Origin of the sequence: Streptomyces cyanogenus, assembly GCF_017526105.1 — a bacterium.
Lineage (GTDB): Bacteria > Actinomycetota > Actinomycetes > Streptomycetales > Streptomycetaceae > Streptomyces > Streptomyces cyanogenus.
The window spans coordinates 8,480,997-8,711,682 of sequence record NZ_CP071839.1 but is presented as its reverse complement, the minus strand read 5'-3'; the positions used below and the strand labels follow the sequence as shown (position 1 = coordinate 8,711,682).

191 protein-coding genes and 29 pseudogenes (2 of these 220 only partly in view) are annotated in these 230,686 nt (G+C 68.4%); 106 read left to right on the top strand and 114 right to left on the bottom strand.

Annotated features, from left to right (window positions below; all coding sequences use genetic code 11):
• The 4 genes in view from S1361_RS38480 to S1361_RS38465 are tightly spaced (at most 3 nt apart) and all read right to left on the bottom strand, a layout consistent with a single transcriptional unit that may run on beyond the window.
• Positions 1 to 737 carry the 5' portion of a hypothetical protein gene (locus S1361_RS38480; protein ID WP_208029855.1) on the bottom strand. 316 nt of this gene lie to the left of the window's left edge, so 737 of the gene's 1,053 nt are visible here — the first part of the coding sequence; it begins with the start codon at positions 735 to 737; the stop codon falls past the left edge of the window.
• Between the two features lie 3 nt (positions 738 to 740).
• Positions 741 to 1,733 (bottom strand): hypothetical protein, encoded by a 993-nt coding sequence (locus S1361_RS38475; RefSeq protein WP_208029856.1) that lies wholly within the window; start codon positions 1,731 to 1,733, stop codon positions 741 to 743.
• A complete protein-coding gene (locus S1361_RS38470) occupies positions 1,730 to 3,043 on the bottom strand; it encodes a CHAT domain-containing protein (protein ID WP_208029857.1) in 1,314 nt (437 codons plus the stop codon). The genes S1361_RS38475 and S1361_RS38470 overlap by 4 nt, the downstream gene beginning before the upstream one ends.
• On the bottom strand, positions 3,043 to 5,043 hold the full coding sequence (locus S1361_RS38465; protein WP_208029858.1) for a hypothetical protein: 2,001 nt from the start codon (positions 5,041 to 5,043) through the stop codon (positions 3,043 to 3,045). The genes S1361_RS38470 and S1361_RS38465 overlap by 1 nt, the downstream gene beginning before the upstream one ends.
• A gap of 423 nt (positions 5,044 to 5,466) precedes the next feature.
• Between S1361_RS38465 and S1361_RS39765 the strand changes: the two are divergent.
• The 3 genes and pseudogenes from S1361_RS39765 to S1361_RS38455 all read left to right on the top strand — a co-directional run.
• Positions 5,467 to 5,712 (top strand): annotated as a pseudogene (locus S1361_RS39765) (hypothetical protein); the annotation flags it as partial.
• A 647-nt stretch (positions 5,713 to 6,359) separates the two neighbouring features.
• Positions 6,360 to 7,166: an outer membrane protein assembly factor BamB family protein gene (locus tag S1361_RS38460; protein WP_208029859.1), complete on the top strand. Its 807-nt coding sequence runs from the start codon at positions 6,360 to 6,362 to the stop codon at positions 7,164 to 7,166.
• A 327-nt stretch (positions 7,167 to 7,493) separates the two neighbouring features.
• Entirely contained in the window at positions 7,494 to 7,970 is a 477-nt protein-coding gene (locus S1361_RS38455) for a hypothetical protein (protein ID WP_243768971.1), read from the top strand.
• Between the two features lie 700 nt (positions 7,971 to 8,670).
• On the opposite strand, the gene S1361_RS38450 is transcribed toward S1361_RS38455, so the two are convergent.
• The 6 genes and pseudogenes from S1361_RS38450 to S1361_RS38430 all read right to left on the bottom strand — a co-directional run bounded on the left by S1361_RS38450 (position 8,671) and on the right by S1361_RS38430 (position 17,903).
• Entirely contained in the window at positions 8,671 to 9,216 is a 546-nt protein-coding gene (locus S1361_RS38450; RefSeq protein ID WP_208029861.1) for an SMI1/KNR4 family protein, read from the bottom strand.
• Complete coding sequence (locus S1361_RS38445; RefSeq protein ID WP_243768972.1) at positions 9,216 to 13,970, bottom strand: RHS repeat-associated core domain-containing protein; 4,755 nt, start codon at positions 13,968 to 13,970, stop codon at positions 9,216 to 9,218. The genes S1361_RS38450 and S1361_RS38445 overlap by 1 nt, the downstream gene beginning before the upstream one ends.
• A gap of 688 nt (positions 13,971 to 14,658) precedes the next feature.
• The gene (locus tag S1361_RS38440; RefSeq protein ID WP_208029862.1) at positions 14,659 to 16,143 is read right to left on the bottom strand and encodes a UvrD-helicase domain-containing protein; all 1,485 of its coding nucleotides are present in this window, start codon (positions 16,141 to 16,143) and stop codon (positions 14,659 to 14,661) included.
• A gap of 458 nt (positions 16,144 to 16,601) precedes the next feature.
• Positions 16,602 to 16,856, bottom strand: coding sequence for a hypothetical protein (locus tag S1361_RS40140; protein ID WP_341829376.1), 255 nt, complete (start codon positions 16,854 to 16,856; stop codon positions 16,602 to 16,604).
• A 219-nt stretch (positions 16,857 to 17,075) separates the two neighbouring features.
• A pseudogene (locus tag S1361_RS40135) lies at positions 17,076 to 17,465 on the bottom strand (DUF6083 domain-containing protein); the annotation flags it as partial.
• 174 nt (positions 17,466 to 17,639) lie between these two features.
• Positions 17,640 to 17,903, bottom strand: a complete 264-nt coding sequence (locus tag S1361_RS38430; protein ID WP_208029864.1) for a helix-turn-helix transcriptional regulator — start codon at positions 17,901 to 17,903, stop codon at positions 17,640 to 17,642.
• A gap of 981 nt (positions 17,904 to 18,884) precedes the next feature.
• On the opposite strand from S1361_RS38430, the gene S1361_RS39755 reads away from it, so the two are divergent.
• The 5 genes from S1361_RS39755 (at position 18,885) to S1361_RS38405 (ending at position 24,241) form a co-directional block, all read left to right on the top strand.
• Positions 18,885 to 19,127: a hypothetical protein gene (locus S1361_RS39755; RefSeq protein WP_243768974.1), complete on the top strand. Its 243-nt coding sequence runs from the start codon at positions 18,885 to 18,887 to the stop codon at positions 19,125 to 19,127.
• A gap of 115 nt (positions 19,128 to 19,242) precedes the next feature.
• Positions 19,243 to 19,881, top strand: coding sequence for a hypothetical protein (locus S1361_RS38420; protein WP_208029865.1), 639 nt, complete (start codon positions 19,243 to 19,245; stop codon positions 19,879 to 19,881).
• Positions 19,882 to 21,945: 2,064 nt separating this feature from the next.
• Positions 21,946 to 22,101 carry a hypothetical protein gene (locus S1361_RS38415; protein WP_208029866.1) on the top strand — a complete coding sequence of 52 codons (156 nt, stop codon included), beginning with the start codon at positions 21,946 to 21,948 and terminating at the stop codon, positions 22,099 to 22,101.
• Positions 22,102 to 22,390: 289 nt separating this feature from the next.
• Positions 22,391 to 23,221 carry a hypothetical protein gene (locus S1361_RS38410; protein WP_208029867.1) on the top strand — a complete coding sequence of 277 codons (831 nt, stop codon included), beginning with the start codon at positions 22,391 to 22,393 and terminating at the stop codon, positions 23,219 to 23,221.
• 207 nt (positions 23,222 to 23,428) lie between these two features.
• Positions 23,429 to 24,241, top strand: a complete 813-nt coding sequence (locus S1361_RS38405) for an SAM-dependent methyltransferase (RefSeq protein ID WP_243768984.1) — start codon at positions 23,429 to 23,431, stop codon at positions 24,239 to 24,241.
• Between the two features lie 16 nt (positions 24,242 to 24,257).
• On the opposite strand, the gene S1361_RS38400 is transcribed toward S1361_RS38405, so the two are convergent.
• The 6 genes from S1361_RS38400 to S1361_RS38375 all read right to left on the bottom strand — a co-directional run bounded on the left by S1361_RS38400 (position 24,258) and on the right by S1361_RS38375 (position 30,210).
• Positions 24,258 to 25,196 carry a helix-turn-helix domain-containing protein gene (locus S1361_RS38400; protein WP_208029869.1) on the bottom strand — a complete coding sequence of 313 codons (939 nt, stop codon included), beginning with the start codon at positions 25,194 to 25,196 and terminating at the stop codon, positions 24,258 to 24,260.
• A gap of 87 nt (positions 25,197 to 25,283) precedes the next feature.
• A complete protein-coding gene (locus S1361_RS38395) occupies positions 25,284 to 25,520 on the bottom strand; it encodes a DUF397 domain-containing protein (protein ID WP_208029870.1) in 237 nt (78 codons plus the stop codon).
• A gap of 416 nt (positions 25,521 to 25,936) precedes the next feature.
• Positions 25,937 to 26,584 (bottom strand): GNAT family N-acetyltransferase, encoded by a 648-nt coding sequence (locus tag S1361_RS38390; RefSeq protein WP_208029871.1) that lies wholly within the window; start codon positions 26,582 to 26,584, stop codon positions 25,937 to 25,939.
• A gap of 181 nt (positions 26,585 to 26,765) precedes the next feature.
• On the bottom strand, positions 26,766 to 27,497 hold the full coding sequence (locus S1361_RS38385; RefSeq protein ID WP_208029872.1) for a helix-turn-helix domain containing protein: 732 nt from the start codon (positions 27,495 to 27,497) through the stop codon (positions 26,766 to 26,768).
• On the bottom strand, positions 27,497 to 29,590 hold the full coding sequence (locus S1361_RS38380) for a coiled-coil domain-containing protein (protein ID WP_208029873.1): 2,094 nt from the start codon (positions 29,588 to 29,590) through the stop codon (positions 27,497 to 27,499). The genes S1361_RS38385 and S1361_RS38380 overlap by 1 nt, the downstream gene beginning before the upstream one ends.
• Before the next feature lie 23 nt (positions 29,591 to 29,613).
• Positions 29,614 to 30,210, bottom strand: coding sequence for a helix-turn-helix domain-containing protein (locus tag S1361_RS38375; protein WP_208029874.1), 597 nt, complete (start codon positions 30,208 to 30,210; stop codon positions 29,614 to 29,616).
• A 444-nt stretch (positions 30,211 to 30,654) separates the two neighbouring features.
• Between S1361_RS38375 and S1361_RS38370 the strand changes: the two genes are divergently transcribed.
• Positions 30,655 to 31,776 carry a three-Cys-motif partner protein TcmP gene (locus S1361_RS38370; protein WP_208029875.1) on the top strand — a complete coding sequence of 374 codons (1,122 nt, stop codon included), beginning with the start codon at positions 30,655 to 30,657 and terminating at the stop codon, positions 31,774 to 31,776.
• On the opposite strand, the gene S1361_RS38365 is transcribed toward S1361_RS38370, so the two are convergent.
• From S1361_RS38365 to tpg, 3 genes are all read right to left on the bottom strand, one after another.
• Positions 31,748 to 32,503: a DUF5131 family protein gene (locus tag S1361_RS38365; RefSeq protein WP_208029876.1), complete on the bottom strand. Its 756-nt coding sequence runs from the start codon at positions 32,501 to 32,503 to the stop codon at positions 31,748 to 31,750. The genes S1361_RS38370 and S1361_RS38365 overlap by 29 nt on opposite strands.
• A gap of 344 nt (positions 32,504 to 32,847) precedes the next feature.
• Positions 32,848 to 33,768: an HNH endonuclease family protein gene (locus S1361_RS38360; protein ID WP_208029877.1), complete on the bottom strand. Its 921-nt coding sequence runs from the start codon at positions 33,766 to 33,768 to the stop codon at positions 32,848 to 32,850.
• 330 nt (positions 33,769 to 34,098) lie between these two features.
• Positions 34,099 to 34,671 (bottom strand): telomere-protecting terminal protein Tpg, encoded by a 573-nt coding sequence (gene tpg, locus S1361_RS38355; protein WP_208029878.1) that lies wholly within the window; start codon positions 34,669 to 34,671, stop codon positions 34,099 to 34,101.
• A gap of 69 nt (positions 34,672 to 34,740) precedes the next feature.
• Between tpg and S1361_RS38350 the strand changes: the two genes are divergently transcribed.
• A complete protein-coding gene (locus tag S1361_RS38350; protein WP_208029879.1) occupies positions 34,741 to 35,808 on the top strand; it encodes a TniQ family protein in 1,068 nt (355 codons plus the stop codon).
• Positions 35,809 to 35,840: 32 nt separating this feature from the next.
• Here the strand turns inward: S1361_RS38350 and tap are convergent, their stop codons facing one another.
• Positions 35,841 to 37,901 (bottom strand): telomere-associated protein Tap, encoded by a 2,061-nt coding sequence (tap, locus tag S1361_RS38345; RefSeq protein ID WP_243768986.1) that lies wholly within the window; start codon positions 37,899 to 37,901, stop codon positions 35,841 to 35,843.
• A gap of 306 nt (positions 37,902 to 38,207) precedes the next feature.
• Between tap and S1361_RS38340 the strand changes: the two genes are divergently transcribed.
• Genes S1361_RS38340 through S1361_RS38330 form a run of 3 tightly spaced genes read left to right on the top strand, consistent with a single transcriptional unit; the run spans position 38,208 to position 42,414 of the window.
• Positions 38,208 to 38,966 carry a TnsA-like heteromeric transposase endonuclease subunit gene (locus S1361_RS38340; protein WP_208029880.1) on the top strand — a complete coding sequence of 253 codons (759 nt, stop codon included), beginning with the start codon at positions 38,208 to 38,210 and terminating at the stop codon, positions 38,964 to 38,966.
• Positions 38,963 to 41,335 carry a DDE-type integrase/transposase/recombinase gene (locus tag S1361_RS38335; protein WP_208029881.1) on the top strand — a complete coding sequence of 791 codons (2,373 nt, stop codon included), beginning with the start codon at positions 38,963 to 38,965 and terminating at the stop codon, positions 41,333 to 41,335. The genes S1361_RS38340 and S1361_RS38335 overlap by 4 nt, the downstream gene beginning before the upstream one ends.
• Positions 41,332 to 42,414: an AAA family ATPase gene (locus S1361_RS38330; RefSeq protein WP_208029882.1), complete on the top strand. Its 1,083-nt coding sequence runs from the start codon at positions 41,332 to 41,334 to the stop codon at positions 42,412 to 42,414. Before S1361_RS38335 ends, S1361_RS38330 begins: the two co-directional genes overlap by 4 nt.
• A gap of 120 nt (positions 42,415 to 42,534) precedes the next feature.
• Here S1361_RS38330 and S1361_RS38325 read toward each other — a convergent pair whose 3' ends face one another.
• Positions 42,535 to 43,560: a hypothetical protein gene (locus tag S1361_RS38325; RefSeq protein ID WP_208029883.1), complete on the bottom strand. Its 1,026-nt coding sequence runs from the start codon at positions 43,558 to 43,560 to the stop codon at positions 42,535 to 42,537.
• Positions 43,561 to 43,613: 53 nt separating this feature from the next.
• Here S1361_RS38325 and S1361_RS38320 point away from each other — a divergent pair, with 53 nt between their 5' ends.
• A complete protein-coding gene (locus S1361_RS38320; protein ID WP_208029884.1) occupies positions 43,614 to 43,778 on the top strand; it encodes a hypothetical protein in 165 nt (54 codons plus the stop codon).
• Positions 43,779 to 43,793: 15 nt separating this feature from the next.
• A pseudogene (locus S1361_RS38315) lies at positions 43,794 to 44,469 on the top strand (transposase); the annotation flags it as partial.
• Between the two features lie 9 nt (positions 44,470 to 44,478).
• Here S1361_RS38315 and S1361_RS38310 read toward each other — a convergent pair.
• From S1361_RS38310 to S1361_RS38295, 4 genes are all read right to left on the bottom strand, one after another.
• Positions 44,479 to 45,486, bottom strand: a complete 1,008-nt coding sequence (locus S1361_RS38310; protein ID WP_243768994.1) for a hypothetical protein — start codon at positions 45,484 to 45,486, stop codon at positions 44,479 to 44,481.
• Positions 45,483 to 46,052 carry a hypothetical protein gene (locus tag S1361_RS38305; protein WP_208029885.1) on the bottom strand — a complete coding sequence of 190 codons (570 nt, stop codon included), beginning with the start codon at positions 46,050 to 46,052 and terminating at the stop codon, positions 45,483 to 45,485. The genes S1361_RS38310 and S1361_RS38305 overlap by 4 nt, the downstream gene beginning before the upstream one ends.
• A 119-nt stretch (positions 46,053 to 46,171) precedes the next feature.
• The gene (locus S1361_RS38300) at positions 46,172 to 46,951 is read right to left on the bottom strand and encodes a hypothetical protein (RefSeq protein WP_208029886.1); all 780 of its coding nucleotides are present in this window, start codon (positions 46,949 to 46,951) and stop codon (positions 46,172 to 46,174) included.
• Between the two features lie 241 nt (positions 46,952 to 47,192).
• Entirely contained in the window at positions 47,193 to 51,533 is a 4,341-nt protein-coding gene (locus tag S1361_RS38295; protein ID WP_208029887.1) for a hypothetical protein, read from the bottom strand.
• Between the two features lie 360 nt (positions 51,534 to 51,893).
• On the opposite strand from S1361_RS38295, the gene S1361_RS38290 reads away from it, so the two are divergent.
• Both S1361_RS38290 and S1361_RS38285 read left to right on the top strand, forming a co-directional pair.
• Positions 51,894 to 52,868 carry a hypothetical protein gene (locus tag S1361_RS38290; protein WP_243768997.1) on the top strand — a complete coding sequence of 325 codons (975 nt, stop codon included), beginning with the start codon at positions 51,894 to 51,896 and terminating at the stop codon, positions 52,866 to 52,868.
• Positions 52,869 to 53,216: 348 nt separating this feature from the next.
• Positions 53,217 to 53,366 (top strand): hypothetical protein, encoded by a 150-nt coding sequence (locus tag S1361_RS38285; RefSeq protein ID WP_208036964.1) that lies wholly within the window; start codon positions 53,217 to 53,219, stop codon positions 53,364 to 53,366.
• A 1-nt stretch (position 53,367) separates the two neighbouring features.
• On the opposite strand, the pseudogene S1361_RS38280 reads toward S1361_RS38285, so the two are convergent.
• Positions 53,368 to 53,463, bottom strand: a pseudogene (locus tag S1361_RS38280) (IS5/IS1182 family transposase); the annotation flags it as partial.
• Positions 53,464 to 53,930: 467 nt separating this feature from the next.
• A complete protein-coding gene (locus S1361_RS38275; protein ID WP_208029888.1) occupies positions 53,931 to 57,206 on the bottom strand; it encodes a CHAT domain-containing protein in 3,276 nt (1,091 codons plus the stop codon).
• Between the two features lie 167 nt (positions 57,207 to 57,373).
• On the opposite strand from S1361_RS38275, the gene S1361_RS38270 reads away from it, so the two are divergent.
• Positions 57,374 to 57,733, top strand: coding sequence for a hypothetical protein (locus S1361_RS38270; RefSeq protein ID WP_208029889.1), 360 nt, complete (start codon positions 57,374 to 57,376; stop codon positions 57,731 to 57,733).
• A gap of 2 nt (positions 57,734 to 57,735) precedes the next feature.
• Positions 57,736 to 58,566 (top strand): hypothetical protein, encoded by an 831-nt coding sequence (locus S1361_RS38265; RefSeq protein ID WP_208029890.1) that lies wholly within the window; start codon positions 57,736 to 57,738, stop codon positions 58,564 to 58,566.
• Here S1361_RS38265 and S1361_RS38260 read toward each other — a convergent pair.
• The 4 genes from S1361_RS38260 to S1361_RS38245 form a co-directional block, all read right to left on the bottom strand.
• Entirely contained in the window at positions 58,498 to 58,827 is a 330-nt protein-coding gene (locus S1361_RS38260; RefSeq protein ID WP_208029891.1) for a hypothetical protein, read from the bottom strand. The genes S1361_RS38265 and S1361_RS38260 overlap by 69 nt on opposite strands.
• Before the next feature lie 811 nt (positions 58,828 to 59,638).
• The gene (locus tag S1361_RS38255; protein WP_243769474.1) at positions 59,639 to 61,303 is read right to left on the bottom strand and encodes an ADP-ribosylglycohydrolase family protein; all 1,665 of its coding nucleotides are present in this window, start codon (positions 61,301 to 61,303) and stop codon (positions 59,639 to 59,641) included.
• A 17-nt stretch (positions 61,304 to 61,320) separates the two neighbouring features.
• Positions 61,321 to 62,007 carry a DarT ssDNA thymidine ADP-ribosyltransferase family protein gene (locus tag S1361_RS38250; protein WP_208029893.1) on the bottom strand — a complete coding sequence of 229 codons (687 nt, stop codon included), beginning with the start codon at positions 62,005 to 62,007 and terminating at the stop codon, positions 61,321 to 61,323.
• A complete protein-coding gene (locus S1361_RS38245; protein WP_208029894.1) occupies positions 62,004 to 63,398 on the bottom strand; it encodes a 3'-5' exonuclease in 1,395 nt (464 codons plus the stop codon). Before S1361_RS38245 ends, S1361_RS38250 begins: the two co-directional genes overlap by 4 nt.
• Before the next feature lie 223 nt (positions 63,399 to 63,621).
• Here S1361_RS38245 and S1361_RS38240 point away from each other — a divergent pair, with 223 nt between their 5' ends.
• The 11 genes and pseudogenes from S1361_RS38240 to S1361_RS38200 all read left to right on the top strand — a co-directional run.
• A complete protein-coding gene (locus S1361_RS38240; RefSeq protein ID WP_208029895.1) occupies positions 63,622 to 64,392 on the top strand; it encodes a TnsA-like heteromeric transposase endonuclease subunit in 771 nt (256 codons plus the stop codon).
• A gap of 5 nt (positions 64,393 to 64,397) precedes the next feature.
• Positions 64,398 to 66,554 carry a Mu transposase C-terminal domain-containing protein gene (locus tag S1361_RS38235; RefSeq protein ID WP_243768999.1) on the top strand — a complete coding sequence of 719 codons (2,157 nt, stop codon included), beginning with the start codon at positions 64,398 to 64,400 and terminating at the stop codon, positions 66,552 to 66,554.
• A 116-nt stretch (positions 66,555 to 66,670) separates the two neighbouring features.
• Positions 66,671 to 67,657 carry a TniB family NTP-binding protein gene (locus S1361_RS38230; RefSeq protein WP_208029896.1) on the top strand — a complete coding sequence of 329 codons (987 nt, stop codon included), beginning with the start codon at positions 66,671 to 66,673 and terminating at the stop codon, positions 67,655 to 67,657.
• The gene (locus tag S1361_RS38225; RefSeq protein ID WP_208029897.1) at positions 67,654 to 68,610 is read left to right on the top strand and encodes a TniQ family protein; all 957 of its coding nucleotides are present in this window, start codon (positions 67,654 to 67,656) and stop codon (positions 68,608 to 68,610) included. Before S1361_RS38230 ends, S1361_RS38225 begins: the two co-directional genes overlap by 4 nt.
• 211 nt (positions 68,611 to 68,821) lie before the next feature.
• A complete protein-coding gene (locus tag S1361_RS38220; protein WP_208029898.1) occupies positions 68,822 to 69,016 on the top strand; it encodes a hypothetical protein in 195 nt (64 codons plus the stop codon).
• Positions 69,017 to 69,097: 81 nt separating this feature from the next.
• Complete coding sequence (locus S1361_RS38215) at positions 69,098 to 69,925, top strand: hypothetical protein (protein WP_208029899.1); 828 nt, start codon at positions 69,098 to 69,100, stop codon at positions 69,923 to 69,925.
• A 393-nt stretch (positions 69,926 to 70,318) separates the two neighbouring features.
• On the top strand, positions 70,319 to 72,340 hold the full coding sequence (locus tag S1361_RS38210; RefSeq protein ID WP_425086576.1) for a helicase associated domain-containing protein: 2,022 nt from the start codon (positions 70,319 to 70,321) through the stop codon (positions 72,338 to 72,340).
• Positions 72,341 to 72,365: 25 nt separating this feature from the next.
• The gene (locus tag S1361_RS40485) at positions 72,366 to 72,755 is read left to right on the top strand and encodes a helicase associated domain-containing protein (RefSeq protein ID WP_425086577.1); all 390 of its coding nucleotides are present in this window, start codon (positions 72,366 to 72,368) and stop codon (positions 72,753 to 72,755) included.
• 304 nt (positions 72,756 to 73,059) lie between these two features.
• On the top strand, positions 73,060 to 75,105 hold the full coding sequence (locus S1361_RS38205; RefSeq protein WP_208029900.1) for a PA14 domain-containing protein: 2,046 nt from the start codon (positions 73,060 to 73,062) through the stop codon (positions 75,103 to 75,105).
• Positions 75,105 to 75,368, top strand: a pseudogene (locus tag S1361_RS39750) (GNAT family N-acetyltransferase); the annotation flags it as partial. The gene S1361_RS38205 and the pseudogene S1361_RS39750, both read left to right, overlap by 1 nt.
• 154 nt (positions 75,369 to 75,522) lie before the next feature.
• Positions 75,523 to 75,989, top strand: a pseudogene (locus S1361_RS38200) (transposase); the annotation flags it as partial.
• Between the two features lie 5 nt (positions 75,990 to 75,994).
• Here S1361_RS38200 and S1361_RS38195 read toward each other — a convergent pair.
• Positions 75,995 to 76,579: a hypothetical protein gene (locus tag S1361_RS38195; protein WP_208029901.1), complete on the bottom strand. Its 585-nt coding sequence runs from the start codon at positions 76,577 to 76,579 to the stop codon at positions 75,995 to 75,997.
• 304 nt (positions 76,580 to 76,883) lie between these two features.
• Here S1361_RS38195 and S1361_RS39990 point away from each other — a divergent pair.
• Positions 76,884 to 77,064, top strand: a pseudogene (locus S1361_RS39990) (NF041680 family putative transposase); the annotation flags it as partial.
• A gap of 133 nt (positions 77,065 to 77,197) precedes the next feature.
• Here the strand turns inward: S1361_RS39990 and S1361_RS38190 are convergent.
• Positions 77,198 to 78,340 (bottom strand): hypothetical protein, encoded by a 1,143-nt coding sequence (locus S1361_RS38190; protein WP_208029902.1) that lies wholly within the window; start codon positions 78,338 to 78,340, stop codon positions 77,198 to 77,200.
• Between the two features lie 362 nt (positions 78,341 to 78,702).
• Between S1361_RS38190 and S1361_RS38185 the strand changes: the two genes are divergently transcribed.
• From S1361_RS38185 to S1361_RS38170, 3 genes are all read left to right on the top strand, one after another.
• On the top strand, positions 78,703 to 79,440 hold the full coding sequence (locus S1361_RS38185; protein ID WP_208029903.1) for an aminotransferase class I/II-fold pyridoxal phosphate-dependent enzyme: 738 nt from the start codon (positions 78,703 to 78,705) through the stop codon (positions 79,438 to 79,440).
• A 56-nt stretch (positions 79,441 to 79,496) separates the two neighbouring features.
• Positions 79,497 to 80,246 carry a maleylpyruvate isomerase family mycothiol-dependent enzyme gene (locus S1361_RS38180; protein ID WP_208029904.1) on the top strand — a complete coding sequence of 250 codons (750 nt, stop codon included), beginning with the start codon at positions 79,497 to 79,499 and terminating at the stop codon, positions 80,244 to 80,246.
• Between the two features lie 61 nt (positions 80,247 to 80,307).
• Positions 80,308 to 80,718 (top strand): SbcC/MukB-like Walker B domain-containing protein, encoded by a 411-nt coding sequence (locus tag S1361_RS38170; protein WP_279577646.1) that lies wholly within the window; start codon positions 80,308 to 80,310, stop codon positions 80,716 to 80,718.
• Positions 80,719 to 81,583: 865 nt separating this feature from the next.
• On the opposite strand, the gene S1361_RS38165 is transcribed toward S1361_RS38170, so the two are convergent.
• Positions 81,584 to 82,081, bottom strand: coding sequence for a hypothetical protein (locus tag S1361_RS38165; RefSeq protein ID WP_208036360.1), 498 nt, complete (start codon positions 82,079 to 82,081; stop codon positions 81,584 to 81,586).
• Complete coding sequence (locus tag S1361_RS38160) at positions 82,078 to 85,362, bottom strand: polymorphic toxin-type HINT domain-containing protein (RefSeq protein ID WP_208036359.1); 3,285 nt, start codon at positions 85,360 to 85,362, stop codon at positions 82,078 to 82,080. The genes S1361_RS38165 and S1361_RS38160 overlap by 4 nt, the downstream gene beginning before the upstream one ends.
• A gap of 633 nt (positions 85,363 to 85,995) precedes the next feature.
• Here S1361_RS38160 and S1361_RS38155 point away from each other — a divergent pair.
• From S1361_RS38155 to S1361_RS38145, 3 genes are all read left to right on the top strand, one after another.
• On the top strand, positions 85,996 to 86,406 hold the full coding sequence (locus tag S1361_RS38155; RefSeq protein WP_208036358.1) for a hypothetical protein: 411 nt from the start codon (positions 85,996 to 85,998) through the stop codon (positions 86,404 to 86,406).
• A gap of 178 nt (positions 86,407 to 86,584) precedes the next feature.
• Positions 86,585 to 86,764 carry a hypothetical protein gene (locus S1361_RS38150; RefSeq protein ID WP_208036357.1) on the top strand — a complete coding sequence of 60 codons (180 nt, stop codon included), beginning with the start codon at positions 86,585 to 86,587 and terminating at the stop codon, positions 86,762 to 86,764.
• A 238-nt stretch (positions 86,765 to 87,002) separates the two neighbouring features.
• Positions 87,003 to 87,167 carry a hypothetical protein gene (locus S1361_RS38145; RefSeq protein ID WP_208036356.1) on the top strand — a complete coding sequence of 55 codons (165 nt, stop codon included), beginning with the start codon at positions 87,003 to 87,005 and terminating at the stop codon, positions 87,165 to 87,167.
• Positions 87,168 to 87,997: 830 nt separating this feature from the next.
• Here S1361_RS38145 and S1361_RS38140 read toward each other — a convergent pair.
• Positions 87,998 to 89,077 carry a protein kinase family protein gene (locus tag S1361_RS38140; RefSeq protein ID WP_208036355.1) on the bottom strand — a complete coding sequence of 360 codons (1,080 nt, stop codon included), beginning with the start codon at positions 89,075 to 89,077 and terminating at the stop codon, positions 87,998 to 88,000.
• Between the two features lie 195 nt (positions 89,078 to 89,272).
• On the opposite strand from S1361_RS38140, the pseudogene S1361_RS38135 reads away from it, so the two are divergent.
• Positions 89,273 to 89,527 (top strand): annotated as a pseudogene (locus S1361_RS38135) (transposase family protein); the annotation flags it as partial.
• A 70-nt stretch (positions 89,528 to 89,597) separates the two neighbouring features.
• Here S1361_RS38135 and S1361_RS38130 read toward each other — a convergent pair.
• Positions 89,598 to 89,798, bottom strand: a complete 201-nt coding sequence (locus tag S1361_RS38130) for a hypothetical protein (RefSeq protein ID WP_208036354.1) — start codon at positions 89,796 to 89,798, stop codon at positions 89,598 to 89,600.
• A gap of 3 nt (positions 89,799 to 89,801) precedes the next feature.
• Positions 89,802 to 90,572, bottom strand: coding sequence for an NUDIX hydrolase (locus S1361_RS38125; protein WP_243769471.1), 771 nt, complete (start codon positions 90,570 to 90,572; stop codon positions 89,802 to 89,804).
• A gap of 670 nt (positions 90,573 to 91,242) precedes the next feature.
• On the opposite strand from S1361_RS38125, the gene S1361_RS38120 reads away from it, so the two are divergent.
• A complete protein-coding gene (locus S1361_RS38120; protein WP_208036353.1) occupies positions 91,243 to 91,833 on the top strand; it encodes a hypothetical protein in 591 nt (196 codons plus the stop codon).
• Between the two features lie 132 nt (positions 91,834 to 91,965).
• Here S1361_RS38120 and S1361_RS38115 read toward each other — a convergent pair whose 3' ends face one another.
• The gene (locus tag S1361_RS38115; protein ID WP_208036352.1) at positions 91,966 to 92,475 is read right to left on the bottom strand and encodes a hypothetical protein; all 510 of its coding nucleotides are present in this window, start codon (positions 92,473 to 92,475) and stop codon (positions 91,966 to 91,968) included.
• Between the two features lie 100 nt (positions 92,476 to 92,575).
• Here S1361_RS38115 and S1361_RS38110 point away from each other — a divergent pair.
• From S1361_RS38110 to S1361_RS38090, 5 genes and pseudogenes are all read left to right on the top strand, one after another.
• A pseudogene (locus S1361_RS38110) lies at positions 92,576 to 93,226 on the top strand (IS701 family transposase); the annotation flags it as partial.
• A gap of 228 nt (positions 93,227 to 93,454) precedes the next feature.
• A complete protein-coding gene (locus S1361_RS38105) occupies positions 93,455 to 94,390 on the top strand; it encodes a transposase family protein (protein WP_208036351.1) in 936 nt (311 codons plus the stop codon).
• Between the two features lie 264 nt (positions 94,391 to 94,654).
• Positions 94,655 to 94,873, top strand: a complete 219-nt coding sequence (locus S1361_RS38100; RefSeq protein WP_208036985.1) for a 3'-5' exonuclease family protein — start codon at positions 94,655 to 94,657, stop codon at positions 94,871 to 94,873.
• An 845-nt stretch (positions 94,874 to 95,718) separates the two neighbouring features.
• Complete coding sequence (locus tag S1361_RS38095; protein ID WP_208036350.1) at positions 95,719 to 96,918, top strand: hypothetical protein; 1,200 nt, start codon at positions 95,719 to 95,721, stop codon at positions 96,916 to 96,918.
• A 360-nt stretch (positions 96,919 to 97,278) separates the two neighbouring features.
• Entirely contained in the window at positions 97,279 to 97,791 is a 513-nt protein-coding gene (locus tag S1361_RS38090; RefSeq protein WP_208036349.1) for a hypothetical protein, read from the top strand.
• A 121-nt stretch (positions 97,792 to 97,912) separates the two neighbouring features.
• Here the strand turns inward: S1361_RS38090 and S1361_RS38085 are convergent.
• Both S1361_RS38085 and istA read right to left on the bottom strand, forming a co-directional pair.
• Positions 97,913 to 98,110, bottom strand: a pseudogene (locus S1361_RS38085) (DnaB-like helicase C-terminal domain-containing protein); the annotation flags it as partial.
• Positions 98,055 to 99,681: pseudogene (gene istA, locus S1361_RS40480) on the bottom strand (IS21 family transposase); the annotation flags it as partial. The pseudogenes S1361_RS38085 and istA, both read right to left, overlap by 56 nt.
• A gap of 775 nt (positions 99,682 to 100,456) precedes the next feature.
• Between istA and S1361_RS38075 the strand changes: the two are divergent.
• The 4 genes and pseudogenes from S1361_RS38075 (at position 100,457) to S1361_RS38060 (ending at position 103,254) form a co-directional block, all read left to right on the top strand.
• Positions 100,457 to 101,386, top strand: coding sequence for an AraC family transcriptional regulator (locus S1361_RS38075; RefSeq protein ID WP_243769468.1), 930 nt, complete (start codon positions 100,457 to 100,459; stop codon positions 101,384 to 101,386).
• A 190-nt stretch (positions 101,387 to 101,576) separates the two neighbouring features.
• Positions 101,577 to 102,173: a hypothetical protein gene (locus tag S1361_RS38070; RefSeq protein ID WP_208036347.1), complete on the top strand. Its 597-nt coding sequence runs from the start codon at positions 101,577 to 101,579 to the stop codon at positions 102,171 to 102,173.
• Between the two features lie 206 nt (positions 102,174 to 102,379).
• Positions 102,380 to 102,814, top strand: a pseudogene (locus S1361_RS38065) (transposase); the annotation flags it as partial.
• A gap of 5 nt (positions 102,815 to 102,819) precedes the next feature.
• On the top strand, positions 102,820 to 103,254 hold the full coding sequence (locus S1361_RS38060; protein WP_208036962.1) for a hypothetical protein: 435 nt from the start codon (positions 102,820 to 102,822) through the stop codon (positions 103,252 to 103,254).
• 147 nt (positions 103,255 to 103,401) lie between these two features.
• Here S1361_RS38060 and S1361_RS38055 read toward each other — a convergent pair whose 3' ends face one another.
• Together S1361_RS38055 and S1361_RS38050 are read right to left on the bottom strand one after the other, a co-directional pair.
• A complete protein-coding gene (locus tag S1361_RS38055; RefSeq protein ID WP_208036346.1) occupies positions 103,402 to 103,908 on the bottom strand; it encodes an NUDIX hydrolase in 507 nt (168 codons plus the stop codon).
• Positions 103,901 to 104,062 carry a hypothetical protein gene (locus S1361_RS38050; protein WP_208036345.1) on the bottom strand — a complete coding sequence of 54 codons (162 nt, stop codon included), beginning with the start codon at positions 104,060 to 104,062 and terminating at the stop codon, positions 103,901 to 103,903. Before S1361_RS38050 ends, S1361_RS38055 begins: the two co-directional genes overlap by 8 nt.
• A gap of 514 nt (positions 104,063 to 104,576) precedes the next feature.
• On the opposite strand from S1361_RS38050, the gene S1361_RS38045 reads away from it, so the two are divergent.
• Both S1361_RS38045 and S1361_RS38040 read left to right on the top strand, forming a co-directional pair.
• The gene (locus tag S1361_RS38045) at positions 104,577 to 105,818 is read left to right on the top strand and encodes an IS701 family transposase (RefSeq protein ID WP_208036344.1); all 1,242 of its coding nucleotides are present in this window, start codon (positions 104,577 to 104,579) and stop codon (positions 105,816 to 105,818) included.
• Positions 105,819 to 105,993: 175 nt separating this feature from the next.
• Positions 105,994 to 106,790 (top strand): annotated as a pseudogene (locus S1361_RS38040) (IS5 family transposase).
• A gap of 18 nt (positions 106,791 to 106,808) precedes the next feature.
• Here S1361_RS38040 and S1361_RS38035 read toward each other — a convergent pair.
• The 3 genes from S1361_RS38035 to S1361_RS40125 form a co-directional block, all read right to left on the bottom strand.
• Positions 106,809 to 107,075, bottom strand: a complete 267-nt coding sequence (locus S1361_RS38035; RefSeq protein WP_208036343.1) for a hypothetical protein — start codon at positions 107,073 to 107,075, stop codon at positions 106,809 to 106,811.
• A 56-nt stretch (positions 107,076 to 107,131) separates the two neighbouring features.
• Positions 107,132 to 107,488 carry a hypothetical protein gene (locus tag S1361_RS38030; protein WP_208036342.1) on the bottom strand — a complete coding sequence of 119 codons (357 nt, stop codon included), beginning with the start codon at positions 107,486 to 107,488 and terminating at the stop codon, positions 107,132 to 107,134.
• Between the two features lie 397 nt (positions 107,489 to 107,885).
• Positions 107,886 to 108,209, bottom strand: coding sequence for a hypothetical protein (locus S1361_RS40125; protein WP_208036341.1), 324 nt, complete (start codon positions 108,207 to 108,209; stop codon positions 107,886 to 107,888).
• A 3-nt stretch (positions 108,210 to 108,212) separates the two neighbouring features.
• On the opposite strand from S1361_RS40125, the gene S1361_RS38020 reads away from it, so the two are divergent.
• From S1361_RS38020 to S1361_RS38015, 3 genes and pseudogenes are all read left to right on the top strand, one after another.
• Entirely contained in the window at positions 108,213 to 108,959 is a 747-nt protein-coding gene (locus S1361_RS38020) for a hypothetical protein (RefSeq protein ID WP_243769467.1), read from the top strand.
• Between the two features lie 27 nt (positions 108,960 to 108,986).
• Positions 108,987 to 109,163 (top strand): annotated as a pseudogene (locus S1361_RS40475) (transposase); the annotation flags it as partial.
• A gap of 300 nt (positions 109,164 to 109,463) precedes the next feature.
• Entirely contained in the window at positions 109,464 to 109,910 is a 447-nt protein-coding gene (locus S1361_RS38015) for a hypothetical protein (protein ID WP_208036340.1), read from the top strand.
• 61 nt (positions 109,911 to 109,971) lie between these two features.
• On the opposite strand, the gene S1361_RS38010 is transcribed toward S1361_RS38015, so the two are convergent.
• Positions 109,972 to 110,448 carry a hypothetical protein gene (locus S1361_RS38010; protein ID WP_208036339.1) on the bottom strand — a complete coding sequence of 159 codons (477 nt, stop codon included), beginning with the start codon at positions 110,446 to 110,448 and terminating at the stop codon, positions 109,972 to 109,974.
• A 35-nt stretch (positions 110,449 to 110,483) separates the two neighbouring features.
• Here S1361_RS38010 and S1361_RS38005 point away from each other — a divergent pair, with 35 nt between their 5' ends.
• Complete coding sequence (locus S1361_RS38005) at positions 110,484 to 111,215, top strand: transposase (protein WP_208036338.1); 732 nt, start codon at positions 110,484 to 110,486, stop codon at positions 111,213 to 111,215.
• A 170-nt stretch (positions 111,216 to 111,385) separates the two neighbouring features.
• Here the strand turns inward: S1361_RS38005 and S1361_RS38000 are convergent, their stop codons facing one another.
• Together S1361_RS38000 and S1361_RS37995 are read right to left on the bottom strand one after the other, a co-directional pair.
• Positions 111,386 to 111,823, bottom strand: a complete 438-nt coding sequence (locus S1361_RS38000) for a hypothetical protein (protein WP_243769466.1) — start codon at positions 111,821 to 111,823, stop codon at positions 111,386 to 111,388.
• A 224-nt stretch (positions 111,824 to 112,047) separates the two neighbouring features.
• A complete protein-coding gene (locus S1361_RS37995) occupies positions 112,048 to 112,767 on the bottom strand; it encodes a TetR/AcrR family transcriptional regulator C-terminal domain-containing protein (RefSeq protein WP_208036337.1) in 720 nt (239 codons plus the stop codon).
• Between the two features lie 123 nt (positions 112,768 to 112,890).
• Between S1361_RS37995 and S1361_RS37990 the strand changes: the two genes are divergently transcribed.
• Positions 112,891 to 113,610 (top strand): DUF4386 domain-containing protein, encoded by a 720-nt coding sequence (locus S1361_RS37990; protein ID WP_208036336.1) that lies wholly within the window; start codon positions 112,891 to 112,893, stop codon positions 113,608 to 113,610.
• 193 nt (positions 113,611 to 113,803) lie between these two features.
• Here the strand turns inward: S1361_RS37990 and S1361_RS37985 are convergent.
• Both S1361_RS37985 and S1361_RS37980 read right to left on the bottom strand, forming a co-directional pair.
• Positions 113,804 to 114,174: pseudogene (locus S1361_RS37985) on the bottom strand (transposase); the annotation flags it as partial.
• A gap of 38 nt (positions 114,175 to 114,212) precedes the next feature.
• Positions 114,213 to 114,458: a hypothetical protein gene (locus tag S1361_RS37980; protein WP_208036335.1), complete on the bottom strand. Its 246-nt coding sequence runs from the start codon at positions 114,456 to 114,458 to the stop codon at positions 114,213 to 114,215.
• Positions 114,459 to 114,604: 146 nt separating this feature from the next.
• Between S1361_RS37980 and S1361_RS40120 the strand changes: the two are divergent.
• A pseudogene (locus S1361_RS40120) lies at positions 114,605 to 114,850 on the top strand (hypothetical protein); the annotation flags it as partial.
• A gap of 212 nt (positions 114,851 to 115,062) precedes the next feature.
• Positions 115,063 to 115,221, top strand: a complete 159-nt coding sequence (locus S1361_RS37975; RefSeq protein ID WP_208036334.1) for a hypothetical protein — start codon at positions 115,063 to 115,065, stop codon at positions 115,219 to 115,221.
• Positions 115,222 to 115,339: 118 nt separating this feature from the next.
• Here the strand turns inward: S1361_RS37975 and S1361_RS37970 are convergent, their stop codons facing one another.
• Together S1361_RS37970 and S1361_RS37965 are read right to left on the bottom strand one after the other, a co-directional pair.
• Entirely contained in the window at positions 115,340 to 116,560 is a 1,221-nt protein-coding gene (locus S1361_RS37970) for an alpha/beta hydrolase family protein (RefSeq protein ID WP_243769465.1), read from the bottom strand.
• A 624-nt stretch (positions 116,561 to 117,184) separates the two neighbouring features.
• On the bottom strand, positions 117,185 to 117,781 hold the full coding sequence (locus S1361_RS37965; protein WP_208036332.1) for a DUF2867 domain-containing protein: 597 nt from the start codon (positions 117,779 to 117,781) through the stop codon (positions 117,185 to 117,187).
• 103 nt (positions 117,782 to 117,884) lie between these two features.
• Here S1361_RS37965 and S1361_RS37960 point away from each other — a divergent pair, with 103 nt between their 5' ends.
• The gene (locus tag S1361_RS37960) at positions 117,885 to 118,442 is read left to right on the top strand and encodes a TetR/AcrR family transcriptional regulator (RefSeq protein WP_208036331.1); all 558 of its coding nucleotides are present in this window, start codon (positions 117,885 to 117,887) and stop codon (positions 118,440 to 118,442) included.
• A 114-nt stretch (positions 118,443 to 118,556) separates the two neighbouring features.
• Here S1361_RS37960 and S1361_RS39735 read toward each other — a convergent pair.
• The 3 genes and pseudogenes from S1361_RS39735 to S1361_RS37945 all read right to left on the bottom strand — a co-directional run.
• Positions 118,557 to 118,757 (bottom strand): annotated as a pseudogene (locus S1361_RS39735) (DUF402 domain-containing protein); the annotation flags it as partial.
• Positions 118,758 to 119,292: 535 nt separating this feature from the next.
• The gene (locus S1361_RS37950) at positions 119,293 to 119,589 is read right to left on the bottom strand and encodes a hypothetical protein (protein ID WP_208036330.1); all 297 of its coding nucleotides are present in this window, start codon (positions 119,587 to 119,589) and stop codon (positions 119,293 to 119,295) included.
• An 81-nt stretch (positions 119,590 to 119,670) separates the two neighbouring features.
• Positions 119,671 to 119,895 (bottom strand): hypothetical protein, encoded by a 225-nt coding sequence (locus S1361_RS37945; RefSeq protein ID WP_208036329.1) that lies wholly within the window; start codon positions 119,893 to 119,895, stop codon positions 119,671 to 119,673.
• Positions 119,896 to 120,169: 274 nt separating this feature from the next.
• Between S1361_RS37945 and S1361_RS37940 the strand changes: the two genes are divergently transcribed.
• Positions 120,170 to 120,886 (top strand): class I SAM-dependent methyltransferase, encoded by a 717-nt coding sequence (locus S1361_RS37940; protein ID WP_243769464.1) that lies wholly within the window; start codon positions 120,170 to 120,172, stop codon positions 120,884 to 120,886.
• A 110-nt stretch (positions 120,887 to 120,996) separates the two neighbouring features.
• On the opposite strand, the gene S1361_RS37935 is transcribed toward S1361_RS37940, so the two are convergent.
• On the bottom strand, positions 120,997 to 121,344 hold the full coding sequence (locus S1361_RS37935; protein ID WP_208036328.1) for a VOC family protein: 348 nt from the start codon (positions 121,342 to 121,344) through the stop codon (positions 120,997 to 120,999).
• 131 nt (positions 121,345 to 121,475) lie between these two features.
• Between S1361_RS37935 and S1361_RS37930 the strand changes: the two are divergent.
• Positions 121,476 to 121,667, top strand: a pseudogene (locus S1361_RS37930) (IS5/IS1182 family transposase); the annotation flags it as partial.
• A 305-nt stretch (positions 121,668 to 121,972) separates the two neighbouring features.
• Here S1361_RS37930 and S1361_RS37925 read toward each other — a convergent pair.
• Positions 121,973 to 122,314, bottom strand: coding sequence for a VOC family protein (locus S1361_RS37925; protein WP_208036327.1), 342 nt, complete (start codon positions 122,312 to 122,314; stop codon positions 121,973 to 121,975).
• A gap of 330 nt (positions 122,315 to 122,644) precedes the next feature.
• Between S1361_RS37925 and S1361_RS40115 the strand changes: the two genes are divergently transcribed.
• From S1361_RS40115 to S1361_RS37895, 6 genes are all read left to right on the top strand, one after another.
• Positions 122,645 to 122,857, top strand: a complete 213-nt coding sequence (locus S1361_RS40115) for a hypothetical protein (protein WP_341829364.1) — start codon at positions 122,645 to 122,647, stop codon at positions 122,855 to 122,857.
• 468 nt (positions 122,858 to 123,325) lie between these two features.
• On the top strand, positions 123,326 to 123,580 hold the full coding sequence (locus tag S1361_RS37915; RefSeq protein WP_208036326.1) for a hypothetical protein: 255 nt from the start codon (positions 123,326 to 123,328) through the stop codon (positions 123,578 to 123,580).
• A 100-nt stretch (positions 123,581 to 123,680) separates the two neighbouring features.
• A complete protein-coding gene (locus S1361_RS37910; protein ID WP_208036325.1) occupies positions 123,681 to 124,145 on the top strand; it encodes a hypothetical protein in 465 nt (154 codons plus the stop codon).
• Between the two features lie 18 nt (positions 124,146 to 124,163).
• Positions 124,164 to 126,563 carry a CHAT domain-containing protein gene (locus tag S1361_RS37905; RefSeq protein WP_208036324.1) on the top strand — a complete coding sequence of 800 codons (2,400 nt, stop codon included), beginning with the start codon at positions 124,164 to 124,166 and terminating at the stop codon, positions 126,561 to 126,563.
• 1 nt (position 126,564) lies between these two features.
• The gene (locus S1361_RS37900; RefSeq protein WP_208036323.1) at positions 126,565 to 126,945 is read left to right on the top strand and encodes a hypothetical protein; all 381 of its coding nucleotides are present in this window, start codon (positions 126,565 to 126,567) and stop codon (positions 126,943 to 126,945) included.
• A 532-nt stretch (positions 126,946 to 127,477) separates the two neighbouring features.
• Positions 127,478 to 128,266 (top strand): ATP-grasp domain-containing protein, encoded by a 789-nt coding sequence (locus S1361_RS37895; protein WP_243769586.1) that lies wholly within the window; start codon positions 127,478 to 127,480, stop codon positions 128,264 to 128,266.
• A 91-nt stretch (positions 128,267 to 128,357) separates the two neighbouring features.
• Here the strand turns inward: S1361_RS37895 and S1361_RS37890 are convergent, their stop codons facing one another.
• Positions 128,358 to 130,910 carry a tetratricopeptide repeat protein gene (locus tag S1361_RS37890; RefSeq protein ID WP_208036321.1) on the bottom strand — a complete coding sequence of 851 codons (2,553 nt, stop codon included), beginning with the start codon at positions 130,908 to 130,910 and terminating at the stop codon, positions 128,358 to 128,360.
• 380 nt (positions 130,911 to 131,290) lie between these two features.
• Here S1361_RS37890 and S1361_RS37885 point away from each other — a divergent pair, with 380 nt between their 5' ends.
• Entirely contained in the window at positions 131,291 to 131,476 is a 186-nt protein-coding gene (locus S1361_RS37885) for a hypothetical protein (protein WP_243769589.1), read from the top strand.
• On the opposite strand, the pseudogene S1361_RS39730 reads toward S1361_RS37885, so the two are convergent.
• A pseudogene (locus S1361_RS39730) lies at positions 131,419 to 131,571 on the bottom strand (tyrosine-type recombinase/integrase); the annotation flags it as partial. The gene S1361_RS37885 and the pseudogene S1361_RS39730 sit on opposite strands and share 58 nt — an antisense overlap.
• Positions 131,572 to 131,658: 87 nt before the next feature.
• Here S1361_RS39730 and S1361_RS37880 point away from each other — a divergent pair.
• Together S1361_RS37880 and S1361_RS37875 are read left to right on the top strand one after the other, a co-directional pair.
• Positions 131,659 to 132,327 carry a phosphotransferase gene (locus S1361_RS37880; protein WP_208036320.1) on the top strand — a complete coding sequence of 223 codons (669 nt, stop codon included), beginning with the start codon at positions 131,659 to 131,661 and terminating at the stop codon, positions 132,325 to 132,327.
• Between the two features lie 160 nt (positions 132,328 to 132,487).
• Positions 132,488 to 132,661 (top strand): annotated as a pseudogene (locus tag S1361_RS37875) (transposase); the annotation flags it as partial.
• A 674-nt stretch (positions 132,662 to 133,335) separates the two neighbouring features.
• On the opposite strand, the gene S1361_RS37870 reads toward S1361_RS37875, so the two are convergent.
• The 3 genes from S1361_RS37870 to S1361_RS37860 form a co-directional block, all read right to left on the bottom strand.
• Positions 133,336 to 134,076, bottom strand: a complete 741-nt coding sequence (locus S1361_RS37870; protein WP_208036319.1) for a hypothetical protein — start codon at positions 134,074 to 134,076, stop codon at positions 133,336 to 133,338.
• Between the two features lie 374 nt (positions 134,077 to 134,450).
• Positions 134,451 to 136,301: a hypothetical protein gene (locus S1361_RS37865; protein WP_208036318.1), complete on the bottom strand. Its 1,851-nt coding sequence runs from the start codon at positions 136,299 to 136,301 to the stop codon at positions 134,451 to 134,453.
• Positions 136,301 to 136,561 carry a hypothetical protein gene (locus tag S1361_RS37860; RefSeq protein WP_243769462.1) on the bottom strand — a complete coding sequence of 87 codons (261 nt, stop codon included), beginning with the start codon at positions 136,559 to 136,561 and terminating at the stop codon, positions 136,301 to 136,303. The genes S1361_RS37865 and S1361_RS37860 overlap by 1 nt, the downstream gene beginning before the upstream one ends.
• A gap of 2,174 nt (positions 136,562 to 138,735) precedes the next feature.
• Here S1361_RS37860 and S1361_RS37855 point away from each other — a divergent pair.
• Positions 138,736 to 139,401, top strand: a complete 666-nt coding sequence (locus S1361_RS37855; RefSeq protein ID WP_208036316.1) for a response regulator transcription factor — start codon at positions 138,736 to 138,738, stop codon at positions 139,399 to 139,401.
• 6 nt (positions 139,402 to 139,407) lie between these two features.
• Here S1361_RS37855 and S1361_RS37850 read toward each other — a convergent pair whose 3' ends face one another.
• From S1361_RS37850 to S1361_RS37840, 3 genes are all read right to left on the bottom strand, one after another.
• Entirely contained in the window at positions 139,408 to 140,637 is a 1,230-nt protein-coding gene (locus S1361_RS37850; RefSeq protein ID WP_208036315.1) for a sensor histidine kinase, read from the bottom strand.
• A 145-nt stretch (positions 140,638 to 140,782) separates the two neighbouring features.
• On the bottom strand, positions 140,783 to 142,153 hold the full coding sequence (locus S1361_RS37845) for an FtsX-like permease family protein (protein WP_208036314.1): 1,371 nt from the start codon (positions 142,151 to 142,153) through the stop codon (positions 140,783 to 140,785).
• On the bottom strand, positions 142,150 to 142,911 hold the full coding sequence (locus tag S1361_RS37840) for an ABC transporter ATP-binding protein (RefSeq protein WP_208036313.1): 762 nt from the start codon (positions 142,909 to 142,911) through the stop codon (positions 142,150 to 142,152). The genes S1361_RS37845 and S1361_RS37840 overlap by 4 nt, the downstream gene beginning before the upstream one ends.
• A 245-nt stretch (positions 142,912 to 143,156) precedes the next feature.
• Between S1361_RS37840 and S1361_RS37835 the strand changes: the two genes are divergently transcribed.
• The 3 genes from S1361_RS37835 to S1361_RS37825 all read left to right on the top strand — a co-directional run bounded on the left by S1361_RS37835 (position 143,157) and on the right by S1361_RS37825 (position 144,642).
• Complete coding sequence (locus S1361_RS37835) at positions 143,157 to 143,315, top strand: hypothetical protein (RefSeq protein ID WP_243769461.1); 159 nt, start codon at positions 143,157 to 143,159, stop codon at positions 143,313 to 143,315.
• A gap of 18 nt (positions 143,316 to 143,333) precedes the next feature.
• Positions 143,334 to 143,768: an NUDIX domain-containing protein gene (locus S1361_RS37830; RefSeq protein ID WP_208036312.1), complete on the top strand. Its 435-nt coding sequence runs from the start codon at positions 143,334 to 143,336 to the stop codon at positions 143,766 to 143,768.
• A gap of 145 nt (positions 143,769 to 143,913) precedes the next feature.
• Entirely contained in the window at positions 143,914 to 144,642 is a 729-nt protein-coding gene (locus S1361_RS37825; protein WP_208036311.1) for a DUF2625 domain-containing protein, read from the top strand.
• A gap of 15 nt (positions 144,643 to 144,657) precedes the next feature.
• Here the strand turns inward: S1361_RS37825 and S1361_RS37820 are convergent.
• From S1361_RS37820 to S1361_RS37795, 6 genes and pseudogenes are all read right to left on the bottom strand, one after another.
• A pseudogene (locus S1361_RS37820) lies at positions 144,658 to 145,118 on the bottom strand (transposase); the annotation flags it as partial.
• Positions 145,119 to 145,475: 357 nt separating this feature from the next.
• The gene (locus tag S1361_RS37815) at positions 145,476 to 145,793 is read right to left on the bottom strand and encodes a hypothetical protein (RefSeq protein ID WP_243769585.1); all 318 of its coding nucleotides are present in this window, start codon (positions 145,791 to 145,793) and stop codon (positions 145,476 to 145,478) included.
• 394 nt (positions 145,794 to 146,187) lie between these two features.
• Positions 146,188 to 146,793: a chorismate mutase gene (locus S1361_RS37810; protein ID WP_208036309.1), complete on the bottom strand. Its 606-nt coding sequence runs from the start codon at positions 146,791 to 146,793 to the stop codon at positions 146,188 to 146,190.
• Between the two features lie 757 nt (positions 146,794 to 147,550).
• Positions 147,551 to 147,850, bottom strand: a pseudogene (locus S1361_RS37805) (helix-turn-helix domain-containing protein); the annotation flags it as partial.
• 165 nt (positions 147,851 to 148,015) lie between these two features.
• Positions 148,016 to 151,876: an nSTAND1 domain-containing NTPase gene (locus S1361_RS37800; RefSeq protein ID WP_208036308.1), complete on the bottom strand. Its 3,861-nt coding sequence runs from the start codon at positions 151,874 to 151,876 to the stop codon at positions 148,016 to 148,018.
• 1,039 nt (positions 151,877 to 152,915) lie between these two features.
• The gene (locus S1361_RS37795; RefSeq protein WP_208036307.1) at positions 152,916 to 153,572 is read right to left on the bottom strand and encodes a TetR/AcrR family transcriptional regulator; all 657 of its coding nucleotides are present in this window, start codon (positions 153,570 to 153,572) and stop codon (positions 152,916 to 152,918) included.
• Positions 153,573 to 153,648: 76 nt separating this feature from the next.
• Here S1361_RS37795 and S1361_RS37790 point away from each other — a divergent pair, with 76 nt between their 5' ends.
• From S1361_RS37790 to S1361_RS37780, 3 genes are read left to right on the top strand one after another with little or no spacing between them, the layout of a single operon-like run.
• Complete coding sequence (locus tag S1361_RS37790) at positions 153,649 to 154,341, top strand: NAD(P)-dependent oxidoreductase (protein ID WP_208036306.1); 693 nt, start codon at positions 153,649 to 153,651, stop codon at positions 154,339 to 154,341.
• Positions 154,342 to 154,346: 5 nt separating this feature from the next.
• Positions 154,347 to 154,742, top strand: coding sequence for a pyridoxamine 5'-phosphate oxidase family protein (locus tag S1361_RS37785; RefSeq protein ID WP_243769460.1), 396 nt, complete (start codon positions 154,347 to 154,349; stop codon positions 154,740 to 154,742).
• Positions 154,743 to 154,774: 32 nt separating this feature from the next.
• The gene (locus S1361_RS37780) at positions 154,775 to 155,647 is read left to right on the top strand and encodes a haloalkane dehalogenase (RefSeq protein WP_208036304.1); all 873 of its coding nucleotides are present in this window, start codon (positions 154,775 to 154,777) and stop codon (positions 155,645 to 155,647) included.
• Positions 155,648 to 155,925: 278 nt separating this feature from the next.
• On the opposite strand, the gene S1361_RS40470 is transcribed toward S1361_RS37780, so the two are convergent.
• Complete coding sequence (locus tag S1361_RS40470) at positions 155,926 to 156,090, bottom strand: ATP-binding protein (protein WP_425088129.1); 165 nt, start codon at positions 156,088 to 156,090, stop codon at positions 155,926 to 155,928.
• A gap of 276 nt (positions 156,091 to 156,366) precedes the next feature.
• On the opposite strand from S1361_RS40470, the gene S1361_RS39710 reads away from it, so the two are divergent.
• Positions 156,367 to 156,663, top strand: coding sequence for a hypothetical protein (locus S1361_RS39710; RefSeq protein WP_243769588.1), 297 nt, complete (start codon positions 156,367 to 156,369; stop codon positions 156,661 to 156,663).
• Between the two features lie 20 nt (positions 156,664 to 156,683).
• Here S1361_RS39710 and S1361_RS37765 read toward each other — a convergent pair whose 3' ends face one another.
• Both S1361_RS37765 and S1361_RS37760 read right to left on the bottom strand, forming a co-directional pair.
• A complete protein-coding gene (locus S1361_RS37765) occupies positions 156,684 to 157,328 on the bottom strand; it encodes an NADPH-dependent F420 reductase (RefSeq protein WP_208036302.1) in 645 nt (214 codons plus the stop codon).
• Between the two features lie 48 nt (positions 157,329 to 157,376).
• A complete protein-coding gene (locus tag S1361_RS37760; RefSeq protein ID WP_208036301.1) occupies positions 157,377 to 158,189 on the bottom strand; it encodes an inositol monophosphatase family protein in 813 nt (270 codons plus the stop codon).
• A gap of 114 nt (positions 158,190 to 158,303) precedes the next feature.
• Between S1361_RS37760 and S1361_RS37755 the strand changes: the two genes are divergently transcribed.
• A complete protein-coding gene (locus tag S1361_RS37755; RefSeq protein ID WP_208036300.1) occupies positions 158,304 to 159,248 on the top strand; it encodes a LysR family transcriptional regulator in 945 nt (314 codons plus the stop codon).
• Between the two features lie 175 nt (positions 159,249 to 159,423).
• Here the strand turns inward: S1361_RS37755 and S1361_RS37750 are convergent, their stop codons facing one another.
• From S1361_RS37750 to mscL, 3 genes are all read right to left on the bottom strand, one after another.
• Positions 159,424 to 159,696, bottom strand: a complete 273-nt coding sequence (locus S1361_RS37750) for a TIGR02391 family protein (protein WP_208036299.1) — start codon at positions 159,694 to 159,696, stop codon at positions 159,424 to 159,426.
• 90 nt (positions 159,697 to 159,786) lie between these two features.
• Positions 159,787 to 160,134, bottom strand: a complete 348-nt coding sequence (locus tag S1361_RS39705; RefSeq protein WP_243769458.1) for a hypothetical protein — start codon at positions 160,132 to 160,134, stop codon at positions 159,787 to 159,789.
• A 216-nt stretch (positions 160,135 to 160,350) separates the two neighbouring features.
• Positions 160,351 to 160,794 carry a large conductance mechanosensitive channel protein MscL gene (mscL, locus tag S1361_RS37740; protein ID WP_208036298.1) on the bottom strand — a complete coding sequence of 148 codons (444 nt, stop codon included), beginning with the start codon at positions 160,792 to 160,794 and terminating at the stop codon, positions 160,351 to 160,353.
• Positions 160,795 to 161,148: 354 nt separating this feature from the next.
• On the opposite strand from mscL, the gene S1361_RS37735 reads away from it, so the two are divergent.
• The 3 genes from S1361_RS37735 to S1361_RS40110 all read left to right on the top strand — a co-directional run bounded on the left by S1361_RS37735 (position 161,149) and on the right by S1361_RS40110 (position 163,207).
• Positions 161,149 to 161,484: a suppressor of fused domain protein gene (locus S1361_RS37735; protein WP_208036297.1), complete on the top strand. Its 336-nt coding sequence runs from the start codon at positions 161,149 to 161,151 to the stop codon at positions 161,482 to 161,484.
• Between the two features lie 245 nt (positions 161,485 to 161,729).
• Positions 161,730 to 162,617, top strand: coding sequence for a KPN_02809 family neutral zinc metallopeptidase (gene ypfJ / locus S1361_RS37730; RefSeq protein ID WP_208036296.1), 888 nt, complete (start codon positions 161,730 to 161,732; stop codon positions 162,615 to 162,617).
• An 8-nt stretch (positions 162,618 to 162,625) separates the two neighbouring features.
• Positions 162,626 to 163,207, top strand: a complete 582-nt coding sequence (locus tag S1361_RS40110) for a hypothetical protein (protein ID WP_341829363.1) — start codon at positions 162,626 to 162,628, stop codon at positions 163,205 to 163,207.
• 925 nt (positions 163,208 to 164,132) lie between these two features.
• Here the strand turns inward: S1361_RS40110 and S1361_RS37720 are convergent.
• The 4 genes from S1361_RS37720 to S1361_RS37705 form a co-directional block, all read right to left on the bottom strand.
• Positions 164,133 to 165,335: a glycoside hydrolase family 64 protein gene (locus tag S1361_RS37720; RefSeq protein ID WP_208036295.1), complete on the bottom strand. Its 1,203-nt coding sequence runs from the start codon at positions 165,333 to 165,335 to the stop codon at positions 164,133 to 164,135.
• A gap of 87 nt (positions 165,336 to 165,422) precedes the next feature.
• Positions 165,423 to 166,700, bottom strand: coding sequence for a glycoside hydrolase family 16 protein (locus tag S1361_RS37715; protein ID WP_208036294.1), 1,278 nt, complete (start codon positions 166,698 to 166,700; stop codon positions 165,423 to 165,425).
• Between the two features lie 440 nt (positions 166,701 to 167,140).
• Positions 167,141 to 167,488 carry a hypothetical protein gene (locus tag S1361_RS37710; RefSeq protein WP_243769457.1) on the bottom strand — a complete coding sequence of 116 codons (348 nt, stop codon included), beginning with the start codon at positions 167,486 to 167,488 and terminating at the stop codon, positions 167,141 to 167,143.
• Positions 167,451 to 168,092, bottom strand: coding sequence for an MMPL family transporter (locus S1361_RS37705; RefSeq protein WP_208036293.1), 642 nt, complete (start codon positions 168,090 to 168,092; stop codon positions 167,451 to 167,453). Before S1361_RS37705 ends, S1361_RS37710 begins: the two co-directional genes overlap by 38 nt.
• A gap of 125 nt (positions 168,093 to 168,217) precedes the next feature.
• On the opposite strand from S1361_RS37705, the gene S1361_RS37700 reads away from it, so the two are divergent.
• Positions 168,218 to 168,754: an AfsR/SARP family transcriptional regulator gene (locus S1361_RS37700; protein ID WP_208036292.1), complete on the top strand. Its 537-nt coding sequence runs from the start codon at positions 168,218 to 168,220 to the stop codon at positions 168,752 to 168,754.
• A gap of 1,210 nt (positions 168,755 to 169,964) precedes the next feature.
• Here S1361_RS37700 and S1361_RS37695 read toward each other — a convergent pair.
• A complete protein-coding gene (locus S1361_RS37695; protein ID WP_208036291.1) occupies positions 169,965 to 171,167 on the bottom strand; it encodes a heparin lyase I family protein in 1,203 nt (400 codons plus the stop codon).
• Between the two features lie 307 nt (positions 171,168 to 171,474).
• On the opposite strand from S1361_RS37695, the gene S1361_RS37690 reads away from it, so the two are divergent.
• Positions 171,475 to 174,249: an AAA family ATPase gene (locus tag S1361_RS37690; RefSeq protein WP_243769456.1), complete on the top strand. Its 2,775-nt coding sequence runs from the start codon at positions 171,475 to 171,477 to the stop codon at positions 174,247 to 174,249.
• A 770-nt stretch (positions 174,250 to 175,019) separates the two neighbouring features.
• On the opposite strand, the gene S1361_RS37685 is transcribed toward S1361_RS37690, so the two are convergent.
• Positions 175,020 to 175,613, bottom strand: a complete 594-nt coding sequence (locus tag S1361_RS37685) for a CGNR zinc finger domain-containing protein (protein ID WP_208036290.1) — start codon at positions 175,611 to 175,613, stop codon at positions 175,020 to 175,022.
• Positions 175,614 to 175,698: 85 nt separating this feature from the next.
• On the opposite strand from S1361_RS37685, the gene S1361_RS37680 reads away from it, so the two are divergent.
• Complete coding sequence (locus tag S1361_RS37680) at positions 175,699 to 176,490, top strand: MBL fold metallo-hydrolase (RefSeq protein ID WP_208036289.1); 792 nt, start codon at positions 175,699 to 175,701, stop codon at positions 176,488 to 176,490.
• A gap of 399 nt (positions 176,491 to 176,889) precedes the next feature.
• Here the strand turns inward: S1361_RS37680 and S1361_RS37675 are convergent.
• Positions 176,890 to 177,015, bottom strand: a pseudogene (locus S1361_RS37675) (inorganic phosphate transporter); the annotation flags it as partial.
• A 246-nt stretch (positions 177,016 to 177,261) separates the two neighbouring features.
• Between S1361_RS37675 and S1361_RS37670 the strand changes: the two are divergent.
• Entirely contained in the window at positions 177,262 to 178,077 is an 816-nt protein-coding gene (locus tag S1361_RS37670; RefSeq protein ID WP_208036288.1) for an SAM-dependent methyltransferase, read from the top strand.
• Positions 178,078 to 178,402: 325 nt separating this feature from the next.
• Here the strand turns inward: S1361_RS37670 and S1361_RS37665 are convergent, their stop codons facing one another.
• Positions 178,403 to 178,927 (bottom strand): hypothetical protein, encoded by a 525-nt coding sequence (locus S1361_RS37665; RefSeq protein ID WP_243769455.1) that lies wholly within the window; start codon positions 178,925 to 178,927, stop codon positions 178,403 to 178,405.
• Positions 178,928 to 179,387: 460 nt separating this feature from the next.
• On the opposite strand from S1361_RS37665, the gene S1361_RS37660 reads away from it, so the two are divergent.
• Positions 179,388 to 180,341 (top strand): alpha/beta fold hydrolase, encoded by a 954-nt coding sequence (locus S1361_RS37660; protein WP_208036286.1) that lies wholly within the window; start codon positions 179,388 to 179,390, stop codon positions 180,339 to 180,341.
• A 122-nt stretch (positions 180,342 to 180,463) separates the two neighbouring features.
• Here S1361_RS37660 and S1361_RS39695 read toward each other — a convergent pair.
• The 5 genes and pseudogenes from S1361_RS39695 to S1361_RS37640 all read right to left on the bottom strand — a co-directional run.
• Positions 180,464 to 180,658 (bottom strand): annotated as a pseudogene (locus S1361_RS39695) (RidA family protein); the annotation flags it as partial.
• Between the two features lie 87 nt (positions 180,659 to 180,745).
• On the bottom strand, positions 180,746 to 181,279 hold the full coding sequence (locus S1361_RS37655) for an HXXEE domain-containing protein (protein ID WP_208036285.1): 534 nt from the start codon (positions 181,277 to 181,279) through the stop codon (positions 180,746 to 180,748).
• 470 nt (positions 181,280 to 181,749) lie between these two features.
• Positions 181,750 to 182,661 carry a transporter substrate-binding domain-containing protein gene (locus S1361_RS37650; RefSeq protein ID WP_243769454.1) on the bottom strand — a complete coding sequence of 304 codons (912 nt, stop codon included), beginning with the start codon at positions 182,659 to 182,661 and terminating at the stop codon, positions 181,750 to 181,752.
• Positions 182,662 to 182,670: 9 nt separating this feature from the next.
• Positions 182,671 to 183,411 carry a hypothetical protein gene (locus S1361_RS37645; RefSeq protein ID WP_208036284.1) on the bottom strand — a complete coding sequence of 247 codons (741 nt, stop codon included), beginning with the start codon at positions 183,409 to 183,411 and terminating at the stop codon, positions 182,671 to 182,673.
• Complete coding sequence (locus S1361_RS37640) at positions 183,408 to 183,845, bottom strand: hypothetical protein (RefSeq protein WP_208036283.1); 438 nt, start codon at positions 183,843 to 183,845, stop codon at positions 183,408 to 183,410. Before S1361_RS37640 ends, S1361_RS37645 begins: the two co-directional genes overlap by 4 nt.
• Positions 183,846 to 184,381: 536 nt before the next feature.
• On the opposite strand from S1361_RS37640, the gene S1361_RS37635 reads away from it, so the two are divergent.
• Positions 184,382 to 185,146, top strand: a complete 765-nt coding sequence (locus S1361_RS37635) for a hypothetical protein (RefSeq protein ID WP_208036282.1) — start codon at positions 184,382 to 184,384, stop codon at positions 185,144 to 185,146.
• Positions 185,147 to 185,385: 239 nt separating this feature from the next.
• Positions 185,386 to 186,114, top strand: coding sequence for an SDR family oxidoreductase (locus tag S1361_RS37630; protein ID WP_208036281.1), 729 nt, complete (start codon positions 185,386 to 185,388; stop codon positions 186,112 to 186,114).
• A gap of 686 nt (positions 186,115 to 186,800) precedes the next feature.
• On the opposite strand, the gene S1361_RS37625 is transcribed toward S1361_RS37630, so the two are convergent.
• The 4 genes and pseudogenes from S1361_RS37625 to S1361_RS39685 form a co-directional block, all read right to left on the bottom strand.
• The gene (locus S1361_RS37625) at positions 186,801 to 190,484 is read right to left on the bottom strand and encodes a trypsin-like peptidase domain-containing protein (protein ID WP_279577645.1); all 3,684 of its coding nucleotides are present in this window, start codon (positions 190,482 to 190,484) and stop codon (positions 186,801 to 186,803) included.
• Positions 190,469 to 190,831 (bottom strand): CU044_2847 family protein, encoded by a 363-nt coding sequence (locus S1361_RS37620; RefSeq protein WP_208036279.1) that lies wholly within the window; start codon positions 190,829 to 190,831, stop codon positions 190,469 to 190,471. Before S1361_RS37620 ends, S1361_RS37625 begins: the two co-directional genes overlap by 16 nt.
• A gap of 1,767 nt (positions 190,832 to 192,598) precedes the next feature.
• Positions 192,599 to 192,721 (bottom strand): annotated as a pseudogene (locus tag S1361_RS37615) (IS5/IS1182 family transposase); the annotation flags it as partial.
• Between the two features lie 127 nt (positions 192,722 to 192,848).
• A pseudogene (locus S1361_RS39685) lies at positions 192,849 to 192,982 on the bottom strand (IS701 family transposase); the annotation flags it as partial.
• A 158-nt stretch (positions 192,983 to 193,140) separates the two neighbouring features.
• Here S1361_RS39685 and S1361_RS37610 point away from each other — a divergent pair.
• The 3 genes and pseudogenes from S1361_RS37610 to S1361_RS37605 form a co-directional block, all read left to right on the top strand.
• A pseudogene (locus S1361_RS37610) lies at positions 193,141 to 193,382 on the top strand (IS5/IS1182 family transposase); the annotation flags it as partial.
• Between the two features lie 24 nt (positions 193,383 to 193,406).
• A pseudogene (locus tag S1361_RS40465) lies at positions 193,407 to 193,530 on the top strand (IS701 family transposase); the annotation flags it as partial.
• Between the two features lie 848 nt (positions 193,531 to 194,378).
• Positions 194,379 to 194,585 carry a hypothetical protein gene (locus S1361_RS37605; protein WP_208036278.1) on the top strand — a complete coding sequence of 69 codons (207 nt, stop codon included), beginning with the start codon at positions 194,379 to 194,381 and terminating at the stop codon, positions 194,583 to 194,585.
• A 1,382-nt stretch (positions 194,586 to 195,967) separates the two neighbouring features.
• Here the strand turns inward: S1361_RS37605 and S1361_RS37600 are convergent.
• Positions 195,968 to 196,672, bottom strand: a complete 705-nt coding sequence (locus tag S1361_RS37600) for a TetR/AcrR family transcriptional regulator (RefSeq protein ID WP_208036277.1) — start codon at positions 196,670 to 196,672, stop codon at positions 195,968 to 195,970.
• Positions 196,673 to 196,800: 128 nt separating this feature from the next.
• On the opposite strand from S1361_RS37600, the gene S1361_RS37595 reads away from it, so the two are divergent.
• On the top strand, positions 196,801 to 198,024 hold the full coding sequence (locus tag S1361_RS37595; RefSeq protein ID WP_208036276.1) for a saccharopine dehydrogenase family protein: 1,224 nt from the start codon (positions 196,801 to 196,803) through the stop codon (positions 198,022 to 198,024).
• Here the strand turns inward: S1361_RS37595 and S1361_RS37590 are convergent.
• Positions 197,995 to 198,240 (bottom strand): hypothetical protein, encoded by a 246-nt coding sequence (locus S1361_RS37590; protein ID WP_208036984.1) that lies wholly within the window; start codon positions 198,238 to 198,240, stop codon positions 197,995 to 197,997. The genes S1361_RS37595 and S1361_RS37590 overlap by 30 nt on opposite strands.
• Here S1361_RS37590 and S1361_RS37585 point away from each other — a divergent pair.
• The 3 genes and pseudogenes from S1361_RS37585 to S1361_RS37575 all read left to right on the top strand — a co-directional run.
• Positions 198,169 to 198,437, top strand: a pseudogene (locus tag S1361_RS37585) (IS5 family transposase); the annotation flags it as partial. The gene S1361_RS37590 and the pseudogene S1361_RS37585 overlap by 72 nt on opposite strands.
• Positions 198,438 to 198,714: 277 nt before the next feature.
• Positions 198,715 to 199,056, top strand: coding sequence for a CU044_2847 family protein (locus S1361_RS37580; RefSeq protein WP_208036275.1), 342 nt, complete (start codon positions 198,715 to 198,717; stop codon positions 199,054 to 199,056).
• Between the two features lie 38 nt (positions 199,057 to 199,094).
• Positions 199,095 to 203,255: an nSTAND1 domain-containing NTPase gene (locus tag S1361_RS37575; RefSeq protein WP_208036274.1), complete on the top strand. Its 4,161-nt coding sequence runs from the start codon at positions 199,095 to 199,097 to the stop codon at positions 203,253 to 203,255.
• Between the two features lie 230 nt (positions 203,256 to 203,485).
• Here S1361_RS37575 and S1361_RS39675 read toward each other — a convergent pair whose 3' ends face one another.
• Positions 203,486 to 203,695: a hypothetical protein gene (locus S1361_RS39675; protein WP_243769453.1), complete on the bottom strand. Its 210-nt coding sequence runs from the start codon at positions 203,693 to 203,695 to the stop codon at positions 203,486 to 203,488.
• 319 nt (positions 203,696 to 204,014) lie between these two features.
• The gene (locus S1361_RS37565) at positions 204,015 to 205,091 is read right to left on the bottom strand and encodes an AfsR/SARP family transcriptional regulator (protein WP_208036958.1); all 1,077 of its coding nucleotides are present in this window, start codon (positions 205,089 to 205,091) and stop codon (positions 204,015 to 204,017) included.
• Between the two features lie 184 nt (positions 205,092 to 205,275).
• On the opposite strand from S1361_RS37565, the gene S1361_RS37560 reads away from it, so the two are divergent.
• Positions 205,276 to 207,582, top strand: coding sequence for a helix-turn-helix domain-containing protein (locus tag S1361_RS37560; protein WP_208036273.1), 2,307 nt, complete (start codon positions 205,276 to 205,278; stop codon positions 207,580 to 207,582).
• Between the two features lie 185 nt (positions 207,583 to 207,767).
• Here the strand turns inward: S1361_RS37560 and S1361_RS37555 are convergent, their stop codons facing one another.
• The 3 genes from S1361_RS37555 to S1361_RS37545 are packed head-to-tail and all read right to left on the bottom strand — an operon-like array spanning position 207,768 to position 211,073.
• Entirely contained in the window at positions 207,768 to 208,757 is a 990-nt protein-coding gene (locus tag S1361_RS37555; protein ID WP_243769452.1) for an LGFP repeat-containing protein, read from the bottom strand.
• A 31-nt stretch (positions 208,758 to 208,788) separates the two neighbouring features.
• Positions 208,789 to 209,829: an LGFP repeat-containing protein gene (locus S1361_RS37550; RefSeq protein WP_208036271.1), complete on the bottom strand. Its 1,041-nt coding sequence runs from the start codon at positions 209,827 to 209,829 to the stop codon at positions 208,789 to 208,791.
• A 53-nt stretch (positions 209,830 to 209,882) separates the two neighbouring features.
• A complete protein-coding gene (locus S1361_RS37545; protein WP_208036270.1) occupies positions 209,883 to 211,073 on the bottom strand; it encodes a DUF4185 domain-containing protein in 1,191 nt (396 codons plus the stop codon).
• Positions 211,074 to 211,618: 545 nt separating this feature from the next.
• Between S1361_RS37545 and S1361_RS37540 the strand changes: the two genes are divergently transcribed.
• From S1361_RS37540 to S1361_RS37530, 3 genes are all read left to right on the top strand, one after another.
• A complete protein-coding gene (locus S1361_RS37540; protein WP_208036269.1) occupies positions 211,619 to 214,063 on the top strand; it encodes a penicillin acylase family protein in 2,445 nt (814 codons plus the stop codon).
• A 163-nt stretch (positions 214,064 to 214,226) separates the two neighbouring features.
• Positions 214,227 to 215,264 (top strand): alpha/beta hydrolase, encoded by a 1,038-nt coding sequence (locus S1361_RS37535; RefSeq protein ID WP_425088127.1) that lies wholly within the window; start codon positions 214,227 to 214,229, stop codon positions 215,262 to 215,264.
• 724 nt (positions 215,265 to 215,988) lie between these two features.
• Positions 215,989 to 216,525 carry a GNAT family N-acetyltransferase gene (locus S1361_RS37530; RefSeq protein ID WP_208036267.1) on the top strand — a complete coding sequence of 179 codons (537 nt, stop codon included), beginning with the start codon at positions 215,989 to 215,991 and terminating at the stop codon, positions 216,523 to 216,525.
• 338 nt (positions 216,526 to 216,863) lie between these two features.
• On the opposite strand, the gene S1361_RS37525 is transcribed toward S1361_RS37530, so the two are convergent.
• Complete coding sequence (locus tag S1361_RS37525; RefSeq protein ID WP_208036266.1) at positions 216,864 to 217,136, bottom strand: hypothetical protein; 273 nt, start codon at positions 217,134 to 217,136, stop codon at positions 216,864 to 216,866.
• Positions 217,137 to 217,235: 99 nt separating this feature from the next.
• Between S1361_RS37525 and S1361_RS37520 the strand changes: the two genes are divergently transcribed.
• The 6 genes from S1361_RS37520 (at position 217,236) to S1361_RS37495 (ending at position 221,041) form a co-directional block, all read left to right on the top strand.
• Complete coding sequence (locus S1361_RS37520; protein WP_208036265.1) at positions 217,236 to 217,718, top strand: LppU/SCO3897 family protein; 483 nt, start codon at positions 217,236 to 217,238, stop codon at positions 217,716 to 217,718.
• A gap of 89 nt (positions 217,719 to 217,807) precedes the next feature.
• Complete coding sequence (locus S1361_RS37515; protein ID WP_208036983.1) at positions 217,808 to 218,044, top strand: hypothetical protein; 237 nt, start codon at positions 217,808 to 217,810, stop codon at positions 218,042 to 218,044.
• A gap of 648 nt (positions 218,045 to 218,692) precedes the next feature.
• Positions 218,693 to 219,316 (top strand): RNA polymerase sigma factor, encoded by a 624-nt coding sequence (locus tag S1361_RS37510; protein ID WP_208036264.1) that lies wholly within the window; start codon positions 218,693 to 218,695, stop codon positions 219,314 to 219,316.
• Positions 219,313 to 219,693 (top strand): hypothetical protein, encoded by a 381-nt coding sequence (locus S1361_RS37505; RefSeq protein ID WP_208036263.1) that lies wholly within the window; start codon positions 219,313 to 219,315, stop codon positions 219,691 to 219,693. Before S1361_RS37510 ends, S1361_RS37505 begins: the two co-directional genes overlap by 4 nt.
• Before the next feature lie 323 nt (positions 219,694 to 220,016).
• Complete coding sequence (locus S1361_RS37500) at positions 220,017 to 220,697, top strand: hypothetical protein (protein WP_208036262.1); 681 nt, start codon at positions 220,017 to 220,019, stop codon at positions 220,695 to 220,697.
• A 131-nt stretch (positions 220,698 to 220,828) separates the two neighbouring features.
• Positions 220,829 to 221,041, top strand: coding sequence for a hypothetical protein (locus tag S1361_RS37495; protein WP_208036261.1), 213 nt, complete (start codon positions 220,829 to 220,831; stop codon positions 221,039 to 221,041).
• 26 nt (positions 221,042 to 221,067) lie between these two features.
• Here the strand turns inward: S1361_RS37495 and S1361_RS37490 are convergent, their stop codons facing one another.
• The 9 genes from S1361_RS37490 to S1361_RS37450 are packed head-to-tail and all read right to left on the bottom strand — an operon-like array spanning position 221,068 to position 228,373.
• Positions 221,068 to 221,523 carry an HIT family protein gene (locus S1361_RS37490; protein ID WP_243769451.1) on the bottom strand — a complete coding sequence of 152 codons (456 nt, stop codon included), beginning with the start codon at positions 221,521 to 221,523 and terminating at the stop codon, positions 221,068 to 221,070.
• Between the two features lies 1 nt (position 221,524).
• Complete coding sequence (locus S1361_RS37485) at positions 221,525 to 222,229, bottom strand: copper homeostasis protein CutC (RefSeq protein WP_208036260.1); 705 nt, start codon at positions 222,227 to 222,229, stop codon at positions 221,525 to 221,527.
• A gap of 3 nt (positions 222,230 to 222,232) precedes the next feature.
• Positions 222,233 to 222,901 carry an HAD family hydrolase gene (locus S1361_RS37480; RefSeq protein WP_208036259.1) on the bottom strand — a complete coding sequence of 223 codons (669 nt, stop codon included), beginning with the start codon at positions 222,899 to 222,901 and terminating at the stop codon, positions 222,233 to 222,235.
• A gap of 32 nt (positions 222,902 to 222,933) precedes the next feature.
• Complete coding sequence (locus S1361_RS37475) at positions 222,934 to 224,034, bottom strand: glycosyltransferase family 4 protein (RefSeq protein WP_208036258.1); 1,101 nt, start codon at positions 224,032 to 224,034, stop codon at positions 222,934 to 222,936.
• On the bottom strand, positions 224,031 to 224,558 hold the full coding sequence (locus S1361_RS37470; RefSeq protein ID WP_208036257.1) for a dCTP deaminase: 528 nt from the start codon (positions 224,556 to 224,558) through the stop codon (positions 224,031 to 224,033). The genes S1361_RS37475 and S1361_RS37470 overlap by 4 nt, the downstream gene beginning before the upstream one ends.
• Positions 224,555 to 225,085, bottom strand: coding sequence for a dCTP deaminase (gene dcd, locus S1361_RS37465; RefSeq protein WP_208036256.1), 531 nt, complete (start codon positions 225,083 to 225,085; stop codon positions 224,555 to 224,557). The genes S1361_RS37470 and dcd overlap by 4 nt, the downstream gene beginning before the upstream one ends.
• A complete protein-coding gene (locus S1361_RS37460; RefSeq protein ID WP_208036255.1) occupies positions 225,082 to 226,059 on the bottom strand; it encodes a diiron oxygenase in 978 nt (325 codons plus the stop codon). Before S1361_RS37460 ends, dcd begins: the two co-directional genes overlap by 4 nt.
• Before the next feature lie 29 nt (positions 226,060 to 226,088).
• Entirely contained in the window at positions 226,089 to 227,129 is a 1,041-nt protein-coding gene (locus S1361_RS37455; protein WP_243769584.1) for a methyltransferase, read from the bottom strand.
• 2 nt (positions 227,130 to 227,131) lie between these two features.
• The gene (locus tag S1361_RS37450) at positions 227,132 to 228,373 is read right to left on the bottom strand and encodes a cytochrome P450 family protein (protein WP_208036253.1); all 1,242 of its coding nucleotides are present in this window, start codon (positions 228,371 to 228,373) and stop codon (positions 227,132 to 227,134) included.
• A 202-nt stretch (positions 228,374 to 228,575) separates the two neighbouring features.
• On the opposite strand from S1361_RS37450, the gene S1361_RS37445 reads away from it, so the two are divergent.
• On the top strand, positions 228,576 to 229,343 hold the full coding sequence (locus S1361_RS37445) for a LuxR C-terminal-related transcriptional regulator (protein ID WP_341829362.1): 768 nt from the start codon (positions 228,576 to 228,578) through the stop codon (positions 229,341 to 229,343).
• Positions 229,344 to 229,400: 57 nt separating this feature from the next.
• Here the strand turns inward: S1361_RS37445 and S1361_RS37440 are convergent, their stop codons facing one another.
• Positions 229,401 to 230,573, bottom strand: a complete 1,173-nt coding sequence (locus S1361_RS37440) for an NAD(P)/FAD-dependent oxidoreductase (RefSeq protein WP_208036251.1) — start codon at positions 230,571 to 230,573, stop codon at positions 229,401 to 229,403.
• A gap of 43 nt (positions 230,574 to 230,616) precedes the next feature.
• Positions 230,617 to 230,686, bottom strand: partial view of a SagB/ThcOx family dehydrogenase gene (locus S1361_RS37435; protein ID WP_208036250.1) — the 3' portion only. 1,499 nt of this gene lie beyond the right edge of the window; the window shows 70 of its 1,569 coding nt (coding positions 1,500–1,569); its start codon lies beyond the right edge, outside the window; it ends in the stop codon at positions 230,617 to 230,619.

Genomic DNA, 230,686 nt, shown 5'->3' with positions numbered 1-230,686 from the left:
TCCCGAAGCGCCGGATTAGAGTCAACATCGACACGTAGAAAATCCTGGCGCAGTGCCGCGGCAACAAGGGCTGCGTGCCGCATCGCAGGCGAGTGGCGCAGAGAGACCCACGCCATCGTTCTGCGCCTCCGGTGAGCGCGGAGGAGGCTGCGCTCAACGCGGTAGTACCCGTAGTCCAGCTGCGCCAGGCACTTGACGCGCTCAGGGATGTCTTGGCCGTAGGCGCGGCCGCATTTGATCACCTGCCGAGCAACGTCGTGTATCAGCTGATCACGTACAGGCGTTCCCCCGAATCGGGTCCGGGCCAGGAGCCACAGTAAGACAACACCCAGTCCCCCAATGGTCAGCGCAGGCGTCAGATCGGTCAGATGGACCGGCCAGGAGAAGCGCCCGTGCCTTAAGATGTAGGGGTTCGCCTTCCACCAGACGCCGATCAAGGTGATACCAGACACCGCGAATGGTGCGAAGGCTCGCGCCACGTCCTCCGGCTCCCGGACCGTCGCTCTGATGAATGGGACATCAACATCGCCGAGACGCAGTCGCTCGACGGCCCGGTCGAAGTTGGCGATGTACTCTGCGGCGCTTGCCCTCGCCCGTTCCTCAGCAGCTCTTACATTTGGATCGTTCAGATCATCGAAAAACAATGTTCCCCCTTGGTCTGGCTTGCAGGCTGCATGGAGCTCCAGCTCTGGCGCTCTCTCATGCGCCCCGGCCCCTTTTGCGGTGTCCCGGTCCACCCATCACCGTGCCTGGTTGGCCAGTGAGAGCAGGAGGTGGGCTGATTCGGGGTGGAAGTAGTCGGAGTGCGCTCCCTCGATGCGGGCGGGCGATGCGCGGTAGCGGTGGGAGGCGTCCACGTTGAGCAGGCGGGCGGAGGGGAAGGTGTAGGCGTCGCCGGTGTCTTGGAGGCGGAGTGTGTGCAGGTGGCTTTCCGGTGCTGTGGCGCCGGCGTAGCCGATGCCCTCCTTGCCCTCTTCCGTGGCGCGGTGCCAGCGCCCCAGGGCCCGGTCGTGGGGGCTGAAGGTCATGGCGACGGGGGCGTTGAGGACGTTGTCCTCGAGCAGGCGGCTGTAGGGCGCTTCAGCGAAGGAGTCGTGGGGCAGCGCCATCTGGAAGGTGGTGAAGCTGTCCAGGGTCCAGGGGTACTGGTCGCTGCGGTAGTTCCAGGTGAGTGTGCGGGGGCTGTGGGGCAGTTTGGTGCTGGCCTGCGCGATGGCGTGGGCCAGGAACCGGCCGCCGAAGGAGTGGCCCACGGCGTGCAGGTACTGGCCGCCGGCGGTCTTGAGCCGCGGCGGGCCGGGGGCGGGGGTGCGGCGGTGCTGGTTGTAGTAGCCGAGGATGGCAGCCAGGACGCGGGCGGCTTGCCCGGGGTGGGACATGGCGGCGGCCCGGTCGCGGATGGTGCGGTAGCCCTTAGGCGTGGGCAGGCTGCGCGAGGGCCACCGGATGGCTACGTACCGGGGCCGGAAGGGGGTCAGGCAGGGGTAGTGGTGGGGCTGGTTGTCGATGAGGTCGCCGATGAGCGCGGCCAGGCGCTGGGCTGCATCGGCTGCGTCGTCGGGCTTGGTCCGCCAGCCGTGGACGTAGAGGAAGACGTCGGTGGTGGCGGGGTCAAGGCGCAGGTGCCGTTCGATATGGGCGGGGACCTCGTCGGCGTCGAGCGGGGTGCCGGTGCGGGGGTGGATGAGTTTGCCGTCGCGGTCGAGGTCGAGGTGGGTGATGCGCTGGCTCATGGTCTCTTTTGCTGGTCGGGTGTTGCGAGGTGAGTGTCGATGCCCCGCAGCAGGGTGAAAATCAGTCCGAGAGGGCTGGCGTGTTTGATGAGGAACTCGCGGGTGAGTTCTCTGGCGATGTGGGCGATCCGGGCGCCGGTGAATGCTTCTTGGAAGAAGCGGTGGGTGTAGAGGCCGGCGAAATCCATGGGCACTTCGAGTTGCGGGCCTACGAGGCAGCCGACCCCGAGTTGGAAGAGGGGCCTGCCGAGCCCTTCGTGGATGTGGGTGGCCGTGCGTCCGCCTTCGCACACCATCATGAAGCAGAGGGGCTCTGGAAGGGGTTTCTTGCGTTCCTCGCGCCAGAAGTCCAGGTCGGAGCTGCAGATGGGGTCGTCGTCGCTGAGGGTGACCTGGGCGGGGATCATGCCTTGGTCGTCGAAGCGTTCGGCTGTGCCGTGCGCGCCGAACAGGAGGATCTCCTCGGCGGTGGCAGGGTCGCAAAACGCGTCGGCTACGTCCTGCTTGCAGCTGCGGGTTGCGTAGTCGGTGTGCTCGTCGATGACGGCGTGGACCGGGGCCAGGGGTCCGGCGGGGTGTTCAGGGTTGATCAGCCGCAGGTCGAGTTGCAGTCCGGTGCGTAACCGGCGCTGCGGGCTTCCGATGCGCTGGCGGGTCGAAGCCCTGCCGGCGGTGGGCAGGACGTGTTCGATCAGGTGGGTGTAGCCCAGGAAGCCCGACCAGTCCCATGAGGCGTTCGCTGCGGAGATCCGCGTGTCGGGGTCGGCGCAGACGTAGAGCATGCTCCAGGGGACGAAGAAGTCGTCGGATATGACGGTGATGGTCTGAGGCCTGTTGCGCAGGGCGTGCTCCAGGCGCTCTCCGAGCCGACGCAAGTCGTCGTCACCGTTGCAGAAGATGCGTTTGAAGAGCTTGTTGCCGTGTCGGGCCAGAGCGAGGCCCTGCTTGCTGAGGTAGGTGCGCGCGCGGTCTTCCCCGAAGTCGACGACAGGCGATCCTTCGAAGGTGAACGCCTCCTGCCCTGGCGGCTGGTGCTGGATGACGTCCTTGGACCAGCCACGCAGCAGCTCTGAGGTGGCGGCGGCGATGTCTTCCCTGCTGCGGTGGATGGCCCCTTCCATGCTCAGGCTGCCGTCGCGTTGGAACTCGGTGCCGTGGGCGAGCACGGTGTACTGGCCGGCACTGTTGGTGCTGATGTGTAGGAAGATGCTGCGATCGGCGATCTTGTGCGGCTCGGGCGTGGCAGAGGTGTCCTCATCGAGGCCTGCGTGCACGAGCGTGAGGTCGAGATTGATGTTGAGCTGGTCCATTACGAGAGCGCTGCGTTCTCCGGTGCGGCCGCGGGCAAAACGGTGGTCAGTTCCTGCAGGAGAGCCCCGTCACCGCGGCGCATCACGCTGAGCTGGACTTTCACAGGCGTGCCGGTGCGGGGTGTCAGACGGATGCACTGCGTGGGGGTGCCGGCATCACGGTCGACACGGGTGTAGAACAGCCGCGGCTCGACAGCGGCGTCATCGGCCGACACCACAACCGTCAGGTCGAGCGGGTCGTCACCGCAGACGGGCACAGTGCCGGGCTGGTGGGACTGGTAATCGAAGGCAAGAAGAATCTCGCGGCCCGCTGCCGCGGGATAGGTTCCCCCCACCACCCTCAGCCGAGCCGAGGACTTCGCCTCAGGAGGCGGAGAGGAGGCAGGGGGGACCGCAGGAGGCGGAACGAGCCCCGCAAACGGGTCCGAGGGCACATCCCCCACACCAGCGGGGTTCACAGACAGCAGCCACTGGGCCACACTCGCGTCAGCAGACGGTTCGCGCAGGCTCCCCAGCAGCGTCTGCCAGGCGGCAAGCGGGCCGGATCCGGGCAGGTACCGGATCTCCGCCTCGGGGAAGGAGAACCTCCATGGCCGCGGCCAGTGGCCAGTCCCAGGAAGGGAATACAGCAAGTCGCCCCAGCCCTGCTCGTCAGTCAGGGCGGAGCCCTGGGCAGTCAGCGCCAGCGGGTCGGGGCCGGACGCAGCAGGGGAAGTCGCCCACGTGATGGCCAGGCGGCTGGCCCCCGCGGCAGGCGCCCAGCCGCAGGCCTGTGCAACCGCAGCCAAGCGGTCGGCAACGGCCGTCTGCGTATGCGACTGGTAGGCATCGATCAGCAAGGTGACGCGTTCTGCGCGCGAGGTGCGCAGCATCTCCACCAGTTCGCTGACCGAAACGGACTGCTCCTCCGCCAAGGCGACCATCACGTCGAGGGAGTCGCGCTCGGAGAAGACACGCGCAGCGCCGGAGAGGTACACCAGGACCAGGTTCTGCCCCTGCGAGGCCAGCTCGCTGATCTTGCTGCGCAGTTCCTGCCGGGTCACCGATCCGACCACGGTGGTGGTGTCGCGGGTGAAGCCCCATCCACTGGCCAGCAGCCGCTCGTAAAGCCACACGGCGTTCTTGTAAGGGGAAGTGTCCTGCTCCCGGGCACCCCACAGCGCCATCCCGCACACCAGTGCGTAGCGCCGCGTGTCGGCGGGCACGAGCCGGCCCAGCGCCCGTCGCACGAGCCGGTCTGCCCGCCTGCGCTGTGGGGCGGGGTCGGAGGCCTGGGCCAGGAAGCTGCGGAAGGCACCGGCATTGCCCAGGCACGGCGGCGGATAGCCGCTGCGCTCGAGCTCCTGAACCAGCCACTCGTGGGCGGCCTGAAGCTTCAGGGGCGTCATCGACTCCGCAGCTCTCAGCAGGAGGTGCGCCAACACCTGCGTGAAGACCGAGGTATCCCGGCTGTTGGCCGCGAATCCCGTCGCCGTCCGCCCCAGGCCGGCCCACACCGCCACCCCTGGGCGGCCCATCGACGTGACCACCTCGGACACATCCACGTCGCTCCGCCCGCCTGCCGTGCTCTGCCCTGCCCCTAAGCAGGCATCCAGGATCAGCAGGCGGTCCCATCGCTCGTCCACGCGTGGCGACATCGACTCGATGAGCAGGTCTGCGGGCATCCAGGTACTCAGATCGTCCACGCGCGAATGCGGCAAGGCCAGACACACGCCGTCCTCCGGCGTGATTGCAGCGTGCCCCGTCCAGTAGACGACGAGGGACGGCTGCTCCTGGGCCACCGCCGCAACCTCATCCAGCACCTGCGAGGCATCACCGGGCTCCAGGACCCGGCAGGCCCGCGGCGCCATCGACGAGGCGTCATCGTGGTGATGCTGGGAGGCCGTCAGCGCCTCTCGCAACTGCGCAACGTTGTGCGCCGTGCCCGCCGGCAGCTCGAGCGCCGCATCCTCATACGAACTGACACCCACTAACAGGTGCCGCACCGCTGTAGCCGTCATAGCCCCCCGATTCCGCCATGCCAGTACTGCCCAGAGTAACGAGATCACTACACGCCGCGTGGGCTACTGACGGGTACTCACCCGGTACGCCATCGGAATGCCCCTCTTAGCCGTAACCACGCAGCAGCAGCCCCCCGCCTCACCCTCCAGCCGCCCAGTCTCACCCAGGTTCGCCGGCCCCGGCGGTAACTTCCGACAGGTCTTGACCAGGCTGACTCACACATAGGATCCGCAGGCCCGGAACCCTCGTGTGAGGCTCCGCATCGGCCGGTGTCTCATAATCCGCGCCAGCAGCCGACCACGGCACGCCAAGCGGCCGCACGCCCCCGACGAACACCGCTGGAACTCGAGCCGGTCCTACCGATCGGGCGGTAAGCGAGATCGTCGCCACTGCTTGCTTGCCGCATTGAAACCGACAAGGCGAGCCTGCACGACGCCGAGTACGACCACCTGGTCTCACTGCAGCTGGGCGGAGACCCGAACGACCCACGCAACCCCTGGGTGGAACCGCCGAGCCCCGGCCACAGGCCGGGCGCCAACCCGAACAACGACAAGGACAAAGTCGAAACCCGCCTGCACACAGCCATCTGCAACGGACGGGTCACCCTCACAGCAGCCCAGCACGCCATTGCCTCAGACTGGGTGACCGCTGAAAACGACTCGGTCTGAAGTAACAGCCACGCCCCAGCTGCAGAACCGCACGCGCCGACGCCTGGCCGTCCAGGAGCCGCACTCTCCCGGCCTTACCGCAGGATGCCTGGAGGTACCGCACACCAGCTGGCGCGTCTGCCTCATCGTACGGACGGATTAGGCCGGTGAGCACGCGTGACAGCCGGGCCATGGTGGCGCTAACTGGTCCACCTCACCGAGTTGACCGGCCTGGACCGGAGGGCAAACCTCCGCGCCCAGGTGCTGGGACCAGGCTCGCCGATACCCCACCTGTTGATCTCGCCGCTGCGGAGCGAGGGTATCGATGCGTTCCTGCACAGCCCGCTACCGTTCTTGCCAGGGTGCGGGGGCGACATTGGCGCGTGGTGAGGCGGGGAGGAGTGCGCTCAGACGGCCTGACGGGTCCTGCGGCGGGGTATGGCGAGTGCGGTGCCTCCACCGGCGGCGATCAGTGCGGAAGCCACGCCCGCAACCGCGCGGACACGCTGGTGTAGAGGCCGGGGCCCTGCGAGCACGGCGCCCTCAAGCACGCCCAGGGCACGGACCTGCCCGGCCCCCTGCAGCGAGAGCTGCAGGCAGCCCTCGCCCGCCATGCACGTGGCGCCTGAAGAGGTGGCCGTGGGGTCGGCTTACAGGGGGGGACGCCCGTGCCCGCCCATAGCGCGATCGAGGTCGTGGCGGCCGACGCGGACTCTGTACGGCTGACTTGGCGGCATGTGGTGGAGCTGCCCAAGGAATTCGCGGACTCCGCAGAGTCCTCGTTCAAGACCGCTGTGATGGGCGTCGACGGTACGACCGCCGTGGTGAGCGTGAAAGACGGAGACCAGGTGGGTGTCGTGGCGATCGACCTCGCCGCGGGCAAGGCGGTCTGGGGGGACCCGCACCTCAAACCAGTGGAGGTCGCCGCCGGTCGGGTCATCGGCCTGAGGTCGACGGGCTCCTGGTCACCTGAGAGTCTCCAGGCGCGGGCCGTACGGGACGGCTCTACGGCTTGGTCGAAGGCGACAGAATCCGGGACCGCTGTGGCCGCCGGGCCCGGACTGCTCCTGGTGCAGGGGCTGAAGGCAAAGCCCTTCGGTAACGTCACCGCCGTCGTGCCCGCCTCCGGCAAGGAGTTGGGCTTCAAGGTCCCGTCGGGCCACGGCGTTCCAGCTCAGTGCCGGTTCGACCAGCAGTCTGTTGTGGTCTGCGCGAGTGGTGACTCGGAGGCCTTCGCAATGGACTCGCATACCGGGAAGATGCTGTGGGCACTGCCGGACAGCTCGGGGCGGGTGGCGCCCCAGGTGACCGGTGCCTGGCACGGGATGGTCTACGGCCAGACGGAGCAAAACGGTCCCGTGGTCCTGGACGCCCGTACCGGCAAGGACAAGGTGACCTCACCTGGCGCGGCACCGTACTGGACCGACGGCCGTTACGCCGTCACCGACAAGGCGATCGTCCCGGTCCAGGGCTGACCTCCGCTTCATTCCCGGTCACGTCACCGCACGAGGATGCGCCCTGATCTCTTGTCGAGGTCGGGTGCTGCGTGTGCTGCTCCACGGCCCCGCCCACGTCCGCCGCTCGGACTCGTCACACCCAGTCGGCTTCGCTCATCGGCGGCCCGCCCCGGATGATCCCTGATGCCTCCGCCAGCGTCAGGTACTTCCTGGGAGTGGTGGGTGCAGGGGATAGCCTCGGCACCCGATCTCACGATTCGCGGGCACCGTGATCGGTCCGTCTGCACATCAACGGACACGAATATGGGCCGGTCAAACGTAGGGACGGGGTGAATGAGCGCAAGTGTGGAGCGCGAGCGCTGGGAGCTGCGAGCGGAAGGCGGCGTGGGACCGCTGCGGTTCGGGATGTCGCCGGCAGAGGTCGCCAAGGCACTGCTGGTCTCCGAGCCGGAGGCACGGGTTGGCGGCCCGTACGGGCAGGAAGACTTCCCGGACGGCGTGAAGGCGTTTTACGACGTGGGCAAGCTTGCATGCGTTGCGCTGGATGCAGTCGCCGGCCCGCAGGTCTTCCTGGCAGACTTCCCGCTGGCAGGAAGCGATCCGGCGCAGGGTCACCAGTTCCTCCTGCACCACGCAGCCGAGCACGGGAACTGGGTGCTTTACACCCCTGACGCATCGCTCTCCTTGACCGATCTCGGAATCCTCCTGCGTGAGCAGCGGGTCGGGGAAACGCTCCTGACACGCCCGCTCTTCGTGAAGGAAGAGTGGCTAGAGTCGGAGTACTACCGCGACCACCTGCCGCTGGAAGGTGTCCAAGGCTGAGCGCTCGACGGCGCAGGGGTTGAGAATGCGGCTGAGAGCCACACGTGCCCAGTGTGCCCCTGAAATTTCTGGCCTCGGGCAATGCAGTGCCGGGCAGGGCCCCCTACTGCAGGGGGCAGGCTCACCCGAAAGTGAGTAACAACCAGCGGTGTCGTGCCACTGCCGACGCGCGACCGCCCCGTTTCTCAACCGGGCAGGAACCGGGCGGCGGCGCGTAGGGGGCATCCAAGGCGCGGATCATGACGATCACCCTGCGTGCCAGAACTGTGGCAGGGATCCGACGATCTGAGGGCAAAAGGCGGCGTCCGCGGTGCTCGACGTGTCGATCGCGGCTGGGCGGAAGCGGCCCCGGTGGCTGCCCGAACTCGAACTCGGCCTACCGCCGGCTGACGTTACGAACCGCGCTTGAGGGGTGCCGCGGACACCCCACAGCGACGCCGCAGCCGGGTCGGCTACCTGCCCTTGGGGGCCAACGACCGCCTCACCAGAGCGCCAAGTGCAGCCCGTCGTGGCCGCGAACACGATGGCCGCCAGCGCTGTCCCCATACCGGCGTCGGCCGCCACCTTGAGGCCGTACTGGAGCAGCCGGGACCACCCTCCGGAACTACTCCCACAACCTGTCCGGCACCAACCGCTCCACCATCGCCATCACACCCGCCAGCTTAGTGATCAAGCCAGTTGAGACGATCTCTTATGCCGTCTATCCGTTGGCGAAGATCTCTTCGTTGGTTTCGAAGACGTGCTCATCCAGGGGCATGTCGGGGAAGTACTCGGACTCGATCTCTCCCGTCATCAGCCCCAGCAAGAAGGAGGTGCAGGGGCCAGCGTGCCGCTCCCATTCGGGGCCGCGGCCTTCGTTGATCAGGATGGGCCAGTTCTCGGGTTTCTGGCCGGGGGTGGACAAGAAGTAGAGGACTTCACCGCCCTCGTCCTCGTAGGCCCACGGGATGAGACGGGCTCCTTCCTGGTCCAGTTCGGCGGGGCGGGGCTCGCCACGGTCCCACAGAAGCTGCAGGGACTCGCGGCACTGAGCGTCCATGGCGATCAGGTCGTAGCGCGGGCGCGGGCAACCGGGCTCCAGCAGCCAGACGTTCTCGTCGAACAGGCCGCCACCGTAGGTGTCGACGAGTTCCTTGTAGTCCTGCGGCAGCTCAGTACCCAGTTGTTCCTCCACGGCAGCCCAGTCCTTGGGGGCCACTTCGGGGGGCGGCAGCAGCTCGGTCAGGCGGGTGAGGGAGGGGTTCATCAGCGTTCCTCGGGTCGGGGTTCGTTCAGGATAGTGACCGCATTGGTCGGGGAGCTGGAGCCCAGCGGAGTGAACTGGAATCCGCGGTTGCCATGTGCCTCGATGGTGACGCCGACGGGCACGACATCGGTCGGGTCGTTGGTGCGGTAGATCGGCGTGACGTTGTACGTGATCGTCTCGCCTCGGTCGACAGCCGCGCGTACGTCGTTCTCGACCTGCCGCATGACCGGGCTGTTGGCGTAGGCGTGCATGGCGACGAAGTTGCGGGGGTCCCGGTTCGATCCGCCGAGCTGGGCGCCGAGCAGGTGACCTTTGTTCCAAGCACCGCCCTTTTTATAGCCGGGTACGTTGACGCGCGGACGGGTTTTTCCGCCCATCATGTCGGGTTCGAGCGTGGCACGGACGCCGGTCGCGCGGTTGCCGGGGCCCAGCGGACCGTACTGGACACGGCCGCCCCAGGTGACCTCGTTCTCGTCGCACTTGGCAAGTCCGAGTGGGTCGAGTTCGGACTGCGGGTTGGTTACGTAGGTGACCGGGTTCGGGCCCGGTCCGAGACCGAGCGGGTCGGGACTCGTGTAGCGGGCGGTTTCGGGGTCGTAGTGCCGGAAGTAGTTGTAGTGCAGTCCGGTTTCGGGGTCGGCGTACTGTCCGGGGAAGCGCAGCGGGGTGTAGGCCGTGGCATCGGTGTTCCACGCTGTGGTGCCCCATGCCGTGGTCCTGGTGCGCCAGGCCACCGTGCTCTCATCGATGAGTTCGGTGGGCGAGCCTGCCAGGTCGGTGACGATGGCGAAGAAGCGGGCGTCGACCTCTTCCTGGGACAGCATCTTGCGCTCGTACTGGGCCAGGGGTCGGTAGCCGTCGTATTCCCAGGTCAGCACCGTTCCGGTGACTGCGTCTGTTTGCTCTGCCAGCCGGGTGCCGTCCCAGCTGAAGAGGATTTCCTCGGCGATGGTGCCGTCCTGGCCTAGGCGGTACTTGGCGGTGCGGCGCCCGAGGGCGTCGTAGCGGTAGTGCCAGACGGTGCCGTCAGGGGTGGTGCAGGAGGTGAGCCGATTTTCCGCATCCCAGGAGTACCGCCAGGTGTCGGGCTTGCGGGACAGGCGCTTGCGGGTCCGTTCGATGAGGCGGCCCGCACGGTCGTAGCGGTAGGTGATACGTCCTGCGGACAGCAGCCGGGTTCCTGTGACGGCGCGGTCTCCGGCGGCCTCGGGGGCGCCTACTGCATTCGTCCAGGTGGCATGCATCTGGTTGCCCGCCGGATCGTAGCGGTAGATCTCGGTGATGCCGCCTCGGGTGACAACGGACAGGGGACGGCCCAGGGGGTCGAGTTCGTAGCTGAGACTGCGGCCGGAGCCGCGGTCGGTGACTGAGGTGAGATGGCCGTCGGGGCGATAGGTGTATTCCCGCTCGTGCGCGCGCTGTCCACCCAAGCTCAGGGTCTGGCTGGTCAGGCGGCCCACCTCGTCCCAGGACGAGGCAAGCAGAGCCTGCTCGCCCCAGGTCCGCCGTGTCTCCCGGCCCAGCAGGTCGCGCTCGAAGGCCAGCCGGTGCACGTCGGCGACCGTGAGGCCGGTGCAGTTGCCGACCGCGTCCCAAGACGTGTCGGTGACCGCACCGGTGGGGGTGGTGCGACGCGTGCGTCGTCCGAGCGTGTCGTAGCGGTACCGCGTCGTGCGCCCGTCGACCGTCTCAGCCACCATCCGCCCGACCGCGTCGTACTCCAACGCGACCCGCGAGGTGGCGGATACGGCCGCGGTGAGACGTCCGGCCTGGTCGTAGGTGTATTCGGTGCGCGCTCCGTCGGCTTCTTTGGCGCGCAGATCGCCGGCCGCGTCGTACTCGAAGGCAAACGACGCTCCCGTAGGGGTGCGCCGCGCCGTCAGCTGGCCGGCGGCGTCGTAGGTGCTCGATGTGGTGCGGCCGTCGAAGTCCGTCTCCGCAACCAGGGCGCCGCGCTCGTCGTAGCGGTAGGTCCAGGTAAGCCCGGCGGGGTCGGTGACGGTGGTCAGCCGCATCTCGGTGTCGTGAGCGAACGTGTAGACGGCACCGTCCGGCGTGGTGCGGGTGCGCAGCAGGTCGAAGGGACCGTAGGTGAATTCGCTGCGACCACCCGCCTGGTCGGTGTAGGCGAGGCAATTGTGCTCGCCGTCCCAGCTCCAGCTCTCGCGGGTGCCGTCGGCTGCGATTCTCTCCACCAGGCGGTGCTCCGCGTCCCAGCGCAGGCTGGTCGTGGCGCCGAGCGGGTCAGTGAGGAGAATGGGGCGGCCAAATGCATCCCGTTGGCATGTGGTGCGGGCACCGCGGCTGTCCTCGACGGCGACCAGCAGTCCTGCTGGGTCCGCTTCGATCTGTACCCTCGCGCCGAGCGCGTCGGTCAGTGTCGCCGGGGCGCCCGTCGGATGGTGTGTGAAGCGGGTGACCGAGCCGTCGGGTCCGGTGACGCTGATGCGGTTGCCCCGCTCGTCGAAATCCTGCCGGATCCGAGTGCCGTCCGGCCCGGTCCATTGGATGGGCAGGTGGAGGTCGTTGTATGCAGTGTGGCTGACCGTGCCGTCGGCCGTGATGGTGGCCACCAAGTCACCCGCGTCGTCCCACTCCCACTGTGTGGTGCGTCCCAGCGCGTCGGTACGGGAGCGCAGACGGTCGCGCCGGTCCCACTCCTGGGTGACCGTCGCACCGAGTGGGTCGGTCACTGAGATGATCTGTCCGTACCGGTTGGCGCGGTAGACAGTGGCGTGGCCCAAGGAGTCGGTGTAGGTGGCGGTGGTTACACCGTTGTTGTCCGCACCGGTATAGGTGATGGTGGAGTTGAGGATGCCATCGGTACCTCGGGTGGCGATCACCCGCCCCTGCTCGTCGTACTCGTAGGTGAACGTGGTGTCGTTGGAATCGCGCCACCCGGTGACGCGGTGCGTTTGGTCGTAGGTCAGGTACAGCGGCGCATCGACCGCGTTGCGCACCTCGGTCAGGTCCCCGCCTGTCTCGTCGTAGCCGAACACGCGTAGCGTGACTGGGCTGCCTTCGGCGACAGCGTGGAGGGCCGTGACACGTATTCGGTCACCGACGGTGCGGGTAGTGACCTGGAGCCGGTAACCGCCGGAGTGAGTGACTGAGTGCGGGGCATCGTCCTCGCCGCGGTCGATGCCGATGACGTTGTGGTTGCGGTCCCTTATCTCTGTCAGCCACCAGGTGCCGCCTCCCGTGGCGGCCGGCTCGAAGTGGCGGGTCAGCCCAGTGTAGGGATCTTCCACGGTCAGGACATAAGAGGTTCCGCGCGTGACATACGTCAGAGGCAGTGGGACACCGGCGATGGGAAGGACGCGGTCACCGGGCAGGTCCGGGCGGCGAGGATAGACCAGAACCGAGCCGTCTTCGCGGTACCACCAGACACCGCCTGCGTCCGGGTGGTCTGCCAGCCGCTCGTCCAAGGTAGACGCCCAGGACGGGCCGAAGAAGCGCCCCGCATCGTAGCCGCTGAGATGAGTACGGCGCAGGGTCAGCGGCAGTACACCCGGCAGGTCCACGTCGGTGTAGGCCAGCATCATCTGGCCGCTCGCCATATCGATCGGATCCCCGCACCACTCCCTGCTGTTCAGGGCATGCGACTGTTTGAAGAGCTTCGCGTCATCGATCTTCAGGCCGTGGTCGGGCTTACTGCCGGACGCAGGGGTGCCACCGTGGCCGTGCGAGCTGCCGACGCCGCCGCCCTTGTTGACCTGGATGCTGTCGGCCTTGTTGCCGACGTCGATGTCGTTGTGCTTGTGCAGGCGGGAGGTGGCCCTGACTCGGTCCGGGACGGTCTCCGTGATGTGCTTGGTGATCTTCTTGAGGGCCTTCTCGGAGCCCTCGAGCGCGCCGTGGAGCACACTGTCGAAGGTCTTCGTGAACGGGTCACGGCCCTTGCTGTGGCCGAACACGCTCTTGGCTCGGCGCAACGGATTGGACGAGGCGAGATGCAGCTCGTTTCCGTGACGGGATACCTTTCCAGCCCCGTCCTCGAACTCGGCGTGATCGATGCGGGTCCGCTTCTGCGGACCACCGCCCCCGCCAGAACCGCCGGCCGAGGCGAGCTGCATTCCCCCGTGCCCACCCTTGCCGCCGTGCCCTGCGCTTCCGGCGTCGCTCGGCATGGAAAACGCGCCCTCGGCCAACTCGAGGACCATATCCTCGACCATCGCCTCCAGCTTGGCGTTGACCGGTTCGGTGACCTTCGCGATCACCTCATCGACGACCCGGTCCACCGCCTCGTCGATGATCCGCTTGACGGCCTGGCGCATCGCTGTGATCTCGGCTGCGCCCAGAACTGCGGACAGACCGCCGGTCACCCAGGCGAGACCGATGGATAGGCCCACCGACCCAGCCATGACGGCCAGTTCGGCCTCGGCCTTGGTCTTCATCCCGAAGATGATGTCCGCGAGGACATCGCAGGCATCAGCGAACAACCGTGCAAGTTCCGGGAGTTTTTCCAGGTGGCTCGCCTTCACCTGGTGCCAGTGCTTCTCGAACGCATCGACCGCCCAGCCCTCGGATGAGGACAGGATCCGTGAGACCGCCGCGTGCGCGTCCCCACCGTGTCCCTCGAACGTATCCGCGAACTCGCGCATGGCGTCGGCCATGTCACGGTAGTCGTCCTCGTCAACATTCGGGAAGTTGATCCCGATGAAGTCCAGGACTTCGTCCAGCCAGCCCGGGATCGTGTAACCCATCCCCGTTTTCCTCCCCGTTGCTCTGCACCTGCACGCGAAAGCCGACATCTGCGGTCGCGGTCGAAAACCCTAGTAGGTGGCGCCGACACCCGCCGAGGCACCTGCTGACAGCGGCCGGCACAACGGGGGGATCGCCTCGGCTTGCCTCGCCCGAAGGAGAGTTGAGCGTTCGGCTGGGGGTGTCGTGTCGGATGAGCTGTGAGAACGGTTGGAACGGCTGCAGGCACAGCGAAAGGCGGCGCTTCCAAATCCGGAGCAGGGCCAACTCCCCCGCCCTTCCCACAAGCCCATGGACTTGGCCTAACGGGGCGCAGACTCCGCCCGCCGCATGATCAAGTACGGCCCCTCGCCAATGCCGCCATCTCACTGATCGCCGCCGGGGCACATCCTCGGGATCCCGTGTCTCACGAAGTCAGCGTCGTGCTGACCGCCCGTCGGCCCAGCGGGAAGTGCGCTGCCCGCACCGCGTCCCGGGGCGGCGCGCGTGGCACGGCCCGGTACACCCGGTGACCGTCGTCGCGGCGCCGGCGGGCGTGGCGGTGTCGACCGATGTCCTCAATCGCGGCCGGCGCCGAGTCGTGCTCTTGGCAGGAGGCGTGTGCTGTTCGACGGCCAATAGCTCCGCCTTGCTCAGCTTCTGTAGTTCTCCTTGCCGCCGGCACCGCCGCTGCGCGCCCAGCCTCCCCGGCTGTGCCTTCCGAGCAGATGTCTTTGCCTTCTGCACGTCTCTCTGACTTCACGCGTCTGAGGCACGTGCCCAGACGGCTTCGTGCTCCGGCAGCTCATGGACCCAGGACAGGCCACCGATGTCGAGGCGCTGGCGGGTGCGGGTGACGGCGACGTAGGCAAGGCGGGCCTCACTGTCGTCGATGGTTCTGACTGCGGCTTCTTTGGGTCGGTCGTGCTGATCAGCCCGGGTGCGTGGGGCGAAGTCATCGGCGATTTTTACGCGTGGCCATTGGCGTCCCTTGGCTTTGTGGGCAGTGGAGACGGTGATGTCGGCGTGGCGTTCGTGGGCGAGTTGGGCCACTGCGGTCAGGATGGCGTCGGTTCCATGAGTGTCGACAAGGTCGACCAGTGGTTGCAGGTCGCGTCCTGCCGGATCATGGGTGGCGTAGTCCTGAAGGTCTCCCCAGGAGGGGAACAAGAGCAGTTCGGGGTGGTGAGTGCGTCGTCCGTCCTTCAGGTCGCGGGCGGCCTGAGCAAGGGCTTTGAGGCTGTCACCTCCTCCGGACAGGCCAACGCGGTATCCGTCCGCCATGAGTTGCATGACCTGGGCCATGGCGCCGACGTTGGTGCGGCACAGGATGACGTCCGGGCTGGGGACGGGGCCGATCTCGGTGGTCACGGTGGGGGTGCCGGTAAGCCGGAGAGGAGCCTCGGCCAGGTCGAGCCAGCGGTTGGCTTCTTCTGCGAGGTGAGGTCCGAAGCGGAAGGACTGCGACAGGGTCAGCTGAGTGCCGTTGAAGCTGGTCATGACGTCCTTGGCACCGCGCCATTGGTAGATGGCCTGCGCAGAGTCTCCGACCATGACGAGCTGAGCGTGGTCGCGTTGGGTGAGGAAGATTTCCTCCACGACGGGGTTGGTGTCCTGGGCTTCGTCCAGGAGCAGGTAGTCAGCGTCGACTCTCGGCTGGGTGAGTGCCCAGATCTTTAGGTAGTGGTCGTGTTCGAAGCGGACGCAGCCGTCGTCGGAGTTCTGCAGGTCCGCCCAGGCTTTACGAGCGACTGGGACGACATGGGTAGCAAGTTCGTGGTGCATGTCTTTGTCTTCCAGACCGCGCAGTTTCGGTACATGGTGGCGGGTGATGGTCTCGTCGGCGGTGTGGCAGAAGCGGGTGACGGTGCGCAGGAGTGCGTTGGACAGAGCGCGTTGGGAGATGTCGCGTTCGCCGACGCGGATGGCTTTGGTGAGGCCGAGGGCTTGGCCGGTCTGCCACGCGGGGCGGCGTGGGGCGTTCAGGCGGCTGGTGTAGCGATGGCCGATGGCGGCGTAGGCAAGTGCGTGGGCGGTTTTGCACTGGACGGTGCGTGGGAAGCGTGTGGTGGCTTCTTGGGCGATGGCCCGGTTGTAGCCGAGGTAGCGGCCTCGGCGCGGGGTTGAGCGGGCGAGCATTTCCAGCAGGGTGGTCTTGCCGGTGCCGGCTCCGGCTTGCAGGGCCAGGTCATGGCCGGCGCGGAAGGCGTCCAGGGCGGCGGTCTGTTCGTCGGTGGGTTTCATCGCAGAAGGTCCTTGGAGGGCTGGGCGGGAGTGCGGCCGGCGGCGCAGGTGTGGGGTGGGCGTGGGTGAGCATTTGGCGGACGGTGTGGGGAAAACGGTCGCCTGCTCGGCAGAGGCGCCTGCCAAGGCCCGGCGTACCGGCTCCATGAAGCGTTGAAGGGTCAGGCTTGGGGCAGAGCGTGGTCGGTGAGGCGTGCCGGGACGGCGGTGGGAGCGCTACGTGGAACAGCACGTTGTGTTCGGTATCCGAGTGGGAATGGTGACCGCGTCGATGCGCAGTCTGTCGCCGCGTCGGCGGCGGGTCCAGCGAATGGCCCGGCTGCCCAGCGCTTTGACGAGTGCCATAAGCGGGTGGGCGTCTTGGTTGGCTGCCAGTGTCATCTGCGACGCGCGATGTCGGTCCCGGCTTGGTGCAGTGTGTGGGTAAGGGGGCTCGGCGGTGCCGGGTGCGGCTTCCGTCACCTTGGGCGGGGATAGTGCCGCTCGGGCGGGGGCAGCTCGGTGTTGATGTGTTCGGCGTGCAGTAGGGGGTCGAAGGGCTGCCAGCCAGCCAGGGCCAGGTCGGCTGCTGTGGTCGCGGTGGCGTGGGTGGTGCAGCGTTGGGCGCGCCAGCGCAGTTGTTCTGCGTAGGGCAGGTGGCTCAGGTCGTAGACCACCATGCTGCTGTCGGGGAGGGTGAGTTGCCCGTGGGTGGGCTGGGTGGGCAGCAGCATCCAGCGCCCTCGGACAGCGGCGAGGAGGGAGTGTGTGCAGCGGCCTCGTTGGCGGGTCTGAGCGACACAGCGGATGCTCTCGAGGGGGCCTTCGGCCAGGTAATTGACGAGGAGGATCCGGACGACAGGCCGGGTGGGTCGCTTCTCGTTTCCGCCCGGGGCCGCAGGGGCTGGCGAGGAGGGTGCTGGGGTGAAAGCGCCGACGTTGATCATGCGTCGGGAACGCAGGCTGAGCTCGCGACGCAGTGATGCGAGACGGGCGCTTGTGCCTTGGGAGTGTGTGGGCTGTTGAGGGCAGAGGACGGCGTGCGGGATGCGGCACCATCCGCTGCCGTCGTCGTGGGGGTAGGCGACGCCGCTGCTGAGATGCCAGTGGCAGTCCGCGGAGACGTCAGGGGTGGCCACTTCTGCGGGATGCAGGGCGATGGGTCGGCCGTCGGAGCGCGGGTACCAGTCGATGCGGTTGCCGCAGTGGCGGCAGCGGCCGGTTTGCCCCGCGCGGAGAAGGCGGCTCGCGCTGTTTGCGGCGATTTGCAGAGAGCGGCGGGGAGGCAGGTAGCGGGGGCTGCCGTCCCAGTGACGTTCTCGGTGGGGGCTGTGGGGGCGCATGGCGGCGAGGGTGCCAGGTAGCGCGCCGGTCGGTAGGGGCGGCTTTCGTCGATGTCATGCGATCAGCCCAGCCGGCGGGTACGCGTGACCGGTGCGTCGCTCTGTCGTTCGATGCCCTCTCGCCTATGTGAGTGATTCTCTCGGGCGGTGGAAGCAGTCCGCGGCCGTGCCGGGTCAAGGCTGTGCGGCGCCGGGGGCCGAGTGGCCGTCACACAAGGAGACGAGGAAGCGCTCGATGGGGACGCCGAAGGCATGAGCGAGGGCGTGCCAGGTGGTGACACTGCCGGTGGTGCGGCCGTGTTCAAGGTCGATGAGGGTTCGCCGGGCCAGGCCGCTGCGTTCGGCCAGCTCGTCGAAGGTCCATCCGCGCTCGCCCCGCAGCCGTGCAAGTTCGACTCGCAGGGCGGTGAGGTTGGGGTCGGGCGGGAAGATCGTCATCCCACCATCCGACGGTGCAGGACTCTGCCCTGTCAGTGCAGACTTCTGCACTATTTCCGCGGCGGGTGGTAGTGCAGAGTTCTGCACTACCGTCCGTTCCGGCACGCCCGCCAGCAGGCGGTTTGGCTCTGCGGCACGGACAGACAGGAGGACAGCCGACTGATGAGGCTCGTCGGAGTCGCAGCACGACGGATCTGGACGGTGGAACTGCGTTCACGGGCAGGCCGGCCCGACCTCGTGTGCGCGCACTGCACCGCGCCTGCGTCTCGGTTCGAGGCTGCGTCTGCCCGGTCCGCCGCCTTGGCCCATCTGGCCCGTCATGCGCGGGCGGATGTGCTGCCGGAGCATCTGCGTACCTGCCAGTGCGGGATGCGGGAGTGCCGGTGGCATCCCCGCCATCGAGGCTGTGCCGGTCCGGTGTTACTTGTCCTCACGTGCGACCCGAGCGGCCGTACCTGGCGCCTGGCCGACACTTGTGCTGCGTGCGCGGCGGTGACACACCACAGCGCCGTCGTCCCGGAAACACGGTTCGGTAGGCCACAAGCCTGCGCACCGTCCGCACCTACCCCCGGTGCTCTCCTCGGCGGATCTGAAGAGCGAACGCGAGTCAGGGAGACACTCACCTACCTCGCCACTGCCCTGCCGCGGTTCACATCACCGGCCGCACGCCTGCTCGCTGTGCAGTGCGCTCTGCGCGCCGACAGCCGCGGGTATGTCCGTCTACCCGCAGGCCTGTTGCGCAGCATGCGTCTATGCGGACGCAGGGAGGTGTGGGAGGAGCTGGCCCACGGACTGTGGCTTCGGCCGCCTGATCTGAGGGCCACACCGGTGTCGGTGCGCCTTCTTGATGCCACCGTGCGAGAACAGGTCCCGGGCCGGCCCGCACGGTGTCGGGCCGCCCATTGGGCTCTGCATCCGGCTCCTCCATCCCTTCCTGTCGCCGCTCCTGCCGCGCTTCACCTGAGCGCTCTCGTTCTTGCCGTGCACACCAGCAAGGGCACCGCGCACACCGATATGGCGGCGCTGACCCGACTGGGAGGGCACACGCCTCAGCAGACTGCGGAACTCCTCGACCGGCTGGTCGCCCTCCACGCACTGACGGCCTGGCACCACGACCGGGCCAGCAACGAGGTGTTCTGGCGGCTGCCGTCGCATGACCACCGTACCGGTGGCATGGCAGGACTGACAGCGAGCAGCGGCGCCCGCCAGACATACGTCTCATAGCGGCGAAGGGTATGGCGCCCGTATCATCGCCTCTCCCCCGGTCGATCGGAAATGGCCTTCTGGCTCGATTCTTCTCCACCGGAATCTGACGGAGCGGGCAGTAGAGGAGCACGAGATGTCCGAAGGCACTGTGAATGGCACGGAGTTGACGTCGCAGTACTTCAACCAGGTGACTGGCGACCTCGAACGCAACACCAAGGAACAGGAACGCATCACGGCGGAGATCGCCGCGTTGCAGCAGCAGTTGGCTGCCCTGCAGCACGACCACACGGTTCTCGAAGCCATGCGGCAGGCGCTCGGGGCACCGGCCGGCGGCGCAGACGGAATCCCTGCACCGGTTGTCTCGGCCGTTCCTTCGCCCCGAAAGAAGGCTTCTGCTGCCTCCGGCGGACGTCGGCAGGCCCGCAAGGGTGCGGCTGCGCCTCCCAAGAACGTGAAGCGGCCGCGCAAGAAGGCGGCAGCCGGAGAGCCGGCCGTCAAGTCGGCGCGGCCCTCCCTGGTCACGCTCATCGACCAGCACCTGGCCGGTCAGAGCGAGCCGCGTTCAGCGGCGGAGATTGCCGCCGCGCTCAGCCAGGGGCACCCCAACCGGGACATTCAGACGAAGGTTGTGCGCACCACTTTGGAAAATCTCGTGGCCCGCAGCAGGGTTCAGCGCACCAAGCAGGGCAGTGCCGTCTTCTACACCGGCCTTGGCGCGACAGAGCCGTCTGCATTGCGTGAGGCCGAGGCGCCGTCCGGCGCTGTCGAATGACGGCCAGCATAGCGCTTTGCCGTCGATGGCCGCTTTGCATGGTCTTCGGAGTTCCGCGTAATCGCCCCTTTCCTCGAGCGCTGCGTCTGCCGCCTGACAGTGTCTGAGGGGCAAGGTCGGGCAAGGGTTGGGTGCTGCTGTCGCCTGTGGATTGCCGCTTCGCCTGCGGCGGTGTCAGGACGCGGGCCCAGCGACCTCTTCAATCATGTGGAGGACGCGTGCACTGGAGATGTCATCGAGGGAGACGGTCTGCGGCCAGGCCTGGTCGTGGGCTGTGTCTGCGCACGGGACCGGAGGGCAGCCGTTACTGCGTATCTGCTGTTTGAGGTAGCGGCCGAAGGCCCACGCATCCTGCGCTGCGGAAAACCGCCAGCGAGCTAGTGGGCGCCATGCGCGACGGGTGGGGTGCAGATGACGTCGACCGGTCTGAGTCACCCCCCAGCCTAGGGTGCGGGAGTCGTCGTGGACCACGAGGTAGAAGTCGCCGGGTTCTACAGGGCTGATGCCCTGTTGCGCGCAGACCGGGCAACCTTGATGGTGGCCGGGCAGGGCTTCGGGAACAGGCGCCGAGTCGCTGTCACAGGTAATGCACCGGCTCTTCCAGGGCGCATCAGCCCGTCCGGGGTAGGGGTCGAGCGGGGAGAGGCCCTGGGAAAGCATGCAGGCGACGGCTTGCTCCTCGTCGAGGCCGCCGCGGGTGGGGAACTGAGTGGCACGGCATGCCCAGCACTGGTGTCCGTGCACGCGGACAAAGGCGAGTGTCGGGGTGCTGTGATGGCCGCAGTTGACGCATCTGACAAGCCAGGGGCGTAGTTGCTGGCCGGGATAGGGGGTCAGCGGTTCAAGACCTGCTGCCAACATGGTCGCAGTGGCTGTGGCGGCGCTTAGGCTGCGGCCTCCGCAGTTACTACACCGGGCCCGTCCGTTGCGGACGTGTGTGAGGCGTTTGGTCTTGACGGCGGCGCACTGGGCGCACCGCGACCGCCAGGCCTTGGCTGCTCCTGGGTAGGGTTCCAGTGGCAACCAGCCGTGTTGTTCCATTGTGGCTGCGGCCTTGGTGCCGTCCAGCATGAGCTTGTCGGCGAGTTTACGCGAGCGGCACTTGCCCCGGCAGACGCCGGTGCCCTTGTTGACGACGTCGTTGTACCGCGGGGCGTTGACCTGGCCGCAGTGCAGGCACTCGCACCGCCAGGGGAGTTGTGTCCCGGGGAAGGCTTCGAGGGGACGCGCACCGCGTGCCAGGAACTCTCGGACGGCTTCGGGCTCTGTGATTCTGCGTGGTGGCATGCACTCCCCCGGTTGGTGCTAGCTGCCCTTGAGGGCCGACGCGTCGTCGTCCGCCCGTTCAGTGCTGTCCCATTGTGGCGATCGCTGCCCGTAGGTGTGCCAGTTCGGCTCGAATGCATCAGAACGAGGGTTGTGGGCTCCTGATTTGCGTCGGGGGTACGCGGCCGCGTGGATCCGAGGTGTGCGACGCTCGGAGCTGGGAGTTACCCGGGGCAACCAGAGTCCGGCGTCACGGATGGACGTGTCACGGAGCCTCCATTTTTTGCATCTGCACGTGCAGATGAACGGAGGGACATCCTCCGGTCCATGCGATGTCACTCGACCGAGGGAACAGGGGTGAGGTCTTGATGACGGCTGATCCGGAACACCTCGTGTGCCTGAAGTCCAGCATTGATCGATTATTTTCATGAACTGCACGATCGATTACATAAATGAGCGGTTAGCGACCGCCTTCAGGGCAGGGCCGGACTGCTTTTCTTGAGAGCGGAGAATCGACCCACCGAACGGGTTTCTTGACAGCTTCGTTTCCCATCTCGGGAACCCGGCGGACTGATAAGTTGCCGTGACGAAGGGGAGGATGAACGGGTATCTTCCTGTACCGGCCACCCGCATACGGGCGGGCCCTGGTGGTGGTGCAACACCTCCAGGGCCCTGGCGCGGACAACCACAAGAAAGGTCGCTAACCATATGATTGTCCGTCTTTACGGGGTGCTGCAGTGCGCGTCCCCGCGACGCGAAAATACCATTTCGCGCCCTCGTATTCCAGGAAACGCCTGCGTGAGCGCCCTGGAGGTGTACCTGCGGCTGTACGTCGTCATCGTGATCATCGTGGTCACAGCGCCGGTTCGGGACTGGGGTGTGGAGTGGCAGATGTGGGCGGCCATCGGTCTGACGGCTTGCTTGCACGTCCGCTACCTGCGTCTGCGGTTCTGACGCCGCCTGCGTGAGCCCCCGGCTCCGGGTTTTACGCACCGTGCTTGCGGCGCGGACCTCCGGGTCTGCGCCGCAAGCACTGCCCGGGTATCCGACGTCATTGCACAGGAGCAGAGCGATCAGCATGCGGACGCCAGTTCAACGTAAGCACTGCGGTTTTTGCGGGCGCCCTCTCGACCTGCGGGAGGGCCGCGGGCGGCGGCGGGACTACTGCGACCCCGTCTGCCGCAGCCGGGCCCGGCGGGTCAGGGCCGCCCAGCGGGATCTGCCCCTGTCCATCCCCAGCGGGATGCGTGCGGCACGCGATCTGTCGGCCCTGGCCGGACGGCTTGTTACGGCGGAGCGGCTGCGGCTGCCGCTGCGCGCTCGGTTCGATCTCGTCGAGCATCTCCTGCGGCAGGCCGAGCGGTTCGCGGCTGCGGCGGTGCATGAAGCCCGGCAGTCCGGCACCGGCTGGGATGAGGTGGCAGCCGCTGCCGGCACGACAGCGGCGCAGGCCAGGGCACAGTGGGACGAGGCAGCCCTCAGGGCGCTGTTCCCCGCACTGCCGTCGTGTGATCGCAGAAGGGCACAGCAGCGCCTTGCGGACGCGCTGGCGTTTTTGCAGGTGAGCTCGGGCGTGCTGGTCGATGAGGCCGCGGAGCGAGCGGGGGTTTCCCTGCCTTATCTTGCTCAGGTGCTGGAGGGCAGCTGTCTGCCCGCCTGGCCGGAGGTGTTTACGCTGGCGAGTGTGTTCGGCGGCCGGCCCGAGGATCTGCGGGTGCTGTGGGAGAGCGCATCCGGCTCGGTGCGGCCTGCGGGCCTGCCGGTCGAGGGGGCAGCCGGCTATCTGGCCGCCGCGCTGCGCGGCTTGTACGTGTCGGCTGGCTCTCCCGGGCTGCCTCAGCTCAGCACGCAGGCGCTGTTGCCGCCTGAGTGTCTCGACCGGGTGCTGGTCGGCCAGCACGCTCCGCCATGGCCGGCCACCGCGCGCCTGGTGCGCGCTCTGAGCGGGCGGGTCGAGGACTTCCAGCCGTTGTGGCAGGCAGCGTGCCAGGCGGCCGTCGACCTGCACGGGTCTGCCTCCAGCAGGTATCTGGGGTGTGCCGGGTGCCGGGGCACCACGCTGGACGCGTCCTGAGTGCGGCAGCCGGACTGGTGATCATTGCCTGGAAGCGGTCGGCATGTCCTTGAGCCGTCCGGTGCGCTCCAGGGTGCACCGGCGCATTTTCTGGTCTGCGCGTCAGCCAATTTCGTTCCATCCGGTGTTTACCTGCCTCGCGCTTGGATGCCATCATCTGCCCCCCTACCATGGGTGATTCACCGAGACAGACACCTGGGGGCGTACGTGGCGTTAGTGACGGGAAAACCAGAAAACGCCGGTATTGACGTGAGCACGCCAAGCGTGGCGCGGATGTACGACTGGCTCCTGGGCGGTGTGGAGAACTATGCCGCCGACCGGCGGGAGTGCGAGAAGCTTCTTCAGATCGCACCGAGCAGCAAGCTGCTGGCGCGCAACAACCGCGCTTTTCTGCAAAGAGTGGTCAGAGTGCTGGCACAGGACTACGGAATCCGCCAGTTCATCGATCACGGATCGGGACTGCCCACACAAGACAACGTCCACCAGATCGCACAGCGGACCGACCCGCAGGCCCGGGTCGTCTACATCGACAATGACCCCAGCGTCCTCGCGCATGGCCGCGCCGCCCTGGAGGAGAACGACAACACCCTCGTCCTCAATGCCGACATGCGCCACACCGACCACATCATGCGGCATCCCGAGGTGCGGCAGCTGATCGACTTCACTCAGCCCGTCGCTGCCCTGTTCGTGTCCGTACTGCATTGCCTGCCCGACGAGGACCGTCCCGGTGAACTGGTGCGCCGTGTGGCCGAGTACCTGGCACCCGGCAGTTTCCTGGTGGTCTGCCAGCTCGTCAGCCACCGCGCCGACGTGCGCCGGCAGGTCACCGAACTGATGCAAGCCGCCACACGCGGCCACTGGGGCCGTGTGCGGGAACAACACGAAGTCCGGGCCTTCTTCGGCGATTGGGACATCCTCGAACCGGGGCTGGTCGATGTCACACAGTGGCACTCCGGCGACGGTGTGGCCCGCTCCCAGGGCGAGGAATGGGCGGAGTGGGGCGGCGTCGCCCGGCTGTGATGAGTCCGGATTCGGTCTACGGCGCGAGGTCGCCAGCGAGGGCCGCGTAGCGGTCTCGCGCCGCCATCAACCGATCACGGCTGTCCCTCATCCGCTCCGAGACCTTGAGAAGGTTGAGGAGCACGTGCCGGTACTGCTCGACTTCAGCGGCCCGGCTGAGATACATCGCGCTGTCGATGAGTTCGACATAAACCAGCTCGGACGGCCCCCCATCGCCGAACGTCAGATGCGTGATGGGGTAACTGGGGGCAACGCTGGCGCTGCGCTCGAACGGGACGATCCTGATGTTGATTCCGTCGCGCTCGGAGAGCTCGATGAGGTGGTCGAGCTGCTCGCACATCACGGAGGCCCCGCCCACCGGCCGTAGCAGGATGGCCTCTTCGAGCATCGCGACAACGCTGGGACGGCGGGCGGTCCAAAGGATCCGCTGGCGGTCGCAGCGCAGGTCGACCCGCCGCTTGATCTCCTCAGGGCTGGCGCCCGGCAGGCCGTTGGAGACGAGGGCACGCATGTAGCCGGGCGTCTGCAGCAGTCCGGGGACGACGTGGTTTTCATAGCAGGTGATTCGGGTGGCTCCGGCTTCGAGTCCGATCAGGCGCTTGAGCCAGTTGGGAGTGACATCACCGTACTTCTGCCACCAGACGTTGTCCTTGGCCTGCTGCAACAGTCCCTCGATCTCGTGGGACTGCTCACTTGAGAGCTGGTAGAAGGCAACCAGGTCCCTGACGTCCCGGTCCCGCGGCGGGCTCTCTCCCCGTTCCAGACGGCTGACTTTGGACACCGATCCGCGAATCACCGCAGCGGCGTCGCGCAACGTCAGATTGCGTTCCGTGCGGGCCTGCCGCAACGCCTCACCGAGCAGACGAGCCGCGATCTCCGGCCGGGCGCTGTGCCCCGCGATCGGTACGACGGCAGGCTCAGTGCTTGCTTCCCGCGCCGCAGAACCGTCGGACATGCACGCCCCCCTGCGAGACAGCCTTTGACCCAGGGGTCAGTTTTGCAGACTTGGACTCTGCATGTCCGACGGTTGCCGTCAGAGCACTCAGCCGGTCAGACGGTCGAACTCGCCTGCCTTCACGCCCGCCAGGAACGCGTCCATCTCCTCGGCCGTGTACACCAGCGCCGGCCCCTGCGGATCCCGCGAGTTACGCATGACCGCCCCTCCGCCGGGCAGAGCCGCCACTTCGACGCAGTTACCGCCCTGTGCACTGCTGAGACTGCTCTTGAACCATGTCACACCCAGGATTTCGTGGGCTGGCACTCCGTTGCGGTACTGCACTGCTGTCACCTTCCCGTCTCGGTCGACGTCTTCTCCCACCGAGCGAGCGCCCGAAGGCCCCGCCCACGGGCCGCTGCATTGCCGAACCGTGGGAAGTGCAATCCCATATGCAATTGCATGGGGGGTGGGTTGGGAGGATCGTAGCCGCCTTGGCGGTTGTGCGGTGTCCCCCGAAAGTGGGCTTCGGGCGCGCGCCTTCCACCCCTGCGAGCAGCGGCAACGTTTCAGCGCGCAGGCGCACCTGAACAACTCGGCTCATCGAGGCGTACGCAGTGATCTTGCGTGGCCGGCGGTGAAAACGATCGAGCCCGCAAGTGGACAGAGGTGTAGGGCGGGCGGCCGCGTCACTGCCCACAAGCCGTGGCAGTGGGCTTGTGCCGCACAGAGACAGGCGGCGGACCGCGAAGCCTGTGTGCTCAGGCGTGCTCGACGATAAGCATCGTGTCAGTTCCCCTGGCATGGCGGCGAACTGATTCCCGGGATTGGAGCGCTTCGACGGCGAGTTGGTAACCGTTGGATCCATCGTCGCAGGAGGTGAATCCGTCGCGGCGCGTGCGGATGACAACGGGTTCGCCCTGGCCTGCGACGGTGTAACCGCGGCCGCGATACCAGCGCATGACTGGGAAGGCGCCGATGCGGACCTTGGCGAGAGCCAGGCGGGTGCCTTCAGCGCGTGCTGCGTGCTCGGTTTTCTCCAGCAGAGCCGTACCGATGCCGTGCCTGCGGTACGGCTCCGCGACGGCGAGAAGCTCGATCTCCACGAGCGCATGGACCAGGCTTTTGCGCTGAGTCGGCGGATGTTCCTGGAGCCAGCGGATGGGCGGAGTGGCATACAGCATCCCGGTGATCGTTTCTCCGGTCCTGGCGATGCGGCACTGGCCTTGGCCGTAGGGCAGCGGCACACGGCCGCCGTGCTCGTCGATGGCCGCAGCCAAAGGCAGAGGCATCGGGGCGTTGCGGAGATCGCCGCTGAGCGCAAGGGCTCCCAGGGCTGCTGCGGCTCGGCCGTCTCCTCGAACGGCGAGGGCGATCGAGGCGGGGCCTCCAGGGGCGTGTCCGGTCATAGCCGCACCCTACGACGGGCGTCGAGGCCCCTCACCTGGCGCGGAGGTGAGTTTGCCTGAGTGCTGCAGTCTTCTGTCCGCGACAGGGTGCCGCCTGCTCGGATTCCGGCTGCCTTCGTATGGTCCCCGGCTGAGCTGGGCGGGGGCTGGCTAGGGGCGTTGCGGTCAGCGGGGTCCGGGATCATCTGGAGGCTGACGGCTGCCAGGTACGGATTTCGAGGTGGAGGATGCGCGCGTCCGGCTGGATGCGACCGGTCTCGGCCAGCCACTGGTGGATGGCTGTCGTGACGTCACCGCCCGCGGCATCGACTCGGCGGGCGAAGTCGGCCGCCTCGAAGCCGCCGGTCTGGGCGGAGCCGTAGGAGCGTTCCTCGGTGTGGTCGGCGCGTTGGATGACGCCACGGCGGACACCGGGTGAGTCGACGCGGCTCCCGGACGGGTGCAGGTAGCCGGTTTTGGCGAGGCGGACGGTGAACGCCAGGCGCAGACCGCGGCGGGCGGCTTCGGCGATCAGGGGGCGCAGGCGGGCGGAGCCGGAGGCGATGGCCTGTGCGCCGACGCGGCCGGTCCCCGTGCCGGTCGGAGTGATCAGAACGGCCTTGGTACGCACCCGGGCACGGGTACCGGAGGCTGTGGTGCGGCGGGTGATGCGGCGGCCGGCAATGGCGGCGAGCTCGGGCAGGTCGGTGATGCCTGCAGTCTCGACCGCTGCGAGGACTTCGCGGAGAGCCGGGACGAAGGCAGCGCCTTTGCCTTTGGTGTAGAACTGCGAGACCAGGGACGGATCGCGGTTGATGATCCGTGCGATGTCTCGTTTGGTGAAGCCGGCCCTCTGGAGCCGGTCGGCGAGCTGCGCGGCCTCGTTCGGCTGCCGCTGGTCTGGGCGTCGGTGTCGGCGTGAGCGGGGCGGCATCAGGCCTCCTGGGCGCTGCGGGCGAGGTGGGCACGTCCGGCGTCACGCAGAGCGAGGAGTTCGTCCTCGGTGGTGGGGGCGGGCATGGGGCCGGTGAGGTGGCCGCGCAGGAGGTAGTCGCCGGGCTGGTGATGGTAGGGCCAGTTCTGGGGCTCGGTGAGGTAGAGGGCGTCGGTACGGAAAGCGACGACGGTGCCAGGCGGGGTATGGAGGGCACCGGCATGGGTGTTGTCGTCGCGGTGGCGTTGGGTGAGCAGGGCGGCGCGGGCGCCCGACCAGATGGCGGCTGCCCATTCGGGATGGGCGTTGGGGTCGCGGGCGAAGCCGGTGGGCTTTTGCCAGGTGATGTGTTCGTCGTCGAAGGCGATGATTTCGGCGTCCGCGGGCACGTCACGTTCCATGCTGCGGGGGGTGGTGCCGGTGACCATGCGGGGGCGCTGGGCGAAGGCGCCGATGCCGTAGAGCAGGATGGAACGTACGGCTCGGGAGGCGAGGTGCGCGGCCCTCGCCTGCTGGGGGTCGCCGTGGAATTGGGCCTGGGCGGAGAGGTTGGTCCAGGTCTCTTTGAGTTTCTTGGCCCAGTCGTCGAGAGGTTTGCCGTCCTCCCACAGGATGCCGTCGAGGATGTCGATCTTCCACGGCTGGATGGGGTTGGTCAGGGCGGTGTGGATCTCGGGGCCGCCGGCCCAGGTGGTGAAGGTGGTTCCAGGTGTGGCCGGGTAGTGCCAGGCGCGGTCGCCGGGGGCGGGGGCGGGCAGCAGGCCGACGTGGTTCCAGGTGTCGGGGACGGTCACGCGGACCTGCCAGTGCCCGCACCCGTACAGGGCGCGCATCTGTTCCTTCTCCGACCAGGCGGCGAAGGTGGCGGCGGTGATGCGGCGGGGGGTGCCGACCGGGGACTTCCAGGTGTGCTTGGCGTAGGCGAAGGTGCGGTCGTACTCGACGAGCCGGGGCAGCTCGTCGGGGACGCGGGGCGGGGTGATGAGTTCGTTACGGCCCTGGCCCGCGGTGGCGTGCAGCAGGCCACGCAGTTCCTCGGACAGGACGGGGAAGCCGTCCGCGTATTGGCCGCGTTGGGGGATGGTGCGGGTCCAGAGGTCGCGGCCGGTCTGGGAGGGCGAGCCCATGATCACTGCGTCGGGCCAGTGGCGGCGCAGAGCCTGCCACAGCAGGACGAAGGCGTCGCGGATGGTGGCGGGGTCGTCTCCGTCGGCGTCGAACCACTCCCCCACCGAGCGGATCTCCACATGCTGCTCGCCGTTCTCGCGCTGGTAGCGGCCTACGGGGTTGCGGGCGTGGACGAAGTGCCCGGCCAGGCGGTCGCGGCCGCGGCCAGTGTCGGTACGCCAGCCCGGGATGGGGGCGTTCAGCCAGGCGGCGACGGCATCACGCAGATAGGGGTAGCGGTCGGCGTCGCAGTGCCAGGGGTCGCCAGCGGTGATGTAGATCCGCTCCACGCCTTCGGGGATGGTGTGGAAGACGGCGGTGAGGATGTCGGCAGCCGTGGCGTTGCCGAGGTCGAGATGGTGGGTCTGCTGGCGGTGGACCAGGACGCCGGTGCTGGCGTCCAGGAAGACGGTCGAGCGGGCCTGCTGGGTGAAGTTCGGCCGGGTGGATGCCAGGCCGGACGTGTGGGCGAGCCAGGTGTCTCCGGCGCCGCCCCCGGGAATCGAGGGCAGGGTGCGCGGCTCCTGCTCGGGGGACGGGATCCCGGCAGCCGCGATGGGCTCGGCTGCGGGGGGCGTCATCACGGTGGGCGGCTGAGTCTTCGAGGAGGTGGCCGACCCGGCGGTGGGCGCCACGGTCTGCTCGGCCTGCGCGGGCTGCCCGGGCTGCCCGGGCTGCGGCGCAGCGTCCGCTGCGGCGGTCAGGCTGTCGGGGGCCAGGGCGGGCGCCAAGGCCACGACGTCGGCGACGCTCAGCCCGGCGGCGGGGGCGATCCGGTCTGCCTTGGCCTTGTCGTAGGAGGCCAGCCGGGTGATCCGCTGGTCCCGGTCCGCCTCGAGCTTGGTCAGTTCCGCCCGGGCCTTCTTGATCGTGTCCCGCACGGTGCGCAGCTCTGTGAGAGCGGCGCTGTAGCTCTGTGCGTCCATGAGGCTTCCTTATGGGGGGCGGTTCAGCCGGTGGTGTGGGTGGTGATGTAGGCGATCGCCCCGCCGGAGTCGGAGGGCAAGCGGGTGCCCAGCAGCAACTCGGCAAGGTGCTGGTCGCCGTCCGTGCGGGAGGTGAGAGTGATGCGGGGTGCGGCCAGGTCGGTGACGTAGCCGGCCAGACGGGCCTGGGAGAAGGTGTGGCGGCCGGTTGAACTCTTTTCCCATGCCTGCAGGCCGGTCAGGACGGCGACGACGTAGCCCGACAGGGTCACGGGTAGCACTCCCCCGGCGGCGACGCTGACCGGGTCGCAGCGCCACCAGCCGCGCAGGGCCTTGAGCAGGTCGTCGGGGGTGAGGGTGGCGGCGAAGCCGATCCAGGGCCGGTCGGGCTCGGGGGCCGGGCGGGCTGCGTCGACACGTAGCACGGCGATCTCCGTGGCGTCCAATTGTTCCAGCGGGGCGCGTCGGCGGGTGGCGAGGGCTTGGACCGTGTCCAGGGGGATCATGACGCGTACGCCACGGCGGGACAGGCCTGGCAGCAGGCGGGCGCGCACGAGGCGGCGGAAGGTGGTGATCGCACAGCCGAGTTCGTCTGCCGCCTGCCCGGTTGTCAGCAGCATGCCAGCCTCCCCTCTGCAAGCGGACTCTGTTATCTGATCGGGGACTCACTCTAGTGCGGCGACTAAAAGCGCGTCAAAGGCGCAGCAAATGAGACGATCAGCGCCCCACAGCACCGCGCCTGCCTTCGGCCGCCAGTCCCGAGATGGCCTTCAGTGGCCGGGTTCGGAGTGCGCCTTACGGACTGCCCAACGATGAGATCCACAGGATTGGACTGTGACCAGTCCGCTCCGCTTGGGACTGATTCCGTGACGGGGCCCAATCGGCCGCCCCCTTCCCTGGGCAGATCCCATCGTCGACGTCCTACAAACGCTGAACGTCCGGCTCTCTCAGGGGCCGATACGCGGTCTTTACGTTGAACGTTGTTGCGCCCACCATCTGGTACTAGGGGATGCGGCTGGCACGTGCCAGCCGCCGGCTGCGGCGATCCTGGACAGGGGGCACGGATGGGCGTGTTATGGAAACTGGAGCCAGCGACCGCAGCCAAGCACCGGTTGTACCAGCGGTACCTGGACGCCTGGTGGCCGATCTTGCTGCAGACCTCCCAGAGCAACGGATACTCCCGGCCCCGGGTCACGCTCCTGGACGCGTTCGCCGGGCCGGGGCGCTATGAGAACGGCGAGCCGGGCTCGCCTGTGTTCATCCTGGACCGCCTGCTGCACCATGACGCGGCCGATCGTATGCACCTCAGCCCGCGGCGGGTGCATTTGATATTCATCGAGAAGGACCGGGCGCGCCACGAGCACCTGATGACAGAACTCGTCTCCTGTTTCGGGCCGCTCAGGGATCTGCCGGTCCGGGTGGAGGTGCGGCGCGGCGACGCAGGTCGCGACAGCCTCGCTCTCCTCGACGAGCTCGGAGCGTGGGGCCAGCCGATCCTGGGGATCTTCGACAGCTGGGGCAGCGTGAACGTACCGCTGCATGTGATGTCCCGCATCGCTCGCAACCGGTCCAGCGAAGTCATCACCACTTTCGGGCCCAACTGGTTCAGCCGCCGCGAGGATCTGAACGCCGGCATCCTCGACGCGGTCTTCGGTGGCCGCGGCTTCTGGAGCCCTGCTGCGGACGAACTGCGCCCCGACGAGAAGTGGCGCGTGTGGTTGCGCACCTACCGGGATGCGCTGCGCCGGGCCGGCTTCGGTTACCAGTTGCAGTTCGAACTCGTTCCGCGTACTGGGCAGCCCCTCTATCTCGTCTTCGGCACCGGCAGCACCGCAGGCCTGAGGGCGATGAAGGACGCCATGTGGAAGGTCGACGAGCTTGATGGCGAAAGCTTCCGCGACCCACGCACCCGAGGCGCCAAGGCAGACGGGCAGCTCGACCTGTTCCAGGCCGCAGGTCTGATCGACGACGAGCTGGCCGAACTGGTCGCTCAGCGGTTGAGTGCCGGGGCCACAACGGTGGAGGCCATCGGCGAGTGGCTGCTGGCGGAGACCGCCCGCTGGATGCCGAAGCATGCTTTGCAGGCGGCTCGGCAGATGCGGCAGGACGGCGTGGTGACCGTCCAGTCGCCGGGCAAGCTCACGACCAAGAGCCGGATCAGCCTGCAGGCGCAGGTTCGAGCATAGGCATCTGGTCCCAGGTCCGACCCTGAAGGTGCCGACCAGACGCCTTGGGGGTCCGGCCTCCCCACTGTTTGAAGAAGAAGGCCACGTCGGCTTGGAGGCAGGCGTCCCGGATTCCTGTGACCCATTCCTGTTCCACGGGGCGGAAGCGGGGACCTGACTCGCCTCCGGCGATAACCCAGTGAATGCCCGCCAGGTCCAGTCCGTCCAGAGGACCGAGCAACGGCTCGCACGATAGGAAACGCACCGTGGCCGGGACCTGCCGCAGGTCGTCGACACGGGACAGTTCCTTGGCGCTCTCCACGGACACACCCATCCACAGGTTGGCCGGCCACTGTAGTCGGTCGGCGACCTGACGCAGTCGGCGTGCTCGCTTCGTGAGCACTTGATAAGTGTGTTGTGGAGTCTGCTCGATGACCTCGAAGACCTGCCGGACATAATCCAGCGGTACGCGGGCGTGGAAGAGATCCGACATCGAGTTCACAAACACTGTGCGCGGCGCCTTCCAGCCCAATGGGACCCGCAGCGCGTCCGGGTGCACGGTCAGGCCGAAGCCGGGGCCGGAGGTACGGGGGTCACCGTCGTTCTGGTACTTCGCCGATCCCATGGCCTTGAGCCGCTTCGCCAGCGTCAGCGCGTAGCAGTTGTCGCAGCCGTCCGAGACCCGGTCGCAGCCCGTCGTGGGGTTCCACGTCGCTTCGGTCCACTCGATCGGACTGCGGTCACTCACCCGTCGGCTCCCCATCCTCCTGCGGTCACGGCCGCCCGCAGGCCCGGTGTGCAGCCTGTGGTGTGTTCAACGAGCGATCAGGCCGCCAGACATCGGCATCCAACCATCCGTCGCTGCAGGCTGTCACAGGTTCTCAAAAATAGAACATGGGCACTATTTTTGCGAGGTGTGCGTGCCGTCAACGACCTATTCGCCTTTGTGACTGAGCACGATGGTTGGCCGTTGGGCACGCTAGTTGGCGGCCGAACGCGACAGCTGGCGCGCAGTCGCGTCTAGATACCGCTGTTCGCTGTGACTGTGACAGCACCGTGGCAGCGGAGCCTGTGGCTCTGGTTGCCAGCGTGCTACGAGACGTGGAGGTCCTGCTCCCAGTTGACGATGGTGCACTCGCCCGCAGACAGGTCGGCCGGATCGTCCGTGAGGTCCCAGACAGCCACGATGGAGAAGGTGCCGCTGACTACAGCGTCGCCTTGCAGCTCGTCCGTCCCGTCACCGTCGGAGCTGCTACGTACCAAGGACGCTGAGAGGCTGCCCTCAAAGGTGCCATTGAAGGTGAACTCGATCTCGCCGGCGAAGCGGCTGAAGTCGAGGGAGTCGACGTCAAGCGTGATGAAGTCATCGGTGGGCGGCCCCGCGGTGATCGGGTCGCTCGATTCGGCGCCCTCGAATCCGGCGGTTACCCGGTTGTGAATCTCGTCGATTAGCTGCACAACCGGGGCTTGGAGCGTGTCGGCCAGTTCTGTCTCGCAGACCTCTTCCAGCAACGACACCGCGGAACGCCCCCGGCGGTCCAGGGTTACGTCAACGCGCTGGTATCTTCCCGTGTCTTCGCAGACCGCCACCTCCACCTCGCGGAAGGATTGGTAGTCACCGAGTCCCGGATCCATCATTGCCAGGATCTGAACGACGGCGGGAGCGTGGTCCAGGAACTCCTGTCGTAGGCCCGGATCGCTAAGATCCGCCGTGGCGGCTTCCAGCAGATGTGCGGCTACTTTGCCGGACAGCCCGAACCTCTGTACGTGAGCGATGACCTTGGCCCGGTGCTTCTCTGCCGTCTTCAGACGGGTCACCACGATTGGGGCGTCGTAGGTGTCGTTGCTCTTATTCTCCGCCCCGTTGCACGGAGTGCAGATGGGCGCGAGGTTCTTCGGATCGTGGATGTCAAAATCGTGCGGCAGGCCGTAAGTGCGCTTGAGTTCGCGCATTCGGGGTTCGCTGACGTCCTTGGGGATGATGTGGTCGATCTGGACGAAGCCGAACTCCACCGGCTTTGAACACCAGTAGCACTTCGAGCCCCACACCTCCCATAGGGCCAGGCGCAGCTCCTTGTTGGGGCCTCCCTTTCTGTACCGGACATTGCGGACTGCTATGCGAACCATGGTGCCCCCCGGGCCGCTTGTTGCACGTACGTCCTTTCTACCTCAGGTGCTGAGGATGCGCCGACCAGTCCGCCAGAACCGGGCGAGCCGGCCTGCACTTCAGGTCCCCGCGCCTCCGAATGCGGATATGGGCACTGGCGAGCAGCGCGTGAGGGCAACCGGGATCAACCACCTGCTCCCCGGGTCATTGCGGGGCACGGGAGGAGCGGGACGATCTCAGTAGTAGAACTCCAGGAAGTCGATGCGGTCGAGGCTCACGCTCTCGCGGGGGTGTGCGGGCCGGCCGCGGTGGAAGTAGCAGATGCTGAGGGCGTCGTTGAGGATGGCTTGCAGTTCTGATTCCGGTGCTCCGATGCGCCGGGCGGTGAACAGGCGTTCCGGATAGGGGGCGTCCAGGTGCAGGCTCAGGAAGCGCAGGCGGGGGTCGTCGCTTGATCCGGCTGTTGCGGTGAATCCCAGCCATGCGCGGAAGCTGAGTGTCATCTGGCCGCCGTTGGCGAGGATGGTGGCGTGGGCGCGGCGGCGGACGCGGGGCTGCCACATCCGGACGATTTCGCGTTCCACCGCGTAATGCAGCGGGTGGTCTTCCGGTACCTGCTGTGCGCCGAGCAGGGCGTCGAAGTAGGAGGGAGTCGTCTGGAGCCGACGGGCCAGGGCAGCAGGTTCGTAGTGCTTGAGGAGATAGGTGAGCCGGGCTCGCATGGAGTGGGGCGGGTTGCGGGTCCAGTGCCGGGAGTCGGCCCGGTCGAGGGCTTCCTGGACGGTGTCGGCGCTCAGCCTCAGGGGCACGGCGGGCAGCTTTCGTGGTGGGTGGCTTGTTTGTGTGGCGCCGGCGGCGGGGGTTGTGACGATCGCTTTATGAGGATCGAGAATCCGCTCGCGCGGCTGCCGGGACGTGTGGTGATGGTGCGGGGCGAGACGGTCGCGTCGTATCTGTGGCGGCTTGCGGTGCGCAATGGGATGGCCTTCGAGGAGCTGGCTCAGTACATCGGTGCGCCGAGGACCATCCGGGCGGTTGATCCGGGTGTTGAGGAGGTGCGTCTGGGGCCTGTGGCGCGTCAGCGTCTGGCGGAGGTTAGCGGACGGTCCTTGCCGCATCTGGAACGGGCGTTGGTGTCGCTCGGCGACAGCGGTATCGGTCCCCGGGCCCGCCACCAGGTGAAGGTGGAAGCCTGGCCGGAGAGCTGGATGCCGGTGCAGGCCTGTGGGTTGTGCGCGGCTGGGCTCGGTGAGCGTCCGGTGTGGCGGGTGCCTGGTGGGCAGTGGGCGGTGTGTGTGCGGCACGGACGGTGGACGGCTGTGGGTCGGGGGCAGTTCCAGGTCGGCCTGGGGCGGTTGCCGGAGGTGGTGGAGGCGCACGTGCGGCGGGTGGGTCTGGAGCGTCGTACGGGTCTGTACGCGCGGGCTCTGCTGGCGGATGCGCAGCAGGTGGCGGTGTATTGGTGGCAGTGCCGTCAGATGGCCTGGCGTGGGGTGTGGCGGGCGCGGCAGGAGGTTTTGGGGGTGGATCGTTCGGCGCTGTGGGCTGTTCCCCTGGTGGTGTATCCGGAGGCGGTCGTCGTGGCGGAGGCGATGGCCGTGCGGGAGCGGCAGCGGGCGGTGGGGCGCAGTTTCGCGGGCGGTCCTGCGGGGTGGTCGACGGGGCGGTGGGTTCAGTGGGTGGGTGAACGGCTGGGGATGGGTGAGGAAATGGCTGCCGGGGGGCATCGGGGGCTGGAGGCGTGGCTGATGTCGCACCGCAATACGGTGCCGGTCGTCGAGCGTGTGGCGCGGCAGGAGGCGCGGGCGCATCCCCGGAGTGTGCCGTTGGCGTTGTTGGAGCCGCATCGTGTGGTTCCGGTGCATGGTCCGCTGGAGGAGGCGTCGTGTCTTCCGTGGCGTTTGGGAGCGCGGATGACGAGCATGCCGTGGCGGCCGGCACAGTAGGTGTGGGGCAGGTGGCATCGGCGCGGGAGAGGTCAGGCGTCGGGGGTGGCTTTGATGTAGCGGGCGGGGTTGAGGCCTTGGGTGTGCTGGTGCTGGTACCAGGCCATGGTCTGGACGCCTTCTTCTTTGACGAAGCCGGGGTTGACGCCTAAGCACAGCAGTCCCTTGATGCCGGTCTGGTCGGGGCCGGCGGGGACGACGTCGAGGGCGGTCGGCTGGTGGGCGGGGTAGATGACGCAGTCCGAGAGGACGGCAAGCGGGCTGCGGCCGGTCTCGGTGAGCATTCTGCGCATTTTGCGGTGCAGGGTGACGCGGGTGCGTGAGATGACGGCGGCGCGGATGTCGGGGCGCCAGGTGGGCTGGTTGAGTGCGGGCCAGCGTGTGTAGGGGGCGGCGGGGGGACGGGGGCCTTCGCGGAGTTTTCCGAGGCCGCCTTTTCCTGTGGCTTTGATGGCTGCGAGCAGGGCGAGCAGGGCGGGGTCGGCCGTCGAAAGTTTTTTCATGGCGGCCAGGTAGTTGCCCTGGGGGATGTCCTTGTGCACGCCGAGGTCGGCCATGGTGGCGAGGTAGGCGTCTCTCAGCCGCGTGTACCAGGGGTCCAGGTACGGGCCGTGATCGTCGCGGACGTAGGCCTCGATGGGCCGGACCTCTATGTTGAGTTCTTTGGCGTAGGCGAGGGTGATGGTCGTGTACCAGGCGGGCCTGGTCGGGGCCTGGCCGGTGGCGGTGAAGGGCGAGGGCAGGCGCGGGTCGTGCGGGGCGTGGCTGAGGTCGCAGTACCAGGCGCCGGGAGTCTTCTCGTCGAAGGCGGGTGTCGTGACATGGCGGGGCGGGGCGTTGCGGCCGACGGACAGCCTGGATGCGGCGACGATAAAGGCCATGTTGGTGTCGAGTCCGACGACGTGCGGGAAGTCGGCTGTCTCCTGCTGGTCGGGCGGGCGGCTCCAGTCCCAGGCTTCCTCCTCCATGGCCTGCTCCGGCGGGCGGCCTTGAGCCAGGGGGTGGGCGTCGGGGGCTTCTGGGGGCGCGGGCTCGAACGGCTTGTGCAGGGCGCCGGGGTTGGGCCCGGACACCCATTTGAGGGTGGCCGGGTCGTAAGTCGCTTTGGTGGGGGGCCGCAGGGCCGTCATGAGTCTGACGCCGCAGACCGCGGTGGAGCCGCTGGGGGTCAGGAGTCGGGCAGCGTAGGTGCCCAGCAGCCGTGCCAGGTCTGATGGCGGCAGCGGTGGGAGACTCCACCCGTCCTGGGACAGGGCTCCCCAGGCCATAACGGCAACGTGTACCGAGGCGCGCTTGTTGTTCACGACCGGCCGGTAGATCCCCGCCCACGGGCCGAAGCCGCGGCGGGTGAGGAGAAAGCCTGCCTGCTCCAACTGCGTCAGGACGGGATGGCCGGTGGGAAGGCGCAGGGCGGTTCGGTCCTCGAGGTGGGTGGGCAGGTGCAGTGCGGCCATGGCTGCGGGGGTCAGGACGATGAGCGGGTCACTGTCCTTGCCGTGGGGGGACAGGCTTTCCTGGTGCAGACCGCTGCGCAGCGTCCACTCCAGCAGGCCGACGAGGTCGTCCGCGTCCAGGGGCAGCTGGGTGCCGTTGGTGAAGTGGGCGACCAGGAGGTTGTCGTGGTCGATGACGGCCAGCGGTCCTGTGGGCGTGACGGGGGGTTCGCTGGCCACTGACGGGCGTGGTGATGCTTCGGCGGATGCGGGGAAAAGCGTCGGCTGCTGCGGCCCGGCGGGCGGTGCTGGCGGTGCGGGCGGTGTGGGTGCGGGTGCTGCGGGTGCTGCGGTGCTCTCGCCGGGGACGGGCTTGTCGTCCCGTTTCGGTTTCTCCAGGTGCTTGAGGCCCTTGAGGAGCCGCGCGTAGGCCGTGCGACGGATACCGAGCGGTTCCCGCTTCCCGGCCTCCCATGCCTCGACGTCCTGAGCCTGGCAGACGAGGGTGTCCGCTACCTGTGCAGGGGACAGGCCCGCGGCCTCGCGCAGCCGGGTCCGTTCGCGGGGCGGCGGCAGGGGGGTGCGCCGGGCTGCCAGGTCGGCGAGGAGCCCGTCCACGCGGGCGTGGAGGTCGGAGGTGTCGGGGTGGTCTTCTCGCACGCAGCCGAATCTGGCAGGCCGGCGGCGTGCGCCGTCGGCATCCGGTCATCGTGGATCTTGTGGCGGCGGGTGCGGCCCTGGACAGAGCGGGCATGCGGCTGGCGTGGGGCCGTCCAGGTCAGTGGTCTGCAGGGGGAGGTGAGGGTGGTAATGGTCTCGCCCTGCGGGGCGTCATGCCGGTCGTCGACGGGGCGGCCGACGGCTTTGAGGATGACGGCATTTAACCCTTTGCCTTCCCCCCTGCACTACAGTCAACCCGCCCTGCAGTTACTGAAGTTGCAGGGGCCAGACGGATGCGGGAGCACGATGGCTGAGGCGTTGACGGTGGTCCACCGCCTTGAGGACGGCAGCAGGAGCATCACCGTCCCCGTCGCCCGGGCTAGCTCGGTCGCGCTCTCTCGCACTGGCGAGGTCTGGCGTCCGGCGCATCATCCTGCTCAGCGCAGCATCGCCACCTGGTGGTGGGCCGCCACGACCGGCAGGCACGTGGGCTGCCGGTCCATGAACGTGCTGGCCGTGGCCATGCTCTTGGATTTCACTCCCGCGGTGACGGAGTTCACCGCCTGGTCCGCGAAGATCAAGTGGCGTGAGCGGGGCCGTGAACGCAGCCTCGTGCCGGACTTCTTCGCACGCACGGACCAGGGAACGACCCTGGTGATCGCCTGCCCGCCGGCAAGCGGTCCCAGTCCCCGGTGGCAGGGGCAGCAGCAGGTGCTGCGCCAGGCGTGCCGGGAGGCGGGCTGGGAGCTGGGGATGCCGCGGGTCCCGGCTCCGATGGCTCTGGCGAACCTGCGGTGGGTGTCGCGCTACCGGCATCCGCGGTACGGCGACCGGGAGGTCGAGCAGGCGCTGATGTCTGCCTTCCGGGCTCCTCGCCCGCTGGAGGAGGGGATCAGGGCCACGGGTCTGCCGCGGCTGTCGACGCTGCCGCGGCTGTACCACCTGCTGTGGCGGCAGAGGTTGACGTTGGAGTGGAACCGAGCGATGGGGCCGGACAGCGTGATCGGCGTGTCGGGCCGTGTGCCGCCGGCGATGCGTCGCCCCGTAGAGACGGAGGCCGTGTGACCGGGATGCTCACGCCGCGGCCACAGCCCGCCGGGGTCGCGCCGCGGGGCATCGTGGCGCCGGGTGACCGGGTGCGGTGGATGGGCGACCGGTACACGGTGACGGCCCTGTCGGGCACGACGGTGCACCTGGCGCCCGCACCAGGCAGCACGGCACCGCCGGTCGCGTTGGTGATCCAGCTCCTGGCTGCGGCAGCGGACTTCGCCGTACTCGACCAGACGGGCGCGCCCACGTCGGACGGACCGTTGCCGACCTGGTCGATGCTGGAGGGCATCAGTGCTGACAGCGCCCGGGACGCGAGGATCTGGCGTCGTCACGTCATCGAGGTCGAGACCGGTCTGCTGCCGGACATGCCCGAAGGCAGCACGCCCCGCGAAGGCTACGACCCGGCCCGGTTCACTCTGATCGAGCGATACCAGCGCAAGGCCGCAGAGCTGAGCGCAGTGCTGGACTGGTCGGTGTCCTGGAAGACGGTCCAGCGCAAACGGCTGGCCTTCCTCAAGGAGGACATCTGGGGGCTGGTCGACAAGAGGTCCACGCGGAAGAGCACGCTGCACGGGCGTACGGATCCGCGGGTGGTGGACCTGCTGCTGGCCCTGCACGAACGCCAGGCCCGGGAGCAGGCCGCCACGGACGCACGCACCCTGTTCAAAAGCCTGCGGCGCGCCGCGAGTGCCGCACCCGGCCCCCGGATGAAGGTGCCGGCCGATCCCACCCTGTACGCGCTGCTCAAGCGGCTGGGCATCGACGCGATGCAGCTGCGGGACCCCACCCGGCGCCGCAAGGACCGGCTCAACCGACCCGCACCGCCGTTCGGGGTGACCACCGCCACGGCCCCCGGCGAACTGGTCCAGGTCGACTCCACAGCCCTGGACGTGAAAGTACTCGGGGACGACGGCCGGCCCACCCAGGTGGAGCTGACAGCAGCCATCGATGTCTTCACGCGCAGCATCATCGCCGCTGTGCTGCGACCCAAGACCGCAGGCCGGCGCCGGACCCGGCAGCAGACCCGGGCGCTGCTCAGCACAAACACCACCGCGGGCCGTGCCACCAAAGCCGTGGACGCCTCTCTCCTGCTGGCCCTCTGCATGATGCCCGCGCCGATGCGGCCGGGCTTCGATCCGGCGGCCTCCGCAGCCCGCTCCGACCTGCCCTATGAGGAACTGCTTGAAGTCGACGCGCGGATGGAACACGCCGCGGCCCGTCCGGTGATCATGCCGGAGACCATCGTGATCGACCACGGCACGGTCTTCGCCGGTCAGACCTTCTTCGACGCCTGCTCCTTCCTCGGGATCACCGTCCGCCCGGCCCGCAGGCGCACCCCGACGGACAAGGCGATCGTCGAGCGGACCTTCGAGTCGATCAAGTCGGGCTTCAGCCAGCACATCAACTCCTACACCGGGCGGGACTTCAGCCGCCGAGGTAAGGAGACCCCTCTGGAGCGGCTGTGGACGCTGCAGGAACTGGACGACCTGCTGCAAGAGTGGATCGCGGTTGGCTGGCAGACGCGGCCGCACGACGAGCTGCGCAGCCCCTACGAGCCGAACCTGCCGCCGCTGACACCGAATCAGATGTACGCCGCAGGCGTGCAGGCGGCGGGCTATATTCCGATCCCCCTGGGCTTCAACGACTACCTGGAGCTGCTGCCCACCGCCTGGGTCGGGGTGCGCGACGACGGTATCCGCTTCAAGAACCGCACCTACGACAACTACAAGGGAGAGCTCGGCGAGGGGATCCGCAATGCACCGTCGGGGCTGAAAGGCAAGAAACGCGACGGATGGGAGCTGCGCTACAACCCCAACACCCCGGAGCAGGTGTGGCTGCGTGACCACCGCTCCGGCGAGTGGATCACAGCGGTCTTCAAGTACCAGCACCTGATCGGCGCCCCGTGGACCCAGCATCTGTGGGACACGGCCACCGCGGAACACATGGCACGCGGCGGCCGGCACACCGACGACGAGAACATCGCCCAGGTCCTGGCCGAGTTGCTGGAGCGGGCCGGACAGGGCCCGGACGAACCCGGCACGGTGCACGTGCCCGACGGGTACGGGCCGGTGCCCGGCTACGGGACCGTGCCTGCACCGGCCGACGGCGCGAGGGAATTCGACCCCTTTGCCGGGGCGGACGCGCTCGACCTGTCGGCGCTGGGCCCGCTGACCGTGCTGGAAGTGGACCAGCCGAGCCTGTACGCCCCGCCCCCGCTCACGGGCGGGCCGGACCCTAGGTCGGCCCCTTCCGGCGGCACAGACGCCGAAGCGCGCCCGCCCCTCGCGGGCCTGGGTGACCTCGATGACAGCCTCGACAGCACCGCGCGTCTCTTGCTGGACCTGCCCGCCGAGACCGACCCTCCTCAGGAGACGACCCGATGACACCGCCGGTACAGGCCCTGAGCGACGACATCCCCGCCCTCGTCCCGGACGACGACATCCGCCTGCTCGTCGACTCCCCCGCCCCCACGCCGGTGTTTGCCGCACCCCGCCCGTTGTGGCTAGACACGCTGAGCAACTGGCGTACCTTCGCCGCATTGGACCGCACCCGCCCGGACCTGGCCGACAGTCCGCCGCCCGACGCGAAGGTCAGCGACAACGACCTGCGGCTGCGCTATCACGCCCTGATGCCGACCGTGGTCACCCCCGCCATCGGGCGCGCGCTGGTCGTCGTCCACCAGCACCTGCTGTCCAACCGGGAACGCACCCACGGCAAACCCGGCGTCATCATCGAAGGCCCCCGCGGCACCGGCAAGACCGAAATCCTGCAGTACATCGGCCGCTACTACGAAAACAAGATCGCCCGGCTGTACGAGCCGGACGAGAACCGGGTACCGGTGATCGCACTCCGGGTCCCTCCCCTGACTCGCGGCGGCCGACGGAACTGGGCCACCTCCTTCGCCTCCTTCCTCGGCCTCAAACACGACGGCGGAACCGACCCCACCCGCTCGGTCTGCCATGTAATGCGCAACAGCTCCACCCTGCTGGTCCTCGTCGACGGTATCGAGCAACTGCGGGCCGGCGCGGATGCCGAGGAGTCGCTCGCCTACCTGGAAGAAATCAGTGAGAAGACCGGCGCCACCTTCGTCTTCGCCGGCCGTGCCGCCCGCTCCATCGTCGATCCCCTGACCCGTGACCGCGAGACCGCCCTGGCCGACCACGAGGAGATCTGGGGCGACTACGCCAGCCTACGGACCAGCCGAATCGGCTACGACGACGAAGGCCGCAAGCTGTTCGCGAAAATCGTCCGCGAATTCGACAAACGCCTGTGCCTGCACCACCATCAGCCGGACGACCTGACCAACCTCCACGAATACCTACACCGACGCAGCAAAGGCTACATGCGGGCCCTGTCCCAGCTCGTCAGCCAAGGCGCGCAGAAGGCGATCTGGGAGAAAAAGGAACGCATCACGCAGGACCTGCTGGAGACCCTGGCCATCGGCCGCAGCAACATCATCTGACACCCCGCCAGGAATTCTGCAGGGAGCGAATGTGCGCCGGACGCTGGTCCTCTTGCAAAGAGGCCGTCCGCCGGATCCTGCAGTAGGCAGGCCGATCATCTGGAGGCGCCCAGGTGTTCCTCAGCGCATGTTCGCTGCCTCGTCGATTACCCAGACCGCCTTGCGAACCTTCTGTTCAAGATCCTCGAACGCGTCCTCAAGAGCCGCGAGCTCTGCGAACAGCGCGTGCTTGTCCTCCATGCCCTCCATCGCAGTGGCCCTCTCGATCCAGGACCGGACATCCTTCATGGTGAGCGGATACTTCCGGCTCCGGAGCGCCTGCTTGTCGAAGATCGCCTCCAGATCGTCGTCCTCGATCTGCATACTCCGAATGCCGTCGCCCGGGATCGCGCCGCCGGAGGTGTTCTCCTCAATGTAGGCAAGTCCCGACTCAAGGTCATCAAGACGTCCGAGAAGATGGTCAACCAGCGCGGTCCTCACCGCCCTTAGGTCCAGGCCCACTTCCTCTCGCAGCTGCTTCGCGACCCGCTGGGGAAGTTCGAAGGGGTTCTGGCGGTCGGAAGAAGTGCCGTCCTGGAAGCGTGCCAGCTCGGGGCCGGGTGAGTCGTCCCCTATCAGCATGCCCAGTTCGTAGTGATCGAGGACGGTACATGCGGCGTCGAAGTAGATCAAGACGGCGGGACGAATGACTTCGACTCGGTGCTGGTCACGGTGGTAGGTCTCATTCCGGTAGTCGTGCAACTTCTTCAGCACCGGCGCGAGGTCTTCGGGGAGCTTCTTCTTCCCGACCAGGAAGTCGATCCTCTTGCCGAACTCGGTGGTCTTCTTCCGCTGCGTCGTCGAGGTCACGATCTTCTCGAGCCTTTGGATATCCGCGCGGAGCTCGTCGTCGCTCGGCCCTGATGCACCGAACTTGCGGTTCAAAGGCTTGTCGCTCTTGCGCATCGCTTCTAGCCGGCGGAGCTGCTGGAGCCGGTCGAAGTCGAAACGCTCGGCGTCGAAGACGGCCTCGGCCATGCGGTGCATGATCAGTTCAACGGCGCTGTCCAGCAGAATATGGGCCAGCCGCAGCTGCGGGACCCGTCCGACCTCGATGAGGCGCTTAACCTCTTCAAATTGCACGATGACCAGTTCGAGGCGCTTCATCGCCGTGTGCCTTCCGTGTTCTGCTCAGCTCCGAGCCGGGACCCTTCACGGTAGTGAGCGGGCCGTGCGGCAAGCACCTGAGTTTCCGCGGCACCGCGCCGACCACGGAGACGGCGACCGCGACCGAAACGCGGCCGCAGAAGAACGTCGCCAAACTCAAGAAGCGGGTCGCCGGCCTGACGGCGGAGAACACCGCCTTGAAGGACCAGGTCACCTAGCTCGCACTCCCGCTCATTGCCACCCGTGGGGGTGACCGCCGCTGCAAGCTCCCGCCTCACCAGCGTGCTCTCGTCGGTTGGGTCTACCTTCGCAGGCACGACGCGCTCGCGCAGATCGCCGCCGGCTTCGGTATATCCGTCGACACTGCCCACGCCTACGTCACCGCCGTCGTCGGCATCTATCCCGCCGGGCGCCCGAGCTGCTGCGGGTCCTGCGGGAAACGGATCCCGTTCACGTCCTGCTCGACGGAACGCTCGCCGAGTGACCAGGCCGGTGACAGCCGGGCCGACTTCTCCCAGAAGCACCGGCGCCACGGCGTGAACGTGCAGGTCGTTGCCGACCTGCGGGCAAGCAGCTGTGGATCTTGCCCGCACTGCCCGGCCGCACGACTTGACCGCGGCCCGCACCTACCGCATCACCCGAATCTGCGAACGCCAGGGCGTACCCGTCCTCGCCGACCGCGCCTACATCGGGGCCAGCTCCTGGGTAACCACGCCGATCAGACGGCTCCCGCACCAGGACCTCACCGCGACCCACCGGACGATCAACCGGGCCCTGTCAGCGGCAAGAGCGCCGGTCGAACGCAGCGTCGCGAGACTGAAGGCCTGGCGCGTCTTCCGCAGAGCCCGCTGCAGCCCTCACCGCATGACAGTCATCGCCGCTGCCGTCCGCACCCTGGAGCGTCAACGCTGGAAACGTTCAGTCAAATCCACTGCAGGGGTGGAGGCACCGGTAGCAGCAGATGTCTCTGCCGGACGGGTCCTCTCCCAGGCACTGCAGGAGGGCATCGCGACTCATCTCGACCTTGAGGAAGCGGGCTAGGGGGTCTCTGGGCCGGGAGACCAGACTCACTTCGTGGATGTGCAGCTCGGACATAACGGGCCGCGGAAAGGCGGAAACGGTCTCACCGTCGGTGTGTGGACAGCTGATCTGGCCACACGCGTTGCATGTTCCGTGAGCATCATGCCGCACGGTGGCCTCGTACTGGGTGTCGAGCAGATGCTGACAGGTTTCGATGTCCTGTGCGCAGAGGGAACAGTTTCGGGTAGAGGTGAAGCCGGCAGACATGCCCCATCTGCTGTGCATGAGCGTGAGCCGGCATACATCCCAGTAGGTGTCGTCGGAGTACTCGATGTTGCAGCCGAACAGTCCGCCTACGAGGGCTGCGACGTGGTGAACGTGTCGGTGGGCGAGTTCGGAAAGCTCGCTGTCCTCGAGGAAGTTGTAGGCGTCGACAGCACGGGCCAGCGAGGTGCGTGCCGCCGCTTCCAGGTCGTGCCACGGGTAGGTGGGCTGGCGCGTGTCATGCGGTAGGTGCAGAGAACGCACCATCGCCGTGTACTGGTAGTGGCTCCACCGGTCGGAGGTGGGTGGACCGGCAGACCAGGAAGACGGCAGGGTACGTACTTCGATGTTGGCTCGCAGTTGGCGTCGGGCCCGCGACCACACGTGGATAAGGAAGTCCCGTTGTGCGTTCATCATCCACAGTCCGCGGCGGTGGAGTTCCTCTGTCGTCGACGCCCAGGACGGAAGGTGGGCCAGCGACAGGCCCCAGGTGAGAGAGATGCTGCGACAGAACTGTCCGTACAGGCGCATGGATTCCCGCAGGGCCGCCACGCCATCCTTGTGCATCATGGCCTGGCGCACAGGGCCCGATGCCGGGGGCAGAGGGACCCCGGTGCGGATGACGAGGCCGGAGACTCTCATCCGGTGGTGTCCTCCGGAGCGACATCGTTCGGGTCTGCCGGGGGAAGCTCGGCACGGGCCGGGTCGGACACGGCCGCTTGGATGAGGGTCTCGATGTCTGCCAGCCGGCTGGTGATCTCTAGACCGCGGATGGCCGTCTCGTTCTCGGTCCGGACGATCTCAGCGATCTTGACCGTCACACGCGCCTCGTCGACCTCCTCATCAGGGCAACTGGGCCCCAATGAGGAGCGCGCCCGCTGCCAGGCAGTCAGAACGATGCTCTTAACCAGATCGGTGGTGAGGGTGGTGACCACAGCGAGGCCGATGGTGGCCACCACCTCGGTGGCCCCGTACTCACTGAGATAGCGGCGGTCTTCTCGCGCGCATGCGAAGTCGATGTCCACGCCAAGGTGTCGCAGTGTTTTGATCAATCCGGCAACATCGTCCCGGTAGAGGGCCATACCGTCGATGCTTGAGTCGGGGAGCAGAAACACGCGGTCGCCCGTTGGGGCAGTCAGCACCGTCGCGGGCAGGTGTGCCGCTGAGATGTCCCAGCGTGTCAAAGCACCGGTGATCTCTTCGGCCATCAGCAGGAGCCCTCTCGTGACTAAGTGTCGTGCGCGTGCAGAAGCCTATAGCGGGGCGGGGCTACTGCTGCCTTCATGCTGGCATCGCATCCTGCCGCTACCGTTTGTGTCTCAGCTCATCACCGTGGAATCTCGCCCTCGATGATGGCCGTGATCTTGTCGCTGAAGAGCTGAACCCAGTTGTCCTGTTCAGGCCCGTACAGCGGGTGACGCACGTGGGGGACACCATGGCGGCAGAGGTCTCGCAGATCGACCGCTGTGACGTCGTCGCCGTACTGGAGCCACTCGTCCACGGTTGCCCATCCAAGGTCATCGAAGACGGACTCGCCCAGGCGCTCTTCGTACCCGCGGTCGCTGGGTATCAAGGCCCACGCCAGGGGCCGGAAGTAGACCTCGGAGAACACGTTGTAGTGCAGCCTGCGCCCCAGCACCCGGTAGTTGTTGAACATGCTGGCCAGGCGTGTCCACCTCAGGGGATACAGGGCCATGCGCAGCGAGGCCCCGTCGGGCAGCGCGATGTGATCGCGCCGCTCGCGAAGGTCGACAGCGAGACCCGGGAACATCACCCGTAACTGAGGAGTGGTGGCGAACATCCCGATCAGGATCGACCGGGCGACCCGGCCTGGGGCGACCCGCACGGGCGGCGCTGGGTCAGCCTGCGGAAGGTGCAGGAGCGTGCGCGCGCGCTGGTAGGTGTCCAGTGCCTTGGCGAAGTCGCCATAAGCGCTGTCGTAGTTCAATCCGGCGAGACTGTTGCAGTCGCCACAAAGGCCGCGCATCCACATGCCGCCCGCAGCGAGCCGACCGAGGCTGCGTGCGTTGTTGTGGACCCGCACGGTTGCGCTGGTCACCCTGCCCCGGTTGCCGGCCACTTGAGGCGGCACATGCGCCTTCGTCATCTCCCTTACCTCGCCGCAGAGACCGCACGGGCGAAGGCCCGGTGTGCGCAGATCAACCCCCAGGGTGCCGGGAGGTCGCTTGTCAGACATCCAAAAGAGCGTAATGGGCCCTCACGTCCGGTCGCTGGCCTTTATGAACGCCCGAGCGGGACTGGGCCGGCGCGCTGCGCGTGCACAGTCCTGATGCCTGCGCACCGGCCGCGGCCCTTCCCTGCCAGGGCCTCCTGCTGATGCGAACGGCTTAAGAGGCGCATGGCCGGAGGCTCCCCTTGCAGGGAGCGTGCCTTCTGGACAGGAAGACGATTGTCAGTCTGATCGGACGGTGAGCGCTGGCCGGATCTGCGGCGCCTCCAGGGTAGTGATCGTTCACGGTCCGGGCTGCAGGCAGGCCCAGGCGCCTACGCTGGCTCATTCGCCGTTTTGCGCCAGTCGCTGTCTTCACCAGGCAGTCGGCAGTCCAGTACATGCGCAGCGGCCAACAGCACTCGTTACTGGTCAGTTGGCGTATCTGTTCGTGTTGCTCGCGGCGGACGTCGTCGATGTCGTGGTTGGTCGCGGGGCAGCTGCGTTTCTTGGTGTTCCAGCGGGTGCAGTGGAAATAGCCGACGAGGAGCAGACCGGCGGTGTCGGGTTCGCTGAGGTAGGCGCGCAGTTGGGTGCGGGCGGTCGTGGGCAGTTCAGGGTTCCAGCATCCTTTGGCTTCGATGATGACTCTGAGGGTGTGCTGGCCGGTGTCGGCGAGCGCGGGGGCTTCGATCTGTATGTCGGTGCGCAGGCCGGGCAGGCCGTCGCGTCGTACCTGGACTTCCCGGTTGACGACGACGCGGTGGCCGCCGATGTCGCGGCGGAGGAAGGAGGCGACGGCGTCGCTGAGGTCGTCTTCCCAGCAGGGCCAGCACTGGGTGGCGGAGGTGAAGCGGTGCTGGTTGCGGTTCCAGAGGGTGACGGCCGTTCCGTTGTAGCCCTGCAGGTCTTCCTCCAGGACGGCCAGGGATTCACGGACCAGGTCGAGAAGTTGGCGTGCGTCGCGGACGAGACGTGTTTGGTGGTCGGTGGCGAGCCGGATCAGCTGTTCTGGTTTGAGGGGCCGGACGCTGTGGTCTGCTGCTGTGCGGGCGGTGTCGCGGGCGAGCATGCGCAGTTGCCACACCTGCGGATATGCCTGAGCGAGCCGGTGCAGGGCGGCTGCCGCCCGGTGGGTACCGCAGGAGGCAAGGCTGAGCGGCAGGTGGCGCAGCAGGTCGACGAGGCGGTCTTCTTCCTGGATGAAGCCGCTGCGCAAGGGCCGTTGCAGGCGTTCGACGCCGACGTTCTCCAGCAGGAGGGTGTAGAGGTCGGCAAGAGCGTCTTCGTCAAGGTGGTCGAAGGGCGAGCTGTCGGGCCCGGTCGTCAGGCCAGCCAGGAGGTCGCCGTACTCCTTGAGGACCGCGGGATCGCCCAGGCCGCGGCGCAGGGCTGGCCAGTGGTCAGGAAGGACGTTGTGGCGTAGCAGCGTGCGGGCGGCGAACAGCCATCGTTGCCGTGGTGGCGAGCCGGGCTCGTACACGCCCGGGTCGGTGCCCAGGGCGTGTATCAGGTGGCCGAGGGCGTCCGGGTCGTTGGCTGCGTCAAGTTCGTCCATGACGGTCCACCACTGCTCGGGGCTGCGGTCGCGGTGCAGAGCCCAGGTGTGCAGGAGGGGTCTGAGACCCAGGGAGGGGTCTTGTCCCAGGGCGCGGGCCAGGTCGCGGAGGAGCTGGTCTGAGGTGTGGTTGAGGGCGTCCAGCAGCAGCGGGGGCATCTGGTTTCCGGCGCGCGGAACGCACAGCCGAAGCCAGGTCTGCTGGATGTCGCGTTCGTCGGCCCCGTAGACGGTGGTGCAGGCGAGGGCGATGGCCCAGCCAGCCCAGTGCGCGGGGTCGGCGTGCAGCGCTTGCGGGTTGTCGACGAGGGCGAAGGCGGTGAGTTCGGCAGTCGGCGAGCGGGTGGTTGTGCCTAGCCGGAAGTGGGCAGCGGTCAGCGGGGGGAGTTCGGTCAGGAGGTGCATGGCCGCATCGTCAAGGCGCCTGGCAGTGCCGGTGGCGGCGGCAGGGCGTGAAGGCGCCTGGGCGGCGAGGGTGAGGAGGCCCGTCATTTGCCGCGCTGAGGGTGAGCCGTCGGGTGTGCGCCGCAGGCAGCGCAGCAGCTGGTTCCATGCGGTCAGGACGCTGGGGCCGCGGGCGGCTAGGACCTCGTCGAGGGCCGTGTCCATGGCAGCCGGGTCGAAGCGGCTTTGCTGCCGTTGTGCTTCGACGTGTGCAGTGCGTTCTTGCTGGTTGTGCCGGTAGGTGTCCCAGAACGTGGTGACGGCGGCGAGTGTGGGGTGGGCGCGACGCGCGACGTCGGCACGTGCCGTGCTCTTGGGGTCTTCAGGAGGTTCGAACCGGACAGCCTGCCGCGCGCGGTCCGGGCTGATAGCAGTCAGCTCGTCCCAGTGCTCCATCCAGTACAGCAGGTCCGTGGAGGGCAGGAACGCCCCGCCGGGGATGGCTGACAGCAGAAGATAGAAGGGGTCGTCATCGCCGTGCTGGAGGAGATGGCGGGCGAGAAGGCGGCGAGTATGGGGACAGCCGTCCAGTGCCTGGGCCAGTTCCTCAAGGGCGGTTTGCAGGGCTGAACTGTGCAGGAGGTCCTCGTGTCCGGCCAGGCCGAGCAGCCCTTCCCCGATGAGGGGCACCAGGTTGAGGGCGGGGGTGTCCTCGTTGAGAGTGACCGCGCGGGTCAGTACGGCCAAGGCCAGGCTGGGGCTGGCGTCCTGGGTGGCTCCCGCCTTCAGGGCGTGCCCGGCCCATCCGGCTGCTTCAACGATGATGGATGTGTCGAGTTGTGCCGAAGCCTCGCGGCGCAGGAAGAAGGCTGCTCCCACGTAGGCGGGGTCCGGGTCGCGAATGCGATCGAGGTAGTCGGTCACGGTCAGGTGGCCGGGGTAGAGGTGGCGCAGTGCCGCCGCAATCACCTCGGGCGAGGCGTCCTGGGACAGGCCTGCGATCCGGGTGAGAGCGTCCGGGGTGGGCTCGGTAACACCGGCCAGGGCCGCGGTGCGCACGCCCGTGCCGTGGCGGGCGTCTTCGGCCACTGCCAGCAAGTCGTCGGCCAGCTCGGGACACGGGCAGGCCCGGGCGATACTCAAAGCCGCATACAGCAGATGGTCCGCGCCACCTTCCTGCAAGCGGGGACGCAACTGGTCAGCCAAGCCGGTGTGGTTGAGGCGGTGCAGCAGGCTGTGGTCAAGGCTTACCGTGTCATCCCGTTCCAGCAGGGCAAACAGCGCGTCGACCGTGCGCTCCCGTGCGGTGTCGGCAAGAGTGGGCAGGTCAGCCAGGAGCAGGACGAGGGGGTCGTCGCGCAGCATGTCGGCGAAGAGCGTGGCGTCGCTGGTGGCGCGCCAGGCGGCGACTTCCTGGTGGGCGGGGATGATGTGGCGGGCCTCGCCATCGCCGATCCACAGCAGCTGGCGCTGCGGGTGCGGCGGCAGGTTACGCATGCGCAGGAAGTGCGCAGCAAGGAATTCGCGGTAGCTGTCGTGGGCGAATACCCAGCGCAGGTCGCCGGTCGGGACCAGCAGGCTTGACTCGGTCACCTGGCGCAGGTTCCACAAGGTGCACGGGACGCGGCCGCCCAGGTGCCCGGGTTCGTCGGAGTCGTCGAGGCGTGACAGCCGCAGGTCTGCCGACGTGGCCGAGTCGTCGGTGACGGGGGCATCAGTCACGGCGGTGAACGGGCCGAACTGCATCGTGGCGGCCAGCCGGGCCGCGACGGCCAGCAGGTGTTCAGGGGATGCCTGAGCCTGCAGCTGCCGCGGGTCGGTCGAGCGACGCTCTTCAGCGCACAGGCGCAGACACGCCCCGAGGTAGGCGTCGTGCACCGTTGCCGGCAGGCGAGCGTCGTCGGCATAGCTGTCAAGGAGCTGCAGCAGGGTGACCGGATGGGTGGCCAGCGCGATCAGACCCTTCTGCTGGATCGACCCGAGGAGAGCGTCGGTGTCCGCCACACCGACCGCCTTGGCCGCGACGGCTACGTCGTCCCGGCCAAGTGGGGCCAGACCCATGATCTTTATCTGGTCGGGTTGCCAGCGTGTGCGCAGGGCCTCTTCGAGTCGCCCGGGCCAGCGTGCGCTGCGACAGGTGATCCGCAAGCGAAGCCTCTCGCGGTCCCGGTCGGACACATCTTCGAGCGCCTCCTCTAGGAGCTGGTCCAGCTGAGGAAGGTCGTTGAGGCCTTCGTCCAGGCCGTCGAGGAGAACGTGCCACTCCCCCGAACCCGCGGGAGGTGTCAAAGCTGCCTGCAGGCGCCTCTGCGCCAGCCGGGTCGTGGTGCACTGTTTCAGCTCCAGCCAGGCGGCATGCAGACCGTCGGCCAGCAGAGCATCGTGTTCCTGGCGGAGAGCGTACGTCTTGCCCATGCCGCGTTCGCCGCGCAGGACGATGACCGCCGTGGCCCGCTCCTGGGCCAGCAGCACACCGGCCTCGGCGCCGCTGGGCGCCCATCCATAGCGGCCCTGAGCGGGCGGCTCGTCCAACACGAACACCCGCCGTTGCCAGGGAAACTGATGCTGTCGCGTCAACGTGCTCTCCTGACGGGTGGGGCCAACTGGCTGGTGCCAGCCTAGAACTCAGATGGCTGGCCGAACCCGGTTCTGGAATGCGGCCTCGCGGGCTCCGGCGGCAGAGGACAACGCCCGAGGGACGTCTTCTGTCACCGTGCGCAGGGCCGGCCGTGGGACATTTCCCGGAACTCGGCCCCTTGGGCCCCTGCCGACACAGTGAGGTGGTTAGGCGAGCACGTTCCCGGTGGCGGCGGTGAGGTCCTCGCTGCGGCGCCGCTTAGGTGATACCACGCTGCCCACGCTGTGTGATGGCGCCCATCACCGTTTCGTCCACGCGGCGCTGGTGGTCCGCCTGCCAGGCAGTGAGAGGCTGCTGCCATGCCTATGCAGCCTTTCGCAGCCGACTGGGATCGCGGCGCCATACATCAGGCCGAGCAGTGGAATTGGCTCGCGGTCGAAATAACCGAGATTCGGCGATGCGCCGAGGCCGGCGATCAGGCCCACGACCGCCTCGCCCTCATCCTCCTCGACCACCTGGTTGAGGTGGTCATCGGCCGCGAGGTCAACGCCCGGCTGGCCCTCCAGGTCGCTGACAGCGTCATCGAGGAGATGCGCCGGTTCCGTGACAGCGGTGGACAGCTCACCGAGGAGCTGAGCCGGCTTGTCGACGAGCACGTGGGACCGGATCGCCGCAAGGCTATGGACGACCACCTGCACGAAAGAACCAAGTTCCTGAAGCAGAAGGGCGTGCTGACAGCCTCGGAGCGTGAAGTTCTTGACCGGCTGCACCAGTACCGCAATGCGGCATACCACCGGGACACGCTGGAACCGGATCTGATCTCAGATCTTGTACTCGCCTACAGGGTTCTGGCCGACGAACTTGTCGGCCGGCACCGACCGATCGCCTGGCCCCTAGCATCCTCGGACCCCACTCCTGTCGTGACGCCGCAGCAGCTTCGGAGTCAACTCACCGAAGGGGTCGATGTCGATGTCAAAGCGATGGCTCACCGGTTTCACGGTCACGCGGTGAAGCGGGTGCAGGCCGTCATCGCGGCCGTGGCCACCGCGCAGCAATTGCTGGGTGTCAACAGCTCCGGAGAACCGGATCCCTCCCTCCCCGATGACGACATGGCCCGCATGCTGACCGGACTCAACGACGTTTCCAAGCACCTGCCGTCCTGGGCGAAACAGGCAGAGGGATTGAAGTCCAAGACGTCGTCACTCACCGGGCTGATGATTCCGTTTATCAACCTGGACCGAGCCCTGAACCGTATCGAACCGTCCGTCAGGCGCCTCGAAATGATCTTGGACGACTGGGAGCAGCAACGGATCGATGAACTCCGCGGCAAGTAATTGCGCCCCGATCAGACCAGCGCGCAGGGCCGTCATCTCGGTGCGAACAATCCGGCTGGCCCCTCCCCCCGTAGTTACCGCGCCGAGTTCCGAAGGCCGCCCGGGCACCGGCGCCACCGTTTTGACGCACCTCCTGCGATCACAGCCAAACATTCTTACGTCATGCTCGACGCCGAATGACTGTCGGCTGGGCGTGCTAGAACGTGGACGGCCGGCACGGCCGCCCCGGACGCCACACTGGCCCCAGCGCACAGGCATTGCCTCAAGGAGTCGGCACTGGAAGCACGTGCAGCGCAGCAGGATGAAAACACGGTCGCCCAGTTCACGGCCCGCTACCCTCAGCCCGCCATGACCCCTGTAGAGTTCGAAGAGTTCGCAGTGGAGCTGCTGCGCTCGGTACAACCCGCAGGCCCAGACTTCACGGTGCCGTCGCACGAGTCGGTGCGGGGCATGGATGGCGACTACGATCCACCGCGCCCTACCAAAGCGACGCTGTGACGTCGGACCCTCTGCGTGGTCGGCCGACGACTCCGGCCACTGCCGGGATCTTGTTCAGCAGGGGCAGGAGCTGGGTGACGTCGTTGCGGTTGCCGCCAGCTTCTTCAGCGCCGTTCCGCAGCACCATCTCTCCCTACCGAGCACGGTTGAGAGGGCAACGATGGTCACCAGTCGCTGGGCTGTGAAAGGACGGTAGGGTTGGGTTTTCCAATAGGTTCAGGGGGCGGAAATTTACCCGTCCTTGTTGCACACCGGTGGCAGCACAGCAGTGGCAAATCTTCATATTTCTGATGGTAGAAGACTTCGCCGGTTTCACAGTCAAGAAACTTACTGATCATAAATCTGGCATCATCTGGCGGGATCCCTAGCTCCATCAGGACGCCGGTCAGCCACTTTCCTCCTCCGCGGAGGCAGAGGAGTGTGTCAGTCGGGTTCCGACAGATGGTGCATGTCGGTTGTTGTTGCATGGTCGACCCCATAAGAATTGCTGCTTGTTGATTATCTGGGCTACTTTCAGTGTGCGTGTCAGCCTCCAAGGACTGCAGTTATCGGAAAAGCAGCCGGTTAAGGTCCTGTGTGAATGTAGGAAGCCCACAGAGTGGGTACGCGGGGTGCCTTGTCTCTGGCGCGACGTACAGCGCTGCTGAGTGCTCGCGCTGCGCTGGAGGCTCCCGTTGCGTCGGGTTCTGCAGCGGAGTGAAGGGTCGTGTAGACGTCGCGGGTTATGTCCCTGGCAGTTCTGACGCCTATGGGCCAAAGCGTTCCGATGACGTGGGTGTAGCCGATGAGTTGGAAGGCGGACGCAATGTGGATGGCTTCGTCGGCGAGTGTGGGGTGTCCGTGCTGCGTGCTGCATGCGGACAGGAAGGCGAGCTCAGCGTCCTCGATGTGGAGTTGGGACAGCTTGAGGACGGACAGGTTTCCATCGTGCAGGGAGAGGTTGCTTTCTGAGGGGCTGTTGAGGTCGCTCCATCCGTGGCAGGCGAAATGCGCCCAAACGTGTCCGGGAAGGGTGTACAGAACGTGGTCGACGGTGGCCTCCGAGCCCACGAGGGGGTCGGTTTTGCCGGGATAGTGCCGGGTGAGGACGTTGACGGCCTCTTCGGCTTCAGGCAGGTCCGGCTGTCCTGGTGTGTGTGGCATGGCGACGACCAAGTGCGGCATGTCCGGGTCTGTCGGCTGTTTCGCCCGCGCGCGGCTCAGAGTCCGTAGCGTGGGGGTGTAGGAGGAGACCGCCCGGTCCATGACGGTAGGTGGGACAGCCTCGCCCAGGCGGCTGTGATGGCCGGCCGCGTGGAGTGGGAGGAAGTTGAGCGGGCCTGTCGGGGACCACCAGATGCGAGGCCACGACTGGTCTGGCGTAGGTGATGCGGTCAGGCCGAGGTCGGTGAGGACAGGCTCGGCGAGGACGTCCCAGAGCCAGCCGAGAACACTCTCCACGCGTTCCTCGGCGTCCGAGCGTTCTTCCACATCCGCTTTCGCGTCCTGGGCTGTGTCGACTGCGCGTACGAAGTTTTCAACCTGCGTGGCGACGGTCTCCCTGGTGAGGGCTGGCAGTGGTACTACGCGGATCTCGTCCGAGGTCAGGGTGATCGCGTCGGATCGGTAGTCACTGACGTTGACGGTGATGACCGTGCCCGCTTGGGCGACAGTGCGCAGAGCGTCGAATCCTTGTGGCAGCAGGAAGTTCTGCAGTTCGGGTTCTGGGCGGCTGCGGATCTCCTCCATGAGGAGGTCCCACCGGAGGGCGGTCCTGTGGCGTCGGTCCACTGCACCGTGCGCCTCAGCGAGCGATTCGGACGCGGGCGGCGAACCGGCGTGGAGGTCTGACTCGAGTTCTTGGCGCAGGAGCTCGTACTGTGCGGCTAGCTCAGGTGCTCGGTCGCGGAGTTCGGTCGATTCGCTGCGGGTCTCAAGGGCCTGCGAGATCAGCACCCCGCGTCCCCGCTCGAGCAGGTCCAAGGCTCGTTCTGGGTTGTTTGCCTGCAGCGCGGCTGCGGCGGCGTCGGATACGAGGCCGGGGAATTGGGAGAGTTGATGTTCTTGGTCGCTGCGCCAGAGATAGCGTGCAGCGACACGGGGTAGCAGGTTGACTGCTGTCGACAGTCCTTGGGCCGCCTCCTCCCAATGGTTGGCCCTGGCCTCAAGGTCTCCCCATTTGCGGGCAGCTGACAAGCGGATGTGAGGCGGGGCGATGCTCATGTGCGTCGCCTCTCGGAAGGCTGCAGTGGCCTGATCGCCTGCGGTCGTGTCTCCTGGCAGGCTGTGCTGCTGCTGTGCGTATAGTGCGGTGCCGAGGTTGGTGAGGAACTTTGCGCGGTCTGGGTGGCGCCCAGGTGTTACCTCAGTCGCCTCCCGTTCAAGCCGCACCGCCTCCGCCAGAGCGTGTGTGTCACCGGTGCGCTGGTAGATCGTCCCCAGGACGCTGCCGAGTTGGGACAGCACCATGCCGCGGTGAGGGCTCTGGTCCGGGGTCCGTGCAGCGGCTTCGCTCAGGACGGTGGACGCCTCCAGGAGGGGGGCTAGGTCGCTGGTCTGTTCATGCTGGGCCATGAGCGCGCTGCCCAGGTTGACCAGAAGACCCGGCTTGCGGGGGTCATCGTGGAGGACGGTGTCGACGGCCGCCCGACCTGCCTCGATCGCTTCCTCAATGGTCGCCTCGTGTGGCACACGCCGGTAGCGCACGACGAGGGCATGATTGAGGTTGGTCAGGAACCCTGGCTTCGCAGGATCGCCCGGGTGCGCTACTTGTACGGCTTCTCGCAACTTGCCGATCGCATCGTCCAGCGAGCTCAGGTCGCCCGTCGAGTCGTAACGCACGCGCAGTGCGATACCCACAGCGGACAGGGTGGCCGCCCGTCCCTTGTGTCCAAGTGGCGTCCGTTCGACTGCCTCCCGGTACAGCCCGATGGCCTCCTCCAGGGCTGCCAACTGTCCGGTTCGCTTGTAAGACACGAGCAGGGCGTTGGCAAGGCTCCCGAGGGATGACCAACGGTCGGAGTGACCAGCGGGGGTGCCCTCAAGTGCTTCCCGGCCAAGGTCGATGGCCTCCCGCAGCGCTTTTTGGTCATCCACACGTTCGTACCGTGCTTGAAGCGAGCCGCTGAGAGCGAATCCGAAGCCGGGCCGGTCCACGGTGGAGCTCTTCGCGACAGCGTCGCGAAGCAGGGTTATGGACTCGTCGAGCACGGCCATGTCGTCCACCCGTTCGTGCCAGGCGTGTAGAGCCTGACCGAGGCGGAATTCGTAGAGGGCTATTGTGGGGTCATCCGCGCCCGTGGACATGCCAGCTTCCAAGGACTGCCTGCCGATACGCACGGCTTCCGCGAGCGTATCCAGATCTCCGGTGCGGATGTGCAGGTCCACCAGGCCAGTGCCCAGCGTGGACAGATAGCCGGCGATACGGGGGTCGAGGTCCGACGTGAAGTCGACGGCACGCCGCAACAAGGCAATCGCTTCTTCGATCGCCTGGCGGTCACGGGTGTCGGCCGCTTCCAGGAGATCGACCGCCTGGTTGTGCCAGGTTGTTACTTCATCAAGGAAATCTCCGACCTGGTTCGGCACGATCGTTGGAACCAGTCGGTAGACGGGGCTCAGGTACCGGACGGCAGACTTGAACTCTTCTCGTCCCTGCATCTCTTGGAGGGCTACATATCTGTCCCAGTGGAGCAGACCCACCGCACACAGCACTTCCCAGTCGGCCGTCGGATGCGTACGACTGTCCAACAAGGCCGCAGCCTCGGCGTCGGCAGCCTGTCCCACGACGGTCCGCAGGTCGCCCGTCGCCTTGAACTCCTTGAGCCGTTCCATCACCGCGGCCAGCACAGTCTCCCGTGTCATACCCTCCTCCACGGGTCGCGAGACGGGGTCAAGCATTCTATTAATGATTGGATGAATCCTCAATTATCGCGACATGAGGTGCATTCCGCGTACATAGTTCATATCGTAGTTGCGTGCGAGTCCTGCCGCATCCCCTCCCCCGCTCTCGATCCTCTGGGGTGGCTGAGATGACCGATCCCCGCAAAGACACCGCATGGCTCTGCGAGCAACTCCCCGCGCTGCGCCGTCTCGCCGCGAAAAAAGGGACCGTACAGACCCAGCAGCAACTGGAGGCGATCGTCGAGACGGCCCGCCAGGGCGGGGGATTCAAGGAGCCCCTCATAAGTCTGGCGCTAAGCCTGGGCGTCGCCGTCGACGATCTAATGGCATATCAGACGAGCTTCATACCTCCCACACCTCCCCCTCGTGTCAGGTATGTCTGCCCCGTAAGGATCTGCGCCCGCGAATGGTGTCCCGAGCCAAGCAAGAAGATTCCGTCCTGCGAGATCGGAGACCAGCAACTCCGCGCTGAACGTGAACTGGATTGACCATGCAGGAGTTCCTCGGTGAACTGGGCCGGAGGTTGGCCGAGAAGTGGTTCTCCCTTCTTGTGCTGCCCGGCCTGCTGTTTCTCGCTTCCGTCGCGGCTGCCGTAGTCGTCGGCCAGGAGCACTGGAACGACTGGTCGTATCTCATCCAGCGCAGCAGCAACTACGCCGCAGACCTCGACAAGCAGCCTGCGGTGACCCTGATCCTGGCCGCAGTAGGAGTGCTGCTTGCCTCAGCAGTCGTCGGCCTGGCAGCCGGCGCTCTCGCGGGCTGGGTGCAGCGCTTGTGGCTGGGAAACTGGCCCCGTCCGTTTCGCCCCTTGGCTGCGCGCCTCACCGAACGGCTGCAAAAGCGGTGGATGAACTGCGAGGACCACATCGCCCGGAACCGGATCTCACTGGCCAAGCCTGACCGGCCGACATGGATGGGAAACTCGATCGGGGCAGTCAGAACTCGGGTGGAAATCGCCTACGACCTGCACCTCGCCGAAACGTGGCCCCACCTATGGCTGATCATGCCCGAGGCGTCCCGGAACGAGGTGGAGCAGGTCCGCTCAGAGTTCAACGACGCGGCGCGACTCGGTGCATGGGGACTGCTGTACTTCGCGCTCGGAGCTATCTGGTGGCCCTCCTTTCTCATCGGGCTGGCCACGAGCTTGACCAGTTGGCGGCGCGGCCGGACTGCTATTGACGGTTTTTCAAAGCTGACGGAGGCAGCCGTCGACATTTACGGCCCTCACCTGGCAAGCATTTTGGGCTTCGGGTCAGGCGATGTCCCGCTCGATCCGAAAATCGGGATGCTCATCACCCTGCTGGCACGCAAAAACACATAAGCACCTGCTGGCATACCCGCGGTCGGGCACGTCCTCGAGCACCTCGTCCAGGATCTGATCCAGATGGGGAAGATCGTTAAGGCGTCCGTCCAGGCCGTCAATAAGGACATGCCGCTCCCCGACCCCACAGGAGGTGTCAAGCTGCCTGCGGGCGCCTGCGCTAACCGGGTCGCGGTGCACCGCTTCAGCCAGCCAGGTGGCATGCAGACCATCGGCCAGCAGAGCATTGCGTTCCTGGCGCAGAGCGTACGTCTCGCCCATGCCGCGCTCGCCGTGGAGAACGATGACCCGCGGTGCCCCGCTCCTGGGCCAGCAGCACACCGACCTAGGCATCGCTGGTCGGCCGACCATAGCCCTGCACGGCGGCTCATCCAGCACGAACACCCGCCACTGTTAGGGGAAACCAACCAACAGCGCCAGCAGGACGGTCGTGTGGCCAGCCATCTCCCGCCTCTGGAACGCCGGCTTCGGGGGCAGGAGGCACACCCGCTGTGGGCTCGTGGAGCGACACTCCCCCCTCACATCAAGATCTACTTCTTCGCACCTCAGGGACCTCAGCCCCAAGAAATTATCCATGCAGTTGAGACATTCTTGACAGGGATACGGCACCCCAGGCCACACGCTTGTCACCGGTAGCCACAAGAGCCCTTCTATCCCGTCAGAGCAGCCCAACCAGACAAACGACTCAATCTCAATTTCTGTGCGTGCAGTTGAGATGTCACAGGTCGCAGCAGTAGACATGCCTCAACTATGCGAATAACCGACAGCCCACACCCTGCAAGAACTCACCGCCCTGGACCCGTGGTGGAACCCACCCTGGCCCTGCACCTGGCAACGGAACTACCACCAGTACCGCACCCTCGCCGCCGCAGGCGGGCCCGCCCCATCCGAACTCGACCGCTGGGCCCGCAAACAGACCAACCTGTGGCACCAACTCCACCCCCACCAACAGACACTGCTGACAGCCATCGGCCCACACACGCCCCATTCCCGATAGACGTCAAGGCCAGGAAGCACCATGGCATCCAGCAGCAAGGCGTCCCGTACTGACGGGTGCACCACGGGCAAGCTGCTATTGATCGCCTTGATGGTAGGCGCGGGCAAGGAGCCCAGCGAACGCAGCAGCCCGCTCTACGCTGTATCGGCCGCCTCGGATCTGCTGGAGCAGTGCACGGCCTACCTGGTCGGGGGCAAAGCCGTTTCTCGCCAGCTCTTGAACGATCTCTTCAATGGGCGGGGGTGCGTGCCTATGGGCGCGTTCGCTCACGGCAGCGGGCGCAGTTCCGGAGAGGTGAGGCCTTTGATCGGCGGATACAGCAGTCTGCAATGGAGCTTCGAAGAGAAGTTGTTGTTCTCTCGGAGCATCCCCAGCAGGTTGGCTCCGCGGTTGTCTCACATCGCCCGGGAGCAGGTTCTCATCCAGAGGCCTGAGATCTTGCCTGGCACGGACCAAGACCCTCTGGCCGAAGGGCAAGGTGCCCCACACGTATGTGGCCTGGTTGCTCGCCGTCGGTGTGTCCGTAGGGGTAAGAGGCCCCAGACCGGCCAGTGCCGGTCCCATAGCCGTGTGGCCTACAAGGTCGAGTGTGGCCTTGGGGGGGCTCCAACGGAGCAGATCTGGGTAGGCGAAGGTGCTGGCTTCGCGCCCTTGGGAAATGTCCCACATGCGGCGTGCCTCGGAGTCGATTACCTGCACATCTTGCACTGCGCCAGGTGGAGGGCCTGCTGTGACGGCACCTAGGAGCGCGCCAGCCATGGTGGCGATGGTGTCGGTGTCCGAGCCGAGAGTGTTCACGGCGAGGAGCAGGCCGGCTTCGGGTGAGTCGGCATAAGCATGGGCGAGCACCGCTGCAAGCAGGGTGGTGACCGTGCCTGATCCGCGAGTCGCGTCGTTGAAGCCGCCCCACTGCTCCACCAGAGCAGCGTAGGTCTCTGCGGTCAGGGGTGCTGTGGGGTCGAAGGTTTCGAGTGCTGCGCGGCATTCGTTGGCGACGGTGACTGCGGCTGAGCGGAAGTCGATGCCTGCGGCATCAGTCCACGTGGGTAGCCACAGGTACGCGAGTTCGTCGTCTTTTGCGATGACGTCCGGTACCTGCTCCAGCCAGTCGATTGCGGGGCGCCACTGCTTGGGGCCGGGAAGTTCGTTGGTGTCCAGGGCGTGGGCCAGCAGGATGGCGTGCAGGACGGCGCCGAGGATGCCTCGGGGGTGGCCGTGGGTACTGACGGCGTTTCGTACGACGTCGCGGGTGATGTGGTCCCAGTTGGTGAGGTCCCGTGCGGACCAGACGTGGGGTTGGATGCGCATGGCGGCACCATTGCCGCCGATGTCGACGTAGCGGGCGGCTTTGGTGGCGAAGATGTTCTGTGACCACTTGGCTTCGACCCGCATCAAGCCGGTGGCTGCCGCTTTGGTCCCGCGGCCGGCTCCGAGTGCGTAGGCCTGCCATGCGACGACTTCGATCTTCGCGAATGCCTCGGCGTCGAATTCTCCGTCTCCGCGAATGGCACGTGAAGTGGCCAGGCGTAGCTGGGTGTCGTCGGAGTACGCGCCTGCCGGTAGGGGCATGTCGCGTCCGTAGCGTCCTCCGATGCGCCTTTTCCAGGGGACGGTGGTGGTGACGTCATCGCGCCCGATGCGGCGTCGCACGCCAGCGGTGTCGGTCAGTTCGGTGATGAAGCCGAGTGCGTCTCCGTACGCCGCCCACTGGGCTGAGGCGCGTACTGCCTCCCATTGCATGGCGCTCACCGTAGTCCTTACCTGCCGAACGTGACCGGGTCGACAATGATGTCGACCTCATCATGTCCGCTGACACTGACAATGGCCTCAGCCTTCGCTGCGTCCTCGTCAGTGAGGACGTAGATGCGCTGCAGGTGTCGTGTGGAGACGGCCTGCGGGTAGAGCACCTCGGCTTGCGGGTTCGTGGGAAGGTGAGGCTCGCGGTTGCCGCGTGGCGGCGTGCTCTTACCGAATCCGTAGGGGACTCGCTCGGCGAAGAGAGCTTCGGCTCCAGGAAGTCCCTCCACGGGGGTGATGCCCTCGTATCCCATGTTGCTTGGGGAGAACAGCACGCCTGGGTGCGTCATGATGACGGGATCGAAGCTGAGGACTGCCCAGAACAGGTCTTCGTTCGCCCACCACTCTTGGCTGCTGGTGCGCAGAAAGCTGTGGTTGGGTTCGCTGATGCTGAGGTTCACGTACCGCCAGTATTTCGGGTCCTCGCGGCGCCACTTGGTGTTCTCGTGGTAGATGCTCTCCAGATACTCGTCCTCGGACAGAAGTGCCCGTGCCTTGCATTCTCGCTGCAGGAGTATGCCTAGCAAGCCGCGATTTGTGGTGAAATGCACCACTTCGCTGATCTTGCGTTCCTGGATGAGCGCGTTGATGCCCTCAGCCTGTCCTTCACCATCCGGTATGGCCGGGATCGACTCTGCCGCGGTCATACGGCTTTCACCTCGTAGGTGTCCGGGTCCATGCAGGCGATGAGGTCGCTGGCCTCGGAGGGCTTGTAGGTGATGGTCAGCGTCTTGCGGGCGCGTCCGGCGGACATGGCCAGCAGGCGCAGGTGAGCGTCTCGCTCGCTGTCACCTGGCTCGGTGGCGTGCGGCATGACTTCGCTGTTGAGTCCGACGATGATGACGTGGTCGAACTCCAGCCCCTTGGCGGAGTGCATGGTCGACAGGGCAACGTTCACCGGTCCCGTCGGCCACTCGGCGTTCCGGGTGAGTTCGACGTAGGCCAGTCCGGCGGAGTTAAGACGGTTCTTGACCTCGCCGAACCAGCCCTTGGCGTGAAGGATGGCGACGGACTCGTCGTTGTCGGGTCCCAGGTCGTTGAGGAACTGCACCACATGATCCATCTGCTGGGTGAAGGTGCCCTGGACCAGCAGAGGCTTGTCGCCCTCCTCCTTGCAAGAGGTGAGGTCAGGGATCGCGGCGTCGTCCGTTGTCTCCACGTCCTTGAGCAGCGGAGCGGCGAAGGCGGCGATCTGCCGGGTGTTGCGGAAGTTCTTCGACAGCAGCTTGCTGTTGTGCGAGCCCACGCTCAGGCCGACCTCGCTCCAAGTGAAGCGCTGAGGGTAGATGCGCTGAGCAGCGTCGAGGACGAAGGTCAGCGTGTGCTCGTCAGTGAGGTGGTTGAGTACGGCCCGGACCTGGTTGGCGGAGAAGTCCTGAGCCTCGTCGACCACCACCACGTGGTAGGGGTCGTCGGCGCGCTTGGCCGCCATGGCGTTCGCCAGGTCGGACCAGTCCCAGGCCTGCTGCTGCTTCTTCCACTCCTGGAAGGGATAGATCACCTCCTCCAGCAGCCGGCGGCGCAACGGGGTCGGCATCCGCGGGGAGCGGCCGCGGCCCTGACGTTCGCACTCGATGTACTCGGCCAGGTGGTCGGGCGTGAAGCGGCCCAGGACATAGTCCACTTCAGAGCGTACGAAGTCGGCGGACAACGGCAGAGGAGCGGCCAGAGCATCCAGCTTCCGGTTGCGCTCGTGGTCCTGGAGGATCCGCTCGTAGGCCACACGGTCGGTGGCCCACTTCGCGAAGGTGGAGATCGTCAGCTCGACGTCATTGCCCTTGAGCTGCTCCTGGGTGAGTTCCTCGATGTAACCGCGCAGCGTGCGGTTGTACGTGAGGACCAGTACGCGGACGGGGCCGCTGATGAAGCCGTCGCGGCGGCGACGCTGCCAAAAGCCGACGGTGAACTTCAGCCGGTACAAGGCCGTAGTGGTCTTGCCGCTACCGGCGGCACCCCGTACGACGAACACCCCCGGCTTGTGGTTGTTGATCACCGTGAGCTGCTCGCTCGTCGGCTGCGTCGGCCTGAGCACCTTCATCCGCGCGGTCCCTCCCCAAGACTGCTCCCCCAACCTGAGGCCATGTTAGAAGCGGCTCCACACAGGCCGGTTGAAGATCCGACAAGCAGTCTGTCGCAGGATTGCAGATAGCGACACACCGGTCACCCATTCGGGTGATGGCTGCTGAGGTGCCCCTCCGTCAGAGGCGGCAGGCACTTGGCTGTCCGGCGTGGAGCAGCACGCTGTCAACGGGTGGGGCGGGATGGACGTCGAAGCGGCATTCGCCACCGCTGCCGGGCAGGCAACGCAGCTGCCGTGGGATCGGGCGACGTCGGTGCGGTTCGAGGATCTGGCGCCGGTATCCGCGTTTCCGGTCGTTCCGGGCCGCCGGTGGGGGCCCGGCTGGTGGTGGTCGGCGACCACCGGACGGCACGTGGTGCACGGTTCGGCAGCGATGCGCACCCAGCTGATGGTCCTGGACCGGGACCCGGACGTGACCGGCCTGTCCGCACGTCCGGTACGGCTGCTGTGGTGTGATCCCGACGGGCGGGTGCGCTCGTGGGTGCCTCAGTTGTTCGCCCGGTACGCCGACGGCACCGGCCTGCTCGCGGACTGCCCCTCCAGCCCGACCGCCGGTGGAGACAGGGCGCAGCGGGCGCGGATGGTCCTGGAGGCGGCGTGCGTGCGCGTGGGCTGGTCGTATCGGCGCCTTGAGCCGCCTCCAGCGGTGGTGGCGGCGAACCTGCGATGGCTGGCCGGCTACCGCCACCCCCGTTATCAGGGCCCGCCCGGGCTGCAGGCCGCGCTGGCCGAAGCGTTCGCCGCGCCGCGGCCCCTAGCCGACGGCGTAGCCGTGGTGGGCGATTCCTTGCAGGTCCTACCGGCCGCCTATCACGCGCTGTGGTGCGGGCATCTGACGACGCCTCTCGATGAGCCGCTGCACGAGCGGGCGCTGACCTGGTCAGACGCAGAACGTGGGGAGGGCGTCGAGAGGCGGCTGAGCAACGTCGGCGGCGATCCGGAGAGAGGTTGAGCCCCGTGGGCGGCACACACGGTAAGAGCCGGCGGCCGGTGGTGGAGGTCGGCGCGCACGTCGTCTACCGGGCGCAGACCTGGCAGGTCGCTGCGTTGCAGGGCCAGCAGGTCTACCTGTTGCAGGAGGACGGCGCGGAAATGAGCCTGCTGCTCGGGCGGTTGTTCGCCGATCCGGGCTTCGAAGTGGTGGGCGCGCAGGCGCCGGACACGGTCCCGCGATGGGGGCTGTTCGAGACCGTTCCGTTGGCGGCCCAGCAGCGGGCGCTGGCGTGGCTGCCCCACATTCGGGAGGTCGAAACCGGGTGGCCGCACCCTGAAGGCAGCCGCGAAGGGCAGGCGATGCGGCCGGAGTACGACCCGGAGCGGTGGACCCTGGCGCAGCGGGATGCGGCCAAGGCGAAGGAGCTGACCGCGCTCGGCTTCACCCGGGTGACCCGCACGACGGTCGAGCGGATGCGGCACGTCTACCGCAAGCAGGGCTTGTGGGGGCTGGTCGACAAGCGCACGGTGCCGACACGCGGCCGTCATCCGACGGGGTATGCCGACGAGCGGGTCGTGGCCGCGGTGCTGGAAGCGCTGCGGCGTCAGCGAGGCCGGTCGAAGGGGACGGTGAAGGGACTGCAGGTGCTGGTCGGGCAGATCCTGGAGGACACGCACGGGCGCGGGGTGGTGGAGATGCCGTCGCGGTCGTCGTTCTACCGGCTGGTGAGTGTGCTGGCCGACCCGGCCGAGCGTCCGGGACGTCCCGCACGCACCGCTACCGCACCCGCCCGCACCTCGTCGGCGCCGGTGGTGCTGCGGCCCGGGGAACAGGTACAGATCGACACCACCCGCCTGGACATCATGGCCGTCCTGGAGGACGGCAGCCTGGGGCGGCCGGAGCTGACCATTGCCGTCGACGTCGCCACGCGCTCCATCCTGGCCGCGGTTCTGCGCCCGCACAGCACCAAAGCCGTCGATGCAGCCCTGCTGCTGGCGGAAATGGCCGTCCCCCATCCTGCCCGGCCCGCCTGGTCCAAGTCGCTGCATCTGTCGCGGGCCGAGGTGCCCTACGAGCGGATGCTGTCGCTGGACGAGCGGCTGGAGGGCGCGGCCGCCCGCCCGGTGGTCGTGCCCGAGACGATCGTCGTCGACCGCGGCAAGATCTACCTCTCGCAGGGCTTCGTCGCCGCCTGCGAGACGCTCGGGGTGAGCGTGCAGCCCGCGCCACCCCGCCGTCCGCAGGCCAAGGCCGTGGTGGAGCGGACCTTCGGCGCGATCAACGACCTGTTCTGCCAGCACGTCGCCGGCCACACCGGCTCCAACCCCCTGCGGCGTGGCAAGGACGTGACCGCCGAGGCGCGGTGGACGATCCCGCAGTTGCAGGACCTCCTCGACGAATGGATCACCTGCGGCTGGCAGAACCGGCCCCACGACGGACTGCGCCACCCCGTCCTGCCCAAGTCCGCCCTCACACCGAACCAGATGTGGGCTGCGCTCATCACCATCAGCGGCTACGTACCCGTCCCGCTGACCGGGGCCGACTACCTCGAACTGCTGCCGGTGCGGTGGCAGCCCATCACCGAACGCGGCATCCGCCTCGACTACCGCACCTACAACCACGACATCCTCGACGCCCACCGCGGCCAGCGCTCCGATGTCGCCAGCAAAGACGGCAAGTGGGAGGTCCACCACAACCCCCACGACGCCCGCCAGATCTGGGTCCGCCTCACCGACGGAAAACTCCACGAAATCCCGTGGATCCACCGCGACCACGTCCACCAGCCCTTCAACGACGCCCTCTGGCGCTACATCCAGACCGAGGTCGAACAACGCGGAGACCGCGAGACACACGAAGCCGACCTCGCCGACGCCCTCGACCAGCTCCTGCGCCGCACCCGCAGCCCCGCCGGGACCGAGCACAACACCCGCCGCCGCAGAACCCCCCGCTCCGGAAGTACGGCAGCACAGCTGCCCGATCTGCCAGGCCAGCGGCGCCCCCTCGACACGGAAACCACACCGGCCCCGGCCCCCGACTGGAGCGAGAGCCTGGACGACCTCATCGGCATCGAGGCGGCGGCCGAGACCGACACGAGCGAGCCGGAGGGCGCGGGCGTGCGGCCGGCCGAGGCAGGCGGATACGGGCTGTGGGACGCCGAAGCAGAGGCCGAACAATGGTGAACGCCTCCCCGGGCACGAACGATGCAGCGGCCGGCGGGTCCCCGTCGGCAGCGGACCGGCCTCCCGGTGCCGCGGCAAGCGCCGACGGCGACGCCCCTGATGCGCAGCAGCAGTCGGTGACCACCTGGGACGGTTTCCAGGCCTTCGCCACCACACCTATGGCAGCCCCTCCCCCACCCGGCGCGCCGCCCCGCAGCCTCGCCGAGCGCCTCGCCTACCACTCGCGGTTCGTCACCGTGCGCACCCCGGCCATCGACACCCTGGCCAAGAACGTGCGCACCCTGATGATCCTCGGCCGCCACCAGACGGTCACCGCACGGCCGTCCCTGATCGTCACCGGACCCGCCGGCGCCGGGAAAACCACCGCCCTGCTCCAGGTCGGACGCGCCTGCCACCTCGCCCACACCCGACGCCACGGCCCCACAGCAGCAGCGGGGCAGGTGCCCGTCGCCTACGTCCTGGTTCCGCCCGCCGCCAGCGCCAAGACCCTAGCCACCGAGTTCGCCCGCTACCTCGGTATCCCCGTCGCCGCCGGCATGTCGCAGGCCCAGATCACCAACTCTGTCTGCCACACCTACACCACCGCAGGCGTCCAGCTAGTGATGATCGACGAGGTCCACCGGCTCAACCCCCGCACCACCAGCGGCGCCCAGACCGCGGACCTGCTCAAAGACCTCACCGAACGCATAGGTGCCACCTTCGTCTACGCCGGCATCGACGTCACCACCACACCCCTGTTCACCGGGGTCCGAGGCGCCCAGCTCGCCGGACGCGCCTCCCTCATCGACTGCGCCGCCTTCCCCGCCCGCCTCGGCGACAGCGAACCCTTCCGCGACCTCGTCAAAGCCATGGAGAGCGCACTCGACCTGCGCCACCACCGGCCCGGAACCCTCCCCCAACTGGCCCCCTACCTGCACGAGCGAACCGCCGGCCGCATCGGCAGCCTCGCCCGCCTCATCCGCCAGGCCGCCATCACCGCCCTCATCGACGGCACCGAACGCATCACCAAAACCACCCTCGAAGCCATCCGCCTGGACCACCTCGCCGAACAGCACTACCGCCCCCACCACCGGCCCCGAAACCGCAGTACCAGCACCCCGTGACCCGGTCAGACGTCACGGCCTGGGATACGGCCGCAGCCGTCCCCGCGCAGCGCAGTGTCGTCACCGCAGGGACATGGCTGCAGATCCCGTCAGCCGCGCCGGGCGTGCTCCGCGTACGGCCGCTGACCGGCGAAGCGACCGCCTCCTATGTGCAACGGCTCGCCGCTGCCTATCGGCTGACGCTGCCCCAGCTCCTCGACGGCGCCGGCATCACTCTCCACGGCCACGGCACCCTGCCGGCAGCCGAACTCCACCTCAATCACAACGCGGCCCGGCACCTCACTGTCCTGACCCGCACCCCGCTCCCCCACCTGACGCACACCCTGCCCCGCCTCGCCCCCAATAACGACGCCCACAGCACCAAGGCCGCCGCGCACTGGAAACGGCTCAAGGCCGGGCAGCAGCCCGTCCGCGCCTGCACCCTGTGCACCCGCCACCGCAGCCACGGCATCACCGACACCGCCTGGGTTCGCCGGCCGCCGCACCGGCTGGTGTGCCCTCGGCACCACCAAGCCGCCCCCGACCCACGACTCACGACCACCATCCGCACCTGGGTCGTGCCCGAACTCGCTGCCGCCCACCACGCCCACCAGCGCCTCCTACGACACCCCCGCGCCGCCACCACCTGGACCACAGCGCACGCCATCACCACACGCTGGTACGACCACGAAAAGCACCTCAACTACCGCTGGCACCGGCGCCTGAACCAGCTATGCGAGGCCAACCCCCACCTGACCAGTACAGGCAGCGCCTCCCCCGCACTCCTGACCCGCGACTTGGTGATCTATCCGGAAACCGTTGCCCTCGCCCGCGCACTCGCCACCCTGCCGAACCGGCCACATCGCACCACCAACGACGCCCTCATCCTCATCGCCTGCCGGCTCGGCCTCGCCCGCCTGACCCCCAACGCGAACGACCCACTCCGCGCCTTCCTCACCTACACACGCCACTGACCAGCGCAAATGGTGTGCGCACCCAGCCAAAGACATACATGCCCCAAGGAAGGCGGGGCGGACCTTCAGCACGAGGGCTCCGGCAGCAATGCCCGATGGGACTGCAGGTCCGCTGCTCGAACCAGGGAGCCGACATCGAACACTTACCCTAAACGTTGTCCTGGGTTTCTGAGGTACAATTCCTGGACGACGTAAAGGGAAAGAGGTACAGTTGGCCAAGGAAGAACGGGACCTGGCGAAGAGAGCCGAAGAGCAGGGCTTCGAGGTCAGGCGCACGAGCAAGGGCCACTACATGGTCACGAAGGACGGCGAGCGGATAACGACCATCTCCGGCACATCGTCTGACCCTCGCGCCCTGAAGAACGCGAAGGCTCAGCTCAAGAGAGCCGGGTTCATCGACAAGTAGCAAGCCACGAGAAGGTCCGCCGGGAGGCACCCCCGGCGGACCGCAACACCCCAGAGAACTCAGAGAGGAGTTGTCACAACTATGCCTCAGGCGTGGAGCATCGAAGTCGAGTTGGGCGTACGCGACGTCAGCGACGACACCGTCGACGAACTGCACGAGCACCTGGCCGACTGCAGCCCCGCCGTCGGCACCGCCCCCAGCGAAAACCTCTCGGTACGGATCTTCATCGAAGCCGGCACCGCGCGGCAGGCCGTGGACACAGCACTCAAGGAAGTCACCGCTGCGGCCAAGCAGACCGGAATCAACCACACGGTGGTCGGCATCGAACTGGTCACCGAGGAGGAACTGGACCGCAGGCTCGAGGAACCTTCTGTGCCCGAACTGGTCGGAGTCTCCGAGATCGCCGCCATGTTCGGCGTCGGCAGGCAGCGCGCTGCCCAGGTCGTACAGCGTGAGGACTTCCCGCCCGCCGTGGCTCACCTCAAGGCTGGTCCGGTGTTCGTGAAGTGGCAGGTCGAAGCTTTCGAGAAGCGGTGGGACCGCCGCGGCGGAAGGCCTCCCAAGCCGATCGAACTCACGGAACTGGATCGCGAGGTGCTGACCGCGCTGAACGCTACACACCGCGAAGCCGAAGACTCAGGGCCTGCGACTGGAAAGCCGGTGCGAGAAGGCACAATCCAGGAGCACAATCGCGCAGGCGAAGCCCTTACAGGTTGGGCATTCGCCGCTCTCAGGCCCGGAAGGCTGTGCGCAGCGTTCCCCGCCAGCAACCGGTCGGCCAGAGCCGCGATTACACGGCTGGCAAAGGCACGACTGGTGTCCGTGGAAACAGAATCGACACGCGACGACGAAGTCGTGGTCGAACTCGAACTGACAACCAAAGGCGAGCGGGTAGCCGCCACCCAGTAGTACCCATCCCTTGAACGTCGTCAGGAAGGCCCCCGCAAACGCGGGGGCCTTCCGCCGTAATGCCGACCAACCAGACCCGCACCAGGCCGGCCTGCAACACCAAGCCCACCGCCGACTCACGCGCTCGTCATCACCGCATCAGCGCAACCAATAGGCGCACCCATAGACGCACCACTACATCCGCAGGAAACCCAAGATCATTCCCATACAACTACAGGACTCCAGGCCAGCGACCAGAACAACCAAACCGCACACGCCGCCAAGCCACGCCCATCACTCCCGGACCGGACCGCTCTCCTGGCTCCAAATCCCAACCAAAGGACGGAACATCAGACCATAGCTACCGAGCTCCCTCAAGATCACTGCTCCGTCACAGTGGGTGCGTGAGAGCTGTTGTCCAGCTCGCGGGAGAGAGTGGATCGGATGGCTGTGGCAGAACTTCGTCCTCATCAGCGTGAAGCGGTGGACGGGGTTCTCCGGGCGCTCGAATTGCCTGCAAGATCTACTGTGCCCGAGCGGGGTCTGCGGACTCAGGTGGTCATGGCGACCGGATCGGGCAAGACCCTCGTCGCCGTGCGCAGCGCGGAGGAGCTGCAGGCGGGTCGAGTGCTGGTGCTCGTACCGTCGCTGGACCTCCTCGCGCAAACCGAGGCCGCCTGGCGCGAGGGCGGGCGTACGGGACCGATGATCGGAGTCTCGTCCCTGCAGGGGCCGGAGGCGTCCTTCCCGAACACCACGGACGTGGACGAGCTGGTCTCCTGGGTCCGCCCGCTCGACAAGGTCACCGTGTTCGCTACCTACGCCTCACTCGGGCTTGGCACACTCGAGCGCGCGCACACCGCGGGTCTCGCGGGGTGGGACCTGATCGTCGTGGATGAAGCCCACCGGACTTCCGGGCGGATCGGGAAGCCGTGGGCGGTCGTCCACGACAACACCCGCATCCCCGCCCTGCGTCGGCTGTACATGACCGCCACCCCGAGGTTGTGGCAGCTGGAGGATGACTCCGAGACCGCGCCGGGCGTGCCGGGCGAGCTGGTGGCGAGCATGGAAGACGACCCACAGGGGCCGTTCGGGGCTCGCTGCTACACCCTGACGCTCTCGGAGGCGATCGACCGGGGAATCTGTGCCCCTTACCAGGTGGTGTGCGTGGATATCACGGACACCCACCTCCAGGCCGCCCAGCTCCTGGGCGCGGACGCACGGTCCGAGCAGGTGCGCGGGGCGCGGCTCGCGGCCCTGCAGACCGCGCTGGTAAAGGCCTCGGCCGAGGAAGGCTTCCGCAGGACGCTGGTCTTTCACCACCAGGTAAAGGAGGCCGAAGCGTTCGCGGCCGGCCTCCCTCACGTCGCCGACCGGCTGCACGCGGCCGACGCTGAGCTGTACCCGCGCACCGTGTGGGCGGACTGGCTGTGCGGCGACCATAAGCCGGGCCACCGGCGTCGAGTGCTCGGTGAGTTCGCGGCCGGGATCGCCAGGGACGGCACGGTCGTGGAGAAGAGCTTCCTGAGCTCGGTGCGGGTGCTCGGCGAGGGCGTCGACACCCGACACTGCGACTCCGTGTATTTCGCGGACGTCCGCGGCTCCATGCCCGACCTCGTCCAAGCCGTCGGGCGGGCGCTGCGGATGCAGCCCGGTGAGGGGAAGGTCGCCTCGCTGGTGGTGCCGGTCCTGCTCGGGCCCGGGGAGACGGTCGACAACATGCTGACCTCGCGGGCCTTCGGTGGCTTGGCCAAGCTGCTGGAAGCGCTCAGGGCACACGACGCCAGGGGCGTGGAGGCTCTGGCGCAGCCCCAGGCGCCAAGCCGTGTCAGGGGCGTACAGAGCCGCAGCGGGGTGGAAGAGGAGGGAGCAGGCAGCGACCGAAGCGACCGGCTCTCGGTGCCGGCCCGCGCACTGCTGAAGTTCAGCACGCCCCGTGATCCGGCGCAGCTTGCGGCGTTCATCAACCTGCGTGTCCTCAACCCCGAACACGCTCACTGGCGACGCGGCATCGAAGCCGCCGTCCTCTACCACCGGCTCCACGGCGACCTGCGCGTGCCGTTCACCTACCGCGTGCCCGGACGCCACGAGAAGGAGGCGGAAGCCGAGGGGTGGCCGGCCACGCTCGCCGGGTTCCCCCTTGGGCAATGGATCGCCGACGCCAGGCGCGTCTACGCCCGCGGCGACATGGACGCCGACCGCATTGTCCAGCTGGAGAAGCTCGGCATGATCTGGAGCCACTTCGACGTCGCATGGGAGGAAGGTCTCGCGGCCGCGCGCGGGTGGGCAACGGAAGCGGGCCATCTCCTGGCGCCGCTGGTCGCTACCTACAAGGGGTACCGGGTGGGGCTGTTTCTGAAGAACGCCAGGGCCGCCGCCCGCAAGGCCGCCGAGATCCTTCCACCTCGTCCGGCAGCACCTGCAGACCGGCGGTGAGCTGCCGACGGAGCCGGGCGTCGTCGTGCACCAGGGCGAGGATCTGGGACGGTGGGTACGCTCGGTCCGCCTCGGCTGGGACAAGCTCACAGGCGTACAGCAGTGGCTGTGCGAGCAGGTCCTCGGGATCGAACCCGCCACCGAGGAGGAGAAACCGGCGCCGCGGCGCAGCCAGGCCGACAAATGGGCTCTCAATCTTGCCGCCGCCACCCAGTACTACCAACGCGAGGGGCACCTGCGGGTCCCGCGCAAACACATCGAAACGATCGGCGGGGAGAACGGGGGTAGCGAAGAGGGCCGGGAGGGACTCCGGGTCCGGCTCGGTGCATGGATCAGCAACCAACGGAGCAGGGCCGCCACGCTGTCCCCGGAACGGATCGAGCAGCTCTCCGCCATCGGCATGCGCTGGACGTAGGCTCCGTGACGGGGGACGGAGTATGTACGCGATCCGTACGCTCACATCACGCAATCCGTACGGTGCGAGGCTGGCACCGAGCCCGGGGTCTGGAGTGAAGACACAGGTCAGCCGCCGCGCTGCAGCGAGCGCAACGGCCGCCGCACGCTCGTCTGCCGCTGCCGAAACTAGAAAAAGCGCGTCACCCGGGGGCAACCAAGATCGCTCCACAGGAGTCACACATGCACCACCAGCGTCAACTGGTGACGGGTGACGGCTGGGGTCACCCGTTGGACGTCGCTCTGGAAGGCCCGCGCTCCCTGTGATGACTCGTACCCGACTGACCACGGTGGCCGCGACGGCCGCCCTCACTGGCGGCCTGATCACCGCCGCCCCGGCGTCCGCGGCCGTCACCTGCGCCTCTCCCCTGTGGAAGGCCCAGTACTTCGGCAACACCACCTTCAGCGGTACACCGAAGCTGACCGCCTGCGACTCCGCCGTCTCCGAGAACTACGGGGACGGCGACCCGAGCGGTGTCACGCTGCCCAAGGACAACTTCTCCGTCCGCTGGTCCGTCACCCGGGACTTCGGCTCCGGCGGCCCCTTCCGGCTCTCCGGCAGCACACAGGACGGCATACGCGTCTACGTGGACGGGGTGCGGAAGATCGACCTGTGGAAGAACGTCTCCACCACCGTCGGCAAGACCGTCGACCTGACCGTTGCGGCCGGCAAGCACACCATCCGCGTGGACTACGCCGCCTGGACCGGCCGCGCCGAGGTCCGGTTCACGTACACCCCGCGCACCGACGCCATCGTGGACAAGGTCAAGCCGCTCGCTCCCACCGGCCTCACGGCGGCATACAGCCGGGACACCGCCAAGACCACGCTGCGCTGGAGCGCGAACAAGGAGATGGACCTCGCCGGTTACCGCGTGTACCGCCGGCTGAGCACCACCCAGTGGGCCAAGGTCAGCGGCTCGTCACCGCTCACCTCCCCGTCCTTCGTCGACGCGCCGCCCGCCACCGGCCAGACCTTCCTGTACGAGGTCCGCGCCGTCGACAAGGCGGGCCACGAGTCCACCGGCAGCGCCGACGTCACCGCTGTCACCGTGGACCGTACCGGGCCGGCGGCGCCGGCCGATCTCACGGCGGTCGGTGACGCCTGGTGGACCAACCTGACCTGGCACGGGAACGCCGACGCCAAGACCTACGAGGTGTACGCCGCGCCCTCGGCCACCGGCCCGTTCGAACTGCTGGGCACCACGGCCGCGACGTCGTACCGCACTTACGCGCCCGTGAACACCACCCGGTACTACCGCGTCCGCGCCCTCGACGCGCTTGACAACCCCTCGGCGTACGCCACCGTCACCGGTGACGGCGTCGACCGGACCCCGCCCAAACCCCCGACCTCACTCGGTTCCATCGCCGAGGTCGGCTACACCGACGTGTACTGGAAGCAGCCCGACGGCTTCGACGAGGACTTCTCCAACGGCGGGAGCTACCACGTCTACCGCTCGCCCGGAAAGACCCTCGACCCGGCCGCGCTCACGCGCGTGACCTGCGATCGCGATGATAGCGACGAGACCTCCACCGGTGGTCTCTGCCACGACGTCGACATGCCGGCGGGCGCGTTCGTGACGTACGCGGTCGCGGCGGTGGACCCGGCCGGGAACGAGTCGGCGCTCTCCGCCCCGGTCGTCGTCCGCACCGGCGATCGCGTCGCGCCCGCCCCGGTCACCGGTCTGAAGGCCACCCCACGTGCCGACGGCGTGTTGCTGAGCTGGTCGGCGTCGACCGAGGAAGACGTCGACCGCTACCTGGCTTGGATCGGCACCCGGCAGGCCGACGGCACGGTCAAGTGGCTCGGTTACGGCTGTGGGGAGGGCACGAGCGATCCGCTCGCGGTCCTGTGCGGCGACCTGCCCGACGGAGAGACGCACGTGTACGCGGTCGTCGCCAGGGACCGCTGGAACAACGCGCTGTCCCCGAGCGACCCGAAGGCCGCGGTCGTCGAGGCTACCGAGCTGGATGTGCGGCCCTCGGTGGCGGTGACGCAGGACTGGAACCTCGGCACCCTGGGCCACGCCACCGTGATCGGCGGACCGGACGAGGACGGGCCGTCCATTAATTGGCAGTGTGACAAGGCCGCCGAGTGCGACACCGTCGCGGGCTACCGGATCAGCAGGTGGGACACGGCCACGCGGACCTACCAGCCGCTGCACACCGGACTGCTCCCTGCTCAGACGCGCGCCTACACCGACACCGAGGCTGCGCGCGGTGGCACGTACTTCTACACGCTGGAGGCGGTGCGCGCCGACGGCAGTGTCGCGGGCACGTACGGGTGGAACTGCGTCTTCCAGGACCGCGTGTAGATCTGCTGCCGGTACCCGAACCCGCCCACCCCGAGCTGACGTGCGCGTGGACGACGACGAACTGCTGGGGGCGTACGCGGACATCAACTCGCGCGCCTACGGGTTCCCGCTGGAGGACGGGCGGGACGCACTCGCCGGGTCCGCGCTGTGGAAGAACGCAGTGTTCGCGTACCTGGGGCTGCGCGATGGCGTCCCCCGTGACCTGCGCCGCCTGCGTCGAGGCGGACGGGCGGCTCTTCGTCGTGCTCGTCACCACCGATCCGGCGACGGCGGCGGCGTCAGCGGACCCGTGTCCAGCGTGTCCTGCCAACGGGCGCGTACGGTTCCACGAGCGAGGCGGGAATGCCGACATCGAGGAAAGGGTCCACGGCATCGCGCCCCCTTATCTCAACTCACCCCGCAGATCCACCTTGCTGCCGGCCCCTGGCCTTCGTCCTCACCGCCGTACAGGCCGGGGACGCGCCCGCTTTCGCCGAGGTGATGGCTCGCCTACGCGTTGCCCGGCCCCGTGGACGGCCCCGCACCAGACCGGACGTGGTCCTCGCCGACAAGGCGTATCCGTCACGCGCCATCCGCAAACACCTGCGCCAACGAGGCACCCGCGTCCCGGCGGACCAGCAAGGCCACCGGCTGCCGCGGGGCAGTCGGGTCGGCAGACCCCTGCCTTCGACCGTGCGGCCTACAAGCAGCGCAACACCGTTGAGCGGTGCATCAACCGCCTCAAACAGTGGCGAGGCATCGCCACCCGCTACGAGAAGACCGCGACGATATACCTGGCTGGACTCCACACCGCGGGGATCTTCTTCTGGTCGCACGATGATCCAGACAGAGATGGCGCAAGGGGCAGCGGGCAAGCGGGGCCTGGCCCAGCTCGCTCTCCCTAGCACAGCTACGCCTCGTCGAAGTACAACGGCGACAGCCTGGCTCCCCGCTCCGAATCGTCTACGTCAGGCGGCGTGACGTGGGCGAGGTCACCGTCGATCGGGATGTCGAACTTCCGGCCGATCTCAGCGATAGCAACTCCAACCCGGCCGCGCAGCATACCCAGCGCCTGAAGCCCATACGCCCATTGGACCCGATCCCGATCCCTGGCCCACCGGATCGGATCCCGACCGTTAGGCGGGACATCCGGGAATGTTCTGTCGGTCAATCTGCGTGCTGACTCCACATCGGTCAGCCACTGCCTCACAGCGGCGCGCATCGCGCGTACTTGCTCCCGCAGTTCCTCGGACTCGCACCGCTCGACCTGTTCGTTCAGATAGGTACGCAGCGCCTCGATGGATCCCCAGGACCCATTTTCCTCTTCGAGATCATAAGGCGCATGGAGCACCCGGTGGTCCTCCAAGCGGAGCAGGATCGATCTTGCCCGCTCGCGCTCACTCTGGCTGAACTCCACGCTGGCGCTCTGCCCGAAGAACGAGAAGCTGATCGTCCGTAACCGACCGCGCCAGCGCCAGCGCCACTGCTTGAACATCCCCACCTCCAGCTCTGCCAGCAAGAGCCAGCATTTCGCACTCCCAGTGGAGAGACCAGGCCGACCCTGTTGGCCGGGGGTTGAGCAATCAGTCTCCGCTCGGGTAGCGGAGCACCCGCACGTACGCACGATGATCCGAACGAAACCGCCTAGCCGCCCCGCCGACGCGGTCAGCTCGCCAACATGGCCTGGAGGTCGCTCAGCTACAGCTCGTTCGTGCCACGGTCCGCCGCCTTACTCTGCGTCCAGGCAACGATCGCCGGGTGCGCATCCTCGTACTGGGCGCCACACGCAGACCGGCTCCCCGGCCAGTGCACCTGAACCGTCTCGTCCCGGGCCTGGCCGACCGCCGGGTTCGAAGAACCGCCGCCCGGCCACCCGTCATGACGTGGGCAGAGCCGTCGCCACCGGCGAGGCATACAGCCGCCCCGCCCCACCACAAGAAGGGCACCAAACCCCGTCGCACCAAGGAGCGGCAAACTTGACGGCCTGGGCCATGTGCAGCGGGCACGGGGCCGATGGATTTCACGGGGTACGTCGGTGGATCTCAGCTCAGTGATCATCGCTGTGGCAGGCGTCGCAGGAACCCTGGGAGGAGCGCTACTCACCCAGCGCGGCTCAGAACGAGCGAAGCGCCTGGAAATAGAGCTCGTTCGAGACCATGAGGAGGTCCGCGAGAACCGTTCTCTGCGGCGCACCTGCTACGTGGAACTCAACCGGGATGCTCGGCAGTTCACCACCGCACTCAACCGCCACCTGCACGTCATGAGGGAACGCGGCGTGGAGGAGGCCGACAGTGACGCACTCGAGGGGGCGAAGAACGCGCATCGCGATCGATATTCCGAAGCACAGATGATCGCCCCAGAAGAAGTACTCAGGCGAGCGAGTGTCGTCAACCAAGCCCTGAACAAGGTCTACGGCCAGGTCAAACGCCTCGAACGCGGTGCCCCCGAACCAGGCGAAACGATGGAGACCGCGGCACAGGCTCAGTACGAGGTCTGGGAGATGCTCCGAGCTATGAGAACCGCTATGCGCGATGACCTCGGTGTATCGCATGAAGATTGAGGGCTGACACGTTTGCGTCGACCAGCTCCCGGAGGATCTGCAGTACCGCCGCGATCTCCGTTCCGGGCGAGGAACACCGCCGGGCAGGGGTGCGAGCTGTAGGCGAGTAAGGTGCCTGTTCGGCCTTCTGGACTCCAGGATGCGGTCCATAGCCTGTTCGGTGACGTGCCGGGCCTTGCGTACCAGGCTGATCTGCTGGGCCGCCTGGCTGGCATCGAAAAGGGCCCCGCTTTCCCGGGCAAGATCGGAGAACGGGGCCCTGAGCGGTGGTGCGGGAGCACTCAGCCGACGGCGATGCGGGTCTTCCACCAGGAGCTTGGCCCGATAATCTCGGTCCCCGAGCCGGTCATGGCGTCCTGGCCGCCGGCGTAGAAGCGGACCGTGCCGTCGGAGCGGACCGTCCACACGTCGGGGATTGCCGTCGCCGTTGGCGTCCGGGGCGCCAAGGACGTGCGGTATGGCGGCGGTGAGCCAGCCGGTGCCAGTCCAGTAAATGTCGGTGCCGCCGGAGGAGTTCGCGGCCGATACCAGCGAGGTGAGGTCGGTACCGCCACCGGAAGCGGCGATTGCCTTGCGCGGCAGCAGCCTGCCCGAGGCGTCGCTGCGGTAGACGAGATCGGCCACCTTGTCGCCGGAGACGTCTTGGGCGAGGACGATGTCGCGCTCTTTCCACGCCGAGCCGGACAGGCGGAGCAAGATCAACTACCCGGGAGACGTTTGGCGCGCCGCCGTGGCGAGCGGGATCATCATCGCCCGCACCGCCCGCGACTCAGCCACAGCCGGGAGATGAGGCCGAACCGATGCATCAGGCCGGTAAAGGTGGGCATTGCACGCGAGCGGCACGGCGGCGCAGCCGATGCCCGACCCGGACTCGTCGCCCTCCCGGGCCGCCGTGGAGGCGCTGGACGCCGCGACGCCATCCGGGCCGCGATGCCGTCCCCGCCGATCTCCGGCGCGGCGGCCGACCGGATTGCCGGAGCGCTCGGCACCCCGAGCGCGATCGGCGAGAAGGCGAACGTGACAGCATTCGTGGTGCGGCGGGTCTGCGGGCGGTTCCCGTGCCGGTCGACGAGCACGGCATCGACGTACGCGCGCTGACCGCAACCGACGCCCGCGCGGTCGTCCTCACCCCCGCCCACCAGTGGCCGACCGGCGTCGTCCTCGCCCCGGAGCGCCGGCTGGCCCTGGTGGGGTGGGCCAGGGACCGCGACGCGATCCTCATCGAGGACGACTACGACGCCGAGTTCCGCTACGACCGGGAACCCGTCGGCGCGCTCCAGGGCCTGGCCCCCGACCAGGTCGTCTCCCTGGGCACCGTCAGCAAGTCCCTCGCCCCCGCCCTGCGCATCGGCTGGACCCTCTGCCCGCCCGACCTGGCCGGACCGCTCACCTGGCACAAGCACCGCAGCGACCGCGGCACCCCCACGCTGGAACCAGCTCGCCCTGGCCGGGCTGATCGAGTCGGGCGCTTCGACCGCCATCTGCGCCGTATGCGCGCCCGCTACGCGGCCCGCCGCACCGCCCTGCCCGGCGCGCTCGCCGAACACGCCCCTGGGCAGCCGGTCACCGGCCTCGCCGCCGGCTTCCACGCCGTCGCCCACCTGCCCAACGGCGCCGACGAACAGCACGTCGTCGCCGCCCGCGCCCGTTCCGTCGGCCTGTACGGCATGAGCGCCTGCCGCGCCTCGCCCGCCACCGCGCCCGCACAGCTCGTCCTCGGCTTCGGCAACGTCGGCGAGCGGGCGATCAGCGAGGGCATCGCGGCCGTCGGCCCGCTGCCGGGCCGAAGCCCGTGAAGACCGGGAAGCGGCACGCCGCGTGAGTCGAGCAGCACGCCGTAGAGTGCCGGGCCGTGACCGACACGCCCGAACTCGACCGCGCCGACATCGCCCAACTCCTCGACGACGTACGCAACTCCGCCCATCGCCTCCGCGCCGGCCTCGACGGGCTGACCGATCCGCAGGCCCGCGAGCCGTCCGCGCTTCCCGGCTGGAGCCGCGGTCACGTCCTCACCCACCTCGCCCGCAGCGCCGACGCCTACCGGTGGCTGCTGACCCTGGCCCGCACCGGCACCGAGCCCGGGCCGCGGGCCGACGCCGCCGCCCTGGACCGGGCGCTGCGCGAGGGCGCGGGGCGCGACGCCGCGTACCTCGTCACCGATCTGCACCGCAGCCTGGACCGGCTGTTCGACACGGCGGCGGCCATGCCCGGCGACCGCTGGGCCACGCCGGTCACCGCCCTCGCGGGCTGGCGGCACCCCGCCTGGTACACCCTGCACCGGGCCCACCGCGAACTCGAGACCCACCACGTCGACCTGAACCTCGGCCACACCGCCGCCGACTGGCCCGCCGGCTACGTCACCCGGACCCTCGACGAGACGATCGCCGCCCTGACCGCACGGTCCTTTCCCGTCGCCCGTATCGAGGCGACCGACCTCGGCCGCTCCTGGACCCTCGCCGACGCCGGACCCACCGCCGCCGGCCCCGGCCACGCGCTCCTCGCCTGGCTCACCGGCCGCGGCCCGGACGCCGTCGTCCGCTCGGACCGTCCGCTGCCCGCCCCGCCGCCGTGGCCGCAGCCGCCGGTGCCCGGCTGGGGCTGACCGCTCACAGCGGGGGCTGGGCCGGGGCCGGTCCCAGGGTGGTCGTGCCGGGGGCGGTGCGGTGGCCCAGGCCGGTGCGGTAGGCGTCCAGGGCGGCCTCCACGCGGCCCGTGCGGCACAGGAGGTCGCCCAGGAGGCGGCAGAGACCTTCCAGGCCTCCCTCGCCCTGTCCCTCGCCCTGATGGAAATGCACAGCCGCAGCGGAACCCGTCTGGAGAGCCTCTTCCTCGACGAAGGCTTCGGCACCCTGGACACCGCCGCCCTCGACAGCGCCCTGCAGGTCCTGCGCTCCCAGGTCGGCCCCGACAAGCTGCTGGCCGTCATCAGCCACCTGCGCCCCGTCGCCGAGACTGTCAACGACGTCCTATGGGTGGAGAAGGACCACCGCGGCTCCCGGGCCCGCTGGTTCACCGCGGCCGAGCGCGACTCCCTAGTCCGCGACGACCTGCACAACCTGACGGACCCGGCATGACCTCAGACGCTCACAGCGGCCGGTCGAACACTCAACGCCCCAGGACGCCAGGCCGGTGCCCGAGGCCCAGATTCCGCAAGTGGTCGACGAGGACCGGGGCGCGGCTCGGAAGCCAGCCCCAAGACTTCACACATTTCCGCCGTCATCAGCTTGCGGAAGGAGGAGGAGCCGGGGGCGGCTGGGTTCGGGGACGATGTCAGCGGACCTCAACCAGCATGCCGGTTGGGTGCACATCCGGGACGCCGCGCGCATGCTGGCCTGGGAACTGACCGGTACGGTGCCGTCGACGCTCGGCGGGTGGCTGCGCCGAGTCCGGTTGCCGACGGGCCACAGCCGACCGCGCGGCCCGGACGACTTTCTTCGACCCACTGTGGGACACCGCCGAACGGCGGCGCCGCTGGGCGGGTCAAAGGCGCATCTGCACCGCCAAGCCCTCTGCCTCGCCTCCTACGACCAGGAGCAGGACGCGGCCGGGGAACGCACCGGCTCCACCACCGGCACGGTGTGCTCGCCCGGCACGGCTGGTCTTCGAACTGGCCGGGGTGTGATCGACTGCCAGGGCGCCGACCTGGCCGGCGTGGGGCGCGACAGATTCGGAGCGAGCCAGGGCGAATCCCATCGCAGTCCGACTCCGCCTCCAGCGCCAGGCCATCGGCACCCTCGGCAATGCCTCGACCCGACCAACGCCCCGACGGCCCACCCACCGCAGCAGTCGTCCGCTGACGTTGCCGTCACCCCATGCCGAAGCCCCGCCAGGACGCACCTGACGGGGCTTCGAGTTTTGCAGACCTCTGAACTCAAGCAGGGCGGAATTGCGGAAAACGCAAGGCTCGACCCATTTTCGCCAACGGCGGCTACTCGCTAATCAAGGCAACATGCCGCCGTAACTTTCAGTGAAGCTACGAGAAACTTCCCGGATTTCGGGATCGCTACTCTCGGCAGCTTTGCCAAGCACGGCACCCAGAGCGTCCCATGCTTCAACCTCGGCCAGCATGTCAGCCAGTCTGAGATAGTCTTCGGTCTCACCCTCAGACAGGCACTCCAGCACTACCCGCGCGAATTGCGATGGATCAATTTCTTTCCGGGCTGCCCGGATAGCCTCGCTGGCGGGCAGCGTCCACCCGGTCGACAAGGAAAGGTCAACCAGTAGATTGAGTAGCTTCGGAACCTCTTCAGGGAAGAGGCGGAGGAAATCCAGAGCGGCAGATCGATCCCACGCCGAACTGCTTGAAAGCGCCTTCGCCAGCAAGTCTACACGTGAGGGCAACTGGTTCACCTCGGCGCGGCATCGAGCGACCTCTTGCTCAGCTGCCACCAAGGCACGCCATTCCGCTATCTCCAGGGCACCTCTTTCTGTACTCACAGCTTCTTCCCTATGTTCTGCCAATTCATCCCTTGGATGAGTCCTACATAATCATCGAACGACATGCGACGCGTTGGGTAGATGGTGTGGTGCCCAAGCGCGCGCGGACCTCCGACCTCTCTTCCGTCGGCGATAACGCCCAACCCGTCAGGAAGAGGGCCCGTAGGGGTACGAACCTGCCCCTTCAGGCCGATACGCCTGGCGTTCTCCACCGAGTCAAACGTCGAGAGTCCCTGCACATCCAGAGATTTCAGTTGTTCAGCAGTAGGCCCATTGACGAAGCCATTTGCATCCACATCGATATCTTTCCCTGGGCGAACCCTCGGCCCACCCACCGTGTACAGAGGGCAACTGCTGTTGTGAACGAGGATCGGCGCGTCGCCCGCCAGCACATAGTACGTGTGGAGGTCGCTGACGGTGAGGTTGTACATGTCCGCGGAGCCGGCGCGCACCTTCACGGCGGTGATCCGTACGTGCCTGTCGGTAGCGGTGTTGAGCGTGTGCCCGGGCTTGAGCTTGCCAGCCTCTACCCAGGTGTGGGTGGTGTCGTCCCAGAAGGGGTGCAGGGAGGTGGTGCGGAGCGTCCGGATCTTCCCGTCGAGGTCCTGTACCTGTACGTCGATCAAGTCGTCGTCATGATTGACGAACGCGGCCGTGACCTTGCGTGAGCCCTTGTGCTTTCCGCTTGCGGGGTCTCCGCTCTCGACCCGGTCGCCCGGCTTCACCTTGTTGATGGGCTTGGATGTGCCGTCGGTGAGGAGGACGAGGGTGTCGGGGTCGAAACTGCACGGGCCGCCTTCAGTTCGCGCGCCTCGCCGGGCCCCACGGCCGGCCACCCGGCCGGCTTGACCGTTACCTCCAAACAGTCCTGCTTCCGCCCCGGCTGCCATCAAATCGGTGGGGTTGAACCAGTCCTTCCCGCAGTCCCAATCGCTGTCGCAGGAGTACATTTTCGCCTTGATCCGGTCGTATTCGGCGAGACCGTCTCCCACCGCGCAGTCGTAGCGGTGGGGCCCACACTGGTATTCGATCCGGTGGCGGAATCTTTTGGCGACTTCTTCGAGATGAGGGTTGTCGGCCGGGAAGTAGACGCCCGGGTAGAGCTTGACGTGCCACTCACCGTGCATCTTCACCATGTTGTTCGAGTCGCCATTGGCCGCAGCAGGCAGCGGGCCCGGGTATCCCGCCCCGCTGGACCTGGGACCGCCTACTCCGCCGGCTCCCGGTGGCGCCTTCGTGATGGTTCCGCTGTCACCGCCCACCACATTTCCCCGAGGCACGCCGATACCGCACTGGTCGGGGTGGCAGAGGCCGGTGGGGTCGCTCAGCGTGGCGGGGTTGTTATTGGCATAGGCGTAGGCGTTCAGACTTTGTGGGTCGGCCGGGGCCATGATCGGGTCGACGCTGATGAATCGGCCGGTCGCCGGGTCGTATTCGCGGGCGCCGAGGTGGGTGAGGCCGGTGTCTTTGGTGTCGTCGGTGCCTCCGACGAAGCCCTTGGTGCCGGGCCAGTCGGTCGGCTTGGTTCCTCGGTTGCCGCCGAAGGGCAGGGTGCGGCGTTGGGTGAGTTTCTGTGTGTCTGATGCGATGGCGAGTTGGGCGGTGCCGTGGTGGTCGGCGAGGGTGAAGGAGATGGTGCCGTCGTTCTGCTGGACGGCCTGGTTGCCGCCGCCCAGGTCGAAGTAGCGGGTGGCCTTGGCGGTGGTGCTGCCCTTGGGCAGGGTGATTTCTGTGGCGCCGAGATAGAGGGTGGTCTCTGTGGGTGTGCGGGATATGAGCCGGTTCCCGTCCGGGTCGTACAGGTACTCGGTGGTCTTGCCTGCGGCGGTCACCTTGGCGAGGTGGCCCTCCGGGTCCCAGGTGAGGTTCTGGCCGTCCCCGTTGAGGGTGCGGGTGGTGGTGTTGCCGGCTTCGTCGTACGTGAAGCTGTCCTGGACGGTGCTGGTGGGACCAGTCGTCGTCACCGAGGACAGCGCGTGCGGCAGGGCCTTGCCGGGTTCGGGGTAGGCGTAGGTCCGCTTGGTGTCCTTGGAGGAGTCGCCCGCGAGGTCATGCAGGGTCTCCGTGCGACGGTTGCCGGTCAGGTCGTAAGTGTATGACTGCCAGTACGGCGCGGGGCCGCCCAGGACGCTGCCGCTGGGAGCGGTGGCGCAGGTGGTGGTGTTCTGGGCCCAGGCTTCGGTCAGGCGGCGCAGGTAGTCGTAGGTGAAGCACTGGTTGTCGGTGCCGTCGCGGGAGACGTCCGACACGGACCGGACGTTGCCCGTCTCGTCGTAGTGGTAGGTGTTGCTCTGGTCGACGCCGGCGATGTTCTCACGGTCCACGCGGGAGGTGGCCAGGCGCTGGGTGCCCCATTCGTAGGTGTTAGTGGCCCAGGTCTTCTTGCCGCCGTTGTTGGACAGTTCGTACTGGAGGGGCTTGCCGGTGAAGCTGTAGCTGGGGGTCGCCTTGATGCCCTGGCTGCCGTCGAGGACGGTGGGGCGCAGGGTGGCGTCGTCGTAGGTGTAGGCGACGGTTGCCGCGGGCAGGGCGCCGGCTTTGGGGTAGCCGATGCCGGCTGTGAGCCCCGATGCCTTGTATGACGTTGTCGAGAGGTAGGTGCCGGCCAGTTCCTTTTCTGCGGCCGGGATGGTGATCGAGGTGCGCAGCGGCCGGTAGAGGTTGTCGTAGGCGACAACCTTGCTGGTGTAGGCGTTGGTGCCGTCGTAGCGGGTGGATTCGACGAGCTGGCCCTTTGCGTTGGTGACGGTGTCGTACACCCACTTGGCACGCAGGGTGCCGGTGGAGGACTTCTCTCTTACCTCGGTCTTGCGGCCGAGGTTGTCGTAGCCGTACCACAGGCTCGGCGTGTCCGGGCGGTTGTCGTCGGGGGTGTCGGGGCGGGCGTCGTCGGTGGTGGTCAGCTGGCCGCGGTCGTCGTAGGTGCTGAGGGTGGTGCCCTTGTCGGGGTCGGTCGTTTTGATCTGGCGGCCGAGCAAGTCGTAGGTGTATGTCCAGTTGTTGCCGGCGGGGTCGGTGACCTTCTTCAGTTCGCCGCGGGGTGTGTAGTCGTAGGTGGTGGTGTCGTAGGCGGCGTCGATGTTGCGGGCGTGGAGCTGGCGCAGTGCCGTGGTGTGGCCTCGTGCGTCGATGAGGGTGGTGGTGGCGGTGCCGCCCTCGGGTGGGATCACGGTGGTGCGGTCGCCGTAGGCGATCTGTCCCTCGGCTTGCATGGCGCGGATCGGGGTGGCGTCCGAGGTGTCGGCCCCGTCTTCGGCGACGACACCGACGAGCCCTGCCACGCCTCGACCTTCGCCGACTCCCCCAATCGCAGGTCGACACCCGGCAGTACGTCCGGATGCGGTACGGCTCAAGCAACACCACACCGTGCTTGCGCTCGCACACCCGAAGCGCCTCCCAGACCCTGACCGCGCAGAACGTCAGCCTGAAAGCCGGGAGCGTGGCCACCAGCCGATCAACGAACACCAGCTGATGACGGGCGCCGGCGCCGCGGTGAACGGCACGTTCTCCGCGAACCGCAGGGACGCCGCGGCCCACCAGAGGCGGCCCCGGATGGCGGGGCGATCCAGAGACGGCATGGCTCCCCCACCGGCCCGGGTCCGTATGCCCGTCATAGGGTCGATTCCAGTCACAACCCTGTTGCCTGGCCGAATCCAGTGCCATGCTGTGACCGCGGTGATCCTCTTCCTCCCCCAGGCTGAGGCCCCCGCCCCATGGCCCCGCCCGTGTGCTGTCACCTGGGCGGGGCCGCGCCGTCCCTCCCCGCCTCCCCACGGGAGGGCCGACGGCTGCGCAGACCAGGAAGGCGAGGGGCTTCGGTACCTGCACCCGCCGGGCCCGCCTGGTGATCACTGAGGCAGACCGGCTTCGGTTGCATGGCGGGGGACGTCCCCACACGTGGGACACGGGAGCGGGTGTTCGGCGAGAACGATCAACGCGTGACGTACTTCTCTGCTCAGCTGAAAGAGCCGGCGGCTGGCCTGCCCGCCTTCATAGGCGGACAGACGGAAGAGCTGGACGGCCTGTTCGTCGCGGACATCGGCGAACGCGTCCGGGAGCCCAGCGTGCAGTTCGAAATCCCGTTTGCCGGTCGCCGCGTCAGCTACCGTCCTCAAAGGCAGAGCATCGAACTGTGCGGCCGGCACAGAGGCGTCGATGGCGACGGCATGGGCGGCCAGGGCTGCGAAGATCTCTATCAGCCGCTCGCCCACCGCAGTGTCTATGCCCCAAGTCCGCAGGTTCTCGTGCCGGTCAGCCTGCCGCCCTGGCTCCTGGTCCACCAGCGGCAGCAGGACACGACCCAGGTGAGCGCAGCGACGCCATAGCGTGTCGGGATCCGAGGTCACAGTGGTTCCTCTCTCCGGCGAGTGGAACACCCGCAGCCGAGCGCCAACTGACCTACACAGCCTTCCAAGGCTCCCCTACGCGTAGGGCACGTACAAGACGGGACTGTTCGCTGTGCCCGAGCCGTGGGACCCGCCCGAACTCACGAGAGTCCCCACCGTGCTGGTGCGCCAGGCCACCTTCGGGTCACCGGGGCGGTTCACACAGGTTGCTGCTGCGGTCGACGACCGCTACGGCGGCGCACACTTGGACTGCCGCGCGGTCCCAGCGCTCGGCCTAGTCCTGAACGCCGTGGTGCTGTGGACCGCGAAGTACATCCACGCCGTCCTTGCCCAGTGAGCTGGTCCTCCGTCCCGTCCCGGTATGCCCGGTGGATGGTGCCGCGTGCGGTGGCCCAGGTCCCCGCGCGAGCGTGTGGCGGGGCTCCTGCATGGAGCTGCCGGTTCATCTGCCAGCTGCTCAACCACCAAGTGTGAGGCTTGGAACCCAACGTGAGCGACCGTCAGCGCCACCCGATACATTCGCTCCGATCCAACTGAGCGGCTCCGATCGGAGCCACCTGACCCGGAGGGGGAGCGTGAGCAGCGAGCGCGAGGACGAGATAGCCCGGGGAGTGGCCCACGGGATGGCCGAGCATTACCGGCGCCAGGCCGACCAGCAGAGCCGACAGTTGCTCAGCTGCGCCCTGCTCTTCATCATCGTGGGCGGCGGACTGATCGCGTACATGTGCTGGAAGACCTGACAGCGCTCAGGAACGGCAGAGAAGGGGACGGTGTGACGGCCCTCGACCCGGAGTAGGCGGCAGCATGAGCGGATGCGGCCGCGCGAAGTCACGGCGCATGGCGGAGGCCCTGGCGGTGCGGCCCGCCGTGCTGCCCGACGGCCGGTCTCCGGCGCCCCAGACCCTCGGCTATCTCCTCATCGAGGTCCGCAGGGCTGGCGCGGCGTCGATCGCGCCACCAGCCTCCCCCAGTGCGGCAAGGCGCTGCGACTTCCAAGGCAGGGCCGGCACTTGTACTGCTCAGTCTGCGGGCAGGAGACCGCCGACTGCACCGCCTGCGGCAACGTCCGACGCGTGGGCTTCCGGAACCGCAAGGGCCTACCGCGCTGCAAGATGTGTCCCGGCGAGGACGACCGTGATCCGGTCACGATTGCCCATGAGTTGATCGCCGAGATCACGCAGGGCACCGACCGCGACGTGACGGCTGTAGCTCTCCGCAGGTCGGCACCCACCCGTACCCACTATCGGCAGCGGCGAATCCTGCGCACGGCCATACGGCACTCCCTGACAGCACGAGCACGTCTGCATCCGCTGCCCGATGCTGCACGTCACCCGTCCCCAGATGCTGACCCGTCTCGACGAACTTGAGAAGGACCTCCTCTCACGCCGCGACCGTGCGGAACTGAGGGATGCGCCAGTGAGGTGGAAGGACTCGACCTCAACCTCACCCCCGTCCTCCTCCACTCTGAGCGCGAGAAAACCCAGGCATGGCACGCCGACCCGCTGTCGGCCTTGGACCCACACCGCGCCGGGTGAGGGAGAACCCGTGAGGCACGACTGCGGGGCACATTTCACTCCGATGCTGACGCTCTGGCAAGGGCCTGCCGGACCTCGGCTGCGGGGAAGGGAGTGCGCTTTGTCTCCGTAACAAGTCGATGGGCAAAGTCGTCCATGACGACGGCGTGCGGGGCATGGCGATCAAGGATCGCCATGATCCCGGGAGGAACGCCGTCGGGGCGGCGGCCTGCGATCCATTCACGCAGGAAAGTCCCGAGTTCCGTGTCACCGCGCACGGCGGCGGGCAGGTGGTGGCGCAGCAGATGCCACGGTGCGTAGCAGCGGTCATACACGAGGTGGTCGGCAAGGAAGGCGGTTTCCTGAGCCGAGAGCTCGAAGTAGCGGCTGAGAGCGAGCCCGAAGTCCGCGAAGTACACCTGTTGACCGTCGGTCAGCAGGTTGGCGAAGTGCGCGTCAAAGTGCACCAACCCGCGTGAACTCATGAACTCGGTCCCCTGCACCAGCGCGTCTTCCACCCACAGATAGGTGGAGTCGCCTCCCGGCTCCGTGCTAGCCGCGTGACGGGGCGCGCTGAGCCAGGCTGCGAGTGTCTGAGGCACGTGCTCCAGGAAGAGCACCAGGCTGAGGGAGGATCTTCCGATGGCTTCCAGCCGATGACGTACAGCAGGCGATCCCTCCCAATGCGCGACGGCTCCCTCGACGCCTCCGAACTCATCGGCGAAGTCGGCCGGAGGCCGGTCCGGCAGAACCCGCCAGTGGTACATGAGCGGGAAACCGGCAAATTCGTCCCTCAGAACCCACGCGGTGGTCATGACGTGCGCGGCTAGCTCGCGCCAGGCCCCGAACCCCGCCGACCCCACCCCGTACTGGTAGTAGAGAGGGAGCTCGAACAGGTTGGCGGTCGAGCGCACGTGTTCCGGCCGCAACTCGATGTCCGTCAGCGGGATCCGCTTGACGAAGACAGGTATCCCTGCGACCTCCATCTCGACCCGTCTGCCACCGATGCCCGAGCCCAGTGCCGGCGCGGCAGCCACCGCATCGCCGAGCCTGCGGTCGCTGAGTAACGAGAGCTGTGCTCCTACGGCCGCATAGGCGGATACACGTGCGGCGGGTAGTGGCTCGGTCTCATCCATCGTGGCTCCTGCCTGACATCACGCTGCCGCTGTCGATCATGCCAGGCGTCGCAACGCGACTCCCGAAGTTGCCGTCAACGGCTCCCCAAGAAGCCGAGACAGCCAACATCGTCCGCCACGGCCTCCCGGCTCGTCCGGGAGGCCTCCAAGTGTCAGCAACCGACGAACTGTCCCCTCAACCGCGTCAGCAGCCCCGCCAACCTACGATGCGGACACACCTACGCCCAGCTGGCCACCGGGTTCGGCATCAGCCTCAGCACCGTCTACCGGTACGTGAGTGAGGCCGTCGAACTGCTGGCCGCTCTCGCTCCCGACCTCGCCGAAGCGGTACGCGCCGCCTCCCGCAAAGCCTTCATGATCCTGGCCGGAACCCTCCTGCCGATCCACCGTATCGCTGCTGACCAACCCTTCTACTCCGGCAAACACAAGAACCACGGCATGAACGTGCAATGCTCCTGCATGGCGGCCGAAGTCAGCCCTATCCTGTGACCGGCGATCCGGACCCCGCCGAAACCCGCTCCTACAGGTTGATCTGCTGGATGCGGTAGGCCTCCGTAAGGGGCAGGCCCGGGAATCGCCGCGACAGCAGCCGGGCAGGAACACCGGTTCGCGCAGCGTCGGCCAGCTCCCGGGCCAGCCCCGCTAAGACCTCCTCGTCCACCTCCAGGCGGCCGGCCATCTGTCCGGCCGGATGGTTGTTGGCGCTTGCGGGACTGGCCATCTGCTACCTCCGTATGCCAGCCTGATCGGTCGTGCCGTCCGCGGCATGGCGCGCGGCCAGCACCGGTAGGAAGTCGGCGCAGCGGCCACCGAGTCCCGCGACGTCGGCGTCCGATCTGATGAACGCGATGCGGTCCAGTTCCGGCGTTTGGCCCTGGGCGCTCTCGGCGGAGACAAGCCGCGTGTACTGCTCGGCGAGCGTGTCGGCCGGGCACGTGGGAGCGCGGAAGTGCACGCCGACGTTGCCCATGTCGCCGCGGGTCAGCGTCCACAGCTCCAAATCCTCGGAGGGGACTTCGTGCCCGACTTCCTCCGCGAGCTCCAGTGCGGCGTGCCGGCGCAGGCTCTCCACGTCCAGGGTGGCGCCAGCCTCGGGCGGCTCGATCGTCCCGCCGGGCAGCTGCCAGCGCCCGGAATGCGCAGTGGACGACGCCATACGCCCCACCAGCAACCTGCCGTCATCCGTGGACTGCGCAACGGACACGAACACCGACGGGGCGGACACGGCGTGGACCGGATCCAGCCGCAGGACGTACAGGCGGTAGGTCGCCCGGTACCAGGTCAGCAGCAAGGTCTCGGAGTCCTTCCACTCCAGTCCCGCGCACACCACGGTGGGCCCGTCGAAAAGTGACGGGTTCACAGCGACGGCCTCTTCCCACCTCCGCTTCATGGCCGCCGTCTGGGCATTGGTCAGCCGGGGCGGATCCGTCTCCGCCAGGAGCAGGCGGCGGACATTGGAAAGCTCAACTGCGGGCGAATGCGGTTGGTCGGGCAACGAAACCTCCTGGTGAGTGCCCTAGGCGGGTGACGCTGATCAGAAACGCCATCCTGGCGCGACCCCGGCCACGGGCCCCAGACCGTACCTACTGCCGCCAGGCTTATCGGAACAGATGCTGTGCCGCTGGGAACACAACCCCAAAGAGTGGCCCGGGCAGGACTACACGATGATGTTGTGCCGCGCCTACCGGGCCACACCCGAACAACTCGGGCTGCACGAGGTTGCGCGTGTACGGCAGTTGTCGAGGTGGAGCGCGGAGCTGATCGGATACGGTCACCACGACGCTGGCGTCACCGCATCCGGTCGGCAGGAAGGGGCGGATCCGATGACCACCGACGCGGGGCGCTCCCCTCGGTCAGAGAGTCCCTCCAGCTCGCGCTCCTGGCAGAACCCGAGGGCAGCCCGCTGGTCGACGAACTCGCCGAAGCGCAGCCGACCACTACCACCTGAACTACAGCAAGCACCCGTACCGGTCCTGTTCAAGGAGGTCCGCGCAGCCCGCAACTTACTGGCCCAGCTGCTTCCTCCCGGCACGGATAGCACCGAGCTGCACCGCCAGGTCGGCCGGCTGTCGGGACTGCTGGGCAACCTGGCTTTCCACACCTGGACGACCTGGCCGGCGCACGCACCCACCTGGGCACCGCCCTGTCATACGCCAACCGGTGCGGTGATACGGCGCTGGCGGCGTGGGCTTACGGGGCGCAGAGCATGGTGGCCCGCCACACCTCGCGGCGCGGCCGCGGCCCCCGCCGGCCTGATCCGTGCCCAGCTCCACGCCTGGGCGCTGCTGCCCACCCTCGCCCAGCAGGGCCGCGACCGGGAGGCGACTGCTGCCCTCGACGTGGCCGTGAACGAAATCGAGGCCGACCCGGCCGGTCAGGCCCCGGACCGTTTCGGCTTCGACGAAGCCGAACTCGCCCTGCATCAGGCCGAAGCGCACCTCACGCTGGACCGCACCGACCAGGCCCGCGCCGAGGCCGCCGCGGCCGCCTGCACAGCCGGCACCCCCGGATGGGCCGCCGCCACCCTCGTCCTCGCCCAGGCCGAGGCCTCCGACCAACCGTCCGACGCCGCTCAGCGCGCCCTGGACATCCTCGACCGGGTACCGCCGAGCCGCCTACGCGCCACCGCCCGCACCCGGCTGCAGCGGCTAGAGGGCCTGCTCGCCGCCCACCCCGCCGAATACGTGGCCGATCTCTGCGAACGCCTGCGCACCCTGCCGCCTCCTGTGGACGCGTCCGGCGCCGCATCCGCGTGACGCCGTTGTTGGACATGGCCTGGCTACGGCGCGGGGGGGCAGAGGGCGGTCCGGGGTCATTCGTCGTCTTCCCCGGAACCGTCGTCGCTGTTGTTTATCGCGTCGTAGAAGGCCTCGTCGTCGTACTCGACGCTACTGGGGCTCGAAGAGGTCGTCGTCTGGGTCGATGCCTTCGGATGACCGCATCACCTTGACCAAGGACTGTTCTGCGTCGGCGAGTAGGTCGGGGTTGTCCAGCCAGATGCCGAACTCAAGACCCAGCCGTGAGCTTTCGGTTCCGTTGGTGCTGCCCAGCCACAGCCGTTTGGGTGTGAAGCCGGTGACGTCGGCGACGCCGACAGGCGATCCGTTCTCGTCGTGCCACCAAAGGTGTCCCAGGAGGAACATCTTGGCGTGGATGAGGGGCACGGGACGGCCTCCGGTCTTGCGGAACCCGAACGAGCGGATGCTCGGGACACGCAGTCCCTCTGTCCGGGGCGAGTAGGGGCCGATCACCGGGGGCGGGCCGTCGTAGCGGGAGACCAGCTCGGTCATCTCGGCGAAGACGTCGGCGGGGAAGCCGTTGCCCTGCTGCGCGTACTGCTTGAGCCGCTCGAACTTCTCCCTGCCCCGCTTCTTCAGCTCCTGCTTCGTGACGACCACGCACGCTGACGGGAATTGGTCGATCGCGCTCAGGAGAGCCGGGTCGTCCAGCCAGGGCACACATACAAGGACTGCGGGTCCGAGGGACCGGTACTGCCTCTTTGCGACCAAGGGCGAGTTGGCCCGCGCAATGATCCTGCGAGCCCTGGCCTCACCTCTGCCGATCGCCTGGGTGACGGGCGACTGTGCCTACGGACAGGAATGGCGCATGCGCCGCACCCTGGAAGAAGCCGGTGTCGGCTACGTCCTGGCCGTGCCGAAGTCCCAGCAACTGCACGCTCCCCTCGGCCGTATCGACCAGGCCATCGCCGATGCCCCCGACGAGGCATGGGAACGCCACTCCTGCGGCGACGGCGCCAAAGGCCCGCGCCTTTACGACGGGGCCGCCGAACGCCTGCCGACGATCGGTGTCTTCGACGGCGGCCGGCCCACCACGAGCGATGGGTACTGGGCCGCCGCAGCCTGGCCCGCCCATGCGAGATCGCCTACTACCTCGCCTACGCCCCCAACGGCACCAGCGTTGCCGACCTGATCCGGATCGCCGGCTCGCGCTGGGCGATCGAAGAAGCCTTCCAGGCCGCAAAGAACGAATGCGGTCTCGACCAGTACGAGGTCCGCCGCTACCGGGCTGGTATCGCCACATCACCCTGGCCATGCTCGCCACGCTTTTCTGTCCGTCGTCGCGGCATCGACCACCGAAAGGGGGGCCGCAGAAACGACCCCACCAGCACCATCCGCTTCACGGTGGTAGAGATCCGCAGACTCCTGGACACTCTCCTGCCACGGCCCACACCCCGCCTCGGAGCAGCCATCCACGCCCTGAACTGGTCCCTCTGGCGCAGACAACACCAAGCGAGCGCCCGCCGCTGCCACTACCGAAGAAGAACCAGCTCAGGCAACGATTTCTGACTGGAGTACTAACGAGCTCGTGCACGGTAGGCGGTGAGGCGTCGAGCTTCTGATCGTCGATCATGGTCGTGTGGTGGGGAACGCGTGTCGTGCAGCGATCATCAGCGACCGGAGGATCACAGGCCTGTCGGCTGACGTGATTGCTGAAATCGTCGCTGAAGTCGGGCCGTTGTGGCACGAGCGACACCAGGCCAAGCTCGCGTCCAGGCCGCGGAAGCTGGCTGTGGGCGCGGGTGTGAAGCACCGGTTGGTGTTCGTCGACCGGCTCCTGGCGACGCTCGTGCATCTGCGCCATGCCGTCACGCATGACGTGCTGGCCTGCTGGTTCGGTGTGGATCGCTCCACCATCACCGGTGCCATCGGCGAGGTGCGGCCACTGCTGGCCCAGCGAGGGTGCACCATCAGCCCCGGTGTGCGGCTGCGGACCCTGGCCGAGGTCGTCGAACACCTCGGAACCAGCGGGAAGACCGGCATCATCGACGGAACCGAGATCCGCGTCAGGCGCCCGGCCGCCGGTCGCAAGGACCGGGACAAGTTCATCTCCGGCAAGAGCAAGCAGAACGCGGTCAAGACCATGGTCGTCACGGACGGCGACGGCCGCGTCCTCTTCTGCAGCCCGGCTCAGCACGGTAGCTGCGCAGACATCACCCATGCACGCCAGTTAGGACTGGTCAGGCTCCTGGATGGCGGGCCCGCACTGGAGATCCTCGCGGATGCCGGCTACCAGGGTCTGGGCGCCCAGACCGGTGGACGCGTGGTGACGCCACCGCACCGCAAGTTCAAGAAAAGCGCCCCGGACTGGTACGAGGAGATGCACGAGCGGCAACGCAAGGCCCACTCCTCCCGACGCATCCGCGTCGAGCACGGCATCGCGCATTTGAAGAACTGGCGAGCACTGGCCCGCCACCTCGGCCGCCGCGAACACATGAGCGACACCGTCCAAGCCATAGCCGCCCTGCTGTCCCACCAACAGACCGCCGGCCTGACCCCAGCACGAACAACGTGAAGCGCCAAGCTCCCGACGAGGCCCACGACGCCTCACCGCCTACCGTGCACGAGCTCGTTAGCCCCCTTGGTTCGGACAACCACGTCTCCTACCGGCTTTACGCAGCCCGGCACCTGCAGCGGGTGCCAAGCCCGGGCAATCACGCCGGGCCAGTCCCCCGAAACGACGACCGAGCCGTCGACCGGAAGCCGGCGGCGGTTCCGGGGCCGGCGACACCATGGCCGCGCTGACGACGATCCGCGCTTCGCCTCGACAACATTCGTGGTGATCGACTTCGAGGGCCTCACGCCGATAGGACGGCCCGCCGAGCCGATCGAGGTCGCGGCGCTGGCGCTGCGCCCCCGGGATGGCCGACTGGTGGAAACCGGCAGGTTCGAGGATCTGATGCGACCGCCTGCCGACGTGCCCGTGACCGTGCGGGACGTCCAGCTCAAGGGCATCACCCAGCGAATGCTCACCTCGGCTGCCCCCCTGCTGAGGTGATGGCGCAGCTCAACGCGCGCCTGACTGCGCCGCCGTACCGACTGGTCGCCCAGCACGCCCCCACAGAAGCCGGAATCATCGCCCACCAGGCAGAGCACTGTCCCGTACTCGCCGCGACGCCGCTGCTGGACACGTTGCGCCTGGCCAAGGCCGTCGTGCCCGGGCTTGAGGGGCCAGCGCTCACCGCATCGGGGGCCGCGGCGACCTGGGCGGCGTGCGCGGGCCCTCGAGACCCGGCTCGACAAGATCCGAGAGGCCCGGGTCGAGAAGGTGCGCGTCACCGAACGGTGGATTGCCGAGACCTTCGGCCTGAAGCCGGACCTGGCCGCGCGTCCCTGAGGGACAGCCGTACCCCCTCCCCCCGCACCGCTGCCGGCTGCTGATTCCATTCCCGTCAGCCGGACCGACCACCGAATCACCAGGGCCCCGGCCCCCACGCAGCAGTGGGAGCCGGGGCATCGTCGTGTTCATCGCTGTCGTCGTGCAGTCTCGCCACAGCACAAGGTTGTCCGAACCCCGCTCGAGCGGCCTGCCCCGGCACTCATTCGTCCGCGGGCTGCAGCTGTGAGAGCAGGAGGCTGCCCGAACCGGGCCGCAATGGCTGTTACGGCTTTAGCGCAGGATGAGTGGGCCGACCGGTGGAATGTGTGTGGTGATCCCGGCCGAATGTGTGTACTGATTGCGTGGATCACATCGCATGGTGATTGGATTCCGGCGTATCGCCAGGAGGTGATCACGTGAAGACTTGCTCAGGGCCCGACCCAGAAGGCCGCACCGGCTCGCACGTGATGGTGCGAAGACACCTGACGAGATGCCTCTTCTCGCGGGCGGAAATGGCATGGGTTGTGCTGGTCCTGCTCCTGACGGCGCTGCCCGTGGGCTGGTGTGGATTCAAGGACTTCAGGGAGGCTTTGACTTTCGCGGGGTGCGTCACCGGAGCGGCCCTCATGTTGGCGGCTCTCATCATGCTCGTCGGTGTCGCCGCGGTCGTGGACTGCTGGGCCCGCGGGCCGATTTCCAACTTTGGAGTGTTCGCGCTGATCAGTACCGGCGTGGCGTTGTTGACTAACTTCTTGCTCGTGTTACAGACATGGAATGACGGCGAGAAAGTCGTCTACAAAGTGCTGTCCATTGTTCTCAGCGTAGCTTCGCTATCCACTGTCATCCTGGTGTGGCGAAGACTGGATGAGATCCCCACTCCGAGGCGGGTGGCTGCGGCACTCATTGTCTCCACGCTCGTAGCGGTCGCCAATTTTAGCTACCAGTACCTTTTCCAGCCGTACCGGCGCGAGGCCACCCCTCTCGTGCAGTTGAACGTGGGCAAGGCGGTGTTCAGTGCGGACCACAGTGTGTTTTCCGTGCCGGTCGACATCAAGCTCGTGAATCACAGCGATATGGGCTTCTACGTGCTGGGCGCCGAGTTCCATGCCATGGGAGAGGACGTGACGGTGAGCCGGACGGACCTGGCCACCTCGAGGTGGCGAAAGGATGCCGAGGACTGGGCTAGATACCCGGAGAAGCACCCGCTCACCCGCAGGGAGGTCTACCAGCCGGGCAAGCTGGTGGTGGCGCAGCCGTGGATGCCCCCCGGTAGTTGGGTCGAGGCGAACGACGAGTCGCGCACGCGGACCGTTGTCCAGCTTCCCAGTGACACGAATTTCGACAAGTTGACATTCTACGCCTCTTTGAGTCTGGCGCGTAAAGACCGGCTCGTTATGGAGCAATTTGGAAGCCCCAGGTATTCCTGGCGGGGCGTCGCTGTCCCTGGTTGGGTGAAGAGAGACAACGACGCCATCATCCAAACGGCCGAGATGCAAGAAAACAATGCGATCGATCAATTTACGAGATTCCGGCGCCGCGTCACTACCTATTGGCGCTTTGGCTCGCATGGTGTAGACGTGGCGCCGGTCATCGTGCCGGCGGGTGAAGAAGGCCGGGAATTCTCCGAGAAGACGAACCGCGAGGTACGGAGCCGCTACGGTCTGCTTGACGTCTTGGCGGGCCCGGTCGAAGAGACGCTCGACGAGATCAAGCCCCTGCGCTGACCAGCCCCTCCAGCTACATCACCAGGGTGAGAGCCGTTCACGCGATCCCAGGAGTATGAGTCCCCTATGCAGAGCCGTGCTTCCTGCACGGCCCGGCACAGCGTCTCGACGTCGAACATCTCCTGGACGAGTGGATGCCCCGCGGAGCGGCACAGGCCGATGAGGTCGCGTCCGTGATGTGCTCCCCGGGCGTGCGGGGATGGTCCCCTCCCCCGAGCCGGACAGCACGACGACCTGCGACTGCTCCCCGCGCGTGCGGGGATGGGCACGGGCAGACCCTCTAGGCCACCCGCACCGCCCCGCCCCCCAACTCCCGCGCGTGCAAAGCCGCGTCAGTGCGGATGGCGATAGGGTCCGGGCATGTCAGACGCGATAGCGACCGCGATCACTGCGGCGGCGGGCCTCGGCGGAGCGCTTCTCGGCTCGGTACTCCCGCAACGCTTCAACGCCCGTGAACGCGCCGCCGAGGCCGAAATCGCCGACCGGAGAAGGTCCTTCGAGGAGCGGCGAGAGGCATACACGGCCATGAACCGTGCCTCAGAGCAATTTCACACGCTCCTCAAGGACGCCCTGCACCGCATCCGTGACGGCGTCTATGCCGAGGAGGACCGTACCCGTCTTGAGGATTCCCGCAGGGAGTACCGCGACCGCTACGCGGCAGCCCAAATGATCGTCCCCTTGCGGATCATGGAGGCCTCGCGAGAACTCAACAAGGTGCTCGCTGAGATCGACGTGGCGGCCAAGCGCATTGACCGTGGCCTCGCGTGTGACGGCGAGAGTGCAGAGCACCTACTCGTCGAGGTAAAGCAGGCGGAGCCCCGGCTGGTAGCGATGCGGACACTGATGAGGGAAGACCTGGGGATCCGGGACTAGAGATCGTCTTCAAGGTTCAGATCCAGCGAAGGATTGAGGCGATGGTGACGGCGGCCTGGGAGGACTCGCGGGTCTTGTCGTAGCGGGTGGCCAGGCCGCGCCATTGCTTGAGGCGGTTGAAGAGCAGGCGCATGCCGATCTCGTTGCGGTCTGCTTCAAGGGAGAACACGGCGCTGGGTATGGCGTGTTTGATGCTGGCGCAGCGGACGAAGTCGAGGACAAGGGTGGACTTTCCCATGGCGGGGCGGGCGGCAATGACGATGAGCTGGCCGGGGTGGAGTCCGCCGGTGAGGGAGTCCAGGTCGGTGTTGGTCGTAGGCCGCGACCGATGGCAGCGGCCGGGTGTCCGGCGGCAGGTGGGCCAGGCGACGCTCGGTCAGGAACGTCACCGCAGCCTGGCCGGGCTCCGGCTCGGCCGCGGGAACTGGTGTGTCGTCGGCTTCGGCCGCCTTGCGGGCCTCCAGTGCGACGGCATCCGAGGTCAGCGCCCCGGCCCGCAGTGCAGCGGCAAGCCCGGCCACCAGGTGCTCGTGGTGAAGGTGCCGGCCCAGCAGCAGGACCTCGATCAGGGCCCGGGTGCCGTCACGGTCGCCGTGGGCCTTGCAGGCTGCCGCCCACCACGCGTCGTGGACCGGGGTGAACTTGCCTGCCGAGCGGGCCTGCTCCAGCGCGGTCGCGCCGGGGAACGCACCGGGCTTGCGGACCAGCGCCTCCAGGTAGTGGTCCAACTCCAGCCTGACCTGGCCCTTGGCGATCAACCGTTCGTGCCGGGCGACCTCCGTGCGTCCGTCGTAGACCACGACCTCGGAGGCGTGCAGCATCACCCTCACGGTGCGGCCGATCAGTTTCACCGGAACCGAGTAGCGGTTCGTGCGGACGCTGACCTGCGCGTATCGGTCCACCCGCAGGCTGAACAGCCGTCCCGTCTCGAACGGCTCGTCCGGCAACGGTTGCAGTAGCGGACGCTCGGCAGCGAAGTACTCGCCGATCGTCCGGGGCCGGGAGCGGATGCGGCGTTCGTCGTCCTCGTCGTCCCACCGCTCGACCATCGCGTTCAGTTCGGCCAGCGAGCCGACTTCCGGGACGGGGACCAGGTGGTTTCTCTTGAACCAGCCGATCTGACCTTCAACCCCGCCCTTCTCGTGGGCGCCTTCAAGTCCGGGGGCGGCAGTACAAACTTTCAATGCCGTAGTGCGAACGGAACGCGGTCCACCGTTCGTTCTCCACCCTCGCCCTGGACAAACCCAGAACGCGAGCAACTGCGGCCCGCAAGTTGTCGTAACGGACCTTGCCGGTCGGCACCCCGCCCAGCACGCTGAGAGCGTGGACGTGGCCTTCGAAGAACGCCTCCTGCCCGCAGGACGCGAAGATGCGGTGCACGGCCTTGCCGGAGTAGGACAGGCGCATCGCGAACAGGTAGACCTTGACCTGCTCGCCGGCCAGACGGATCGTCACGTCCCCGAAGTCGACCTCCGTTTCGGCCCCCGGCACATGGGTTTGCGGGATGAACGCGTTCAACGGCCCCCGGCCCGCCTCGATCCGTATCTGAGGGCGGCGGTCGGCGACGTAAGCCCGCACCATGGGATAGGTCACCTCCACCGCACCGTGCTCGTCGACCAGGCGGTCGAAGATCCGCTTGACGGTGTGACGCTGCTTGCGCGGAGCATCCAGATCCGCCCGCAGCATCTGGTCGATGACCGGCTTGAACGCATCCAGCCGCGTCTTGCGGGGCGGCAACGGCTTGCGAGGTTCGGGCCAGACCGAAGCCATGGCTGCCCTCACCGTCCGGAAGCCGACTCCGTACTTGCGCTGCAAGGCCCGGTTCGAGACCCCCGCCCGGGCATCACGGCGAATCGCCGCGTACAGATCGACCTTGGACTTCGGTGGCACAGGCGCCACCCCCTCACCGCGGAGAGCACTCCGATCCTCCCACCGCAAGCACCCAAGTGGTGTCAAAAATCGGCGATATCACTCTTCACCGACACCGGGCGCTGTCGCTCCCGATCGACAACCGGTGTCAGGACTCGCTGATAAAGCCAGCCGGCGCCTTCGACGCCTACGGCGTGCTCGTCCTCCTCCCGAAGTCAGGATGGAGTTACCCGGACCGGGAGAGCGCCACGGCGCAGGTGTCTCGGTGAGATCAACGTCTTTCCCGACGCCGACTGCAGGACCGCGGTCCCCGGGCCCGAAGGCGAAGCGAAGGGCGATCCTGACTTCGCAGGTCGGGGAGTTGGTGTGCGCCTGCGGTGATGTACTCGCGCCGGTCAGAGGTGTGATCCTCTTCGCGAGATCGTCTGTCACCGGTGGATTTCGGTGTTCGTGAGGACGAGAAGGGCCCGCAGGAGGGTGGTGACGTGCCGGGCGGTCATACGGATCTTGGTCGGGAAGCGCCAGGACTTCAGGTCCGCGAAGCCGTGCTCGACGGCAGCGCGCTCGCGGTTGAGCAGGCGGTTCGCTTGGACGACCAGGCCGAGGGGGCCAAATCAGGCCGAATGGAGCGAGACTCTTTGCTGCTTCTTTGCCTCTGGGCATGCTGGTGGCGTGCCGGGCCGGCCAGGTCCCGGTTTTCATCCACGCTGCGACGGGGGCAGAAGCGGTGATCGAAACAGTGTTCAGTACCGAGGACTTACCGGGGGCCGACCGGGTCGACGCATGGCGGGAGAAGTTGTCCCAGATACACGCACCCGTAGACCTGGTCTGTCGTCCCGACTCCGACTTCCGCGCGCAGCAGCGCGTCGTCCAACTGGGGAGCGCGCTCGTGTGGTCCTCGGTCTGGTCGCCCCAGACCATCAGGCGGACACCGCGGCTCATCCGCCAATCCGACCCCGAGATCATCCACCTCTCGCTGATCACCAAGGGCACCGTGGGTTTCCGCATGGGCGGCCCGGACGCCCTGTACGGCCCTTACGAGTTCCGTACCAACGACTCCTCCCGCCCCTGGGAGATCCTCTTGGGCCCTCAGGGGGAAGGCGTGGACGCCGTGAGCGTCGACGTGCCCCGAGCGCGCCTGCCCCTGTCCTCGGACGATCTCAACCAGGTGATCGGTCACCGGATGACAGGACAGGAGGGCGTCGGGGCCCTGCTGACGGCCTTCGTCGCCACCTTGGTGGACAACCCGCGTTCGTACGCCGCCGCCGACGCACCCCGGCTGGAGACGGTCCTGCTCGACCTGCTCGCGGCCGTGTTCGCGAACGCGCTCGACGCCATCGACCGCCTCCCCGCCGAATCCCGGAGGCGGACCCTGACCCTGCGCATCCAGGCGTTCATCCGCGACCACCTGCACGACCCCGACCTGACGCCGACCGCCATTGCCGCCGCGCACCACATCTCGACCAGCTATCTCCACCGGCTGTTTCAGGACCGCGAGACCACGGTGTCCGGCTGGATCCGCCACCTGCGTCTGGAGCGTGCCCGCGAGCAGCTCGCCGATCCCGCCAGGAGCGACGTCCCGGTGCATCTCGTCGCCGTGCGCGCGGGCTTCGAGCACCATCCGGTCTTCACACGCGCGTTCCGCTCGGCCTACGGCCTGTCGCCCCGCGACTACCGCCGCCGTGCCCTGCTCCAGGAGATCGGCGACGGACCTGCAGCCGACTGAGCGCGGACGGATCGTCAAACAACCGTGGACTGGGCGTCAACATGTCAGCGATCGCAACCCAGAAGATGACATCAGCCGCCTGAGACCAGGCGGAACTGAGGTCCCATCACGGACTACCCGGGAAGGCATCGAAGATCGCACTCTCTGAGATGGGCAATGGACAAGAGCGAACAACAAGGAGGAGTAGGCAGTGAGGAACAGCCTGGCCGCGGCGGCTGCCACAGTGGGGATGACCGCATCGTTGCTGACTCTCATGCCGGCGACCGCAGCGAACGCGGGGCCGCTGATCTGCGACCCGGGAAGTCACAGTGTGGACTGGGTCACCACAAGTCGGACCCGGGTGCTCACCCACAAGGTGAAGGGGTACGAGAAGGAGTACACGGGCGGTAGCCGCACGATCACGAAGACTCTCGAGCACTCAAAGACGCTGACGTCCGGGCGGAGCGTCGACTCAGGGGCTTCCGGAGGGTTCGGAGTGAAGGGGATCCTGATCAGCTTGGATGCACACGTCAACGGCAGCTACGCGCACGAGAAGGGCCACACTACGACGCGAAGCGTCAGTGTCTCCGACACACTGACGAAGAAGGGCCGGTACTTCTTCTACCTAGGCAGACTCAAGGCTTCGGGGTATTGGGTCGGGTACCGGTGCGACGGCGGTACCAAGTGGATCGAGCAGGCCCACGGCCGGGCGAGAAGCTACGGTGCCGCGATAGACGGCGCCGTGCGTTGTGGCGAGCGGGTGAGCAAGAAGAGCATGGCCGACCTGGTGCAAAAGAAGTACTGCTGACCGAAGTCGCCGGTTGCCACGGCCGCCCCCGCCTAGAGCTCACGAGCCTGAGGAGTGGCGGCTCAATGGGATGGGTGGAGCAAGGGGCGCGGAACGATGGCTTCCTCAACTACGCGCCATGACATCGCCACGGTAGTGCGACACCCGAGAGTTCGCCTGAGCCCCGCTGAGTCCTTGCCGCTGCGGCCAGGGTGATGTCACCAACGGCCTGCCCCAAGTCCGCACAGCCCGGAGCAACGAAGGCAATGCAGGAGATTTACAACGCCGAGTCCCGCACTCACGCCGAGAAGGCGATCGAGGCGTTCGCGAAGACCTACGGCGCCAAGTTCCCCAAGGCCGTCGCGAAGATCACCGAGCACCGGGACGAACTGCTCGCGTTCTACGACTTCCCGGCCGAGCACTGGATCCACCTGCGGACCACCAACCCCATCGAGTCGACCTTCTCCACGGTCAAGCTCCGCACCAAGGTCACCCGAGACGCCGGCAGCCCGGCGGCCGCGCTCGCGATGGTGTTCAAACTGGTCGAGTCCGCCCAGGCGCGGTGGCGCGCGATCACCGGAGCCCACCTGGTCCCCCTGGTCCGCGCCGGTGCACGCTTCGAGAACGGCATCCTGCTCGAGCGGTCCGAGGTGGCGGCGTGAAGGACATGCTCGCGGCGCTTGACGAGTTGACCGACCGCGATCCGAACCGTCGGGACGTTGCCGCTGCAGTCCTCGGGGACCTCCTGCGCGGCACCGCGCTCGACACGGACACCGCCTGCCTGGTCGTCGGACGCCTGGTCAGCCTGGCCGTCAACGAACCGGAAACCAAGGTCCGCGAGTCCGCCCTGAACTCGATCAGCGAGGCCTTCAACCACCACCGCCTGCCCCTGCACCTCGTCGAACTGCTGGCGACCGCCATGCCGACGATGGAACACGAGCTCCTCGAATACGCCCTCTACGTCCTCGGCGCCACCCACGACCCGCGGGCCCGGCCGCTGATCGAGCCGTTCCTCCACCACCCCGACCCACAGGTGCGCGAAGATGCCCGGCTCGCAGCAGCCGACATCACCGCGCCGGAAGGCCCCATCCACAACTCTTGACTATTGCTCCCTCGACGCGGTGCCAACGTCAAGCTGCACAGCATCAACCGCACCCCCACCGACGGCCGGCCACACCTGGTCGACCTCGGCATGCCCGTCTTCACCGACACTCCACCCTGACCGAGGGGCATGCACTTCAGGTGGCCCTCAGTGATGCCAGGGAAGTTGAATCGGATCATCAAAGGCTTGCCCAGCCACAAGCTCGGCCGTCAACTTGGCTAGGCCGAAGGGATAAAGCGTCTCATTAGTGGCTGCCAGGTCAGTGATGGGCCACCAGCGGTGCCCAGCGTGGTATTTGCGCTCGTTCGCCTCCTGGCCAGTCACATCGACCTGGTGGCTTGTGACACGAAGTTGGAAGAAGACGTCCCGGAAGACGCCCTCAGCCCATCCGACATCTGCATATCCGGAGGTTTCCGCTACTGCTGATCCCAGGGACTCTGGTTCCACGGACAGTCCAATCTCTTCGCGAAGCTCGCGGGCTGCCGCCTGTGCCAGAGTCTCCCCGTCTTCGACACCGCCGCCGGGCGTGCACCATCCGTGACCGCTCGAGGGAGCATCTGGGTCGACATGGAACTTCAGCAAGAGCAGGCGGTCTAGCTCGTCGATCAACAGAACCCGAGCGGATTCGCGGCGATAACTTCCCTGATCAGACATGCCAGCAGCGTACCCGCGACGACACCAGCAGACAGTCGAGTTTCGCGCCACGGGCAGGTCTCTTCCCTAGTCCGGAAAGGGCATCCGGACTCACCAACTCCTTGCCCGCGAACTGCGCGCCCGCGGCCACCAGGTCGACGTCGAACACCTCCACGTCCATCTCCCGCGCGTCCTCAAAGCGGCCGACACCAGCACCGGAGCGAGCGCATGGCCACCACCGGCCTGTACGACCTCATGACCACGGAGGCGATGACTGCACCAGTTCCGGACGTCAGGCGAGGACCGGTGGAGAACGGCTTCATCGTCTACCGCGGCCCACCAGTGAGGCTGCACACCCTATCGAGTGGACGCTCGGCGTCGTCGATCGGTACTCGGTACCGCTCACGACGGACGTGCCGATAATGCGGCAGTGAGCTGGCCCTGCACGGCGGCAGCGGGCTTGACAATAACGTCGCCCTGCATCGACTCGAACTGCGAGGCACTGGTCGGACTCGACGACGGCCGGCGTACCTGGTCGGCGCCCGCACAGTTCGCCGCGTTGCGGCGCCGACTCGAAGATGCGCCGCGGCGCCGAAACCTGTCAAAACGCGGGTCCGGCAGCAGGCTTACTACTCCAGCAGCGGTTCGTGTCCTGAGCTGGCAGTTGTCGTTGTGCTGGTATGGAGGGGATGGCTGAAGGCTCGGTATGGGCTGCTGAGTTGGATTCGGTCTTCGCGCGGGTGGCGGAGAGGTTCGGCAGGGCGGATCTGCGGTGGCGGATGCGAGACTACGTCCGTGGACTGCTGGGGCGGGCGACGCGCAAGAACGGCTGGCAGCTCGCGGAATGGGCTGGGCACCGCACCCCGGACGGTTTCCAGCGGCTGCTGAACAGCAGTGTCTGGGACGCGGACGCTCTGCGTGACGATGTCCGCGAGTACGTCGCGGAACGGCTGGGGCCGGACGGAGTGCTGATCATCGACGACACCGGGTTCGTCAAGAAGGGCACCACCTCGGCCGGTGTCGGCCGGCAGTACACCGGCACCTCCGGAAAGATCGACAACTGCCAGATCGGGGTGTTCGCTGCCTACGCCACCGACGTGGGCCGGGCTCTGGTCGACCGGGAGCTCTACCTGCCCAAGTCCTGGACATCCGACCGTGAGCGGTGCCGGGCCGCCAAGATCCCTGACGAACGGCCGTTCGCGACGAAGGGCGAGCTGGCCCGGGACATCGTCCGCCGCTGCCTGGCCGCCGGCCTTCCCGCCGCCTGGGTTACCGCGGACGAGGCCTATGGACAGGACTGGCACTTCCGCCGCCTGCTCGAGCAGCTCGGCGTCGACTACGTGGTGGCGGTGCCCAAGTCCCAGCAGATCAAGTCCCTGGCCGGGATCTGGCGCATCGACCAGCTCATCGAGGATGCTCCTGCTGATGCCTGGCAGCGGCTGTCCTGCGGCAAAGGGGCGAAGGGCCAGCGAGTCTACGACTGGGCCGCGGCCAAACTGCCTGCCAACTTCATCTTCGATCCCGACCCGCCGACCCATCACCGCTGGGTGATGGCCCGGCGCAGCCTGTCAAACCCCGGGGAGATCGCCTACTACCTGGCCTACGCACCCGCCGGCATCGAGATCTCCGACCTGGCCAGCATCGCCGGCAGCCGCTGGGCGATCGAGGAGTGCTTCCAGGCAGCGAAGAACGAGTGCGGCCTGGACGAGTACGAGGTCCGTCGATACGTGGGCTGGTACCGGCACATCACACTCGCCATGCTCGCCCACGCAGTCCTGACCGCACTTGCAGCCCAGGCCGACAACGACGCAAAGGGGGCTGCAGAAACGCATCAGCCCTCATCCCACTCACCGTGGCGGAGATCCGGCGGCTCCTGGACGCTCTCCTGCCCCGCCCCCGAGCCATCCACGACCCCGTCACCCACGCACTGACATGGTCGGCCTGGAGAAGACGCCGTAAGGCCATCGCCCGCCACTGCCACTACCAAACACGCAGCTCAGGACACGAACCGCTGCTGGAGTATTACAGCGGCTAACAGAATGAGGTGAGGTGGTGCCGTGGACCGTGTCTGTGCGGCCGATTGGGCCGTTGCCAGTGCATGGGGGCATCACCGGGATCGTGTCGGATGAGTTGTGGGAGCGGATCGAGCCGCTGTTGCCGAGGAGGGAGCGCCGGTTCCGGTACCCGGGCCGAAAACCGCTGCCGGACCGGCAGGTGCTGTGCGGGATCTTGTAAGTGCTGCACACGGCCATCCAGTGGGAGTACCTCCCCAAGGAACTGGGGTTCGGCTCGGGCATGACGTGCTGGCGCCGACTGCGGGACTGGAACGAGTCCGGCGTCTGGCAGCGACTGCACGAGGTGCTCCTGGCTGAGCTGAACGCAGCCAGGAAGCTCGACTGGTCCCGCTGCGTGGTCGACTCCTCGCACGTCGGAGCGCTGAATGGGGGCTCGCGACGGGCCCGTCGCCGGTCGACCGGGGCCGAGCCGGCTCCAAACATCACCTGATCACCGACCGACACGGCACACCACTCGCCGTCATCCTGACCGGCGGCAACCGCAACGACGTCACCCAGCTCCTGCCCCTGCTGGACGCCGTCCCGCCCATCCGAGGCCGGGTCGGCCGGCCCGGCCGCAGAGCAGTTGCGTTTCTACGCGCGGCTACGACCACGACCGCTACCGCAAGCGGGTCCGCGCCCGCGGCATCATGCCCGCCATCGCACGGCGCAGCACCGGACACGGCTCCGGGCTCGGCGCCTACCAGTGAGTGGCCGAGCGGACCTTTGCCTGGCTCCACGGCTTCGGCCGACTGCGTGCGCTGGGAACGACGAGCAGACATCCACGAAGCATTCCTCAAACTTGCCTGCTGTCTGATCACCCACCGACAACTCAAGCCATTCTATTAGCCGTTGTAAGAGCAGGGGTCAAAGCTCCATGACGATTCCCCACACCAGCGCGGCAGCGCTTACGAAGGGGGCCAGCAGCATCACGAAGAAAGCGGAGCTGGACAGCTGGGCCGGATTCCGTTGCCCGGCCTCCCGCCACTGCCCGTTGCTCCAGGCCACGGCTACGAAGAGGACGATCATCAACCAGTAGGGGCCACCATGCCGGAACAGCTGTACCGCACCAGCCGCCAGGCAGAGGAACGAGAACCCAGCGATGTAGGCGGGTTTGATGCCGTAAAGGGTCAATTATCCTACCTCTCTTGTTGTTCTTTAGTGTGGTTGTGCTGAAACGGCGCAACCACTCAGGGGCCGCCGTAACCGCCCGAGTTGTCTTCGGGATCCTCCGTCGCGCACAGGGAGGGCACCAGGCGCTGCGCCAGTGCGTCTCCGGAAATCCGCGTCTTGGTCACACTGCCATCTTCGGCCACGGTCAGCGCCGCATAGAAGGCCATGGCGATCCAGTCGCCGGGATGGTGGTGGAAGAGCTCTACGGTGTCGTGCGGATACTCCGTGCGCAGCCAGGCGAACGCCTCTTCGTACTTCCCGGCGCCGGGGTCGCTGATCACCACCGTGAGCCGGCCGGGCTCCCCCCGCCACACCCGGATGTGCGCACCGCCCACCGCATCGAGGCCCTGCCATGGGTCATCGTCGCGGTTCAACTCTGGGAAACTGCCTTCGCCGGTCCACCCGGGATCCCTTCCCTGCGTGACGACGCTCCGCCCCACTATCTCAGGCGGGCGCTGTCGGAGGGGAGCTTCAGGCACTGCCGAATGCGGCGTGAGATACAGCGGGCCCAGCTGACGACTGGCCAGCCAGTGAGCTCTTTCAGCGTGGCCACTGATCGGGTGACGGGATCGATGCCCACAACGCACGAGGCTCCGGTGCCGTTGGGGGAGGTGTTCGAAGTCTCAACACTGAGGCACACAATCTCGATCGCCGCTGGTCAACACACCCTCAGATGGGGTAAGGTGCGCAGCACCTCTAAGGCCCGCAGGGCATAGAAACGTCGTGCGATCGCCCTCGATGGCTTTCGATGCCTGGGCGTGCGCAGCACCTCTAAAGCCCACAGGGCATAGAAACAGCCCGGAGTCGATGGGGACGTAGAACGCCTTGCGCTGCGTGCGCAGCACCTCTAAAGCCCGCAGGGCATAGAAAACCGAGGTAGTCGGCCGACTCGGCCACCCAGGGAACGTCACGTTCGCGCCCGGCGGAGTGGTGGTTGCCGTACTCGTCGGCGGCGTTCTTGTACTCGTGGCCGTAGATCAGGTGGCGACTGGTGCGGCCGCAGGCATCGGGCTCGGGATCCGGGCAGCAGCCGTGGCGCAGCCCGAGCACCTCGCCCGGGCGCATCCCGGTGAGGTAGGCGATGACGATGAACACGCCGTGACAAGCAGCCGGATCAGTCCCGGCGTCTCGGCGAAGTCGCATTCCCATCTCCCGGCTGGGCGCGGAACTGCGCACCCAGTCCCAGTTGGAAGTCCAGGTCACCGAGGGCCAGCGGACGACCGGCTCTTCTGGCGGCGGCGCACCTTCCTCGGCACCGCGACCGACGAGTCCGGCTACCTCGACTGGACCGCCGACCCGGCTCCGCTGATCCGCTTCGTCATCAGCTACGTCTGCTCCCGCAGCCAGATCACGCGCCAGTACCAGAGGGTTCTCGACGCTCTGCGCGGGCGCGGCCTTGACGCGGAGCTGGCGCACGCCGACGGCGGCGGCTTCCAGATCCGCATCGGGCTGTCGGACCTGACGTACCTGCTGATCGGCGCCGACGAAACCCTTCCTCCCCGGCTGGAGCATGTACAGTGCTGGCACGTCGAGCACTACGGCCCCGAAATCCGCATCGCCGTGGTGTACGACTCGATGCCGCACAACCGCCCCCGGGGCGCCAGACTCGGCGGCGCCCACGTGGACGTGATGGCCGACCATGTCGCCCGGTACGTCGCCAGCGTCATGGCCCGCTACGGCGGCCGTCACCCGCTGGGCGCGCCGGTCCGCCTCCAGCAGGACGCCACCTCCCCCGCCACCGTCGCGTGGCTGCTGGAGGAGCTGGTCCGGCTCCCGCGCCACCACGGCGAGCTGACCAACGACGGCGGTGCGCTGAGGGGGAAGGCTTCTCGGCGATCGTCCTGAAGACTGAGGGGGTGGGCCCCGTCCGACGAACAATGGGAACGCGACCGCCACGGCCACTCATCCGACCGCATCACCGTCGAACACACCCTCGCCGACCACAAACGCTGGAAGCAACTGACCCGCTGGACCCATCGCCGCGACCGCCTGCCCGACCCCTACCACGCCATCGCCAGCCTCGTCTCAGACCGCACGGCCAACGTCTGAAGACGGTCGTGAGTAAGGCAAACACCCCTCACCCGATATCAGGCACCAACTCGTTAGGGTCACCGACAAAATCCGTCTACCTCGGTTTTGCGGTCTCTGATCGTGACGATCCCGTGTCGGTGTCGCCGGGACTCGCTGAGCGCTCCGGTTCTGCCGGAAGCGGCAAACGGGTCATCCCGCGTCCCATTGGGCCCTGAGTGGCGGATCCTGCGGTGTGTCGCTCCTGCCCGCCTGACCGCGGAGTCAACATTCAAGAAGGGGCGTTCGCGAGGCGCCTCGCATGTGAGCCAGGAGGTTGGCATGAACCAGTGGGTTACCTTGCCACCGGAGCCGGGTGAAGAGGTGCTATGTGTGAAGAGAGGGTCAGCCGCGATTCCAGGAACTGAGCTCGCGCTACAGGGTGGTCTCCTCATTCTCACCAACCAGCGCATCTATATCGGACCGTGGGACACCCGTCTGGTAGGTGATCTGCTTACGAAGATAGCTGGCAAGCTGGGGCCAGCGGGGGCGGCCAAGGCAATGGATCTGGTTGCGGGGTGGGCGAATAGGGCCCGGGCTGTGTCGTTGCGGGAGATTCTCTCGGTGGCACCGTTCCGGAAGAGTTCGCTTCGAATCACGACCCGCGACGGCAAGCATCGTGACTTCGTGATCGCAGCGACGATGCGGTCACCCATCTGGTCGCGGAACAACGCCCCGCACCGCGACGAGATGCTGGCCGCGATCCGTCAGGCGGTTACCAGCTCCTAGCTGGCGGGCTTGGCATCTGCTAAGGGCTGTCCCGTAAAAGATCTCCGGGGTCGGCAGTGTGCTACCCCATGACCGCGCGGGCCGCGTCCAGAAACGCCAGCCGGTTGTCCTCCAAGTAGTCCCGCACGCTCTCGCCGTCAGGCAAGCCTTCCCACACCGTCCGGTTGAGGTCGAGGAAGTACCCGCGTGCCGCGTCGTGCACGGGCAGGGGGAACTGGATGCGGATGAGCCGCTCCGCAACCCACAGCCTGTTCATGACATCCCGGGTCGTGAGGAACCAGGCGTCGGTGCGCTCCCACTCGGAAGGCCGACTGAAGGCGCAGCGTTCGGCCTCGGCCCCCACCTCGATGAACCGCTCCAGCAGCGCGAGCCGTTCCCCGCGCCGGGCCTCCGACAAGGCGATCTGTTGCCGTTGCTGTTCTGCGCGTTCCGCCGAGAGTTGAGTCCTGTGCTGAACGAGGTAGGACAACACGCCGCCGAGGACAACGCCGCCCAGCGATATGAGTGACACCCAGACCTGACCTGCCATGACGGTCATCGTGCCATGCCGCCGATCTTTGAGACGATCTGGCTGTGGCTGGTGTGATCACGGCGTCGGAGCCGTCCTGGATAGCCCCGTTCACCGGGCTGAGCCGACGTCAGTTCGGCAAGCTGATCACCGCGTTACGACGCGAGGGCGCGGACCCGGTTCGCAAGGGCCGGCCGTGGAGCCTGCCGCTGGAAGACCGGGTGCTGCTGGCCGCCGCGTACTGGCGCACGAACCTGAACCTGCGGCAGCTTGCGCCGCTCTTCGGCATCCCGAAGTCGGCGGCCGACCGCATCATCGACCACCTCGGGCCGTCACTCGCGATCCAGCCGCACACGAGGTCCCGCAAAGACACCGTGCTGATCGTGGATGGAACCCTGGTGCCCACCCGTGACCACACGGTCGCCGAGCAGTCGAAGAACTACAGGTACTCGACCAACCACCAGGTCGTTATCGATGCCGACACCCGGCTCGTGGTCGTCGTCGGCCGGCCGGTGCCCGGCAACCGCAACGACTGCAAGGCGTGGGAGCTGTCCGGCGCGAAGGACGCCGTCGGCCGCACCACGGTCATCGCAGACGGCGGCTACCGGGGCACCGGCCTGGTCCTTCCGCACCGTCGCGAGCGCGGCCAAGCCGAACTCCCCGACTGGAAAGAGGAACACAACGCCTCTCACCGCAAGGTCCGCGCCCGCGTCGAGCACGTCTTCGCCCGGATGAAGAGCTGGAAGATCCTCCGCGACTGCCGCCTGAAAGGTGACGGCGCTCACCTGGCCGGGTAACCGAGAAACGGGCTGATCAACCAGCACACCGTAGACGTTTGCTGGACAGCCCTTAGGCAGCGCGGCGAGAAGGCACCGGCCGACGCGTAACCGCCGAGCGGCGCCCTGTCGCACAGGTAGTCGAAGGGTTCTCAGCTCTGCAGCGGCAGATCGGTGGTGTAGTCCACCGATCAGATGACGTTCCCCGTGGTCACCCGTTCCGGCTTCCGGGTCTTCGCGTGGCAGTACAAACGCAGGCGCACCCATCGGACCTGGCGCAGCAGCGGCTCCAAGGGGAGCGGGGGTTCGTCCTCCGGCCATGCATCGCTGACCTCGCCGGAAGCGATGACGGCGAGGTGAAGGCTGTCGGTCTCGGCCCGGAGGCTCATCTCCTCCGCGGGCTCCCATGCGCCACTCGTCTCAGGGGCCGGCTGGCCGTCATGCACTTGAATGGTGAGCTGCAAGGGCCCGGTGTCGGTGGTGGTCAGGACTACGGCGCTGGCATCGCCGGCGGGACCGCACCGCCAGCCATAGGGCATCTCGTCCGGGTAGTCGTCGCGCTCGGTGAAGCCGATGAAGTATCTGCTTTCGCCGAGGTCGACGGTGAACTCTGCTTGGCGGACCAGCATGGACAGCCCCTGATCTACACAGCGGAGGTGCCCCTTCCCGAGGCAGTTGGAAAGGAGCACCATCGGTCTAACGCATGATGGTGCGGTAGTTCAGACGATCACGAAGAAGGGGTCGTGATCCATGCATAGGACGCACGGCGCCGGTTGGTGATAGTCCCGCCTTGACTGTCGTTCTCCGTACTAGGCGGCCTACTGCCGCCGGGACGCCGACGGCCACCCGCAAGCTACCCGGCGGTGCGGGTGCCCGGCCTGCGCTCGGCGGAGTTCCAGCCCTGCCGGTGGAGCCGTTCGAAGCCGTCCAGGAGGACGTCCAGGGCGAACTCGAACTCGAACTGGTCGTCGCAGCCACTGCCCACGGCCGACTGCCCGTCGTGGTACCCGGCCGTGGCGACCTCGATGATGTGGGGGTACCGTGCGGCCAGTTGGCCGAACATTGCCGCCCGCGCCTCCGGGTCGGCCGGTGGCAGCGGCGTGGGGAACACCTCCTGGGTGAACCCCCATATGCGGCTCCCGAGAGCGTGCATGACGTGGTGGGTGAGGTCGACGGAGAAGCCGCCGGCCCGGAACGTTCCCATCAGCGAGTCCATGTACTCCAGCACGACGGGCGGGGCGTGCGTGCGCGACTCGATCACCTGGGATGCCCAGCGGTGGCGCAGCAGCGCCTGCCGGGCCGAGAGGATCCTCTGCCGGATCGCGCGCTTCCAGTCCGCGCCCGGCGCCGGCGGGTCGATCTCGCCGACGATGACCTCGACCATGCCGTCGAGCAGCTCCTCCTTGTTCGCCACGTGCTTGTAGAGCGCCATGGGCACCACTCCCAGCCGTTCGGCCAGGTTGCGCATGCTCAGCGCCTCGATGCCGAGGCCGTCGGCGAGAGCCACCGCGGCGCGCAGAACCCGCTCCCGGTCCAACGGCACGCGGCGAGGGGCCGTGGCGGACTCGGTCATGCCGCCCACCGCCGAGGTCCCAGAAGTCCTCGATTCTTCCCACTTGACATGTGTACAGCGTACACCTAGCGTGCGGAGCAGTCAGGTGTACGCCGTACGCCTCTGGTTCAGGAGGGGTCTCTCATGACTTCCGACCGAAGGGCCGCCATGGTCGGCGGCCTCCTCTACCTCGTCACCCACGTCACCTCCGTCGCCGCGCTCGTTCTGTACGAGCCGGTGCTCAAACACACCGACTACGTCGTCGGTCCGGGGTCCGACACCGGGGTGCTGGTCGGAGTGCTTCTCGAGGTGATCCTGGCGCTCGCCGTCGTCGGGACGGCGGTCGCGCTGTTTCCCGTCGTCAAGCGGCACAACGAGGGCGCCGCGCTGGGTTATGTGGGCCTGCGTACTCTCGAAGCCGGGGTCATCGCCGTCGGCGTCGTCCCCCTACTCGCGCTCGTCACGCTGCGGCACGACCTGGCCGGAACGGCCGACTCCGACGCGACCACGCTCGCAAGCGCCCTCGTGGCCTTCCACAACTGGACGTTCCTGGTCGGTCCCAGCTTCGTCTGCGGAACCAACACGGTGCTGATTGCCTACCCGCTGTACCACTCAGGCCTGGTGCCCCGCTTCATACCCGTGTTGGGGCTGGCCGGCGGCCCGCTGGTCTTCGCCTCGGGCGCCGCTCAGATGTTCGGCGTCTACGAACAGTTCTCGGTGTGGGCGGCCCTCGCCGCCATCCCGGTGTTCGCCTGGGAGATCTGCCTCGCTCTGTACCTGATCCTCAAGGGCTTCCGGCCCTCGGTCGCGGCCGGGCCCGCCGCGGTGCCGTCCGGGGCCAGCGCCTATCCCGCGGCCGTGTGACCCGGCCGCCTACTGCGACAGGGGTGACGGTGACGTGGGCGGCGTCGAGTAGCCCGCCGGCCCCAGCCAGGGCGGTGTAGTGGCCGGTGCGGCAGGTCAAGACTAGCGACCCAGCCTCGCGGCCCTCCTGATAGGCGTTCAGGGCTGTCAGCGCGGTGTTCGCGCGGAGGGCATGGGGGTCGGGGCTGCCATTAGGATTCGGGCCTGTCAGCTCCCCCTTTTCAAAGCCCGCATGTTCACGGAGTCGATCGCACAGCGGGACCAGTCCAGCTCGCCGCGGGCACCGAGTTCGTCGAGGACCAGGCGGTGGAGCTTCGCCCACACCCGGGCCTTCGACCACTCCGCGAAGCGCCGGTGAGCCGTCGCTCCAGACGGCCCCAACGAGGCGGACGGCAGCTGCTGCCGTGTGCAGCCCGATGTCGCCACGAACACGATCGCGGCCAGCACCTCTCGGTCACCGTGCCGACGCCGGCCTCCGCCCTGTGGACGGATCGGCGCCTCCGGCACCACCCTCTGGAACAGTTCCCACAGCTCATCCGGCACCAGCCGCTCAACGATCCGCAGCCCAGCAGGTTATCGAACGCACCAATTGAGATGGCCTGTTAGAGGCCGAGGCCGATCCCGCCGTCGCCCTGGTAGCTGGGGCCCGGGGGGTCGTCGTCGTCCGTGAACGCCACGAGCAGACTGATGATCGGCGCCATGAGCAGGATCTGAAAGAGGGGATATGCCCAGATCAGGTGATCGCGGAAAACCAGCAGGCTCACGGGTATCTCGAGGGCGACCGCCACAACGGCGATCAGAAGGCCGATGACACGCCTCCTGTCCAGACGGGTGCGTCCGCTTCCCATGGTGTCCCCCTTCGCTCGTGGCTGGTCCAACGCCCAAGGGGTAATACCCGGGGCGACACCGTGGAACGCCCGCTGGCGGGACGCGGGGCTGGTGACCGAGTCGCACGAGCGGTTGCGCGAGACCGTCCGCCTGGCTGAGGGCCGCAATGACGAGCCGAGTACGGCGGTCGTGTGCGTCACACTTCCGAGACGACTTCTTCGACTGCCTGACCGCCCGCGGGACGCGCTGTTCGAGCTGGCCGATGCGCTGCGCGGACGGGCCGGTGACTGCGCCCGTGGACCTGACGTTGGTGGCCGAACATCGGCGCGAACACGGCGCGATGTACGACGCGTTGAACAACGGGAACGTCGAAGTGCCGCGACTGCGACAAGTGCTAGTGCTTCGCCCTGTTGGCGAGGGCTGGGCCATCAATACAGAGTGCACCGCAGGGAGTTGATCGCGCAGGGCCGGGATGCTGATGTGTATGCCCTGGATGAGTCCAGGGTGCTCCGGCGATACCGGCACGGGGGCCCACCGGTCTGGAGTCACACCTGACGACGCACCTTGCGGCATGTGTGTATCCGGTGCCGCGGGTGTACGAGATCACCGACACCGACATGGTTCTTGAGCGGGCCGGATGAGATCGAGGCTGTGCTGCAGCGGCACCGGGACGTAGGCCCAGCCCTGGTGACCGCGACGGCCGCGACGGACGCCGACAAGCAGCTGGTGGCGTATGTCCGACCGGCCGACGGCGCCCAGCCCGACGAGGCGGAGCTCCGGTGAAGAGAAACACCAACCGCACACCGGGAAGACAGGGAAAGCCGGGAAAAGAGGAACTGCCCGCCACTCACCCCCCGCAGCCGTTCCACGCCCCGCAATCAGGCACACGGCACGTGGCAGGTCACACCCCCCGTAGAGTCTCCTGCAGCCAGTCGAAGACGACCTCGCCATGCTGCCGCGGCGCCATGGGCGAGCAGTGCAGCTGCGCACCGGTCGCTGCGGTGAGCTTCACGTACTTCTTCGGGGCCGTCAGCTTGTCGAACATCCGGCGTGGCTGACCCGGGTAGAACTGCTCGAAGTCGTAGTCGAGGACCAGCGTGGGGGCTTTGATACGGCCCACGACGTTCGTGATGTCGAGGGACGCAATGAGCCTGGCCGGGGTGTAGAAATCGGTGAACAGCCTGCCCTGGCGGGCGGCAAGCATCGCCGGCACGGAGAAGGGCTCGAAGCGCTTTTTCACCGTCGCGGCCTGTGCAGGCGACAGCTGTGGGGCGACCTCCTTGTTCCAGACGTCGTTGGTCTCCTGCCTGCTCGGAGTGAGAACCTTTTGCAGCTCCCCGAAACCCGACCACGGATTCAGACAGCCGGGCATCGCCACCAGCGCGGCGATGCGCTGCTCGAAGGCCGCGGCCCGCGGGGCCAGGTCGCCCCCCATACTCAAGCCGGTGAGGGCGATTTTGCCGGCGTCCACGTCGGAACGGGCGGTCAGCCAGTCGACAAGCGGCGTGACCACGGTCTCCCAGCGTGGGGTGAACACCACCTGGTCCACGAAGATCAGCTGCCCCTGCCCCGGACCGTCATAGACGAGGGCGTTCCAGTCCCGGCTCAGTGCGGCACGCACGCCGTACGTCCACATGTCGACGTTCTGCCCGTCGCTGCCGTTGGTCAGGATCACGGTAGGACGGCGGCGGCCCGAGGCGTCGGGTCGGAACAACCACACGGGCAGCGGGGTCGTTCCGTACGGAACCTGCGCTGTCACCGGCGCCGGATCGCACAGCCCGCAGAACGTATCCCACGCGCCGCGGCACGCCTTGTACAGCTGCTCCTCGCTGCCCGGGTCGTCGCAGCCCAGGACGAAGAAGAGCGCCTGGGAGTAGTACTGCGACGCCCTCAACGCCCGAAAGCGTCTGGTCTCCCGGTCGGGTTCGGCTCCCTGGGGTGCCCTCATCAGCTGGTCGCCAAGCCTTTTGAAGGTCTCGACGTACGTCTGCGCCGACAGACCGCTGTTGTTGATCGCGTTCACGGCCGTGAGCACCTCGCCCACATCACCGCTGCCCTCATCCGAGCCGCCGAGCGCCAACAGCGCATTGAAATTGAACTCCGGATTGTCGAACAGCGTCATCGCCCCCGGCGTGGGCCCGCCGGCAGACGCGGAAGCCGTACCGGAGACAGCAGGCTGCGCCGAGGAGGCCTGCGTGGTGGTACAGCCCGCAGCGAACACGGCAGCCCCCGCCACACCAACAAGCCCGGACAAAGCGCTACGCCGTCCTGGGCCGAGGGCATCGTCAGACGGTACGGGTCTCATGGGCGCCCAATGTATGACCCTGCTCCTCCCGCCACACCGCACGACGCCCACACGTGCCCCGAATAGCCCTCCGGGCTGGTCTTCCCCGTCATCGTTAATCCCCGGAGGCCGCCTGGTCGCGTACGAGGCGCAGCGGCCGGTTTCGCAGGAGCGGACGACCGGGTAGGGGCCGGTGACCACGGACGACGTCCGCGCAGCCCGTCCCACCCACCGCGCAGCAGCCCCCGAGTGAACAGGCCGACGACCTTCTGCCGGCCGGCTGCTTGCCATTGCAGAAAGCGCCGCCCTCGCTGGTGCGGTCGCGAGATTGGTCAGCCCCGGGTGACGTGTCGGTTCACCGCGTGTGACCGCCCTGGACGCATCGGCTGCAGGTCTCGTCCGAGTGCATGTGGGTGGTGCGTCCCCCGTGCGCACCAAACCCGGTCGGAGTGGCGGCGGGCGTCAGGGCTTGGGGGCGGGAGCGGTCGCCTGCCAGCGGGTGCCGATGGTGCGCAGCAGGTTGTCGTAGACGCCGAGGTAGCGGAAGGGCTTGATGGCGGCCATGTAGAGGTGACCGAAGGGACCGTTGGGCTTGACGAGGACGGCCATCTGCCCGCGGTAGCCGCCGGAGCCGTCCGGGACCCAGCCGAGGTGGAGCACGCCATGCATCGTGCGGTTGGCGATCTCGGCCGCCCACTCGCCCTCGGTCTCGTAGACGGGGGTGAAGCGGGGGTTGCGGGAGGACGACAGGTCCTGGCGGAGGTCATCGGGCAGCCGGTCGCGCAGGGTCGGCACCCGTGCGCCCAGGCCGGCGTCCGGCTTGTCCCATCCGAACAGCGCACCGAGCTTCCAGCGGATCGTGAAGAGGGCGCGGGCGACGGGCGAGGTGACGAACGGTTCCTGCGCGGGGCCTGCGCCGCTGAAGAGGGCGACCAGACGGGGCCAGTCGTCGGCGCTGCCCGGAGTGGGCAGCGCCCAGACGTCCTCGAGGCGGAAGTCGTGGGCGATGGCGTGGATGCGCCAGGGACGGGAAGTGTGGGCAGTCTTGGGAAGCCTCATGCCGAGCCCCTGTCTATACGGTGGCGTATAGACCTAGGCTAGCCCTGTGTGTACGGAGGCGTCTATACGGGTCCGTACATCCGGTGAGTCGAGGAGGCAGGGCATGGGAGTCACCCGTACGCCGCGCGGCGCCTGGATCGAGCAGGGAATGCGGGCGCTCGCCGCCGGCGGTCCGGAGGCCGTTCGCATCGAGGTGCTGGCGCAGGCGCTGGGCGTCAGCAAGGGCGGGTTCTACGGATACTTCCGCAACCGGGACGCGCTGCTCGGCGAGATGCTCGACGCTTGGGAGCGGGAGGCCGCCGAGGCCGTGATCGAGCGGGTGGATGCCGGGGGCGGGGACGCCAGGGCCCGACTGGAGCGGCTGTTCACCATCACTGCGGCGGCCACCGGGCCGGTGACGGGCGTGGCCTCGGAGCTGGCCATCCGCGACTGGGCGCGGCGCGACGAGGACGTGGCAGCGCGGCTGCGGCGGGTGGACAACCGGCGCATGGAGTACCTGCGCGCACTGTTCGGGGCCTTCTGCCCCGACGAGAAGGAGGTCGAGCTGCGGTGCATGCTCGTCTTCTCCCTGCGGATCGGCAGCTACTTCATCGCCGCCGAGCACGGAGGGCTCAGTCGGGCGCAGGTGATGGAGCTGGCGCGGGAGCGGCTGCTGACGTAGAGGCGAGGCACGGGCCACGACCGAGTGCTTCCCGTGGCGTGCGACTGCTTCCGGCGACTCGGCTGCCGCGGTCGCTTGCGCCACCACCTCCAGCGGGTAGCCGTACTGAACCCGATGACGGGCGAACCCGTCCTCGTCATCGACGAAAACGGCACCCGTCGCTCGTATCCGGCACACATCGAGATCCAGGTCGATCATGGTGACCTCTGCAGTGTTCGGCCACTCAGGCAGCGTGGTGACATCGCAGTAGACATCCAGGTCAGCAGGAGCCGTCTGGAAGAGCGCAGTCGACCAGGCATCGCGGGGAAAGAGCATGACCCGCGGCTCCTCAGTCTTGTAGACCGGCCCCACTCCGCCTTTGCTGTAGATCGTCCCGACCTGCGTAACCAGCCATACTCCGTGCCCGGCCCCACCAAGGACGGACCATCGAATGGTGCCGATGCAGACGGCCGTCGAACTTGCGCACGGAGACGAGAACCTCGGCGACGGTCATGATCAGGAGACTACTTGGCAGTCTCCCCGGTGAATCGGTCAGAGCACTACCATGCGCGGGCGGGGCTGTGCCGGTCCGCCGCCGGTAGAGCCCCGCATCTCGTGTTCTCGGTGCAACAGCGCCTGGCGGTTCACTGCTGCACGCCGTAGGAGACTTTGGCTCCCGCCTGCAACTGTTCACGGACCTTGATCACAGCGTCCCTGTCGCCGAGCGCGCGGCAAGGGCAGCTCCGTCATCAACAACAGCAGTCACCGCGCGCGTCTACCAGAAGGACAACTACTTCGGCCGGCACGTCCGCGTCGGACGAGAAGGCGGCACCATCAGCGACCTGCGGTCCTACCAGCTCAACGACACCACTCACAGCCTGCGCAACAGCGACACCCGGTGCGGCGCCTCGTAACCTCCTGGAGCGGGTCCCTCCGCCTCACGGCCGCCCGTCGGCAGGCCCTCGGGCTCAACCGCGAGTAGGGCGGCGTGGGTGCGCACCTGGACGGGCAGCGAGCCGACGGCGGCCATGCGGGCGGCCGGGTCGGCGTAATGGCCGGAGCGGTCGGCGAGTGCCTGCGCCAGCCAGCCGTCGTGCTTCGGGCGGCGGTAGTCGCCGCGCTGGACCAGGAGGTCGGGGGCGGCCTTGTCTCCCGGCCGGCTCTCCATGGTCCGGTCGAGTCTGCCGGCCCCGGCGAGCGCGGCGAGTTCGTCAGCGCGGGCGGCGGGCTGCTGTGGTGCCTACAGTCGCTACTGCTCGGCTTCTGCGGCTCCCCGGTCGGCGGCGAGCTCGTCCTGGAGGACGGCGTCGGCCGCCGGGTCGTAGACGCCGCCGGTGGTGGCGAGCAGCTGCGTGATGCGCTCCCACTCAGCGACTCCGGCCGCGTTTGTCTTCGGCCAGGCCCTCGCGGTCGCGGTCCATGTGCTGCTTAGCCGGGCGTCCTCGAGCGCGGCCGCGGCCTCGGTGGACGTCATCCCGGCGGCGCGCCGGCGGACCGCGCGGCGGCCGACCTTCGCCCGGTCGACCGGCTGGCGAGGCTCGGCCGCGCCGGGTGTGAGAACCTGCGGACGACAGGATCGGGGAACTGGGGGGCTCACACGAGCCTCCTGATCGTCGCTGGGTGACGGAATATCCGGCCGCCGCACGGTGGGCGCGGCGGCCGTAGACATGTGACCGAGCGCTTCAGTTGGCCGTTCTGAGTGTCACAGTTGGCCACGTCCTGTCCCTCAGCCAGAAGGAGTGTGCTTGGTGAACTCGATCGTGCAAGCGGGCGGAGTGGCAGGCGAGTGGCGGGATCGAGTGGCTGCCGTACGCCGCGAGCTCACCGAGCACGGGCCGCCGCGGAGTCCCGATGGCGCTCCGGACTTCGCCACCGTCACGCTGCCCGAGCGCGACTGTGATCAGGTACGTGACCTCCTGGTGGATGAGCGAGTCGGCACGGTCGTCGAGATCGGGCTCGCTTATGCCAGTTCGGCGCTGGCGATCGGTGAGGCGTTGCTGCGCACCGGTTCACGCAACCCGCGGCATGTGGTGATCGACCCGTTCCAGTACACGGCGTACGACGGTGTCGGGTGGGAGCTGCTGCGCAGCGCCGGCCTGGACGACATCGCCGAGCTGGTGAGCGAACCATCGCAGCGGTTCCTTGCCCGGTTGGCCGACGCGGGTTTCGCCGCGGATGCGGCGTTCGTCGACGGCAGCCACCACTTCCACAACGTGTTCGTCGACCTCCACTTCCTGGGCGAGATCGTCCGACCTGGCGGCGTCGTACTGCTCGACGATGTCTGGTGGCCATCCGTCGGCGCTGCCGTGGCGTACTTCGAGACCAATCTGGGGTGGCGTTCGATACCGGGCGCTCTGGCCGACGGGACCGCCGACCCGGCCAGCGGTCGGCCGCGGATCGGCGCCTACCGGCTGCCCGATCCGCGCCCGACGCCGGACTTCAAGGAGTTCCGACCATTCTGCTGATCCGGGTGGGCTCGCAAGGCCCGCCCGAACCGGGCTGCCGCGCGTCAGTCACGGCGATGGCACCGCGTTGAGCTGTGACCAGCACTTTCACCAGGGGTGCGGGAGGGCCGTCAGCGGTGACCCAGCACGTTGACCACCCGTCCGCTGGGGTCACGGACGAAGAACCGCCGCACTCCCCACTCCTCGTCCTGCAAGGGGTGAATGATCTCCGCGCCGCTCGCCCGCATGACCGCATAAGCCGCATCCACGTCGTCCACCTCGACACTCATGTCCGGGGCGACAGGCGCGGTCTTGTCACTGGTCATGACGCTGATCTGCGCTGCCGGGCTGGACGGGGACGCGAGCGTCATGATCCAACCGTGGTTCATGACCTCCTCGAAGCCCAGCAGGCCATAGAACTCCCGGCTCTCCTGCGCGGCCTCCGACTGGATGTTGGGCACGACACGACGAACGGCCATCGACGACTCCAAACGAGAACCAAGGTGTCTCTGTCTCCCCAGGAGTACTACGACACGCCCACCACCGGACGCACTTTCGATACACGCCCTAAAGGATGTTGCAGAAGGCCTGGTGGCGGGCATTTGCCTGTATGGGTGGGGTGTTGAGGGCCGAGCCGGTGTGGGTGGAGACGTTCACCGGGTTGCGCATGGGGCGGTTCGAGGAGCTGCTGCGCGTGGTGCGCGAGCGGGGCGGGAATGGCCCCGGTGGTGGGCGGCCGTGGTGTCTTCCGCTGGCCGAGCGGGTACTGCTGGTGGCCGTGTACTACCGCACGAACCTCACCTAGAGCGCGACGTCCGCGATCCGCGCCAAGGCTAGCTGGTAGGCAGTCTCCGCTGTTTCGGCCTCGGCGAAGCCGGGTCAGGCAAGGCACTGCCGCGCCAGTGCGGCTAATCCGTCGCTGCGTGCTGAGTCGCCCGTCTCCGGCGTGTGAAGGAGAGTCCACAGGTGCATGAGCACCGCGCCGAACACGCTGAGGGGCCCCTGCCCAGGCCCTTCCCGGAGGGTCCAGCGTGCTGCAATGGCACCACCCACGGAGGGGACCTGCTCGATCCAGCGCCACACGGGGTCCGCGGCGCGGCCGCAGGTTCAGGGACCGACGTACTCGTAGACCCCGCCGTAGGGGTGCCGCAGCACGGCGCGGTGGCCATTCGGTGTCGGGGACGTAGCAGCCATCACCTCGGCGCCTGCCGCCACCGCTTCCTTCACCGCTGCATCCAGGTCTGCGACCGCCAGGGTGGCCGCCACGCCGGCAACTCGCTGCGCGGCCTCGTCCGGGCCGCTGAACAGCAGGAAGGGGCCGACGCTTGCCAGAGTGACCCCGGCGAAGGCGAAACGGGATGCGGTGCTTCCGGTCAGTTTCTCGTAGAAGGGCACAGCCGCGTCCAGGTTCTCGACGCGCTGCCGCACGACCACTGATTCGATAGCCATGACCGACATCATCACACCATCGCATCGTCCGGCCTGACTTGGGTGTTGCCCGTGCTCGTGTACATCGACTCTGCGCCGCACGGGGTGCTGGTCGACGAGATGTCAACTGCCGGCGCGACCGGCGTACAAAAATCAATTCGCGGGAAGTGACCGTGCCGCCGCCGATGTGCTCTGCGGTCGGCGGAACGGGGAGTCCATGACTACGTACCACCGTGCGTTCACTGCTGCGGGCATGCTTGCCGCCAGTGCCGCACTCGCCCTCGGCGCGAGTCCGGCCGGCGCCACCAACTCATTCCTTCCCTACGGGCCCGGCTCCAGGACCACTACACCGTGCAGAAGCAGCCGGCACCAGGCGCCTGCCACTACCGGCGCGACCACGCCCAGCCGCTGCCCGACAGCCACTGTGCCCCCGGTGCGCTGAACCCGAAGGTCACCACCCGGACCCTCAAGGCCACCATCTGCAACCCACACGGGTACACCTCGAAAATCCGTCCCCCGACTTCGGTGACGGGTCGTCAGAAGGTCGCGAACGCCGCCTCGTAGGGCTACAAGACCGACAAGGCGAGCCTGCACGACGCCGAGTACGACCATCTGGTCTCACTACAGCTGGGCGGGACCCCAACGACCCGCGCAACCTCTGGGCGGAACCGCCGAGCCCCGGACACAGGCCGGCGCGCGAAGATCGCGGCGCAGGTCGACCGGGAGCTGCCCGGCCTGACCGACCGTCAGAGTCGCCGGGTCCTGGAGGACCGGCTGCGCGAGCAGGCCGCCATCGACGCGGAGAACCTCGCACGGCGGCGGGAGCAGGCTGCTGCCGAGCAGGCCCGCCGGGATGCCGCCCGTGCTGCTGAGCAGGAGCGGGTCGAGCGCGAGCGTGCGGCTGCGGCCGCCGCCGAGGCAGCCCGTCAGGCACTGCCGTGTCAGGTGTGCGGCCGGCGCGGGCTGCCGGACTGTCGGGCTGTCGGCTGTCGGGCTGACGGGCTGTGTGAGACGTCCCCGGCCTGGGCACCGGTGGCCTGGAGCGTCACCCAGGCCGGTGCGGCCTCGCACGTGAAATACCTCGCCGACATCATCGGCACTCCCTGCACCGTCTTCGACGGATGGACCGACGATCTCGACATCGACGGGATCCACGTCTTCGCCCGCTCCCTCTCCCCGGAGCAAGCCGGCACGGACAGACCTCTGACCCCGTGCCGGTGCCGGTTCCGCTGCCTGACCATCCTGCGGCCGGCAACCCATTGCCGCTCATGCCTGCAGCACAGCTGACTGACGATACTTACAGCCTCATATCTACCGAATGCCCTGTGCATCACATCATGCGCTGATACGCTGCCAAACCCGATGTGCGCTGGGCCGGAGGTCTTCGGTGTCGAATCTGCAGGACGATGTGGATGAGAAGATCATCGACGGTTTGACCAACTATGCGACGGCAATCAGTGATCTCGAAGCCGGGCAGGCCGGTGCACTCATGTATCAGCGAGTCAAACGTGAGCTCGCTCAGCTCGTACAACCAAGCGACTTGTGCAAACTCGCCTTCCCTTCCTTCATCATCAGGTCTGACTTGCGGGCGGAATGTTTCGCCGTGGTACTCACGGACCGCTTGGTGATCGCCTGGAAGACAGGCTTGTTCCGAAAGACCGTCTCAACTTTGACGATTCCCGTAGCCAGCATCACTTCGGTTCAGCTACGAACCGGCGCCGCGCCGGGCATGCGGGGTGCCGCGCTTCTGGACATCTCGGGATCGCCGAGTGCGACGATCACACTGCAGAAGGGCCGAACCGACGCGGCCGCCGCTGTAATCCGGACCGCGATTGAACCGATCGCTGACTGACGGTGCCCTGGAGACTCAATGCTCGAAGTGCGCCGTGCCGCACGTCTGCTCGATACAGCCCGCAACCTCCTTGCCTCCGTTGAACCGGATGACAGCCAGACGGTCGAAGCCGCCCGCGACCTGGCACGCGAAGCGTTAGACGTCCTATCGGGGACACACCGTCGCTCGGGACGGATGCTCGTTGCAGAGGCAACGGAACTCTCAGCGCTACTCGACCGGAGACAAGAGCTCGAACTCAGTATCGGGGGACTGATCGGCGCCGCTGCCGGCTACCTCGAACTACACCCCAGCCACGAGTCAAAGCGTGGTGCCGCCCGGGTGGCTAGAGCCCTCGCCGCCATATACGGGGGCATCGGGATGCGGCAGCGTGCTGCGCAATTCGCGCTCGAGTACCTCAAGACGCTCCCAGAGTCGGACCGTGATCTACTGGCCATCGCCTACACAGTCTGCGCACTTGCCGCTGCCGATGCTCCCGATCAGCTTGTGACCTTCGTACCCAAACACAACCCAGCAGATCTTCCTGAGCCCATCCGCAGCATGCTGGTCGTCCTTGCGCAGCGAACCGGTCATCGGCCTTGCTCGGCCGACGAACTGTTCGCTGCCGCTCGCATGTTGCGACATCTCCCGACTGACCTGGGAGCCCAGTGCGCATTGTTCGCGGCGAACGGGCTCCTCCGCCTAGGCCACCCCGCGCGCGCCGCCGAACTGCTGACTGAACTGTGCACTGCCTTCAGAGCCGATCCGATGACCGAAGCCCGTCTCATGCAGGCCAGTGGTATCGCCTCGGCGCGTGCGGGCAATCTTGACGTGGCTATGCGCGACCACCTCACGGTGTGGACCCGTTATGACGACCAGCGCTATCGCATGGGGTCGTCCACTCTCCGACGTGCTCTCAACGCGACGCTGCTGCGGAGCCGCAAGGACGCCCTCGCCTTCGCCGCCAAACAGGCGGACTGGCGACTGCTGCTCGAATTGATAGAGGCCTGTCGACTCCAGGCAACCTCGGACCTGACGGGATCGGCGGATGAGCTCGACCAAACACTCGCGACGGGGCTGTACAACACGCGCCCATCGACGGCGCTGCGGAAGATTGACCCCGAAACCCTGCCCGCGCCCTATCAGGACGCGGTCGGCGACCTGTTCGATTCGCGAGCCGACGTCACCGGGTACACCGATGTCTATGTCGGAGGTGTGTCAGCTCTCGCGGAGGCACGCGCCGCAGACGGTTTGTCTGAAGCTCGCTCCAGACTCGATGCGGAACAAGTGATGCGGCGTCACAGCCGGCCGCAAGACCTGTGGTGGTCGAGCTGGTGCGAAGACGGCCTGATCTACTGGGTGCTCTCCCGCGACAGCAGGCCGTTCACGGGCGGTGTGATCAACCTCCTGTCGGATGACGGTCTGTGCCAGGCGCTGAGCATCGCAAGCCTGCGGTACAAGATCACACCCTCGTGGCAGATGCCGCCGAGCGTCCGCGACTTCGACCTGACGGGGTACCTCGAGTTCGCCGATGCTTCCGAGGAGTTGGCCTTCACATCTGCGCTCACTCGTCTACTGCCTGCCGAAGTCCGTGAACACAACGTTCCAGGTCAACGGTTGCTGCTTTCTTGCGCAGCCGAACTGGCGCCCATCCCCTGGCCGATCCTGCCCGTGGACATGGCCACCAGTCCCGTCACGCGACTCATAGAACGCTTCGAACTGCGCTTCTTGCCGTCACTTGCCATCCTGGATCAGTTCGATGGGAGGGCCACCGCCGAACGGCGGGGCGAATTGCCGTTCTTGCTCGCCTGCGACTACTTTCCTACCGACGGGCCGGCTGATCCGCCACTTGCACGCCGGGCTCGCTCCGTTCTTACCGCGAAGGAACGGTGTGCCGAGACAGCCGGTTCGTTGGAGGCTCGGGCGACGAATGTCGTTCAGTTCATGCGCACGTGCACGCCCGGCACCGAAGGTGTGGTCTTCTTTCGCACGCACTACCACTGGGCGCCGAACGATCCAGGTTCCTCCGGCGTCGCTCTCGCCGACGGAGTGCTACCAAGCGGTCTGCTCGCCGCGCGTGATCAGCGGACCGGACACCCGCTACTCGGCCTCCCGAGCACCGTCGTGATGTCCTGCTGTTCCACGTCGGGCGGCCGTGAGCGAAACGGCGGCGAAAGCCTCGGATTCGCACCGTTGGCCATGCTCGCCGGAGCGCGCCGCTTGATCGTCACGTCCGTCAACATCGAGCACACATCCTTCACCTTGGCACTCGATGACATGCTGATCGACCTAGCCGTACAACCTGACGACCACTTCGCCGGATTGCGTGAGCTGCAACTACGTCTTCTTGAGGAATGGCGGCGCCACAGTCCCCCGGGCGCGTTACGGAACACCACACCCCTACCCAGTATCTGGGCTCATTTCCAAGCCTTTGGAGCGTGACATGGTCTACAGCCCCTTCGCAGTCGACGTCGTCCTACCGGAAGACCTCGCGGAACAGTTCGGTGACATCGCGACACGGCGTGCCCCGGTGCGCTCCACGATGGCGGCACTCTTCGCCGACGGGACGACCATCGCATCGACCGCGATCACCTTCCTCCAGGGCCCGCCCGCGGTTGCCTACTGGGTGGACCTCACGAAGAACTGGTTGCTGCGTAAACACGAAAGCGGTGTAGGCACGCTGAGAATGGAAGGCCCGGGTGGCACCGTGCACATCACCATCACCGAGCAAACCGACCTGGTCGAACTCGCGACGGCACTGCACACAGCACTCTTCCCTCCCGAGAGCACGCCTTCTCACGACCCGGATGACATCGCCCTCTGAGACGGCTGCGCGGTCCTCTCATCTCGGGATCTGATCCCGGTAGACGATGAGTCCGTCGCCGCCTCCGTCGTTGACGGCGGCCTTCGGCGGTCCGAGGATTTCCGCGGCGCGCGCTGGATCCTTGGGCAGGGGTGCTCGGCGCCCTCCTCCGTGTCGGGAGCGGTGATCGCGCCGTGCCACCGTTCGGGGTCGCTGCCGTAGGGGCGCCAGCCTTCGGACCCATGGGGCTCGAACACCCGGTATGCCCAATCCGTATAGGTAGGTGTCCATAACACCGATCGTGTCACCGTATCGCCCTGGGTGCGGCGCGACTGCGCTACCTGTCTCGGCGGGGGCACCGTCCGATCCAGCGGATCGCGTACAGATCGCGTACACAAGCAGTACCCTCGCCGGTGCGGGCGGAGGGCAGGTGCGTCTGCGTGTGTCTGCCATGGCACCGAGTGGATGAGGCGGCAAGGTGGTTTCAACGGGACCGGGGGACACACGTGCGGGCGGTGACCCGGTACCGTTCCGCCAGCACTTCGTGACACACATGGAGCGGGCCGCAGCCCGCAGCGGTGTGGACCTGCGCTGGCACTCGGAGCACTGGGTCGCGGAGTTGGAGGCGTACGGGAGAAGGTGCCATGTCGTCGGCTACAACTTCCCACTCAACGACGCCGCATCGGCGCTCCTGGCCACCGACAAGGCGGCCACCTCGACCTTGCTGTCCGACAACGGCGTCCCCCATGTGCCGCACCGCCTGTTGCGGTGGCGGCCACATGAGTCCGTTTCGGACATGGCGGCCCGGCTGCCGGTGCCCGTCGTCCTCAAGCCGCTGAGTTCGAGCGGCGGTCGTGATGTGTGCCGAGCGGAGACACCGGACCGTCTCCGGTCCGCTCTGCACGCTCTGACCGCACGCTACTCGGCGCTGACCGTCTCTCCTTGGATGCCCATCCGCCATGAGTACCGGGTGGTCGTGCTCAACGGGCGGACGGAACTCGTCTTCGAGAAACGCTGCGCGGGGCCACGGTTCGGAGCCGACCCTACCGACTGGGACGACGCAGTCGAGTGGCGGCACAACCTCAAACTCGGCGCGTCCGCGATCGTGCTGGACCACCCCGAGGTGTGCGGCCCGCTCGGCGGATTGGCGCGGCGGGCGATGGCCTGTCTGGGACTGGTCTTCGGCTCCGTCGACATCGTGGAGGTCGACGGGGAACTCGCTGTGATCGAGGTCAACAGCGGTGTATGTCTGGAGCGGTTCAGCAGACAGGACGCGGTTTGTCACGCGGCTGCGCAACGGGTGTACGAGACCGGCGTCAGGGCCTGTTTCCGCCCTCGGTGAACGCGGGGACGTCCGACGGCGCCCCCAATGGATACCGGGGTGCCCGACGCCGTACGACCCGGCCTGCCGCGGCGTGCGCGTGCCGTCCGCGTCACTCTTCTCCCACCAGGTTACGGATGACCGCGTGCCACCGCTCGGAGGCGTCACGCCCCCCGTCGTCCGCGGTTCGCGGCAGCGCCTGACGGGACGGATAACCGGCGTAGACACAGAGACGGTCGACGACGATGTAGGCCGGGGTGCGGTGGCGCCGCATGGACGCCCATGCGGCGTGCGTCGCCTCGATCAGCCTCCGGTCGCCCAGCCGTAAGCCGTGCACGAGAGCCGCTGTCCACTCACGCCATCCAGGCGACCCGGCGGAGGCCTCGACCACGGCAGCGGCCTCCGCGGCGACACGTGGGAACGCAGTGGCGTCGCCCGCGACGAGGAGCGCCTTGCACGCCAGGGCGGTCCGCAGGTCGAACCAGGAGGCATACCGTTCCGCCTCCCTCATCGGTGGGTCGGTGTCCCCCGGCGCCGTGCGTCGCAGCAGGGTCGCCCGCCACAGCAGCGCCACCTCGTTCTCCAGTGCGGCGCTGTGCCTGCCCTCCGCGCGCAGTCGGGCCGCGCGCTCACTCGGTCCGGCCAGCGAAGCGGTGATCTCACCACGGTCGTACGCCAGGTCACTGCGGAGCCGGCCCAGGGCGGTCGGGTCGTTCACCGGATGCTGTTCAAGATGGCGCACCAGGTCGTCGTAGCGGCTGAGCGAGCGGAGCGTCCGGGCGACCTGGTAGCGCAGTGTCTCCGAGTCCGGCGTCTCGGACAGCAGTGCCCGGAGGATACGCAGGGCGGTCTCCGGTTCTCCGGCGAGGCGGTACCCGAACGCGAGCCACCGCAGCGCCATGCGACGGATGTCGTCCGGCAGCGGGCGGCTGGTGAAGTCGTCCAGGTAGGCGATGCGCTGGCGCAGGCTCCGGTCGTGCCATGCCTCGAGGAAGCCGCACAGCATTCCGATCCAGGTGTTGTCGGACTGTGCGGGGAGCCGGTCGGCGAGCCCGCCCATGCCGGGCAGGTCGGTGATCGCCTCGAGCAGCCAGGGGGCCTGCAGGGTATGGGCCGCGCACAGTCCCACGCTCAGCTCGAGCAGGTAGACGCGCCGTTCCACATCGGTCGGTTCTTCAGCATTGCGCTCCCGGAGCACCTCCAGGAGCGCCGCGGCACACGTCGCCCGGTCGGCCGCGGACCACGCCCCGCCGGCGGACAGGGACTCTTCGGCTATCGCCGCGCGTACGGCATCGTGCAGCCGGTAGGGGAACACCAGGTGGGTATCGCGGGTGACCAGGGAGCGGGCGCAGAACCTCCGTGCGCTGCCGTCGAGCACGCCACTGGCGCGCGCCACCAGGCCTGGGTCGAAACGGGGTACGAGGGCCGCGGCGCGCGCTACGTCACGCTCCTGGTCGGGCAGGTCGGCTAAGAGCCGGGTGACGAGTTCCGGCAGCGGCCTTCCGAACGTCGCCTCGTCCGGCGAGGCGGTGCCCGCCTGCCGGGCGATGGACAACGACAGGTCGAGGTAGAGCGGCAGGCCGTGCGCGCCACGCCGGATACGGTCGATCACCTCCGGGCCGAGGACCGGGTTGCCGGCCGTGCCGGAGGCCGCCCTCAGATAGCGGTCGACGTCCGTGTCGGACAAGTCCCCGATGAGGTGCTGCTGCCCGTCCGGCGCGTCGAGCCGCAGTCCGGGCCATACCTGCGGACCGAATGCCGGCAGCAGGCCGTTGGCGGCCGACGCCCAGGTCAGGGTGGAGCGGGAGGTGACCACCCACAGGATGCCGGGGCTCAGGTGCACGATCCGGTTCAGCAGGCGCTCCTGGGCCTGCTCCTCGCTCTGGACGTACTCCACGGCATCGGCGAAGGCCACGACCAAGGGCCGCTCCGTGACCGGCAGCCGCTCGATTTCCCAGGAGAGCAGGCCCGCGAGAGTGGCGGCGACGTACGGCGTCGGGTTCAGCCGCGCCTGGTCGATCACCGCACCGAGGGGTGCGCAGTCACGCAGCGTCCGGTCCCGCAACCGCCGTGAGCTGACCGCGTCGACGAGCCGCATGCCCGTGCGTACGGTCAGCGGTCCCAGGCCCAGCCGGGCGCCGGCATCGCTCAGGATGTCGTTCAGGGTGTCGGTGATCTGGGCGCGCACGTCCGCCCCGCGCCCGCTGCGCAGATCGGGGAGCGGGACGCCCGGCGACGCGAACGACCACCAGGCGGCGAGACCCAGGTCGAACGCCGGGAATTTGTTCCCGAAGTCCGCCACCGCGGCACGCAGTCGTAACGCGATGTCGACCGCGTTGACGGCGGCACTGCCGTGGAAGTCGACCCTGACCGTCCTGACCGCCGGTTCGTACGACGGCGGCCGGCCCCATTCCCCGGGATCCGGTAATTCCCCGAGGACCCACTGCTCCAGTCGCCTCGACAGCTCCGTCTTGCCGATGCCGCCGATCCCGTAGAACACCAGGACGTTCCGCCGGGCGGGCCTGCCCAGCACAGCCGTGCCGTTCCGCACGCGGGCCGCGTGACGTGACAGCGCCTGCGTGAACACTCTGTTCTCCGCGCCGCGGTCGGTGAACAGATCGACGGCCGCGAAGTGCGGATCGAAGATCCGGTCGAAGTCGCCCATCCGTCTGCTCCGCTTCCCCCGGCACGCGGACGCCCTGTACGGCCACGGCTGAGAACTACCCGGCCGCATACCGGGCAACACCGCTCGGAGGCCCCCGTCACCACCGGCGAGGGCGTGACCCGATTGAGGGCCTGCATGGGGGCGCCGCTCCGCGTCCCGGCTCCGGCCCCGTGCCAGGACTCTGCCGGACGGGCTGGCCGGGTTGGGTAGGCGAGTCGAGGTGGGACGGACGGTTCCTGCGGACACTCGGGTGTGTGGGCCGGACGAGTCGCCAGAATCGCCGTTTCCGCTGATCACTCCCCCAACTCCCGAGCCATGTCGGCGTCCACCTGCGTAGCGGCGCCAATTCGATCCGGATGTCGACGGCTCGGACGTACGAGGTGACGATCACCTTGTTCGTGGAGTACCTGCTGGACCACCGGTACGGATGGGTGGACACCTGCCGGGAGAGGTTCGGGCAGGCACCTCAGGTCGTCTTCCACGAGGCCAACTCGGTGGTGCACACGCTGACCGCGGCGTCGCGCAGCGCGGTCAGCGTCCCCTTGCGTCCGTGTCCGCGGATCTGAGCCGGCCGGGCATCGGCCGCGTCGAACAGGGCCTGGACCTCGTCGTAGGTCAGCGGCCGGCGCCGGGACTCGCCCTCGTACTCGGTGGGCCACAGGCGACCTCGCGGTGGTGCTCCTAGTGCCGCGGCAGGCAACGTTCGCCCTGTTGGCGGCTGGTACGCCGTCAGGACAGACTGCTCTGTATGGAGTTGATCGGGCGGGGGCGGGACGCTGACGTGTATGCCCTGGACGAGTCCAGGGTGCTGCGGCGTTATCGGCAAGGAGGACCAACGGAGCTGGAAGCGCGGTTGATGACGCATCTGGCGGCCTGTGGGTATCCCGTGCCGAAGGTGTACGAGATCACCGATACCGACATGGTCCTGGAGCGGCTGACCGGGCCGACGATGCTGGATGTGCTGGCCCGGCGCCCGTGGCGGGTCGGATCCCTCGGCCGGACGTTGGGCGGCCTGCACGACCGGTTGCATGCGTTGCCGGCGCCGAAGTGGCTGCCCCAGCGGTTCGCGACGGCAGGTGACGACCGGGTGTTGCATCTGGACCTGCATCCGGGCAACGTGCTTCTGACCCGGCGGGGCCCCGTGGTGATCGACTGGCGCAACGCGGGCGCTGGTGATCCCGCTGTGGATGTGGCGATGACCACGGTGACCATCGGCTGCGCGGAGGTCCCCGGACTGGCCGCCCGCCTGGGGCGGAGTCTGCTGGTGAACAGCGTGCGCAAGGGCTGCCGGACCGATCCTGCGGGACGTATCCGGGAAGTGACCGAAGCCAAGCTGGCCGACCCATACCTTACGCCTGCGGAGGCGGCATGGCTGCGGCGTCGTGCCAGCGGCCGGACCGGGCAGCCGGGCTGCTGATCGGTGGCCGGGCGGGTGCGGGTTCGTGAGATCGATGTCGATGAGGGGCAGCGGCTGCTGCGGATCCTCCGCAGGGGCACCGGCTCGGTGGTGACCTGGCGGCGGGCGCAGATGGTCCTGCTGTCCGCACAGGGCATGCCCGTGGCGAAGATTGCCGAGGCTGAACCGCATCGAGGCCCAGTTCACTGCCCTGCGCTACTTCACGCTCGATGGCACTGACCACGCCAGCCACAAGGAGCAGGGCAGCATGATCCGCCGCTACATCATCTGGCGGAACAAGCACGCCGCCGCCGAACGGCTCCGCGAGATCGTGAACAGGGCGAACGTTGCCTGATGCGGCACTAGTCGGGGACGAGACCGGCACCGTCACCGTCCTGAGCATCGCGTACGCCGGCCCGGGCTGAGGACCGGCGCGGTCCCCCGCTGGAGTCCGCCGGGGCGCCCGTTCGTCATGCTGCAGTGTCTCGGGCCCGGGAGCCAGCGTCCAGCCGAAACCGTTCACTACAGGCCGACGATACCTGGCAGGTGCCCAACTATCACCGTCCACCGCATGACCAGCCTAGGCCCATTGAAAGATCACTAGAGCGACTCCCGAGACGTATACCTGAAGAGTTGTTTGTTCCAGCTGGTTTCGCTGAGGCGTATGCGCTCTACGCACTTCGAGCGACAGGTGCATCCCACCTCAGCCCGTTTCGCGATCGTCGGCGCGGTCACCGCATCGGTGAGGGCGCACAGAACTGCTGGGCCGTTATGACACCGCGGGCCGTCTGCAGTACACCGGCCGCACGACGACGCTCCCCCAGGCGGCCGCCCACAGCGTTGCGGTTCTCCTGGCCCCCTCCAGAGGCGCACACCCAGTGGACGGGCTGGACCTTCTCCGCCGGATGGGGCAGCCGGGAAGTCCTGGACGTCACCCTGGTACGGCCCGAGCTGGTCGTGGAAGTCGGCGTCGATGTCGCCCGCGACTGGATCGCCGATGACGAGTGCCTCGAGGTCGAGAGCCGTCGTCTAGCCAAGGCCGCCAAGGGCGATGTCGGGCTCGTTCGACGTTTCGACCGTGAGCTCAGCATGGGTGTACGTCGCCCAGTCGTCCAGTCTGTCCAACCTGTACGGGATGTCGTCGGGAGGAACGCCAGGCTCTATGGGTTCGCTCGTCAGCTCGACGGCCGGGCAGTCGTCCTGCATGAAGGTGCGCAGATCGCCCACGCATGCGTCTAGGCGCCTGACGTTCAGATCGTGCACCGCCTGGCCGACGATCTCCGTGAAGCCGTCCAGGACGAGCAGGGGCGTGGGATGTAGCAGGTACTTGCCGAACTTGACGGCGGCCTCGAGCGTGGCGTTTCCCTTGGCGGCGCTGGTGACCAGCTCGCTCGCCCAGCCCTCGGGGGAGGCCTCGGGGAGGATGAGTTTGCCGAGGGCGTCGAAGCCGTCGGCTGCAGCCCTCTCTCCGACATGGGGCACGACCACGGCGCCGTCCAGGTCCGTGACCGCGATGTCGCTGTCGGCCCAGTTGTAAGCGCGCAGGAGCACGGCCAGTTCACCGGCGGCCTTGACGAGCTTTTCCTGGGATGCTGCGTCACCGGGAACCGGGCCGGGCTGCAGGCCCAGCAGCTCCGCGGCCTGCCAGGACACCTCGCGCACTTTCTCCGCACGCTCGTGTTCAGAGCACTGGGCGTGAAGGACGGCGGCGGCCTTACGGGCCGCCCGCAGCAGCCCGTACGCGCGGCGTTCGCGTTCCTTCTGCGTCATAGGTGCGAATTCGACCGGTTTTTGTTCGCCGTTCGAGACCACTGCCGCCCCCCGTCATCTCCCGTGACCGTGAGAAGTCCGACGGTAGCCTCCCCGCCGCATCGGTGGGTGACCCCTGCGGCCGGCGAGACCAAAGACGCAGAAGCCCCCGAAAGATGCAGATATGCCGCAGCAATGAACGCCCCAGCGCGGGGGGGGTGGTGTCGCGGGTGGACCTCGACACCGCTCCGGAGGTCAGCCGCATCACGGCCGGGGAGCTGCCGCGGCCGATCAGGGCGGCGCCCTTCACGGGGCGCCGCTTGGTCGGGTGCACGGAAGGCCGGTAGGGGCAGGCCCGTTACGGGTCTGCCCCCACTGCTGGTTCGGGTGTGTGGTCAGTCGGTGTGGCCGGTGGTCCTGGGCAGGGCCTGGCCGAGGCGGTGGACGGTGGTGACGGTGTCGGTGCGGGTGCGGTTGCCGTTGGCGTCGATGCCGAAGTGGCCGCTTGCGCCGGCGACTGCGTTGTTGCGCAGGGCGTACAGCTCGTTCCGGACGGCGTAGCGGTTGGGCAGGTTGGTCGGTCCGTCGCCGTGGGCGGCGGCGTTGTGCAGGGCGGTTGCCGCGGTGAGGACGGCGTCGTGAGCGACGATGGCCCAGTAGCTGCTGGTGAGGTGTTGCGCGGGGAACTGCTGGTCGTGGTGGGGGGCGGTGAAGTTCTTCACGAACGCGTTGTACAGGCCGCGGTCGGGGTTGTCGGGGCCGCGGAACTGTGCGGCGTCGGGGAAGGACGCGTACAGGACGGTGATCGGTGCGTCGGCGTGGTGGAGTGCTTCGGTCTTGGGGTCGAGGGCTGCCGCGTCCGATCCGGTGACGACGGTGATGGGCTGGGCGTGGCAGCTGCGTTGCGCCAGCGCGTCGAGGAACTGCGGCAGGTACTTCACGCGGGCGGCGTAGTAGACGGTGTCGATGGTCTTGCTCGTGTTGCAGAAGTTCTGGCTGATGGTGGGCAGAATGGCACCGGGCCCGCCGCGCGGGTCGAAGGCGAAGTCGGAGTTGGCATCCAGGTGCTTCTTCAGGTCCGCGATGGTCCTGAAGCCGTGCTGGAGGGACTCGGTGTAGAGGTCGCGGGTACCGTTGGGGGTCACCTTGGTGCTGATCAGGGCGGCGGTGCGCCGGCCGGAGCCGAGTGTTTTGCTGATCGCGGTGAGCTGGTCGGTGTTGGACAGGGCGACCCGGGCCAGTCCGTTGATCGGTCCCTTGCCGTCGACGGCGCCGGTGGCGTCGAAGCCGTCCGCGGTGATCACGTCCCCGACCATGGGCAGGTCGGCCTTGCTCAGCTCGCGGGCGGCATCGACCGTTTCCTGCTGGGACAGTCCCAGCCCGGCCACCGCCACCAGGTGTTCCGCGTCCTTGCGGGCCTTCAGCTGGTCGACGGCCGTCTTCCATGCTCGTTCGGAGCTGCCCATCGACGCCACCAGCAGTCTGATCTTCGGCCTGCTGTCCTTTTTGTTCTCTTCCTCCACGGCCGTGTAGGCGCCCTCGAGTTCGGCCACGTACTGGCCCACGGTCAGCGCGTTGGCGTCCGTCGAGCTCAGCGGTGTGAGGAAGGCGAACGTCACGTAGTCACCGCCGTCGGTGACGTCGCTGTTCTCCGCGGCGATGGCCTCCATGACGGGCTTGAGGTCGTCGCCGAAGACGGCCGAGCCGTCGCTGCCGTCGGTGACGCCCGTGCACTCGCGGTCCTTCCCGGTCACCAGGTCCGGGTTGGACGTGCCACAGTGCCGGCTCTTGAAGTGGTCCACGTTCCCCTTGTGCACCTGCCAGGCCACGATGGCAGCGGCGACGAGAAGGAGCACGATGCCGGCTGCCAGGCCGGTGCGCAGCCCCCTGCGGCCACCGCCCAGCAGGCCCTGCCATCGCCTGCCGCGTCCGGCGGGCGCCACGGGCTGGTTGCTCAACGCCTCCCAGCACCTGAGCCACACCTTCTGGTCCGCCTCGCTCAGCCCGCAGGCCGGCAGGTACTTGACCACGAACTCCTGGGCGGGCAGCGCGTCCTTCGTCAGCACCGTGTAGATCGTGGTGCTCGGCAGCTCGCCCTTACTGGCCGCCGCGATGGCCTTGTAGCTCTTGCCCCCACGCAGTTGGTTCAGCGCGTCGCGGAACTGCTTCTGGTTGCGCACCCGCAGCGGGTCGGGCCCCTCGCCCTGCTTGCTCCGCGCGCCCGGCCAGCCTCCCGGCAGTTTCATCACGCACCCCCGGCCAAGCCGACGGCCGGGCGCTGTCCGCTCAGCCAGGGACCGATCTGCGAGGCGGCGGCTCCGGCCGCCGCGAGCAGCCCGATGACGTCGCAGGCGGGTTGCCCGCTGCACACGAGGATGATCACCACCAGCAGGATGACCGTGAAGACGGTGATCCGCTGCAGCGGCGCGAGGCTCGCGCCGCACTGCGCGTGGTCTGCGGACACCGCCTGCCGGCGGCGTCGGGACCGGTTGATGCGTACTGACACGGTTGTTTCCCCTCCCTGGGCGCGGCGAAGATCGCCGAAACGGCACCGCATCCCAGTTACCGGCTGTGATGCGGCTGTCACCCAGTCTCTGCCTTGGCTGCACCGGAGGAAAACCCTTCAGCTCAACCGGAATCATCCCGGACAATCACTGCTCGATTTCGGAATCCTTTTCCACTCGGAAAGCGCGACGTATGGAACCGTCCGGCGGATCATCCGCCAACGCCCGGACCGGTCGGCTGCATGCCGGCCCCAGCACACGCCTGGCCGACACCACCACACCAGCCCACGCGATCCTGACCTGGGCAATCGTCATTCCGAACGGTTCGGAACCCATCCCGAACACGAGAAGATCTTGCACAGCGGCCCACCCAATGATGAGCTGGACAAGCGGAACCCCGCCCTCGAAAAACGCCGTCCCTCTCCCTTCCTGGGCGCGGCGGTACAACACCGGGCGGAACAGGGGGCTCCTGTTACCGGCAGGAGCCCCTCACCACATCCCCTCGGCTCGGAAAGCCAACTATTCCGATCCCACTCGCACCGCATTCCGTAGAAACGGAAAGAAGAATCGGCAACCAGGCCCCCGGGACAAGCCCCAGACCAGAGCCCCGCCACGGCGGTGCGGCCCGGCGAGCAGGTCCAGATCGACTCCACCCGCCTGGACGTCCTCGCCCTCTTCGACGACGGCCGCCCGGCCCGACCCGAACTCACCATCACCGTCGACGTCACCACCCGCTCAATCCTCCCCCGCCGGCCACCGCACTTCCCCACCAGTAGCTGGCCGCGCTGGACGAGCGCCTGGCCGGTGCGGCGGCCCGGCCGGTCGTCCTGCCCGAGACGATCGTCGTCGACCGAGGCAGGCTTTTCGGGCAGGTCGCCGACCTGGTTTGAAGGCGAACCACCACCGGTGCGGCGGGCCGGTCTGGGGCAGCATGCGCAGCTCGTCGAAGACCTCGCCGGGTGGTCGACCTCCCACAGCGCGAGCTTGGTGGTGGCCTGGGGGGCGAAGGCGTGGGCGACCATCGAGCCGGTGTCCTCGCCGGCGATGCCGACCCGCTCGTGGCCGAGGTGGCGGACGAGCTCATAGACCTCTTCTCATCGTCTTCTTGTCGTAGCCGGCTGCGGGCTTGTCCGGGGTGCCATGCCGCGACAGTCCACAGCGATCACCTCGCATCGCTCGGCCGGCGCGGCCATGATCTTGTGGGACTGCGACCACATCTGCGGCCAGCCCGGCAGCAGCACCAGCGGCTCGCCCCGGCCTCCTGTCATGTAGTGCAGGCGGGTTCCATTCACCCAGGCGTAGGGGTGTTCGGATCCGTCAGGCGTCGACTCGGTGCCGGGCCGCCCCGGGGAGGATCGGGCGGCCCGGCGATGTTGCGGGGGCTACACCTCGTCCAGGTCGGAGATGACTTCCTTGGAGGTAATCGGGCACCACCGTCGTCGCGGCCGCCGCCGGTACGGGCGTGACCAGCGCGGCGATCCACCAGCGGCGCGGCCGGAAGAGGAGTCCGCCAAGGCCATGGACGTCACGCGGGGAGCTGCCCGACATTCCACCTCAGAGCCGGAGTTGGCCGGTTGCCGCAGCCGGGTGGCCGTGACGACCGCGCCGCTCGGGCCCGGAAGGAGGCCTGCACCGTGCCTGTAGGCGGCACGCACCGCCCCCGCGCGAGAACCAGCGTCCCACCCAGCTCGCTGCGCAGCGCAAACAGGCCAGCTCAGCGCACATGCCCTCCATCGCCGGCGCCTACGCTTGGGTACCACTCTCCCGCGCTCCAGGCATACCGCCCGGTACAGCTGCACACCAGCAGGCCACAAGCCAAGACCGGTCAGCACACTCGACACTTACGCCACAGGCCCCCCCGAGGCGAAGGATGTCGCCCGCCGGCGCTACCGGAGCCGGACCAGGGCACCCTCTTGTGACGCACCGGGGGTGCCGGGACAACGGTGTGCCCGCCCGGCTGCCCCCTCTCGGCGTCCCGGCCAGGACCGGTGGTGTACGCGGCTGGCGGACCCTCGATCCGGCTCGCGTACGAGTGTCCGCGACGCCGCTGCGTTCGGCAGTGAGCCGGCCCGAGCCGCGCTGCAGCCGCAGCGTCCCGGAACGGTGATCGACAGGGAGTCGTCCATGAGCGATGCCGCCGTCCCGGTGACCCTCGACTGGGTCCGATAATGATGTTGTGATCAACAGACAGCTGCGCGTGGTACTGGCCGAGGACTCCGTCGTTCTCCGGGACGGGATGGTCGAGTTGCTCGCCGCCCGCGGATGCGAGGTGGTGGCCACCGCGGGGACGGCGCCCGAGCTGCTCGCCGCGGTGGTCCGGCACCGGCCCCAGGTGGCCGTGGTGGACATCCGGATGCCGCCCACACACACCGACGAGGGCATCCACGCCGCCGTTGAGATCCGGCAGAAGGTGCCCGAGGTCGGCATCCTGGTCTTCTCGCAGCACGTGGAGGCCACCTGGGCGTCCAGGCTGCTGGCGGACGGCGCGTCGGGCATCGGATATCTGCTGAAGGAACGCGTCGCCCGCACCTCCGAGTTCGTGGACGCGTTGCACCGGGTCGCCGACGGAGGTACCGCACTCGACCCGGAGGTGGTCAACCAGCTGATGCGTACTGGTCAGCGCAGCCGAGTGGACTCTCTGACGCCGCGGGAACGCAAAGTGTTGGAGCTGATGGCGCAGGGCCACTCCAACCGTTCCATCGCCGCGCTGCTGGTGGTGTCCGAGCGGGCGGTGGAGAAACACGTCGCCGCCGTCTTCACCAAGTTCGGCCTCCGGGCGACGGACGCCGACAACCGGCGGGTGAAGGCCGTCCTGACCTACCTTGCCGAGAACGGGAGTTGAGGTCTGTCACAGCCGTGTCGGCAACTCGGCGGTGACAACGGTGGGCCCACCGCGCGGGCTGTCCACCCGCAGGACACCGTCCACCGCCGCGAGCCGCTCGGCCAGACCGGCCAAGCCCGTGCCGGCGCCCACGGCCGCGCCGCCGCGGCCGTCGTCCCGGACGACCAGCCGAACCCGGCCCCCGGTCACGCTCGCCACGAGTTCGGCCGAGCGGGCATCGCTGTGCTTCGCGACATTGGTGAGCAGCTCGGCGGCACAGAAGTAGACCGCTCTCTCGATCACTGGTTCCAGTCGTTCCCGCAGGTCCAGACGGACCGTGACGGGTACCGGCGATGTGGCGGTGAGCCCCGGCAGCGCCTCGCCCAGGCCGCCGTCGAGCGCCGCCGGATGAATGCCCCGGGTCAGCCGCCGTAGTTCGGCGATGGTGTCGTCGGTCTGGCCGCGGGCTCGGTTCACCAGGGTGCGCAGGCGCCCGAGGTCCGGGCCGGAGCCGGAGCCCGCAGCGAGCGCGTCGTCGGCGAGCGAGAGCGTGATGGCCAGGGCGACCAGCCGGGCCTGGGTGCCGTCGTGCAGATCACGCTCCAGGCGGCGCAGCTGGTCGGTGTTCTCCGCGAGGAGGGTGGCACGGGCGGTCTCCAGTTCCCGGACTCGCCGCTGGGCACCCGCCGGACCGAGCAGCAGCCGGGCGAGCCGCCGGTTGGCTCCGCTCGAGGCCCGGATCGCGCCGGGCACCGCGGACAGCAAAGCCAGCCCCAGCACGCTGGAGCCGGCATCCAGCCAGCTGAACGACCGTGAGGCCGGCTGCAGCAGCCGGACCCACAGCGGAAAGCCGATCAGCCAGCCGCAGCCGAGGGGAAGCACCACCGCGGCGCCGAACCCGAGGACGCCGAGTGGCAACCGCAGCACGAGATAGAGCAAGGTCCGCCAGGCGACCGGGTCGGTCAGCACGACGCGGCCGCGGGCGACGAGGCCCGCCGGGCGGTACAGCCCAGCAGGTGCCTCCACACGCTCGTCGAGCAACCGGCCGACCAGCCGCCGGTGCAGCGTGCCGAAGCCGCGCGCGCCCAGCAGCGCGACGACCACGAACGGCAGACCGAGCACGGTGAGCGAGAGCAGCGCCCCCGCGTACAGCACGGCGAGGGCGTAACCGGCGCCGAGCAGCGCGAGCGGCAGCCCGAAGGCGGCGAACAGCCATTCACCGCCCCGGACCGAGCGGTATCGTCGTCGCTCGGCCATCCCCGGTCCCGGCGCCTTGGCCGGCCCATCCCCAGCGGGCGGCGGCGCGGAGCCGTCGGGCTGACCGCACGCCACGGCGCGAGGTCCCGTGCGGGCGGGCGTCTGCGCGTGGATCGCACCACCGGCCGCCGGTTGGCCGGTGCCTTCAGTCACGGCCGCCGCCCACCAGCTCCGCAGCCGGTCCACGGACCGCCCTCAGGCCCGTGGCCAGGATGCCCGGGACGGTCAGCACCCCCGCGCCGACGACGATCCACCAGCAGGTGGCCACCGGCACCGCGGGCATCGCCGAACCGGTCACCGCCACGCTGAACGCCGCCGACGCGGCGCCCGCGACCGCCGCACCGAGCAGGACCCCCAGCGCCGCGGTCAGCACCGCCTCCGCGGTCAACATGCGCAGCAACTGCACCCGTGTCGCGCCCACCAGCCGCAGCAGCGCGAACTCACGGCGGCGCTCGGCGGTCACGGCGACCAGGGTGTTGACGGTGGAGACCGCGGCGAAGCAGACCAGCATCGCCAGCTCGGCCTGGCGCAGCCAGACGTCCGTGTCGGACGTGACGCTCGTCGCCGTCATGCTCGCGGCGCGCTCGGAGGTACTTGTCATGATCAACATGGTCCCCGACAGGCCCACGAGCAGAGCCACCGGCACCACCGCGGACGACAGCCGCCGAGCGTACCCGCGCAGGTTGGCGTCGGCCAGCCATCCCGCACAGGGTGCCACCGCACGTACCGGCACGCCCAGCACGGCCGCCAGGGCACGGGCCGCCGGCGGTCCCAACAGGGCGACCGCGATCAGCAGCACCAGCGAGCCGAGCAACGCCGCCTGCCCCGCCTGGTCCGGCTGATCCGGAGGCTGCGTCGCGGACAGCCGCAGCAGCAGGCCACCGCCCACCAGTGCGCCGGTTCCGGCGAGCAGGCGGGGGGCGCCCCCGCGCGCGTGCTCGGTCGAACTCGCGGTGAGGGCGGCCGCGGGTGCGATCCGGGAGATCCTGCGGGCCGCGACGGACGAGGCCGTCAGGCCGACGGCGAGCACGGCGGCCAGTGCGACCAGCATCGGTACCGGTGTCCCCGGCACCCGCACGCCGGGCGCCGCCATCCCCCGCCCCTGCAGCTCGGTGAGGAAATGACGGGCCGCCACCGCGCCCACGACCCAGCCTGGCCCCGCCACCAGCAAGGCGGTCGCGACCACCTGCCCGCGCACCAGCCGCCGCGTCTGACGGGGCGTCGCCGCGATGGTGCGCAGCAGGGCCAGCTCGCGGTGCTGCTGCCGCAGAGCGAAGCCCAGGGCGTTGACTACGACGAAGAACGCGACCAGCACCGCGATCTCACCGAAGGCGCCGGCGATCACCAGGAGCCCGGGCCCGGCGGCGGCGTCACGGGCAGCATCGGGGGCGGTGACGTCGGCGGCGAACAGCGAGCCGAACAGTGTGACGGTGGCCACGGCGAGGAAGAGCGCGACTGCCAGCCCGACGAAGGCGGCCGGACGTCGGCGCATCTGCCCGAGAGCGATCACGATCACCGTGCTCCCCCACCCAGCCGGCTCAGACGTTCGACGACCCGGGCAGTGGTGGGCCGGTCGAACTCGTCCACCACCACACCGTCGGCGAGCAGCAGGACCCGGTCCGCATACCCGGCGGCGACCGGATCGTGGGTCACCATCACGCACGTCCCGCCATCCCGGTCCACGCCGGAGCGCAGCAGGGCGAGGACCTCGTGGCCGGTGGCCCGGTCCAGCGCGCCGGTCGGCTCGTCGGCGAAGAGCACCTGCGGGCGGGAGACCAACGCCCTGGCTATCGCCACCCTTTGCTGTTGGCCGCCGGAGAGCTGCCCCGGCCGGTGACGCTCACGTCCCGCCAGTCCCACCCGGGCGAGCGCGTCCAGCACCTGTCCACGGTCGGGCCGCTTCCCGGCCAGCCGGCCGGGAAGCTCGACGTTCTGTGCCACCGTCATCGCCGGCATGAGGTTGAACGCCTGGAACACGAACCCGACCCGGCTGCGCCGCAGTTGGGCCAGACGCCGCTCGGGGAGCCGGGACACCTCGGCATCGCCCCACCAGACCGAGCCCCGAGTGGGCCGGTCCATCCCGGCGAGGCAGTGCAGCAAGGTGGTCTTGCCGGAGCCAGACGGTCCCATCACCGCCGTGAACGTCCCAGGCACGAAGGCCACCGACACCCCGCGCAACGCCCGCACGGCGGCAGTGCCGCGTCCGTACTGCCGGTGCAGGTCTTCCACCCGGGCGGCGGTCCCCGTCCCGATATCCGTCGTCATCTCGGTCATGGCCCCATCCTGGGCGGACGGTGCCCGGCGATCGATCGTGCCCGCCCCCGAATCGGAAGTTCGGAAAACCGAACCCCGACCGCGGGCAACCACAGGCAGAGCCGCTCCGGCCGCCCGGCGGACGAACCCAGCGCAGCCCCGGCCCTGCCGACAGGCGAACCAACCCCCGGCCGCTGGCAGGGCCGGCCGAACGGACGCCAGCCCTGGTCCGGCATGACGGTGGGCCTGTCGGCCCGGGTGCGCACGTGGGGCGCCTCCTCGACGGACTGACTTCACGGGGGCAGTGGCTGGTCATCATGTGCGCCGAACACGGGGACGCCTACGGAGACGACGGCTATCACGGCCGCGGCATCGCGCACCCCGCCGTGTTCAACGTGCCGTTCGCCTCCTGGGTGCACCGCTGACCGCTAGGTTCGCTCCGTATGAGCGATGGAGCACTGCGCGACGCCTCCGTGATCGTGGCCCGTGACGCGAACGAGCTGGTCGCCCTGTTGAGCGCCGACTTTCCCGCACACGGAGGCGAGTACCTGTTCCTGCCCGGCGGCCGCCGCGAAGGCGGGGAGAGCCCGCTGGCATGCGCTCGCCGGGAACCGCGTGAAGAGGCCGGTGTCACCGCCCTTCAGTGGCGGCCACTGGGCTCCCACGCAATCACCCCAGGCTCTCAGGCGCGCGTCCATCTCTACGAGGCCTGCGGCCTGACGCTCGGCCCCCAGCAGCTCACAGAGTTTGAGCAGGACTACGAGCTGATGTGGTGGCCGATGGCCGAGGCACTGCGGGCCGTGGAGGACGGCCGGTTCCTCCTCCCCGCCGGTCCGCTGGCCCTGCTCATGGCAGCACACAGCCCAGTCGACGCCTGACGGCACCAGGGGCCCCGCCCATCCGTTCCCCCCGTGGCGGATGGGCGGGGCTTTGCCGTCTCCTAAGAGGTCATCTCGATAGGCGGGTGGCTCGTCGAAGCGCCCTGCCAGTTGGGGCGCACGGTGCAGGTGCGACGATGCAGGCATGCGTGAGTTGAGCCAGCTGATCGACGTCGAGGAACCGGCCTGGCCGGAACTCAGGGAGACAATCGAGGCAAGTCCAATGTCCGTCGAGGTGCTCCCACCCGATAGCGATCTGGGCAGGGCGTCGATTCTTCAGCTGCAGGTCACGGCCAGGTCGTACCTGGGTGCGGTAGTACTGCACTGCGGTGGTCTGCTGGTGGACGACGGTTGGCTGCGAGTCTACGGCAGCCCAGTCGGTGGGGCTGCGCACGAGGTGCCTGGCCTGGCTCACGTGAATCAGTTCCCCGAAGCGTTCGACCCAGCGTGGCGAACGGAGACCGGTTTGGTGCTGGCACACGACGTGCTGGGCGGCGTCTTCGCTCTCAACGGCGCCACTCCCGCCGGCGCCGATCGTCCCGGCGCCCCCGGCGAGGTTGTCTACTTCGCCCCGGATTCCCTGCGCTGGGAGGCTCTGGGGGTTGGTCACTCGACGTGGCTGGCCTGGCTGGTGTCCGGGGCACTCGATGAGTTCTACGCCGATCTGCGCTGGCCCGGCTGGAAGGAGGAGGTCCGGGCGCTGAATAGCAACCAGGGCCTGTCCTTCTTCCCGCCGTTGTGGTCGGCCGAGGCGCGCCAGGACATCTCCGCGACCAGCCGTCGCGTCGTGCCCATGAAAGAGCTGCTCGGCGTCGCCCGGGACTCATGCCGACAGTTCGACGGCGTTGATCCGGGCTTTCTCGGCGCCGTGTGAATCGGTCGCCCCGTCCAGCCGGCGGTAGCAGATCAGGGCGGCGGCGATCCCGGCGAAGGTCAGGAAGTGCTCTGCCTTGCGCTCGTAGCGACGATGCAGGCGGCGGCACCCGGTCGCACCCGTCAAATCCCCCCTTTCGCTGCCCGCATATTGACCGAGTCGATCGCGCACCGCGACCAGTCCAGGATGCCGCGGGCGCCGAGCTCGTCCAGGACTAGGCGATGGAGCTTGCCCCAGACCCGGGCCCGGCTCCACTCCGTGAAGCGCCGGTGCGCGGTCGGCCCGGACGGGCCGAAGCCCGACGGCAGTTGCCGCCAAGTGCAGCCCGTTGTGGCCACGAAGATGATGGCCGCTAGCACCTGCCGGTCTCCATACCTGCTTCGGCCACCGCCCTGGGGCCGTACCGGAGCAGCCGGAACCACCCGCTGGAACAACTCCCACAACCCATCCGGCACCAGACGCTCCACCATCGCCATCACGACCGCCAGCCTAGTGATCAAGCCAGTTGAGACGATCTCCAAAACAGAGCGGATCGGGGCGAGAATCGGCTGACCGGCTCCCGCCAGGTGTTCCGGATGATGAGGCGAGGCGTGGACAGGCGTCACACTGTGACGCTCGACGTGAGGCTAGCTGCCGGTCGCGCGCCGGCACCTCCGGCCGGGGCACCGGACCGCCGGCCTCTCCAACGCCCCCGCCTTCACCGCAATGGCCGGCCACCGTCCGGCGACCGCGGCGACGGCATGGCCTGGGTATGACGGGGGCGTACGGGGTGCGAAGGACGCCGTCGGCCGCGCGCACGGCCTGACGTCCGTCCCTGGCGGCCCCTTCGCCCGCTACGGCCGGACGGAGATCTCTCCGATGCCCGAGCCCAGCGAGGAACAGTGGGCGGTCGACTGGCCCAACTGGCCGGGCCGCAGGGTCACGTGCTCACCGTCCACGTCCGGAGACCAGCCGCAGACCAGGTGTACCCAGAATGTCTGGGTACTGGTTCCGTTGTTCTTGCAGAGAGCCCATCCGGTGTACTCGTCGATGGCGTGCTTGCCGGTGTTGCACGACAGGCCGGGTGGCGTGGCCGCGCGCGCTTGGGGCTGGGCGGCGACGACAGTAGCCGGGGTCAGGGCGACGAGGGCGGCGGCCGATGCCGTGGCCATCAGACCTGTGGCGTTCAGCTTCACGTTGCTCTCCTGCGCTTCGCATGCCGGTCAGGCGACCGGCCGGACATACCGCTGGGTCGTACCAACGGTGTGCGCGCCGAAAACAGCGGGGAGCTATGACGGCGTGTGATGTCTCCTGGTCGGGGAGAAACGAATCACTCGTTCGTGTGGCTGTAGGCGTGGGCCTGTTCCGGTTCGTCCGAAGCAGCGCGTGCGCTGCTTCGGGGCACCTCGGCCGTGGCGGCTCCGCGACCGTCGGCGAACGAGGGTGACGAGGGCGACCGGACGTGCCGGAGAGCGCTGTCGCCGGCACGGCCTCGCTCAGGTCCACAGCCCAGGCATCGTCGGGCAAGACGTAGTTCCACGACTGGGCCGGGCGCGGAAGCACATCTCAGCCCTCGCACACCGATGGCAGGGCCCGCACCAGCCCTTCCACGTGCAGCGTGTCCAGCCGGTGCCCGTAGGCCGACCATGCCGCCGCCATTCGCAAACGCGGGCCGCACGAAGGCCGCGCCCGCAGCCCCTCCGTTTCCCGCAATGCGGTCAGCAGAGCCGTGGTGATCCGGTCGAGCGCCGGTCGCACCTCCTTTACGAGGTCGGGCCGCTCGGTCGGCCGCTCCTCCGGGTGGGCGTCCCAGCGGGCGTAGAGGCCGCGCTGCACCAGCTTGTTGGCCTCGATCTGGTCGCGGAACACCGCGGTCACGGCGTCAGGGTTGAGCCCGAGGCCGACGGCCCTCGCGGCGACGTCGTCCAGGATCTGCCGCTCGCGCACCGGATCGTCGATGGGCTTGTCGGTGCCGTACTTGGCGGCGGCCACCTTGTCGGCCAGCAGCAGCCGCTCGGCGAACAGCTCGGTCACCGACCCGAGGCCAGGGGCGAGGCTGGCAGCCCGTGCCGGAGTCGGCGGCACCGCGGTGGCCGGGGCGGCGCCGGCGAGGGTGACGGCCGCCGTGGCGCAGACGGCGACGAGGGTAGACCGGAGTATCGGGGCGCGCACGTGGGTTTCCTTCCTTGAGTGGAGCGGCGCCAGGTCGTCGCCTGCGCCGTGCACCACCGTATCGACCACGAGCCCGAATCGCCGCGTGAACCGCTGGGCGGCGTAAAGGAGTTGCCGCGTTCACGCGCCCCTGATCGTCTACGACCGCACCGAGACCGCGTCCGTCGGCACGTTGCCCCGGGTGAGGCGGTTCCGCTGCACCCGGAGGCGGTCGCGTTGACCGGGCCCTGCGACGCGTTGGACGACTTCGGCATCGATGCCGAGACGGGCGCCGTGGTCGATGACTTTCGTTCGATAGCCGGTGTCGGCAGTTCATCCCCCGGCCGGCCGTACCCCTTCGTCACGATGCCGGAGACGGGGGACACCTCCTGGACGCAGATGACCGCGCGGGCAGCAAGTGGTCCGAGACCCCAGGCGCATCGGTGCGAGGCCTCTGGCCCGCACCTCGATAACGGAGAGCGACCACAGCGATCGCGGCCACCCCGAACGCTGTCACGGGCCAGGCCAGCGCGGCGGGCGTGGCTGAGCAACGAGCTGCCGATCAGGCCGCCCATGCCGATGCCCAGGTAGAGGGGAGAACCGTTGAGGGCCACGGCGAGCGAGCCGGTTCCCTCAACAAACTGAAGCAATCGCGCGGCATCGCCACCCAGGCTTGGTGGCGGCATTGCTGCACCGGGTGCGGACCGGCGTGCGCTGACTGCGGCCCGCGCCCACCGGATCTTCGCCGACCGCGCCGGCGCCCGTGCTGTGGACAGCGCCCGTCGAGGAGGACGTAGTCCGGGTTGGCCTCGCGCAGGGCGCGTAGCAGGCCGGGTGCGCGGTCGGCGAGCAGGTCGATCACCGCGGCCGTGTAGGCGTGGGCGGTGCCGACGGAGGTACCGAAGCCGGCCGCGAGCTGGGCGAGGGTGTCGTGTCGGCGCAGGTACACCAGGCCGACCAGGGCACGCTGGTGCGGTGGGAGCTTGCAGCGGCGGTCACCCTCGCGGGTGACGATGAGCATCGTGACCCACTCGACCAAGGCGTGAGGCAGGTCGAGTGCGGCAGAGTAGGGAACCAACGCGGCTCCTGTGCCTGTGGGTTGAGACTTCGAACACCTCCCCCAACGGCACGGGAGCCTCGTGCGTTGCGGGCATCGATCCCGTCACCCGATCAGTGGCCACGCTGAAAGAGCTCACTGCGCCGTACTTCGCGATGCACTCTCCCGTGCTCCCAACGGATGCTTTCACACGCAGGGTGGGTCGTACGGTAGGTCGCCGACATAGCGGTTCCACTCTCGCCTGGTCAGGATGTGTCCGGTGGCATCGCAGATGCGATGGATGGCTCGGCGGGGGTCGAGGACCCACAACCAAAAGGCACCACCTGACCCGTCGGTTGTGACCAGGGTTCGGCCGTCCGGACTGAACACAAAGCTGTTGCTGAAAGCTCCTTGGCTCGGGAAAGAATGGCCCTGGGCGGAGGGGCGAGCTGGATCACTCACATCCCACAGCTGGATCGCGCCTTCAGGGGTTGCACTTGCCAGCGTGCGGTTGTCGGGACTGAAGGCCACACCTTCCGCTCGCTCCTGAGCCTGGGGCCAATTCCCGAGTAGTTTCGGTCGACCCTTATGCGTGGTCTCCCACATGCGTATGGTTCCCTCCAGGGTGACGGTAGCCAGATACCGACCGTTGGGCGCGAGCGCTACGGCGTCGCCGGGGAGCGGCCTTCCACGCTTTGCAGGACGGGTTGGGTTGCTGGTGTCCCAGAGTTGATAGCCGTCGTCGTCAACCTGCACGGCGAGTGTCCGTCCATCGGCACCGAGGGTGAAATCTTCTACAGTGGTGTCTTCATAGGGAAGATTGCCTACTCCTAGAGGTTTGCAATGGGTTGGGTCGGTGATGTCCCAGGTGCGGATCCGTACGCCGCCGCTGCCCAGTTCCATTGCCTGGGAAGTGTCCTGTGATGCAGAGTTCCCTTCCGTTGCTTCTGGCTCTTGCAGTTCGTAGGTGACAAGGGTGCGGCCGTAATCCCTGAAGCGCATGGCCTCGACGCCGTAGCCTTTCCCAGCAGGAACATGACCGACCTGGCGAGGACGGGAGGGGTCAGTGGCGTCGTAAAGCCCCACCCCGCCTTGCTGCGGCGCCACAGCGAGCAGGTGCCCTCGCGGGGCGAATTCAGCAGCCGTCCCGGAAAGCCTGCGGGGAAGGGGCTTTGGCCACTCCGGGGACGTCGTATTGGTGTCCCATAGCTGTACCGATCCCTGTGAGCAGGCTGTGACCATAGTGTTGCCGTCCGCGCTGAAGGTGGCAGAGCTCATGCCCGAGCAGTCGGGCAGGGCGATGGGCGGCAGGCGCCACACGCGCAGCGTCTGGTGATCCTCCACGATCAGGCTGCGGCTGTCCGGTCCGAAGGCCAACGCGGTCTGTTCCTGTGAGCGGCGGCTCAGCGGAGGGCCCAGACGCTGCGGCGAGCCAGCAGGTGCCAGCTCCCACAGCTGGACTGCGTCATCTCCGGCGATGGCGAGGAGTCGACCGTCCGGACTGTAGGCCACCGCTGCCGTGCGTGTGCTGTCGGGGGCCCTCAGTTGTTCCCACGAGTTGGCATTCAGGACGACGGGACGATGTGGCCTGCTGACGTCAACCAGCCCGATCTGTCCTTTTTCAGCGCCGCCGGTGGCGATGATCCGTCCGTTCGGGCTGAAGGAGAGAATGTCGCCGTCCGTCATCCTGGAGTTCAGTCGTGAGACAACGGTGGGATGCCGGGGGTGTGACGTGTCCCAGAACCGCACGGTGCCGTCCTCGGTGCTGAGTGTCGCCAGGAGAGGTCGGCGTGGACTGAAGGCCGCCAGGTCGCCGGGCAACGACGGGACGAGCACTTCTGGGTGCCCGGAGTCGTGGACATCCCAGAGGGACGAAGTGTGGTCGCCCCCTACCGCGAGCAGGGTGCCGTCGTCGTTGAAAGCCATGAACTTGCCCAAGTCGTCGTCGGGCGCGGGAAGCGTGCCGAGGTGGTGGGGATGCGCGACATCGGCGATGCTCCACAACCCGACAGTGAGGTCGTAGCCGGCAACGGCCAAGGTCCGTCCGTCAGGGCTCAGTGTCGCCTGCCAACCGGGCAGCGCGCGGCCGATGAGTTTGGGATGTGTGAAGTCGGTGGTGTCCCACAGTCGGATGACATTGGCACCGGCCAGAGCCAGGATGTGGTGAGCGGAGACGTAGGACGCTCTGCCACCGTTCGGTAGATACGCGTTGTTGGGTCCATCCGGGTTGGGCACCCCGACATCGGTGAACAGCGGTGAGGCCGCGTCCGCCACCAGGTTCGTGAACGTTTGTGGGGAGCGCCGGACGTGGTAAGCCGTGACGTCCAGTTGCGCAGCCAGTGCCTCGTTCTGGTTCTGTAAGGGCACGGCACCACCTCCGTGGAGCCGGTCTGCCTCTGCGGTGATCTGCCGGGATACGGCGGCGTCGCGCTCCGCACGCGCTGCGGCGCGTTGCTGCAAGGCAACCGTCACCGCGGCGCAGGCCACGAGAACCAGGGCAGTCAGTCCTGCGACCAGCGAGCGCAGGCGCCGGGTCGTGCGGACGGCCGCTCGCTGTTCGCGGCGGCGCATTTCGACGCTGGCGGTGAGGAAGTCCCTCTCCAGTGCGGTCAGCTCGCGCTTGTGCTCGGCAACGATGAACGCCTCTTCTGCAGCGTCCAGCCGAGTGCCGCGGTACAGCGCACCTTTGTCGCGGTCCAGGTCGTCCCATGTGCGGGCGGCTTCCGTGAGCTGGCGGTGCAGGCGCAGACGCTCGCGGGCGTCGCCGATCCATTGCCGTAGGCGCGGCCAGGCAGTGATGAGGGCTTCGTGGGCGAGGTCCACGGTGTCGTGGTCAAGGGTGAGCAGACGGGCACGGGCGAGGCGGTCGAGGACGACGGCCGTGTCGGTGGGGCTGTCGAAGGCGAGCTCCGTGCGGGGAACAGGACGCCGGGTGTCGGGGGTCCCCTCACCGGGGGTGATCAGCCGCAGCATGATCCTGCGGGCCAGATCGGCCTGTGCCGGAGTGAGGCGGGCATAAGCGCCTTCTGCTGTGTGGGCGATCGCACCGTGCAAGCCGCCCGCCGCCTCATAGGCCTCGAGCGTAAGGGCGCGGCCTCTCCGGCGCCGCCACGTCTCCAGCAGAGCATGTGACATCAACGGAAGCGCACCAGGTTCGTCCTCGACTTCCTCGAGGATACGGGCCGACAGGGCACGCTCGACGATGAGACCGGTCCACTGCGCGGGCTTGACGATGGCCTCGCGCAGTTCGTCCCGGCTCATCGGACCGGACAGCACGGTGGCATTCTGCAGCGCGGCAGTCAGTTGCGGGTGCGCGGCGCAGCGGCCGAGGAAGTCGGCGCGTACCGCGATGACCACGCGCAGCCGACTGACCGGGTCGGTGCTGGCCAGGAGGTGGCCGAGGAACTCTTCGCGTTCACCGGGATCCGTGCACAAGGTGTAGAGCTCTTCGAACTGGTCCACGACCAGCCATGTGTCCCCGTCTCCGTCGGCCGGCGCGAGGCGCTCTGCGTGGGTACGCATCGGGTGCTCGCCCGGGGTGAGCACGCGCAGGGCGGCCGGCCGCGGCCCGGACTGGCCAGGAGTACGCAGACGGGGGATGAGGCCGGCCCGCAGCAGTGAGGACTTGCCCGAGCCTGAAGGCCCGAAGACGGCGGTGAAGCGGCGGGAGCAGGCCTGCTGGAACAGACGCTCGGTGAGTTCGTCGCGGCCGAAGAACAGATCTGCATCTGTGGGCTCGAAACGGGCCAGGCCCCGATAGGGAGGCTCTGCCTCGTCGCCCTCGGTCCGGGGTTCGGCTGCTGCCTCCGTGGCTGCCTGGCACCAGCGCTCGCGCCACTCCTCCGGGTCACCACCGCAGGCGCGGACGTAGGCGAGGACGACCGGCAGGGTCGGCAACCGCTCACCCGCAGCCGCCTGCGACAGCGTGCTCGCCCCCTGCCCCGCGCGCTGCGCCATCACCCGATAGGTCGGGCTCCCGGCTTCTGCACGGAGGCTGCGTAACTCGAACGCCAGCCGCTGTACCGGCCCGGCGCTCGGATCGAGCGGACTCTCCGGTCGTCCCGCCATGTACGGCTCCCTCCCGGTCACCGCTCCCGGTGGAGCGGCACCACGGCCGCAGAAGCTACGCACGTCCACGGCAGGAGAGCAAACCCAAGACGCCTTCTCTGGGCAATGCTGCGGCACCGTACCCCGTGACCTGCAGTGCAGCTATTGATCAGAGGGGCGGGGACGGCTGCCCATTCGACAGCCACGGGAAGCGGCACTGGTACAAGTGCGGCTCAGGCGGCGGCTACTGCAAGGTGCCGGGGGCAACGTGGTGGCTACCCCAAGGGTGCGGGCCTGGAACCCCGCCGGCATGTCGCACATCTACTGGAACATCGGCTGACACCAGCCCTCAACCGCAGGTAGGAGCACCTGGGGTGGTCCCGCGTCCTCTTCGCTAGCTGTGCGGGACCACCCCCACGCGCACAGGCGCGGCAGCCCGGCGAACTCACCACGGTGCGCGCCGTCTTCTGCTCGGCAGGCGTCGGCTTGTCGGTGTGCCAATAAGTCAGTGGCGGGGCGACGTCCCTGAGCGTGCCACCAGCCCCAGATGCCGGCTGACCGCGGGGGGTACATGGGTGGCCCCTAGTTGGACTTGGCAGCGCTTCGTCAGGGCACCTCGTAGACCTTGGGCATTGCGGAGCGCGTAGTCGGCCCGGTCGGTGTGCCAGGCGGGAGTGATCCGGCTCTACCGAGGCGGGCGGTCGGGCAGGCGCAAGCCCTACCGCGGACGTTGTCGCGGGGCAGGCTCGCCGTAGGGCGACCGCGGAGCGGCTTGGCCTGGTGGCCCGGCGGCGCGCGTGGTGCCCTCCCGGGGGCCCGTCCGTGGTCGCGAGGGAACGCACCTTCACCGCCGAACGCGCCACCCACGCCCGCGCCGTCGCCGAAACCGCGGGCCGCCGCATCGGCCGCCCCGTAGCCACTCCCCCGACAAGACTGAGTACGCGCGCCTACTCAAGGACCAGGGCAGCAGCTATGGGGAGATCAGCAGCAAGACCGGTATCGCGAAGACCTCCCTGCACCGCCACCTCCAGGGGTAGCCGCATCGCAGGTGCGGAGGTGGTCAATGCCGGACGGCGCCTCCAGCGGAGGTCGGTGAGCCTCGACGGCCTGCTCCGGCGGTTGTCGCGGTGCGCAGCCTCGGGGCCAGAGCCGTGCGCAGTGCCGGGGTGAGGACGTGGCGGGTCTCGGACGGGGAGAGGGCGGCGGGGGTAGGCAAGGGGTTGAGGTAGCGGGTGTAGATGAGGCCGCCGAGGATCGTCACCACGGCCGTGGCGCGGGCGGTCGCGTCCCGGCCACCGAGAAATTCAACAAGCCGGGTCAGCAGCTCGTGTTCCAGGTATTCGCGGATCACTTCGGCGGCCTCGTCGCCCTGGGTGGTGAGCTGCTGGAAGTCGGCGTCCTCCCACAGATCCGTGACCGCGTCGATCAGGCGGTCGGGGAGGGTGGCCGGGTCGCCGCCGAGGACGTCGTCCACCGCCAGTGCGTTGGCGCACTGGAACTGCATCACCTCTGCGAACAGGCCCTTCTTCGAGCCGAAGTGGTAGGCGATCAGCGCCGGATCGACCCCGGCCGCCCCGGCCACCGCACGCACGGTGGTGCGCCGGTACCCGTGCTCCAGGAACAACCCGCGGGCCACCGAGACGATCACCTGGCGGGTCGGCGGGTTGCCGCGAGGGCGGCCTCGGCTGCGGGCGGGTGCGAGGGCGGCGTTATTCATCAACGTTGAGCTTGTGCTTCGTGATCAGCACAGTCAAGGGCGTTCCGGGAAACACACGAAGGGATGACCCGACACCATGCGTATCGCAGTCTTCGGCGCCAACGGACCGACCGGCCGCCACCTCACCGAGCAGGCCCTCGCCGCCGGCCACCAGGTCGTCGCCGTGACCCGCCGCCCCGGCTCCCTGCCCGCGCGGCCCGGCCTCACCGTGGCCGTCGCCGACGCCACCGACCCGGTGGCCGTCGATGCCGCGCTCGGCGGGACGGACGCCGTCCTCTCCGCGCTGGGCGCACGCTTCAGCAAGGAGACCATCACCACGTACTCGGCGAGCGCCACAGCCATCACCGGGGCTATGGCCCGCCACGGCATCAAGCGACTTCTCGCCGTAAGCTCCAGCATCGCCGACCCGAACTGGCGTCCCACCGGCGCGCTTTTCTTCAACCATGTGCTCGACCCGCTGGTGAACCGGCGCCTGGGCCGCACCCTTCACGAGGACATGCGCCGCATGGAGGACGTGATCCGTCAGACGGGCCTCGACTGGACCCTCGTGCGGCCCTCGGGCCTGTTCGAGAACCCCGTCGTCACGGAATACCACACCGCCGAGACCAGCGCCGACGGCGTCTTCACCGCCCGCGCCGACCTCGCCGCGAGCATGCTGCGCGAGCTGGAGGAACGGCGGTACGTCCGGACAGCCATGGGCGTCATCACCACGGCCGTGAAGCCGAATATCGCCAAGCTGATCTGGAACGAGGGCGTGAGGAAGAAGTGAGCCGGGTGACCGCCGAACTACCGTTCGGCACGAGGGCGTTCCTCACTCGCCCCTACCCGGCCACCTTCACCACCCTCCGCCGCGACGGCACCCCGCACGTCACCCCCGTCCGCTTCACCTTCGACGCGTCCACCGGCCTGGCCCGGGTCACCACCCGGGCCAGGGCCCGGAAGGCCCGGAACGTGGCGGCGGGCGGCCCGGCGGTCCGCGTCGCGCTCTGCCAGGCGGACGGCTTTCGCTGGGTCACCCTCGAAGGCCGGGCCACCGTCACCGACGACCCCGCGCGCCTGGCCGAGGCGGTCCGCCGCTACATCGTCCGCTACCGCGCGGCCCCGCCCGCCCCGCTGGACCTGGTCGTCGTCGAGATCGCCGTCGACCACGTCCTGAGCCTCAACCTCTGAAGCCCCCGTACTGAAAGCGAAGTGACCCCGCGATGCCCACCCTTCCCATCCTCGAGTCCACCCTCCACTACCGCGAGTCCGGCGACCCCGCCGGGCTGCCGTTCGTCTTCCTCCACGGCAACCCCACCTCCTCCCACCTGTGGCGGAACGTCCTGCCGGGTGTGGCCGCGCCCGGCCGCCGCCTGCTGGCCCCGGACCTCATCGGCATGGGCGACTCCGGGAAGCCCGACCTCGCCTACTCCTTCGACGACCACGCCCGCTACCTCGACGCCTGGTTCGACGCCCTCGGCCTTACCGAGGCCGTCCTCGTCGGCCACGACTGGGGCGGCGCGCTCGCCTTCGACCGGGCCGCCCGTCTCCCGGGCCGGGTCCGCGGTCTCGCCTTCACCGAGACAATCATCAAGCCGCTGGTCGGCGACGAGTTCCCGGCTGCGGGGCGGGAGTTGTTCACCCTCCTGCGCACCCCCGGGGTGGGCGAAGCGATGGTCCTGGAGAAGTCGCTGTTCATCGAAGGGCTCCCGGACACGGTCGCCACCCCCCTCGCCCCTGCCGACCTGGAGGTCTACCGCCGCCCCTTTCCCACCCCGCGGAGCCGCCGCCCGGTGTTGGCGTGGACGCGCATGATGCCCCTGGACAGCCAGCCCGCCGACGTCGTGGCCCGCGTCGAGCACTACGACGCTTGGCTGGCCCAAAGCCCCGAAGTCCCCAAGCTGCTTGCCGCGTTCGAGCCGGGGCCCGGTGCGATGACCGACCCGAGGGCCGTGGCCTGGTGCGAGGAAAACATCGCAGGCCTGGAGGTCTCCCGTCACGGCCTCGCCGGTCACCACTCCCCGGAGGACCGCCCCGAGGAACTGGCCGCGGCGATCAACGCCTGGGCCGACCGCCATGGCCTGGCGCGCCAATAGGTGTCCTCTACCACGACGTGCCGATCGTCCCAGGGCAAGCTGTGCTGCCGCAGACGGACGTACACGCCGCGATCGGCGTCACCCTCGAACGCTCAGCGAACGGGAGCCCAGGACGCCGCCGCCCGGCCACCTCCTGGAAGCCCTGCCTGCGGGGCAGCAAAGACGCCATGGAGAAACGACTGCTCAATCAACCCATGGTCGAAGGAGGGTGGTGCGGCCCCCACGCCGTGTCGCTGCACGCCCTTGTCGGGGTGGGGAGTTGGGCAGTGCGGACCGGTTCAGGGGCGGACCGTGGTGCCGTCTTCCGTCGGCTGGACCTCGTAGCGGGTGGCCAGGCACTCGACGAGGAAGAGCCCGCGGCCTTGCTCCTCATCGGCGTCCCCCTGCCGTACCTGGACGCACTTACGGGGACTCCGGCCTGGGCCCTTGTCCGCCACGACCACCCCTACTTCATGAGCGGTGAGCACGGCGGCGACACGGACATGCACGCCCGGGCGTGCATCACGGAGTTGGTGGTGAGTCGACGGGGCCACAAGGGGGCAGCCTGATCTGCCTCGGAGGGAGCGTGCCGGCACACATGCTCAGGCAGGTGCCGCCTGGGTTACGCGTCTGCGGGATGCGGCATCAGCCCTGGGGACCTCGCGGCATGACCAACGGCGGGGCGGTCGTCCAGGGTGGGTTCGCCCGGCCGGTGGACAAGTGGCCGACGGTTCTGCGCCGTGGACGAAGTACGGCCGCAATTCGCTCAGCATCTTGAACGCGACCTCGACGCGGTCATCGCCGGCCTCACGCAGCCATGGAACTCGGGCGTCGTCGAAGGCCACGCCAACCGGATCAAGCTGCTCAAGCGTCAGATGTTTGGCCGTGCAGGATTCGAACTCCTTCGCAAACGGGTCCTGCTGGCTGACCGAGCGTCACGACTCCGCAACGAGTGGGCCAGAGCCCGGAAAGAGGAGTCGTTTGTCGACGGCTTCGGGAGTCCCCTCGGGTGGAGCAGGCATGATCAATGCCGATGAGTTCGGGCGTCTCTTGCGGCTCAGCGGGCGAGGGAGACGGCGAAGGGCTCGAAGCCGTGCCGGCGCAGGATGTGGGGAACCACGAGGATCATGGCCTCGGTAGCGCGGGCTGTGGTGATGCCGCCGAGATCCTGGATCCATGCGGGCTGCCAGCCCAGGTCGCCGAGCAGGCCGGTGACGGTCTTCTTCGCGTTCTGGTCATCGCCCGACAGATAGGCGGTCGGTGGGGTGCTCAGGGTTTCGGGAGCGGTCATGACCATGAACAGCATGGTGTTGAGGGTCTTGACGACGGGGGTGTCGGGGAGGGCGGCCTGGAGTTGCTCGGCGAGGCTGCTGCCGGGATAGCACAGGTCGCCGGGCAGGCCGTCATCGGCGTCGCGGGTGGCGTTGGAGACATCGACGAGGAGTTTCCCGGAGAGCTCGGTGCGCAGGCCGGCCAGGCGACCCAGGGAGGTGTCGCCAGGCGTCGCGTTGATCACGATGTCCGCGGTGCGGGCGGTGGTGCGCTGGTCGGCGAAGGCAATCTGCGGGGCGATGCCGGCGGCAAGGGCTGCGGTCTCTTCCGAGTTCCGGACACCGAGGGTGACACGGTGTCCGGCTGCGGAGAGCTTGCCGGCGAGGTTGGTGCCGACGCGGCCGGCTCCCAGGATGCCGATGCTGGTCATGAGGTGATGCTCCTTGCGGTGTGAGATGGGTGGAGCGGAGGTGTCCGGTCAGGCGATCGGCGACAGGACCTTGAGGGCGGCGGTGTGGATGCCGGGGGCGGCGGCCAGGAAGTCGCGGCTGCCCGTGTTCCAGGGCTCGCCCGCCAGGTCGGTGACGGTGCCTCCGGCCTCGGAGACCAGCAGCGCACCGGCGACCAGACCGGAGCGAACGTCGGAGAACTGCCAGAAGGCGTCCGTGCGTCCGGCGGCGACGTGGATGAGCTGCATCGTGGCGGGAACGGACACGCGCACGACCAGGCCGTTGATGAGCATGGCGGTGACCGAGTCACCGATCCGCCGGAAGGTGCGCTCGTCCTCGCCGGGCCTGGCCTGGCCGGTGCCGGTGAGCGCGGCGCCCAGATCGGTCTTGCCGGACACCTTCAGGGGCCGGTCGTTGAGGCGGGCACCGCCGCCGGCGACAGCGGTGTAGGTGTCGCCGGTCAGTGGCAGGTGGACGACGGTGAGGACCGGCTGGTTGTCGCGGACCAGGGTGGCGGTCACGGCCCAGTCCTCCATGCCGTGAACGTGGTTGATGTTGCCCTCGGCGGGGTCGACGACCCACCACTCCCCCGACGGGAGCGCACCGCCGGCCAGCTCGTCCTCGGCCCACTGCGATCCCCGCCGGGCCCGCAGCAGCGGCTCCCGCAGCACGTCCAGCACCGCGTCGTCGTTGGCGTGGATCTCAGCGACGACCTCCTCCAGACTCACGCCCCGGGCGTGCGGGGTGTGGCGCTCGCGCAGGGTGAGGCCTGCGGTCTTCACCGCGGCGGTCACCTCGGACAGGAGCGTCGTGTCGGCGGCGAAAGGCATGGCTGTGCTCATGGTGGGCTCCTGGGTTCGATGTGTGCGGGCGGCTTGTCTCTCGCCCGCACTTCGAAGGTAGGCCTCCCCATCATTAACAACAAGTGCATGCTATTCAGTTGTAGAGTTACTTTCATGCAAGTGGATCTGAACCTGCTCATGGCCCTGGACGCACTGCTGGAAGAGGGCAGCGTCGCCGGCGCCGCAGCACGCCTCCACGTCACCGCACCGGCGATGAGCCGCTCCCTGGGCCGCATCCGCAAGGCCACCGGTGACCAGATCCTGGTCCGCACCGGCCGCAGCATGGTTCCCACCCCCCGGGCACTGGCCATGCGCGCCCAGGTCCATACCCTCGTACAACAGGCCCACGACCTTCTCTCCGCCCAGCAAGAACTCGACCTGGCAGCTCTGGACCGGGTGTTCACCGTGCGCTGGCACGACGCCCTGACCGCCGCCTGCGGCACCGCCCTGATCACCGCCGTCCACCGCCAGGCCCCCGGCGTCCGGCTGCGCCTGTCCGCCGAGCCCGGGACGGACGACGCCGAGCTGCGCCGGGGTGAGGTCGACCTCGAATCGAGCTCCGGCGCCCCAACGCTCCCGGACATCCGCCACCGCCTCGTCGGCAGCGACCGACTGGTCGTCGCCGTCCGACCGGGCCACCCCCTCACCGAAGACCCGCTGAGCATCGAGCGCTACGCAGCCGCCGAACACCTCACCGTTTCGCGACGCGGAAACCTGCGTGACCCGATCGACGACGCCCTGACCACCCGCGGCCTCCAGCGGCGCGTCGTCGCCGCCGGGCCCACCGCCGCCTTCGCGCTGCAACTCGCCCGCGATACCGACCTGGTCGTCACCCTCCCGGACGCGGTCACCCGCGCAGCCCGGGAACAACTCGGCCTCGCCACACTGCCGCCGCCACTCCCGCTGCCCGAGGTCCCCCTGTACCTGCTGTGGCACCAGCGCTACGACGACGACCGCGCCCACGCCTGGCTGCGAGACCTGGCCGCCGAAACCGTCCAGGCACTATTTGCACCACCGACCGCCTCTCAACAGCCCCTCCTCAACCGGACCGGCCAGTGACGGATACGCCGGGGGCGGGCTGCTCGGCTACGTTGTCAGGGTCGGGCACTCTGCGAAAACCCTTCATCGGTCTCCGGCCTCAAGATTCGTCGCACGCTGCTTGGTCCGTTCGACCTGGCGCAGCAGCAGGTCGGCGAAGTGGATGATTTCGGCAGCCTCGACCGGGTCGTCGACTTCACAGTGCGGTGGCTGGACGGGGTCTTGAACGCGTGCACAGGGCTCCGGCGACGAGAGCCGAGTCGGCTTCCTGCTCGCCGCCTTCGGCCCCGGCGTCAGCCAGCGGCCCGCCTGCGTTGCCGTTCTTGTACGGCTGGAACGCGGCGCCCATGAGAGGCACGGCGACCAGGGAGTTGCCGAGGCCGGAGGCTTCGCGGACGGCGGCCTCGACTGCTTTCATGGCCGCGAAGCCGGCGAGCTCGTACTCGCCCAGGTGGAAGTTGGTGCGCACCGCCCCTCCAGGGCTGGATGCAGCGAGCCCGAGAGCCGTTCGCCGGCCTCGAACCGGGCCGGAGGGGTGCTTGCGGAAGGCTTCGTTCATCTAGGTCCGGTCCCGGGCGTGCAGCGCCCGGGGCTCAAGCCATGACCAGGGCATCTGCCAGCCTGTCGAGAAGCCGGCCGGCGTCCGGCTCAGCCGCCGCCACACCGCCGCGTCGGCGCCGTGCTCCTGGAGCTGCTCCAGCATGGTGACGACGACGGGTACCGCCTGGCCGTAGTCCTTCGCCGTGATCGCCTCGCGGTAGAGGCTTCGGTACCGGCACGGCGCCCAGTAGCGGCGGCCGGCTTCCTCGAGGATCTGCACGGTGTTGTCGACCTTGCCCTTTGAGGGGCGCAGGAGCACTTGCCAGCGGAGAGAGGGTGCGATGATCGGCAGAGAAGCGCTGGGCATCCGGCAGCGGGAGAAACGGAAACCTGACCGAAGGATGCCGCTCCCGCACGCGGGAAGCGGCAGTTTGGCACGGTCACCTACCCGGGGCATGGGCTGAGGGCGCGCGTCGGTGGTCAGACGAGAGAGAAGCGGTCGCTGCGAGTCGGCCGCAGGGACAACCCGGCCAAGCGTTGAGCACCGAGGTTGCCCGGCTGTCACCCATCGCTCAGGGTCCGGTCACCCGGCCCGCTGGGTTGTCTCCCCGGCCTGGGCGGGTACCGCCGGCAGGGGGACGGTGCAGGAGGCGCAGCGTCGGGCCTGGGCCGGGACGGGGCTGAGGCACTCGGGGCAGTCCCGCTTGGGGGCCTGTACGTCGTGGTGGGGAGCGAGACGCTCGTGCAGCTTGTTGATCGGGAGTACGACGAGGAAGTACAGGGCGCTGGCGATGAGGAGGAAACTGATCGCCGCGTTGATGAAGGCTCCGTAGGGGAACTTGGTGGCGCCTACCGTGAAGGTCTTGCGGGCCAGGTCGCCGGTGGCACCGGTGGCCAGTCCCACGAGCGGGGTCAAAAAGGCGCTGACGAAGCCGTTGACGACGGCGGTGAACGCCGCTCCGATCACGATGCCGACTGCCAGGTCGACCACGTTGCCGCGCAGGATGAAGCTGCGGAAGCCCTTCACCTTTTCACCCCTTCAAACCCCATGACGTCGACGGGCGGCACCCCCGCTCCTCACCCCGGATGCCCTGCCACGTCGCACCCATGCCTGCTGGGCACGCTGGCTACCGCTCTGTCTGCTCAGGGTCACTCGGGCGGGTCGACCCGAGATTGGAACTGACGCCAGCAGTGGCGGACGTGCTGCTCAGCCTCTCGTACGGTGGAGGAGGTGTCGTCGGAAAGCGTGGCTGTAGATGACGGGGCGTTGTGCCCGTCGGCGTGGGGTGTGCTGCGGCGACGCGGCGGGTGAGCAGCGCAGGCGCGTTGTGTTCGGCCGCCCTGGTGGAGGACCGCTGCCCGGACGACCAGGATTGCGGCGATGACTGCTGCGGCGGTCAGCACGGCAGCCGCGTCTTCGCCAGGACCGCGCACCGACAGCTGGGCCTACATCACCGCCGGCTACAGCCTGCCCATCGGGGAGCCGTGGCTGCCCGGGTCCCACTGCGACCACCTGCTGATCAGCCCCCCCCACCTCCACGGCTCCTGTCTGGAGAGATGCCCGCTGGCCGACGGACACGCCCGCATTCTCTGGGTAATGCCGGTGACGACGGCCGAGATGGAGTACCGCCGCACGGACGGTCACGAAGCCCTTGAACGGCTCTTCGACGAGTACGCGATCGTCCCGACCGACCCGCGGCGGCCGTCCGTCGTCTGAACCTCGCGGGCACGGTCCCGGCACCGGCGACAGGCGGGGCCCGCACTGCGCGGTCGGCGGCATGGAGGGGCCCTCGCCGCGCACTGCGGTCCGCCGTTCACCCACAGAGCAGCGACACGGCGTCGCCCGCCGGCTCCTCCGAGAGGCGGAGCAGGAAGAGGACGGGATGGGGATGACCTCGTACGGGGTAGGCGAGCGGGACGACGCGGGGCGGTCCGGCGTACTGCTTGAGGGAGGGTCAACGTATGCAATTCGATGACGATGCTGCTCTGGACACGTCCGAGGTCGAGGACGGTCGGGGAGGTGCGCTGGGTGGGATCCCGGGCGGCGGGAAGACCATCGGCGGAGGACTGGTCGGAATCGTGGTGCTGGTCGCGTCCGTGCTCTTGGGTGTCGACCCCGGCATGTTCGGCTCGGGCAGCAGCGACACGTCCTCGTCCGGCAAGTCAGCCGCGGACCTCGCGGCGGACTGCCGGACCGGTGCCGACGCCAACCGCAAGGAGCAGTGCCGGATCGTCGCCGTGGTCGACAGCGTGCAGGCATTCTGGAAACAGACGGAGACAGCCGCCGGCAAGCCCTACCAGCAGGCCCCGACGTTCCTGTTCACCGGCAGTGTGAACACCGGCTGCGGGAACGCGACTTCCGACGTCGGCCCCTTCTACTGCTCAGCCGATGACAAGGTCTATCTCGACCTCGGCTTCTTCAACGACCTGAGCAGCAAGTTCGGCGCCAAGGGCGGCCCGTTCGCCGAGGCCTACGTCATCGCGCACGAATACGGCCACCACTTCCAGGACCTCAGCGGAGCGATCTCCCGCGGCAGCGGAAAGGGCCAGAACAGCGGCTCGGTGAAACTCGAGTTGCAGGCGGACTGCTACGCCGGAGTGTGGGCCCACCACGCCACGACCATCCCCGACCCCAAGAGCGGTAAGCCACTGATCACCGACTTGACGAAGGACGACATCAACCGCGGGCTGGACGCGGCCGCCGCCGTCGGAGACGACCGTATCCAGCAGCGCTACCAGGGCAAGGTCACACCCGACACCTGGACCCACGGCTCCGCCAGCCAGCGCCAGCAATGGTTCTCCACCGGCTACCGCTCCGGCCGTGTCGCCAGCTGCAACACGTTCAGCTGACCACCGCCATGGTCGACGGATTCGCCACCGCGGGACCGCGTCACTGGCGGCCGTGGCGAGCCCGTGGCCGGCAGGAGGCGCGGCTGGCCCGGCTGACCCGGCTGGGGAGGACGTCCGGTCCGGCTCGGTCGCGGCGCCCCCCCGATTCGGTTCTCGACCAGGTGTGCCGCTACCGGGGCGGCACCGGCGAACCGCTGGTCGCGCGGACAGCCGCGGTCGAGCTGCTCAGCGTGGTCCGGCCCACCGTCGCGGTCTGCTGGTTCGTCGCCTTCGCGGCGCACGCGCTGCACCGCTGGTCCGAGAACCGAGAGCGGCTGCGGTCGAGGGATGCGGTGTACGCAGCGGCGTTCACGCACGAGGTCCGCAGCCGGCGCGGGCAGGCACGCGGCGTCCCTGCGGTTCGCGGAGAACATGCCGTTCAACGCGGCGCACGCGTGGATGCGATGGACTGGACAAACGTCGACTGGCCGGTGGTACATCCGGCGGCGATCGCCTGGCAGGCGGTGAAGAAGGGCGAACCACTGACTGTCCTGTCACTGGAGCCCGAGCTGTACGCGGTCACCGGCATCACGCCACTGAACCCGACCTGACCTTCAACCTGGCGGATCTGCGGCGCCGACCGCCGACGGCGGCAGCACGGTGCCGGGTCCCGGTCATCCAGGGACCGGTTGGAGGAGGCGGACTCGGGGCCCAGGGTGTGGCGGTCGGCGGTCGGGCATGAACTGGGCCAAGCCCTGCACCCACCCGGTGGCAGACCGGGCGTCGTCAGCGACGGTCAGCGTCACACGTCCGAGACGGCCCCAGGGGGTGAGGATCCTCCCGCCCGGTTTCGTCTGCTCGACCCAGGCCCACGGGATCCGTCCGACGGCGTAGGGGCGATCACCCGGCCGTAGGGGGGCTGCAGGCGCCCATCCTTCGTTCCGTCGCCGATCTGCACGTCGACCTTGGCACCTGCTTCGGCCAGCGCCCGGCGCGCCTTGCAGGCCCGGTCGGGGTTCGCCTCGAGGCGACGGCATCTCCAGGGCCGGTCCGCCAGCTCAGCAGGGCGGCGTTCCAGCCGTTGCCGGTGCCCAGTTCCAGCACTCGGTGGCCGGGTTCGAGGAGCAGCGAGTCCAGCATGTCGACCACCACGGCCTGGCTGGGACAGGCTCGAGGTCTCGGCGAGTCGTTCGGCGGGCAGCAAGCCCTGCTCCTCGTAGCGCAGCGAGCAGGTGCTGACCCCGAGGGCCTTGGCCAGCTCCCCGATCCACATCCCGCTCCCTCCCGCCCGCCTGCCCCGGCCGCGGGCTTGACCTTGACGTCGAGGCGAAAGTCTGGCGTGGCGGTCATGAGGGCGACTGAACCGAGCAGGCACCGAACCACCGATCAGGTCCGGAACACCGCGCTGCTCACCGGGGCCGGCACAGCGCTGAGGCGGGAGATGCCGTCCAGGTGCCGTCGATGGGGGCCCTCCGCCGGGCGCGGACCGGATCGGCCGGTGTCAGCGGCGCGATCCGGTTCACGACAAGGCACGCGTCAGAACCGTGTCAGGGTCAGCCGGATTCCGGTGGGCGCGGTGTCCTGGATGTAGGAGGCGAAGTCGGCGACGTCGTCGAAGGCGAAGCCGTAGGCCTTGCCGTCCTGGGTCGCCGCGTGGATGGCTTTCGCGTAGTGGTTGGTGAGGTCGGTCCGGTAGAAGGCCGAGGCGTCGGTGACGGGCTGGTCGGGGTTGCTGAGGAGGGTGGAGCGGTTGAAGCCGGCGCCCAGGTCGGCGGCGACAGGACCGGTGGTGCCGTCGTTCGGTGCGGCGAGGTTGCCGTCGCAGAAGAGGACGTCGCGGGTGGACGGCTTGCCGAAGGTGACCGGGGCCGGACCGTCGAACGTGAACCTGTCGGCGCGCACCCGGCCCGTGAAGGTGCCCGCGTTGGTGGTGACCTTGAGGTCCTTGCCGGTGTAGGTGCTCCACACCTGGTCGATGTACGGGGCGAAGTAGTCCTTGGCGAACAGGCCCGCGTCCAGACCGTGTCCGGGAGCGATGACGCGCAGGTCGTCGACGACCAGCGGGGCGAACTCCGCGACCTGCTTGACCGCGCTGAACACCGAAGCCCGGCCGCCGTCGCGCAGGGTGCCCGTGGTCTGGTCCTTGGCTCCGGTCAGCCGGATGCTCATCGGCACGCTGAACATGTCAACCATGGTCGTGTTGCAGAACATGCCCGCGGCGTTGTAGGTGAACTCGGCGCAGTCGTGCAGTACGCGGTAGTTGGGGTCGGAGGTCACCCAGCCGGCGGGGTACTGCAGTGCCGGGTTTCCGTTGCCGGCCTTGACGACCTTGAACTTCAGCTTCTGCCCGAGCGACACGTATATGCGGCCGGACATATAGGGGAGCTTGAGGGTGGCCTCTCCGCTCGCGGGCAGGGAGAGGGCGTAGTCGGTGAAGCCGTCCGCGCCGTTGTCGGACAGGGCTATCGGGGCCAGGGTGCCGTCAGGGGTGACCCGTACCTGCTTCCCGTCCTGGTTGCCGACGACGTAGACGTGCACCGAGGCGTTGTCGAACGAGCCGCTGTCGTTGACGATCGTCAGCGGCAGCGCGCCCGCCGCGGCGGCCTTCGTGCCGTTGTCCGCCGTACCGGCGAGGGCGTAGGGGCCGAGGGCCGCGACGGCGGGGGCGGCCACCGCCGCTCCGCCCAGGGCGAAGAACAGCTTGCGGCGGGTGAGACTGCGCTGGTGACGTGCTGCCATGTGGCGTGCCTTTCGTTGGTACATGTGCCTCTAGGAGGCAGTGGGGGGTGGGTGGGGGTTGGTGGGGTGGGTCGTCCGCCCTGCGGGTCAGCCCACGATCCACTTCTGGTTGGCGGTGCCGCCGCAGGTCCAGATCTGCAGCCGAGTGCCGTCGGCGGCCGAACCGCCCGTGGCGTCGAGGCACTTGTCCGCCCCGACGTTGGTCAGGTCGTGGGCGGCGGTGTAGGTCCACTGCTGGGCCTTGCTGCCGTTGCAGGTGTAGAGCTGGACGGGGGTGCCGTCCCCGGTGGAACCACCGCGCACATCGAGGCACTTGCCCAGCGCGCGGACGGTGCCGTCACTGCCCAGCGTCCACTTCTGGGCGTCGGCACCGGTGCAGTCGTGCAGTTGGATCGGCGTTCCATCCGTGGTGGAGGCGCCGGCGACGTCGACGCACATACCGCCGATGCCCTTCATGGCGCCGCTCTTGCCCGTCGACCCGGTCGAGCCGCCCGTGTCGGAGGTCGAGACGCGGACGTAGTCGATGGTCATCGTCTGCGGGAAGGAGGTGGCCGAGTCGGGGCTGCCGGGCCAGTCGCCGCCGACGGCGAGGTTCAGGATGAGGAAGAACGGGTGGTCGTAGACCCACTTCTTGCCGCCGAGGTCGGCCGGCGTGCGGGTCTCGTAGACGTGGCCGTCCACCGACCAGGTGATCGCCGTCGGGCTCCAGTCGACGGCGAAGACGTGGAAGTCGTCGGCGAACGCCTTGCCGTCGGGCAGGGTGTAGGCGGCGCCGAGGCCGCCGGAGCCGGAATAGCCGGGGCCGTGGATGGTGCCGTGGACCACGCCGGGCTCGTGACCGACGTTCTCCATGATGTCGATCTCGCCGCTGTTGGGCCAGCCCGCGCTCCCGAGGTCGTTGCCGAGCATCCAGAAGGCCGGCCAGACACCCCGGCCGCGCGGGATCTTGATGCGGGACTCGAAGTGGCCGTACGCCTGGCTGAAGGTGCGGGCCGTGTTGAGCCGGGCCGACGAGTACTGGCATGTCCCGTTCCAGCACTGCAGTGCGGAGTCGGTGTTCTTGCGCGCCGTGATCACCAGGTGGCCTTCGCCGTCCAGGGCGGCGTTCCGGTTGCCCGGCGTGTAGTACTGCAGCTCGTGGTTGCCGTTGCCCGAACCACCGGTCTCGATCGTCCACTTGGCCGGGTCGGGGGCGCTTCCGGCGCTGCCGTCGAAGTCGTCGGACCAGGTCACCGCGGTGGGTGCGGCGCTGGCCCGGTTCGCGCCGGAACCGGTCGTGGTGATGAGGACGGCGGTGACGAGAGCGGCGGCGACCAGTGAGACCAGTCCGCCGAGCGTCCACCGCCGAGCGCGATGAGCTGCCATGGCTGGGATGACACCTTGTCTTGTGGGGGATTCAGGTGGTTGCGCCCGTACGGCGGGCCGCGGACGAGGAGGCTGGGCGTTCCGATTGAGAGCGCTCTCTCGACTGCGGTGAGCCGCGGGTGAACCCCGATGGTACGCACGGCGGTTACCTCGGCCAACTTGTCTGCGTCACGCTCAACACCGCCTGAACTGCGGTTACTTGCAAAGTGAGTCGAGACTCAAGTTCGCTTAAGGAGCGTTTAAGCCCCCCTTAAGCGAAGCGGCTCCGCGCTGGACGCCCATCGGAATAGCCAATTCCGGCGATGTGGCCGCATTCGCACACAAGGGCCGCACTCGAACCCGGGCATGACATCGCCATGCGGATTCGGACAGAAGACACTGCACCCCACGTGACCTCGGCGGGATCGCCCCGTCCAGAGCCGGAGTCCGGGGCACCGCCGTCAGGAGCTGGACGCTCTGGGTGAAGGTGCGGCGGGCTCGGTGGACGGGGAGAGCGGGTGGGTGTCGGGGGTCAGGCCGAGGCTGGTCATCAGCCGCTGCTGGCCGGGGTGAAGGGTCTGCCAGGTGGCCAGATGTCGGTGCAGCCAGGAGCCGGTCTTCCCTCCGGCGAGCTGGGTGTCGTGGGTGAGTGCGGCAGGGTCGGCGCCGGTGGCGAGGTGGGCGCGTAGCAGGTGGCATTCGCGGTGCCAGTCCGCTCCGCGCGGCAGCCGCCAATCGAGGGCGAACGCGGTGAGGGCGTCCGCGCGGGCGCTAGCCAGTTCGTACAGGGTGAGCCCTACGAACAGCACCGGCCGCGCGCCGAGTCCGCGACGCGGATGGACACCAGCGTCTTCCCGGTCTCCGTCGCCGACACTCGGCGTGCAGAAAGTCGCCACGGGCCTGTTCGCCGACCTGCCGGGAGATCTCCTCCTGGCCGCCCACCTGTACGTCGAGGCCGGCAGTGGTCCGTGTCAGCTCCGGAGCGAGCCTGCTCAGTCGCGCGCGTGTGGCGGTGGCGGTGCCCTCCAGGCGGGCGAGTATCAGAGCGCGATGGCCGTTTCTGCTGCGCAGCGGGGCGCTGCGGGTGTCCCAGTAGGAGGTGACGTCCGTGACACCGGGTGCCCGCGTCACCTCAGCGGCGAGCGCACGAGCGGCCCGCCGGCTGGACGGGCTGTCGACGTCGCCGTCCCGGGCGGTCACCAGAACGGCCAGGTTGGGGTTGCCGGTACCGAAGTCGTCCCGCAGCCGCTCGCCGGCCCGCACCGACTCCGTGCCGGGTGCACTCCAGCGGGAGAGATCCAGGTCGTCGGCGGCGCCTGCGCCGTACGCGGCCAGTCCCGGGAAGACAAGCAGAACAGCGACCAGCACGGCGCGACTTCGCCGCACGGCCAGCCGGCCGAGGCGAGTGAGCATGACGGGCCCTTCCGGTGGGAACGGGTGTGGCCTCCGCGCAGATTGAGCGCCGTCAGCTTCGACACCGCCGCTGACCAACCGCTGGAAGATCCACTGGAAGGGCCGCCCAGGGATATCCTCGGCCCATGGATGTGCCGACGTCGGGTGAGAGTGCCGCGCACGGTCTGCGCTTCGAACTGCTCGGCCCCCTGCGCGCACGGCGTGACGGCGCCGAGATCCCCCTGGGGCCGCCCAGGCAGCGGGCGGTGCTCGCCGTCCTCCTGCTCCAAGAAGGCCGCCCCGCTGTCCTACGACAGCCTGGTCGAGGCGGTCTGGGGCGGGACGCCGCCCCCCCCCAGGTGCGCAATCTCGTGCAGAAGTACGTCTCCGGGCTGCGCCGCGCCCTCCCGGACGACGGCCCGGAACTGGTAGGGACGGGCAGCGGTTACCAGCTGAGCGGGGCGACCGTCGCCGACTTGCGCGACCGGCGGCACCTGGTGGACGAAGCGCTCGCGGCTCGGGCCGCCGGCGAGCCGACCCGGGCGAGGGATCTGGCGCGACTGGCCGAGGAACTGTGGCGAGGCGAGTTCGCCGAAGGGCTAAGGGCGCCGTACCTGGAAGCCGAGCGGCTGCGCTGGGCGGAGAAGCGGCTCACTGGGCCGGACACCTCTTGCCGCCGATGAGGCGAGGTCAAGGTCCCGGTCATGAGCGGTCGACCCCCGGCCGTCGGCGGTCCGGGAAGCCCGCTTTCCCCACGGCGGGAACGCCGTCCGGAGCGGGCCCGCTTGATGGCGGCACCCGCGCCCTGAACGTGGTTCCTGCCGGTCAGCCCTGGAGGCCCGGGGCACCCTCAAGGGGACGTTGCGTACGGCGCGCCCCTGGCGGTCGCGGATCCGGCCCATCCGCTTGGCGGTGCGCAGAGCCACGGTGCGGCCACGGACGCGGAGTTCGGACATGCGCTCGGCGAGCAGCGCGTCGAAGGTGCCCACCTCGCGGGTGCCACGGAGCCCGACGGAGAGCAGCAGGTTGCACGAGCCGGTGACCGAGGCACACAACCGGGTCTGCGGCAGATGGGCCAGGGCCAGGCCGAGGCGGTCGAGGTCCTGGCGGAACCACGGTCCGGTAGGTGACGACCAAGGCGCTGGCCTCCCCAGTCGATCCGGCCCATCACCAGTGCGTCCGTCGGCCCCGACTCGCCGTCCTGGAGGATCCGGAGCCTTCCCGGGCCCGTCAGCACCATGCGTTCGCCTTCGGTGCCAGGGAGGAGCGGTAGGTGCCGCCGCGCCCCCGTCCGCCGCGATCCGTCCAGCACTAGGTACTCGGAGCGGCTGAGAGCGCCGAGGCCGACGTCCGCCTTGGGACGGCCCCCGAGCGTAGCGGCATGCAGGCCGGCGGTGTACGCCGACTCCTCCCTGTAGCACGCCTCTGCGACGAGCCGCAGGAGCTTCGTAACCCTCTGCACGAAGGAGACCCAACGCAGGACACCTCTATCCGAGACACTGACAGGCGACAGCAGGGTGGGTGTCGCGGTCGTCGATCGGGCCGTCTGCTCTTCCGCGGCGAAGTGCTCTTCCAGCTACCCCGCTGCTCTCCCGTCCTCCTGGTGGCCGCCACGCCCTTCGGTCGGCGATGTGCTGGCCGGGGGCCGCCAACTCTCGGGAGACGCGACGTGAGCCGGAACGGCCGCGTCGCTTCCGGACAGGTGGGATGTCACCCGCCCAGGGGGGCCTCATGGATGCGTTGCGGCGCCTGCGGGACGCTCCGCCATATGGTCGGCCCCGATGCGCAGGGCGCACGTGACCATCACTCACCACGGCCGCCCAGGCGTCTCCCGGACCCCCTTGACCCGGGCCCGGCCATGAGCCCCGCGGCCGCCGAGCGTGACGGCGGCCATCAGAGGCCCAGCGGGCGGGCTTCGGTGATGCTGGCCCAGTCGTTCTCGGGGTTCGCCCAGAACGAGATCTTGAGGTAGCGGGCGTCCAGGGATCCCGCGGTGAAGAGCACGGTCTCCGGTGCCGCCGTCGTCCCCGAGCTGCGGCCTTCCCACACCTTCGTGTAGGAGACGCCGTCCTGTGAGGCATGGATGGTGTAGTCGTTCCACCGGAGGTCGCCGCGATGCCAGGCCACCGTCGCGCCGCACAAGTGGCGGACCGCCCCGGTGTCCAGGATCAGTGCGGCGCCGAACCCCTGCCCGGACCAGCGAGTGGTCAGGTCGCCGTCGACGGCGTTGGCCGGAGGGTTGGCCGGCTCGTACGTCGTGGCGGACGCGGAGGCCACCGCCGTTGCTCGCGTACAGGTCCGCTGAGGTGCGACGTCCCGGTAGGTGGCGCGCTCGTCTCCGAGCCGCAGCGCGTCGTAGTACATCACTCGCTGCGTGACACTGGAGGGCGCGCCGGTGTTCCAGTCCCACTTGTAGATGCCGAACTTGAAGTAAGGCGATCGCGGTCCCCCGCTGTGGGTGGCTCCCGTACGGTGCACGACGAACTCGCCGTTCCTCCACACCTCCAGCAGGCCGGTGCTGTCCGTACGCCAGGTCACATGGAAGACCCAGTCGACCCAGACTCCGGTCGTGTAGGGCCCCAAGTCGATGGGCACGCCCCGGAAGTCGAGCTTCCAGCGCCCTTCGTCGGTCAGCAGCGCCAGGGGCGGTGAACCGCCCGGGCAGTCGACATCGCACTGGTGCCACTGGCTGACGATCTCCGCCGAGGTGTCGTGGGCCCACGTCGACGCGAGATTGATGCTGAAGCCGTACCATCGCTCCGCGTCGACCGGTTGCTCGTCGCGTTGCGAGATCTCGGCGCGCTTGCTGCCGGAGACCACGGGGTCGGACTTGCGCAACTCGAAGCGGGCCGCGTAGGAGCCGTCCCGTGTGGGGCTGGTGACGTTCGTCGCACCGTACGCGGTGGCCCACTGCTTGTTGAGCTGCGGAGGTGCCGCGGTCGGGAGCGTCCGGTCGGCCGGCTGCTCCCAGTCGAGGACCCGCTGCACCCCCGCGGGGTCGGCCGGAGCCGTCTGCGCGGAGGCCAGTGCCAGGCCCGCCGCCATGACCGTCGAGGCCATCACCGTGATCCATGTTCTGATGCGCGACCGGTTCATGCCCGTTCCTCCTTGCAGCATCATGTGGTTGCTGAGGCGCGCGGTGTGGAAGGCGCCATCCGGTGCCTTCTCGTTCTGCTCGTTCTGGTCTGTGCTGGCGCTCACCATTCAAGTCGCCTGCGGACACCGGCGCTTCCGGGAACTCCCCATTGATGAGGACGATCCGGGGTGCACGCGGTGGAGATGCGCCGGGGCGTACGCCTTCTTGTGCTGCGCGGGGAGGAGCATGATGGCGCCAGGCGCATGCGCGAAGTCGCAACTGGTCAACGCGAAGCCACAGGGTCGACATGGTTGGGGAAGTCCGGACTTGGGCATCAACGTGACGGGGCGCGGACACGCCCACGGGATGGTGGGCCGGGAACGGGAACGCGGACTGATCGATGATCTGCTCGTCGCAGGAGCGAGCAGTGGGGCGTCGCTGCTGTTGTGGGGCGAGCCGGGCATCGGCAAGACCACCCTGCTCGACTACGCGGCTGAGAGAGCCGACGCCCGTGTGCTGCGTACCGGGGGCATCGAGTCGGAGACCGTCCTCCCCTTCGCCACCCTGGCCGACCTCCTGATGCCGTATGTGTCCCGTTTCAGGGAGCTCCCCGGGGTGCAGCGCACGACGCTGGAGTCCTGTCTCGCCCTCTCGGACGAGCCGATCACCAATCCGTACGCCGCCTGTACAGGGGCGCTGAATGTCCTGGCCGCCCTCGGGGAGGAGCAGCCCCTGGTCGTCCTCGTCGACGACCTGCACTGGGTCGACCCCTCGTCCCAGGATGTGCTGCTCTTCATCGCGCGGCGGCTGTCCGGCGTACGCGCCGCACTCGTCTTCACGTCGAACGAGGACCACGGCGAGTCGGACACCGGACGGAGCCCGGCCGCGATGCAGCTCGCCGGGCTGTCCGCGGCCGAATGCGGGGCGCTGCTGCGCTCCTCGGGGCAGGAGGTCGCCCCGGCCGTGCTCGACGAACTGGTGACCATCAGCGGCGGAAATCCGCTCGCACTCCAGGAGATCGCGAGAAGTCTCACGACTCAACAGATGCGAGGCTCGGAGCCGTTGGGCAGTCCACTGTCGCTCGGGCACTACTTGGAGCGGGCCTGGGCAGTCCGCATCGACGGGTTGCCCGGCACGGCACGCAGGGCCCTGGTGGTGCTCGCCGCCAGCAGATCCGTGACCCCCGGCGTGCTGAGCAAGGCCCTGGAGGCATGCGGCCTGTCCCTGGAGGCACTGTGTCCCGCCGAGGAGGAGGGCCTGATCAGGGCGAAGGCCGACGCACTGGACTTCCGGCACCCCGTCCTGCGCCACCTCATCCTGGGTCGCGCCCCTCTGGCCCACCGCATCGGCGCGTTCCAGGCGCTCGCGCAGGTGACCACGGGTCCCCTGTGCGCGTGGTATCGCGCCGCTGCCAGTGCAGGGCCCGACGAAGAAGCCGCTCGGGCCCTGGCCGACACGGCGCGGGAGGCCAGGCGACGCAGCGCCTTCAAGGAGTCCGCCCTGGCCTGGCGTCGGGCCGCCGAGCTCAGCCCCGACCAGGCGACGCGAGCCCGCCGGCTCCATCACGCTGCTTCGGATGCCTTTCTGAGCGGCTCCGCATCCGCTTCCCAGTGGTGTGAGGAGGCACTGCACATCACGGCCGACCCGGCCGCGCGCACGGACATCGAGCTGCTGCTGGGCCGCATCCACACCTGGAACGGCGAGCACGCGCGCGCCTTCCGGCTGTTGGTGGACGCAGCCAGTACGGTGCGCGCCACGGACCCGGCAAGGGCCTCCGCGTTGTTCGCCGAGGCCGTGGTGCCCGCCCGGCTGGACGGACATGTGGCGGCGGCGGTGCGGGCGGCGGAGTCGTCCCTCGCCCTCGCCTCAGCTACCGGTCCGGAACGATGGTTCAGCCTCACCGTGCTCGGGGCTGCACTGGTCCTGGCGGGAGACATCAAGAAGGGCATCTCCCTGCTGGAAGCCGCGGACGGGCACCGTACCGGCGACCCGGTGCGCAGCCAGCAGCTGCACGCTCTGGCGGGTCAGGCGTGGAGCCGGGCGGAGGAGTTCGACCGCGGTCGTCACCTGCTCAGCACCGCAATCGATCAGGCCCGTCGGCGCAATGCCCCAGAGGGGCTGCCGTTCAGCCTCACCGCACGCAGCGAGCTGGAGACCCGAACCGGCCGGTGGGCGCCGGCGCGCGGAGACGCGACCGAAGCGCTGCACTGGGCGCAGGAGCTGGGCCAGGTCAGCTGCGTGGGCTATGCCCTGTACTGCCTGGCGCGGCTGGACGCAATGCGCGGGAACCGGGTCGGGTGCGAGGAACTGGTGGCGCGCGCCCGACGGGAGGCCGGGACGTACGGCATCGAGTGTCTGGAACTGTATCTGACGGCCGCACTGGGACTGTCCGCTCTGGCCCACGGCGACCACGACGCGGCGTCCGACCATCTGGAGCAGACCTTCGCGTACGCGTCGGCGCAGGGCGTGGGAAACCCGGAGGTCGTGCCGTTCGCCGCAGACCTGGCCGAGGCGCATCTGCGCGCGGGGCGCTCCGCACGAGCCGTGGAGGTCATCACATGGCTGGAGGACCGCGCCCGCGACACCCAGCTCCCGTCCGCCGAGGCGGCCGCCGCCCGCTGCCGTGGTCTGGCGTCCCAGTCGCTGGAAGAGGCTACGTCTCTTTTCGCCCAGGCGTTACGGGCGCACGAGCGCACGAACGTGCCGTTCGAACGCGCCCGGACGCTGTTGTGCGAAGCTGAGATGCTGCGCCGGTTACGCCGTCCGGCAGCTGCGCGATCGCGTCTGGCGGCAGCCCTGGCCTGTTTCGAAACGCTGGGGGCAGTGCCTTGGGCTCGCCGGGCCGCGAGTGAACTGGCGGCGACGGGAGGGCAGCCCGCCGGACGGCCCGCACCCGGCGGCGCCCTGGACCTGCTCACACCCCAAGAGGTCCAGGTCGCCCGCGCGGTGGCCCGGGGCCTCAACAACATCGAGGCCGCGGCCTCCCTGTTCGTGTCACGGAAGACCGTCGAGGCTCATCTCACCCGGATCTACCGCAAGCTCGAAGTCCGCTCGCGTACTGACCTCGCCCGGCTGCTGACTGCCGCAGGACTCGTTGACTGACGAGGCGCTACCCTCTGTTCCCGGGGCACCGCGGGTGGGTTCCGCGCTGGATACAGAATCTCCGGTGTGCTGTCCTGGGCCGACCTGCCCGACCCGGACGGCAGCCCCACCGCCACCCGCTACCAGGACCGGGCGCCGAGGGCTTCAACGGCGGTGAAGGCGGCCACTACCGGGCCGCCTTCACCGCAGAGGAACCGGCGGAAGAGTACGCCCGCCCGACTCCGACCGGGCCCGCCTTCCGGCCCGCCTCTCCGACGCGCCCGGAGCAGACACGCGCGGTCACGAAGCCGCGCCGGCGATTCCCCACCCACCACACGACCGCCATCACGCCATCGCCCCCCGCCGCCCTTTCCGCGTTGGGCAGCGACCTCAACAGCAGCCGCGGACCCGACCCCGGCGCCCGCTCCGACGGCCCCGGCCGCAGCGGCACGGCACCCGAAACGGGCGCCCCCGCCACCGGGTGGCCACCGAGGGCACGGACCGGGGAGCGTCCCAGCCGGCCCCCGCCCCACCTCCGCCCGACGACGACCACACAGCCGGACCGGCTCCGACTGCTGGTGGTCCGCCTCGGCTGTCAGCCGGCCCAGCGGCTTCGCAGGCGGGATTCACCCGCGTTGTGAGGTGGTCTCCCCACGGGTCGGTGCCTGTTCCGTGGTGGTCCGGGCCCGGGTGGCTTTGTACGGCAGACCGGACAGCAGACGTTCAGCAGTCTCAGCAGCAGCGGGCCGGGGCGTTGTCCGGTTCAGCACTGGTGGTCGCTGGGCGCGGCGTCATGGGGAGGCGGTGCGGCGGGCGTAGGCGCGGGCGGCGCGCGCGCGGTCGCCGCAGCGGGTGGAACACCAGTGGCGGCGGCCATAGCGGAGCAGGTAGCGGTTGCAGGGGGCAGAGCCGCAGGCGGTGAGGCGGTCCGCGTCGGGGCCTGTGAGCAGGTCGGCAGCGTCAGCGGCGAGGGTGGCCAATGCGTGGTCCACGATCGCGGTGGTGGGGTGGACGGTGGCGCGGTAGGGCCCGGTTTCGTCGTCCCACTGCAGCAACGGGGCGGTGGGGACGCGGGTCATCGCGTCGTTGACGGCCCTGACCGCGGCGGGGAGGGCGGGCAGACCTTCGGCGCGGGCGGCGAACAGTGACCTGATCTGTTCGCGCAGCGAGCGCAGCTGTGTCGCGCACATCTCCCGCATGCCGGCGTCGACCGGTGCGAGACCGCGTTTGGTCAGCCAGTGGTTCGCCTGCGCGGGAGTGCCCAGAAGATCGACCGTGTGCCCGCCCGTCAGCGCGATTGCGCTGTTGGCGAGGGCGAGAGAGAGGTGCTCTTCCTCGCCCTGAGCGGGCGGCAGGCCGGGCTGGTCGATCAGGGGCTCCTTCATAACCTCATGGTACGGCTTGCATACATACGTGAGAAGCGACTACGGTCACCTCACGGTTAAAAGACGTTCATCCGTGAGGTGCTGTATGTCTTCTCTTCCCGCAACAACCAACCCGTTTCCCGTCCGGGTCCTCGGCGGCCCGACCGCCCTCTTCGAGTACGGCGGCCTGCGCTTCCTGACCGACCCGACCTTCGACGCCCCGGGCGACTACGCCCGTCCCGACGGCCGGTTCCTGACCAAGACCGCCCCCTCCAGCGGAGCCCCTGCCGATCTCGGCTCCATCGACGTGGTTCTGCTCTCGCACGACGAGCATCCCGACAACCTCGACATCTCCGGCCGGGCCCTACTTGCCGACGTCCCGCTCACCCTCACCACCCCGGGCGGCGGACAGCGCCTCAAGGCCAGGGCCAAGGGCCTGGCCGACTGGGAATCCATCGAGCTGAACCGCCCCGACGGCGGCACGATCACCGTGACCGGCGTCCCCGCCATCCACGGCCCCGGCCCGCGTGAGAAGGTCGAGCCGGTTACCGGACAGGTCGTCGGCTTCGTTCTGACCGGAGAGGATCTGCCGACCGTCTACGTCAGCGGCGACAACGCTTCCCTCGACGTGGTCAAGGAGATCGCCGAGCGCTTCGCCCCCGTCGACACCGCCCTCCTCTTCGCCGGCGCCCCCCGCTTCCCCGAACTCTTCGACAACCAGCTGATCGTCCTGAACAGCGACCAGGCTGCTGAGGCCGCCCAACTCCTCGGCGCCCGCCGCGTGGTCCCCGTCCACTACGACAGCTGGGCCCACTTCACCGAAGGCCGCGACGAGTTGGTCGCCGCCTTCACCGCCGCCGGTCTGGCCGACCGCCTGGACTGGGGCCGGCGAGACTGAGCTCCAGCGCCTGAAGCGCCGGCGGCAACGGCGAGACTCCACGCCGTTCACAGCCGGGGTCCGGCGGCCCGCCGGACCCCGCTACCGGGTTCCCTCGGTGACTCCCGAGCTCGTGAACATCTGCCGCCCGCTCTCGTGAACAAGGCCACCCCGGGCCTCGATCACGGCCCGGCGGAGGAGCCGGGACAGGCGCTGGTCGGCGTCGGGGGCGGTGAGCAGGTCACGCAGGGCGTGTTAGAGGGGTGGTGCGGTGCCACCACAGCATGTCGGTGATGCCGGCCGGTGCGGGCGCGGGCGACCCGGTGGGCCCGGGCGTGGCACGCCGCGCTGCGGCCTCTCAAGTGTCTTCACCTGGTGGCGGGGATTGCCGACGTCGTCGTCGCATGCCCTGATCGGTGGGGTACGGGGCGTGAGCGCCCGGGTGGAAATAGACGTGGCGATCGCATTCGCGGCATCGTGGAAGCCGTTGGTGAAATCGAACGTCAGCCTCACGATGATGATCAGCACCACCAGTGTCAGCGCCATGGCCGGATCACCCTTCACCCGCACAGTCACAGCCGGGGACGCCGCGGCGCCCTCGCTCTGACTCTCAAGGTGCCCGGCATCGGCGCACCGGAGCCGGGCCCTTCGGCCAGAGCAAACCCGCCGCGGCCGTACGCCGGGCGCACCGGCTCAGCTCGGTCAGGTGCGCGCCGAGTCTGACAGCTGTGTTTCGCCAATGCCCCGATGGATCGCCGCAGATGTATCGACAGCGCTGTACGGTGGGGCGTCATGACGAAGTGGCAGCTGCTGAGCGCCGTGTCGAAAACGGCGCTGGCCGTGGCCCAGGTCCGCGCCGACGAGAGCGCAGCCGGCAACGCCTTGTTCAAGGACCCGTATGCTGCAGCCTTTCTGGCCGCGTCGGGAGAGCCGATGCGACCGCACAGCCCCGGTCCGCTGGCGAAGGTCCTGAGGGCCCAGACGGTGATCCGGACCCGCTTCTACGACGACCAGCTTCTGCATTCCGGCTGCAACCAGGTGGTCCTGCTCGCAGCCGGGCTGGACACCCGCGCCTACCGGCTCCCCTGGCCGCGTGGGATCCGCTTGTACGAGCTCGACCTGCCGCCGGTCTTCGAGTTCAAGCACCGTGTGCTGGCGGCGGAGTCCGCCGTAGCGCGCTGCGACAGAACGGCCCTTCCCGTGGACCTGCTGCATACCGCCTGGGCCGATCGGTTGATCGACGCGGGGTTCGACCCGGCGCAGCCAACCGCCTGGGGTGTCGAAGGCCTGCTGGTCTATCTCACCGCAGAGGAGGCGGCCGAGCTGCTCACCACGGTCGGTGAACTGTCCGCCCCGGTCAGCCGGCTCGTCCTGGAGCGGGGACGCAGCGGGCAGACCGTTCTCGACGATCCGTCGGTCGCGCACATCACCTCGCTGTGGAGGGGCGGCCTGGGTTCGAGGACCGCCGACTGGCTCGGCGACCACGGCTGGCACACCCGGATCCATCCACTGGACGCCGTCGCTGACCACTACGGCCGGCCAACGGCCAATCCGTCCGGCACTGGCTTCATCACGGCCGTACGCGGCACGAGCCAAGCGTTGTCCTAGCTCACCGAGAGCCTGTTCCGGCCGGCCTGTTCCAGCCGGTTCACCGTGGTTCTTGGTCCGTCGGTCAGCGGCGAGCCCTCCCTGCTGCGTGCGGGCCCCGCCCCCGGCCTGCGCACAGCGGAGCCGGCCGGGCCGCGGCCGCCGCCGAACGTGTGCTCACCCCGGCGAGCCTCACCTCCGCGATGACGCCCACCCTGCGGCACGCTGTCCGGGTTGCGCGTGCCGCCGGCAGCGACCCCTGTCCTACGGGAGCCAGGAAGAAGGACGAAAGCCCGGTTGACGATTGCTGCGCGGTACGGCGCGCTCCGGCCGTCGTCGGGGCCGGTCAGCCGCAGCCGCGCCGCCAGTTCCAGCCGATGAAGGTGTGACGCAGGTTCACCTCGAAGCGGCAGAAGGCGGTGCCGTCGGCCTGGAGGTCGACGTACGAGTGGTGGGTGTTGGCGTACCAGTTCCCGGTCGCGTCGAAGATTCCGCGGTAGGTGAAGTCCGCGTGTGCCTCACTGCGGGAGGCGGGGCAGCCGGTGGCGCAGTCGACGCCCTCGGTGGCCGACTTCCGCGACCAACCCGCGTCCCACGGCTCACGGTTCCACTGCTGGGTGGCGCCGGCGCCCGCGCTCACGACGCGACCGCCCTCGGTGGCCCAGTGCGACGTCAAGTACAGGGCGGTCATGCGGATATGGCAGCAGTCGTACATCTCGTTCCAGCTGGAGAGCCGATGCCGGCCGCTCTCGGCGTCTTTGGTCCCGGCCCCTGCCGCGGTTCCACCGGCCCGGCCGAGCGGCGTCAGCCGCACCTTGCCGAGCCGTGGCCTGCAGTCCACGCCGATCGAGACCTCCTGCTGTACGGCCATACCCACGGGCGGTGCGGGCAGTGAGCCCGTCAGCCGCAGATCGCCACAGGAGCGGTCGGCCCGTGCCCCTTCGCCGGCCGCGGACGCCGGAACAGCCGCGAAGGAGAGCAGAACGGCGACGAGCGCTGAGCGACAAGCGATTCGGATATGCACGTCTCGTTTCTTTCTTCAACTGCTGACTCGGACCGATGCCTACGAGCGGCATCTTGTGAGGGCTCGTGCGCAGTACCTCCGTGATCTGCCCGGCAGACCGAGGAAGCACAAGGGCCCGTCTCTCCCATCGAGACGGAGTTCATACCTCACCAGCAACTACCTGACCGCGCAGCTCTCTTGGAACGGAGCTTCTGAGCCAATCCGCTACATCCTCGGCGCGCCGCGGTCCTGGTGAGATACACAATGGGCGCCGTCAGCGCGCTTCGACCCGGCCTGACACGACACAGGGGCAGACTCAGGGGGTCTGATGAAGATGCGGCTGGTCTGGGGGGCCGCTGCGGCGGCCGCCGCAGCCATCGCGGCGCGGGCAGCGGCCGGCCGGATCGAACGTCGGCCGGATCCAGTCCCTTACGAACGGCTCCGCCGCGAGCCCGAGGGCGAGGAAGTGCTGCTCTCCCGCCCCGACGGGACGGTGCTGCGCACCCTCGTCGCGGGTGACGGGCCACCGGTGGTGCTGGCCCACGGATACGGTGTCTCTCTCCTGGAATGGAATCTGGTGCAGGCCACCCTGGTGGCGAGCGGTCACCGTGTCATCGTCTTCGATCAGCGTGGCCATGGACGGTCGACGTGCGGCGCGGACGGCATCGGCTCCGGACCCATGGCGCAGGACTACCTGGCGGTCCTCGAACACTTCGACGTACGCGACGGGGTGCTCGTCGGGCATTCCATGGGCGGATTCCTCGCGCTTCGTGCCGTGCTCGACCATCCCGGCGTCGCCCGGCGGCTGCGCGGTCTGGTGCTGTTCGCGACCTGGGCGGGCCGTATCTATGACGGAGCGCCGCACAACCGGCTGCAGATCCCGCTGCTGGAGACGGGCATCCTCCAGCGGCTGGCACGGACCCGCACGGGCGGAATCCTCTTCGGAGCCGCTCAGTGCGGAACACACCCCTCTCCAGCGATGATCGCGGTCTTCCTCGAGGTCTTCCTCCACCAGGACCACCGCTCCCTCGTGCCGGTCGTGCGGGCGTTCGCCCGCGAGGACCGCTACCCTCGGCTGACCGAGATCACGGTCCCCACCGTCGTCATGGTCGGCTCGGCCGATCGCAGCACACCCCCCAGCCACGCCAGGCGCCTGGCCACCGGAATACCCGGCGCACGGCTGGTCACCGTGCCGGACGCCGGACACATGTTGAACTGGGAGGCCCCGCACGCCCTGGTGCAGGCCGTCGTCTCCCTGCACAAGGCTGCTCGACCGACCTGACGGTCAGACACGCGTACAACTCGTCCAGTAAGCGTGAGGCTTGCGCGGACGCTTCCCTTGCCGCCCCAGCGTCCGGCGAATGCCCAGCCGGGCCACCCAGTTGGATACGCCGTTCGAAGCCAGTCAGGCAGCGCCACGGTGAGATCCACCTCGACGAGCTGTCCTGGAAAGCCCGGCTGGGCAACGCCCAAGAGCGTGCTGGCGGTGGTGAACGCCGGCCCCGGGGCAGACTCGGTGAGCCGACGCCATGCGGCTCCGAGAATGTTCCTCCCGTCGCTCCGCACGGAGATCACTGACCGCACCACGTGTTGCGGACGGAATCAGCAGGGCTTCGAGGCAGCCAGCCTGCGAGGACGCACCCGGCGGAGCGTGAATCCGGCGTCGGGGTAGCGCGGCCGACTGGGTCAGTGGGTTCGCTGGAGGCTGCGGGCCAGGGCGTGGGTGCCTGTGGCCGCGGCTGCGGCGAAGGTCAGTGCCAGGGCCATGTCGCGGGCGCGGGTGGGGCGCAGTACGCCGGCGCGGCGGAGGCGGGTGCGGGCCCAGAGGGTGAAGGGGATGACCACTAGCGGGCTGGTCACCGAGCCGGGTGTGTAGCTGCGGAGCACGGCTGCCTGCGCCAGATGGACCACTCCGTGCAGTCCGAAGGCGTCGAGCGCGGTCTGGTAGACGGTGGAGCGGCCGCCGGTGCGGTGCCCGTCCGCCGCGGCCGCCGCGACGACGACGGCCATAGCGGCGACGGCCGTCGTGAACTCGCGGGCGTCCACCGACCCCACCTGGCGCCACAGGGTCTCCGGCAACCGGGGGAACCTCTCGCGCAGCTCGGGGAGCCGCGTGCGCACCCATCGGGGCACTGTAACCAGTTCCTCGGTGTCGTGTACGGCCCAGGCGGCCAGCAGCCCGAAGGTGACTGACGCGTCCACCACTGCTTCTCTCTTCATGAACCCGCAGTCTGGCAGGCTGAGTTGATCGAGACGCAGGCGGGTCAGGCGCGGCTGTCGTCGTCCGGGCCCTCGACCACGACGAGGAGCGCGTCCGGCTGCACATTCATCACCACGGTCCCCCGGCCCGGGACGCCTCCGCACTCGGCAGCAGCGGATGGTGGCCGACAAGGGCTACTCGGCCGGACCTTCCGCGCCTACCTGCGCAGAGGGCGAAGGCCCTGGTCGTTGCCACCGCCGCTGAACAGGCCGCCCGCCCCCAACCACCCGGCAGACTGTGGCAGGCGGCCTGCGTATCTCCTCCAAAGCCCAGGAGGAGGCGTCTGCAGCGGGAACAGCGGAACCCCAGAAAGAAGTCCTGAGGCCAGCTCGTGACGGGACACACTTCGAACGGTCCCCCGCCGCCGGGCCGGTGAGCCGGCCTGTGCAGTGCGCCAGCAGGTGGGGAGGACGCCATCACTACCGGCCGCTCAGGGGCTGATGCTGTCGCGGCACGAGCGGGCCTCGATCTCCGCGTCGCTCGGCTTGTGCTTGCTGATCCAGCCCGTGTCCGCTGCGGTGAGAGCGGGCAGGGACGTCTCCACGTCCCTGGTCCAGGTGCTGGTACCGACATACTCCTTCAGCCAGTCCTTGAGCTTTCGGCAGTCCTTCCGGTATCCCTTCGGCAGGCCGATCCCGTAGTCCTGCGGTACCCCGATGGTCACGTCGGGGACGACGCGCAGCCTGTCGTCCTCGTAATGCTGGGCGAAGCCGTAGAGGATCGTCTGATCGGTGGAGACCGCCTGCACCTCGTGGTCGAGGAGTTGCTTGATGCAATCCGAGGCGTCGGTGAGGACGACCGGTTCGGCGTGGGCGGTGTTCTTGATGTCGTTCAGCGCTTCCTTCGAGGTGGTGCCTTCCCAAGTGCAGATTCTCGTGCCTCTGAGATCGGAGAGCCGTTGCACGTCGGCGCTGTCAGGACCGACGAGAAACCCCTGCCTGGTCTTGAGATAGGGCCCCACGAAGTCGATCAGCTTCATCCTCTCCGCCGTGATGGAGAACGAGGCGATGACCATGTCGGCCTTTTCCTTGCGGAGTTGGGTGACCCTGCCACCCGAGGCGACATCCACGGGTTCGGTGAAGGGGACGGGGTCGAGTTCCTCCTTGACGTGCTGGAAGACGAGGAAGTCCAGTCCGGAGCGGTCGTAGTTCTCGGAGTACGACATGCCTGGCAGGTCGTTGTGTGTGGCGACCGTGATGCGCGGCCTGCCGAGGAACTCCGGTTCGGGTTCCTCGGAGGAGCACGAGGCGAGGCTCAGCAGCAGGGCCAGGACGGCGGCCGACCCGCCGATCCGGCCGGGCAGCCGGACGGACGAGCGTGTCTTCAGGGACGTGGCGGGCACGGGATCCTCTCAGTCGTGCAGAACGGCTTCGGCGACGGACACATTCATCTGGCACCCCTCTTCGGTCCACAGGGTGATCTGCACTTCGATCTGGCCTTGGAGACCGCCGAGCGGGAAGTCGACCGTCCGGCCGCTGCGCACCTCCTCGACCCGGGTGCTGCCACGGTCACGGATCTGAGCCGCGTAGCGGCTCTCAGGTTTGCAGAACCCCTCGTCCTCTTTGGCGTCGGAGATCGTCAGTTGCAGCCGCAGGTGGGCACGGTCGGTGGGGCCCGCGACGACGAGACTCAGTTCGGAGCCCCTCGTGACCTCACCGCGCGGTGTGAGACTGGTGCGCCCGGAGACGTCTATCTCACCGTGATCGGAGAGATAATCCATGCCGACGGTGCCGGCGACCGCGAGCATCACGGCCGCGGCCGAGATGAGTGCGCGCCAGTGCCGGGCCAGCATGTCGCTCTTGGGGTGGGCCAGCCGTGCCAGTGCCAGAACGAGCGAACCGGCGATCGCGAGATACACGTAGACGAACTGGTGCGGCGGACCGTTGGGAGCGCTGATCAGGGCGTAGCTGCCGAGCAGGACGACGAGCAGGAATGGCGGCCAGTTCCAGCCGCCCCAGTGCTTCGCCCTGTCGGCGAACGCGACGACGTCACCGACGATGACGCTGAGGAAGAGCTTGCCGACGAAGCCGAACGCCGGCGAGTAGTTCCCGCTGGTATGAGCGCTGTGCGGTCCCGCCGGGTTGCCGCTCACTTTCCGACGCTGTCCTTGTCCGACGTGGTGTAGTTGAAGGTGACCTGCTCCGCCTTGTGGAACGCCGGCGAGTTGTTCCCGTAGGTTGCGACATGGGACTGGTTGCCTGCGGGGCGTGCCTCGATGATCCGCCTCTCCAGGGAACGGGCGCTCAGATCGTCACCGTCGCTCAGCCACCGGCCGATCACCCGTTCCAGGACTTCGCGTTCGTCCGGGGAGAGGGCCTCGATCGCCCGGACGGCGTCGCTGTCCTGCTCGGTGGGCTGCTCGTCGGCGCCTCGGTGCAATGCCCTGTCCAGCAGCTGCCGCCCCCGCTCGACCGCGCCGTCCGCGAGCCTGGTCCGTGCGGAATCGACCAGGGCATCGCCCATAGATGCCGCGGCCGCGCTGACGAAGGGCGCGATCACAGCCGCGGTCGCCAACAAATCGGACATGTGTTCCTCCAGTTTCTCCGTCGGAGTCCGGCCGGACACCACCTGACCATGCGTTCATGAACAGCCACTCGACGTCACATCTGCAAGGTGAACCGTGTCCCGAGGTATGCGATCGGTTGGCCGGGGGCGCGAGTCCGCGAGGATGTGTGTCGCACGCTCATGAAGTCCACGGAGCCCCTGAAGCGGAGCCCGCGACGGCTCGATCCTTTCAGTAAATAACGTCATGTGTCATGCGTTTGGCGCAGTAGGCCGCGGCGGCGAAGGTGACAGGCCGCCCGGCAACCGCGGCGGTCGAGAGCCTGTGGACGTCGCGGACCGGGCATCGTCGAGGAACTCCGGCAGCAGGACCGCTGCCGCCGCGCCGACGTCCGGGCCGCCGCCGGCGTGCAGCAGCCGTGTCGGCGTGTATGCCTCTGCCGCGCTGCCGAGATGGACCTGGGCGTCACCGGTGTCGAGCACGAGCCACGTGCCCACCGAGGAGGGGACTTCCGCTTCAACAGGCTCGAGAACAGGGGGGATTGGGAAGGCTGGACGGCATGCGGAACATGGACGGCGCTGAGCTTCTTCACCGCGAAGCAGTGTGGCTGCGGGAAATCGCGTCACGGACCCGTCGGTATACCGCGGCGCTCCCCGATCTCGATGACGAGGAACTCCGCGGCATCCGGAAGGCCGTGCTGCACGTCTGGATCCGCTACCGCTACTCGGTCAGTCTTCAGTTCGTGACCACCTACGTGGCTATAGCCGCCACCGCGATTGGGATGGCGGTGGCTTCTACTGCGGTCGGCGGTGTCACCGTGCTGTTCGCCTTGGGCAGTGACAGTTCCGCGGCTCGTGCTCCTTGGTGGCTCTTCCCGGTGGCGACCTGGCGTGCAGCCTGTCTCAGCCTCCTCGCCAACGGTCGGCCGACCTGCGCCGCCCGGCCCTTGGCGAGCGCGCACGTTGGGAACTGGTTCGTGCCCGCGGTGGCGTTGGCTCTCGTCATTGTCGCTGTTGTGGCTGCCTGGCTGACCGTCGTGACCGCACTCTCCGCCTCCACCGGCCAGCAGCTGATCACCGCCGCGGCAGGGCTGTTCGGTGCGGTACTGGGTCTTGTGGGGAACCGATGGATCCTCACAATTCAGTGCCGGTCAGTCTGCCGCCCCGGCTCCTGGTCCACCAGCGGCAGCAGGACACGACCCGAGCGCCAACTGACCTACGCAGGGTTCCAAGGTTCCCTCTGGGCGCAGGCCACATACAAGACGGGACTGTTCGCCACAGGTTGCTGCTGCGGTCGACGACCGCAGCAGCGCACATGGGTTTGATTCCGCGCTTCCACAGCAGGCGGCGGTAGCTCAACTCTTCTGCGGTGTGTCGATCGGGTTCGAAGATGTCACAGCGGGTGACGCCCGCATACGCCGAGCGCCGCTCGACGAGACGGTCACGTTCGTCGACGGCCTCCGACGCTGGCCCTCTGGGTTTGCCAAAACGGCCCGTTTCATGCCGCATACACATAACAGTTTATATGCCATATTGCATATGTAATGACTATGAAAGGTATGTCATGAAGATCGCGGTAATCGGCGGTACCGGGCTGATCGGGTCGCAGGTCGTGAGGAACCTGACCGCGGCCGGGCACGAGGCGGTGCCTCACTCGAAGTCCACCGGAGTCGACATCATCAGCGGTCAGGGACTGGAGGAGGCGACGTCGGGAGCGGACGTCGTCGTCAACCTGACGAACTCCCCGACCTTCGACGAGGCCTCCCTGGGCTTCTTCCAGACCTCGATGGACAACCTTCTGGCCGCGGCCCACAAGGGCGGCGTCGGCCACTTCGTCATTCTCTCGATCGTCGGCGTGGACCGGGTGCCGGAGCTGGACTACTACCGGGCCAAGGCGCTCCAGGAGAAGATCCTCGCGGCCGGACCGATCCCCTACTCGATCGTCCGGGCGACGCAGTTCATGGACTTCATGGACGCGGTCCTGTCGTGGACCGCTGACGCCGACACCGTCCGGCTGCCCGCCACCCCGATCCAGCCGATCGCCTCCAGGGACGTGGCCGCCGCGGTGGCGGAGGTCGCCGCCGGAGCCCCGCTGAACGGCATCCGCAACATCGCCGGCCCCGAGGTCTTCACCCTGGACGAGGTAGGCCGGATCACCCTGGCCCACAAGGGCGACCACCGTACCGTCGTGACCGACCCCACCGCCGGCATGTTCGCCGTCGTCAAGGGCGACGTCCTCACCGACACGGACGCCCACCTCGCCCCCACCCGTTACACCGACTGGTTGTCCTGACACCCCCACCCACTGCTTGTCCTGTCCCAGCCCGGCGGTCCTTGCCTTGCGAGGGCCCGCCTGCGTTCCTGTCGGCGCACCAAGGTTCCACCCGGAGGGTAGCCGCCGTCCTTGGGTGTCGCAGCGCACTGTGCAGCGGTGGGTGGCGAAGGAGTCCGGAGCATCGAGGAAGCGGTGCCGGCTCGGTGACAGCCCCGGATACCGGCCCTTCAGCGTGCCCAGGCCGACGCAGAAGGCTTCGTCTTCCAGTCCTCAGCTCCTGCAGGTCCTCGGACGATCCACGAATGCGATGGATCGCCCGGTACACGCCTGGAGAGGTCGCCCGGGAGCTGTCCGCAGCTCGACATGCCGGCGCGCGCGAGCAGCAGACGGTGATCCCGACACGACGCGCTGGCACACGCCTACTTTCGCGAACGGGGCCGCGCCCACGCTCTGCGCATCCGCCTTCGGCGACATCGAATTCGCCGACTTCTCGACCGGATGAGAGCTCCTCGCCGCCCTCGGCGTCATGCCCCCTTCCCCGGCGCAAGGTGGTCTCTCCATGCGCCGTTGAAGACAGCAGGCGAAAGGGCACTACGCGGTGGGTCAGCGGTTCTGAAGTGTCTCCAGGTGCCGCCGCGATCAGTCACTGGGTGCGAGGGCCGATTAGTTGTAGCAAGACCATCCTGCTGTGCTGTGGACCGGTTTCAGTACTGGCGTCGCCGCCTGTTGCGCGCGCGTCCGAGCTTGCGATGCAGGCGCGCGCCTCGTGGGTCCTTGAGCTCTACGAGCAAAGCGGCCGCCTCGATACGGGAGTCCTCGTGCGTGGCCCGGGAGGCCGCGATGGCTGCGAGCACGTCGGCACCGCGTGCGTCGCCGTGCCGTGCGAGCACCTCCGCAGCTGCAACTCGTGCGAAGTCGGGCACCAGCGCGCTTTCGCCAGCCACAGCGTCCCAGTCCTGGAGGAGACGGGCCAGGGTGTCCCCACCGCGCGGATCACCCAGCCGGGTGAGTTCCATGGCGGCATGTAGGCGCGACAGGAAGGCAAACGGGCCCTCGCCTCCGGCGCGGGTCTGCTGTTGGATGGCTTCGAAGCCGCGTGGATCTCCCAGACGAACCAGCCTTGTGCCCGCTTGGAGATTAGCGTGGAAGCCCTCTTGGGTCGCCATGCCCGCCAGTGCGTCCGCGCCGCGCGGGTCTCCCATCCTGGCCAGAGCCTCGGCGGCGTCCATACGCAGCCTGTCCCGTTCCATGAGGCTTTCGATGAACCCGCCGACGTCGAGGGGTTCCTGGTTCTCTTGCGAGGTCATCTGCGTGTGGATGTACAGTCCTGCGTCCGCACTCGACGAGTAGCTGGTGCGACGCAGGCCGTCCTGCGAGGTCTCCTGCGTGTGGATGTACAGTCTTCCGTCCGCGCCCAGCGAGTAACTGATGTGCCACCGCACCGCGGGCGAAGGGCGCGCATACGTCTTCAGGGCTTCGCCGGCGGCCAAGGCGCGTAACGCGTCCCGTCCAACAGGATCCCCGAGGTGCACGAGGCAGAGGGCGGCGAAGAAGCGTGCCCGGCCAGTGGCTGAGTGGCCCAAGGCCACTTCGGACAGACGGAGGGGACCGCGAGGGTCGCCCGCTGTGGCCAGTTTCTTGGCAGCGTGGACATGAAACCCGGCGTCGCCCCTGGCATCCCGGGAGAGTGCTGCCAGAAGGGCGCGTCCGCGCTCGTCGCCGAACTCCGTCAACGTCGAGGCGGCCTTCAGTTTCTGCGTCCCTGAGTCATCCGCCGCGGCCAGTTCCGCCAGCAGATCGGCACTGCCCGGGTGATGTGCTTCGGTCAGGATGATCGCGAGGTCGACACGGTCCGCCCCGTACGGGAAGGCGTCGTCGTCTCTCAGGAACGACGCCAGGAGGTCCGCCCCACGCGAACCGTCGAGGCCGACGAGCTCCCGTGCGGCTTCCCTGCGTTCCAACCCGCCCACGTACCCGAATTTCCGAGAGTCGGCCACGAGCGCCGCGAGCATGTCTGCAGCCGCCGAGTGCCCCAGCCTGTCCAACGTCACCGCCACACGGACCCGAAGGTGCGGGTTCAGGACGCCATGAGGAGTAGCGGCGGCGTCCCAGGTGCGGAGGAGGGCATCGATGGCCGTCCGCTGAAGCGTGGGGCCGATCCTGACTCGATCGACCACGAGGTCCGCGATGAAGCCGGCCCCGGAGAGCTGCCCGGCGCACTCGTTCAGATTCTCCTTGACCCCGGCACGGCCCCGGTCGATCCAGGAAGCGACAAGAAAGCGGGCGAATGAGTTCTCCTCGGCGGCCAGTCTGCCGATCCGTCCGGGGCGGGACTGGCCTTGGCCGAAGAGTTCCACGAACTCCGTGTCGCTCCGGTCCTCGTCACAGCTGATCTGCCGAGCAGCGAGGAAATCGGCGATCGTCTGGTGCAGGAAGGTGAAGTCCTGGCCGACAGGGACCAGTACCCCGCTGCGTCGCAGGATGTCGCGCAGCAGCGCGGGCCACTGATGCTTCAGTTCATCCGGACACAGTGGACGTCCCCATTCGGTCAGCTGCTCGAAGGCGCTTGTCGTATCGCCGTCGCGGCGAGCCAGTGCAAGCCTGCCGAGAAGATCGAAAACATGGTTCGGCAGCATCTCAGCCGCCTTGGCGACAGTGGTGCCGTAGCGCTCGGCGGCGAGCCGCATTTGCTCGACGATCCCCGAGGAGTCGCTCCTGAACTGGCGTGTCCGCAGGCCGACGATGAAGCTCTCGTAGATGTCGTAGCGGCTCCTCGGCATCGCTTCGTCTGGGCGCGCTGTGAAGAGGCGGCAAAGCAGTCCAGCCATCAGAGGTACCCGCGCCAGCTCCTCCAGCCCGGCGCGGCCGAGCTGCGTGCCGAAGCGGGCGGCGGCGTCCTGTGGGTCCGGGAGCCGTGCGGCCGTGAACCAACGGACGGCGAATGCCTCGATTTCGTGCGCCTCCAACGGCAACAGTTCGAAGAGCCGAACCGTCCACCCCGCTGGCGTGGGTATCCCCTCCTCCGGCAGAAAGCGCGTAGTGAGGACGATCTGGTAGACGTCGCTCTGCCTGTGGATCGCGGTGATCGTCTCGAAGACCCTTGCCCGGGCTTCGTAGCTCACGACCTCGTCAAGACCATCAACGAGAAGGAGCCAGCGGGCTCGCGCCGCCGGTGCAAGGTCGAAGAAGTCCGGCGACAAGCCCATTTGGGTACCGCCGCCGAGGACGGTGTTGGCACCTCTTGCTATGGCCTGGGCCCACGGCTCGTCAGTGGCCAGGGCTGCGGCGTTCAACCGGACGGGGACCAGCGAGGCTTCCTCGCGCCGCAGCCATCGGTCGGCAAGCGAGATCATGCCGGTTCGAAGCAGACTGGACTTACCCGTCCCTGGCCCGCCGATCAACACTGTATCGCCATCGAGGTCCAGCACCGTTTCCGCCGGCAGCCGCCCGTCCGCAACCTCGGGCCTGTCCACCTTTGGGGTCGCACGTGGGACTTCGCGCTCGTGTACGCGTTGGGGCGCGTACACGGCAGAGAGGAACGGCGCGTCATTCACGCCTTCCCAGTAGGTGTCGTGCCGCGCCGCCTGCTTGGCCTCGTAGGTGTCGTGCCGCGCCGCCTGCTTGGCCTCCTTCAGGTACTTGCGGAGCTGGGGACCGGCGAACTGCCGGCCACCAGCCAGCAACTGGCTGTCGGACAGCGTCTTCAGCCAGGGCAAGTGGGCTATGACTGCCGACTCATCCATACGGCGGGCTTCCGGGCAGCGGGCGAGGATCTGAGTTACCGACAGCAGGTGGGCGCTGCCCCTGCGGTTCGAGGTCGCCACCATTCCCATGACCGCGCCGGTCTTGAGATTGATCACTGCGCTGCCGCTGAAGCCGTCGACCACCTCGGTCCCCACTGCTCGCGGCAGTTCCAGGAGACCCTCCGGACTACGGAGCGCCTCGCCCTCATAGACGAAGCGAGCAGGCTCACCAGAACCGAACGTTCCCTCGGGATGGCCGTATGTCCACAAGGCATCGCCGAGTTCCGCCACATCGGACATGAGCACAGGTACTACCGGGATTGGTGGTTCAGCATCGGCATCGTCCTGCACCACCTTCAGCAGCGCCAGGTCCAACCCGCTCTCATCGCGGAAGTACGCGTCCGGCGAGACCGCAAAGGTGAGTTCACACTGCCGCACCACGATGCGACCGTGTACACGGTGCGGCAATGGGCTGCCTGCAGCGGCGATGACATGGGCGCAGGTGGCCACAGTGTCCGGTGTGATGAAGAAGCCGGTGCCCTGCAGCGGGCCTCTGCCGGTGGTCGTTGCCGGACTCTCCAGGCGTACGGTCGCTTCTCTCAGCAGCTCCCGGCAGCCGGCTCGACGGCTTACGGCTTCTCCCACTCCAGCCCCACTGTGAAGGTGGACCTGGCTGAGGCCTTGCCCACTACCGCGACGAAGGTGCCGGACTCCAGGGCGAATTCGCACCCGAACTGCACGGCCACTTTTGAAGCAGTGCTCTCCTGAAGTCGCGTGCCCATGGCGCGAGCCAGGCCCATCAACCCGTCCAGGGCCTGCTCCAGCGTGGGCCGACGTGAAGCAACCTCCGACTCGACACCGGGCCCAAACGCTGTCGGCTCCAGCGCCTGCACGGCCAGATAAACTGTCTGCCCCTCCACGTCCAAGGGCACCAACCGGGCACGATCTACGGCGCTGACTGTCGGCGTCTCCTGCCCCGCGAACTCCGTCACTGATTCCCCCTCCGTACGGAACCCCGAGAATCACGATTGCGCACTCACCGTAATAGAATCATCACGGCAATCGAGTGGGAAGAGGGAACAGCCTCAGGACTGCTCGGCGCGGTGCCGCCCGATAGTCCGTGGACAGTCCAACAGGGCATAGCCGAAGCGGGATGGACTCCGGGCGCTCGTCTCCGTCGACGCAGGCCGGGTGATGCTGCGCTCGAGACTGGCACCGAAATGGCGACGCCGGTGATCGCGTTGGCGGCGCAGTCGGTGAACCAGGTGATCCACGGTCAGCGAGTCGTGCCGTCGACATGGACCAGCATCGGCGCCTGCATGCGGTCGGCCTACCACACTTGGTTACGCCAGCCCTGCGGCCGGGCCAGGAACACATCATGCTTGCGCGCCGCCCGCTCCCCCACCCGCAAGCTCGGCCCGCTCCCCCGGCGGCAGATCAGGGCGATCGCCCGGTGCAGCGTCGGAATCGACGGAGGCGGCTCCCCCTCGCCCCTGGCCGCGCGAGCGGGCAGCTCACGATGGACCGCCGCGAGGTTCCCCTTCCACAGCGCCAGCAGAGCCCGGCCATCAGTAACCGTGACCGCCCGGGATACGCGACCCCCTCCCCCGGTTCACGGGCCGCAGCCTCGTCCCGCTCGGCGGCCGCCAGCCACCGCCACACCGCACGCTCCCGTATCCCGAGCACGTCCGCCGCCGACCTCAGCTGCCCAGCGCTTCCCCTCCCGCCGCAAGGCCGGCAGACGGCGCACCGCCGCCCCCGCAACGCGCGAATCGACACAGCCAGCAACACACCACTCGCCCCTTACGGGGCCGGACCCTGCTCTCCCTGAATCACCCCGGAGCACACCAACATCCATCGGCCAGCGGATCAGAACTCACGAAACTGAGACAGCGTCACCCATCAGGCACTAGCGCCCCCGAACAGCGACGCCCCACGGAAATCACGCGTCCGGAACAGCTTCCCCAATCCTCTCAACCACCACTGACCAGCAGCAACACACCCAGGCGCGCTGTCACTCGCCCGCTGTCCTGAAACCGAGGGATCGCAGCAGGGGCTTTACGGACCAGGCTTTTGGCCGGATGATCGCGCTTTTCGCCGCACGTGGGATTGGTCGAGCGTGCTGCCATCGGTGTGCGTTATCGCGCTGTCACAGGTGCCGTGACCTTGAGAAACGTGAGATTCACTCTGAAGGCGGTTTTCGGCGGCCGCCCCGCAGTGGAAGCTCGCGGAGCCAAGCCAGAGCAAAGGAGGCAGAACACGTGGCCTACCAGCACAGGCGAGTCACAGCGGTGATCGGCACCGCGGTGGCTGCCGCAGCTTTCTTCTGCAGCGCGCCCTCAGCACACGCTCAATCGGTTCCCGGGGGCACGATCCCAAAGGTCCCGCTCTCGCCTGGGGACCCGATCCGTCCGAAGGGCGTGACATTCTTCCCGCCGGGTCCAGTCATCCCGAAGGCCCCGCTCGTGTTCTACCCGCCGGACCCGGTCATCCCGAAGGCCCCGACCCTGTTTTGGCCGCCGGGTCCCATCATCCCGAAGGTCCCGCTCGTGTTCTACCCGCCGGGCCCCATCATCCCGAAGGTCCCGTTCTTCCCGCCGGGCCCGATCCGCCCGGGCGGAACCAGCGGCGGAGGTGGCGGCGGCAGCGATGGCGGCGGATCCGGCGGCGGAATTGGCGGTACCGACTAAGGGCTGTCCCGCAAGGATCTCCCCGTCGTCTCCGCTATGGCGAACCGACGTGTAACCCTCTTGCCTACCGGCCGAGTTGTGCACGTGGGCGATGCCGAGCATGGCGTGGTGGACGCCATCGCCTTTTAGGCGGCAGTCGCGGAGTATCTTGCTAGTCCTCATACGGGCGAAGACGTGCTCGACGCGGGCCCGGGCGCATGACTAGTAGTGCTTCGTTAGGTTCTCGTTCTGCTGGTCGGCAGGGGCCGGCCGCAGGTTGTGCAGCCGCCGGTCCCGCACCTCAGCAGGTCCTGGAGCTCCTCCAGGACCTGGTAGAGGGTCAGACCGGCATCTGGGCGTTTGGGGCGAGCCGTCGCAGGGTGAGGAACCCTAGGTGGCGGTGACGAGGGTGACGTAACGGTGCCAGCCGCGCCAGGTGCGGCCTTCGAAGTGCTCCAGGCCCAGGCCACGCTTGACTGGGGTTCCGTCGAGAAGCGGCCAGACCTGATCGGGCTGAACGTTTTCCGAGTAGCCGTTGGTTCACGGAGCAGGTGGCCGACCAGGTCGAACGCTGCCGCATCGCGTGGCGGGAAGCAGTGGAATGATCTTGCTGTGGCTGGTGTGATCACTGCGTCGGAGGGAGGTTCGTTCCCACCCGCGACCGCCCGGTGGCGGAACGGTCGAAGAACGACCGGTACTCCACCGCCCACTGGGTCGTCATCGACGCGGATACCCGTCTCGTCGTGATGGGCGGCCAACCGCTGCCCGGCAATCGGCACGACTCCCGCGGTAGGGAAGAGTCCGGTGCCAAGGCCGCCGTCGGCACGCCACCACGATCGCCGGCGGCGGCTATCCAGGCACCGAACTAGTAGTGATTCGTTACGTTGAGTAATATCGGCTGGTGTTGAGCTTCTTCGAAGGCCGTGCCTGGCGGCTGGGACCAGCACATCAGTCTCGTCACCGCGGCCCAAGCCTTCCTCACCGTGCGACGGCTCGACCTCAAAGCCCAGATGCCGGCCTGACCCTCTACCAGATTCTCGATTCACTCCAGGTCCTGCTGGGGTGCTGGACCGGCACCTGCACACCCTACGGCCGCCCTCACCGGCATCAGAACCCGACCCAGAACCTAACGAAGCACTACTAGGCTCATCGACCGCCGGATCGAAGAGGAGGAGCACCGGGAGGCCCAGCGACGCCGAACAGCGGATATGCGGTCGTCACCGTCGGACTGGCTGATCCCAGTATGTCTGATCCCAGTGCTGCCCCGACAAGACCTCGGGCCGCTCGGCGAGCATCCGGGCCAGTTCCGTGTTCGCCTCGGTGTCTTCGAGGTAACCCCGGCCGGACCAGAGCCAGCGCGGGGCGTCGGCGGGGTAGCGAGCCGGGGGGCGGCCACCGTTACATCCACGGCCCAGCCGCGGTGAGCTGCGTGACGTGCAACGGCCGGAGGCTGAAAACGGGCTCGGCCGGGAGCAGGACCTCGGCCGCCGGAAAATCAGGGACGGATCACCGTCCCGGCCTCGACCGAGGCGCCCCACTCGTACGGTCCCACGGGGGGCGCGACGCCTGAGTGAAACCAAGAGTGGCGCTCACGCTGGGGGCTCGAGGTGCCTGTCAGCCGATAGGCCACTACGCTCTAAAAGGGATGAGGTAGCGGTTCAGGACACGTCCCGCAACGGGCTCCCACATCGGTAGGTCTGCTGCCGGGCGACCTGCAATCCCTCGCTTTGACGAAGCGACCTCGACGACAGCGCCGCATCCCTCTTCGAGCGGCGCCATCAGCCTTCGCCGGACCTCACGCTTCGGCGTGAGGCTGGGGCCATCCCGTTCGTGCTGGGACAGCGCGAAACGTGGAAGAAGGAGCAGAGCCATGCGAGCACATCGCGCCAAGCGCGCCTTCGTCTGCGCCGCGGCCGGCTTCCTGCTGGCTAGCGGTACCGCAATCGGGGTGGCGGGCTCGGCCGCAGCAGCCGCGCCCTCCACGACGACCGTCTCGGTTCCCGAGGGCTGCTGGTGGCACAGCGGCTGGTACGACCAGTACCACCACTGGCACCAGGGCTATTGGGTCTGCCGCTGAACGGCAACGACCACAGGAACAACCGCTGATCTGACCGCCGTCCGGGCGAGTGGCCGGCGATACGACCAACTTCGGTCAGATCTCCCTCATCTGCTATTGCGACGGCACTGAAGTCGGATCTGGCCACTGCCCGCAGTGGTCCAGGCCGATCTCGCAGCCTGCGCGGTAGGCAAGTGGGGTTGTCCTCGCTACTGCGTCAGGACGCGAAGGTCAAGCTGCCACAAGCGTGGCCGCTGAGACGTCGCGGGCCAGCCGACGCCAGGCCGGGGAGGGCAGGCGGGTGCGGGCAGCGGCCTCCTGCTCGGTTCCACCTCCAGAAGAACCCGTAGACCGTCTCCCGCGGTGGGAAGTCGCGGCTAGAGCTCTCCACTTCGCACCGTTGTCGACGATGTAGCGGATGCCGTCGACGATCTCCGTCGGACGGGTATCAGCGGCGACGGGAGACAGCCGACATGGCGGGCTCGGCAGGGTGATCGGCGGCGGGGGCTCTTTGGAGAGCTGGGCGAGGGTGGCGCGAACCCCGGTGAACTGTGCGGTGGCGGCCCACGGGGGCCCCGGGCGATCCCAATGCTTCACAGGACTGCGCCCGGGGGTCCGATGCCGTGCATGGCCTGAACCGGCAGCGGCCCGAGGCAGTTGGTCGCCTCCTCGGGGCGACCGCGAGAAACTCTCCGGGACCGGGCCTGTGCGAGGGGGTCGCGGTGTCTGTGATCGCCGGGCCGATAGCCCGCGGAACAGTGCCGGCTCCCGGGGGCCCCTGATGAAGCGTGGCGGAAGGGCATGGCCGCGGCCGGCCGACTTTCCCAACTGCGGCTCGAGCCGGTGACGCAGACGCTCCCCCGGACTGCCACTGCAGCGGCCCCGCTCATGCGCTGCTCCGACCCGGCCGTCGTCACCGTCACCGAGCAGCGGCTGAACGCCGTGGCAGACGGGGAGAACACCGCGCGCGCCACCACCGCCCGATCGACCGTTCCCCTCACCACACGAGCATGCCCACCCGCTGTCACGCACCAAGGATCGGGAGTCAGCGGAGCAGGGCCGCAACGCTGTCACCGGAGCGGATGTAGCAGCTCTCCGCGATTGGCATGCGCTGGACGTAGCGGGGGTGTGGATGTCCCGGCGGGCCGGCGGCATCTCTGTGACGTGCTGTCCCTACACCCTCGACGGAATGTGTAAAGAGCGTACGGAGCCCCCAGACTGATTCCAGGGCCTGAGCCGGGCCGAACAGCTGACGACGAAGAGCACACAGCAGGCCTTCGAGTCCAGCGCGGGGCGGACAACGAACCGCCCGCCCCCCGGCGCGGGCCGTCCTCCGTCCCGCTGGTTTCCCGCAGCCCGCACCGGCGGCGCTCGGTCTGCGGTGGGCCGGGCTCCGTTCGGGCTCAGCGCGCCGCGGCCAGCTGTGCGGCGGCGTTGTCCAGCAGGGTGTCCAAGACGACCTGGTAGGCGCTGTGGGGCATGCAGGCGGCCAGGAGATGGGCGGTCGCGGCGATGTTCGGGTAGGACTCGGCGGGTAGCCGGGCGTACGTGGAGGTCCACATCTCCTCGTCTCTCGTCCGGGCCTCCTGCGTCAGGACAAGTGCGCCGGCGTCGAGGGCGGCGAAGGCCAGGCTGAGGTCGATGAAGGCGTGGTAGAGGCGGACGGCGGCGGCGTCGGGGAAGCCGGCCGAGCGCAGGATGCCGAGGATCGTCTCGTCGACCGCGATCTCCCGCGGCCGGCCGGTGACCCGGCTCGCGGTCAGCGCAGCCGCCTGCGGGTGGGCGAGGTACGAGGCGTGGATGGCCAGCCCGAGAGATCGCAGGTCGGCCCGCCACTTCCCGGTGGCGGACCAGTTGTCCAGAGCCCGTCCCATCAGCTCCTCGCCGATGGCCCGGGTCAGGTCGTCCATCCCCGAGAAGTACCGGTAGAGCGTGCTGGGGTCGGCACCGAGGGCGGTGCCCAGGCGACGGGCGGTGAGGCCGGCGGTGCCGTGCTCGCGCAGCACCCGCAGCGCGGTCTCCACGATCAGCTTCTCCGACAGCACGGTGCCCTGCCGAGTCGGCCGGCGCCTGCGCCGCGCCGACTCCGGCACCACCTGCTTGGCCATGCGGATCACACCCTCTCCACCGCCACGAGGGCGGCCCTTATGCCAACAGGGTTGACCTTACCTCGCGCCGTCCCGTTGCATCAGGGCATCCACAGGGCCCATGCCCTTACGCAGGAAAGGTGTCTGGCATGCGTGTACTCCTGGTGGGCGCGGGCGGGGTCGGCACGGCCGTCACCCGCATCGCGGCCCGTCGCGACTTCCTGACCCACATGGTCGTGGCCGACTACGACCCGAACCGGGCCGAGGCGGCCGTCGCCGCGCTGAAGGAACACGGTGACCGGTTCAGCGCCCGGCGCCTGGACGCCTCCGACGAGGAGGGGGTGCGCCGGCTGCTCACCGAGGAGCGCTGCGACGTTCTGCTCAACGCGACCGACCCCCGGTTCGTGATGCCCCTGTTCCGCGCGGCACTCGAGGCGGGCGCGCACTACCTGGACATGGCGATGTCGCTGTCCGCCCCGCATCCCGAGCGCCCGTACGAGGAGTGCGGAGTCAAGCTCGGCGACGGCCAGTTCGAGCTGGCCGAGCGGTGGGCGGACGTCGGTCGTCTGGCCCTGGTCGGGATGGGAGTGGAGCCCGGCCTGTCCGACGTCTTCGCCCGGTACGCCGCGGACGAACTCTTCGACGAGATCGACGAGATCGGTGTCCGTGACGGAGCCGACCTGACCGTGGAGGGCTACGGCTTCGCCCCCTCCTTCAGCATCTGGACCACCATCGAGGAGTGCCTCAATCCCCCGGTGGTCTACGAGAAGGACCGCGGCTGGTTCACCACCGCGCCGTTCAGCGAGCCCGAGGTCTTCGACTTCCCGGAGGGCATCGGCCCGGTCGAGTGCGTGAACGTGGAACACGAGGAGGTGCTGCTGATCCCTCGCTGGGTGGACGCCGGCCGGGTGACCTTCAAGTACGGCCTGGGCAACGACTTCATCGCCAAGCTGAAGACCCTGCACGAGCTGGGCCTTGACTCCACCGCCAAGCTGACCGTCCCGGGCGAGGACGGACCCGTCAGAGTGTCTCCGCGCGATGTCGTCGCCGCATGCCTGCCCGACCCGGCCGGCCTCGGCGAGCGGATGACGGGAAAAACCTGTGCGGGCACCTGGGTGAAGGGCACGAAGAACGGCGCACCGCGCGAGGTGTACCTCTACCACGTGGTCGACAACCAGTGGTCCATGCGCGAGTACGGCTCCCAGGCCGTGGTCTGGCAGACCGCCGTCAACCCCGTCGTCGCCCTCGAACTGCTCGCCACCGGCGCCTGGACGGGCACGGGTGTCCTCGGCCCCGAAGCCTTCCCGCCCCGCCCCTTCCTGGACTTGCTCACCGAATACGGCTCACCGTGGGGCCTGCGCGAGCAGAACTGACACCAAGCGGGCACCGGGCCCAGATGACCGCGCCAGGCTGATGACCGGGGTGACCAGACCAGTAGTGCTTCGTCCGGCTTTGGGGTCGAGCCGCCGCACGGTGAGGAAGGTCTGGGCGGCGAGCGTGATCGACGCACAGTGTAGGTGGACGGCGGCTACCGTCAGCACCTCGTCGAGCACGCCGCCCGCCTCGGCATCGACATGGAAATCGTCCAACGCACCCCCGGAACCGAATGATTCCCAACGGTTGGACCGTGGAGCGCACCTACGGATGGCTGATGTTCAGCCGCCGCCTCACGCGCGACTACGAGATCCCGCCCGCCCGCTCCGAAGCCGTGATCCAACTGGCCATATCCGACCTCATGGCCCGCCGCCTCACCGGCGAAGCAACCATCTCCTGGCACGACCAGACATCCCCCGGATCAAACGCCAATTCCGGGATGAAGCGCCGGAAGAAGACGACCTCTGAGTCGCCCGCAGGGTCTGCCGGGGATGGTTCTTGACGTCGCCCACGGTTCCGGGCCCTGCCCTGACGGCGAAGGCATCACTGCCGTAGTCGGCTGTGACCCCGGAGGCTGTGCGGACGTTGACCGGCCGAGCGCCTCTGCCGGAGGAGCCGGAGGAGCCCCTTGGGTCCGGGACTGACTAGAATCAACAATCGAGCTGCGTGGCACCGGAGTTGGGGGCGCGATGCCGAACGTACTGACCATTCCACTCGACGGCGGGGAGCAGCTCCACGTCGAGGTCGAACAGCGGGATGACAACGGCTGGGACCGAGCCGGCCGGGCGCAGGACGCCGTCCTGGCAGCCGGCAGGACCCTTCAGGAGGCGCTTGCTCCCCTGCGACCCGCCATGCAGGCCGTCGTCGGCGAGCTACGCGCGGGCGTCGCTCCCCCGGACAGGATCAGTGTGGAGTTCGGCATCAGGTTCTCCGCGGACGCGGGTGTCATCGTTGCGCGGACGGCCACGGAGGCGAACCTCACCGTCTCGGTGGAGTGGAATCGTCCAGCCGACAGCCCCGCTGGACGATGACCGCCAGCGAGCCTGGGTTAGCCGGTGCCGTCGCCCGGGTGCACGGCAGGAACGGCGTCATCGTAGGCGCCGCTTTTCTCGTGGCGCCCGGGCTGCTCTGCACCTGTGCGCATGTCGTGGCGCGTGCGCTGGGAACGGACGCACGGGATCCCGTCCCACCGCCCGGCCCGGTCCGGCTCGACTTCCCGCTGGTGGCGGATGAGGACGCGGGCGACGGCCCACGGGCCGTCCGGGCCGTCGTGGCCGGCTGGCGCCCAGTACGGCCCGACGAGACCGGGGACATGGCGCTGTTGCGCATCGAAGGGGAGCTGCCGTCCGGCACGGCGACACCGTGGCTCGTGGAGGCGGACGAACTCTGGGACGACAGCGTGCGCCTCTTGGGATTCCCCTCGGGCAGTGACCACGGGGTGTGGGTCGCGGGCCGGCTGAGGGCCGTACAGGGGGCCGGTTGGCTGCAGATGCAGAGCGAGGCCGGGCCGCAGGTGGAACCGGGGTTCAGTGGAACGCCGGTCTGGGACGTCGACCTCGGCGGAGTCGTCGGGATGGCGGTCGCCGCCGGGCGGGGAAGCACGATCGGCACGGCATACCTGCATCCCGCATCGTCGATCCTGCGCGCCTGGCCGGAGCTTGCGGAACATGCGCAGCCGTCGTCTCCCTACCGAGGCCTGCAACCGTTCGCCGAGGAGGACGAGCCTGTCTTCTGCGGCCGCGAGCAGGAAACCGTGCGGCTGGAGGAACTGCTCACCCGGCAGTCGGTCGTCGTGCTGTCCGGCCCGTCGGGCAGCGGAAAGTCCTCGCTTGTCCGGGCCGGGCTGCTGCCCCGGCTGAGACGGGCCGGGCACGTGACGGCGGAATTCCGGCCGACCCCGGGGCTCGGTCCGGAGGAGGCGCTGGCCGGGGCGGTGCAGCCGCTGCTGGACGGTGAACTCAGCTTGGCGGAGCTGACTGAGCGGCTGGCCGCCGGAAACACCGGTGAGATCGCCGCACGGCTGGCGGCCCGTCACCCCGCGGGCGTCGTACTGTTCGTCGACCAGTTCGAGGAAGTCGTCACCACCGATCCGCCCGTCGGCCGTGAACTGTTCCGGCTCGTGACCGCACTGGCCGATGGCAGCCCGCGGTCCCGGCCCGTGCGGGCGCTGCTGACAGTGCGGTCCGGCTCCCTCGACCGACTGCTGACCCACGAGAACCGGAGCGGGCTGCAGGAGGGCATCATGCTCCTCGCGCCCATGGACAGGGAGCAACTGCGGGCGGCGATCACCGGTCCGCTGACGGCTGCTCCCGGCGTCACCCACCAGGCGGGGCTGGTCGAGCGGATCCTCGACGACGCCGGCGACGGCCCCGGACGTCTGCCGCTGGTGGAGTTCACGCTGACCCGGCTATGGGACCGGCGTCGCGGCGGACGGCTCACCCATGAGGCCTACGACGCCATGGGCGGCGTCTCAGGCGCGGTCGCCGGGTATGCGGAGGAGCTGTACCACCGCCACTTGCGGGACGCGGAACGGGAGGCCGCCAGGCGTCTGCTCGTCCAGCTCGCCCGCCCGGAGGGGGACGGTGGTTTCGCCCGGCGCACCGTGCGCGTCGACTCCCTGCCCGAGGACCAGCGGCGGGTGGCGACCCTGCTGACCGATCGCAAGCTGCTGGTGTCCACCCAGGCGGTGGACGGTGCAGAGATGGTGGACGTCGCCCACGAGGCGTTGTTCCGCCACTGGGACCGGCTGCTGTCATGGCTGGCCGCGGACCGTGACTTCCGGGACTGGCAGGAGCGGCTCCGACAGAGTCTGCGCCAGTGGCAGCAGCTCGACGGCGGAAGCAGGGGGGCCCTGTTACGGGGAAGTGTGCTGGCGGAGGCCCTCCAGTGGCGCGAGCAGCGGCCGCAGGAGATGACGAGGGACGAACACGCCTTCATCCAGGCCTCGCTGGACCGTCACAGGTGGGAGGTGCGACGGTGGCGGCTGATCACCGCGGTGATCACCGTGCTCGCCGTGCTGGCCGCCACCATGGCAGGTCTGACCTATCAGCGTTCCCAGGACCTGACCCGGCAGCTGCGCGCCCAGGCGGCGCGTCTGCTCGGACAGGACGCGGTGCGCAAGGCCGCCGACAGCCCGAGTACCGCGGCCCTGCTGGCCCTGACGGCCTGGCGCACGGACTCCAGTCAGCCGGAGGCGTACGGCGCCTTGCTCTCGCTGTACTCCCAACTGCGCAACACCGAGTACGCGCGGGACCTTCCCGGCACCGACCACGTGCTGTTGTTCACGGCAACCTCGGACGGCCGGGCCGCGGCGCTGGTCGACCAGGTGGGAGCGGTCCAGGTCCTCACGGACCTCACCGGCCGGATGACCGTACACAGGCTGCCCCGGATCAGGTCGGTCACCGCCCACGAGCCATTGCTGCGGCTCAGCCCCGACGGCCGTAAGGTCGGCGTGCTCGATGACAGGGAGGGGCTGTCGGTGTGGGACGTGGCCCATCCGGACCGCCCCGTACGGCTGCCCGTGCCCGCCTCCTGGAACGCGGCCGAGAACACGGCCGACATCGACTTCTCCCCCGACGGGTCCCGGGTGCTCGCGCTGTTCTCGACCGACGAAGACAACTCCGGGGACCGGCTCGGACTGTGGAGCCTGAAGCGCCGGACGCTCGTGTCCAGCACGCCGCTGCCCGCAGGCCGGTCCTACTACACCGCGCGCTTCTCCCAGCCCTCCGGAACGGTCGTGCTCAAGACAACGGAACGCTATGAGCGGTTCGATCTACGCACCGGCACTCGGCTCGGCAAGGTCTCGGCGGTCGGTCTGGACGGCCTCGGGCTCGACGCCCAAGTGGTCGCCGGCTGCCCCGACGACTCGCTCCGAGTACGGCCCCTGACCGGACGGACACCGAGGTACGAGATCGACGGGATCCACTGCGACGGCATAACACCCCTTGATGCCAGCGGCCGTTACGCCGTCATGAGGGCCGGGGACGACGGCGTGCAGTCGATGGTGGCGGTCGACCTGCGGACGGGCCGGGTGTCTCGCGGGATGGTCCCCGAGACAGACGGTGCCAAGGAAGCCGGCTTCCTGGTGCTGCCACGCAAGGACGGGAAGTCGACCGTGCTCGGGTTCAGGGGTGGCACGATCCTGCGCTTCACACTGCCACAGCCGGACGACTACCCGGACCTGCCCACGCCAAGAGGCGGGCCCATTCCGTTGCTCACCCCCGACGGACGGTTCCGCATCCTGGCGGACGACGACCCGGGCAAGGGCACACTCGCGGTGCTCGACACCCGCACCGGCAGAAGGTACGAGGCCGGGGCGGCGGCGCGTCAGCGGCTCGCTCCGACGTATGCGGCCCTGCGCCAGAACGCCATCACCTCCGACGGCCGCCACCTGGTCGCCCGCAGCGAGGACCAGCTCGCCGTCTACTCTCTGCCGCGGCTGTCACTGCAGCATCTGCTCCGGTTGCCGGGCCCCGCGACGTCGCGTGCACAAGCCACCGGGGCCGTCGCCGCCGCCGATGACGGCAGCGTCCTGACCCTCTACGCGGGCATCCTGGCACGCTGGGACCCCTCCACCGGGCGAGCCATAGGCTCACCGCTTCCCTTGCACACGGGCGACACGTCACAGCAGTGGCTGGCGGCCAACGGCGAGTGGCTGTGGCCGCGTCCACGACACCCGGAGCAGGTACTGGTCCGTGGCCGCGACGGAGAGATGAGCCTGTGGGACCTGCGCGCACGCCGGCCGGTCGGCGCGTTCCAGGCCAACCCCGACGCCATCAGCAACTGGGAGACAGAGGTCTTCGATCCCTCGGGGAGCACCCTGGCAACGCTCAGCAACATCAAAACGCTGGACAGCGCGCGGATCGAGTTCCGCAGTGTGCCGGACTTCCGTCTGCGAGCGCCCACGGTCTCCGCGGGTAGGACCGACCACCTCGTCGGCCTGACCCGTGACGGACATCTGATCTCCACCGGCTTCGGGAACCTGCAGCTGTGGCAGGCGGGGAGAACACTGGAGATCGCCAAGCTGCCCGTCGGACTGATCTCCGCGCAATGGTTCCTGCAAGGTGACGACCTGGTAGCTGTGACCACCTCGGGCACCCTGACGCTCCCGCTCGACCCCGGCGTCTGGTACCGAGAGCTCTGCCGGGGCTTCAACCGCCCCCTGACCGCCCAGGAGCGTCGACTCCTGCCTCCGGGCGCCTCCACCCGGACATCCTGTCCCAAGTCCTGAAGCTGTGCAGGCCCGGGGCGAGGGCGGTCTGGCGGTCACCGGCCGTGGCGGGGCGCGCTTGTCGTGCAGGTGGGCGCGAACGCGCTGGTAGCTGCCCTGGTAGCCGAGCGGCGGGGGTGTTCAGCACCTGGAGCGTCGTCTACGGAGTCCCGCAGTTCGGTGTGGGGCATCCGCCTGTCCGTCGCCGCACACTCCTACCGCCACCGCACATAGCCCGGATACTTGGTACGTCAGTCGGCGAGGTGCTCGGTGAGGGCGAGGAAGACGCAGAGGTTCGGGATGTCGGACGTGACAGTGGTCCACGCCGGCCGGCGGCCGCCGGCGCGAACGGCGAGGAAACCGTTGCGGATCTGGATCCGTCGGACCTGCGCCCACCGCTGGGCGCGGCCAAAGCCCTTGGCGCCTGCGCGTCGATGACGGCCCGGTGGATCTCGGGCCACCACTCCTCCGGCCGGCCGAGGTCACCGCGGCGCAGCATGATTCGCTGGCGGTCGACATCGGCGAGCACCAGCCCGCGGGGGATGCCCCGCGGGGACAGCACCCCGCAGCGACGCTCCACCGTGGTGTCGTAGCGGATGACATGGATCCCCTTGCCGACGACAACCGTCATCCCGTGCTCGTACAGGTCCAGCCGTCCCAGCAGAGTGGGTAGTGCCCGATAGGTGACGCGTCGCCTGCCGAGACGTGCCCGGCCGGCGGCCGCGGAGATCCGGGCCAGCAGCAATGCCTCCTCGCGCCCACGATCGGCGGCTCCCCCGCTCACCTCGTGCCCGTCCGGTCGCGACCGGTGCCGGCGTCGTCCCCGCGCAGGGCAGCCCGCCGTGCCTGCAGCAGCAGTTCGCCAGGTGCCACCCCCAGGTCGTCGGCCAGGTGCCGGGCGGTGCGGTCGAAGACGGCCAGGGCCTCGGCCCGCCGGCCGTCGCGCCGCAGCGCGTGCATCAGCATGGCGGCGACCGGTTCGTTCAGCGGCTCCTCCAGGGCCAGGGCGGACAGCCCGGTGACCGCCTCGGCGTGCCGGCCGAGCCTCAGCTGGCAGTCCGCCTTCCGCTGCGCCAGGGCGACCCTGCGCCGGGTGAGCCGTAGCCGCTCCGATTCGGCGAACGGCCCGGGCAGTCCGGCCAACGGCTCACCACGGAACAGCGCCAGTGCCCGGTCGCACAGCCGCACGGCCTCGGACAGGTCGCCGGCACGTTCGGCCTCTCCGGACCGGCTGACGAGGTCCTCCATGCACAGCACGTCCACCTCGGCCACACCGTGGACCAGTCCGTATCCGTACCGGTCGCGACGGATCACCGAGTCCGGGTGCTCCCCGAGCCGCAGGACCTTGCGCAGCCGGTACACGTAGACCGGTACGACGTTCCCGTCCGGCATCTCCCTGCCCCATACGTTCTCCAGCAGCCGGCCCCGGCTGACGGAACGGCCCGGACTCAGGGCCAGCGCCGCCAGCACGGCCTGCTGCCGCACGGGACCGACGTCCACGGGCCGCTCCTCGAGCGTCGTCCGCAACGGGCCGAGCACCGACACCCGGAGGGAGGGGCCGGTTACAGGGCCCGTCCGGCGCCCGACCGAGCTGCCCGGCAGCGGCCCGCGCGGGCCCTCTCCCGGTACGACCAGACCGCAGTCGAAGGCGTGCACGACGGCGGCAGCGCGGTCACGCAGGCCCAGCTTCGCCAGGACCCGGCCGACCCGCTCGGCCGCCTCGTACTCGGGCAGGGACAGGGCGTCGGCGATCTCGGCGTCCCTCAGGCCGCATCCGAGCGCGTAGAGCACCTCGCGCTCCTCAGCGGTGAGGACCGTGATGTCCGGCTTTCCCTGGGCTGCGGTCGTCGTCGGCATGACGGCTCCCCGTTCTCGGGACCGGTCGATTCCCTCGCCCCGGTCGATCACGTCGATGCCGTCGAGGCTGGCTGCCGTGTGAGACACGTGGACAGAGCAGCCAACCGGTCATATGTGACCGGTGACCGCGCTAGAGTCCTCACCTGCGGAAACGCGGGCAACTCAAGGGGAAGGGCGGTGACTTGTGGCCAGTGGGTTCGGCACGGTGCTGCGTCGGCTGCGCGAGAAGGCGGGGCTCACCCAGGACGAGCTGGAGCGGCGATCCGGTATCAGTGTGAGCACCATCCGCGGTCTGGAGACCGGCAAGCGCAGCAACCCACGGATGACCACGGTGCAGCAGCTCGCCGATGCGCTCGCCCTGCGGAGCGAGGACCGCGAGGAGTTACTCGGCGCCGCCGTCCCGGGGCACCAGGGCGGCAGCGCGGGCGGAGCGGTCGAGGCGGGGGCGGACGGAGCGGCTTTCGAGCCGCCTGCCGCGCGACAGCCCGACTCGGCGACACAGAAGGCGCTGGCGGACGCGACCGAACAACTCGCGAAGGCGGTGGCGGCCCGCTGGCAGCGCGAGGAAGAACAACGGCGAATCCAGGATCCCTACCCGCTGCCGGTCCGCTGGAAGGCCGCCGCGGGGACACTCACCGACCACTGGGCCAACATCCGCCGCCTCCCGCCGGGAGCCGCTGCCGGTCCGCTGGACCTGAGCGGCCGTTTGGAGGGGATCGCGCAGACCTACCGGAACATACCCTCCGGGCGGCTTGTCGTCCTCGGCAGGTCCGGGTCCGGCAAGACGGTCCTGGCCCTGCGGTTCGTCCTCGACCACCTGACGTCAAGGACGCCCCGGGAGCCCGTTCCGGTGATCTTCAGCATCGGTGCCTGGGACCCCACCGCCATCACCCTGCGCGACTGGCTGACCGAGCAGCTCACGCGCGACCATCCCGGTACGGCCGTCCTGGGACCCGGCAGGGTGAGCCTGGCATCGGCCCTGGTCGACTCCGGCCGTGTGCTGCCGGTGCTGGACGGCTTCGACGAGATGTCCGACGGGCTGCGCCGCCCCGCACTCGAAGCCCTCAACGCCACGGCTCTCCCCCTCGTGCTCACCAGCCGCCCCGCCGAGTACGCCGCCGCGGTCGAGGAGACCGACGTGCTGACCTCCGCGGCGCCGATCGAACTCACCGACCTCACCCTCGACGACCTGGACCACTACCTGCCCCGCACCACCCGCAAGACCGACCGCACAGACCCCGCGGCCGGCGCCTGGGACTCCGTGCTGAAGAACCTGCGCGAGCCGTCACCGGACGGGTCGGTGGCCCCGCTCGCCACGGTCCTGTCGACTCCGCTGATGGTCGCGCTCGCCCGCACCGTCTACAGCGACACCCCGGAGCACGATCCGGCCGTGCTGCTCGACACCGAACTGTTCCCCGGCGCCCAGGAGCTGGAGGAGCACCTGCTCGACAACTTCCTCCCCACGGTCTACCGCCGACGGCACCGCCCGGGGGCGCGCGGCTGGGACCCGGTCCGCGTCCAGCGATGGCTCGGCTACCTCGCCCACCACCTGACCGAGCTGAGAACTCCCGACCTGGCCTGGTGGCGGCTCGGCCACGGCCTTCGCAACTCCACCCGCACCCTGGTCACCGCCCTCGTCACCGCGCTGGTCATCGGACTCGTCGACGGGACCATCGCCGCCGGCTTCAGCGGCTCGCTCACCGGCGGTCTCCTGGACGGGACGATCGTCGGAGTCCTGGCCGGATTCATGTTCGGGCTCGTCCACTGGCTCACGTACACGGTCACGGGCAAGGACATCAGACCGTCCGCCGTACGCCTTCGGATTCGCGGCCGGCCGGAGACGACCACGTGGACGGCCGGCCCCCGACTGGTGATCGGCACCCTGGGCGGCGCGCTCTTCGGCTTCGCCTACGGATTCATGGTCGGCCTGGTGCACGCGTACGGCTGGAAGGCCGGACTTTCGTCGGCGCTGTACCTCGGGCTCGTCGACGGGATCGTCTTCAGCCTGGTCTTCGGCGGTGCCGCTGGACTCACCTTCTGGCTCCTCGGCCTCCTCGAAACCCCCCTCGACATCGTCTCCGCCGTCTCCCCACGCAGTGTCCTGAACGCCGACCGTAGGACGGTGATCACCCAACTCGGTTTCTGGGCGCCCGTTTTCGGCGCAGCGGTCGGACTCGGCATCGGGGTGGTGGTCGACCTGCTGCAGGGGCACCTGGGCCGGCTCGTCGCGGACCCCACGGCCAGTCTCGTCCTCGGCACCATCAGTGGCCTGGGCGGTGCCCTCGGCTACACCCTGAGCATGACCGCATGGGGCCAGTGGTGCGTACTCTCCCGCATCTGGCTGCCGTTGACCGGACGGCTCCCCTGGGCCGTCGCCGCCTTCCTCGACGACGCCTACCAGCGCGGCGTCCTGCGCCAGGCCGGTGCGGTCTACCAGTTCCGCCACGCCCGTCTGCAGAGCCGCCTCGCGCAGGCACACCGCCGGAGATGAACCGCGACGGGGTCCGGCTTCACCGCGCTGTCATCACCGCCTTCCCACCCCCCGGCACCGGCCCACCGGCCACCCGCCGGCCATCCGTCCCGGACCGGTTCACCCCGGCCCGGGCCGGCACACACCGCTCCGAAGCGCGGCGCGCCATGGCCTCCGGATCGGAAGGAGGGCGCTGATGGGTCACGTCAGTTGTCGGTGATCCAGGTGCCCTTGTCGGGGTGCCAGTGGATGGTGGCCTTCTGGAAGCGCTGCGCTCTGCCGCCGCCGGCCTCGTCCACCTCGTCCGTGGTCGGATAGCCCAGCACGCTCTCATGGCCCGCCCCGTGAAAGGCGTCGTAGATCGCGTCGTGCACGACATGCGTGCCGGTGGACGGCGACCACAGGAACAGCCCCCGCTCGAAGAACTGATAACGACCCCGCGTCCCGTCCGGCGCCCGCGCGGCATCCGCCTCGTCCATCGTCGGAAAACCCCAGCGCCGCTCCGCATCCGTCGCCCAGAACCTGGTCAGGATGTCGCCGTACACCGCGTACGCCACATCCGGATGCCACAGGATCATCCCGTTCTCGAACTGCTGGAAGCGCCCGCCCAGGGAGGCATCGCGTTCACCCCGAACGGGCCGTCCCAGTACGCTGCCGGGTCCACCCATGCTGTCGTACTTGACCGCGATGCTGCCGTACGGCGCGAGGTCGTCCAGTTGGTTGTAGCGGCGGGGTGTGAACCCGCGGAGCCCGTCGGTCCACACAAGTTCCTCGGCCACGTGCCCGAAGTCGTACTCCTCACGGACCACCGGTTGGGTGTGGGCCGCGTCCGCCCAGCGGACGAACAGTGCCACGTGGTCGACGCCGCCGGAGTCCCGCAGCAGCGCGTCACCGGGTTGCAAGTCGTCGGCCGGGATGTCGAACGTGACGTTCCACAGGCTCCAGGTGGTGAGGGAACTGCTCAGATGCCAGGCCATGGACACATAGCCCGAGCAGTCCGGGCGGTAGCAGCCGAACTGGTTGTTGTGGCAGCCGGTCTGGCTGTACGGCACCTGCTCCTCGATCCACGACCATGCGCGGTCCATCACTTCACCCCGCCCGATCGGCTCGTCGGGAGCCGACGCGTTCGCGGCCGGTATGGCGCAGAAGGTGGCCGCGAGGGTCGTCAGCGTGAGAGCCGCCAGGCGACGCACCATGCGGTGAAGGATCCTCAAGGAAGCCCCCGTTTCAGTTGTCGGTGATCCAGGTGCCCTTGTCGGGGTGCCAGTGGATGGTGGCCTTCTGGAAGCGCTGCGCTCTGCCGCCGCCGGCCTCGTCCACCTCGTCCGTGGTCGGATAGCCCAGCACGCTCTCATGGCCCGCCCCGTGAAAGGCGTCGTAGATCGCGTCATGCACGACATGCGTGCCGGTGGACGGCGACCACAGGAACAGCCCCCGCTCGAAGAACTGATAACGACCCCGCGTCCCGTCCGGCGCCCGCGCGGCATCCGCCTCGTCCATCGTCGGAAAACCCCAGCGCCGCTCCGCATCCGTCGCCCAGAACCTGGTCAGGATGTCGCCGTACACCGCGTACGCCACATCCGGATGCCACAGGATCATCCCGTTCTGGAACAGTTGGAAGCGCCCGCCCAGCGAGGCTGCCTCCTCGGCCCGGACCGGTCCGCCGAGGACGCTGCCCGGGCCGCCCATGCTGTCGTATTTAGCCCCGATCGTGCCGTAGGGCTGGAACGCCTCGTCCTCCAGCCGCCGGGCGATGTCCTCGGCTTGGTCGTAGCGGTCGGGGTAAGCGGAGCGCTGAACGGCCTGGGCGAGCTGCCCTGCGGTGCTCCCCTCCATGCCGGGGTCCATCTGCAGGGCCACCTCGAAGAACTTGCCCGCCGCGTAGTCGACGTCCATGACCTGTTCGGGCGAACCCCAGCCCTGCGAGGGGCGCTGCTGAAAGACGCCGAGCGAGTCCCGGTCCCCGCACGACAGGTTGTTCATCCGGGACTCGACCCAGCCCGTCTCGAACCCGGCGAGCATGACCTTCTCGGAGACGTTCATGCGCTGGCCGACCTCGTAGACCTTGCGGATGACCGCGAGGTCACGCTCCGCAGGGACGTCGCAGTACAGCGCGGCGGGGGCGGCGTGGTTCAGGGGACCGGGGATGTTCTTCTGCGGCTTCGCGCCCTGGGCGCTCGCCGGACTGCCGCTCAGTGCGGTCAGGGCAATGAGGGCGAGCAGGACCATGCCGCCTGGTCCTGCGCGTCGTAAGCGGACTCCGCTCATGTGTTCCTCCTGTGCCGGGGGTTGTGTGCCGAAGGGGAAGTGCGCGGTGCGGTCTACGGGTTGATGCCGTCGTACTGCAGCACTCGGTAGGGCGACTGGTGGGGCTGTCCGTTCCACTGCGACACGATCAGGGTCAGGGAGTTGGGCCCGGCGCTGCCCGGGTGGATGTATCCGCCGTAGAGGTACGGGAGTTGGGGCTTGCCCCAGTGGCTGGGCGGCCAGGCGGCGTCACCGACGATCTGCGGCTTCGGTGCGCTCCACACGGCGTCGGGCCGGGGGGCGGTGCGGGTGCAGATCGAGTAGTCGGTGACGTCGAAGTAACTCATGCAGTACGTGCTGCCGATGCGCTTCACGGAGAACTCACCGATGTTGTTCCCGGAGAGGATGACCGAAGGCTGGACCGCACGGGTCCACTGCCAGCGGCCGTCGAGGTAGGCCCAGTTCTCCTGTGACCCGAAGTTGCCGGCGCGGAACTCTTCCGGTCGGATACGGAAGAGCTGGATCGCCCCGCCGTCACCGGTGTTGCGGTGGCTGCCGTTCCAGCGTTTGGAGAAGATGTACAGCCAGCCGTCGGTGTCGATGCCGGCGAACGACCACATCCCGTACATGGACTGGTTCACCCCCTGGGTGTCACCCGCCCAGTGGTAGGGGTAGTCGTGCCAGGTCACGCCGTGGTCGTCGGAGTAGGCGACGCCGGACATCCGTGAGCCGTCGTAGCCCGCTGGCGGCTGCCAGACCTCCACGGAGGTGTACTGGATGTACGTGCGCCCGCCGAACTCGATGCAGTCGTTCGGGATGCGGCTGACCTCGAAGCCGTGGCCGTTGTCGGCGTTGTGCTGGTAGTCGAACAGCTGCCGGGCGGCGCCTCCCGTGGGCATGGCCCAGGTGAAGGAGATCGGGGTCGCGCCGGAGGCATCGAACGAGGCCTGGTTCAGCATGACCGGGGAACCCAGGTACTCCCCTCCCAGTCCTGGTTCGCTGAAGGAGTCACCGAAGACGTAGCCCCAGGTGTTGTCGTGCTCCCGGTAGTAGGGGATGGCGAGATCCCCCGACCCCAGCCCCTGCGAGCTCGCCGAGTCGCCGGGCTGTTCGCACAGGGCCGTGCCGCGCTGGGCCGCGGCGGCGCGGGGCGCGGCGGCGATCGAGCTGCCCAGCACACCGGCGCCCAGGGCGACGCCCGCGCCGGCCCTGAGCAGCGATCTGCGGGTGAGCGAGAGGTGGTCGGGGTGTGCGGAGTCGGACATGGTCGGCCCTCCAGGGTCGGGGCACCGCAGTGCACGCGGTGTCGAGTCGGCTATGCGTCCGCGGGCGCCGTGCCGGCCGTTGCGTGTCTCCTCACGCTTCGGTCGGTGCCGGGGCAGCACGGGGCACTCGCTACGCCACGGCTCCGGGAAGGGCCCGGGCGGCCGCAGCGGCACGTTCATCCTGGGGAAGGGCGCTGACAAGCTGATGAAATCCCCGGTCACCGCGCGGATACGGCGCTGCGGTGAGGTGAAGGGGCCACCGTGGAGCAGGCCCCGTAGACGCAGGGAGTCGTACCGCTCCCCCGACGAGACGGCGTTCGGCACACCGTGGTGTCCAGCCCGCTCGGCTCCTGCCCAGGTCCTGGGGCAGGTCCACCCCGGGTACGGGGCGCCGACGGGGCGGCCGCTTCTGCGGGTCACTCGAGTCTGTGCGGGGCATCGGGCGCAACGGCGCCCTGGCGCGGTGGCATCATCGGGATTTCATCGGTCCTCCTTAGCGTGACCGTGTTCGGGCAAAGCCCGCCGGCACACGGAAGGACGGCTGGATGGCGCGCAAGAGAATCAGAGCGAGACTCCCGATGGCGGTCGTGGCCGCGGTCGCCATGACGAGCACGACGGCGGCCACCGGGTCGCCTGCCGCCCAACAGGGGCCGGACGCAGCGACGATCCGCTACACCGAGTACGGCATCCCGCACATCACCGCCTCGACCTGGGAGGGGCTGGGAACGGGCTACGGATACGCCGCGGCCAAGGACAACATCTGCACCCTGGCCGACACGTATCTGATGGTCAATGCCCAGAGGTCGCGCTATCTGGGGCCCGACGGCAAGGCGAGCCCCGGCCAGAACCAGAACGGCACCACCAATCTCAACAGCGACCTGTACTTCCAGCGGATCAAGGACAACCGGGTGGTGGAGCGGTTGCTCGGGCAGCCCGCACCGAACGGGCCGGAGCCGGAGGTCAAAGAGGCGATCAGCGGCTATGTGCGGGGCTACAACAGGTACTTGGCCGAGACGGGCGTGAACAACATCTCCGACCCGGCCTGCCGCGGCGCGGCCTGGGTGCGTCCGATCACGGAGCTGGACGTCTACCGGCATGCGCACGCCGAGATCATCATGGGCAGTGCCGATGCGCTGCTGGACGGCGAGGTGAACGCCGCACCCCCAGGGGCTTCGGCCACCGCGTCGCCGGCGCCCACTGCCGCACAGACCGCGAAGAAGATCCGCGACGCGATGGCGGTGAGCCGTCGGGAGAGCATGGGCAGCAACGCCTTGGCGGTCGGCTCGCAGGGCGTGTCCGGGGGCACCAGCATGATGCTGGCCAATCCGCACTTCCCGTGGCAGGGCAAGAACCGGATGTGGCAGAGCCAGCTGACCATCCCGGGAGAGGTCAACGTCTCCGGGGCCGGCCTGCTGGGGCTGCCCGCGGTGAACATCGGTCACAACGACGACGTCGCATGGAGCCACACGGTCGCCACGGTGGCGCCGTTCGGACTCTTCGACGTTCAGGTGGATCCGCTGCACCCGACCAGCTACCTGGTGGACGGCACCTGGGAACGGATGACCTCGCAGCAGGTCGGTGTCGACGTGCTGAACGCGGACGGCTCCGTCGGCAAGGTCACCAGGACGTTGTGGTCCACGCGTTACGGCCCGATCACCACGTCGGTCCAGGGCGTCCCGTTGCCCTGGGCGGTCAGCGCCCACGCGGTGCGCGACGTGAACATGGACAACCTGCGGGCCCTGAACACCTGGTTCCACCTCGATCGGGCCCAGGACGTCAACGACGTGGTCAGCACTCTGGAGACCACGCAGGGCGTCCCCTTCTTCAACACCGTCGCCTCCGACCGCAAGGGCAACGCGCTGTACGCGGACATCCAGGCCGCCCCGAACATCACCGACGAACACGCTCGGTCGTGTCTCACCGAGACCGGTCGGCTCCTGTTCAACCAGGCGTTGCGCCTGCCGAACACGCCGCCGGTCTCCATCCTGGACGGCAAGCGCAGCGAGTGCGACTGGCCCGACGATCGGAACGCGGTCGCGCCGGGGCTGCTCGACCCGCACAAGCAGCCACGCCTCATCCGGTCCGACTTCGTGGGCAACGCCAACGACAGCGCCTGGCTGGCCAATCCCGAGCAGCCACTGTCCTTCCCCAGGGTCATGGGTGACACGGCGGCGCCCCGGTCGCTGCGTACCCAGGAACTGATCCTGACCGCGCAGAACCGGATCAACGGCACCGACGGCTTGCCCGGCAGGGGCTTCACACCGGAGACCATGCGGCAGTTGCTGTTCGCCGACAACAGCAGGGCGGCCGACCTGGTCCTCAACACCACGGTGGCGATGTGCCGGAGCGTGCCGTTCGGAACTGTTCTGGTGGACGGCAACCTGGTCAACGTCAGCGAGGCATGTCCGATCCTCGCCGCTTGGAAGGACCACGACTACACGGCCGACAGCCGGGGATCCTGGCTGTTCGCGAACTACTGGTCCCTGCTGCTCGGTGGGCAGGCCGTCGACAAACTGCCGTGGCGAGTTCCCTTCGACCCGAAGGATCCGGTGCACACGCCGAACTCGCTGGACCCGGGAAGCTCCGCCGTCCGCGACGCGTTCGGCCGCGCGGTCCTCGCGCTGCGCAAGGCGGGCATTCCGCTGAACGCGCCGCTCTCGGACATCCAGAAGATCACTCGTAACGGTGAGCAGATCCCGATCCACGGCTCGATCGGCGAACTGGGCGTGCTGAACGTGATCACTCCCGGCCAGGTCGACGGCCGGCTGGACGTCGTTTTCGGATCCAGTTTCATCCAGGAGGTGCGCTTCACCGCGGACGGTCCGCCACAGGCCTCCTCGGTGCTGGCCTACTCCCAGTCGGCCAACCCGAACTCGCCGCACTACGCCGACCAGACCAAGCTGTTCTCGGCGGGCCAGTGGGTGACCGAGCGGTTCACCGAGGACCAGATCGCGGCCTCACCCGCTCTGGAGGTCAAGGTCCTGAGCTGAGATCGAGCACGAGCACGCCGGAACGTCGGTGCCGGCCTCCGGCGTGCGCATTCATCGTGACTTCACCGCTTCCCGATACAACTCGCGCCACACAGCACGAACGCTCATGAGGAGGCACGCTGTGACAAGGACACCGAACGGGTGGCGACTTATGGCGGCGGGGATGGTCACCGCCGTCGCCATGGCGGTCATGCCGGCCGATCCGGCACAGGCCGCCGACACCACCTCACCGCCCCCGATGGCGAACGGATTCGGCCTGACCCAGGTCGACACGGCCGTAGGCGGCCCCACCAACTTCTCCATCACCGTGACCACGCCCGAGGTGGCGGGCAAGCACCACATCAAAATCATTCTGCCGAGCGGCTACTACGACGACCCGGGCAGGCGCTACCCCGTGCTGTACTTCCTGCACGGTTCACCGGACGACCCGGTTCAGCAGAACTATCCGGCACTGACGAAGTCGGACTCGATGATCACCGTCATCCCGGACGGCGGGGCTCGGGGCTGGTACGCCAACTGGCTCAATCAGAAGACTCAACTCGGCGCCCAGAACTGGGAGAACTTCCACCTCAAGCAGGTGATCCCGTTCATCGACGCCAACCTGCGGACCATTCCCGCCAAGAAGGCCAGGGCCATCGCCGGTGTGTCCATGGGCGGTTTCGGCGCCTTCCACTACGCGCAGGTCCGTCCCGACCTGTTCAGCCAGACCGCATCCCTTTCAGGAGACATCGACCTGTCGGCCAAGTCCATGGACCTGCGCCTCGCCGTCGTCGCCTCCGTCACCGATGCGCTGGGCGCAATCTGCGGCTCGTCATCCGGCGCCTGTGACCCCGACAACTCCCCCTACAAACCCGGCGTGGACAGTGACGCGCTGTTCGGCTCGCCCTACCCGGTGTTCAATGCCGACTGGCGGTGGAACGAGGTCGACCCCGCAGCGCACATGGACAAACTCGCCGGAGTCGGGGTCTCCGTCTACGTGGGCAACGGAGGCGGCTCACCGATCGAACCCGAGTTCTGGCTCGAAGGCGCGGCCAAGCACGTCAAGGACAGCATGGACGCGCTGGGCATGTCCTACCACTACGTCGACTACGGCGACGGTTCCGCCTGGGGCACTCAATGCAACGGCGGCCACAACGCCGGCTGCTGGGAGCAGGACCTCCGGGACCTGATCCCCAGGCTGGAAAGGGCCTTCGCCTCCTGACCGTCGGGAACGGCAGCAGGAGGCACCGGCATGCGGGCCGCGCGGACAAGGACGCCGCCTCAGCAGGGCCGGACCGCTCCGCCATCCAGGCTGCCGCCGAACCAGGTTGTGGTCGCACCCTGATCCGACGGCACCTGCGGCGCTGCTCACACGCGACAGGACATGCTCACCTGGGCCGACGCTCATCGCGGCGTCATTCTCCCTTGAACGCGATGGGACCGTCCCCGCGCCCAGGAGCAGTAGCGAGGCCAGGGTGCTGGTGACGAATACCAGGGCGACGGTGGCGGGCGGTCACGTGACACGGCGAGGCGCGGCTCAGGGGCTGCCAGACGCGGGTGGCGTGCGCGCCCCGGGCCGGGATGCCGTCGCCCGGGGCGGATCCTGCGCTGGTTGTTGTGGTGGGTGTGGCGGTGTGATGGCGCGCGGGAAGCGAGCGGCCGCCGCCCACCCGAACCGCCGCACGCCTCGGCCGACGAGTCGGCAGCGGAACCGGAGCGGGTGCGCGAGGAGAACAGACAGCTGCAGCAGGTCCTCGCCTCGCACGCGGTCGTCGACCAGGGCGCGTCTCTGCCCGGCCCCCCTTTGTCGTCTCGGCGCAGAGGAAAGGTCTCCGGTATCGAGGACGGCGAATCACCCTCGCTTGGCCTGAACCCCAGCTCTGGGCGGCGCAGACGGGCTGGGGACTCGCTTGGCCCGTGCTCGCCGAAGAGATCATCATGTGGGCATGTCTGAGAACCCCTCTTCTGTAGCACCGACTGTGCTGCGATTTGCCCAGTACACGAAGGCGGACCAGGCGGAGATCCTTGGCAACAGCGATGATCCATTCGGTGTCGCCTGGACCGGTCTGACCTGGCTGCCGAAAGAAGATCACTTCGTCATCAGACACGACGGCCGGCTCGTGGCACATGCCGGCCTTCTGCGACTGCCTGTCGCGATCGGCGACATCGAGACAGAGGTGGTGGGCGTCGGCGGAGTGGCCGTCGCACCCGGTATGCAAGGTCGGGGGCTGGCGCGGCTCGTCGTCACAGCTGCACTCGAGCACGCCCGAACGATGGGTCCGCAGCACGCACTCCTGTTCTGCCGGCCTCCCCTCGTACCGCTCTACCAGCGCCTCGGATGGCACCCGCTGGACAAGGAAGTACTCGTCGAACAACCCGAAGGCCGACTGGCGACCATGCCGCTGCGAACCATGGTGACGCCCCTGCGCGACGACGTCCGCTGGCCCGCAGGGGCGGTGCGGCTGTTCTCGCTCCCCATGTGACGGACCCTTGGGGGAGACCCACCCAGGGCTACCCCCAGCAGCCGGGGGCCGGTGAACTGGTGATCACGGGCCGGGAGCAGCGCTACCTGCCCGGGGTCCGCGGTTGGTTGTACAAGGTCCGCCGCCGGGACACCACCGAGGCCGTCATCGGTGCGATCATCGGCCCCTGGCACGTCCCGGGAGTCTGCTGCCGGGCCGGTACGACGTGGCCGGCGCGCTGCGGCTGGTCGACCGCAGTACCCCGCTGCGCCCCGAAACGTCCCGGCGCCTTGCCGCACAGCTCACCGCGGCCGGTCCGGACACCCTCGGGGGGGCTCCGGTTCACGGCGTCGCGGGGCTCACGGACCTCGCTGGACGTCCTTCTCGTCGAACCCCGCCTGGTGGCGGAGCTCGATCTGGACACCGCCCAGGACGGGGAAGTCTGGCGGCACCCGGCACGGGTCGTCCGGCTCCGCGACGACATGCTGCCCGGCGACGTCGCCGAGTTCGGTGTTACGCGCGATGGCGTGGACGTGCATCGGGTGGCCTGGTACGAAGCCGGGGAAGCAGACGGAGTCGTCGCTGAGTCCGGGGTTGATGACCTGTGTGTTCTCGTCGCCGACCGACTGCATGCCCCGAGTGACCGCCAGTTGGCGACCGTGCGATCCCGAGGGGTAGTCTCGCGCTCGCATTGATCACGCTCCGACACTCAACAACGGGGATCCGCAGGCATGTCGACACCTCCGCCGCAGTACCAGAACCAGCCGCCGTACGGGCAGCCGCAGCAGCCCTACGGGTACCCGCAGCAGCCGCAGGCCCCCCATGGACACCCGCGGCAACCACAGCCTCCCCGTGGGCCGCAGCGACCGCAGCCGGGCGGTCTGGGACGGATGCTGAAGTCCGCCGTCATCGTCATAGCCGTGTTCGGTGCCCTCGGCTACTGGGTCTGGGACTACAACACCGACCCCAACGGCGGCAAGGCGAAGAAGGAGGCAGAGGCCGCATCGCACAACCCCTCGATCGGCGACTGCGTCAAGGTCGAGGACCCTCACGGCAGTCCGGTACCGACGGTCGTCGACTGCGACTCTCCCGAGGCTGAGTACAAGATGGGCGACCTGGTGGTCGCGGGCCAGCAATGCGGGTCCGAGTACGACTACGGCATCAAGGTCACCCGCCGGGGCCTGGGTCACACGATGTGCTTCACCAAGCTCTGAGTTTCTGATCCCGTTCGCGGCCGCCGTCCCAGGAGCGGGCGTCGGCCGTGCGGGCACCTCGGGACAACCGGCCTCACCCCGCAGGACGTATGGAGCGCCTCGCCCCGGCATCGCGCGCTGCCCGTCGTTCTCCGGACTTCGGGCCGACTTTCCTCGCCACCGCCGGCGCCACGCTGAGTTCTGTCATTGAATGTCAGGCCCACATCAGCAGGGCCGCGAGGGTGACGGCTGCTTTTGCCGACGGCCTGGCGAGCGCCTGTTCGACGTGTGGCATCGAAGCAGCGGTGCTGGGCGTGCCGGTGTTTGAACTCGGCTCGCCCGGCTAGCGCGTGCCGGCGACGAGGTGGCCTTCGCCTGCCTGACCCAGTACCAGCTGAGGCACTCGCACCTGTCGGAGGACGGCACAATCACGCGATCCTCCAGCACAAGGACCCGCGCACTGTCCACCGCCGCTACGCCAGGCCGTCCAGCGCAGCCGTCGCCCGGCATATGGCAGCGTTCGACAAGAATGTTCCTCCAGCTGCCGCACGGCCTGATCATTTTGACGTCGGCGGCGGTGGTGATGGCCTTGAGCGGGGTACCGCGGGCCTCGCAGAGCGAGGTGGTGCTTACTGTCTGTCTTCGCCCGGTCGACCAGCGACGGGCCGGTGGCCTCCTGCCCCCGCGCGGTTCGGCGGCATAGTGCACGTGGTCAGGCCGTGACGCGTTCGATCTCGATGGCGAGGCCCCCCAAGGCCTCCTTCTCCTGGAGACATCGGCCGGAGGCGAATCCTTTTCGGATCTCCCCGCCTCTTGTCTGTGTACCGGCCGAACGGAGCCGGCAGAACTGGGAGGAACCACCGATGATGGTCACTGGCCTCGTGGTGATCGGAGCCCTGCTCGTGGGTGCGTGCAGCTGGCACCTGATGCGGCGCTCCAAGAGCCGAAGCTGACCAGCACCTGCCCGTAGGGCGCCTTCCGGGTAGGAGTCTCAGATGAACCAACGCTTCACTTGGCCGGACGAGCGGCTGATCAAGGCCGCTCAGGACGGCGACGTCACCTCGCTCACCGCCGTCGTCATGGAATCGCAGCCTCATGTGCGCAGGTTCGCCATGTCGCTGTGCTCCTCACCGCAGGACGCGGAGGACGCGGCGCAGGAGGCGCTCATCATCCTCTACCGGAAGATCGGGACTCTGCGGGCCACTGGCGCGCTTGCCTCATGGATGTTCCGGATCGTGCGCAACGAATGCCTCCGGCAGGTACGGCTGCTCGTCTCGCGGAGCGACGAGGCGACAGCCGAACCGGAGGCGACTGCGGAACCATCCGCCGAGGACGCGGTGCTGCGCAGACTGGAGGCGGAGCGGGTCGCGGCTGCGGTCAGCGCCCTTCCCCGTGACCAGCGGCAGGTTCTGATCATGCGGGACGTACAGGGCCTGCCCGGCAAGACCGTTGCCCATTCGCTCGGTCTGAGCAACGCCGCGATGAAGTCGCGGCTGCACAGAGCACGCGGAGCACTGCGTCACTCTCTGGCGGTGACAGACCAACCACTCGGCCAAGCCGCCGATCAGGCGCGCGGTCAAGCCATCGACCAACGACTCGGAGGAGTCTCACGACCGTGAACACCGTGAACGTCGCAAGCACAGTGAAGCCCGCTCAGGGCGAGAAGGCCCAGGCCGCCGCGCCCGGGATGAACTTCGCCAGCAAGTCCGTTCCGCGCCATCTAGCGCGCGGTGCCATCGGCTTCGGGTTGATCATCGGCTCGCTCGCCCTGGTGCCCGTCGCCGGCCCGGCCACCCTGCTGGCGGCCCCGTTGGCCCTGATCGCCTTCCGCGGCTGCCCTACCTGCTGGATGGTCGGCCTGGCACAGACCATCTCCCTCGGCCGTCTGGAGCGCCAGTGTGTGGACGGCGTTTGCACCCTCACCAAGGCGCACACGGCGGCGAAGGCCACGGACGAGCCGACAGCCCATACCAACGTCCCGGCTGCTTCCCGGTGACCACGACCAGGATCCCATAGTTCCGCGCCGCCCGGACGTCCTGCCCCCCCCATCCGCGACGACGCCGCGCAGGGCGCCCCTCAACTGGTCGCTGTCGAGGCCCGACAGGTCGAGGGCGACCTCGGCGCGCGTGATCAACACGGCCAGCCTGCCTTCCTTCTTTCTGTCTCTGCTTTCCGGCACATGATCCGTGCCCCGTGACGGCATTGTCCGGAGTCCGTGACACAGGACGTTCTGGTAGTGCGGTGCGAGCCGAGGCGCTGTTACGGTCCGACCGGTGTGCGGCCGACACGGCCGCCTTTGAACAGGGGGGACGTCCCGACATGAACGCTCATCGCCTCAGACCCGCCACCATCGCGCTCTCCGCCGCCGCGCTGGCCGCCGTTCTCACCGGTTGCCAGGGGAACGATTCCGCCGCTGGAGCCGAGGGCTCGCCGAGGGCCGCCGCCACGGCGAGCCAGACGCCCGGCACGTCCGGCGACGGCAAGGGCGGGACCACGACGGGCACCGGAGGGTCGAAAGGTGCGGCTCCCACGGCGACCGCGTCACCGGTTGCGGCGGGTGCCGGAACGCCGGCAGCGAAGCCTTCCTCCAGGATCCCCGGCTCGGCCAAGACCACTGCGCCGGCCACCGACTGTGCCGACAAGGCGCCGGACCCGGACCATGTCGACCCCGACGAGATCGCCGTCTACCGCGTTGAAGAACTCCCCGCCAGCACCGGGAAGGTCAACCTCGTCATTCAGCACGGGGCGTGGGGATGCACCGGCAGTGACTCCGACGGAACGCCGTTCGTCGTCACCGGCGAGGACAGCCGCTGGGCCCTCGACCAGGCCGCGTACGTCACCGCCACCAACCCCATCGTTGCCAGCAGCAAGAACCAGCGCATCGGCGTGCAGGAGTTGATCGACTGGATCAAGGCGCACCCCGACTCCGGACTGGTGTTCAAGTACGCGACCGGCGACGACGGCGCCATCCACAGCCTGGAACAGGTCTACACGCCGTAGCCACTGCACCGGCCGCCCCCTCCCCCGGGTTGCCGGTGGCAACTGATCACTTGTCGGTTGGCGGACCGTCAGGCCAGCCCCAGCGTGGACTAGCAATGCGCCCGGCGCGATCCTGCCTACCCCGGAGTGGTGTGCGAGCGTCCACGTACTCGTGCGTCAAGCGGCAGTTGCTGGAGATGATCCGGACGCTGGACCCCGACGCGTCGATGCCGGCGGAGCGCTCGCTCGCCGTCGTCTCATGCACCTCGCGCACCGCGGAGGGTGAGCCGGTGGATCGGGTCCGCTCCGTCCATCGCGGCGCCCGGTGCAAGTTCGTGGCGGCCCTGACGCGGGTGGCCGGCTGAGGAACGCGCCGCCCGAGGTCATGTGTTCACTCGGACGGGGCGGAACCCGTTCCCTCCGCTCCGAGGATGCGGCGGCGGGTCTTCGCCAGCGCGACCGGATCGGCGCGGCCCACGTGCCAGGGGCGGTGCAGATGGTCGGCGTCCTGCCGGGGGACCAGGTGGACGTGCAGATGGAAGACGTCCTGCCACCCTGCCGGCCGGTTCGCCTGGAACAGCGTCATGCCGTCCGCCTCCAGGACGCGCTGGAGCACCCCGGCCATGTGGTGGACCGTACGCATCACCGCCGTCGCGTCGTCCTCGGAGATGGCCCAGATGTCCGCCGCGTGGCGCTTGGGGATGACCAGGGTGTGGCCCTCCATGACCGCGGTGTTGTCCAGGAAGGCGACGGTCCGCTCGTCCTCGAAGAGGATCTCCGAGTGGAGCCGGCCCGCCACGATGTCGCAGAACACGCAGTCGGGCGGGATCGGAGTCTCGGACCGCACGTCAGCCGGCATCCTTCCGGGCGGCGTCGACGAGATCTCTCCAGCGGCGTACGGCGGCCGGGTCTACCGGGCTGTCCCAGCCCTGGTATCGGACCGCTGTGCCAACGTGGAAGGCATGGACGCCCCTGTCGTGCAGGAGAGGGACGTGCTTCTCCTGGAGCCCTCCGCCGGCCATGACGGCCATGGTGTAGCCCGGCTCCCCCTGGCGGGCCGCTTCCTCCAGCAGGGTGTGCAGTCCGGCCGCGACACCCGTGACGCTGCCCGCGGACAGGACGGTGTCCAGGCCGGGCAGCCCGTCGATGGCGCGCCGGAGCGCCTTCCGGTCGGCCACGTGGTCCACGGCGCGGTGGAAGGTCCACCGGCAGCCGGGGATCATGTCCAGCACGGCGCAGACGGCGGGCAGGTCCAGCGCGCCGTCCGGTGTGAGGAACCCGAGGACGAACTCCTCGGCGCCAGCCGCCCGCAGCGCCCCGGCGGTGGCGCGGAGCTCGTCGATGCCGGCGGCCTGGAAGCCGCCCTTGTCGCGCAGCATGACGCGCACCGGAACGGTGACCGCCTCCCTGGTACGGACGAGTTCGGCCGGTGAGGGGGCGATGCCGTCGGCTTCCATGTCGGCCGCCAGCTCCAGCCGGTCGGCGCCACCCTCGACCGCCGCGCGTGCCTCTTCGGCGGAGGTGACGACCACCTCAAGAATCGTCTCGCTCATGGTTCATACCTCCGACCGCGTCGCCGCGACCACGGAGGGGGTCGGGGGTGGCCAGGTCATGCCGGTGAGATCGGGGACGATGAGGTCGGCCGCGGCCAGCGCCGCCGGCGGCTGGGTGGAGGTGATCGCCACGCAGTCGGCGCCGGCCCGCTTGGCCGCCGCCACCCCGGCCGGAGCGTCCTCGAACACCACGACGGCGGAGGGCTCCACGCCCAGTGCCGCACAGCACGCAAGACACCCCTGCGGATCCGGCTTGCCGCGCGTCACGTCGTCGGATGTGACCAGGACGTCGAACAGGTCCAGCGCGCCGATCGCGCCGAGTTCGTGCCGGGCGTAGTCCCGGGTGCCCGAGGTGACCAGTCCCAGCGGCACCCCCGACTCGCGCAGCCTGCCCAGCAGTTCCAGCGCACCGGGCACCGCCTTGACGGGAGGCATGTCGGGCAGGGACGTGTAACCGAGGGCCTCCGCGAAGAGTTCGTCCACGGTGTGGCCGGGGAACAGGTCGAGGTGGTCGAGCAGCGCCTCGCGTCCGGGACGTCCGGCGAAGCCCTTGATCGTGGCCTCGTCGTGGGGGACCCGGTGGTTGCGGAAGAGCCGTGACCACGCTTCGAAGCTGCGGGGCTCCGTGTCGATGAGGGTGCCGTCGAGATCGAACAGCGCGGCGTTGTACATGTCGTGTTCCTTTGGACGGCGGGAGCCGGGACTCACCGCAGCTGGGAGGAGAGGGCGGCCAGTTCGTGTGCGGTCCGGGAGAGCGGAAAGCATGCCGCGTTCCGCAGTCCGGAGCGACGGAGTTCGTTCAGCGCGCCGGGATCGTCGCGCAGCCGGGTGAGTTCGGCCAGGGCCCGCTGCGGATCGGCGAGGAGGTCGAGGGGCAGGGCCGAGTCGCCGAGCGCGTCCCGCAGGCCGGGCACCGGTTGGTAGGCCACCGGCAGTCCGCACGCCTGGGCCTCCACGGCCACCAGGCCGAAGGCTTCGAGCTTCGCGGAGGGCACCACCAGCAGATCGTGCTCGGCGAAGACCGCCCACAGCTCCTTGCGAGTCAGCCAGCCCAGATGACGCACGGCCGACAGGTCTCGCTCGGCAGCCAGCCGGCGGAACTCGGCCACGGGCGAGGCCATGCTGAGCCGCAGCCCCGGTACGCCGGTGAGGGCGGCGATCAGTTCGGCGGCTCCCTTCTCCGCGGTGAGGCGGCCGGCGTAGAGCACGCGCAGTTCCCCGTCGTCCCGGCGTTCGCGGAGGGGCGGCTCGGCCAGCAGCACGTCGGGGACTCCCCAGGGGATGTGGACGATACGACTGCTCTCGACCGGTGCGAGGCGCCGCAGCTGGTCGGCCATCCCGACGGTCGGCACCACCAGGGATTCGGCGGCCGCCACCGCCTGGCGCAGCACCTCGCCCTGCGTCGGGTACTCCGCGGCGAAGAGCAGGTCCGTGCCGTGCACCAGCCCTATGGCGGGTTGCTTCGGATAGCCCCGCAGCAACGCCGGGGTGGCCCCGAAGGCGAGGTGCTGGAGGTGGACGACGTCCTGCTCGTGGTCGGGGAAGTGCGCGGTGACCGCGTCCGCCAGCCGGTCGACGTACTCCCAGAAGCCCTCGCCGCTCAGCTGTTTGCCCGGTACGTCCAGCAGGGTGGGGAGCGTGGTGCCGGCCTCGGCAAGGGGTGGCGGACCGTCCGGGGCGAGCATGAACGCGCCGGCCGCCAACGGCCCGGACGGCTCCAGATACAGGTCCTTGAGCAGCTCGACGCTGCCGCCCGGGCTACCCCATGGCAGGTCGAGTCCGGTCAGCACCCGGACCGCGCTCACCGCAGCTCCTCGTACAGGCGTGATATGTCGATGCCGCTGGTTTGCGTGTACTTGCGGCCCAGATTCTGGTAGCTGGACCTCTCTCCCGCGGCGACCAGGAAGACGATCTTCCCGAAGGGCATGAGGGGGTAGACCCGGACGGGACGGGCCACCCGGATCTCCAGGGTCCAGCGGATGGCGTGGCCCACGTGCCCGAGCGGAGCGGACACATGAACCCAGATCCCCAGCGCGCCGAGGCTGCGGTCACCGTTGATCATCTGGGCGTAACGCTCGGAGTGGGTGCGCTCGTGCGTGACGCCGAGGTACAGCTGTCCCGGCCGCAGCACCATGCCTTCGGGAGGGATGACGTGCTCGGTGACGTGGGTGGCGGCCGCGGCGTCCAGCTCGTCGCCCTCGCAGACCCGGATGCGGTCCCCCAGGTGCCAGTCGTAGGCGTTCGGCGAGATCCGGTCGGCGTCGAAGGGCTCGATGACGATGTCACCGCGCTCGACGGCGGTGGCGATGGCTTCACGGGTAAGGATCATGTGGTGGGCACCGCCACGTCCTTCCAGTAGCGGGACTCCTGCGGGCCCGCTGAGGCCTGGTACTTGCCCTGGTAGAGATCGACCTCACCGATCGACACGAAGAACATGATCTGGCCGATCTTCATCCCGGGATAAACCCGCAGCGGTCGGACCGGGGACAGCATCAGCGTCCACTGGCCGTGGAAGCCGATGTCGCCGATGGGCGCCGTGATCTCCACGAAGAGCCCGAGGCGCCCGACCGAGGACCGCCCGAAGAGCAGCGGCACGTAGAGGTCGGAGCCGACCTGCTCCACCGTGTGCCCGAGGTAGAGCTGGTCGGGCTGGAGGACATAGCCGTCGCCGCCGATCGTGATCTCGCGGGTGGCGTTGGGGTGGTACGGGTCGATGACGTCCTCGGTGTACGTCAGCAGCCTGTCCCCCAGGCAGACGTTGTAGCTGTTGGGGTTCACCTGGGCCGGGCTGAACGGTGTGATGACGATGCGTCCGTCGTGCGCCGCCTCGGTGATCTCGGGTCCGGTGAGGATCACGCGGTCCTCCCCGTGGCGCCGGTTGCCGCGGCCCCCTCGAAGTCGAAGTCCACCCGGTCCTCGACGCCGACTTCCCGCAGCATGCGCAGGATTCCGGAGAAGTCGGTGACGAGCAGCTCCGCGTGTGCTCCACCGCGGGAGTCCCCGATGATGTCCCGGGCCTTCGGGACGCCGACGAACTCCAGGACCTTCAGCCACCAGTCGTAGTCCTCGGCGCAGAAGGCCGTGATGCCGGCGGGCAGGGACGCCACGAAGAAGTCCTGTTGCGGCCTGCTCAGGTTGACGAAGACGTCCTTCATCACCTCGACCATGACCGGTCCGTGGGCCGCCTCGTCGCGGGCGTGCAGCCGGGCGATGGTCGCGTGCAGCGGTTGCACCGTGGTGTCACGGGCCATCAGATCCAGGAAGGCGTTGACGCTGACTTCGCCGACCGTGGTCCACAGCAGGTACAGGAGGTCCGCTTCCCAGCGCTCACCGGCCGCGTCCTGCGCCTCGTACAGCAGGCGGTTGGTCACCGGGTGGCCGCAGTCGGGTTCGGCGGTGATCCCTCTGGCCTCCCGGGTGCGCTGCATGCCCAGCATGTGCATGTAGGTGTGCCACACCTCGTCGATGTGGGACTGCCGCACGATCTCCTTGACCTCGAAGCGGTCCACACCGGGGTAGACGGCGTGGCCGAGCTTCTCGAAGGTGGGGTTGACGACGAACTCCTCGGCGGCCACGACCCGTTCGTTGTAGGCGATCCAGCCGAGGGTGTTCACCGCGCGCCGCTTGTCCTCCGGCGCCCCCTGGAAGTCGGGGTGCTCCCCGAAGGGCATCAGCGCGACCGGGTAGTCGAGCAGTTCGGTGTCGTACTCCTCCGGTCCGGTGACCTTCTCCATGTCGGTGCGGACCGTGGCCCGTCTGGGCCAGGCCGCCGCGAGCCGTCTCAGCGTCCCGGGACCGACGTGACCGGTGGATTCCTCGATGGTTCCCACGTCTTGCGTTCCTCCGTGTACGTGGCGGGTCACTCGGCCGTGCCGGCGGCGGTGCGGGCCTCGATGACCCGGTAGCCGCTGAAGCCGAGCGGAGCGCCGATGCCTGTCAGCTCCAGACCGGCGGCCCGGAGGAGTCCGATGAACTCCGTCTCGGTGCGCTCCCGGCCGTGGGTCAGCACCATCAGGTTCAGGTCACTGACGGTGAGGAAGGGGTCTGTCGTGGTGTCCACGACGGGGGGTGCGACGACTTCGACGATCAGCACCCTGGCCGAATCCGACATGACCCGGCGGCAGTTTCCGAGCAGCTTCACGCACCGCTCGTCGTCCCAGTCGTGCAGGACACTCTTGATCACATAGCGGTCGCCGCCGTCGGGCACGGAAGCGAAGAAGTCCTGGGCCGCGATGTCGCAGCGGTCCGCGACTCCGGCTGCGGTGAGGGTGTCCGGGGCTCCGGCCACGCCCACGGGGGTGTCGACCAGGATGCCGCGCAGGTGGGGATGGCACCCGAGGATCCCGGCGAGGAGGGTGCCGTTTCCGCCACCGAGGTCCACGACGGTCCCGACGTCCGCGAAGTCGTACGACTGCGCGAGCGCCTGGGCCTCCGCGCCGCTGCTGACCGCCATCGCGGCGTGGAACTCCGCGCCCAGCTCCGGGTCGGCCGCGAAGAGGTCGAACACGGAACCTGCGGTGACCGTCTCCACGGACGGCCGCCCGGTGCGCACGCAGTCCGTCAGCCGCCCCCAGGAGGCCCACAGGGCCTCGTGGAAGTAGGGCATCAGCATCGGGCGGACGGAACCCGCGACGTCCGAACGGAGCAGTTCTCCCGCCGGAGCCAGCCGGAAGCCTTCACCGTCGTGCGCTTCCAGCACCCCGATCGAGGCCAGTCCGCGCAGCAGGCGGCGGAGCGTGGGGGCGTGGGTTTCGGTCCGCGCCGCCAGCTCCTCGGCGGTCGTGGTCCGGCCCGTCATCAGGTCGGGGAGCCGCAGCCGGACGGCGGCATGGATCATCTGTGCGGGGACGAAACCGAAGGCGAGGCGGTAGAGGTTGGCTGCCGCCATCGGGTCGATCATGGTCACGTGCCACTCGTTTCGGGACGAACGGGATCGAAGGAGACAGGGAGTGCGGTCAGCCCGCACAGAATGCTGATCCGGCGCCAGCGCAGCTCGTCGGGTCGTGCCGCGAGCGCGAGGCCGGAGAGTCTGCCGAGCAGCGCTCCGAGCGCCGTCGCCGCGAGCATGCGGGCGAGCGGCGCCCCGAGGCAGTAGTGGATGCCGTGCCCGAACGCCAGGTGCGGATGGGGTTCGCGCCGGATGTCCAGGGTGTCGGAGTCCTGGAACGCCTTGGGGTCCCGGTTGGCCAGCGACAGGCCGATGTTGACGACGGAACCTCGTGGGATCAGGGTCTCACCGATGCGCACGTCGTCCACCGCGACGCGCAGCGAGGACTGGCCCGCGGATCCCTCGTACCGCAGCAGTTCCTCCACGGCGGACGGCAGCAGGGACGGGTCGTCGCGCAGGAGTCGCAACTGGTCCGGGTGGAGCAGCAGGGTCAGCAGGCCGTTCCCGATGAGGTTGGTCGTCGTCTCGTGTCCGGCGACCAGCAACAGCACGGCGAGTCCGATGAGTTCGTCGTCGGTGAGGACGCTCTGCCGCTCCTGCGCCACGACGAGGGCGCTGAGCAGATCGGGCTGCTCGTCCGGGGCCAGACCGGGCCGTACGACGGCCCGCTTGGCCGCGACGAGCCGGGTGAAGTACGCGCGTAGCCGGCGTGAGCGCTCCTCGCGGGTGCGCGGGCCCGCGGTGGTGGAGAGGGTGCGCGCCGCCCAGGTGCGAAAGGCCTCCCGGTCCTGGGTGGGCACCCCGAGCAGTTCGCAGATGACCAGCACCGGCAGCGGGAAGGCGAGGTCGGCGATCAGGTCCGCGCGTCCGGTGGGCGCGATCGCGTCGAGGAGATCGTCGGTGACCGCCGCGGCCCGTGGGGTCAGGGCCTCGATCCGGCGCCGGGTGAAGCCGTGGGAGACGAGCTTGCGCAGCCGTGTGTGGTGCGGCGGGTCGTTGTTCGCCATCGGTGAGTACGCGTTGTCCATGTCCACCGCGTGGCCGAGGCGCCGCGGATCGTTGGAGAGCGAGGGCTCACGCAGTGCTTGGCGCGCCTCGGCGTACCGGGAGATCAGCCAGTACGTGAAACCGCTCTCCTCCCGAACGAGGCGAACCGGCGCCTCCCGGCGCATCCGCTGGTGGACCGCGTCCGGTTCGGTGAGCAGCCGGTACGGGCTGAAGCCGAGCAATGGATCCAGATCCGGCTGAGTGTGCATCTTTTCCCCCTGAGCCGACCGACCGGATCACCTTCGCACCGTGGCCGGGTGGTGTCGTCCGTCCGTGGACCGGATTTGCTCCTCAGACTGGGGTCTGAGCCTCCGGGCGGCTCTCCACCGCTCGTCACAGGGGAGTTGGCGGCCAGGCTCGGATCTCCCTGGATCTTTGCGGGGCGTTGTCAGTAGTCTGCCTGGAGGGCGAATGGTCCAGACCATACGTGACGACCGCTTCCATATGCCCGATTCGCACATCATGCACGCATGGGGGTTTCACAGCATGACGAACAAAACCGGGGCCGACTGTATACGGGTACTCATCTGCGACCCACGACATCTGATGCGAGCGGGAATGGTCAGCGTCCTGGATGGCGAACCGGACATCACGGTGGTCGGCGAGGCCGTCGACGGCCGGGAGATGCTCACAGGGGTACGGGATCTGCGGCCCCATGTCGTCCTCATCAACCACGACGCCGACGCCGCGGCCGGCATCGCCATGGCGAGGAGCCTGCGCCGGATCTCCGCGGACACCGCGCCCGGCGTCCTCATGCTCAGCTCCCGAACGGAGCAGGCGGAGCTGCTGTCGGCCCTGAAGGGCGGGGTGCGCGGGCTGCTGCCCGGCAACTGCGACCCCCAGACGCTTCCGGCCGCCATCCGCGACGTCGCCGAGGGCGCGATGGTGCTGAAATCGCCGGGCGCCGTGCAGCTGGTCAGCAGGCTGGTCAGCCGTTCGCCCGAGGCCGCCTCCGCCGACTCCGCCCAGCTCTCGCTGCTCACCAAGAGAGAGCGTGACGTGCTGGCGCTCGTCGCGAACGGCCACTCCAACCTGGTGATCGCCAAGATCCTGTCGCTCAGCGAGGCGACGATCAAATCCCACCTCTACCACCTGTGCCAGAAGCTCGGTCTACGCGACCGCACCCAGGCGGTGATCCTCGCGTATGAGACGGGGCTGGTCAGGCCCTGCGCGGCGTGAACGCGTGAGCCGGAAGGGTGGTTCCGGCACCGGTTCGCCCCGCCGGGCCCCCCTCGCTCATCCCACGGCCGGCAGCATCCGGGCGTCGGCATGGCTCACCGCCACCGACAGGAACGCGCCGGCCGACGCCGGATCACGCGCGATCCACCGGGTGAACTCCAGGCGCTCCTCGGGCACTTCGAGCCGCGCCATGTCGAGCGCCGTCCGGTACCGCGGGTCCATCAGCAGGCGGTGCTCCGTGGCATAGCGGTCCAGCGCCACGCCCAGCTCCCGGTCGTCGTGCAGACCGTCGCCGACCGACTCGGCCAGCAGCGCGGCCTGTTCGAAGGCGTCGCTGATCCCGGTGCCGGTGATGGAGTCCTTGTGGCATCCGGCGTCTCCCACGAGCACCCAGCCCGGTCCCGTCACCGTGCGGACGTGGTTGAGCTGACTGCCGGTGCCCCGCAACCGCTCGACGCGGCGCGCCGACAGGGCACGCTCGGCCAGCTCGGGGGCGGTGGTCCGGATGGCGTCCAGATACGCGCGGCCAGCGTCGCGTCGTACGTGCGCGAACTCCTCCTGGGGGAAGTAGGCGGCCACGAGCGTGAGTTCGTCGTGTGTGCCGACCACGCCGATCAGCCGTCCCGTCCGCTCGTACACCTCGAACTGCGCGGGCAGCCCTTCCCAGTAGCCGTAGTACACACAGGTGCGCGGAGCGTCCTCCCGCTCCACCGGGGCCCCGCACAAGCCTGCCAGCGTCGAGCGCATCCCGTCCGCGCCCACCACCAGCCGGGCCCGCACCTCGGCCGGTCCGGCCCGGCCGGTCCGGCAGCGCACTCCGGTCACCCGCCCGTCCTCGGTCAGTACGCCGGTGACGGCGCAACCCTGGCGGAAGGCGGCCCCGGCTTCGACCGCCGCGTCGATCAGCAGGCTGTCCAGTACGTACCGGCGCGGCGCGTACGCCGCGTCGATCCCCTCCTCCGCGGGTACCGGACCGGAGAGCCGCACGTCCTGGAGCGTGTAGGAGATCCGGCGCACCGGCGGGCAGCCGGTCGCCGTCAGCCGCTCCAGCAGTCCCCACCGCCTCAGCAGACGCAGTCCCGGCCGGTGGATGTGCTGGGTGGAGAGCGTGTCGCTGGGAAAGGTCGCGCGGTCGAGCAGCAGAACCCGGTAACCGGCGCGCGCGAACAACATCGCGGTCGCGGCGCCGGCGCTGCGTGCGCCGACGACCACCACGTCGTAGGTCTCCATCAGTCGGTGCACCCTTCTGCCCGTCGGGCCTTCCTCGGGACGGTCATACGCCGGCTCCCAGCGGCAGTTGCGGATCCGTCCGGTCCGGTGACCGCGGTCCCACGGTGACCAGC

Coding starts and splice junctions, on each gene's coding strand:
- S1361_RS37605 (WP_208036278.1), top strand. CDS start 194,379: ATGCGAGCACATCGCGCCAAGCGCGCCTTCGTCTGCGCCGCGGCCGGC.
- S1361_RS38390 (WP_208029871.1), bottom strand. CDS start 26,584: ATGACCGGACACGCCCCTGGAGGCCCCGCCTCGATCGCCCTCGCCGTT.
- S1361_RS40140 (WP_341829376.1), bottom strand. CDS start 16,856: ATGCTGCTGCCCACCCAGCCCACCCACGGGCAACTCACCCTCCCCGAC.
- S1361_RS38330 (WP_208029882.1), top strand. CDS start 41,332: ATGACACCGCCGGTACAGGCCCTGAGCGACGACATCCCCGCCCTCGTC.
- S1361_RS37600 (WP_208036277.1), bottom strand. CDS start 196,672: ATGGCCAAGCAGGTGGTGCCGGAGTCGGCGCGGCGCAGGCGCCGGCCG.
- S1361_RS37760 (WP_208036301.1), bottom strand. CDS start 158,189: ATGAGCACAGCCATGCCTTTCGCCGCCGACACGACGCTCCTGTCCGAG.
- S1361_RS37685 (WP_208036290.1), bottom strand. CDS start 175,613: ATGAAGGAGCCCCTGATCGACCAGCCCGGCCTGCCGCCCGCTCAGGGC.
- S1361_RS38245 (WP_208029894.1), bottom strand. CDS start 63,398: ATGAAGGTGCTCAGGCCGACGCAGCCGACGAGCGAGCAGCTCACGGTG.
- S1361_RS37660 (WP_208036286.1), top strand. CDS start 179,388: ATGAAGATGCGGCTGGTCTGGGGGGCCGCTGCGGCGGCCGCCGCAGCC.
- S1361_RS37870 (WP_208036319.1), bottom strand. CDS start 134,076: ATGACGCAGAAGGAACGCGAACGCCGCGCGTACGGGCTGCTGCGGGCG.
- S1361_RS37510 (WP_208036264.1), top strand. CDS start 218,693: ATGAACCAACGCTTCACTTGGCCGGACGAGCGGCTGATCAAGGCCGCT.
- S1361_RS38285 (WP_208036964.1), top strand. CDS start 53,217: ATGACCCCTGTAGAGTTCGAAGAGTTCGCAGTGGAGCTGCTGCGCTCG.
- S1361_RS37950 (WP_208036330.1), bottom strand. CDS start 119,589: ATGGAGAGCCGGCCGGGAGACAAGGCCGCCCCCGACCTCCTGGTCCAG.
- S1361_RS37640 (WP_208036283.1), bottom strand. CDS start 183,845: ATGTCCGATTTGTTGGCGACCGCGGCTGTGATCGCGCCCTTCGTCAGC.
- S1361_RS38385 (WP_208029872.1), bottom strand. CDS start 27,497: ATGCCGCCCCGCTCACGCCGACACCGACGCCCAGACCAGCGGCAGCCG.
- S1361_RS38240 (WP_208029895.1), top strand. CDS start 63,622: ATGGACGTCGAAGCGGCATTCGCCACCGCTGCCGGGCAGGCAACGCAG.
- S1361_RS37840 (WP_208036313.1), bottom strand. CDS start 142,911: ATGACCGAGATGACGACGGATATCGGGACGGGGACCGCCGCCCGGGTG.
- S1361_RS37530 (WP_208036267.1), top strand. CDS start 215,989: ATGTCTGAGAACCCCTCTTCTGTAGCACCGACTGTGCTGCGATTTGCC.
- S1361_RS38130 (WP_208036354.1), bottom strand. CDS start 89,798: ATGGCCAGTCCCGCAAGCGCCAACAACCATCCGGCCGGACAGATGGCC.
- S1361_RS38195 (WP_208029901.1), bottom strand. CDS start 76,579: ATGTTCAAGCAGTGGCGCTGGCGCTGGCGCGGTCGGTTACGGACGATC.
- S1361_RS38015 (WP_208036340.1), top strand. CDS start 109,464: ATGAACCAGTGGGTTACCTTGCCACCGGAGCCGGGTGAAGAGGTGCTA.
- S1361_RS37825 (WP_208036311.1), top strand. CDS start 143,914: ATGCGTGAGTTGAGCCAGCTGATCGACGTCGAGGAACCGGCCTGGCCG.
- S1361_RS37980 (WP_208036335.1), bottom strand. CDS start 114,458: ATGGGAAGCGGACGCACCCGTCTGGACAGGAGGCGTGTCATCGGCCTT.
- S1361_RS37735 (WP_208036297.1), top strand. CDS start 161,149: ATGACTGCTGCGGCGGTCAGCACGGCAGCCGCGTCTTCGCCAGGACCG.
- S1361_RS38255 (WP_243769474.1), bottom strand. CDS start 61,303: ATGCAATGGGAGGCAGTACGCGCCTCAGCCCAGTGGGCGGCGTACGGA.
- S1361_RS38340 (WP_208029880.1), top strand. CDS start 38,208: ATGGCTGAGGCGTTGACGGTGGTCCACCGCCTTGAGGACGGCAGCAGG.
- S1361_RS38265 (WP_208029890.1), top strand. CDS start 57,736: ATGCAGGAGTTCCTCGGTGAACTGGGCCGGAGGTTGGCCGAGAAGTGG.
- S1361_RS38450 (WP_208029861.1), bottom strand. CDS start 9,216: ATGAACCCCTCCCTCACCCGCCTGACCGAGCTGCTGCCGCCCCCCGAA.
- S1361_RS37795 (WP_208036307.1), bottom strand. CDS start 153,572: ATGAATAACGCCGCCCTCGCACCCGCCCGCAGCCGAGGCCGCCCTCGC.
- S1361_RS37720 (WP_208036295.1), bottom strand. CDS start 165,335: ATGGCAGCACGTCACCAGCGCAGTCTCACCCGCCGCAAGCTGTTCTTC.
- S1361_RS37535 (WP_425088127.1), top strand. CDS start 214,227: ATGGTCACCGCCGTCGCCATGGCGGTCATGCCGGCCGATCCGGCACAG.
- S1361_RS37935 (WP_208036328.1), bottom strand. CDS start 121,344: ATGGCCGTTCGTCGTGTCGTGCCCAACATCCAGTCGGAGGCCGCGCAG.
- S1361_RS37595 (WP_208036276.1), top strand. CDS start 196,801: ATGCGTGTACTCCTGGTGGGCGCGGGCGGGGTCGGCACGGCCGTCACC.
- S1361_RS38400 (WP_208029869.1), bottom strand. CDS start 25,196: ATGTCCGACGGTTCTGCGGCGCGGGAAGCAAGCACTGAGCCTGCCGTC.
- S1361_RS37700 (WP_208036292.1), top strand. CDS start 168,218: ATGGATGTGCCGACGTCGGGTGAGAGTGCCGCGCACGGTCTGCGCTTC.
- S1361_RS38000 (WP_243769466.1), bottom strand. CDS start 111,823: ATGCTGGTCCGCCAAGCAGAGTTCACCGTCGACCTCGGCGAAAGCAGA.
- S1361_RS38045 (WP_208036344.1), top strand. CDS start 104,577: ATGGCTGAAGGCTCGGTATGGGCTGCTGAGTTGGATTCGGTCTTCGCG.
- S1361_RS37900 (WP_208036323.1), top strand. CDS start 126,565: ATGGTCTACAGCCCCTTCGCAGTCGACGTCGTCCTACCGGAAGACCTC.
- S1361_RS38140 (WP_208036355.1), bottom strand. CDS start 89,077: ATGGATGAGACCGAGCCACTACCCGCCGCACGTGTATCCGCCTATGCG.
- S1361_RS37455 (WP_243769584.1), bottom strand. CDS start 227,129: ATGATCGACCCGATGGCGGCAGCCAACCTCTACCGCCTCGCCTTCGGT.
- S1361_RS38375 (WP_208029874.1), bottom strand. CDS start 30,210: ATGCTGCTGACAACCGGGCAGGCGGCAGACGAACTCGGCTGTGCGATC.
- S1361_RS37520 (WP_208036265.1), top strand. CDS start 217,236: ATGTCGACACCTCCGCCGCAGTACCAGAACCAGCCGCCGTACGGGCAG.
- S1361_RS37925 (WP_208036327.1), bottom strand. CDS start 122,314: ATGGCTATCGAATCAGTGGTCGTGCGGCAGCGCGTCGAGAACCTGGAC.
- S1361_RS38270 (WP_208029889.1), top strand. CDS start 57,374: ATGACCGATCCCCGCAAAGACACCGCATGGCTCTGCGAGCAACTCCCC.
- S1361_RS38300 (WP_208029886.1), bottom strand. CDS start 46,951: ATGACGAAGGCGCATGTGCCGCCTCAAGTGGCCGGCAACCGGGGCAGG.
- S1361_RS37540 (WP_208036269.1), top strand. CDS start 211,619: ATGGCGCGCAAGAGAATCAGAGCGAGACTCCCGATGGCGGTCGTGGCC.
- S1361_RS38260 (WP_208029891.1), bottom strand. CDS start 58,827: ATGGGCGAGACGTACGCTCTGCGCCAGGAACGCAATGCTCTGCTGGCC.
- S1361_RS37790 (WP_208036306.1), top strand. CDS start 153,649: ATGCGTATCGCAGTCTTCGGCGCCAACGGACCGACCGGCCGCCACCTC.
- S1361_RS37450 (WP_208036253.1), bottom strand. CDS start 228,373: ATGCACACTCAGCCGGATCTGGATCCATTGCTCGGCTTCAGCCCGTAC.
- S1361_RS38310 (WP_243768994.1), bottom strand. CDS start 45,486: ATGAGAGTCTCCGGCCTCGTCATCCGCACCGGGGTCCCTCTGCCCCCG.
- S1361_RS37800 (WP_208036308.1), bottom strand. CDS start 151,876: ATGGCGGGACGACCGGAGAGTCCGCTCGATCCGAGCGCCGGGCCGGTA.
- S1361_RS37895 (WP_243769586.1), top strand. CDS start 127,478: ATGGAGCGGGCCGCAGCCCGCAGCGGTGTGGACCTGCGCTGGCACTCG.
- S1361_RS37765 (WP_208036302.1), bottom strand. CDS start 157,328: ATGACCAGCATCGGCATCCTGGGAGCCGGCCGCGTCGGCACCAACCTC.
- S1361_RS37565 (WP_208036958.1), bottom strand. CDS start 205,091: ATGCCGACGACGACCGCAGCCCAGGGAAAGCCGGACATCACGGTCCTC.
- S1361_RS37945 (WP_208036329.1), bottom strand. CDS start 119,895: ATGACGTCCACCGAGGCCGCGGCCGCGCTCGAGGACGCCCGGCTAAGC.
- S1361_RS37705 (WP_208036293.1), bottom strand. CDS start 168,092: ATGCTCACTCGCCTCGGCCGGCTGGCCGTGCGGCGAAGTCGCGCCGTG.
- S1361_RS38275 (WP_208029888.1), bottom strand. CDS start 57,206: ATGACACGGGAGACTGTGCTGGCCGCGGTGATGGAACGGCTCAAGGAG.
- S1361_RS37665 (WP_243769455.1), bottom strand. CDS start 178,927: ATGGCCGTACAGCAGGAGGTCTCGATCGGCGTGGACTGCAGGCCACGG.
- S1361_RS37780 (WP_208036304.1), top strand. CDS start 154,775: ATGCCCACCCTTCCCATCCTCGAGTCCACCCTCCACTACCGCGAGTCC.
- S1361_RS37680 (WP_208036289.1), top strand. CDS start 175,699: ATGTCTTCTCTTCCCGCAACAACCAACCCGTTTCCCGTCCGGGTCCTC.
- S1361_RS37965 (WP_208036332.1), bottom strand. CDS start 117,781: ATGAGGCTTCCCAAGACTGCCCACACTTCCCGTCCCTGGCGCATCCAC.
- S1361_RS38380 (WP_208029873.1), bottom strand. CDS start 29,590: ATGGACGCACAGAGCTACAGCGCCGCTCTCACAGAGCTGCGCACCGTG.
- ypfJ (WP_208036296.1), top strand. CDS start 161,730: ATGCAATTCGATGACGATGCTGCTCTGGACACGTCCGAGGTCGAGGAC.
- S1361_RS38055 (WP_208036346.1), bottom strand. CDS start 103,908: ATGTCTGATCAGGGAAGTTATCGCCGCGAATCCGCTCGGGTTCTGTTG.
- S1361_RS37630 (WP_208036281.1), top strand. CDS start 185,386: ATGAAGATCGCGGTAATCGGCGGTACCGGGCTGATCGGGTCGCAGGTC.
- S1361_RS37580 (WP_208036275.1), top strand. CDS start 198,715: ATGCCGAACGTACTGACCATTCCACTCGACGGCGGGGAGCAGCTCCAC.
- S1361_RS37990 (WP_208036336.1), top strand. CDS start 112,891: ATGACTTCCGACCGAAGGGCCGCCATGGTCGGCGGCCTCCTCTACCTC.
- S1361_RS38325 (WP_208029883.1), bottom strand. CDS start 43,560: ATGAAGCGCCTCGAACTGGTCATCGTGCAATTTGAAGAGGTTAAGCGC.
- S1361_RS37960 (WP_208036331.1), top strand. CDS start 117,885: ATGGGAGTCACCCGTACGCCGCGCGGCGCCTGGATCGAGCAGGGAATG.
- S1361_RS37850 (WP_208036315.1), bottom strand. CDS start 140,637: ATGGCCGAGCGACGACGATACCGCTCGGTCCGGGGCGGTGAATGGCTG.
- S1361_RS37880 (WP_208036320.1), top strand. CDS start 131,659: ATGGAGTTGATCGGGCGGGGGCGGGACGCTGACGTGTATGCCCTGGAC.
- S1361_RS37715 (WP_208036294.1), bottom strand. CDS start 166,700: ATGGCAGCTCATCGCGCTCGGCGGTGGACGCTCGGCGGACTGGTCTCA.
- S1361_RS38470 (WP_208029857.1), bottom strand. CDS start 3,043: ATGGACCAGCTCAACATCAATCTCGACCTCACGCTCGTGCACGCAGGC.
- S1361_RS37635 (WP_208036282.1), top strand. CDS start 184,382: ATGCGGAACATGGACGGCGCTGAGCTTCTTCACCGCGAAGCAGTGTGG.
- S1361_RS37890 (WP_208036321.1), bottom strand. CDS start 130,910: ATGGGCGACTTCGACCGGATCTTCGATCCGCACTTCGCGGCCGTCGAT.
- S1361_RS40110 (WP_341829363.1), top strand. CDS start 162,626: ATGGTCGACGGATTCGCCACCGCGGGACCGCGTCACTGGCGGCCGTGG.
- S1361_RS37655 (WP_208036285.1), bottom strand. CDS start 181,279: ATGAAGAGAGAAGCAGTGGTGGACGCGTCAGTCACCTTCGGGCTGCTG.
- S1361_RS37755 (WP_208036300.1), top strand. CDS start 158,304: ATGCAAGTGGATCTGAACCTGCTCATGGCCCTGGACGCACTGCTGGAA.
- S1361_RS37905 (WP_208036324.1), top strand. CDS start 124,164: ATGCTCGAAGTGCGCCGTGCCGCACGTCTGCTCGATACAGCCCGCAAC.
- S1361_RS37440 (WP_208036251.1), bottom strand. CDS start 230,573: ATGGAGACCTACGACGTGGTGGTCGTCGGCGCACGCAGCGCCGGCGCC.
- S1361_RS39705 (WP_243769458.1), bottom strand. CDS start 160,134: ATGCCCAGCGCTTCTCTGCCGATCATCGCACCCTCTCTCCGCTGGCAA.
- S1361_RS37550 (WP_208036271.1), bottom strand. CDS start 209,829: ATGAGCGGAGTCCGCTTACGACGCGCAGGACCAGGCGGCATGGTCCTG.
- S1361_RS38060 (WP_208036962.1), top strand. CDS start 102,820: ATGCTCGCGGCGCTTGACGAGTTGACCGACCGCGATCCGAACCGTCGG.
- S1361_RS37470 (WP_208036257.1), bottom strand. CDS start 224,558: ATGATCCTTACCCGTGAAGCCATCGCCACCGCCGTCGAGCGCGGTGAC.
- S1361_RS37555 (WP_243769452.1), bottom strand. CDS start 208,757: ATGGTGCGTCGCCTGGCGGCTCTCACGCTGACGACCCTCGCGGCCACC.
- S1361_RS38250 (WP_208029893.1), bottom strand. CDS start 62,007: ATGACCGCGGCAGAGTCGATCCCGGCCATACCGGATGGTGAAGGACAG.
- S1361_RS38420 (WP_208029865.1), top strand. CDS start 19,243: ATGTCCGAAGGCACTGTGAATGGCACGGAGTTGACGTCGCAGTACTTC.
- S1361_RS37970 (WP_243769465.1), bottom strand. CDS start 116,560: ATGACGCTGTTCGACAATCCGGAGTTCAATTTCAATGCGCTGTTGGCG.
- S1361_RS38370 (WP_208029875.1), top strand. CDS start 30,655: ATGGGCGTGTTATGGAAACTGGAGCCAGCGACCGCAGCCAAGCACCGG.
- S1361_RS37545 (WP_208036270.1), bottom strand. CDS start 211,073: ATGTCCGACTCCGCACACCCCGACCACCTCTCGCTCACCCGCAGATCG.
- S1361_RS38440 (WP_208029862.1), bottom strand. CDS start 16,143: ATGAAACCCACCGACGAACAGACCGCCGCCCTGGACGCCTTCCGCGCC.
- S1361_RS38090 (WP_208036349.1), top strand. CDS start 97,279: ATGTCAGACGCGATAGCGACCGCGATCACTGCGGCGGCGGGCCTCGGC.
- S1361_RS37670 (WP_208036288.1), top strand. CDS start 177,262: ATGACGAAGTGGCAGCTGCTGAGCGCCGTGTCGAAAACGGCGCTGGCC.
- S1361_RS38465 (WP_208029858.1), bottom strand. CDS start 5,043: ATGACGGCTACAGCGGTGCGGCACCTGTTAGTGGGTGTCAGTTCGTAT.
- S1361_RS38305 (WP_208029885.1), bottom strand. CDS start 46,052: ATGGCCGAAGAGATCACCGGTGCTTTGACACGCTGGGACATCTCAGCG.
- S1361_RS37995 (WP_208036337.1), bottom strand. CDS start 112,767: ATGACCGAGTCCGCCACGGCCCCTCGCCGCGTGCCGTTGGACCGGGAG.
- S1361_RS38010 (WP_208036339.1), bottom strand. CDS start 110,448: ATGACCGTCATGGCAGGTCAGGTCTGGGTGTCACTCATATCGCTGGGC.
- S1361_RS37815 (WP_243769585.1), bottom strand. CDS start 145,793: ATGGCCACGGCATCGGCCGCCGCCCTCGTCGCCCTGACCCCGGCTACT.
- S1361_RS38430 (WP_208029864.1), bottom strand. CDS start 17,903: ATGACGATCTTCCCGCCCGACCCCAACCTCACCGCCCTGCGAGTCGAA.
- S1361_RS38290 (WP_243768997.1), top strand. CDS start 51,894: ATGCCTATGCAGCCTTTCGCAGCCGACTGGGATCGCGGCGCCATACAT.
- S1361_RS37485 (WP_208036260.1), bottom strand. CDS start 222,229: ATGAGCGAGACGATTCTTGAGGTGGTCGTCACCTCCGCCGAAGAGGCA.
- S1361_RS37500 (WP_208036262.1), top strand. CDS start 220,017: ATGAACGCTCATCGCCTCAGACCCGCCACCATCGCGCTCTCCGCCGCC.
- S1361_RS37865 (WP_208036318.1), bottom strand. CDS start 136,301: ATGAAACTGCCGGGAGGCTGGCCGGGCGCGCGGAGCAAGCAGGGCGAG.
- S1361_RS37830 (WP_208036312.1), top strand. CDS start 143,334: ATGAGCGATGGAGCACTGCGCGACGCCTCCGTGATCGTGGCCCGTGAC.
- S1361_RS37525 (WP_208036266.1), bottom strand. CDS start 217,136: ATGCAGTCGGTCGGCGACGAGAACACACAGGTCATCAACCCCGGACTC.
- S1361_RS37515 (WP_208036983.1), top strand. CDS start 217,808: ATGGAGCGCCTCGCCCCGGCATCGCGCGCTGCCCGTCGTTCTCCGGAC.
- S1361_RS38215 (WP_208029899.1), top strand. CDS start 69,098: ATGCCTCAGGCGTGGAGCATCGAAGTCGAGTTGGGCGTACGCGACGTC.
- S1361_RS37480 (WP_208036259.1), bottom strand. CDS start 222,901: ATGTACAACGCCGCGCTGTTCGATCTCGACGGCACCCTCATCGACACG.
- S1361_RS37445 (WP_341829362.1), top strand. CDS start 228,576: ATGGTCCAGACCATACGTGACGACCGCTTCCATATGCCCGATTCGCAC.
- S1361_RS38410 (WP_208029867.1), top strand. CDS start 22,391: ATGCGTGCGGCACGCGATCTGTCGGCCCTGGCCGGACGGCTTGTTACG.
- S1361_RS38205 (WP_208029900.1), top strand. CDS start 73,060: ATGACTCGTACCCGACTGACCACGGTGGCCGCGACGGCCGCCCTCACT.
- S1361_RS38475 (WP_208029856.1), bottom strand. CDS start 1,733: ATGAGCCAGCGCATCACCCACCTCGACCTCGACCGCGACGGCAAACTC.
- S1361_RS38445 (WP_243768972.1), bottom strand. CDS start 13,970: ATGTCGGCTTTCGCGTGCAGGTGCAGAGCAACGGGGAGGAAAACGGGG.
- S1361_RS37695 (WP_208036291.1), bottom strand. CDS start 171,167: ATGAACCGGTCGCGCATCAGAACATGGATCACGGTGATGGCCTCGACG.
- S1361_RS38350 (WP_208029879.1), top strand. CDS start 34,741: ATGAGGATCGAGAATCCGCTCGCGCGGCTGCCGGGACGTGTGGTGATG.